Annotated in this window: 201 protein-coding genes, 2 tRNA genes and 8 pseudogenes (2 of these 211 cut by a window edge); 123 read left to right on the forward strand and 88 right to left on the reverse strand. The window is 66.7% G+C overall.

Going from position 1 to position 230,686, the window contains the following annotated elements; genetic code table 11:
- From HRU76_01015 to HRU76_01080, 14 genes are all read left to right on the forward strand, one after another.
- Positions 1-386, forward strand: partial view of a type I restriction endonuclease subunit R gene (locus tag HRU76_01015; protein QOJ16259.1) — the end only. The gene continues 2,734 nt to the left of window position 1, outside the view; 386 of the gene's 3,120 nt are visible here — the last part of the coding sequence; the start codon falls outside the window, past its left edge; the stop codon is at positions 384-386.
- 39 nt (positions 387-425) lie between these two features.
- On the forward strand, positions 426-818 hold the full coding sequence (locus tag HRU76_01020) for a helix-turn-helix transcriptional regulator (protein QOJ16260.1): 393 nt from the start codon (positions 426-428) through the stop codon (positions 816-818).
- A 6-nt stretch (positions 819-824) separates the two neighbouring features.
- On the forward strand, positions 825-1,583 hold the full coding sequence (locus HRU76_01025; protein QOJ16261.1) for an ImmA/IrrE family metallo-endopeptidase: 759 nt from the start codon (positions 825-827) through the stop codon (positions 1,581-1,583).
- An 80-nt stretch (positions 1,584-1,663) separates the two neighbouring features.
- The gene (locus tag HRU76_01030; protein ID QOJ16262.1) at positions 1,664-2,833 is read left to right on the forward strand and encodes a hypothetical protein; all 1,170 of its coding nucleotides are present in this window, start codon (positions 1,664-1,666) and stop codon (positions 2,831-2,833) included.
- 113 nt (positions 2,834-2,946) lie between these two features.
- Positions 2,947-3,795 (forward strand): hypothetical protein, encoded by an 849-nt coding sequence (locus HRU76_01035; protein ID QOJ16263.1) that lies wholly within the window; start codon positions 2,947-2,949, stop codon positions 3,793-3,795.
- Positions 3,796-4,013: 218 nt separating this feature from the next.
- Positions 4,014-4,607: a hypothetical protein gene (locus HRU76_01040; GenBank protein ID QOJ16264.1), complete on the forward strand. Its 594-nt coding sequence runs from the start codon at positions 4,014-4,016 to the stop codon at positions 4,605-4,607.
- 133 nt (positions 4,608-4,740) lie between these two features.
- Positions 4,741-5,037, forward strand: coding sequence for a hypothetical protein (locus HRU76_01045; protein QOJ16265.1), 297 nt, complete (start codon positions 4,741-4,743; stop codon positions 5,035-5,037).
- An 86-nt stretch (positions 5,038-5,123) separates the two neighbouring features.
- On the forward strand, positions 5,124-5,930 hold the full coding sequence (locus tag HRU76_01050) for an ATP-binding protein (GenBank protein ID QOJ16266.1): 807 nt from the start codon (positions 5,124-5,126) through the stop codon (positions 5,928-5,930).
- A gap of 88 nt (positions 5,931-6,018) precedes the next feature.
- Positions 6,019-6,486, forward strand: a complete 468-nt coding sequence (locus HRU76_01055) for a DUF669 domain-containing protein (GenBank protein QOJ16267.1) — start codon at positions 6,019-6,021, stop codon at positions 6,484-6,486.
- 130 nt (positions 6,487-6,616) lie between these two features.
- On the forward strand, positions 6,617-7,234 hold the full coding sequence (locus tag HRU76_01060; protein QOJ16268.1) for a hypothetical protein: 618 nt from the start codon (positions 6,617-6,619) through the stop codon (positions 7,232-7,234).
- A 99-nt stretch (positions 7,235-7,333) separates the two neighbouring features.
- On the forward strand, positions 7,334-7,696 hold the full coding sequence (locus tag HRU76_01065) for a RusA family crossover junction endodeoxyribonuclease (GenBank protein QOJ16269.1): 363 nt from the start codon (positions 7,334-7,336) through the stop codon (positions 7,694-7,696).
- A gap of 167 nt (positions 7,697-7,863) precedes the next feature.
- Positions 7,864-9,555 carry a DEAD/DEAH box helicase gene (locus HRU76_01070; GenBank protein QOJ16270.1) on the forward strand — a complete coding sequence of 564 codons (1,692 nt, stop codon included), beginning with the start codon at positions 7,864-7,866 and terminating at the stop codon, positions 9,553-9,555.
- Positions 9,555-11,729 (forward strand): DUF3987 domain-containing protein, encoded by a 2,175-nt coding sequence (locus tag HRU76_01075; protein QOJ16271.1) that lies wholly within the window; start codon positions 9,555-9,557, stop codon positions 11,727-11,729. Before HRU76_01070 ends, HRU76_01075 begins: the two co-directional genes overlap by 1 nt.
- 565 nt (positions 11,730-12,294) lie before the next feature.
- On the forward strand, positions 12,295-13,671 hold the full coding sequence (locus HRU76_01080) for a ParB N-terminal domain-containing protein (protein QOJ16272.1): 1,377 nt from the start codon (positions 12,295-12,297) through the stop codon (positions 13,669-13,671).
- An 8-nt stretch (positions 13,672-13,679) separates the two neighbouring features.
- Here HRU76_01080 and HRU76_01085 read toward each other — a convergent pair whose 3' ends face one another.
- The 5 genes from HRU76_01085 to HRU76_01105 form a co-directional block, all read right to left on the reverse strand.
- A complete protein-coding gene (locus HRU76_01085) occupies positions 13,680-13,934 on the reverse strand; it encodes a hypothetical protein (GenBank protein QOJ16273.1) in 255 nt (84 codons plus the stop codon).
- Between the two features lie 3 nt (positions 13,935-13,937).
- Complete coding sequence (locus HRU76_01090) at positions 13,938-14,444, reverse strand: hypothetical protein (GenBank protein QOJ16274.1); 507 nt, start codon at positions 14,442-14,444, stop codon at positions 13,938-13,940.
- Positions 14,445-14,504: 60 nt separating this feature from the next.
- Positions 14,505-14,762 (reverse strand): hypothetical protein, encoded by a 258-nt coding sequence (locus HRU76_01095; GenBank protein ID QOJ16275.1) that lies wholly within the window; start codon positions 14,760-14,762, stop codon positions 14,505-14,507.
- A gap of 27 nt (positions 14,763-14,789) precedes the next feature.
- Entirely contained in the window at positions 14,790-15,044 is a 255-nt protein-coding gene (locus tag HRU76_01100) for a hypothetical protein (protein QOJ16276.1), read from the reverse strand.
- Positions 15,045-15,110: 66 nt separating this feature from the next.
- Positions 15,111-15,416 (reverse strand): hypothetical protein, encoded by a 306-nt coding sequence (locus HRU76_01105; protein ID QOJ16277.1) that lies wholly within the window; start codon positions 15,414-15,416, stop codon positions 15,111-15,113.
- Between the two features lie 224 nt (positions 15,417-15,640).
- Between HRU76_01105 and HRU76_01110 the strand changes: the two genes are divergently transcribed.
- The 20 genes from HRU76_01110 to HRU76_01205 all read left to right on the forward strand — a co-directional run bounded on the left by HRU76_01110 (position 15,641) and on the right by HRU76_01205 (position 32,315).
- Complete coding sequence (locus tag HRU76_01110) at positions 15,641-15,847, forward strand: hypothetical protein (GenBank protein QOJ16278.1); 207 nt, start codon at positions 15,641-15,643, stop codon at positions 15,845-15,847.
- The gene (locus HRU76_01115) at positions 15,831-18,122 is read left to right on the forward strand and encodes a phage terminase large subunit family protein (GenBank protein ID QOJ16279.1); all 2,292 of its coding nucleotides are present in this window, start codon (positions 15,831-15,833) and stop codon (positions 18,120-18,122) included. The genes HRU76_01110 and HRU76_01115 overlap by 17 nt, the downstream gene beginning before the upstream one ends.
- A gap of 356 nt (positions 18,123-18,478) precedes the next feature.
- Complete coding sequence (locus tag HRU76_01120; protein QOJ16280.1) at positions 18,479-18,685, forward strand: hypothetical protein; 207 nt, start codon at positions 18,479-18,481, stop codon at positions 18,683-18,685.
- A 7-nt stretch (positions 18,686-18,692) separates the two neighbouring features.
- Complete coding sequence (locus HRU76_01125) at positions 18,693-20,246, forward strand: phage portal protein (GenBank protein QOJ16281.1); 1,554 nt, start codon at positions 18,693-18,695, stop codon at positions 20,244-20,246.
- Positions 20,236-22,275, forward strand: coding sequence for a hypothetical protein (locus HRU76_01130; protein QOJ16282.1), 2,040 nt, complete (start codon positions 20,236-20,238; stop codon positions 22,273-22,275). Before HRU76_01125 ends, HRU76_01130 begins: the two co-directional genes overlap by 11 nt.
- A 76-nt stretch (positions 22,276-22,351) precedes the next feature.
- Complete coding sequence (locus HRU76_01135) at positions 22,352-22,687, forward strand: DUF2190 family protein (protein ID QOJ19052.1); 336 nt, start codon at positions 22,352-22,354, stop codon at positions 22,685-22,687.
- A gap of 474 nt (positions 22,688-23,161) precedes the next feature.
- On the forward strand, positions 23,162-23,356 hold the full coding sequence (locus HRU76_01140) for a hypothetical protein (protein QOJ16283.1): 195 nt from the start codon (positions 23,162-23,164) through the stop codon (positions 23,354-23,356).
- Positions 23,353-23,784 carry a hypothetical protein gene (locus HRU76_01145; GenBank protein ID QOJ16284.1) on the forward strand — a complete coding sequence of 144 codons (432 nt, stop codon included), beginning with the start codon at positions 23,353-23,355 and terminating at the stop codon, positions 23,782-23,784. The genes HRU76_01140 and HRU76_01145 overlap by 4 nt, the downstream gene beginning before the upstream one ends.
- A gap of 3 nt (positions 23,785-23,787) precedes the next feature.
- A complete protein-coding gene (locus tag HRU76_01150) occupies positions 23,788-24,042 on the forward strand; it encodes a hypothetical protein (GenBank protein ID QOJ16285.1) in 255 nt (84 codons plus the stop codon).
- A 30-nt stretch (positions 24,043-24,072) separates the two neighbouring features.
- Positions 24,073-24,501: a hypothetical protein gene (locus HRU76_01155; protein ID QOJ16286.1), complete on the forward strand. Its 429-nt coding sequence runs from the start codon at positions 24,073-24,075 to the stop codon at positions 24,499-24,501.
- A 29-nt stretch (positions 24,502-24,530) separates the two neighbouring features.
- Complete coding sequence (locus tag HRU76_01160; GenBank protein QOJ16287.1) at positions 24,531-25,055, forward strand: hypothetical protein; 525 nt, start codon at positions 24,531-24,533, stop codon at positions 25,053-25,055.
- 14 nt (positions 25,056-25,069) lie between these two features.
- Entirely contained in the window at positions 25,070-25,303 is a 234-nt protein-coding gene (locus tag HRU76_01165) for a hypothetical protein (GenBank protein ID QOJ16288.1), read from the forward strand.
- The gene (locus HRU76_01170; GenBank protein ID QOJ16289.1) at positions 25,300-25,764 is read left to right on the forward strand and encodes a hypothetical protein; all 465 of its coding nucleotides are present in this window, start codon (positions 25,300-25,302) and stop codon (positions 25,762-25,764) included. Before HRU76_01165 ends, HRU76_01170 begins: the two co-directional genes overlap by 4 nt.
- 18 nt (positions 25,765-25,782) lie before the next feature.
- A complete protein-coding gene (locus tag HRU76_01175) occupies positions 25,783-26,043 on the forward strand; it encodes a hypothetical protein (GenBank protein ID QOJ16290.1) in 261 nt (86 codons plus the stop codon).
- 5 nt (positions 26,044-26,048) lie between these two features.
- The gene (locus HRU76_01180; GenBank protein QOJ16291.1) at positions 26,049-26,480 is read left to right on the forward strand and encodes a hypothetical protein; all 432 of its coding nucleotides are present in this window, start codon (positions 26,049-26,051) and stop codon (positions 26,478-26,480) included.
- Positions 26,481-26,483: 3 nt separating this feature from the next.
- Positions 26,484-28,478: a hypothetical protein gene (locus HRU76_01185; GenBank protein QOJ16292.1), complete on the forward strand. Its 1,995-nt coding sequence runs from the start codon at positions 26,484-26,486 to the stop codon at positions 28,476-28,478.
- A gap of 491 nt (positions 28,479-28,969) precedes the next feature.
- A complete protein-coding gene (locus HRU76_01190; protein ID QOJ16293.1) occupies positions 28,970-29,800 on the forward strand; it encodes a hypothetical protein in 831 nt (276 codons plus the stop codon).
- Positions 29,801-30,258: 458 nt separating this feature from the next.
- A complete protein-coding gene (locus HRU76_01195; protein ID QOJ16294.1) occupies positions 30,259-30,837 on the forward strand; it encodes a hypothetical protein in 579 nt (192 codons plus the stop codon).
- A 25-nt stretch (positions 30,838-30,862) separates the two neighbouring features.
- Positions 30,863-31,417, forward strand: coding sequence for a class I SAM-dependent methyltransferase (locus HRU76_01200; GenBank protein ID QOJ16295.1), 555 nt, complete (start codon positions 30,863-30,865; stop codon positions 31,415-31,417).
- The gene (locus HRU76_01205) at positions 31,410-32,315 is read left to right on the forward strand and encodes a hypothetical protein (protein ID QOJ16296.1); all 906 of its coding nucleotides are present in this window, start codon (positions 31,410-31,412) and stop codon (positions 32,313-32,315) included. Before HRU76_01200 ends, HRU76_01205 begins: the two co-directional genes overlap by 8 nt.
- A gap of 295 nt (positions 32,316-32,610) precedes the next feature.
- Here HRU76_01205 and HRU76_01210 read toward each other — a convergent pair.
- A pseudogene (locus HRU76_01210) lies at positions 32,611-32,703 on the reverse strand (DUF2497 domain-containing protein).
- A gap of 163 nt (positions 32,704-32,866) precedes the next feature.
- On the opposite strand from HRU76_01210, the gene HRU76_01215 reads away from it, so the two are divergent.
- On the forward strand, positions 32,867-33,379 hold the full coding sequence (locus HRU76_01215; protein QOJ16297.1) for a hypothetical protein: 513 nt from the start codon (positions 32,867-32,869) through the stop codon (positions 33,377-33,379).
- On the opposite strand, the gene HRU76_01220 is transcribed toward HRU76_01215, so the two are convergent.
- The 8 genes and pseudogenes from HRU76_01220 to HRU76_01255 form a co-directional block, all read right to left on the reverse strand.
- Positions 33,376-35,877 carry a copper-translocating P-type ATPase gene (locus HRU76_01220; GenBank protein QOJ16298.1) on the reverse strand — a complete coding sequence of 834 codons (2,502 nt, stop codon included), beginning with the start codon at positions 35,875-35,877 and terminating at the stop codon, positions 33,376-33,378. The genes HRU76_01215 and HRU76_01220 overlap by 4 nt on opposite strands.
- A 33-nt stretch (positions 35,878-35,910) precedes the next feature.
- Entirely contained in the window at positions 35,911-36,183 is a 273-nt protein-coding gene (locus tag HRU76_01225; protein QOJ16299.1) for a metal-sensitive transcriptional regulator, read from the reverse strand.
- A gap of 203 nt (positions 36,184-36,386) precedes the next feature.
- A complete protein-coding gene (locus HRU76_01230; protein ID QOJ16300.1) occupies positions 36,387-36,659 on the reverse strand; it encodes a cation transporter in 273 nt (90 codons plus the stop codon).
- Between the two features lie 141 nt (positions 36,660-36,800).
- A pseudogene (locus tag HRU76_01235) lies at positions 36,801-40,483 on the reverse strand (efflux RND transporter permease subunit).
- A gap of 15 nt (positions 40,484-40,498) precedes the next feature.
- Complete coding sequence (locus HRU76_01240) at positions 40,499-42,202, reverse strand: efflux RND transporter periplasmic adaptor subunit (protein ID QOJ16301.1); 1,704 nt, start codon at positions 42,200-42,202, stop codon at positions 40,499-40,501.
- Complete coding sequence (locus HRU76_01245; protein QOJ16302.1) at positions 42,199-43,554, reverse strand: TolC family protein; 1,356 nt, start codon at positions 43,552-43,554, stop codon at positions 42,199-42,201. Before HRU76_01245 ends, HRU76_01240 begins: the two co-directional genes overlap by 4 nt.
- A 41-nt stretch (positions 43,555-43,595) precedes the next feature.
- Complete coding sequence (locus HRU76_01250) at positions 43,596-44,294, reverse strand: hypothetical protein (GenBank protein ID QOJ16303.1); 699 nt, start codon at positions 44,292-44,294, stop codon at positions 43,596-43,598.
- 143 nt (positions 44,295-44,437) lie between these two features.
- The gene (locus tag HRU76_01255) at positions 44,438-44,917 is read right to left on the reverse strand and encodes a hypothetical protein (GenBank protein ID QOJ16304.1); all 480 of its coding nucleotides are present in this window, start codon (positions 44,915-44,917) and stop codon (positions 44,438-44,440) included.
- 963 nt (positions 44,918-45,880) lie between these two features.
- On the opposite strand from HRU76_01255, the gene HRU76_01260 reads away from it, so the two are divergent.
- The 4 genes and pseudogenes from HRU76_01260 to HRU76_01275 all read left to right on the forward strand — a co-directional run bounded on the left by HRU76_01260 (position 45,881) and on the right by HRU76_01275 (position 48,650).
- Complete coding sequence (locus HRU76_01260) at positions 45,881-46,039, forward strand: hypothetical protein (protein QOJ16305.1); 159 nt, start codon at positions 45,881-45,883, stop codon at positions 46,037-46,039.
- A gap of 172 nt (positions 46,040-46,211) precedes the next feature.
- Entirely contained in the window at positions 46,212-46,376 is a 165-nt protein-coding gene (locus HRU76_01265) for a DUF2924 domain-containing protein (GenBank protein ID QOJ16306.1), read from the forward strand.
- A 64-nt stretch (positions 46,377-46,440) separates the two neighbouring features.
- Positions 46,441-47,955 (forward strand): annotated as a pseudogene (locus HRU76_01270) (recombinase family protein).
- Entirely contained in the window at positions 47,952-48,650 is a 699-nt protein-coding gene (locus tag HRU76_01275) for a hypothetical protein (GenBank protein QOJ16307.1), read from the forward strand. Before HRU76_01270 ends, HRU76_01275 begins: the two are co-directional and overlap by 4 nt.
- On the opposite strand, the gene HRU76_01280 is transcribed toward HRU76_01275, so the two are convergent.
- From HRU76_01280 to HRU76_01305, 6 genes and pseudogenes are all read right to left on the reverse strand, one after another.
- Positions 48,623-48,763, reverse strand: a complete 141-nt coding sequence (locus tag HRU76_01280; GenBank protein ID QOJ16069.1) for a hypothetical protein — start codon at positions 48,761-48,763, stop codon at positions 48,623-48,625. The genes HRU76_01275 and HRU76_01280 overlap by 28 nt on opposite strands.
- Before the next feature lie 704 nt (positions 48,764-49,467).
- On the reverse strand, positions 49,468-49,812 hold the full coding sequence (locus tag HRU76_01285) for a hypothetical protein (GenBank protein ID QOJ16308.1): 345 nt from the start codon (positions 49,810-49,812) through the stop codon (positions 49,468-49,470).
- A 1,083-nt stretch (positions 49,813-50,895) separates the two neighbouring features.
- Entirely contained in the window at positions 50,896-51,936 is a 1,041-nt protein-coding gene (locus HRU76_01290) for a hypothetical protein (GenBank protein QOJ16309.1), read from the reverse strand.
- 108 nt (positions 51,937-52,044) lie between these two features.
- Positions 52,045-54,886: pseudogene (locus HRU76_01295) on the reverse strand (ATP-binding protein).
- A gap of 46 nt (positions 54,887-54,932) precedes the next feature.
- Positions 54,933-57,586, reverse strand: a pseudogene (locus tag HRU76_01300) (DUF1156 domain-containing protein).
- A 107-nt stretch (positions 57,587-57,693) separates the two neighbouring features.
- Positions 57,694-61,320: pseudogene (locus tag HRU76_01305) on the reverse strand (DUF3883 domain-containing protein).
- Between the two features lie 116 nt (positions 61,321-61,436).
- On the opposite strand from HRU76_01305, the pseudogene HRU76_01310 reads away from it, so the two are divergent.
- Positions 61,437-61,876: pseudogene (locus HRU76_01310) on the forward strand (helix-turn-helix transcriptional regulator).
- A 318-nt stretch (positions 61,877-62,194) separates the two neighbouring features.
- Positions 62,195-62,470: a hypothetical protein gene (locus HRU76_01315; GenBank protein QOJ16310.1), complete on the forward strand. Its 276-nt coding sequence runs from the start codon at positions 62,195-62,197 to the stop codon at positions 62,468-62,470.
- A 60-nt stretch (positions 62,471-62,530) separates the two neighbouring features.
- On the opposite strand, the gene HRU76_01320 is transcribed toward HRU76_01315, so the two are convergent.
- Both HRU76_01320 and HRU76_01325 read right to left on the reverse strand, forming a co-directional pair.
- Positions 62,531-62,701: a hypothetical protein gene (locus HRU76_01320; GenBank protein ID QOJ16311.1), complete on the reverse strand. Its 171-nt coding sequence runs from the start codon at positions 62,699-62,701 to the stop codon at positions 62,531-62,533.
- A 205-nt stretch (positions 62,702-62,906) separates the two neighbouring features.
- Positions 62,907-63,458: a hypothetical protein gene (locus tag HRU76_01325; protein QOJ16312.1), complete on the reverse strand. Its 552-nt coding sequence runs from the start codon at positions 63,456-63,458 to the stop codon at positions 62,907-62,909.
- Positions 63,459-63,471: 13 nt separating this feature from the next.
- Here HRU76_01325 and HRU76_01330 point away from each other — a divergent pair, with 13 nt between their 5' ends.
- Positions 63,472-63,753 carry a hypothetical protein gene (locus HRU76_01330; protein QOJ16313.1) on the forward strand — a complete coding sequence of 94 codons (282 nt, stop codon included), beginning with the start codon at positions 63,472-63,474 and terminating at the stop codon, positions 63,751-63,753.
- Positions 63,754-64,266: 513 nt separating this feature from the next.
- Here the strand turns inward: HRU76_01330 and HRU76_01335 are convergent.
- Positions 64,267-64,569 carry a hypothetical protein gene (locus HRU76_01335; GenBank protein ID QOJ16314.1) on the reverse strand — a complete coding sequence of 101 codons (303 nt, stop codon included), beginning with the start codon at positions 64,567-64,569 and terminating at the stop codon, positions 64,267-64,269.
- 331 nt (positions 64,570-64,900) lie between these two features.
- On the opposite strand from HRU76_01335, the gene HRU76_01340 reads away from it, so the two are divergent.
- From HRU76_01340 to HRU76_01385, 10 genes are all read left to right on the forward strand, one after another.
- On the forward strand, positions 64,901-65,362 hold the full coding sequence (locus HRU76_01340) for a hypothetical protein (GenBank protein ID QOJ16315.1): 462 nt from the start codon (positions 64,901-64,903) through the stop codon (positions 65,360-65,362).
- Positions 65,347-65,517: a hypothetical protein gene (locus HRU76_01345; protein ID QOJ16316.1), complete on the forward strand. Its 171-nt coding sequence runs from the start codon at positions 65,347-65,349 to the stop codon at positions 65,515-65,517. The genes HRU76_01340 and HRU76_01345 overlap by 16 nt, the downstream gene beginning before the upstream one ends.
- Before the next feature lie 551 nt (positions 65,518-66,068).
- Positions 66,069-66,521 (forward strand): AAA family ATPase, encoded by a 453-nt coding sequence (locus HRU76_01350; GenBank protein ID QOJ16317.1) that lies wholly within the window; start codon positions 66,069-66,071, stop codon positions 66,519-66,521.
- 4 nt (positions 66,522-66,525) lie between these two features.
- Complete coding sequence (locus tag HRU76_01355; GenBank protein ID QOJ16318.1) at positions 66,526-66,855, forward strand: AAA family ATPase; 330 nt, start codon at positions 66,526-66,528, stop codon at positions 66,853-66,855.
- Between the two features lie 59 nt (positions 66,856-66,914).
- Positions 66,915-67,385 (forward strand): DUF669 domain-containing protein, encoded by a 471-nt coding sequence (locus HRU76_01360; GenBank protein ID QOJ16319.1) that lies wholly within the window; start codon positions 66,915-66,917, stop codon positions 67,383-67,385.
- A gap of 71 nt (positions 67,386-67,456) precedes the next feature.
- Entirely contained in the window at positions 67,457-67,762 is a 306-nt protein-coding gene (locus tag HRU76_01365) for a RusA family crossover junction endodeoxyribonuclease (GenBank protein QOJ16320.1), read from the forward strand.
- On the forward strand, positions 67,759-69,450 hold the full coding sequence (locus HRU76_01370) for a DEAD/DEAH box helicase (protein QOJ16321.1): 1,692 nt from the start codon (positions 67,759-67,761) through the stop codon (positions 69,448-69,450). Before HRU76_01365 ends, HRU76_01370 begins: the two co-directional genes overlap by 4 nt.
- Positions 69,451-69,464: 14 nt before the next feature.
- Positions 69,465-69,857 carry a hypothetical protein gene (locus tag HRU76_01375; protein ID QOJ16322.1) on the forward strand — a complete coding sequence of 131 codons (393 nt, stop codon included), beginning with the start codon at positions 69,465-69,467 and terminating at the stop codon, positions 69,855-69,857.
- A 3-nt stretch (positions 69,858-69,860) separates the two neighbouring features.
- Positions 69,861-72,047, forward strand: coding sequence for a DUF3987 domain-containing protein (locus tag HRU76_01380; GenBank protein QOJ16323.1), 2,187 nt, complete (start codon positions 69,861-69,863; stop codon positions 72,045-72,047).
- A 612-nt stretch (positions 72,048-72,659) separates the two neighbouring features.
- A complete protein-coding gene (locus tag HRU76_01385; GenBank protein QOJ16324.1) occupies positions 72,660-74,030 on the forward strand; it encodes a ParB N-terminal domain-containing protein in 1,371 nt (456 codons plus the stop codon).
- An 8-nt stretch (positions 74,031-74,038) separates the two neighbouring features.
- Here the strand turns inward: HRU76_01385 and HRU76_01390 are convergent, their stop codons facing one another.
- The 6 genes from HRU76_01390 to HRU76_01415 all read right to left on the reverse strand — a co-directional run bounded on the left by HRU76_01390 (position 74,039) and on the right by HRU76_01415 (position 76,135).
- Entirely contained in the window at positions 74,039-74,290 is a 252-nt protein-coding gene (locus HRU76_01390) for a hypothetical protein (GenBank protein QOJ16325.1), read from the reverse strand.
- Positions 74,291-74,293: 3 nt separating this feature from the next.
- Positions 74,294-74,824, reverse strand: coding sequence for a hypothetical protein (locus HRU76_01395; protein QOJ16326.1), 531 nt, complete (start codon positions 74,822-74,824; stop codon positions 74,294-74,296).
- Between the two features lie 93 nt (positions 74,825-74,917).
- Complete coding sequence (locus HRU76_01400) at positions 74,918-75,154, reverse strand: hypothetical protein (GenBank protein QOJ16327.1); 237 nt, start codon at positions 75,152-75,154, stop codon at positions 74,918-74,920.
- 42 nt (positions 75,155-75,196) lie between these two features.
- Entirely contained in the window at positions 75,197-75,481 is a 285-nt protein-coding gene (locus tag HRU76_01405) for a hypothetical protein (GenBank protein QOJ16328.1), read from the reverse strand.
- A gap of 21 nt (positions 75,482-75,502) precedes the next feature.
- Positions 75,503-75,766: a hypothetical protein gene (locus HRU76_01410; protein ID QOJ16329.1), complete on the reverse strand. Its 264-nt coding sequence runs from the start codon at positions 75,764-75,766 to the stop codon at positions 75,503-75,505.
- A 60-nt stretch (positions 75,767-75,826) separates the two neighbouring features.
- Positions 75,827-76,135 (reverse strand): hypothetical protein, encoded by a 309-nt coding sequence (locus HRU76_01415; protein QOJ16070.1) that lies wholly within the window; start codon positions 76,133-76,135, stop codon positions 75,827-75,829.
- Positions 76,136-76,347: 212 nt separating this feature from the next.
- Here HRU76_01415 and HRU76_01420 point away from each other — a divergent pair, with 212 nt between their 5' ends.
- From HRU76_01420 to HRU76_01530, 23 genes are all read left to right on the forward strand, one after another.
- On the forward strand, positions 76,348-76,545 hold the full coding sequence (locus HRU76_01420; GenBank protein ID QOJ16330.1) for a hypothetical protein: 198 nt from the start codon (positions 76,348-76,350) through the stop codon (positions 76,543-76,545).
- Positions 76,535-78,820: a phage terminase large subunit family protein gene (locus HRU76_01425; GenBank protein QOJ16331.1), complete on the forward strand. Its 2,286-nt coding sequence runs from the start codon at positions 76,535-76,537 to the stop codon at positions 78,818-78,820. The genes HRU76_01420 and HRU76_01425 overlap by 11 nt, the downstream gene beginning before the upstream one ends.
- A gap of 312 nt (positions 78,821-79,132) precedes the next feature.
- Positions 79,133-79,345: a hypothetical protein gene (locus tag HRU76_01430; protein ID QOJ19053.1), complete on the forward strand. Its 213-nt coding sequence runs from the start codon at positions 79,133-79,135 to the stop codon at positions 79,343-79,345.
- Between the two features lie 7 nt (positions 79,346-79,352).
- On the forward strand, positions 79,353-80,909 hold the full coding sequence (locus HRU76_01435) for a phage portal protein (protein ID QOJ16332.1): 1,557 nt from the start codon (positions 79,353-79,355) through the stop codon (positions 80,907-80,909).
- Positions 80,893-82,836: a hypothetical protein gene (locus tag HRU76_01440; GenBank protein ID QOJ16333.1), complete on the forward strand. Its 1,944-nt coding sequence runs from the start codon at positions 80,893-80,895 to the stop codon at positions 82,834-82,836. Before HRU76_01435 ends, HRU76_01440 begins: the two co-directional genes overlap by 17 nt.
- A gap of 129 nt (positions 82,837-82,965) precedes the next feature.
- Positions 82,966-83,313 (forward strand): DUF2190 family protein, encoded by a 348-nt coding sequence (locus HRU76_01445; GenBank protein QOJ19054.1) that lies wholly within the window; start codon positions 82,966-82,968, stop codon positions 83,311-83,313.
- 18 nt (positions 83,314-83,331) lie between these two features.
- The gene (locus tag HRU76_01450; protein QOJ16334.1) at positions 83,332-83,712 is read left to right on the forward strand and encodes a hypothetical protein; all 381 of its coding nucleotides are present in this window, start codon (positions 83,332-83,334) and stop codon (positions 83,710-83,712) included.
- Positions 83,712-84,017 (forward strand): hypothetical protein, encoded by a 306-nt coding sequence (locus HRU76_01455; GenBank protein QOJ16335.1) that lies wholly within the window; start codon positions 83,712-83,714, stop codon positions 84,015-84,017. Before HRU76_01450 ends, HRU76_01455 begins: the two co-directional genes overlap by 1 nt.
- Positions 84,014-84,445: a hypothetical protein gene (locus HRU76_01460; protein ID QOJ16336.1), complete on the forward strand. Its 432-nt coding sequence runs from the start codon at positions 84,014-84,016 to the stop codon at positions 84,443-84,445. The genes HRU76_01455 and HRU76_01460 overlap by 4 nt, the downstream gene beginning before the upstream one ends.
- 2 nt (positions 84,446-84,447) lie before the next feature.
- A complete protein-coding gene (locus HRU76_01465) occupies positions 84,448-84,705 on the forward strand; it encodes a hypothetical protein (GenBank protein ID QOJ16337.1) in 258 nt (85 codons plus the stop codon).
- Between the two features lie 12 nt (positions 84,706-84,717).
- Positions 84,718-85,146: a hypothetical protein gene (locus HRU76_01470; GenBank protein QOJ16338.1), complete on the forward strand. Its 429-nt coding sequence runs from the start codon at positions 84,718-84,720 to the stop codon at positions 85,144-85,146.
- Between the two features lie 14 nt (positions 85,147-85,160).
- Positions 85,161-85,682, forward strand: coding sequence for a hypothetical protein (locus HRU76_01475; protein QOJ16339.1), 522 nt, complete (start codon positions 85,161-85,163; stop codon positions 85,680-85,682).
- Between the two features lie 20 nt (positions 85,683-85,702).
- Positions 85,703-85,933, forward strand: a complete 231-nt coding sequence (locus HRU76_01480) for a hypothetical protein (protein ID QOJ16340.1) — start codon at positions 85,703-85,705, stop codon at positions 85,931-85,933.
- The gene (locus HRU76_01485; GenBank protein ID QOJ16341.1) at positions 85,930-86,424 is read left to right on the forward strand and encodes a hypothetical protein; all 495 of its coding nucleotides are present in this window, start codon (positions 85,930-85,932) and stop codon (positions 86,422-86,424) included. Before HRU76_01480 ends, HRU76_01485 begins: the two co-directional genes overlap by 4 nt.
- Positions 86,421-86,864 carry a hypothetical protein gene (locus HRU76_01490; GenBank protein ID QOJ16342.1) on the forward strand — a complete coding sequence of 148 codons (444 nt, stop codon included), beginning with the start codon at positions 86,421-86,423 and terminating at the stop codon, positions 86,862-86,864. Before HRU76_01485 ends, HRU76_01490 begins: the two co-directional genes overlap by 4 nt.
- Before the next feature lie 6 nt (positions 86,865-86,870).
- Positions 86,871-88,865: a hypothetical protein gene (locus HRU76_01495; GenBank protein ID QOJ16343.1), complete on the forward strand. Its 1,995-nt coding sequence runs from the start codon at positions 86,871-86,873 to the stop codon at positions 88,863-88,865.
- 18 nt (positions 88,866-88,883) lie between these two features.
- Positions 88,884-89,711, forward strand: coding sequence for a hypothetical protein (locus HRU76_01500; protein QOJ16344.1), 828 nt, complete (start codon positions 88,884-88,886; stop codon positions 89,709-89,711).
- Positions 89,712-89,723: 12 nt separating this feature from the next.
- Positions 89,724-90,764, forward strand: a complete 1,041-nt coding sequence (locus HRU76_01505; GenBank protein ID QOJ16345.1) for a hypothetical protein — start codon at positions 89,724-89,726, stop codon at positions 90,762-90,764.
- Positions 90,761-91,351, forward strand: a complete 591-nt coding sequence (locus tag HRU76_01510; protein ID QOJ16346.1) for a methyltransferase domain-containing protein — start codon at positions 90,761-90,763, stop codon at positions 91,349-91,351. The genes HRU76_01505 and HRU76_01510 overlap by 4 nt, the downstream gene beginning before the upstream one ends.
- Positions 91,344-92,258 (forward strand): hypothetical protein, encoded by a 915-nt coding sequence (locus HRU76_01515; protein ID QOJ16347.1) that lies wholly within the window; start codon positions 91,344-91,346, stop codon positions 92,256-92,258. The genes HRU76_01510 and HRU76_01515 overlap by 8 nt, the downstream gene beginning before the upstream one ends.
- Complete coding sequence (locus tag HRU76_01520; protein ID QOJ16348.1) at positions 92,255-93,733, forward strand: hypothetical protein; 1,479 nt, start codon at positions 92,255-92,257, stop codon at positions 93,731-93,733. The genes HRU76_01515 and HRU76_01520 overlap by 4 nt, the downstream gene beginning before the upstream one ends.
- Complete coding sequence (locus HRU76_01525) at positions 93,730-94,353, forward strand: hypothetical protein (protein ID QOJ16349.1); 624 nt, start codon at positions 93,730-93,732, stop codon at positions 94,351-94,353. Before HRU76_01520 ends, HRU76_01525 begins: the two co-directional genes overlap by 4 nt.
- A gap of 14 nt (positions 94,354-94,367) precedes the next feature.
- Positions 94,368-95,027 carry a hypothetical protein gene (locus HRU76_01530; GenBank protein QOJ16350.1) on the forward strand — a complete coding sequence of 220 codons (660 nt, stop codon included), beginning with the start codon at positions 94,368-94,370 and terminating at the stop codon, positions 95,025-95,027.
- Here the strand turns inward: HRU76_01530 and HRU76_01535 are convergent.
- The 3 genes and pseudogenes from HRU76_01535 to HRU76_01545 form a co-directional block, all read right to left on the reverse strand.
- Positions 95,016-97,163: a copper-translocating P-type ATPase gene (locus HRU76_01535; GenBank protein ID QOJ19055.1), complete on the reverse strand. Its 2,148-nt coding sequence runs from the start codon at positions 97,161-97,163 to the stop codon at positions 95,016-95,018. The genes HRU76_01530 and HRU76_01535 overlap by 12 nt on opposite strands.
- A gap of 72 nt (positions 97,164-97,235) precedes the next feature.
- Positions 97,236-97,436: pseudogene (locus HRU76_01540) on the reverse strand (heavy-metal-associated domain-containing protein).
- Between the two features lie 123 nt (positions 97,437-97,559).
- Positions 97,560-98,006, reverse strand: a complete 447-nt coding sequence (locus HRU76_01545; GenBank protein ID QOJ16351.1) for a metal-sensitive transcriptional regulator — start codon at positions 98,004-98,006, stop codon at positions 97,560-97,562.
- A gap of 233 nt (positions 98,007-98,239) precedes the next feature.
- Here HRU76_01545 and HRU76_01550 point away from each other — a divergent pair, with 233 nt between their 5' ends.
- A complete protein-coding gene (locus HRU76_01550; protein QOJ16352.1) occupies positions 98,240-99,376 on the forward strand; it encodes an IS5 family transposase in 1,137 nt (378 codons plus the stop codon).
- Here the strand turns inward: HRU76_01550 and HRU76_01555 are convergent.
- The 7 genes from HRU76_01555 to HRU76_01585 all read right to left on the reverse strand — a co-directional run bounded on the left by HRU76_01555 (position 99,306) and on the right by HRU76_01585 (position 109,343).
- The gene (locus HRU76_01555) at positions 99,306-99,698 is read right to left on the reverse strand and encodes a heavy-metal-associated domain-containing protein (protein ID QOJ16353.1); all 393 of its coding nucleotides are present in this window, start codon (positions 99,696-99,698) and stop codon (positions 99,306-99,308) included. The genes HRU76_01550 and HRU76_01555 overlap by 71 nt on opposite strands.
- 145 nt (positions 99,699-99,843) lie before the next feature.
- A complete protein-coding gene (locus HRU76_01560) occupies positions 99,844-101,217 on the reverse strand; it encodes a TolC family protein (protein QOJ16354.1) in 1,374 nt (457 codons plus the stop codon).
- 63 nt (positions 101,218-101,280) lie between these two features.
- The gene (locus HRU76_01565; protein ID QOJ16355.1) at positions 101,281-102,084 is read right to left on the reverse strand and encodes a hypothetical protein; all 804 of its coding nucleotides are present in this window, start codon (positions 102,082-102,084) and stop codon (positions 101,281-101,283) included.
- Positions 102,085-102,198: 114 nt separating this feature from the next.
- Positions 102,199-104,097, reverse strand: a complete 1,899-nt coding sequence (locus HRU76_01570) for a hypothetical protein (protein QOJ16356.1) — start codon at positions 104,095-104,097, stop codon at positions 102,199-102,201.
- Entirely contained in the window at positions 104,094-107,450 is a 3,357-nt protein-coding gene (locus HRU76_01575; protein QOJ16357.1) for an efflux RND transporter permease subunit, read from the reverse strand. Before HRU76_01575 ends, HRU76_01570 begins: the two co-directional genes overlap by 4 nt.
- A gap of 48 nt (positions 107,451-107,498) precedes the next feature.
- Positions 107,499-108,872 (reverse strand): efflux RND transporter periplasmic adaptor subunit, encoded by a 1,374-nt coding sequence (locus HRU76_01580; GenBank protein ID QOJ16358.1) that lies wholly within the window; start codon positions 108,870-108,872, stop codon positions 107,499-107,501.
- Between the two features lie 144 nt (positions 108,873-109,016).
- A complete protein-coding gene (locus tag HRU76_01585) occupies positions 109,017-109,343 on the reverse strand; it encodes a hypothetical protein (GenBank protein QOJ16359.1) in 327 nt (108 codons plus the stop codon).
- 1,480 nt (positions 109,344-110,823) lie between these two features.
- Between HRU76_01585 and HRU76_01590 the strand changes: the two genes are divergently transcribed.
- Entirely contained in the window at positions 110,824-111,339 is a 516-nt protein-coding gene (locus HRU76_01590) for a DUF2924 domain-containing protein (GenBank protein QOJ16360.1), read from the forward strand.
- Between the two features lie 144 nt (positions 111,340-111,483).
- Here HRU76_01590 and HRU76_01595 read toward each other — a convergent pair whose 3' ends face one another.
- From HRU76_01595 to HRU76_01605, 3 genes are read right to left on the reverse strand one after another with little or no spacing between them, the layout of a single operon-like run.
- Positions 111,484-112,869 carry an AAA family ATPase gene (locus HRU76_01595; GenBank protein ID QOJ16361.1) on the reverse strand — a complete coding sequence of 462 codons (1,386 nt, stop codon included), beginning with the start codon at positions 112,867-112,869 and terminating at the stop codon, positions 111,484-111,486.
- Complete coding sequence (locus HRU76_01600; GenBank protein ID QOJ16362.1) at positions 112,862-113,482, reverse strand: DUF4194 domain-containing protein; 621 nt, start codon at positions 113,480-113,482, stop codon at positions 112,862-112,864. Before HRU76_01600 ends, HRU76_01595 begins: the two co-directional genes overlap by 8 nt.
- On the reverse strand, positions 113,475-114,944 hold the full coding sequence (locus HRU76_01605) for a DUF3375 domain-containing protein (protein ID QOJ16363.1): 1,470 nt from the start codon (positions 114,942-114,944) through the stop codon (positions 113,475-113,477). Before HRU76_01605 ends, HRU76_01600 begins: the two co-directional genes overlap by 8 nt.
- Before the next feature lie 308 nt (positions 114,945-115,252).
- Here HRU76_01605 and HRU76_01610 point away from each other — a divergent pair, with 308 nt between their 5' ends.
- The 5 genes from HRU76_01610 to murB all read left to right on the forward strand — a co-directional run bounded on the left by HRU76_01610 (position 115,253) and on the right by murB (position 121,825).
- Positions 115,253-116,779, forward strand: a complete 1,527-nt coding sequence (locus HRU76_01610; GenBank protein QOJ16364.1) for a Fic family protein — start codon at positions 115,253-115,255, stop codon at positions 116,777-116,779.
- A 183-nt stretch (positions 116,780-116,962) separates the two neighbouring features.
- Positions 116,963-118,117, forward strand: coding sequence for a glycosyltransferase family 2 protein (locus HRU76_01615; protein QOJ16365.1), 1,155 nt, complete (start codon positions 116,963-116,965; stop codon positions 118,115-118,117).
- A gap of 343 nt (positions 118,118-118,460) precedes the next feature.
- Positions 118,461-118,910, forward strand: coding sequence for a hypothetical protein (locus tag HRU76_01620; protein ID QOJ16366.1), 450 nt, complete (start codon positions 118,461-118,463; stop codon positions 118,908-118,910).
- Positions 118,911-119,152: 242 nt separating this feature from the next.
- Positions 119,153-120,829: a gamma-glutamyltransferase family protein gene (locus HRU76_01625; GenBank protein ID QOJ16367.1), complete on the forward strand. Its 1,677-nt coding sequence runs from the start codon at positions 119,153-119,155 to the stop codon at positions 120,827-120,829.
- Positions 120,830-120,880: 51 nt separating this feature from the next.
- Complete coding sequence (murB, locus tag HRU76_01630; protein QOJ16368.1) at positions 120,881-121,825, forward strand: UDP-N-acetylmuramate dehydrogenase; 945 nt, start codon at positions 120,881-120,883, stop codon at positions 121,823-121,825.
- 62 nt (positions 121,826-121,887) lie between these two features.
- On the opposite strand, the gene HRU76_01635 is transcribed toward murB, so the two are convergent.
- Positions 121,888-122,595 (reverse strand): hypothetical protein, encoded by a 708-nt coding sequence (locus HRU76_01635; GenBank protein ID QOJ16369.1) that lies wholly within the window; start codon positions 122,593-122,595, stop codon positions 121,888-121,890.
- 199 nt (positions 122,596-122,794) lie between these two features.
- Here HRU76_01635 and HRU76_01640 point away from each other — a divergent pair, with 199 nt between their 5' ends.
- The 6 genes from HRU76_01640 (at position 122,795) to HRU76_01665 (ending at position 130,763) form a co-directional block, all read left to right on the forward strand.
- Positions 122,795-123,067 carry a WXG100 family type VII secretion target gene (locus HRU76_01640; protein ID QOJ16370.1) on the forward strand — a complete coding sequence of 91 codons (273 nt, stop codon included), beginning with the start codon at positions 122,795-122,797 and terminating at the stop codon, positions 123,065-123,067.
- A gap of 145 nt (positions 123,068-123,212) precedes the next feature.
- A complete protein-coding gene (locus HRU76_01645) occupies positions 123,213-124,280 on the forward strand; it encodes a hypothetical protein (GenBank protein QOJ16371.1) in 1,068 nt (355 codons plus the stop codon).
- Positions 124,277-124,489 carry a hypothetical protein gene (locus HRU76_01650; GenBank protein ID QOJ16372.1) on the forward strand — a complete coding sequence of 71 codons (213 nt, stop codon included), beginning with the start codon at positions 124,277-124,279 and terminating at the stop codon, positions 124,487-124,489. Before HRU76_01645 ends, HRU76_01650 begins: the two co-directional genes overlap by 4 nt.
- Positions 124,490-124,530: 41 nt before the next feature.
- Positions 124,531-128,442, forward strand: coding sequence for a cell division protein FtsK (locus HRU76_01655; protein QOJ16373.1), 3,912 nt, complete (start codon positions 124,531-124,533; stop codon positions 128,440-128,442).
- 109 nt (positions 128,443-128,551) lie between these two features.
- The gene (locus HRU76_01660; protein QOJ16374.1) at positions 128,552-129,838 is read left to right on the forward strand and encodes a hypothetical protein; all 1,287 of its coding nucleotides are present in this window, start codon (positions 128,552-128,554) and stop codon (positions 129,836-129,838) included.
- A gap of 310 nt (positions 129,839-130,148) precedes the next feature.
- On the forward strand, positions 130,149-130,763 hold the full coding sequence (locus tag HRU76_01665; GenBank protein QOJ16375.1) for a hypothetical protein: 615 nt from the start codon (positions 130,149-130,151) through the stop codon (positions 130,761-130,763).
- A 101-nt stretch (positions 130,764-130,864) separates the two neighbouring features.
- Here the strand turns inward: HRU76_01665 and HRU76_01670 are convergent, their stop codons facing one another.
- The gene (locus HRU76_01670; protein QOJ16376.1) at positions 130,865-132,370 is read right to left on the reverse strand and encodes a glycosyltransferase; all 1,506 of its coding nucleotides are present in this window, start codon (positions 132,368-132,370) and stop codon (positions 130,865-130,867) included.
- A gap of 172 nt (positions 132,371-132,542) precedes the next feature.
- Between HRU76_01670 and prmC the strand changes: the two genes are divergently transcribed.
- Positions 132,543-133,508 carry a peptide chain release factor N(5)-glutamine methyltransferase gene (gene prmC, locus HRU76_01675; protein QOJ16377.1) on the forward strand — a complete coding sequence of 322 codons (966 nt, stop codon included), beginning with the start codon at positions 132,543-132,545 and terminating at the stop codon, positions 133,506-133,508.
- 60 nt (positions 133,509-133,568) lie between these two features.
- Here the strand turns inward: prmC and HRU76_01680 are convergent, their stop codons facing one another.
- Positions 133,569-134,408 carry a sulfite exporter TauE/SafE family protein gene (locus HRU76_01680; protein ID QOJ16378.1) on the reverse strand — a complete coding sequence of 280 codons (840 nt, stop codon included), beginning with the start codon at positions 134,406-134,408 and terminating at the stop codon, positions 133,569-133,571.
- A gap of 110 nt (positions 134,409-134,518) precedes the next feature.
- On the opposite strand from HRU76_01680, the gene recJ reads away from it, so the two are divergent.
- Positions 134,519-136,309 carry a single-stranded-DNA-specific exonuclease RecJ gene (gene recJ / locus HRU76_01685; protein ID QOJ16379.1) on the forward strand — a complete coding sequence of 597 codons (1,791 nt, stop codon included), beginning with the start codon at positions 134,519-134,521 and terminating at the stop codon, positions 136,307-136,309.
- A gap of 124 nt (positions 136,310-136,433) precedes the next feature.
- A complete protein-coding gene (locus tag HRU76_01690; protein QOJ16380.1) occupies positions 136,434-138,755 on the forward strand; it encodes a penicillin acylase family protein in 2,322 nt (773 codons plus the stop codon).
- Here the strand turns inward: HRU76_01690 and HRU76_01695 are convergent.
- From HRU76_01695 to acpS, 5 genes are all read right to left on the reverse strand, one after another.
- A complete protein-coding gene (locus HRU76_01695; protein ID QOJ16381.1) occupies positions 138,730-139,239 on the reverse strand; it encodes a GAF domain-containing protein in 510 nt (169 codons plus the stop codon). The genes HRU76_01690 and HRU76_01695 overlap by 26 nt on opposite strands.
- Before the next feature lie 34 nt (positions 139,240-139,273).
- Positions 139,274-140,437 (reverse strand): aminotransferase class I/II-fold pyridoxal phosphate-dependent enzyme, encoded by a 1,164-nt coding sequence (locus HRU76_01700; protein ID QOJ19056.1) that lies wholly within the window; start codon positions 140,435-140,437, stop codon positions 139,274-139,276.
- A gap of 193 nt (positions 140,438-140,630) precedes the next feature.
- Positions 140,631-140,978: a small basic protein gene (locus tag HRU76_01705; protein ID QOJ16382.1), complete on the reverse strand. Its 348-nt coding sequence runs from the start codon at positions 140,976-140,978 to the stop codon at positions 140,631-140,633.
- Between the two features lie 25 nt (positions 140,979-141,003).
- Entirely contained in the window at positions 141,004-141,792 is a 789-nt protein-coding gene (locus HRU76_01710; GenBank protein ID QOJ16383.1) for a hypothetical protein, read from the reverse strand.
- 68 nt (positions 141,793-141,860) lie between these two features.
- Positions 141,861-142,250 (reverse strand): holo-ACP synthase, encoded by a 390-nt coding sequence (gene acpS / locus HRU76_01715; protein QOJ16384.1) that lies wholly within the window; start codon positions 142,248-142,250, stop codon positions 141,861-141,863.
- A 67-nt stretch (positions 142,251-142,317) separates the two neighbouring features.
- Here acpS and HRU76_01720 point away from each other — a divergent pair, with 67 nt between their 5' ends.
- Positions 142,318-142,833, forward strand: coding sequence for a molybdenum cofactor biosynthesis protein MoaB (locus tag HRU76_01720; protein QOJ19057.1), 516 nt, complete (start codon positions 142,318-142,320; stop codon positions 142,831-142,833).
- Positions 142,834-142,874: 41 nt separating this feature from the next.
- Here the strand turns inward: HRU76_01720 and HRU76_01725 are convergent, their stop codons facing one another.
- Positions 142,875-143,417: a hypothetical protein gene (locus HRU76_01725; GenBank protein QOJ16385.1), complete on the reverse strand. Its 543-nt coding sequence runs from the start codon at positions 143,415-143,417 to the stop codon at positions 142,875-142,877.
- 57 nt (positions 143,418-143,474) lie between these two features.
- Positions 143,475-144,800, reverse strand: coding sequence for a hypothetical protein (locus HRU76_01730; protein QOJ16386.1), 1,326 nt, complete (start codon positions 144,798-144,800; stop codon positions 143,475-143,477).
- 116 nt (positions 144,801-144,916) lie between these two features.
- Here HRU76_01730 and HRU76_01735 point away from each other — a divergent pair, with 116 nt between their 5' ends.
- The 3 genes from HRU76_01735 to HRU76_01745 are packed head-to-tail and all read left to right on the forward strand — an operon-like array spanning position 144,917 to position 148,525.
- Positions 144,917-145,747: a hypothetical protein gene (locus HRU76_01735; protein ID QOJ16387.1), complete on the forward strand. Its 831-nt coding sequence runs from the start codon at positions 144,917-144,919 to the stop codon at positions 145,745-145,747.
- The gene (locus HRU76_01740; GenBank protein QOJ16388.1) at positions 145,744-146,583 is read left to right on the forward strand and encodes a GNAT family N-acetyltransferase; all 840 of its coding nucleotides are present in this window, start codon (positions 145,744-145,746) and stop codon (positions 146,581-146,583) included. The genes HRU76_01735 and HRU76_01740 overlap by 4 nt, the downstream gene beginning before the upstream one ends.
- A gap of 43 nt (positions 146,584-146,626) precedes the next feature.
- Positions 146,627-148,525 carry a hypothetical protein gene (locus HRU76_01745; GenBank protein ID QOJ16389.1) on the forward strand — a complete coding sequence of 633 codons (1,899 nt, stop codon included), beginning with the start codon at positions 146,627-146,629 and terminating at the stop codon, positions 148,523-148,525.
- A 71-nt stretch (positions 148,526-148,596) separates the two neighbouring features.
- Here the strand turns inward: HRU76_01745 and HRU76_01750 are convergent, their stop codons facing one another.
- Complete coding sequence (locus HRU76_01750) at positions 148,597-149,784, reverse strand: cysteine desulfurase (protein ID QOJ16390.1); 1,188 nt, start codon at positions 149,782-149,784, stop codon at positions 148,597-148,599.
- Positions 149,785-149,897: 113 nt separating this feature from the next.
- Entirely contained in the window at positions 149,898-151,775 is a 1,878-nt protein-coding gene (gene typA / locus HRU76_01755) for a translational GTPase TypA (protein ID QOJ16391.1), read from the reverse strand.
- A 105-nt stretch (positions 151,776-151,880) separates the two neighbouring features.
- Between typA and HRU76_01760 the strand changes: the two genes are divergently transcribed.
- The 4 genes from HRU76_01760 to ccsA all read left to right on the forward strand — a co-directional run bounded on the left by HRU76_01760 (position 151,881) and on the right by ccsA (position 157,533).
- Positions 151,881-152,660, forward strand: a complete 780-nt coding sequence (locus HRU76_01760) for a nucleotidyltransferase domain-containing protein (GenBank protein ID QOJ16392.1) — start codon at positions 151,881-151,883, stop codon at positions 152,658-152,660.
- 52 nt (positions 152,661-152,712) lie between these two features.
- Positions 152,713-152,786, forward strand: a tRNA-Met gene (locus tag HRU76_01765).
- Between the two features lie 185 nt (positions 152,787-152,971).
- Positions 152,972-155,461 carry a hypothetical protein gene (locus tag HRU76_01770; protein QOJ16393.1) on the forward strand — a complete coding sequence of 830 codons (2,490 nt, stop codon included), beginning with the start codon at positions 152,972-152,974 and terminating at the stop codon, positions 155,459-155,461.
- Positions 155,458-157,533 (forward strand): cytochrome c biogenesis protein CcsA, encoded by a 2,076-nt coding sequence (gene ccsA, locus HRU76_01775; GenBank protein QOJ16394.1) that lies wholly within the window; start codon positions 155,458-155,460, stop codon positions 157,531-157,533. Before HRU76_01770 ends, ccsA begins: the two co-directional genes overlap by 4 nt.
- Positions 157,534-157,674: 141 nt before the next feature.
- Here ccsA and trxA read toward each other — a convergent pair whose 3' ends face one another.
- The 3 genes from trxA to HRU76_01790 all read right to left on the reverse strand — a co-directional run bounded on the left by trxA (position 157,675) and on the right by HRU76_01790 (position 160,684).
- A complete protein-coding gene (trxA, locus tag HRU76_01780; GenBank protein ID QOJ16395.1) occupies positions 157,675-158,004 on the reverse strand; it encodes a thioredoxin in 330 nt (109 codons plus the stop codon).
- An 81-nt stretch (positions 158,005-158,085) separates the two neighbouring features.
- On the reverse strand, positions 158,086-158,904 hold the full coding sequence (folP, locus tag HRU76_01785; protein ID QOJ19058.1) for a dihydropteroate synthase: 819 nt from the start codon (positions 158,902-158,904) through the stop codon (positions 158,086-158,088).
- 127 nt (positions 158,905-159,031) lie between these two features.
- On the reverse strand, positions 159,032-160,684 hold the full coding sequence (locus HRU76_01790) for a hypothetical protein (GenBank protein ID QOJ16396.1): 1,653 nt from the start codon (positions 160,682-160,684) through the stop codon (positions 159,032-159,034).
- A gap of 100 nt (positions 160,685-160,784) precedes the next feature.
- On the opposite strand from HRU76_01790, the gene HRU76_01795 reads away from it, so the two are divergent.
- Together HRU76_01795 and HRU76_01800 are read left to right on the forward strand one after the other, a co-directional pair.
- Entirely contained in the window at positions 160,785-162,035 is a 1,251-nt protein-coding gene (locus HRU76_01795) for a hypothetical protein (protein QOJ16397.1), read from the forward strand.
- A 26-nt stretch (positions 162,036-162,061) separates the two neighbouring features.
- On the forward strand, positions 162,062-162,487 hold the full coding sequence (locus tag HRU76_01800; GenBank protein QOJ16398.1) for a hypothetical protein: 426 nt from the start codon (positions 162,062-162,064) through the stop codon (positions 162,485-162,487).
- On the opposite strand, the gene glmS is transcribed toward HRU76_01800, so the two are convergent.
- Entirely contained in the window at positions 162,488-164,341 is a 1,854-nt protein-coding gene (glmS, locus tag HRU76_01805; protein QOJ16399.1) for a glutamine--fructose-6-phosphate transaminase (isomerizing), read from the reverse strand.
- Between the two features lie 242 nt (positions 164,342-164,583).
- Here glmS and HRU76_01810 point away from each other — a divergent pair, with 242 nt between their 5' ends.
- From HRU76_01810 to dnaK, 4 genes are all read left to right on the forward strand, one after another.
- Positions 164,584-166,056, forward strand: coding sequence for a replication-associated recombination protein A (locus tag HRU76_01810; GenBank protein ID QOJ16400.1), 1,473 nt, complete (start codon positions 164,584-164,586; stop codon positions 166,054-166,056).
- Positions 166,053-166,655, forward strand: coding sequence for a 5-formyltetrahydrofolate cyclo-ligase (locus tag HRU76_01815; protein ID QOJ16401.1), 603 nt, complete (start codon positions 166,053-166,055; stop codon positions 166,653-166,655). Before HRU76_01810 ends, HRU76_01815 begins: the two co-directional genes overlap by 4 nt.
- Positions 166,656-167,621: 966 nt before the next feature.
- Positions 167,622-168,110, forward strand: coding sequence for a L,D-transpeptidase (locus tag HRU76_01820; protein ID QOJ19059.1), 489 nt, complete (start codon positions 167,622-167,624; stop codon positions 168,108-168,110).
- Positions 168,111-168,368: 258 nt separating this feature from the next.
- Complete coding sequence (dnaK, locus tag HRU76_01825; protein QOJ16402.1) at positions 168,369-170,306, forward strand: molecular chaperone DnaK; 1,938 nt, start codon at positions 168,369-168,371, stop codon at positions 170,304-170,306.
- A 140-nt stretch (positions 170,307-170,446) separates the two neighbouring features.
- Here the strand turns inward: dnaK and HRU76_01830 are convergent, their stop codons facing one another.
- From HRU76_01830 to HRU76_01860, 7 genes are all read right to left on the reverse strand, one after another.
- Positions 170,447-171,787, reverse strand: a complete 1,341-nt coding sequence (locus HRU76_01830; GenBank protein ID QOJ16403.1) for a copper oxidase — start codon at positions 171,785-171,787, stop codon at positions 170,447-170,449.
- A gap of 1 nt (position 171,788) precedes the next feature.
- On the reverse strand, positions 171,789-173,210 hold the full coding sequence (locus HRU76_01835) for a TolC family protein (GenBank protein QOJ16404.1): 1,422 nt from the start codon (positions 173,208-173,210) through the stop codon (positions 171,789-171,791).
- Positions 173,207-173,557 (reverse strand): hypothetical protein, encoded by a 351-nt coding sequence (locus HRU76_01840; GenBank protein QOJ16405.1) that lies wholly within the window; start codon positions 173,555-173,557, stop codon positions 173,207-173,209. Before HRU76_01840 ends, HRU76_01835 begins: the two co-directional genes overlap by 4 nt.
- Positions 173,558-173,698: 141 nt before the next feature.
- Positions 173,699-174,409 carry a hypothetical protein gene (locus HRU76_01845; GenBank protein ID QOJ16406.1) on the reverse strand — a complete coding sequence of 237 codons (711 nt, stop codon included), beginning with the start codon at positions 174,407-174,409 and terminating at the stop codon, positions 173,699-173,701.
- 38 nt (positions 174,410-174,447) lie between these two features.
- Complete coding sequence (locus tag HRU76_01850; GenBank protein ID QOJ16407.1) at positions 174,448-175,293, reverse strand: transporter; 846 nt, start codon at positions 175,291-175,293, stop codon at positions 174,448-174,450.
- 247 nt (positions 175,294-175,540) lie between these two features.
- A complete protein-coding gene (locus tag HRU76_01855) occupies positions 175,541-175,897 on the reverse strand; it encodes a heavy-metal-associated domain-containing protein (GenBank protein QOJ16408.1) in 357 nt (118 codons plus the stop codon).
- 116 nt (positions 175,898-176,013) lie between these two features.
- On the reverse strand, positions 176,014-176,394 hold the full coding sequence (locus tag HRU76_01860; protein ID QOJ16409.1) for a hypothetical protein: 381 nt from the start codon (positions 176,392-176,394) through the stop codon (positions 176,014-176,016).
- A gap of 84 nt (positions 176,395-176,478) precedes the next feature.
- Here HRU76_01860 and HRU76_01865 point away from each other — a divergent pair, with 84 nt between their 5' ends.
- Entirely contained in the window at positions 176,479-177,585 is a 1,107-nt protein-coding gene (locus HRU76_01865) for an endonuclease/exonuclease/phosphatase family protein (GenBank protein ID QOJ16410.1), read from the forward strand.
- Positions 177,586-177,699: 114 nt separating this feature from the next.
- Here HRU76_01865 and HRU76_01870 read toward each other — a convergent pair whose 3' ends face one another.
- Both HRU76_01870 and HRU76_01875 read right to left on the reverse strand, forming a co-directional pair.
- The gene (locus HRU76_01870) at positions 177,700-178,590 is read right to left on the reverse strand and encodes a hypothetical protein (GenBank protein QOJ16411.1); all 891 of its coding nucleotides are present in this window, start codon (positions 178,588-178,590) and stop codon (positions 177,700-177,702) included.
- A gap of 425 nt (positions 178,591-179,015) precedes the next feature.
- Positions 179,016-179,399 carry a PadR family transcriptional regulator gene (locus tag HRU76_01875; protein ID QOJ16412.1) on the reverse strand — a complete coding sequence of 128 codons (384 nt, stop codon included), beginning with the start codon at positions 179,397-179,399 and terminating at the stop codon, positions 179,016-179,018.
- Between the two features lie 229 nt (positions 179,400-179,628).
- Between HRU76_01875 and HRU76_01880 the strand changes: the two genes are divergently transcribed.
- From HRU76_01880 to HRU76_01895, 4 genes are all read left to right on the forward strand, one after another.
- The gene (locus HRU76_01880; protein QOJ16413.1) at positions 179,629-180,600 is read left to right on the forward strand and encodes a fasciclin domain-containing protein; all 972 of its coding nucleotides are present in this window, start codon (positions 179,629-179,631) and stop codon (positions 180,598-180,600) included.
- 81 nt (positions 180,601-180,681) lie between these two features.
- Entirely contained in the window at positions 180,682-181,236 is a 555-nt protein-coding gene (locus HRU76_01885) for a sigma-70 family RNA polymerase sigma factor (protein ID QOJ16414.1), read from the forward strand.
- Between the two features lie 4 nt (positions 181,237-181,240).
- The gene (locus HRU76_01890) at positions 181,241-182,089 is read left to right on the forward strand and encodes an anti-sigma factor (GenBank protein ID QOJ16415.1); all 849 of its coding nucleotides are present in this window, start codon (positions 181,241-181,243) and stop codon (positions 182,087-182,089) included.
- A 66-nt stretch (positions 182,090-182,155) separates the two neighbouring features.
- Entirely contained in the window at positions 182,156-182,599 is a 444-nt protein-coding gene (locus tag HRU76_01895) for a hypothetical protein (protein QOJ16416.1), read from the forward strand.
- A 12-nt stretch (positions 182,600-182,611) separates the two neighbouring features.
- Here the strand turns inward: HRU76_01895 and HRU76_01900 are convergent, their stop codons facing one another.
- Positions 182,612-183,499 (reverse strand): trypsin-like peptidase domain-containing protein, encoded by an 888-nt coding sequence (locus tag HRU76_01900; GenBank protein QOJ16417.1) that lies wholly within the window; start codon positions 183,497-183,499, stop codon positions 182,612-182,614.
- Positions 183,500-183,585: 86 nt separating this feature from the next.
- On the opposite strand from HRU76_01900, the gene deoC reads away from it, so the two are divergent.
- On the forward strand, positions 183,586-184,560 hold the full coding sequence (deoC, locus tag HRU76_01905) for a deoxyribose-phosphate aldolase (protein ID QOJ16418.1): 975 nt from the start codon (positions 183,586-183,588) through the stop codon (positions 184,558-184,560).
- Between the two features lie 38 nt (positions 184,561-184,598).
- Here deoC and HRU76_01910 read toward each other — a convergent pair whose 3' ends face one another.
- The 4 genes from HRU76_01910 to HRU76_01925 all read right to left on the reverse strand — a co-directional run bounded on the left by HRU76_01910 (position 184,599) and on the right by HRU76_01925 (position 189,259).
- Positions 184,599-185,717, reverse strand: a complete 1,119-nt coding sequence (locus tag HRU76_01910; GenBank protein ID QOJ16419.1) for a hypothetical protein — start codon at positions 185,715-185,717, stop codon at positions 184,599-184,601.
- Positions 185,718-185,772: 55 nt separating this feature from the next.
- Positions 185,773-186,279, reverse strand: coding sequence for a zinc ribbon domain-containing protein (locus tag HRU76_01915; protein QOJ16420.1), 507 nt, complete (start codon positions 186,277-186,279; stop codon positions 185,773-185,775).
- 168 nt (positions 186,280-186,447) lie between these two features.
- Positions 186,448-188,157, reverse strand: a complete 1,710-nt coding sequence (locus tag HRU76_01920) for a hypothetical protein (GenBank protein ID QOJ16421.1) — start codon at positions 188,155-188,157, stop codon at positions 186,448-186,450.
- Positions 188,158-188,257: 100 nt separating this feature from the next.
- Positions 188,258-189,259 carry a trypsin-like peptidase domain-containing protein gene (locus HRU76_01925; GenBank protein QOJ16422.1) on the reverse strand — a complete coding sequence of 334 codons (1,002 nt, stop codon included), beginning with the start codon at positions 189,257-189,259 and terminating at the stop codon, positions 188,258-188,260.
- A 226-nt stretch (positions 189,260-189,485) separates the two neighbouring features.
- On the opposite strand from HRU76_01925, the gene HRU76_01930 reads away from it, so the two are divergent.
- The 4 genes from HRU76_01930 (at position 189,486) to clpB (ending at position 198,650) form a co-directional block, all read left to right on the forward strand.
- Positions 189,486-191,816, forward strand: a complete 2,331-nt coding sequence (locus tag HRU76_01930) for a VCBS repeat-containing protein (protein QOJ16423.1) — start codon at positions 189,486-189,488, stop codon at positions 191,814-191,816.
- Positions 191,817-191,847: 31 nt separating this feature from the next.
- Positions 191,848-193,878 carry an ABC transporter ATP-binding protein gene (locus HRU76_01935; GenBank protein QOJ16424.1) on the forward strand — a complete coding sequence of 677 codons (2,031 nt, stop codon included), beginning with the start codon at positions 191,848-191,850 and terminating at the stop codon, positions 193,876-193,878.
- A gap of 71 nt (positions 193,879-193,949) precedes the next feature.
- Positions 193,950-195,746, forward strand: a complete 1,797-nt coding sequence (locus HRU76_01940) for an ABC transporter ATP-binding protein (GenBank protein ID QOJ19060.1) — start codon at positions 193,950-193,952, stop codon at positions 195,744-195,746.
- Positions 195,747-196,016: 270 nt separating this feature from the next.
- Positions 196,017-198,650 (forward strand): ATP-dependent chaperone ClpB, encoded by a 2,634-nt coding sequence (clpB, locus tag HRU76_01945; GenBank protein ID QOJ16425.1) that lies wholly within the window; start codon positions 196,017-196,019, stop codon positions 198,648-198,650.
- Positions 198,651-198,659: 9 nt separating this feature from the next.
- On the opposite strand, the gene HRU76_01950 is transcribed toward clpB, so the two are convergent.
- The 3 genes from HRU76_01950 to nadC all read right to left on the reverse strand — a co-directional run bounded on the left by HRU76_01950 (position 198,660) and on the right by nadC (position 201,197).
- Positions 198,660-199,301 (reverse strand): hypothetical protein, encoded by a 642-nt coding sequence (locus tag HRU76_01950; GenBank protein QOJ16426.1) that lies wholly within the window; start codon positions 199,299-199,301, stop codon positions 198,660-198,662.
- A 136-nt stretch (positions 199,302-199,437) separates the two neighbouring features.
- Complete coding sequence (locus HRU76_01955) at positions 199,438-200,247, reverse strand: biotin--[acetyl-CoA-carboxylase] ligase (GenBank protein ID QOJ16427.1); 810 nt, start codon at positions 200,245-200,247, stop codon at positions 199,438-199,440.
- Positions 200,244-201,197, reverse strand: coding sequence for a carboxylating nicotinate-nucleotide diphosphorylase (gene nadC, locus HRU76_01960; protein ID QOJ16428.1), 954 nt, complete (start codon positions 201,195-201,197; stop codon positions 200,244-200,246). Before nadC ends, HRU76_01955 begins: the two co-directional genes overlap by 4 nt.
- Before the next feature lie 21 nt (positions 201,198-201,218).
- Between nadC and HRU76_01965 the strand changes: the two genes are divergently transcribed.
- The 3 genes from HRU76_01965 to HRU76_01975 all read left to right on the forward strand — a co-directional run bounded on the left by HRU76_01965 (position 201,219) and on the right by HRU76_01975 (position 206,124).
- A complete protein-coding gene (locus HRU76_01965; protein ID QOJ16429.1) occupies positions 201,219-202,055 on the forward strand; it encodes a queuosine precursor transporter in 837 nt (278 codons plus the stop codon).
- 128 nt (positions 202,056-202,183) lie between these two features.
- Positions 202,184-202,609, forward strand: coding sequence for an HIT family protein (locus HRU76_01970; GenBank protein ID QOJ16430.1), 426 nt, complete (start codon positions 202,184-202,186; stop codon positions 202,607-202,609).
- The gene (locus HRU76_01975) at positions 202,606-206,124 is read left to right on the forward strand and encodes a mechanosensitive ion channel (GenBank protein ID QOJ16431.1); all 3,519 of its coding nucleotides are present in this window, start codon (positions 202,606-202,608) and stop codon (positions 206,122-206,124) included. Before HRU76_01970 ends, HRU76_01975 begins: the two co-directional genes overlap by 4 nt.
- An 8-nt stretch (positions 206,125-206,132) precedes the next feature.
- On the opposite strand, the gene HRU76_01980 is transcribed toward HRU76_01975, so the two are convergent.
- Together HRU76_01980 and HRU76_01985 are read right to left on the reverse strand one after the other, a co-directional pair.
- A complete protein-coding gene (locus HRU76_01980; protein ID QOJ16432.1) occupies positions 206,133-206,375 on the reverse strand; it encodes a hypothetical protein in 243 nt (80 codons plus the stop codon).
- A gap of 133 nt (positions 206,376-206,508) precedes the next feature.
- Entirely contained in the window at positions 206,509-207,111 is a 603-nt protein-coding gene (locus tag HRU76_01985) for a hypothetical protein (protein QOJ16433.1), read from the reverse strand.
- Positions 207,112-208,113: 1,002 nt separating this feature from the next.
- On the opposite strand from HRU76_01985, the gene HRU76_01990 reads away from it, so the two are divergent.
- A complete protein-coding gene (locus HRU76_01990; protein QOJ16434.1) occupies positions 208,114-208,818 on the forward strand; it encodes a hypothetical protein in 705 nt (234 codons plus the stop codon).
- Between the two features lie 48 nt (positions 208,819-208,866).
- On the opposite strand, the gene rny is transcribed toward HRU76_01990, so the two are convergent.
- Positions 208,867-210,453: a ribonuclease Y gene (rny, locus tag HRU76_01995; GenBank protein ID QOJ16435.1), complete on the reverse strand. Its 1,587-nt coding sequence runs from the start codon at positions 210,451-210,453 to the stop codon at positions 208,867-208,869.
- 741 nt (positions 210,454-211,194) lie between these two features.
- Between rny and HRU76_02000 the strand changes: the two genes are divergently transcribed.
- The gene (locus HRU76_02000; GenBank protein QOJ16436.1) at positions 211,195-213,045 is read left to right on the forward strand and encodes an ABC transporter permease subunit; all 1,851 of its coding nucleotides are present in this window, start codon (positions 211,195-211,197) and stop codon (positions 213,043-213,045) included.
- Positions 213,046-213,096: 51 nt separating this feature from the next.
- Positions 213,097-214,254 carry a DUF4932 domain-containing protein gene (locus HRU76_02005; protein QOJ16437.1) on the forward strand — a complete coding sequence of 386 codons (1,158 nt, stop codon included), beginning with the start codon at positions 213,097-213,099 and terminating at the stop codon, positions 214,252-214,254.
- An 8-nt stretch (positions 214,255-214,262) separates the two neighbouring features.
- On the opposite strand, the gene HRU76_02010 is transcribed toward HRU76_02005, so the two are convergent.
- The 5 genes from HRU76_02010 to HRU76_02030 form a co-directional block, all read right to left on the reverse strand.
- A complete protein-coding gene (locus HRU76_02010) occupies positions 214,263-216,056 on the reverse strand; it encodes a M20/M25/M40 family metallo-hydrolase (GenBank protein ID QOJ16438.1) in 1,794 nt (597 codons plus the stop codon).
- A gap of 203 nt (positions 216,057-216,259) precedes the next feature.
- Entirely contained in the window at positions 216,260-217,963 is a 1,704-nt protein-coding gene (locus HRU76_02015; GenBank protein ID QOJ16439.1) for a S8 family serine peptidase, read from the reverse strand.
- 2 nt (positions 217,964-217,965) lie between these two features.
- On the reverse strand, positions 217,966-220,854 hold the full coding sequence (locus HRU76_02020) for a CHAT domain-containing protein (protein QOJ16440.1): 2,889 nt from the start codon (positions 220,852-220,854) through the stop codon (positions 217,966-217,968).
- Positions 220,855-220,940: 86 nt separating this feature from the next.
- Positions 220,941-221,567, reverse strand: a complete 627-nt coding sequence (locus HRU76_02025; protein QOJ16441.1) for a hypothetical protein — start codon at positions 221,565-221,567, stop codon at positions 220,941-220,943.
- A 136-nt stretch (positions 221,568-221,703) separates the two neighbouring features.
- Positions 221,704-222,288, reverse strand: a complete 585-nt coding sequence (locus HRU76_02030; GenBank protein ID QOJ16442.1) for a sigma-70 family RNA polymerase sigma factor — start codon at positions 222,286-222,288, stop codon at positions 221,704-221,706.
- A 235-nt stretch (positions 222,289-222,523) separates the two neighbouring features.
- Between HRU76_02030 and HRU76_02035 the strand changes: the two genes are divergently transcribed.
- Positions 222,524-222,976: a hypothetical protein gene (locus HRU76_02035; GenBank protein ID QOJ16443.1), complete on the forward strand. Its 453-nt coding sequence runs from the start codon at positions 222,524-222,526 to the stop codon at positions 222,974-222,976.
- A 152-nt stretch (positions 222,977-223,128) separates the two neighbouring features.
- On the opposite strand, the gene HRU76_02040 is transcribed toward HRU76_02035, so the two are convergent.
- The 5 genes from HRU76_02040 to HRU76_02060 all read right to left on the reverse strand — a co-directional run bounded on the left by HRU76_02040 (position 223,129) and on the right by HRU76_02060 (position 228,905).
- A tRNA-Leu gene (locus tag HRU76_02040) sits at positions 223,129-223,213 on the reverse strand.
- A 110-nt stretch (positions 223,214-223,323) separates the two neighbouring features.
- Positions 223,324-225,090, reverse strand: coding sequence for a glutamine--tRNA ligase/YqeY domain fusion protein (locus HRU76_02045; protein QOJ16444.1), 1,767 nt, complete (start codon positions 225,088-225,090; stop codon positions 223,324-223,326).
- Positions 225,091-225,111: 21 nt separating this feature from the next.
- The gene (locus HRU76_02050) at positions 225,112-226,824 is read right to left on the reverse strand and encodes a glutamate--tRNA ligase (GenBank protein QOJ16445.1); all 1,713 of its coding nucleotides are present in this window, start codon (positions 226,822-226,824) and stop codon (positions 225,112-225,114) included.
- A 60-nt stretch (positions 226,825-226,884) separates the two neighbouring features.
- Positions 226,885-227,742: a CDP-alcohol phosphatidyltransferase family protein gene (locus HRU76_02055; GenBank protein QOJ16446.1), complete on the reverse strand. Its 858-nt coding sequence runs from the start codon at positions 227,740-227,742 to the stop codon at positions 226,885-226,887.
- A 131-nt stretch (positions 227,743-227,873) separates the two neighbouring features.
- Entirely contained in the window at positions 227,874-228,905 is a 1,032-nt protein-coding gene (locus HRU76_02060; protein QOJ16447.1) for a hypothetical protein, read from the reverse strand.
- Between the two features lie 401 nt (positions 228,906-229,306).
- On the opposite strand from HRU76_02060, the gene thrS reads away from it, so the two are divergent.
- Positions 229,307-230,686, forward strand: partial view of a threonine--tRNA ligase gene (gene thrS, locus HRU76_02065; GenBank protein ID QOJ16448.1) — the 5' portion only. The gene runs 732 nt beyond the window's last position; 1,380 of the gene's 2,112 nt are visible here — the first part of the coding sequence; its start codon is at positions 229,307-229,309; the stop codon falls past the right edge of the window.

Raw genomic sequence — 230,686 nt, forward strand, 5'->3', positions numbered from 1 at the left:
AGTTGAAGGGGCCGACCGCGGTCGGCACGGGCATGGTCGGGGACGAGGAGGTCGAGCTCTCGCAGTTGATCGAAATCCTGAATGAGCGATTCGGCACCGACTTCAAGCCCGCCGACCAGCTCTTTCTGGATTCGGTGCGGGAGGACGCCGTTGCCAACGAAGCCCTCAGGCAGGCGGCGTCCGCGAACTCGATCGAGAACTTCAAGTATGTGTTCGGAAAGGCCCTCGAGGGTCTGTTCATCGATCGCATGGAGCAGAACGAGGAGATCTTCGCGCGGTTCATGAACGAGCCGAACTTCCAGCGGCTCGTTGAGGAGCACCTTCGGAAGCAGGTCTACGAGCAGATCCGGGCCGAGCAAGCCGGGGGTGGAGAACCTGTCGGTTGAGATGTGGTGTGTAGTAAACACTGGACAGTCGCATTGGGCGTGGGTACGCTCGCGGAGTTGGAAATCATGTCTTCCAAGAAAAAGACCTTCGGTGAGCTGGTCCGCGAGAAGCGGACGGAGAAGAAGCTCACCTTGCGCAAGTTCGCAGATCGGGTGGGATTGAGCCCCACCTACGTCTCGCAGATCGAGCAGGGGAACTTCGCACCGCCGCCCCCTGATCGCATCCGGAAGATGGCGGAGGTGCTGGAAGCGGATGCCGACGAGCTCATCGCGGCGGCGGGCCGGATGGCGGAGGACGTTGCCGGCCTCATCGAGAAGCGCCCGATCGAGATGGCCTCGTTTTTGCGCCACGCCAAGGGCCTGACCCCGCAGCAGATCGAACAACTCACTAAAATGGCCGAGGACATGAGCAAGCGACCCAAGAAGGACTGATCCCGCATGAGGTCAATGACCGCGAGCAAACACCCCCACGAGCCCAAGTTCCTGCCGGACAAGCACATCGAAGAGCACGCCAATGTGCTTCTGGCCCAATACGCCCAGCAGAGCGGGGAACCGCTCGCGCCCGGGATTCCCGTCGACGACATCGCGGAGGTGTTTCTCGGCTTGACCGTCGAAATGATGGACCTCGCAGAGGTTTTCGGTGACCCGGAGATCAACGGCGCGATCTGGATTCCGCAGAAGAAGATCGGGATCGACCACACGCTCGATCCTCACGCCAACAAGCGCAAGGAGGGGCGATACCACTTCACGCTCGCCCACGAGATCGCCCATTGGTGGCTGCACCGCCACCTCTACACCCCCGACACCGCCCAAGGAACATTGACCGCCGACGCGTCGGTGCCGCAGCCGACCTACGTGTGCCGGGACGGTTCCAAGGCCCCGGTTGAGATTCAGGCCAACAAGTTCGCCGGCTTCCTATTGATGCCCGCGAAGCTCGTTCGCGAGTGCTGGCGCGAGGTCCACGGGATGGACGCCGTCACCCTGGATTCGCTGCGTCCCCGGCAGCAGCAGATCCTCGCCGCCGAGGTGCTCCGCCGGGGCGGCCTCTCGATGGACGCGAAGACCATCGACAACGCCTTGCTCCAGCACGTCGCCCGTCCCCTCGCCGAAAAGTTCAAGGTGTCCGCCGAGGCGATGATGTATCGCTTGGAGGCACTGGATCTGCTGCAGCGCAAGTCGGAGCCGCGTCTGTTCTGACGGGCTCTCTTTTTCGCCGAGTCGTTTAGTGTGTAATACACACTGCAAGTCAGCCAATCAACCCGTCGGAGACGATCCCCATGAGCAAGCCGTTCGATCCTCGGAAAATCCTCAAGCACATCCGCAACGACCTGTTGCGCCCCTTCTTCGACCTGCACGGCGGGTTGGAGGGTGTAGCGTGGCAGGGCCTCGGCGAGACCGACATGGCCACGGTGTTTGCCGCGTGGCAGCAGATGCCCGACGACAAGCGGGAGATCGTGCAGGTCGTGCTCCAGGACATCAACGAGCTGGCCGACGACCGCGGGGTTAGGGTCCTCATCGAGGAGATCCAGCGAACGGCTCCGGAGCGCCTGGCAGAATGCCACGCGTTCGCCGGCAAGGCCGATCGGGCGATGTGGACCTACCTCAACGTACGAACGGCTTTCAACTGGGCGGCGCACTTCGCGCGGGCCGACGCGCTGTCGTCAGGGCGCTACTGGATCAAGCGCAACACCCTCCCCAAGCAGGCGCTCAGCGTGACCGCCGCGCACCGCTCCGCGCTCCAGGAGGCGCTGACGGGCTTCTACTGGAGCGCCCAGATGCGGGGTCGGTTCTGCGTGGTCGAGCATTACCAGCGTACGAACGGAAGCGACTACTTCTTCGCTTACCTGGAGGACTACCCGGATGCTCCGGCGGTCTTCGAGAGCGATGGCCAGGTTGTGCGCCGCGAGGAGCGCCGCGCTTTCGACAACGTCTTCGTGTTCAACCCGTCTGACGGGTCGCTGGAGATGTACGCGCCCGGCGGCAAGGCGGTGTACGAGCCGCTGCAGAAGGCATTCTGCAAGGCGGTGATGGGGTTGGACGTGGGTCCTGCCGATCCGATGCGCCCGGCGTACACGCTCGACCATCTCCTCCGTCCGAACCGAGCCCTCCCCACTGACCCGGCGGATCGCATCGCCGAAGTCAAGATTACGCGAGCCCGGCTGCAGGTCGTGGACCGCCCAGCCGAGTACATCGAACTGGGTCTCGATCGCCGTGGCGGCGGCGGTCTTGACCGGGCCATCCAGGAGTACCTCAACGAAGCCCGACTTCCGCTGGACCGACTCCGTGTGAAGCAGATGTCGTTCCAGCTCGTGTTCGCCGGCAATGCCCGGGCTCGCAGCGTCAGTTTCAGCGTGAGCTGTCCGAGCTCGTGCGACCTCAAGAGCCGCCCCGACGCGCAGCGGGCGATCGGCGAGCGTTGTCTCCGGCTTTGGGGGGTGACTCAGTGAACCAGTGCCTAGCAATCTTGTGGGCGTGCTTCGACACGTCCGAGCCACAGTTCACGTCGCGCGAGATCGGGTCATGGCCCGAGAAAGACAGGAAGTGGTTGCTCGAAGCCGGCGTGCTTAAGGAGACCAGCGCGGCCACGTCGATGGTTTGTCCTTCCTGTGCGGACGGTCACGTCGAGGAGGTCCTCGAACTTCCGGACGCCGTAACCCGCCGCTTCTTCATCCCGTGCCCGGAGGTGGTGCGGGTCGAGGTTGATCTCAATGACCTTCGGCAGTGGACTATTGATCTTGACGCCGTCGCTGCACTGATTGCTGCGGTGCTCGCCCTCAACGGTGAAGTCAGGTCCGTGTCATCCGGTCGGCTATGGCGGCTGGGTACGACGAAGTTGGGCGCGTGCTCGCGCGAGGTCATGCTGCTTCGCAAACCGGATTTCGAAGACGGCCCCGCCGTTGCCGCCCACATCGGCCTGACGGGCAGGCCGATCGTGCTGTTCGCGGGGGGCGAGCCGGACCCCGCGATCTGGCCCGGCCGCACGCCGGCGTGTGTCGCTCTGTCTCGTGTGCTGTTTCACGACGGCACATCGCTTCAGGTCAACGCCCTGCTGCTGCACGAGCTAGTGAGCAAGTCAGACGATCTGCAGTCGCAGCTGCACGCGATTCCGGTAGATCTGAAGGGCAAGAAGCTGATGGTGCGCCGCCAGCTCAAGGCGGAGTTGGCATCACACTTGGACGACAGCAATCTGGTGGCGGCCTACCGGCAGCACGGCTCTGTGCGGGAGGCCGCGAAGGCGCTGACTGCCGAGCGCGGCACGCCCATCACAAAGGACGTGGTGCAACGAGCTATTGCGCGCGCGGGCGGAGCAAAGGCCGTGATGAACATGGAGGACAGCGAATCGGTGGGTCGCTCTGTCGCGTCGCACCGCCGAGACAGGGCGAAGAAAACTCAGCAATATCGCAACTGACGGCCAGTCAAGGGGTTGCGGGCCGAATGGGGCCCGTGACGGATGGCAGAGCACCAGTGTGATCCGCGACACCTGGCCCTGCGTCCGAGGCCGGTCGGCTCATAACCGGCCAGTCACGGGCGCACCTGTGTTTCCCTCGCGGCATGTCGTCGCGGCACAGTCCATCGAGTGCGGTTCTGTGACTGGTTGGCGAGCAGACCTCCGGCCTCGGAGGTCCAATGACCAATCGAACCGACATCGTCAGCCACCCATTCGCCGCCAACCTGATCCGCCGCAAGGCCCAGCAGCTCTGCCGTCGCCCCGGCTTTAGCCGCTCCGACGAGGACGACCTGACGCAGGGCATGCTCCTGTACCTGTGGACCGCCTCCAGGCTCTACAACCCCGCACGGGGCAACGTCGAGGCGTTCATCGTCACCGCCGTCCGCAGCTGGATGGACATGGAGGTTCGCCGGCGTCGCGCGGAGATGCGCTTCACCGGCGTGCCCGACACGTCGCTAGACAGCACGCTCGTCGACTGCGGCGACGGCGACTTCTCTGCGCTGGTGAACCTCATCGGCACAACGGACGCGGACAGGCGTCTGGGGCGTGAGGCTCGGGATCTGCTGGCAGATCTCGATCTCCGAGAGGCCGTCGCCCGCGTGACCTCGCGCCTTTCGCAGCGCGAGATGCAGTTCATGCGCGATGTGATCGACCGTGGTGTCGCGGGGACCGCCCGGAAGCGCCGCGTGTCGCGTCGCCAGGTCCTCGCCAAACTCGCCGCGATCCGCGAGCGCTTCACGCCCAAGCGGGCAGACGGCGAATCCGCCGCATAGGGAACGACCAGATGCCCCACCGGGGCAAGTCGCGGAACCACCCGCGCGGAGCGCCCGGTCTCTCCCCCCAGAGCCGGGCGCTCCGCCAACCGGGTCTCCGACCGAACGCCATCTTCTCCCGGAGAGCGCTGCCATGCGAGACACCGAGTACCGCTTCCAGTTCACGCCCGATGTCAACCTCGCCGAGGCCGACGGCACGCTGCGGCTTTCCCTGCTCGCGGCCGAGGGACTGCACGGCGAAGCCAGGGTGCGCACGGAAGTCACCTTCGCCGTCGATCCGGTCCGCGCGGAGATCTGCGTCGGCGGTGGCGGCATCGTCACCGAAAACGTCGTGCAGATTTACACGTCGCTCCTGACGCACGAGTTCGGGCGCGAGGCATTCACCGTTCGGCGTGACTCGCGCCGGCCCGCCGCGGCGGCCGTCGCGTGACCGACCACCTGCCCCTCGTTCGCCTCGGCCAAGGCGACTTCGTCCGCGACATCTTCCCCCACGACCCTGAACCCAATGGAGAACCCATGACCGCGACCACCCTGATGAACCAGATCACCAAGGGCCGCAAGCCCAAGCCTCGCCGCGTGATGCTGTACGGCACGCACGGCATCGGCAAGTCCACGTTCGGCGCGATGGCAGAAAAGCCCATCTTCATCCCTACCGAGGACGGGCTGGGCGACATCGAGTGCGAGTCGTTCCCGCTGGCCCGGTCGCTCGGCGACGTGATGGCAGCGATGGAGACCCTCTACTCCGGTGACCACAACTACAAGAGCGTGGTCATCGACTCGCTGGACTGGCTCGAGCGGCTCATCTGGGCCGAGGTGTGCGCCGACGAGAACGTCGAGAACATCGAGAAGATCGGATACGCCAAGGGCTTCTCGTTCGCAATCGACAAGTGGCGAGCAGTTCTCGGTGCGCTCGACGCGCTCCGAAGCGATCGCGGGATGACGGTGGTCCTCATCGCCCACGCCAAGATCGAGAAGTTCGAGAACCCCGAGACTGTGCCGTACGACCGCTACTCGCCGCGACTGCACAAGCTCGCGTCCGCGCTTGTGCAGGAGTGGGCCGACGAGGTGCTCTTCGCCACGTACAAGGTCCACACCGTCAAGGTGGACGAGGGGTTCAACAAGGCCAAGCACAACGGCGTCTCCACCGGCGAGCGGATCATCCGCACCGTCGAGCGGCCGGCGCACGTTGCCAAGAACCGCCTGGGGTTGCCCGAGGAGATCCCGCTCGACTACCGCGTCTACGGCGCGTTTGCCCGGGGCGAGAACCCGTTCGCCGAGTCGTCTGCACCTGCCACCACCTCCGACACCGCCGGCACCAACTGATTCATGGCGCGGCACCGCCTGCCAAGTCGCGCCTTGGCGAGCTGCGGCACGGCATGGCCTTTTCTCATCACACACTGGAGACTCATCAATGGCAAACCTGAACTTTGACGCACACCAAGTCGACCCATCCGTCGCTCTCGATCCGATCCCCGCGGGCAAGTACCTCGCCGTCGTCTCCGAGTCGGAGCTCAAGCCGACCAAGACCGGGGGCGGCAAGTACCTGCAGCTGACCTTCCAGATCATCGACGGCGAGTTCAAGGGCCGCCTGGTGTGGGCTCGCCTCAACCTCGAGAACAAGTCTGAAATGACGGTCAAGATCGCTCGCGGCGAGCTGTCGGCCATCTGCCGCGCCATCGGCGTCATGCAGCCGAAGGACTCGGTCGAGCTCCACAACGTGCCGCTGGAGATCAACGTCGGGCTGAAGAAACGCGACGACAACGGCGAGTTCACCAACGTCATCAAGGGCTACGCCAAGAAGGGTGGCGGCGGTTCGCCGGTGAGCGCCCGCGCCCCCGTCGGCGCCGGCCCGGGTAGCACGCCGCCCTGGAAGAGATAGCAGCGTGCCAAGGCGCGGTCGGTCACGGCATGGCTGGGACGGGTCAGGCGCGGTGGAGTAAGGCATGCAGCCGCCGCCGGGCGAGAGCGCGGCGGCGGGATTCACCGAAGCAAACGAAAGGAGCACACGAATGAGCACGGCAACAGCGATCGGTCCGGACATCAGCAACGGCGGCAAGCGGATCATCGACGCGACCATCCCGTACCGCGTGGAAGTCGAGATCCAGGGCGAGGCGGATCTCTTGTTCCACCGCTGGAACTGCGAGGCCGTCGAGGCCAAGGCTCGCTCGGCCAAGGGATCGGCGGCGAAGAAGACCGACGACATCGAGTCGTACGTCTACCGCAACGACGACGGAGAGCTCTGCCTGCCGGGCGAGTACCTCCGTCAAGCGGTGATCGGAGCAGCGAAGTTCCGGCAGGATCCTCGTTCGCCGCGCAAGAGCGCGCAGGACCTCGTGAAGGCGGCGGTCGTGAGCCTGACGCCGCTGGCGGGCCTCGGCACCACCCGGTGGGACTACGAGCACAAGTGCCGCGTGCAGGTGCAGCGCAACGGCATCACGCGAGTGCGTCCGGCGCTCAAGACCGGTTGGTCCGCCACGTTCGTGTTCATGGTCAACCTGCCGGAGTACGTGTCGCCCGAGATGTTGCACGGGCTGCTCACCGACGCGGGTCGTCTGGTGGGCCTGGCGGACTTCCGCCCGACGTACGGGCGATTCCGCGTGACGCGATACGAGTTGCTGACGGACTGAGTTCGCCCGCACATGGAATGGAAGGGCGTGCAGCTGCGCGGATAGGCACGGCGGGGCCAGGCATGGATTGGCTGTTCGGTACGAGCACGCAGAAGACCAATGGAACTCTCTCTCCCACTCCCACCTTCGGCCAATCACTACTACCGGCGCGTCGGCCGCGCGACGCTGATCAGCCGTGCCGGAAGAAAGTACCGCGCGGCGGTGAAGGCGGCACTGCTAGTCATCGGGTCGCCGTCGGTCGCGGGACCGCTCACGGTGCTGGTGACGGTGTATCCACCGGACCGGAGGCGTCGCGACCTTGACAACCTTCTCAAATGCCTGCTGGACTCGCTACAGCACGGAGGGCTCTACCGCGATGACAGCTTGATCGATCGAATCGACATCCGCCGCGGGCCATGCACGCGGGGCGGCGGAGTGCATGTGGAAGTCCGCGAGCTGAAGGAAACGACGACCACTTCCTGAGCACGGCGCGGCATGGACACGCTTGTTGAGGCCGGGCGGGTCGAGGCGAGGCGTGCTTGGGCATGAGCCGGCTCGGCGTGGTGCGGCGCGGATCGGCTGGGCAAGGCGCGGCGGGACTCGGACTGGCGTGAGCGCCGGCGCGGCGAAAGCCGCGTCGGCGGATTGAAATGCAACTGCGACCCTATCAACTCCAAGCGGTGGAGGCGATCTACCACCACCTGCGCACCCGGGACGACAACCCGTGCGTGGTGCTCCCGACCGGATCCGGCAAGACGCCGGTGATCGCGACGATCTGCCGCGACGCCGTCGGTCACTGGGGCGGACGCGTCGTGCTGCTGGCACACGTGAAGGAACTCCTCGAACAGGCAGCCGACAAGCTCCGCGTCATCGCGCCCGACGTGCCGATGGGCATCTACTCGGCGGGCCTGAAGCGCAAGGACCTGGGCTATGCGGTCACGGTCGCGGGTATCCAGAGCATCTGGAAGAAGGCGTGCGACCTCGGGCCGGTGGATCTGATCATCGTCGATGAGGCCCACATGGTCCCTGCCGAGGACGACGGGATGTACCGCCAGTTCATCGCCGACGCCAAGGTGGTGAACCCCAATGTCCGCATCATCGGGCTGACCGCCACGCCGTACCGCCTCAAGTCGGGCGCGATCTGCGCCCCCGAGAACATCCTCAACCACGTCTGCTACGAGGTCGGTGTCCGCGAGCTCATCGTGCAGGGCTTCCTGTCGCCGCTCAAGACCAAGGCGGGCCTGCAGAAGATCAGCACCGACGACCTGCACGTCCGCGCCGGCGAGTTCGTCGCCAGCGAGGTCGAGGACCTGATGGACAAAGAGTGTTTGGTCGAGGGGGCGTGCGCCGAGATCGCCCAGCACACCAAGGACCGCAGCGCCACGCTGATCTTCTCCTCGGGCATCCGTCACGGGCAGCACATCGTCGATGTGCTCAAGACCAAGCACGGCATCGAGTGCGGCTTCGTGACCGGCGACACCCCCGACGGCGTGCGTGCGGCGATCCTCGGCCGCTTCCGCTTAGGCGAGCTCAAGTACCTGTGCAACGTGAACGTGCTGACGACCGGCTTCGATGCTCCGCACATCGACTGCGTGGCGCTCGTGCGGCCCACCATGTCACCGGGCCTGTACTACCAGATGGTGGGCCGGGGCTTCCGGCTCCACCCGGGCAAGGCGGACTGCCTCGTGCTGGACTTCGGCGGCAACGTGCTCCGCCACGGCCCAGTTGACGCGATCCGCATCGCCACCGACGATCGCGGCGACGGCGAGGCGCCCGCGAAAGAGTGTCCGAACTGCCAGGCCCTGATTGCGGCGGGCTACCAAACCTGCCCGCAGTGTGGCCACCAGTTCCCCGAGCCCAACCGCCAACAGCACGAGGCGAAGGCGAGCACTGAGGGCATCCTCAGCGGCCAGACCACCCGGGAAGAGCACCGCGTCAGCGAGACGACGTATCACGTCCATATGAAGCGGAGCGATCCCTCCGCGCCCCTGACCATGCGGGTCGAATACCGCGTCGGCTTCAACCGCTACTTCCGCGAGTGGGTCTGCTTCGACCACTCCGGATACGCGCGAACGAAGGCGGAAGCCTGGTGGCGGGCACGATCGGTCGAGCCGGTGCCCGGCGGGACGGAGGAAGCGGTCGAGATGGCCAAGGCCGGGGCGGTCGCCCCGACGCTCTCGATCACCGTTGAGAAGAAGGCCGGCGACCAGTTCGAGCGTGTCACCCAGCACGTGCTCGGCGACAAGCCGCCGCGTTTGGACAGCGAGGAAGGCCTGCCGGACCGGCCGCCGGAGCCCGCGGGCATGACGTACGGCATCCCCGAAGACGAGATTCCCTTCTGATGAGCGATGGATCCTCCATCCTGCTCGAGTCGGCGCGCACGTACCTCGCACGCGGGTACGCGGTCATCCCTGTGCCGGCGCGGAAGAAGATACCCGTGCTCAAGGGGTGGACGGACCTGCGCCTTTCCGAGAGCGACCTACCAGCGCACTTCAACGGCACCGGCAACATCGGCGTGCTCCTGGGCGAGCCGAGCGGGTGGCTGGTGGATGTGGACCTGGACTGCGAGGAGGCGGTGGCGCTTGCGCCCAAGTTCCTACCGCCGACCGGCGCGACGTCCGGGCGGCCCGGCAAACCCGCGTCGCACTGGTGGTACATCTGCGAGGGGATCAAGACCCGCAAACACCAGGATCCGGTGTCGAAGAAGATGATCGTCGAGCTGCGGAGCACCGGGGCCCAGACCGTCGTCGGCCCGAGCATCCATCCCAGCGGGGAGCCGTACGACCCGCTGAAAGGCGAGCCCGCCGTCGTGGACGCCGGGGAACTCGCCGAGGCTGTTGCGGCGCTGGCCGAGGCCGTGACCGAGGCGCGGCACGGGCGCACGGGACGTCCACGTTCACAGCCAGAGGCGCTCGGAACGCCGACGATCCCAGCGGGCGACGCCGTGCTGCGGCGTGCCGCGGCGTATCTCGACCGCATTCCTCCGGCGATCTCCGGCTCGGGCGGGCACAGCCAGACGTACGCGGCGGCGACGGCGATGGTGCACGGCTTCGGCCTCGATCCCGAGGCGGCGTTCTCGCTGCTGCGGGATCGGTACAACCCGCGGTGCGAGCCGCCGTGGAGCGAGAAGGAGTTGAGGCACAAGGTCAGCGATGCGGCCAGCAAGCCTCACGATCGGCCGCACGGCTGGTTGCGCGATGCAGGCCCCTCCGAAGCCAGTGACGTTGATCTGTCGGGATTCAACCCTGAGCCGCGGCGCGCCGTAGTCGAGCGGCCCCGCTCGGAGCGTCCGCCAGACCCGGGTTCGTTCCCAGCCCACCTGCTCCGCGTGCCCGGCTTCATCGAGCAGGTCGTGGCGTACAACCTGGCGACGGCGACGCGACCGCAGCCCGTGCTCGCCCTCGCGGCAGCTATCTGCCTCCAGGCCGTGCTCGCGGCCCGCAAGGTCCGCGATGAGCGCGGCAACCGCACGAACGTCTACTGCGTCGGCGTCGCACCTTCCGGCGCTGGCAAGGACAACGCCCGCAAGGTCAACAAGAACATTCTCTTCGCCGCCGACCTGGTCGAGCACGAGGGCAACGAGGACCTGGCGTCGGACGCCGGGCTGGTGACCGCTGTGGAGGCCGAGCCGGCCGTCTTGTTCCAGATCGACGAGTTCGGGCGCTTCCTGCGCACCATCGGCGACCCGAAGAAGGCCCCGCATCTGTTCAACGTGCTGACGGCGCTGATGAAGCTCTACAGCAGCGCCGACACGGTCTTCCGGGGCAAGGCCTACGCCGACAAGAAGCGGAACAAGGTCGTCGATCAGCCCTGCGTCAGCGTCTACGGCACGACTGTACCCGAGCACTTCTTCGAGTCCCTCACCGCCGACAGCCTCAGCGACGGCTTCATCGCTCGCTTGCTCGTGTTCGAGTCGGCCGAGACGCCGGCGCGGCAGCGGGCCAAGGCGTTGAGTGTTCCCGAACCGCTGAAGCAGGCGGCGGAATGGTGGGGAGCGCAGCAGCCCGGGGGCAATCTCTTCAAGGAGCACCCCAAGCCGATCGTGGTCGAGACCACGCCGCAGGCGGGCGAGGTGTTCGATGCGCTTGCCTCGACCGTGGACGCAGAACTCGCCAAGCCCGACGAGACGGGTCGCTCGCTATGGGCTCGCGCGGAGGAGAAGGCGTGCCGCCTGGCGCTGATCTACGCCTGCTCCGCGAACGCCGAGAAGCCGGTGATTGATGCGGACGCCGCACGCTGGGCGTGCGACCTGTCGTCGTACCTCACCCGCCGCATGCTCTACATCGCGCACGAGTGGGTCGCCGACGGCGTCTTCGACGCTCGGCAGAAGCGCGTCGTGCGGGTGGTCCGCAAGGCGGGTGGAAAGATCTCCCGCAGTGAACTCTGCCGCAAGACCCAGTGGCTGACCCAGCGGGAGCGGCAGGAAGTCATCGACAATCTGCTGGAGACACAGCAGTTGCGGCAGGAAGAGGAATTCTCCTCGACGCGGCCGAAGGTGGTGTATGCCCTTGCCTGACCCGGATCTTTCAATCTTTCAACTACTCACCGCGCGCGTACGCGATACGCGCACGCGTGGGCACACGCAAGGGCGGAAGGGAGGTATTGAAAGATTGAAAGATCTCTCTCTTCCATCATGTACTCCTCCCCTCCCGCCCCGCCGCGCCCATGCAGATCGCGTACCAGCCCGCGCCTATCGCCAGCCCAACAGCCCGAAGCCGAACGGCCGGGAGGCGGATGGCGTTAGGTACTTCCCGGGCGGGGATGCGAGGCTTGGCCCGCGGGAACAGCCGCGCTTGTCGAATGAGTTTGTTTGTCCCGTCCGGGCGCGGGGCGGGCGTCTGGCGGGGTTGGTCGAGCCGCCCGCCAGGAACGCGACGTGGGCCAACGTGGGCGAACCCGTGGCCAACGGGCACGGCCCGTAGCGGGGCGAAACGGGCGGACGTGCCGCCCCGGACGGGCCTGTAGCCCGAGCGATCCAGCCAGCAATCCAGCGATCCCCGGACCCGGCGCATGTGCGGCGGGCCACCACCACGCCTCACGCGCGGCGCGATGTCACGCCGCCGCCAACGACGGAGATCGCTGTGAACATCGAAACGCTTCCCATCGACGCGGTCAAGGAATACGACCGTAACCCCCGCACCATCAACGACGCTGCCATCGACGCGGTGGCCAAGAGCATCGAGGCGTTCGGGTTCAAGATCCCGATCCTGATAGATGCCGAAGGCGTCATCATCGCCGGTCACACCCGTCTCCGCGCTGCGCGGAAGCTCGGGCTGTCGGAGGTGCCGACGATCCGCGCCGATGATCTGACGCCGGAACAGGTCAAAGCGCTGCGCATCGCCGACAACAAGGTCGCGTCGCTGACCACCTGGGACATGGAACTCCTGCCGCTGGAGCTGGCCGACCTCAAGGGCGTGGACTTCGATCTCGCGCTGCTCGGCTTCAGCGCCGAGGACCTCAACGCGATCATGGCTCCCGCGGGCAGCGAGGGCTTGACTGATCCCGATGACGTGCCGGGCGCGCCGGACGCGGCGACGACGGTGCCCGGCGACATCTGGGTGCTCGGCAACCACCGCCTGATGTGCGGCGACTCGTCCAAGCCCGAGGATCTGGACCGGCTGCTCGATGGCCAGCCGATCCACCTCGTGAACACGGACCCGCCGTACAACGTGAAGGTCGAGCCCCGCTCGAACAACGCGATCGTCGCCGGCCTGAGTTCGTTCGCACTGCCCGGCAAAGCAGACCAGCACGACCAGCAGAGCGCCGACCTCAACCGCTACCCGGAGAAGAGCCGCGCCACGCACAAGAAGCTCCGGGCCAAAGACCGGCCGCTCGCCAACGACTTCGTGACGGACGACGAGTTCGACCGGCTGCTCGCGGCGTGGTTTGGGAACATCACCCGCGTGCTCATCCCCGGCGGCACGTTCTACATCTGGGGCGGGTACGCCAACTGCGGCAACTACCCGCCGGTGCTCAAACGCTGCGAGCTCTACTTCGCGCAGGCCATCATCTGGATCAAGGAGCACCCCGTCCTCACGCGGAAGGACTTCATGGGCAACCACGAGTGGTGCTTTTACGGCTGGAAGGAAGGTGCGGCCCACCGCTTCTTCGGCCCGGCGAACGTGCCCGACACCTGGTCGATCAAGAAGGTCAACCCGCAGAGCATGGTCCACCTCACCGAGAAGCCCGTCGAGCTCGCGCGGCGGGCGATCGAGTTCTCGTCGCGTCCGGGCGAGAACGTGCTCGACCTCTTCGGTGGCAGCGGCAGCACGCTCATCGGCGCAGAGATGACCGGGCGGCGGGCGTTCCTGATGGAACTCGACGCGCTGTACTGCGATGTCATTGTGCAGCGCTGGGAGAAGTTCACGGGGCGCAAGGCGGAACGTCTTCCCGCAAAGGGTGTGGCCGAAGAGAAAGCCGCGACCCGGAAGAAGGTCGCGGCTGGAGGCAAGGCGTGATGCTCGCCTCACTCTTCGTCGAGCGTGGGAAGCGGGCCGTCGGTCGCCTCGTGCCAGTCAAGGGCGTACCGCTCGGCGATGTCATCGAGGTCGCGGTCGGTCAGGTACTCCGCCGTCTTGCGGCCTTGGCAGGCAGCGACCGCTCGGGCGAGATCGGTCCACTCCTCGATGGTGAGCATCTGGTCCTGCCGCGCGCCGAGCAGGTACAGAGCGGCTTGAAGGACGGCGTCGAGCTGCGCTTCGCTGGGGTGCGTGGCGGACATGGGTCAGGCCCCCTTCCCGCGTGGGGGGGCGACGAAGACGCCGCGCTCGTGCTTCTTGAAGCGGGCGGCCGTCCCCTTCGCGGCGATTTCCCGGATAATGGCGGCGTAAAGCGTGGCTTCGGGGGTCTTGCCGCCGGGGCTCTTCCACAGGCCCTTCGCTTCCATCGCGGCGATCATCTCCGTCGCCCGCATCGGCACCTCGGACGCGGCGAGCACCTGCGCGGCGGCGTCGAGGGCGCTGACGCGCTTCGGCTTGGCTTCCTTCGCGGGCTTCGGGGTCTTCGCAGCCTTGGGCGGCTTCGCGGCCTTCTCGCCCTTGCCCTTCACCGGGGCGGCGGGCTTGCCGTCGATGCGGTCCTTAATCTCGGCGAGGGCCGCCTTGCGGAGGCGGTCCGTCTTGGCCGCCCCTTCGGCGCGGGCGGCGCTCTTGGACATCTTGGGGGTGCGGGGCTTCGCGGCCTTCTTGGTCTTCGTACTCATGGTCATCTCCAGAATGGTGGTGCGGAACACCGCCGCACGTTGCGGCGGGGAAGCGTGGCTGGCGCGGTTCCCCGCGTCGCCGCGCAGCGGCTAGCAACCGGCGACACGCTCGATCTCGTAGAGCACGTCGTGGATCATCGAGTTGGTGGCGGCGGCGCGGCCGCGCCGGTCGGTCCCGTAGACCGCCTTGGCGACCTCGGCGGCTTTGGCGTAGCGGGCGTCGCGGTCATCGTCCCGCTTGAACGCGGCGATGCAGACCTCGCCCTCCATGACGTACGCGCCGTCGTCGTTGCGGGTGATCTCGATGTCCCCGCGCTGGCCTGCGATCACGATCGTCTTGATGTTCATGGGTGTGCTCCTTCGCGTGGTGCGTGCTCATTCCCCCTTGAGAAACTCCTCGACGTGCTCGGGGTCCATGTTGGCCATGAACCCGACCAGGTTGACAAGGTCTTCGCGGACCTTGCTGAGGTTGCCGACGAGTCCCCAGTTGGTCGGGGCGGCCGCGTGCTCCTTGTCGTTGATGTTGAGGTGCATGCTCAGCACGTCGAGCAGGCGGGCGATGTCGTTCCGCCGCGCGGCGTACACCTCGGCGGCGGCGGGTTCTGGCTTCGTGTTCTTGTGGTTCGTCATGGTCGTGCTCCTGTGTGGGGGGTGCGTGGTGCTCTGGTAAACAACGAAGCCCGCAACACGCGGGCTTCAGGGGGTCGGGTGGATCGAGTGGGGGTTGCCGTCACCGGTCGGCGGCGCTTTGGGTTCACCGACCGCCGCGAGGTAATCGATCAGGTCGGAGGCGGTCCAGGTATCGCCCTCGACCGCGTCGTGCTCGTTTGGCCCGTCGCGGCCGTCGGGGTCGATCTCGAAGAGGCGGAAGCCGCCTGTGTTCGTGGTATCGATCGCCCATGTGCGGCCGTCGGGGGTGTGGACCTCGACGCTGGCGACGGTGAAGCCCCGGCGGCCCAGGGCGCTGGCGATCCCGACGGCGTTCTTCGTGCTGGTCTTCATCGCGTTGGTCTCCGTCGCGGGGTTCTGCCCCGCGTTGTGACACATGAAGCCGTGACATCGCGGGAACTGCAAGGCCATTCCGCGAGGATTCGCCGAGAATCTGCCCGTTGTGGGCAACTACGCGAAACATGTGGGCAAGTGGCGGAATGTGCAGGTCCGGGAGGTGCGGCATGACTCCCGAACACGCGCCTAGTTCGGGCCCTGACGGCGGACCGGCACAGGGGATGTCCCGGTTGAACCCCGCAGCGCTCCCCGTGGCGGACGCCGCACGTGTGCTGACGCGGCTGGGCGGCAAGCCAGTCACCGAGGCGATGCTCCGCGCGGACATCGACGCTGGCGCGCCGACGAACGCGGGCGGGACGCTCAACCTCGTGCACTACGCCGCGTGGCTTGTGAAGGAGATGTCCGTGGGGGGTGCAGGTGGCGATTGACCCGCGCCAACTCAGGCCCGGCGAGCTCGCTCGGCTGCTCAACAGCACGCCGCTGGGCGAGGTCGTCAGCGAGCGGCAGCTCCACCGGCATCGCACGCGCGCGGGGTTCCGTGTCGCGGCGGATGGCGACGCGGGGAAGGTGGATCTGTTCCGGTACGTCGCGTGGCTGGTGACGACGCGGCACGAGGCAATCGCGGAAGCGGCCCGCGAGCCGGACGGGCTCACCGGATACGAGGCGATGAAGGAGCGGGCGCGGCAGCGCAACGCCATGCTCTCGCTCTCGGGGCGTGACATCGGTGATCTGCCGCCGGTTGCTGATGCGGCTCGGAAGGAGAAGGCGGCCCGGGACTTCCGGTACTTCTGCGATGCCTACTTCGCGCTGACATTCCATCTCCCCTGGTCCCCCGATCACCTGCGGGTGGTAGCCAAGATCGAGCAGGCTGTGCTTGAGGGCGGGCTCTTTGCGATGGCGATGCCGCGCGGCAGCGGCAAGACCTCGCTCTGCGAGGTGGCGTGCCTGTGGGCGATGCTCTACGGCCACCGCGACTTCGTGGCGCTCATCGGGTCCGATGAAGAGCACGCCGCCGGGATGCTGGAATCGATCAAGGCGGAACTGGAGAACAGCGAACTGCTCGCGGGCGACTTCCCCGAGGTCTGCCACCCGATCCGCTCGCTGGAGGGCATCCACCAACGGGCCTCGGGGCAGCTCTACCAGGGGAAGCAGACGCACATCGGGTGGACAGCCCGAGAGATCGTGCTGCCGACGATCCCGGGCTCACCGGGAGCGGGCGCCATCATCCGCGTGGCGGGCATCACCGGTCGCATCCGCGGCATGAAGCACAAGCGGGCAGATGGCACATCGGCGCGGCCTTCGCTCGTGCTGATCGACGATCCGCAAACGGACGAGAGCGCCCGGTCCCCGTCGCAGTGCGCCAACCGGGAGCGCATCCTGGCAGGCGCGATTCTCGGTCTCGCGGGGCCGGGGAAGAAGATCGCCGGGCTGATGACGCTGACGGTCGTCCGCCCCGACGACCTGGCCGACCGCATCCTTGACCGGGACAAGCACCCGCAGTGGCAGGGCGAGCGGACGAAGATGGTGTACGCCTTCCCCGCGCGGGAGGCGTTGTGGCAGCGGTACGCGGAGGTGCGGGCCGAGGGCTTGCGGAACGACCGAGGGATGAAGGCGGCCACGGAGTTCTACAAGCAGCACCGCACAGCGATGGACGAGGGCGCGGTGATCGCGTGGCCCGAGCGCTTCAACCACGACGAGCTCTCGGCGCTCCAGCACGCGATGAACCTCAAGCTCCAGAACGAAGCGGCGTTCTTCGCGGAGTACCAGAACGAGCCGCTGCCCGAGGTCCAGGCGGCGGACGACCTGCTCAGCGCCGACCAGATCGCGGCCAAGGGCAACGGGCATGCCCGCGCCGAGGTCCCCATCGGCTGCACGCGGCTGACGATGTTCGTGGATGTGCAGGGCAAGGCGCTGTTCTACTTGGTCGCGGCGTGGGAGGACGACTTCACCGGGTACGTCATCGACTATGGCACCGAGCCAGACCAGAAGTCAGCGTACTTCACGCTGCGGGACATGCGGCGGACGCTGGCGAACGCTGCGCCCCGCGCCGGCGTCGAAGGGGCGATCTATGCGGGGCTGGAGCGGCTCGCCGAAGCCTACCTCGCCCGCGAGTGGCGGCGTGACGACGGCGCGATGGTGCGCATCGACCGCTGTCTGATCGATGCGAACTGGGGTTCGTCCACGGACGTGGTCTACCAGTTCTGCCGCCAGAGCCCGCACGCGGGCGTGCTGATGCCGAGCCACGGGCGGTACGTCGGGGCGTCGAGCATCCCGTTCTCGGATTACAAGCGCAAGCGTGGCGAGCGCGTCGGGCTCAACTGGCGCGTGCCGGTGGTAAACGGGAAACGCAGCGTGCGACACATCGTGTTCGACACGAACTACTGGAAGTCGTTCGTGCATGCGCGACTCGCCGTGCCGATGGGCGATCCGGGGTGCCTCTCGCTATACGGCAGCAAGCCCGAGCCACACCGATTGCTGGCCGAGCATCTGACCAGCGAGTACCGGGTCAAGACCGAAGGACGTGGCCGCACCGTGGACGAGTGGAAACTCCGCGTGGAGGGGCTCGACAACCACTGGCTGGACGGCCTAGTGGGTTCAGCGGTCGCGGCGTCGATGGAGGGAGCGGTGCTCTTCGGCACGGACACGAAGGTCGCCGCTCGGCCGCGGCTGAAGCTGTCGGCGTTGAAGGAGCGGACGCGATGACACCCAAATCGCCGCCGAAGCAGGATGCAAAGCCAAGGGGACTCGTCTGCCCGACTTGTGGTTGCCAGCACTTCGAGGTGATCTACACCCGCGCGACCCCGGTTGGCACGATCCGTCGCCGGCGGCAGTGTCGCCATTGCGGCCGGCGCGTGACGACGAGCGAGCACATCGGCGCATGAGCGCCGCACCGATGTGCGTGGTGCTGGCTCGCGAGTCACGCTGAGATCGATCACTGCCCTGGGGTCTACCGGTGGAACAAACGCCGCGTTGATCGCCGAGGTGCGCCACACCACGATCGGCTTTTGCATAAAGGCAGCCGTGGCGAGCGTCCTCTCTTCGCCGCCCGGAGTACTTGCATGCCCGACCCCGCCCCCAACCTCGACCAAGCCATCCGCGACAACGCGTCGCAGCCCGCGAAGGCGTCGGTGGACGGTCAGTCCGTCGAGCAGCACCCGCTGAAGGACCAGATCGAGGCCGACCGCTACCTCGCGTCCAAGGACGCCGCGAGGAAGCCCGGCCTCGGCATCAAGTTCGGCAAGATCGTCCCGCCCGGCTCCGTCTGAACCACTCATGCTGAAAGCCATCGCCAACATCATGAGCCGGGTCGGACGTGAGACGCGAGGAGCATCTCCCTCCCCGGTGACGTCGCTTCCCCCCGACCCGCACGGACGCGGGTCGCGTCGGGGGGGCGGCGGCCGTCGCCCGGTCGTTGCCAAGTTCGACTCGGCGCAGACCACCGCCGACAACCGCAGGCACTGGGCGAACGCCGATGGGTTGTCACCCAACGCCGCGATCAACCCCGAGGTGCGACGCGTCCTCCGCAACCGGGCGCGCTACGAAGTCGCCAACAACTCCTACGCCAAGGGCATCGTCCTCACGCTTGCCAACGACACGGTCGGCACCGGCCCCCGGCTGCAGATGCTCACCGACGACGCGGCCGCGAACCGGCGCGTCGAGGTGCTCTTCGAGGCGTGGGCGGCGGCGATCGACCTGCCCGGCAAGCTCCGCACCATGCGGATGGCCCGCGCCGAGAGCGGCGAGGCCTTCGGGCTCCTGGTCAGCAGCCCCGGCATCGACTCGACCGTCAAGCTCGACCTACGGCTGATCGAGCCCGAGCAGGTGGCATCACCACACCTGCCGTGGAGCCGGGCGGCCCGTGCGCTCCCGGGCGATGCCGACGGCATCGTGCTCGACGCCTACGGACTCCCCGCCGCGTACCGCGTGCTACGCCAGCACCCGGGGGATGTGAGCAACTGGGCCGGTCCGGGCGCAGGTGCCGACCCCGCGTTCGACACGCTCCCGGCCAGCAGCGTGCTGCACTACTTCCGGCCCGATCGGCCCGGTCAACTGCGTGGCGTTCCGGACATCACTCCCGCGCTGCCGCTGTTCGCGCAGCTGCGGCGGTACACCCTCGCCGTCATCGCGGCCGCCGAGACCGCCGCCGACTTCGCAGCGGTGCTCTACACCGACGCCCCCGCCAACGGCGAGGCCGACCCGCTGGAGCCGATGGACGAGATCGAGCTCGAGAAGCGCATGGCGACCGTGCTGCCCGGCGGCTGGAAGCTGGGCCAGGTCCACGCCGAGCAGCCGACCACGAGCTACGCCGAGTTCAAGCGCGAGATCCTCAACGAGATCGCACGCTGCCTGAACATGCCCTTCAACGTCGCGGCGGGCAACTCCTCCGGTTACAACTACGCGAGCGGACGCCTCGACCACCAGACGTACTTCAAGAGTCTGCGCGTCGACCAGCATCACCTGCGGCTGGCGGTCCTCGACCGCCTGCTCCGGGCCTGGCTTGACGAAGCAACCCTCGTCGAAGGGCTGCTCCCGCAGTCGATGCGGGTGCGCGGAGCGGCGACGCCTCACACCTGGTTCTGGGATGGCGTCGAGCACGTCGACCCGGCCAAGGAAGCCACGGCCCAGGCCACGCGCCTGGCCAACCACACCACCACGCTCGCCCACGAGTTCGCCCGCCAGGGGCGCGACTGGGAGGACGAGCTCCGTCAGCGGGCCAAGGAACTCGCGCTCATGGCCGAGCTCGGGCTCCCGCTCACCACGACCGCACAGCAGGAGTCCGCCCCGAGGCGTGACGAGGAACAGGAGACCGAAGCCCATGCCATCTGACACCATCGTCTTCAACGACCACCCGCTGGTCATCCGCGCCCAGAAAGCCGCAGACGCCGACGCGGCGGCTGCCCCGCACACGAGCCTCTCCCTGACCGCGCAGGCGGAGTTTGAGATCGTCGCGGGCGAGGACGCAGGACCGAACGCGGCGCTGCCGAAGTTCCGGATGGTCGCCTACACCGGCGGCCCCATGAAGGTCGCCGGTTGGCGGCACCCGGTCGTCATCGACCTGGCGGGCCTTGCGATCCCCTCGCAGTACCGCCCGATCCGCTTCGGTCACGATGCGTCCGCCGGCGTTGGGCACACCAGTGCCGTCGCCGTTGAGGAAGGCAAGCTCGTCGCCTCCGGCGTGATCTCCCGCGACACCCACGCGGCCAAGGAGGTTGTGGCGTCGGCGCGCAACGGGTTCCCGTGGCAGGCGTCCGTGGGCGCAAGCGTCGAGGCCTTCGAGTTCCTCCGCGAGAACCAGTCCGCGACGGTCAACGGCCGCGATGTGCAGGGACCCCTGAACATCGTCCGCCGCGCCACGCTCGGCGAGATCAGTTTCGTAGACCTTGGTGCCGACGGCGGGACGACCGCAAGCATCGCGGCTTCAGGTGAGGCTGTGGGGGCGGGTGGTAGCGACAATGGCGGTACCGCCGGTGGTGAGACGGTGCCGGGCAGCAGCAGCGCGGGAACCCCCGATCCCGTGCGCGACCTGCGTGCCCAGATGGCCGCCGAGACGGACCGGATCGCGGCCATCCGGCGTCTGTGCGCCGCGGGGGGCGGGACGCACCCGGGCATCGAATCGCAGGCCATCCGCGAGGGATGGGACGCCACGCGCACGGAGTTGGAGGTGCTGCGCGCCAGCCGTCCCAAGCCGCCCGCCGGTCCGGCGATCCACGCGCAGGGCCACGCGGGCGTTACGCAGAATGTGCTCGAGGCCGCGTGCATCCTCTCGGGCCGCCTGGAGAATCCGGAGAAGCACTGCAACGAGCGTGACCTCGAAGCCGCGAGCCGGGCATTCGGCCGCACGATGGGACTGCAGGAACTGCTCCTGCACGCCGCGTGGGCCAACGGCTACTCGGGGCGCACCTTCCGAGACTGGCATGGCGTGATGGACGCTGCCTTCGGCCGCCACATCGAGGCCTCGGTCGGCAACAGCACGATCAGCATCTCGGGCATCCTCTCCAACGTCGCCAACAAGTTCCTGCTGGAGGGCTTCTTCAGCGTCGAGCGCGTCTGGCGGAACATCTGCGCTGTCCGTAGCGTCACCGACTTCAAGACTGTGACCAGCTACCGCCTCACCGGCAATGACGGGTACGAGAAGGTCGCCCCGGGCGGCGAGATCAAGCACGGCACGCTCGGCGAGGAGTCCTACTCCAACAAGGCCGAGACGTACGCGCTGATGCTCTCGATCGACCGCACCGACATCATCAACGACGACCTGGGCGCGATCACGACGGTGCCGCGGAAGCTCGGCTCGGGCTCGGGCAAGACCATCAACGAGGTCTTCTGGGCCGCGTTCATGGCTAACAGCGGGTTCTTCACGGTCGGCAACAAGAACTACATCACGGGGGCGGACACGGCGCTGGGGATCGACGGGCTGACAAAGGCCGAGGTCGCCTTCATGGATCAGGTGGACTCCGACGGCAAGCCCATCGGCGTGCTGCCCTCGATCCTACTGGTGCCAACGGCACTCTCGGCGATGGGGAGCCAGCTCTTCAAGAGCCTGGAGCTGCGCGACAACACGGCCGCGGCCAAGTACCCCATCACCAACCCGCACCAGGGCAAGTTCCGTGTCGAGGTCAGCCGCTATCTCGGCAACCCCAAGTTCACCGGCAACTCCACCAAGGCGTGGTACCTGCTGGCGGACGCAAGTGATCTGCCGATCGTCGAGATGGCATTCCTGAACGGGCAGGAAGCCCCGACCATCGAGACGGCTGAACAGGCCTTCAACCGTCTGGGCATCCAGATGCGCGGGTACCACGACTTCGGCGTGGCGCTGCAGGACCCGCGCGGAGGCGTCAAGAGCAAGGGTGAGGCGTAACCCCATGGGCGACGTCATCGAGGGCGGCGGAGTTACACCAGGCGAGCCGGGCGAGCCCGGCTCCGGAGGATCACAGATGTCCACGACGAAGTTCGTACAGGAAGGCGCAGCGATCGACTACACCCCCGGGGCCGACATCCCCGCGGGCACGGTCGTCGTACAAGGCGACCTGGTCGGCACCACGCGCGTCGATCTCAAGTCGGGCCAGCTCGGCTCGCTGGCGGTGCAGGGGGTGTTCGACTTCCCCAAGGCCACTGGCGCGGGCACGGCGTTCACCGTCGGCACGCTGGCCTACTGGGACGCGACCAACAAGGTCGCCACCAAGACCGCCTCGGGCAACAAGGTGATCGGCAAGGCCGTGCGTGCCGCGGCCGACGCCGACACGAGTGTTCGCATCCGGATGTCGCAGTAACCCCCACCCCCCCACCGGAGGCGCTCATGGGTGACCTGCTCGAACAAGGCGCGGCGTTCCTCGACGACCAGCGGCATCGGCACATGAGCCGAACCGTGGTCTACAAGCGAGGGAGCGACGCCAAAGAGGTGCAGGCCACCATCGGCCGCACCGAGTTCGAGCAGGCCGATGAGGCGGGCCTGATCCACCGCGTCGAATCGCGGGATTACCTCATCCGCGCGGCGGATCTGGACCTGGGCGCAGGCCCGATCCAGCCCAAGGCCGGCGATCAGGTGCGGGAGCAGGTTGGGTCGCAGGTGTTCGTGTACGAGGTCAACGCGCCTGGGGGGCGGGCGGGCAGCCGCCGTTCCGCTACAGCGACCCGTACCGCAGGACTTTTCGGATTCACACCAAGCACATCGGCACGGAGACGTGATGGCAGAGTCGAACGCACAGAACGGGACCAGGCTCAATGGTGGAGCGAGGTGGGCGGGCGTGCTCGTCACCATCATCCTCGCCGCCGGCGCGATGACGATCCAGTGGGGCGTGGTCACCACCAAGCTCCAGCAGGTCGAGAAGCGGCTGGACGAGTTCCTCGGCGAGGCAAGGACGCTGCGGACCGAGTACCAGTCGATCGAGCGGCGAGTGTCGTACCTGGAAGGTCGGCTCAACGGAAGGGGTGGCCAGTGAGCACCATCGCGGCTATCGCCGACGCCGTCGCCGCGCACATCAACGCCGGGACGTACACGCGCCCCGTGACCGCCGCGCGGGTCTATCAGCCCGCCTTCACGCTGGAGGACCTCAAGGACCAGCGCGTGTCGGTCGTGCCGCGGACGGTCGGCATCTCCGCCTCCAGCCGCGACAGCAGCATCTTCGAGTGCGTCATCGACGTGGGCGTGCAACAGAAGCTGCCAGCCGAGAACGAGCAAGCCGAGATCGACGCCCTGCTCGACCTCGCCGAGGAGATCGCCGACCGCCTGCGGCTGACGAGGCTTCCCGGTGCGCCCGAAGCAGCATGGGTGGGCATCGCCCACGAGCCCGTGGTGTCGAGCGAATCGCTGGAGCAGCATCGGGTCTTCACGAGCGTCCTGAGCGTCACGTACCGGGTGCGGAGGTAAGCAATGCGGAACTTCATCGCGCTCAAGATCGACCTGGACAGCACCTACGCATCGCTCTCGGCGACGCCGCTGGTGGCGACGTGCACGCTGACGTTCGCGCACACCAACACGCAGGACGCCACGCTCAAGGGGACCGACGGCAAGGAACTGTTGATCCCGCCCGGGGCGCAGTACCGGCTGGAGCGCGTGGACCTTTCGCGGATTGAGATCAAGAGCAAGAGCGGCGAGTGCGTGTACGTGGTCGGACACAGCGGCTAGACACCCCCACGAGAGGCAAGGAGAACGGCGATGGCGATCAAACTGGGCATGGAGGCCGCCCTCAAGTACAAGGCCGGCGGACAGGCGGGCGGCGGCTCCTGGACGGCGCTGGGCAACACCCGCGACGTGACGCTCAATCTCGAAGCGGGCGAGGCCGACGTGACTACGCGCGCCAACGCTGGGTGGCGGGCGACCGTCGCCACGCTCAAGGAGGCGAGCGTCGAGTTCGAGATGGTGTGGGACACCGCCGACGCGGGCTTCACCGCCATCAAGAACGCCTTCTTCAACAACACCGTCATTGGCCTGCAGGTCCTCGACGGGACCAGCGGCCAGGGTCTTCAGGCGGACTTCTCGATCACCAACTTCTCGCGTAGCGAGGCACTCGAAGAGGCCATCACCGTCTCGGTCACGGCGAAGGTGACGTACTCGACGACGGCGCCTTCATGGATCGGCGGCTAACTCACACGGCAATCAGTCAGGAGGCACGGATGCGGGCATTTACCGACAACGCGGGCAGGCAGTGGCAGGTCGAGATCAACGTCGCGGCGCTCAAACGGGTGCGCGGCCTGGTACGCGTGGACCTCATGCAGCCGATCGAGGGATCAGGCGGGCTCATCGAGCGGCTCGTCCGAGACCCGGTCCTGCTGTGCGACGTGGTCTACGCGCTGTGCAAGCCGGAGGCGGACGCGAAGTCCATCTCCGACGAGGACTTCGGCCGGGCGATGGCGGGCGACGCCATTGAGCACGCTACCGCGGCGGTGCTGGAGGAGCTCGTGTCTTTCTGCCCGAGCCCGAGGGACCGGGCCAACCTCGGGCGGGTGCTCCAGGCCACGCGAGAGGTGATGGACAAGGCGCGGGACCTGGCGACCCGACGGATCGATCACCTGATCCAGAGCGGGGAGCTGGACCGGATCGCGGAGAGCGCCCTCGCGGAAGCGAACCCACCGCCGCCGACGCCTGGCGACTCGTCTGGCACTGTGCCGGAGCCGTCGGCGTCGATCCCGGCCCCCTGACGCTCCGCGAGCTGATGGACATGCACGAAGGGCGGCAGCGGCACGACTGGTCCATCGCTTCGTCGTGCCTCTCGGTCATCGCCAACCTGCACCGCGACCCCAAGCGCTCGCGATCGTTCAAGCCCAGCGACTTCGACCCATTCGCACACCAAGCACGTCAACGCCCAATCACGGTTCCCGTCTCGGTCCTCAGAGACGTGTTCATCGACGGCAAGTTCCCCGACCTGCCCAAGGAGGCTCACGGATGAAGTTCCTCGGTTCACTCTCCACCCGCCACGTCGTCTATCTCGTCGGCCTGATCCTGCTGGCGCTCGTGCTCGCCTCGTGCGCCGGGATCGACCTGGGCGACCTCGTCAAGGTCAAGACGCCCAACGCGATCCAGCAGACCACGGGCCTGCGCTCGACGCTCAGCCTCAACGAGGCGGAGGTCGAGTACCAGCAATGGTTCAACCAGGTGCAGGCCACCGGCGCGCAGTGGAAGGGCAACATCCAGCGCGCTGGTGAAGTCCGCGGGCTGCTCGGGCAGCTCACGCTCTCCGCCCTCGACACCGTCGGCCCGACGGTTGCGGGCCTGCCCGTGCTCGGCCCGGCGCTGCCGGCGCTCACCGGCATCGTCGGGTTGTTCATCGGTTCGGGCCGACTCCGAAAGGAGAAGGAGGCGTCGTTCAACAAGGGCCTGGAGACCGGCCGCGATATGTCGGAAGCCTGATTCAAGGAGGAACCACCGATGCAGATCGTCCCCGGACGCTTTGTCCGAGTCCCCAACAAGCCACCGTACCAGCACCCTGCCGCCAGCCCGGACTACTTCGCCACGCGCGGCGAGGTGGTCTGTGATGGGCGGCACGCGACACTCGACATGCTCTTTACGCCCACGGAACTGCGCCGGGCCGCGCACCGCGCGCAGAAGAACCTCGAGGACATCCCGCCGGCGAAGCGGCAGTCGCTCCTGGCCCTCATCCGGCGCGTGCTGGGTGGTGGTGAGCGGTGATCACCATGCGGATCAAGGACATGTTCTTCGACCGGCACGTCGTCATGCGGGCGATGGACTCGGCCAAGCGCAAGGTGCTCAGCCAGGCTGGGGCGTTCATCCGCACGGCGGCGAAGACCAGCATCCGCAAGCGCAAGGGGACCGCCCCGCCGGGCAAGCCGCCATACTCGCACGAAGGCAGCCTGCGGAAGTTGATCCTCTTCGGGTACGACCGCGCGAGCGATTCGGTCGTGGTGGGGCCGGTTGGGTTTGCCAAGTACACCGCGCCGCGGGCACTGGAACACGGCGGTGAGACGGTCGTGCATACCAGGCGCAAGGGAAGGTTGACATCACGGAAGGTCAAGATCGCCGCGCGGCCGTTCATGGCCCCGGCGCTGGAGAAGGAGCGGCCCAAGTTGCCGCTGCTGTGGCGGAACTCGATCAGGAAGGGAGCGTAATCGGTGGCCGACACGCGGGGCATCCGGGCGGGACGGGCGTTCGTCGAGCTCGGCGTGAGCGACAAACTCAGCGCCGGGCTTCGCCGCGCCCAGAAGCGACTGGAGGCCTTCGGCCAGGGGCTGCGAAGCGCCGGCACGAGGCTGGCGGGCATCGGCGCGGCGGCGGTCACGGCGCTGCTCGGGAGCGTGAAGGTCTTCGCCGGCATGGGCGACGCCCTGGACAAGATGAGCCTGCGCGCCGGCGTCAGCGCCGAGGCCCTGAGCGAGCTGGGCTTCGCCGCCGAGCAGTCCGGGGCGGACTTGGAGACGCTTGAGAACGGCCTGAAGTTCATGCAGCGGTCGCTGGTGGACGCGGCGAAGGGCTCGGCGACCGCACAACAGGCGCTCTCGCTACTCGGCTTGTCCGTGGCCGACCTCGCGGGCCTCTCGCCGGACCAGCAGTTCAAGCGTCTCGCCGACCGCCTCGCGCAAGTCACCGACCCGGCGTTGCGCACCGCGCTGGCGATGGAGATCTTCGGGCGCGCCGGAACGAAACTCCTGCCCCTGCTCTCGTCAGGCGCGGCGGGGATCGAGGAACTTCAGCAGCAGGCCCGCAGCCTGGGTCTGACCGTCAGCACGCAGACGGCCAAGGACGCCGCGGAACTCAACGACACGCTCAACATCCTCTGGCGCGTGGTCAAGCAGGGTGTATTCGCCATTGGCGGGGCACTCGCGCCCACGATCAAGGAACTCTCGCAGCGCATTACGCGCGTCATCGTCACCGCCACAGACTGGATCAAGCGCAACAAGGACCTGGTCGTGTGGGCGCTGAAGATCGCGGCGGGCGTCGTGGTCGTCGGTGCCGCGCTCATCGGCCTGGGCGTGGTCATCTCCGGCGTCGGCGCGGCGCTGGGAGTGCTGGCCAGCATCGTTTCCGGCATCGGCGCTGTGTTCGGGCTGGTCGGGGCCGCCGTCGCGGCGTTGCTCAGCCCAATCGGGCTGGTCGTCGCCGCCGTCGTCGGTCTTGGCGCAGCGCTCCTGGTCACCAGCGGCACGGGCGGGGCCGCACTCGAATGGCTTGGCGAGCAGTTTACCCGCCTGCGCGACTGGGCCACCAAGGTCATCGGTGGCATCTCCGATGCACTGGCTGCCGGGGACATCGCTCTCGCGGCCGAGGTCCTATGGCTGTCGCTCAAGGTCATCTGGCAGCAGGGCGTCGCGGCGCTGAACAAGGCGTGGCTCGGGGCGAAGCAGTTCTTCGTGAGCACGGCCCAGTCGATGTGGCACGGGGCTCTCGCCGCCGCGGAGATCGGCTTCCACGCCATCGAGGTCGCGTGGATCGAGACCACGGCGTTCCTCAGCAAGACCTGGACGAACTTCACGACCGGGTTCCAGCAGGTCTGGGAGTCCGCGTCGTCGTGGGTCGCCAAGCGCATGCTGGAGATCCAGGGGTTGTTCGATTCCGGGCTGGATGTGGACGCCGCCAAGAAGGCGGTGGACCAGCAACTCGAATCGCGGCTGATCGAACTGGAGGACGCCGCGCAGCGCGATGTGGCCGCGCGGGAGCGACGCCGCGCCGCCGAGCGCGAGCAGGCGGCCGCCATCCACGAGGCCACGCTCGCGGCCATCGGGCAAGACTTCGAGAACGCCCAAGAAGCCCTGCGAAAGGACACCGAGGCGGGGATCGCGCAGTCGCAGGCGGCACTGGACGCCGCGAAGGAGCGCCTCGCCGCCGCGATCGAGGAAGCCCGGCGCAAACGCGAGGCGGCGGACGCCGAGCGCGGGCCCTCCAGATCGCCGCGCGACCTCATGGCAGAGTTCGAGGACCGCATCTCTGGCCTCGGCGACCTGCTCGCCAAGGGGATCAGCGTGCGCGGCACGTTCAACGCGGCGGGCGCTCAGGGCCTGGCCGCGGGGAACGACGCCGCCGAGCGCACGGCCCGGGCCACGGAGCAGACGGCCCGGCACACTAAGCGTCTGGCCGACGCGGCGGGGACGGGAGGACTTGCTTTCACATGACCAGAACACTGCCAACCAGTAGGTCAGGCAGAGTGTGTGCCGCACTCTGGGCAGATCGCATGCGTCAATCCGCGCAGGTCGTAGCCGCAGGACGAACATCGCAGGTGGACGCGACGGATCGAAGCTCGCCACAGATACCACCAAGCAGTCGCGGCCGCAAGTCCCGCTGCCAAACCGAAAGGCCATATCGGAAGCCATCGGACATCGTCCATCCACAGGTAGCCGAGGTTCATCTTGAACTCGATGTGAGTCAACTCCCATCCTGCGACTGGCGGGTGGGACGGATGGAGGAAGCCAACGCACCCACGAGAAACGACCACGCGCCATCCCGTGCCGCCATACCAACTCAGCCAATACCAACCACTGACAAGCCAGATGGCGAGCGTTGCGGTGGCCAGACCGGAGAGCGACCAGGCAGTCCACAGGTGTAGTCGGGCTCTTGCGGACATCGGCCCATTCTACGGGTTGGAACGCACAGGTAGGAATCAGAGATGCCCATCGAGGTGCGAGAAAAGTTCGAGTCACGCCGACTCGTCAAGAGCGTCACGGGGAGCAACTCCTCGGCGGAGCTCGCGTACATCGTGCTGGGCACGGACAACGACATCGCCGCGCGCGATGCGCTGGAGGCCGAGGCCCCCGCCAACTACGCCAACCTGCCGCGCCAAAGCGTGCAGGTCGAGCCCCTCGGGCCGGGCCTGTGGGACGGCGTCGTCCGCTACGCGCTCTCGGGCGGCGGGGGCGGCCCACCCACCGGCGAGTCCACCTTCCAGTTCGACACCGGCGGAGGCACGCAGCACATCACCCAGTCGCTGGCCACCGTGCAGCGCGTCCCCGCGCCGGGCATGGGAGGGGGGGTTGCGCCGGACTTCCAGGGGGCGATCGGCGTGAGCGCCGACGGTGTCGAGGGGATCGACATCACCGTCCCCGTCTACCACTTCGCCGAGACACATTACAAGCCCGACGCGCAGATCACCGGCGCGTACAAGGGCGTGCTCTTCAACCTGACCGGCAAGGTCAACGGCGACGGCTTCCGGGGCTTCGCGCCCGGCGAGGTGCTCTTCCTGGGCGCGAGCGGTGCGAAGCGCGGCAGCGGCGATGAGGCAGACTGGGAGATCACGTACCGCTTCGCCGCCAGCCCCAACGTGACGGGCCTGTCGGTCGGCCCGATCAACGGCATCAACAAGAAGGGGTGGGAGTACCTGTGGGTGCGCTACAGCGACCAGGAGGACACCGCCGCCAAGGCGCTGGTGAAGCGCCCCATCGCGGCCTACGTCGAGCGCGTGTACGAGAGCGGGAGTTTCGCGGCGCTGCAGTTGGGATGACGAATGGGTGACGACCTCCGCAAAGTCCGGCCCGGCGATCCGCTCCGCATTCCTGCGCGGGCGTACAACGCCTTTGTCGATGCGGCGCTGGAGACCAAGCGCCGCCAGCAGGACCGCCGCGCCCGGGGAACTGTGGGACGGCGGGCGTCTTCATCGGCGGCGGCGTCGTCGCCGTCCGCAATGACAGCGGCGCGGACCTGGATCGCTACCACGCCCTGGCCATCGACGGCCCGCTCTTTGCCCCCGATGACGACGGCCCCGAGAAGTCCTTCCAGAACCGCCTGGCCTTCAAGGGCATCACGCCGACCGACACGACGCGCGCGGGCTCCTTCGCCATCGCGCGCGAGCCGATCCCGCAGGGCGAGGTCGGCCTGTGCGTCGTCCACGGCGTCACGCCCGCACGCATCCTCATCGAGGACGAGGAGCACGCGTTCGCCGAGGTCGCGCGCGATGAGACGGTGCTCACGTCCGTGGGCTCCGGGAGCGCCGCCATCCTCTGGAAGGAGGAAGGTGTCGGCGAGAAGTGGGCGCTGGTCGAGGTGGGCCGCCCGCGCGGGTGTCGCATCGTCGCCATCCTCGGCGAGGCCCGCGAGATCGAGGGCGAGCGATTCCGCTGGCGTTACCCGTGGACCGAGGCCGCGATCGACGGCGACCCCGGCAGCGATACATTCGGGCGGTACATCGCGCTGGAGGAAGGTCTGTCGTCCAAGGGCGCGGGCGGCGAGGAAGACCCGTCGCGCTGGGCCATCAACAGGTTCGAGAGCCATCACAGCGACGTGCCGGAGGAAGAGCCCGAAGGCACCGACGGCTTCGGCGGCCTGCGGTCGCTCTTCGTGCCGGGGCAACTCGAACCCCTCGACCCCGCGGGCTACTGCCCGCGCAAGGCCGCGGTGCCGATGCTCCGCCCCATCCTCAAAGGCGTCGCGATCGAGATGGTGGCCGAGCGCGACACGCGCGGCGGGACGGTCTGGGCGTTCCAGGCCCTCAACGGAATGGAACTGGTCGAGTTCGATGTCCCGGTGTGGCTCTATGTCTGACCCCAACCCCCACGAGAACCTCCCCGTGGACCTCGAAGCCCGGCGCGAGCACGAGCGAAAGAAGTACCTTGCGCTGGCCGCGCACGCCGGGGGCACCTACGGCTCGACCAACCACGGGCGTTTCGCGTACCGGCTGGTGCAGGGATGGAAGCCTCGCTTCGTCGTGGACTTCGGCTGCGGCCGGAACTTCTTCATCCAGCACCTGCGGCGGCTCGGGATCGACGGGCTCGGCATCGACTTCGCCTTCCCCGAAGCGGACATCGTCGCGCCCATGCACCGCGTGCCGGTCTCCGCGGGCATCGCCGACGTGGTGACCGCCTTCGACGCCCTGGAACACCTGCTCCCCGAGGAGGTGGACGAGGTGCTCGACGAGATGCGGCGGATTGCGGTGCCGGGCGGTGGCTTTGTGTTCTCGATCTGCACGCGGGAGAGCAGGACGAAGGTCAACGGCGAGGGCCTGCACCCGACGGTGCGGCCGCTGAAGTGGTGGCTCGACCGGATCGGCCGCGTCGGCACGGTGCGCCAGGGACTCGGCGATCCTCGTGGGGGGTACATCGCGGGGGTGTTCAACCATGCGTGAGAATGGTGGCGACATCACGGCATTGCAGGCGGGACTCAAACAGCGCAAGCCCGCGCGGAGCGGCGTGCGCCTCTACACCGCCGACTTCGACTCCGTCTCGCTGTGCGACTTCTACAGGGGCCGCTCGGCGTTCCTGATCCTCTCGGGGCCTTCGCTCTCGGCGCTCGACCTGGCCCAACTCAACCGGCGCGGCATCGTCACGATGGCCGTGAACAACGCGTGGTCGCTGCACCGCCCGACGCTGTGGATGTGCGTGGATGACCCCGGTCGGTTCATCGACACGGGCTGGAAGGACCCCGGCATCCTGAAGATCGTGCCCGTGTCGCACTTCGACAAGCGCCTGCGCGTCCAGAACCCTGACGGGTCGTTCCGCGCCAGCGCGTTCAAGGTGCGACAGATGCCGGGCGTGCTCTTCTACCGCCGCAGCGACCATTTCGACCACAGCCGGTTCCTCAAGAGCGACACCATCAACTGGGGTCAGGACGGGGAACACACCGATTCGCTGGGGATCAAGGGCAAACGCAGCGTCATGCTGGCGGCCCTGCACCTGCTGCACTACCTGGGCTTCCGCACGGTCTACCTGCTCGGCGCAGACTTCAGGATGGACCGCGAGCGGCGCTACGCCTTCGACGAGCACCGAAGCAAGGACGCGATCCGCCACAACACCATCCTGTACGAGAGCCTCCAGAAGCGATTCGAGGCCCTCAAGCCGCACTTCGAGCAGCACCGCTTCCGCGTGCTCAACTGTGCGCCCGACCCCGAGTCGTGCGCCCTGAAGGCGTTCGAGTTCGTGCGGTTCGAACAGGCCGTGGCCGACGCCGCGGCGGAGTGCAGCAAGCCCGTCAGCACCGCCGGGTGGTATCAGCCCGCGAATCCGAGTCAGGAGAACAAGGGATGAGCGACGAACCCCGCCGGTACTTCCTCTACATCCCGGTGTGGGCCACCACCGGCGGCCCCGGCGGCTCGGGCTCCGGCTCGTCGGGGAGTTCGGCGAGTTCCTCGTCGGGCTCGTCGTCATCGAGCGGGAGCAGTTCGTCGGGATCATCGGGGGGCTCGTCGAGCGGGTCGTCGAGCAGCGGCTCGGGCGGATCGGGCGGGTCGGGTTCCGGCGGCAGCGGTGGCTCCGGCTCTGGCGGGTCCGGAGGCTCAGGCAGCGGCGGGTCTGGTGGGAGCGGATCGGGCAGCGGCGGCTCTGGAGGCGGCGGTTCGGGTGGTGGAGGATCGGGGGGCGGTGGTGGCGGAGGAGGAGGTGGTGGAGGCGGGGGCGGAGGTGGCGGGGGTGGGGGTTCGAACTGCCTGCTCTTTGGCACGCTCGTCCGGCGGGCCGACGGCCGCGTCACCACGATCGAGAACCTCAAGCCCGGCGATAGCGTCGCCACCATCAAGGTCCCCGGCCTCGAGGTCGATGTCCCCTACCGCGCCCAGTACCAGTGGCTCTCTCACCACGGCATGCGCGGCACGATCCCGACCGTCGGCCGCGTCGCCAGCGTGAAACTCGGCGAGCACACGGGGTTCATGGTCATCAACCGCCGGATCAAGGCCACGCCCGAGCACCCGTTCCTCATGCGCCGCGGCGACGAGTGGGGCTTCTCGTCGGCGGAGTTCCTCAAGAAGGGCGACTACCTGATCGGCGAGCGACTTGCTGAGGAACTCGTCGAGACCGTCGAGCGTATCGACGCTCCGACCCGCACCGTGGCCATCCACATTCCCGGCACGAACACGTTCTCCGCCGAGGGCGTCTGGGTCCACAACGACATGCCCGCGACCGCGCACTCCTCCGGTTCGGGGTCGAGCTCAAGCGGTTCGGGTTCCGGCAGCGGTTCCTCGAGCAGCAGCGGGTCCTCCTCGGCCAGCAAGTCCAGCGGCTCGTCCATGTCGTCGAGTTCCTCCTCCGGCTCCGGCAGCGGCAGCGGCTCCAGCAGCCAGTCCAGCGGCGGACCCGGAGGGACGTACTCCATCTAGGCCGCCCGCCGGAGTCGGAGACTATTCAGCACCACACTCACGCTGCTGAACGCCATCGCCGCGCTCGCGATGATCGGCGAGAGCAACCACCCGGTGATCGGGAACAGCACTCCCGCCGCGATCGGAATGCCCACGACGTTGTAGATGAACGCCCAGAAGAGGTTCTGCTTGATCGTCCGCATCGTGGCGTGCGAGAGGGCGATGGCCTGGGGCACGGCCCGGAGGTCGCCTCGCATGAGCGTGATGTCGGCTGACTCCATCGCCACATCGGTGCCGGTTCCAACCGCGAGGCCCACATCGGCCTGGGCGAGCGCTGGGGCGTCATTGATGCCGTCGCCGACCATGCCCACGACGTGACCCTCGCCCTGGAGGGCCTTGACCTTGTCCGCCTTGTCTTTGGGCAGCACGTCGGCGAAGACCACATCGACGCCGACCTGCGAGGCGACTGCCTCTGCGGTCCGCTGGTTGTCGCCGGTCATCATGACCACGCGCAGCCCGAGGCCGTGCATCGTGGCGATGGCATCCCTTGATTCGGGTCGCACCGTGTCGGCGACGGCCACGATCCCTGCCTCGCGGCCGTCCACCGCGACATACATCGGCGTGCGCCCCATCGCCGCCAGTGCCGCGGCCTTCTCCACTAGTGCGGACTGGATACCGCGCTGAGCCAGCAACGCCGCCTTGCCGACCAGCACCGCGTGCCCGTCCACCGTGGCCTCGACGCCATGCCCGACCACGGCCCGGAAGCCGATGGGCTCGGCGAGCGATAGTTCGCGTGCCGTCGCCTCACGCACGATCGCCGCCGCGAGCGGGTGCTCGCTGTGCTGCTCCGCTGATGCAGCGAGCCGCAGCAACTCGCGCTCGTCAAGCGTCCCCCCCGCACCCGCTGGGGCCGGGATGATGTCCGTCACCGCGGGCTTGCCGTGCGTGATGGTGCCCGTCTTGTCGAGCACGATGGCCGTGAGCTTGTGCGCAGTTTCCAGCGCCTCGCCGCCCTTGATCAGGATGCCCCTTTCCGCGCCGCGCCCCGTGCCCACCATGATCGCCGTCGGCGTTGCCAGGCCCAGCGCGCACGGGCACGCGATGATCAGCACGGACACGGACGTCACCAGCGCCATGCTGAGCCGAGTCTCCGGGGGCGAGACGAACCACCAGATGACAAAGGCTGCGATGGCAATGACGATGACGATCGGGACGAAGACCCCGCTGATCCTGTCGGCCAGGCGGGCGATCGGGGCCTTGCTGCCCTGGGCCTCCTGCACAAGCCGCACGATCTGCTGAAGGGCCGAGTCGGCCCCGACTTTGGTCGCGACCAGCCGCAGCGCGCCGGTCGTGTTCATCGTCGCACCAAAGACGCTGTCGCCGGCCGCCTTCTCGACCGGCACGCTCTCGCCGGTGAGCATCGACTCGTCCACCGCGGACTGGCCGCTCTCTACCGTGCCGTCCACGGGGATCTTCTCGCCCGGGCGCACCAGCACACGGTCGCCCACGACCACGGATTCGATCGGCACATCCTGCTCGGTGCCGTCACCCCCACCTCGAATGACCCGTGCGGTCCTGGCCTGCATCCCGATGAGCCGCTTGATGGCCGCGCTGGTCCGGCCGGTGGCCCGGGCCTCGAAGTACTTGCCCAGCAGGATCAGCACGATGATGACCGCGGCCGCCTCGTAGTACACGGGCACCATGATCATGCCGCCCATCGTGCCCTCGGCGTGTGCGGCGTGGGCCCCCGCCCCGCTCACGGCCGCGAAGAACCCAGGCCAGATCGTCGCCGCGAACGAGTAGAGGTACGCTGCGCCCGTGCCCATCGCCACAAGCGTGTCCATGTTGGCGCTGAAGTGCCGCAGACCCTTCCACGCGGCGCGAAAGAACTGCCAGCCGCACCAGAGCATCACCGGCGTCGTGAGCGCGAACTGGAGCCAGTTGATCCAGGGCACGTTGAACGCCTCGATCTTCCCGTGCGACATGGCGATGACGAGCACGGGCAGCGACAGCGCCGCGCCGACGATCGTTTTGGTGAGCAGCCGCCGCGTCTCGGCCTCGCCCACGTTCATGTGCGCCGAGTGGTCCTCGCCCCCCCCGCCGCCGCGCATCGCGTGCCCGGCGTGTGCTCCGGCACCCTGTGCAGCCAGCATCGCCGCGTGGTCGTGGCCCGCGTGACCATGAGCGGGATTGAACGCCCCGTGCTCCGCCGCAGCCGCCGTGGAAGGGGCTGCGGGCACGATCGCCTTGTATCCGATGTCGTCCACCGCCTTGGCGAGCGTCTCCGGCCCGGTCGCCGCCGGGTCGTACTTGACCGTCGCCACCTTGGTGGCGAAGTTCACGCTCGCCGATGAGACGCCGGGCTGCTTGGCGAGCCGCTTCTCAATCCGGTTCGCGCACGAGGCACAGGTCATGCCCTCGATCGGCAAGTCGCAGCGCTCCTCGGACGTTGTCAGCGTGCGAGCGGCCCCTGACCCGTGCGCATGCGCCGGGGTCGAGTCGTGACGATCAGTGCTCATGTGCGGTGTCCTTTGTGATCGCCCCCGGGTAGCTCAGCGAGCGATCCTCCCAACCAGTTCGACAAGTTCCTCCACCATCGCCTCCTGCTGAGCCTTGCCCCCGTGGAGCGCGTGGTTGGCGCAATGGGTGAGGTGATTGCGGAGCAGGTTCTTGGCGACCGACCGCAGCGACTCCTGCACCGCCGCGCACTGCTGGATGATGTCGGCGCAGTACCGGTCCTCGTCGATCATCGCGGCGATACCCCGAACCTGCCCCTCGATCCGCCGGAGGTGCTTGAGGTTCGCCGACTTGAGAGCCGCATCCACGCCCGATGCGTGCGCGCCCGGGCCGACACCATCGCGCGCCGCCTCAAGACCCGCCGCAAGCCGCACCCGCAGCACGCCGCGGCACCCCTGTCAGGTGTCGCCGCCGCGCCCTTGCCGCCTCTCCCGTTCTTTGCCGCGTCCCGCTTCTTCATGACTGCTCATTCCTTGTGAGTATGTATTGACGCTCGCCATGGACTTCATCGTTACCCGCAGCACCCAGCGCGGGAAGCGCTCTCACGGGTCTCGCTTACCCGGGCCGAGTACCCGGCCTCGTCGAGCACGGCAACGGCTCGGGCAACAGTGAGCCCATCGGGCGCAGTGATCTCCGCGCTGCCCACCACGACCAACCGGACGCCCACCCCCTGCACCCCGACCAGCGCCTTCGTCACGGCCTGCACACAGTGTCCGCATGTCATGCCGTCGATGGTGAGCGTGAACGTCGAGTGATTGGCAGTCGCATAGCCGGTCGAACTCATGCTGATTCTCCTGTGTGAAGTATACTCCCCCCCAGTATCGATGTCAACTCGATTCATCGTGCTCGTGCGAGCACCGGCGAGTTCGCCAGGGGAGGGTGGCCCCCGCACAGAACGGCCGGGATGGGCGTGCCACGGCGTTGTTCACCGAGCCTTGGTGCGCTGATGGCGCTTCCACTTCCACTCCTCCACCGCGCAGAACGCGCAGGGCACGATGAAGAGCGTGATCAGCGACACGGTCATGCCGCCAACCGATGGGATGGCCATCGGCTGCATGATGTCCGCGCCGCGCCCGGTCGCCCAGAAGATCGGCATGAGGGCGAAGACGGACGTGGCACTCGTCATGAGGCAAGGACGGATCCGCTTGAGACCAGCCTCGATCACCGCCTCGCGGATCTCGTGGACCGAAGCAAACCGTCGGTCCTTGAAGATCCCTTCGAGATAGGTCGACATGACCACGCCGTCGTCGTCCACGATCCCGAAGAGCACGAGGAAGCCGACCCACACCGCGACCGAGAGGTTGACGCCCCAGAGCGCGAGCATGATGAACCCGCCCGATGCCGAGACGATCACGCCGAAGAAGATGACCGGTGCGATCCACCAGCGCGAGAATCCGAGATAGAGCATCACGAACATGATGGTGAGCGTGATAGGAACAAGGATCTGCATCCGCTTGGTGGCGCGGACCTGGTTCTCGAACTGCCCGGACCACTCCCAGTAGTACCCGGGCGGGAGCGTCAGTCTCCCGTCCGTGAGCGCCTGGCGCAGCACGCGCTCGGCGTCCTGAACCACCGAGACCTCGTCGCGGTCACGCGTGTTCATGGTCACATAGCCGACCAGCAGTCCTCGCTCGCCCTTGATCTCCTGCGGGCCGAGCACGGTGGAGATTGTCGCGAGCTGCGCCAGCGGCACCTGCGCACCGGTGGACGAGGGCACATTGATCCTCTGGATCGCGTCCATGTCCTCACGGAAGTCGCGGGCGAGCCGGACCCGGATCGGGTACCGCTCCCGTCCCTCGACAGACTCCATAAGGTTCATCCCACCCAGCGCCATCTCGATGACGTTCTGCACGTCGCGGATGTTGACGCCGTAGCGGGCAATCCGCTCACGGTCGATCTCGATCTGGATGTACGGCTTGCCGACGATGCGGTCCGCAACGATGTCCGTTGCACCGGGCACTTCTCTGAGCAACTGCTCGATCTGGAGCCCGATCTTCTCGATCTCGCGAAGATCACTCCCGAAGATCTTCACACCCATCATGGCGCGGAAGCCGGTCTGGAGCATGACCAGCCGTGTCTGGATCGGCTGGAGCCACGTGGGAAGCACCCCGGGGATGGCGGTCTTCTCCTGGAGTTCGGCGAGGATCTCCTGCTTGGTGATCCGCCGCTCCTCAGGCCAGATCCACGAGAGCGGCGTTCGGATGACTCCCGGCCAATCGGAGAAGAACCGTTCAACCCTGTAGGTGCGCCACTGGCTCTCGGGCTTCAAGATGACGATGGACTCCATCATCCCGATGGGCGCGGGGTCCAGTGCGGATTCGGCACGCCCGATCTTGCCGACCACGCTCTCGACCTCGGGCACGCTCGCGATCGCCAGGTCCTGCTTGCTGTTGACCTCGACCGCCTGGGACAGGGACGCCTGGGGCAGCAACGACGGCATGTACAGGAGCGAACCCTCGTCCAAGGGCGGCATGAACTCCCGGCCCAGGCCGGGGAGGATGCGGCCCTCCTTGAGGACCGCAAGACCAGCGCTCGACTCGGCGTCTCGCTCTGCAGGGTCCTGGCGACGCCAGAGAAGGCGGGTCCTCTCGGCGCCTCCCGCATCGCGGACACGTTGCCAGCGCAGCTGGTCGAGCTCCAGGAGTGGCCGTGTGATGTCAGCGTCCCCCGGCTCGTACATGGCGTGCTTGAGTTGTGGCGAGGCCCGTTCCGACGCAAACGCGTTCACCACCCACCCGACGGGGGCGAGCGTGCGGTGGATGCCGAGCCACACGGAGAGCCCGGCAAAGAGGATCAGCACCGGCGCCACCATGAAGAGCCTCTTGTGGTCGAGGACCCAGCGGAGCGTCGGCACGTACCCCCGGGCGATGACCCGCGACACCGGGTTCCGCTCCAGCGGCTGGAACTTCTCGCGCGTCATCCGGATCACGCACAGCCCGACCCCGATCCCCACACCCGCCGCCACGAGCCACCCACGGTCGTGCGCGCCCCCAAGTCCCCACATGAAGGCCAGGTGCGCCGCGAGCGTGGCCAGAATCCCGACGCCGGCCGCGACCGCGAGTGTTGTCCGGTGCTTCCACGCCACAGGCCGGTAGAGCAAGTAGCACAGGAAGGGCACCACCGTGATCGCGAGGATCACCGACGAGCCGATCGCGAAGGTCTTGGTGAACGCGAGCGGCTTGAAGAGTTTGCCTTCCTGGTCGGTCAGGAAGAACACCGGGATGAACGAGACAATCGTGTTCGTGACGGCCGTGAGGATCGCGCCGCCGACCTCCGTCGCACCCTCGTACACCAGGCCGAAGTGCCCCTTCTCCCGCCGCTCCTCCGCCGATGCGGTCGCGATCCGTCGGTAGATGTTCTCCGTCATGATGATCCCCATGTCCGTGATGCTGCCGATGGCGATTGCCAGCCCGGCCAGCGACATGATGTTGCTGTCCACGCCGACCACGTACATCAGGATGAACGACCCCGCCAGGGCCAGCGGGAGCGTCGGCAGGACGGTCGCGGTCGAACGCAGGTGCATCAGGAAGAACAGCACGATGACCCCGGCGATCAGCGCCTCCTCGAACAGCGCCGACTTCAGCGTGTCGATCGTCTCCTGCACGATGGTGGTGCGGTCGTAGAACGGCACGAGTGTGACGCCCGACACACGCCCGCCCGGGAGCGTCTTGCGGGGAAGGCCCGCCTCGAGCTGGGCGATCTTCTCCTTGACCCGCGCGATCACCTCGCGCGGGTTCTCGCCGTACCGCATGAGCACCACGCCGCCCACCGCCTCGACGCCCCCCTTGTCCAACGCGCCGCGCCGAAAGTCAGGGCCCAGCTGGACCGTCGCGACGCTGCGCAGGTAGAGCGGCGTGCCCCCCTCCTGGCGGATCATGACCCGCTCAAGATCCTCTACAGACTTGATGAACCCCAGCCCGCGGATGAAGTACTCGACGCCGTTCTGCTCGATGACCTTCGCGCCGACGTCGATGTTGCTCTTGCCGACGGCCTCGACGATCTCCATCAACGTCACGCGGTGCGCCCGCATCTTGTCCGGGTTGATGTCGATCTGGTACTGCTTGACGAAACCGCCGACGCTCGCGACCTCGCTCACGCCCGGCACCGTCTGAAGCTGGTAACGGATGTACCAGTCCTGGATCGATCGCAGTTCGGCGAGGTCGAACCCTTCCCCTCAACCGTGTACCAGTAGATCTGACCGAGCGCGGTGGCGTCAGGGCCGAGCACAGGGGTCACGCCCGCGGGCAGTCGCTGCTGGGCGACGTTCATCCGCTCGAGCACGCGCGCCCGCGCCCAGTAGTAATCCACGCTGTCCTCGAAGATCACGAAGACCATCGAGAACCCGAAGCCCGACATGGAGCGGATCGCCTTCACCCCGGGCGTGCCGGTCAGGCTTGTCGTGAGCGGATAGGTGACCTGATCGTCAACGTCCTGCGGGCTCCGCCCCTCCCAGTCGGCGTACACGATCACCTGCTTCTCGCCGATGTCCGGAATCGCGTCCACCGGCAGCCGGAGGATGGCCCAGTACCCGGCGGCACAGATGCCGAGGATGAAGAGAGTCATCAGGAACGTGTTCTTCATGCACCAGCGAATGACGGCGTTGACCATGGGTTGCTCCTCCGCTCAGTGCTTGTGGCCGCCGGTCGGTGCGGGCGTTGTTGGTGGCACCGCGCCAGCACCGGGCTGCGCCGGAGCGTCAGCGGGCGTTGCGGCCCCGCCGTGGTCATGGCCCATCGTCGCGTGCAGCCCGCCGGGGTAGAAGAGGCTCGGGTGCCCGGTGACCTGGAACTGGCTGTCGATCAGGAAGTTGCCGCGGGTCACCACCCGCTCCCCCGCCGAAAGGCCGGACAGCACGGGGAAGTACGCGCCCGCCCTCGGCCCGAGCGTGAGTTCTCGCGGCTCGAACAGGCCGCGAGCCTTCTCCACGTACACGATCTGGCGGGTTCCCGAGTCGAGTACGGCCGCCACCGGCACCGCCAGCACACCGCTAGCAGTGCTTGCCGCCGCCGCCGGAGCCGCTTCGACCTCCTTGAGTTTCATCTTGCACACCGGGCAGCGTCCAGGCTCGTCGTATGTCTTCTCGCCCTCGCACTTCATCGGACAGAAGTACTTGGCCGCGAGCGACGGAGCTGCCGCCGCCGCTCCGCCGTGCTCGTCACTGTGCGTGGCGTGATCCGCGGGATGTGCCGGGCTGCTCGTCGGTTCGCCCGGAATCTGTTCCAGGGGCATCTCGCAGATCGGGCAGTCCCCGTCCGCCTCCGTGAGCACCTGAGGGTGCATCGGACAGGTGAACTTGCCCTCGACGCCCGTCGGCGCGGCCCGTCCCTCGGTGGACAGCGTGGCCGAGATCGACGCCGTCACGAACATCCCCGGCTTGAGCGCGAGGTCCTGGTTGTCGATGTGGACCGGGATGCGCACCGTCCGCGACTGCTCGTTCACGATCGGTTGAACGAACGTGACCAACCCCTCGAACGTGCGACCGGGGATGGCCTCCGCAGAAAGCCGCACCTTCTGGCCGTACCGGATCCACGGCAGATCGAACTCGTACACCTCCAGGTACACCCAGACCGAGTCAAGGTTGGCGATCCGGTAGAGCATGTCTCCGGCCCTGAAGGACGCATTCTGGACGATCGCCTTCTCAATGACCGTGCCGCTGATCGGCGAATAGAGCGTGACGCGGTCGGTCGTCTGCTTCTGGTCGACCAGTGCGGCGATCTGCGCGTCCGTAAGCCCGAGCAGACGCAGGCGTGTCTTTGCGACGTTCACCAGCGCCTCCCCCGCGCCGCCGGCCTGCAGGGCGATGAGGAGTTCCTGCTGCGCCACCAGCAGTTCGGGGCTGTAGACCTCGGCCAGGTGGTCCCCCTTGCGAATCTCCACGCCGGTGAAGTTCACGAACAGCCGCTCGGCGTACCCGTCCACCCGCGGCGTGATCGTGGCGAGCGACGACTCGTTGTACTCGATGCGTCCGACGGCCCGGAGTTCACGCGACAGCGGGCGATGCTCGATAGCCACCGTCTCCACGCTCGCCATCGCACGCGCGTGCTCGGAGAGTTGAAGCGTGGGAGCCTCGCCGGCCGCGGTCGCCGTCGCCGAGGCCGCCGGGATGAGCGGCATCTCGCAGATCGGGCAATCGCCCGGTCGATCCAGCCGGACCTGCGGGTGCATCGAGCAGGTGTAGACCTGCTTCGCGGGTGCGGGCGAGGCCGCGACCGCTGGCCCCACGCTGGGTGCAGGCCCCGCACCGTCGCCACGCCCGAGCCAGTACCCGCCGGCGGCGGCAAGCACGATCACAGCAACGATCGACACGATGGTGGTGCTTCGCTTCATGGACGGGCCTCCTTGGGCTCCGGAGACTTCGGTGGGGTCACGGGCAGCACCGGCGCACCGTCCGGTGTCGCGACGGCAATCACAAGGGAGATCGACGCGATGGCCAGCTCGCGCTGGGCGTTCGCTTCGATGGTGGCGAGCTCGAACTCGAGCAGACGACGCTGCGCATCGATCACATCGAGGAACGTGGATCGCCCGCTCGCGTAGCCCGAGCGCGCGGCATCAAGCGACTGCTGCGCTTTGGGAAGGAGCGTCGATCCGAACAGCGTCGCGTTCCGTCCGCTCTCCCGATACATGTAGAGCATCGAGGCCAGCTCGGCCGCGATCGCGATCTGCTCCGCCGAGAGCCGGGCCTCGGCGGACCGCTTCTCCGCCTGTGCCGCGGCGATCTCGGCCTCGATCTTGTCACGCCAGATCGGTAGCGTCATGCTCGCGGTGGGTCGCCACATGATCGGGCTGGCCTTCACGTCCGCCTCGATGCCGATCGTGAAGTCGGGCACCCGGCTCGTGCGCGCCAGGTCGAGCATCGCCGTACCCCGACGCACGTCGGCCTCCATCTGCCGAAGCACCGGATTGCGTTCCGCGGCGATCGCCAGCACCGCGTCAGCAGAAGGGGGTGGCGTGCCGACCTCGAACGTGCCGGGGATGGGTACGGACACGTCGCCCGGGGAGTGACCGAGAGCGGCCCGAAACTCCGCCTCCAGTACGCTCCGCGAATCTTCCAGGTTGGCGATCTGATTGGCGAGTTGATCCCGCTCGATCTGAGCACGCAGCACATCCTGAATCGTGCCCCGACCGGCACCGACCTGCTGCTGCGCCTGCAACTCAACATCTCCGAGAAGCGCGAGCGCGTCGCGTTGAACTCGGATCGTGTCGCTCAGGAAGTGCAGCCGGATGTACGCGGACTTGGTGGCATACGCGGCCGCGAGCACCTGGCGCTCGAATCCGAAGTACCCCACCCGCGCCTCCGCCGCGGCCACGTCTCCGGCTGCGCGCAACTTGCCCGGCCCGGGCAGGTCGAGCATGAGCCCGGGCATCACCGCCTCCAGCATGTCGGTGATGTCGGCCTCGAAGGTCAGCCGCGGATCAGGGAGCGACCGGGCCGGGGTGATGCGCTCAACCGAGCCCGCCCACGCGTAGTACGACGCCTCGACACGCGGATTGTTGAGGATGGCGTACCGCAGGTACTCCGCCAGCGGCGACTCGGTCGTGAGCAGGGGCAGGTGTGGCTTCGCGTCGCCGGGCCGGTAGACCGATCGGACACTCTCCAGGTCGGCCCTCGCTTGCCGCTCGCTTGCGATGGGCCTGCCGGCGCAGCCCGCCAACAGAGCCGCGGAAAGAACGATGACCACGGCAGCAATCCTCCGAGGAACAGTCCGTCTCATGGCGTGCCTCACTTCCTGTCAGACGTGGTGTCGCGCGAGGACCAGTGCATATGGGCGATCTTCGGCGTGCCGCCATCATCAACGATCACCAGCGTGACCGCAACGGACAGCACCTTCTTCTTGGCCCCTTCGCCCGCCGTGAACGTCACCGTCTGGCTGACGAGCGTCGCGGTGCCAAACGGGGTCTCGGCCTCGGTCACCGTCCGCCACGTGCTCGCACCGAGAACCTTAAGTTCAGGCTTGAGATACTCTTCGCGGTAACGCTCCCAGGTCCCCGCGTCACTGCCGTTCTGGAGCACCGTGGCCCTGCCGCCGCTCAGAAAGAGGCGATCAAGCGCGGACGTATCTCCCGCGGCCCGCGCCGCGTGGAACCGCCGGGCCAAGTCGACCGCCGCCGACGCCGGACCGACCTTCACGAACTTGCCCAGGAACGCGTCCTTCTCGGCGTCGGTCTTTGCGTCCCACTTTGTTTCGCAGCCAGGGCAGCAGAAGCCGATGGATTGCCCCCTCCACACGCGCATCGCGGTGTCAGGGTCGACCTCCCCACCTTGGATCGGGCAGCGGTCGTTGATGGCCCGTGCCGGTTGCTGGTCGGGTTGCGTCCCCTTGGGGGGATGATGACCCTGATGCTCGGGCTGGGCAGCGCTGGCCAGCAGTGTACCAAGCGAAACGGACGCGACGAGAGCGATGGCTGTGCGAACGAACATGATGGACCTCCGTCAATCGGGAATGAACAGTGAACGCGAGCACGCGAACAGCGGATTGAGATGTGGGCACATTGGCAGTCAGGCGCCCGTGCTCGACGAGGGGGTGTCCCATGACACCCCGGAGCACCGGCCGGGCCGAACCGCTACACAATGAGCGCGCAGTGCATGCGCAAAAGCGACGTCAGAGGTCGCGGTACCGCCTCATCGACGCGCCCACGGCCGCCGGGCACGTCGTGCGGCCGGGGTTCAGGCCGTTGGGTCCAGTCAGGGACCGCCACGACGACCTGTACCGGTGCTTCCACGTTCGACTTCTCGACCGCGAGCAACCTGCCACCGTCGTTGCCGCACGAGCAGTCCTGCGGGTCGTCGGTTGGGGTGTTCTCAGAGTTCGAATCCGAGTTCGCACCTTCGCTCGCGGACCTGCCGTGACAGCATGCCCCCGTCGCAGGGGCGTGATCCGCCGTGCCGATCAGGCGAGCCACGCCGGGATTGTCCTGCAGCAGCGTGCCGGCCTGGCACGACAGGCCGCCGATCAGCATGCGGAGGTTGCAGCAGCAGAACGGCACCACGCACGCCAAGAGCAAGGCGACGAAGGCGCGGACTTGGCTGCGACGTGCGAGCATACTACGGGGGAGTGTACGGGTGGACGATGGCCGCGTCAACCCCCCGACAGCGTGTGGGGTGTTCCGGTGTCCGAACGCCAACTTCGAAGCATCGAGGAGTGGGCGCCCCGGCGGCGATCCAGAGCCCGCCCGACGCGTCGCTTGGGTGGGAGTCCGGGCCGTGAGATTCTCCGAGCGGCCTCCCGATCTCAGTTCGACCAGAGATATTGGGTTGAACTCGTCGGGTGGCCGCATCCGCGCGTTCTGTCTCTGGGGCTCTGAAAGTCAAATCGTCACACCACCCCCCGTCCTCTATTGCCGGGCCGGTTGCGAAAGCAGCCGGCCCTTTGGTTTTCAGGGAACGCCGCCGAGAGACCTCGGCGGCGTTTTCGCGTTTTGGCCCACGTTCCGCGAGGGTTGGCGGCTGGGCCCGCTTTGGGCGACGTCGTCTGGCCTTCCGCCCGCCATAACCAGCGTCCGGCCAACCGGCGGCCCTTTGGGGCAGATTGCGGCCAAAGTCTCTCGATGTCTCTTCCGGACGGGCGGGGTTAACGGGCGACGCCGCTCGAAGCGCGCGCAAACCCCACTGTCACGACCGCGACGTTTGTGCGACCGCGTTCCGATCGCCATCCACCTGTTCATCGCCGCGCGCGACCGCCTCGGCGTTTGCGTCGCCCGAGACGATTCCGCGATGGGCGCGGCGATCGGACCCGGAGCCGTTGCGTGACATCATCGAAGAACCCGGACAGCATGACGCCCGCAGAGCGCGAAGCAGAGATCGCGAGCATCCTTGCGCGTGGCGTGGTGCGTGCCGTTCGTGCCGCACGGGCGCGGACAGGCGGGACCAAGCGGGCGATTGACGAGCATGCCAGATCTCTCGGCGATGGACTTGAACTCTCGCCGGAAGCCGCCCTCAGTGTCGCAACGCGGCCCGCGGGTTAACGCTCTCGGCCCATGCGATAGGGAGATTCAATGTCTGATTTGATGCAGCGCCAACTCGACGACCTTGGCAAGATGACCACAAGCGACCTCGTGCAGCGGCGGTATGAGGATCCGCACGGCCACAAGTGCCGCACTCGCCACCGCGCGTATCTGATCCGCAAGATCGCCTGGCGGATCAAGCCAACGCGGAGGGAGGTCTGAGCGAGCGGGCGCGGGAAGCGGGCAGCAGAGCTGGCCGACCTCGCGGAGGTCCGCGTGATGGCCCCGAAGGCCACGATCTGCCCTCCGCAGCCGGGGCCGGCTGCACCATGACCCGTTCCGTGAAGGAATGGTGACCGGGGATGCCCGGATCCCGCCCGCTGGCTTCGCTGTGGTGAAGGAGTACAAGGGCCGGTCCATTCGGGTCGTGGTCCCACCCGACGGCCAGGGCTTTGACTACGAGGGCGAGCGCTACCGCTCGTTGTCGGCCATCGCCAAGAAGGTGACGGGGACCCACGTCAACGGGTTCAGGTTCTTCGGCTTGCAGGGGAGATCATGAGACAACGAGCCCCAACCAACCCAACCGGTAGCACGAACGGTTCCGCGGCGGCGAAAGCCGCCGCATCAGGTGCGCGATCTATACCAGAAAGAGCAGCGAGGAGGGCCTCGACCAGGAGTTCAACTCCCTGATGCCCAACGAGACGCGGGTGAGGCGTTCGTCGCCAGCCAGAAAAACGAGGGCTGGGTTTGCCTCCCGATCGCTACGACGACGGCGGCTTCTCCGGCGGCAGCATGGAACGGCCGTCCCTCGACAACTTCTCCGGGATATTGAGGCTGGAAGATCGACTGCGTGGTCGTCTACAAAGTGGATCGCCTGAGCCGGTCGCTCCTCGATTTGCCCGCATCATGGAAGCGTTCGACCGCAAGGGCGTGTCCTTCGTCTCAGTCACCCAGCAGTTCAACACCACGAGCTCGATGGGCAGGCGACGCTCAACATCCTTCTCTCGTTCGCCCAGTTCGAGCGAGGAGATCATCGGCGAGCCGCATCCGCGACAAGGTCGCCGCCCCAAGCGTCGCGGCAAGTGGGCTGGCGGAGTGCCAGTCCTTGGCTACGACGTCGACCGGTCCGGCGGGGTCCGCGGCTGGTGATCAACCCCAAAGAGGCCGCCCGCGTCCGTGAGATCTTCCAGATGTATCTGGATAAGGGCTCATTGCAGCCGGTGGTGACAGAGCTCACTCGGCGCGGATGGCCAAACAAGCGACGCATCACGAGAAAGGGCGCGGCAAAGGGCGGACGCCCGTTTGACCGTGCGACGCTCTACGCCTTCTCACCAATCCGATCCTCATCGGAAAGATCGTTCACAAGGACCAGGTCTTCGACGGTGAGCACGAGGCGATTGTGGACCCAGCCGTCTTCGAACGCGTCCAGAGCCAAATGCGAGAGAACGGCCGCACCGGTGGCAAGGAGGTACGGAACAAGTACGGCGCGCTCCTTCGGGGCCTCCTGCGCAAAGTGTGCGACTCCGCGATGACGCACTCCTTCTATGGCAAGGACGGCCGGTTCTACAGGTACTACCGCTGCGTAAAGGCCATCAAGAGCGGCAGCGACACTTGTCCCGCCAGAACTCTTCCGGGAGCCGAATTGGCGAGTCGTTGTGAATGAGATCCGTTCCTTGGCGAGGACCGCGATCTGCTCGATCGTGTCCTGGCCGAAACAAGGACCAGCCTGGCGCGAAGAGTCTGCGTCGCTTCAGCGTGAACGAGATGAGCTCAAAGCGTCGCTGAAGCGGCTCGAACAGGATCTCCAATCGCTCGTCGCTGACGCCAGCCCGACGACCGACGTGACCGGCAAACTGGCGCACGCACACGGCCGGATCACGAACTCCCGCCAGCGACTGGGGAGGTTGAAGCCCGGCTTGCCGAGATGGACGCCACCGCGATCTCAAGGGATGAGGCCCGAAAGGCCCTCAAAGAGTTTGATGGCGTCTGGGCGAATCTCGCCACGCGAACAAGCCCGCGTATTGAAGTTGATCTTCACCAGCGTCGAATACGACGCCGACGCCGCCACGGTGGCGGTGACGTTCCGCCCCACGGGCATCGCGGCGCTTTGCCGCGGCAAGCTGCAGGAGGTTGCATGACGACCGTCGTACGCCCCATTCATTTTGTTCGACGCGGTCGGCGCACCAAGGCCGTTTCTGTGCCGGACGCTGCCCCTGGAGGCCCTGCCCAATCGCGTGCCCGCGTGGCACGCCTGATGGCCCTGGCGATTCACTTCGACGGAATGCTCCGCAAGGGCGTCGTTGCCGACCAGTCTGCGTTGGCCCAGATATGCGAAGTCACGCAGCCGCGGATAACCCAGATCATGAACCTGCTGCACCGCGCCCGACATCCAGGAGGAGATTCTGAACCTTCAGCCAGTCTCCACGGGCCGCGACCCCGTTACCGAGCGGGACTTGCGGCCTCTCGCCGCGCTTCTCTCGTGGGCACAGCAGCGTTCAGTGTGGAAACGTCGATGCGACTTGAGAGCTGGGCTTGTGGTGCGAAGCCCCAGCAGCGCGCCAGGCCACATGATCTGCGTTTGGCGCATCGCTACTGGGCACGAACTACCTCTTCTTCACGCCTATTCGTCGTTTTCATCCGCTTCTTCGCGGGCGTGAGCCGCGATGATTTCTTCGGCCTCACGTTCATACGTCGCTGCCACCTCCCGAAGTGTTACGGCAAGCCGATGGAAGCCCGCGTTCTCAACATCCTCAGCTCGCTTCATGTACTCAGCAGCGAGCTTCTTCTCTGGCTCTCCCGTTGGATCTACCGAATGAACACCACGGAGTTGTAGATCCCCGCGCAGCAGCCACGACGCAGTTCAGCCATGTCATCACGATTGAGCGCCCCGGCGATGGCGCGGTGGATCCACAGCCCGTTGGGATCGGCAGGGCTGTGGATCAGCACCGCTCCCGCCTGATGAAGCCCAACCTCCGTGTGGCCCGGAGTCATCCAGTGACGTTTTGACCGCGTTTATCCAGTCCGTGAATGCACTGGCGAAGGCAGTCACAGATACACCTGTTCCAGGAACTGTTCGCCAGTCGTGCAGGTAGGTGGTACGCGTGCTTTGCCAGAGCTTCCTGATCTGGAGTCGGCTTGTCGACATCGGCTTGCGCCTTCTTTGACCTGTACACCTTTCGTACAAGCTCACCAGAAGAAGATTGGGGATCTGATGCAATCGTGGTCTCTAATAGCTTGGGCGTAGCGCGTGATGCTCGTTCAGCAGCGGTAGATATGCCCATTCGACTTGCAGAAGAGCCTCGCTGGGTGTGGCCGGGTTCTCCTGGAGCCTGAATCACCGTGACAAGGTGATGCATGGAGAGAGTGAATCGGCTCTGAGGACGAGACGCCAGCCAATGGGACGTCGATCGCTCGCTTCAGATCGACGGTCTTCTTGTCGCGAAGACCGTGAGCTACGCATTCCAGTGCTGCTCGGGGCCGACCATGTGCCAAGAGGACATCCGCAGCAGCGTCGAGCTGGTCGCCGCACTGATACGGGTTGACCAAAACACGACGCCAGTACAGATCCCTTGTGTTCTCCCAAAGAACTCTCCACTCGCGACCAGCACTCCGGACAAAATGGCAGCCACAGGAAGAGCTGCGCGATCTCGTCATGCGTCCACGAGTTCATCTTCAACGCGTCGACCCGACGACCACTGAAGACGATAAAAGCAGCCACGTACAAATCCCTCAGCAAACTTCCGCTGAGCTTGTGATTCGGCACGAAGCAGTCTGGGCAGTATCTGATCGTCGGACACCGTGATGTTTGAAACCGCCGGTGCGAAGCCCACTTTTCCAGGTGAGTCAACGCGCTCTGCAAACGCAATCACGCCAACCACACCTTGCGCTTGCGTGCACTTCTGCAACGGCCTCGCGTCGGCGCAGCGCCAATGCTTTTCTTGATCCTCCCAGTTGTCATTTTCTTCGTACAAGTTCCAGTCGTCGTCAGTAAACAAGACCCGGTGCACCACATCAGCCCGCTTCGGGCGATCTTGGCGATCGCGGATTCGATGGTCTCAATCTGCTGTTCCGGAAGCGACCACTCGGCGTCCGCGAATCTACGATGCTTCCTCGCCAGTGCTGCGAGGAGGCCCTGACAGATCAAATCGCGTCTCCTCAGGGAGCGATGTAATGGCCTCGGAGGTGACCATTTCCAGTGGTTTGGGAAACACTGTGGGCGGCAATCGATCCAAACACGCCGCGAGGCTTTTTGAGATGCTGCACGTCATTCGCGGCCATCTGCAAGGCAAGTTCTGCGTAACTGACTACCTGTTCCCAGTACTCCTTCGTCGACGGTCTCGGTGCCCCGTCTGCAGGGGCTCGCCCGCCAGCGAGGCGCTGCGCGTGCCCATGGATGTGCTTGTCTGATCTGGCATCAGACTCAACAACAGTCGCCAGCCGCTACGGACGGATGCTCAGTGCACAACGTACGTATCGCAACCTGGCGCTTATGGGACGAAGCAGTCGTTTGGGGAAGCCAAGGCAAGAAGATTGCAGTGAGGGAGTTGGCTGGCCTGTTGCCCCAAGATCCACCAGGGTCGCGGGCGGCCAGACTGCCGAGCAATACGGCCGCACGAACGATGTGCTGTTCATCCCAGGCGACGGTTTCCAACGCCCACAGCAGGCCCGTCATGTAGTTAGTACCGCCGATGCCGTTGCCCTCCTGGGCAAACAGTTCAACAAACGGACTCGGGTCTGTGGATAGGGCGCGCTCCACCGCATCCATGAACTCGTCGGGTGCCGCCTCCGCGAGAGTTGGCAACAAGTCGTTCAGAGCTTGCCCAGAGCTTCCAGTCATTGTCCGCCAAAGCTTGTCGCACCGCCACGATCGCCGTTGTTGTCGCTGCCCCTGGTGAGATGTTCCTCAGTGGCTGTGCCTGGTTTCAAGCAATGCCAGCGTCTCGGCAATCCCTCGCCGCAACGCCATCGAGTGCTCCGGGACCTTCCATAGATCGCCGCGGCGAATCTGTCGTTCGGGTCAAGCTCAGATTGTGGATGGCGCTCCGCCAGTGCCTTCGCAGCCGCGGACTGGAGCATCTTCAGCGTTTGTCGAACACACGAGCCGCAACCGACTGCCATACTTGTTGTCGGTTCCTGACTGTCCATACTCCGCTTTGCTGTGTCAGCGGCGCATTGGGCTGCTGAAGCACCTCGCGCATCGTCTTCAGCCACGCAACTGGATCCCCTCGGTCAGGTCTGCGACTATCGCCATGTCCGCAGCTGAGTTCTCGTTCCAGCCACCCAGGAGATTGGCTACCACCAGCGCACGATCCGAACTCGGGGCTATCCCACGCACGTGCCACACTCGGAGGCACCGCGCTCGCAATCGACGCGGAATGCTCTCGCTGGTCGACGGAGCGAACGCAGCTTGCAGGTCTACTGAGAAGGAACTCCGGTGAGTGTTCCTGCATTCTGATTCGCGTAGGCCGTTTCTTGAACGACCTGAGCCCAAACGCTGGCGGCACTCGCGGGGCGTGTCGGGCAATCACCGAATGGAGCATCGCATGCATGACTCCCGACCGCACGTCAAGGTCGTAGCCCAGCAAGTGAAAGTGCCGGAGGAACTGGAATAGCTCCTCGTGCGACACGGTCCGCTTGGCGGCAGCGTCAACGTGCACGCGAAACGCTTTGAGTTTCTGCCGCTTCGCGTCGCTGCTAAACTTGGCGGTTTCAACCTTCGTGAAGAATTCGTCCGCAGTCGTCGAATGGCGTGCCCATTCGAGGATGGTGCGACTGTCCTCGATGTCGGTGGCACTAAGCGGCCCAGTTACCAGTGCGAACGCATCGCGATCTCGAGAGAAGAGTCTGGTCTCCTGAAAATCCAACCACGCCGCCTCGACGACCTCCCCAAATGTCTGATTTCCCTCTGTTAGCGAGATGCTGTGCTTAATCTGCACAAGCAACTTCCTCAGCTCTGAGCCGTCTGGAAGTGAGGTGAAGACGATAAGGTCGTCGGTGCTGTGTTTGAACCTTTCCTGCAGGATCAACTTCTGAATAGGCGGCACGGGAGGGCATGGGGCAAACCCACCGGCGAGCATCAAGGCGCAGAACGATGCCTGGACCTGTGTTTCGAAGGTCACGCCCCGCCGCCCGTTGAAAACGGGTTGCTGATCTGTTTGCCACCAGTGGTGCTCAAAGCAACCTCCATCATTACGGGTGCGACCTCGCTCGTGTGTCGGACTCGAGTATCACTCCCAATCCTTAGCATTGAAGCCGAGGTTGTTGGCGTTCTCGCTCACGCCCCTGCGAATCGAGTCGCTGGCCCCGTCTGGGAAGCTCGCGTCGATCTCCAGCGTGATGCGGACCGCCGCGTTCGGGTCGGACGCCAAGAGAGCGATGACCTCCTCTGCGATCGTGTTTAACCGGGACTTGGCGAGGGTCGCGGGTATCTCGGCGGCTCCGCGGAAGTTCTTTGGGCGAGCGGGCTGTTTGGAGTCGCCCGACGAGGTCATGGGGCTGGCCTTTCCGCTGCCGAAGGTCGCGGTGCCAGTTGCTGCGCTGAAGCCGGAGCCGCACCAGATGAGGTCGCCGTTGCGGGTGGCGGCAGCGTGCTCTCGTATTGCGCCCGCAGCCTCAGGGGCGATCAGGGCACGGAGTCGCTGGGCGAGGCCCCACCCTTCCCGAACTGGAAGCCCTCATACTTCCCGTCGGCGTGGCCGTAGGCGGTTGCAAAGAAGTCCCGGCTGCCTGCACCCGCACGGATCGCCGATGCCAGCACCTCGTGCGAGCGAAGGCGCGGCAGGTAGAGTACTTCAACGAGTCCTCCCAGAACACCTTCGCATCGACGTGCGCCCGGTCGGGCTTCCAGTAGAACTCTTTCAGCTTGGCGCGCAAGTGGATCGGTGACCACGCATCGATCACCAGCTCGTTCTCCTTGCACGCGTTCCAGTTCCCCGCCGGCGGTTCCACTGCTGGTGTTGAAGGGAAGGCTCCACGGCGGCCTTGGTCGCGGTGGGGTCATCCTGTGCAGGGCACAACAGCCACTTGAAGCACTCGCGGGCCGCGCGGGCCACGACCTCCGCGGCGGCTGCGGCCTCTTTCTTGGCCTGGGTGTGCTGCGGCTTTGTCGATATTGAGCCGGTTGGAGTCAACATCGTCGACAATGCTCGCCCACGCCAGCGCCCGTCCTCGTGACATCCCGCAAGCGGCCAAGCACGGCCTGGTCCGCGGCGACGAATACGAGGCGGTTGGCGCGGTGGCGCGGTTGGCCGCCGTGCGAGCGCAGGAAGGTCTGCACCAGCTCCTCTGCGAGGCGGGTGTTGTCCTTTGCGTAGCTCGCCTCAATGGCAGGACGACCAGCCGCAGCGCGCTGTCGTCAGGCACATCGGCGTGCGCGGTGAAGACATGCACGCCCTCGAACATCGAGACGTTCGAAAACAGCTTCTTGGCGACTTCCTCGATCCGTTTGCGCACGTCGGTGTTGTCGTCAAGCGTCGCTTTCGATCCTCCATTTCGCGGCGGAGATTCGCACGCGTATCAGACCAGAACCTGGTGCTGTCGGCGGCCTTGTCGCCAGAACTGTTCAAATAGTGGAGTCGGTCCGCCAGGCGGCTCAGGGCGTCAAGATAGACAGCAGAGGTCTGCCCAGGCTGCAAGCAGCCGAGAAGAACACGGCCGCGATCAGAGCCCGCGAATGCCGGGCTTCGTCGCCGCGGCTCGATGGCGCAGTGCCGAGGAAGAGCGTCCGCCCCACGCGCGTGCCGCGTTCACCTGTCAAGGCGGGGCTCCCGCCCCTCGAGTTCGGTGGTCTCAGCACGGTCACCATCGATGTCGCGGCTCGATGACCGGGTCCCAGCCGGGCGGCAGCAACAGGTACGTCAGTTCGTTGCGGACATCGCCGTCGGCCAGCGGGAGCTGCCCGGCATGATCATCGGATCCTGGTTGTTGTCCTTCCAGGTCGGCTGATCACCTTCGCCATGAGCTTGAGCACGCCGCGGGTGCGGCTGGAACCCATCGATGGTGGTCCAGTCTTCATACAACCGGTCGAACACCCGGGATGGATGGGATAGGCCTTGCACATCCGCTCGAAGTACCTCGCTTCGTGCGTTTCGCTTGGAAGCTTGGGCCTTCGGCTTCATACCCATCCACGAACGCACGGCAGATCGCGTCGCGGGCCTTCTCGTCCTTCAGCGGCTCAGAACAGGCGGCGGCGGACGATCTCGAACGCTTCTTCAGTCGCGACGGGCTTCCACAGGGCCTGCACGCGGCCAAGACGCTCTCCAGCGCCATCAGCGCGCGCGAGCCCGCGAGCGCCGCCGACCTGGACGTTCGTGTTGGACTGCTGGGACACACTCTCGGGCAACGAGGCGAGGAATGACCGCCGTCGGCACGAGCTTGGCCGCCTCGGTGAGCGCTGGACGAAGGAGATGTTGCTCTCGAACGTGCCGCCGCTGAGGGCGGTGCCTTCAGGGAACTGGCGAATGTACGCCACAAGCTCATCCATCAGCACAACACACGGGGCGCACCGTTCCAACAGCTGGCGCAGCACCTCTTTACCGGGCGATGTACCACTGGCGTCTGCGTCGGCCACCAGCGCGTAGCCGTCGGCCTTCCTGAGCTGCCACGCGAGTTCGCCCCACAGCGTGCGGATCGTGGTCTTTCCTTGCTTCCACGGTTGGCCGGGGGCGTGGGCGGTGCCGTCGAGCACGGCAAACATTCGCCTTCGGCACATCCATCAAGCCCGCCCTCTCGACCAGCGAGGGGATGCCGGGGAGCTCGAAAAGCGAGCAGTTGCGGGTCGCCAGGTGAAGAACAGCCAGCATGGTGTGCGTCTTGCCGCCGCCGAATGCCGTCTGCAGCTGGATGACGGGCTCGCCACCCTTGCCTGCCAGCCGCTGCGCCACCTGGGTTAGGGAGCAGGCGCATCCCCTCGGTGATGTACGTGCGGCTCAAAGAACGCCGGGGCGTCCTGGTACTCCCTGGTGGCCTTGCCTGTGTGCACTGCCGTGATGTCCGCCGCGAACTCGGACTGCAGAAAGGTGCCCTTGAGAACATCGGTATGGGGATGGCGATCTCGCGCCAGAGCTTCATGGCGTCTCCTTCGTGGAATCAAACAGAATGCCCTGGCTCGGCCGGGAATCTTCGCCGCGGCGGTCTCGATCGAGCTCCAACCGGTGACGACCTCGTTGTACGCCCGCGCATCCTCAGCCCATCCCTTGCGGCTCGCAGAGCGTGTAGAGCCGGTAGGCGAGCTGACGTGACGTCTCGGCCTTGCTAGCGACCGCGGCCAGAACTTTGGACGCGCCCGTGTCGCCCTCGGTCTGGTAGGCCCGGATGAGTTGATGCAGCGCCTCCCATACCGGAAGGCGGCTGTCGGATCGAGCGTCCCAGTCGGTGGGATAGTCTCTCCAGCGGAGTAGGCGCACCGCCCCGCCCGCCTCTACAACACCCGACTGCTTCACGCCATCGACGCTCGTGCCCTTCGCGCGTGCGAGCGTGTCGGCTTCACCGAACTTGCCAGTCTCCCATCCATGCTGCTCGAACCAGTGCAAACAGAACTGGGTGTCGGCGTCGAAGTCGTCCTCGGCGAGGAATCGATTGATGAGTTGGAGAGCCGTCTTGACAGTCATGGGTGTGCCATCAGCTTCGAGCACGGCCTCGTGGCGGCTGAAGATAGACATGCCCGGTCCAATTATGGCCTGGGAGATCGACAGGCGCGACCGGTGACGGAGTCCCTCGCTCTCTCGTCATGGCATCCAGAGACAGAGGCAGGTGCTCATTCAGAAGTCGGACAAACTGCCTCCGAGACAGTACACCAGTCCCTTGCGGGCGGGCTCTACAGATAAGCACTACCGATGACGCCAGAGAGTTGGATGCTTGACTTCGCTGTCGATTATCTGCTTCCGTTCGAACTGGCCATGTGCCTGTCACAGATAAGCCAGAACTCACTACGGCCTCAAGAAACGTCTCCCAGCCAGTGCTATTGGTGAGGTCGCCCGCTTTGTTCGGACTGCTTGAAAGCGTAAAAATCACCATTGGCGCGGCAGGGTGTGAGGTCGCTGCCAACGCCGCGAATGCGTGGCGCATGCCAGTCAGGAAGAACTGCTCAGCTTTGGCGCAGCTGCCGTGCCGATGCGGGGCCGCCACAAGTTCCTCTGCCTTCGGGACGCTCATGGTGGAGAAGAGGTCTGGGGAACTGCTTCCGGAGACATGGCCGCAGCCATGCATAGAAGAAATCGAGAGATCGGCGTAGCCGATGTTGTCGTAGTACGGTGGATCAGTGCAAATGTGGTATCGCTGGCGGTCACTACCGGCCGTTGCGGCACGGCTGCTCGCCACGGCCGCCCTGTTCTTGCGGAAGGAACTCAATGCACTTTGCAATCACTTTCTCGCATTGCTCCCACCCTGCGCTGCTCTGCTCAGATGGGTTCGCCTCCGCATAGTCCCAAAGCATGGTCAATACCTGCTTGCCAAAGGCACTTCGGATTGCAGAGTCCTTCGGTATCCACGAGCTGTTTGTCGTCGAGAAGTGCAGCGAACGTGTCATGACGCACGACAAGTACACGCAAATGGCATCGGCATATGCCTGTGCACCAGTTCCACCCTGGCCGAATGGGACGGAATCATGCGACATGCCTCGCTGTGCCGCGTCAGCCATCACGCGCGAATGAACTTCACCCAGAAGGTCTACAAATGTCGTGAACGCACGCAGGTGTCGAGTTGTGAAGAGGTCCGCATAGGTGCGAATGTCGTAGTTCTGTACGCTGAACCCAAGCGCCTTTTCAGGAATGGCCAGATCAGGCTTCAACTGGTGGAGCCGCACTCGGCGGAAGCAGCGTGCTCTGGACTTGGCGACAAGTAGACACGCTGTCCTTTGTGAATCGCGACCATCGCCATGAGAAGGCTCGACCCATGCGGCCAGCACGCCTCCTCTCTCGAGGTACTTGAAGGTGATCGGTGCTCCCGACGGTGCGCGGCGAAACCCTTCTTCTTGCCAAGCGAGGTACCGATCGCTGCCTCGCGAGGATAACTTCCCTGGCGAACGTGGAAGGTGAAGCTATCACCACTCACCGCCAGATCAACGTATGCCTGGCGGCCCCTTCTTGCTGCACAAAACAAATGTACTCGCAAGCGGCGTAAAGGCATGAGAAAACACCGGACTGGGACTGCGCTGGTCCTGGCCCACAGCCACGCAATCACCGGCAGCCGCTTCCCGCGAAGGTGCTCCAAGTCCGGACGTCCGGCCACAAGTTCGTCGGTTAGCAGTACTGGAGGAAACAGACTGCCGATGGAGGCTTCGCCTTTTCGCGCAGCCACTGCCCGTAATATCGCACGTCTGCCGCCAACGCTTCTCGGCCGCGAAGAGAGCCAGCGTGTCTCCGCGGTCGTCGGGGCTGACTCTAGTCGTTAAGGCAAAGCGGGGCAATCTCCAGCATTGCCTTGTTGATCAGTACGGCGACAGGGTTTAGATCGGTCCCCAACGAGATCAAGTCCCAATCGAAGCGACTCAACGGGGATTGTTCCGCCGCCAGCGAATGGATCATGGATACCTGGCATGCGTTGGGGATCAAAGAGCTCCTTGGCTTGCGGATGTCCCGTGTTGAGATCGCACACCGCCCGCCATGAGCGATAAATCTCTTCCTTCGCCGAAGCGAAGACATGCGGCTTCTGAGTGTTGTCCCAAGACACCAGGTCTTCAATTATCTTGAAAAGTCGCGCTCTTTCTCTTGTCCACGCAGCTTCGGTTCTGCGATTTGGGTTCAAGCCCGGGATTCTGATGCCTCCACAAATCTTCGGGATCGTTCACAAGTTGGGCGAACACGACTGCGCGGGCGGCTGCCACGGTCGCTGGGCCCACCATTTATGGAATGCCGTGGGGTATCCACCGGAGCCTTCGCTTACGCCGTGCGCGCTTCTTCGTTGATGACATCGAGGAGGAGAGCGACCTCGATGAGCTTTTCGGCGAGATGACGGGATGCTGACTCACGGTCATGCGAGACTCCAGTGCGTGCAAGAAGGTCGCTGATCGTGTAATTCACGCTCGCCGCGCCCCAATCAGGGCTCACGCTGGAATGGGTTGGCGATGTAGTGCGGGCCATCGACCGAGTCGTCGTCGTTCACGAACACGATGGCGAGCCGAAACTTCTCTGACTGATTGACGGCGTAAATGATCTCGTTGCGCGTGACGGTGATGGTGTCGGCACCCGCGACGCGGCCCTTCACCTCAATATGGATGGGTTCCGGTTGCTTTCCCTCTGCAACGGGCGGGTAACTGGAAACGTCCACCCGCACTTGTCGGCAGAAACGTCGACGACGGTGTGGCCCTTGGCCCGCTCCGCGTCCATGACGGCGTTCATGGCAAGTCGCTCGATCTTCTGACGTGCGGCGGCATCGGCGGCGGTCAGGGCGGGACCTTCGCCGCGGAGTTGCCGGATCAAGCCCGCGGGCACGACCAGCGCTCCGCCGAGCACCACGGGGTGCCGTTCTGGACGTGGCGCATCGTCTGGGTTCCTTCTTCCGGCTTTCCAGGCGATACCAGGTCCTTCAAGGTGCGGGTCGCATTCTCGAGGTTCAGCCGAACATCTCGGCCTGGCGGCGCGATCGTCGCGGAGCTTGATCTCGCGATCCGTCCAGAAGTCGATCTCTTTGGTAAGCCGCTCATGCACGGCAGCGAGGGTGCGATCGACGTGCTCAACGCGGCGGGTGGCCACCTCGCGGAAGTGGTCAGGAACCAGCGATGTCGCGGCGAGTGCGACGGCACGCTGCTCCATGTCCGAGCGAAGCCACGGGGCGCTCAGGATGGACGCGATACGTGGACGTTCGGCTGCGGCGAGCGGCTCCAGATCCGCGTGAGGTGCCCACCCGGCGAAGGACGCGTTGCCCTCGGGCGTGACGCGGATGAACTGCATTCGCTTACTGAGCACCGTGCCATCGCCGGATTTGACCTCGTGCGTGAGCAAGAACAGCAGCCAGGGCGTATCGCCGTCATCAGTCAGGTCAACCAGCACCGAGCCCTGGCGGAGCAGGTTGGCGTTCTGCTCGAGCACGGATCGGTGACGGAGAGCATGAGCGGATGGCCCGGTGCATCAGCACCGCACGCGGCAACCCTGGCTTGTCGTTCGGCTGGATTGCCGAGCGTTCGAAGCAGACGCGGTCGTACCTCTTCAGGACCGGCTCGCTCTCGCGGCGGTTGCGCCCCGTGATGCGGCGGTCCCGCTCGCGGATCTCGAGGGAACGTGGGTGATCTCGTACCGCTCGGGCTCGCGGCGATGGATCGTGCCGCCGAGCGCCAGAACGCCTTCATGAAGAATGAGCGCTGAAGAACGGCTGGAGCCGCCGCGCCTCGGCTTTCTCCATCTCCTCCTTGACCTTGAACAGGCGGTCTGGCGACATCGTCTGCTCCGCGAGCGCGTTGCGGTTGAGCAGGCTGCGGAGGTGGTCGTGGTTGAAAGCGTGGTCGATCCGCTGCGTGAGGCGGGCACGCACAGCGGGCTGATCGCCGTACCGGATCGCCTCGATCATCAGGTCCTTGAGGCTCTTCTCCTCGAAGACGTCGCCGAGGATGTTGAAGACCTTTCCCTTGAGGGCCTCGCACTCGGTCGCGAGCTTGTCGAGCAGTCGGTGCCAGACCGCGCCCTCGCGGGTCTCCTTGGCCACGAGGCTCAGAGGTGGCAGACCTCGGTTTGACCGATGCGATGGATGCGGCCGAACCGCTGCTCCAAACGATTCGGGTTCCACGGAAGGTCGTAGTTGACCATCAGGCTGCAGCGCACTGCAGGTTGACGCCTTCGCCGCGGCCGCATCGGTGGCGATCAGCACGCGCACGTCCTTGTCGGAGCGGAAGAGCGCTGCGCCTTCTTGCGCTCATCGCGGTGTGTTCCGCCGTGGATAGTGACGATGGAGTCGGGTTGCCGAGGACTCCGGCGATCTTCGCGTGCAGGTAGTTCAGCGTGTCGCGATGCTCGCTAAAGATGATGATCTTGCGCTGGCGACCGTCAGCGTCGTGCATCTCCGGCGTGTTCTGGAGCAACTTGGACAACTCGTCCCACTTGCGGTCCTGGCCTGACGCAACGACTGCTTTCGCTTGGGCTTCCAGGACGTCAGGATCAGGATTTCGGCCTCAAGCTCCGCCACGGTTCGGGCGGCGGAGAGCTGGTCGACAAGCTTCTCTTCGAGTGTTTCCTGTTCGTCGGCGTTCAGATCATCATCGTCCTCGGGGACCGACGGCACGGTCTCCGCGATGACCTGGCGGCCGCGGATCCCCAGCCGCTCCTCGCGGATCCGATCGGAGAGCGCGCTCGCGACGACGACGGAGCGACTGATAGATCGCTTCGGGGCTCGAAGCGAGCCGCCGCTAACGCCGTGAGCGCGAACCCGACCGACCCCTTTCGGTTGCCCTCGGTTGGTCGGCCTTCCCCATTTCGGTCTGGACGTACTGCGTCACGGCCTCGTAGAACGCCGCTTCTGGATCGGAGAGGTGTAGTTGACGGTGTACGCCTTGCGCCCCGGAAGAGCGGCGTGCCGTCGAACTTCACGAGTTCCTCCTTGACCATGCGCGCATCAAGTCCGACGTGTCCACCTTGTGCACGCCGTCACGGAACTTCCGTAGAACCGATCCGAATCGAGCAGCGACAGGAAGAGCTGAAAATCTTCCTCCTTGCCGTTGTGGGGCGTCGCCGTCATCAGCAGTAGATGGCGGGTTTCCTTGCCGACACGCTCCGCAAGGCGGAAGCGAGCGGTCTTCTCGAGCTTGGGCCGTAGAAGTGGGCGGCGAGCTTGTGGGCCTCGTCGAAAACAACCAGATCCCAGCCAGCGGTGAGGAGTTTCGACTGGAGCGGGCCGGGTTTACGATCGTCTGAGCTCTCCGTGTCTTCATCACGTGAAAGCTGATCGAGGCGGACGATGAGCTGGTTGTGGTCTTCGAACGGATTGCCACTCGGCGAGCCTTCGTCAAGAGCTCCGGAATAGACCTTGAACTCCAGGCCGATTTTCGAACAGTTCGTCTCGCCACTGATCGACCAGAAACCAGGCGCGATGATGAGCACGCGACGGGCATCTGCGCATGACCAGTTCGCGGATGTAGAGGCCGCCATGATCGTCTTGCCCGCCCCCGGATCATCTGCCAACACGTAGCGAAGAAGGCGGCGAGGCAGAAGCGATTCGTACACGGCCGTGATCTGGTGCGGGAGCGGATCCACGTTGGACGTGTGGACCGCCATCATGGGGTCGAAGAAACGCGAGGTCGATGCGTTTGGCTTCACACGCCAGTTGGAATGCTGCGCGTCGTCGCCGTCGAGCGCCCAAGGCCGCTCGACGACTGCCGGGCTGACTGCACTTTCGTCAGCGGGCCCAAGTAGCCGCTCTTTCAGCGTCCCGTCAGGGAGCCTGTAGTAGACCTGCATCGCGTCGGCGGAGAGCGGCGTGGTGGCGACGACCGTGCAGACCACGCCAGGCTCGAGGCCCACCAACGGAACGCCAGGCTGATGTCGGTCAGATTCATGTTTCGTTCGCTCGGTCACCGACATGCCCCGCGGTCAAGCCTCAGTCAATGCCAGGAACGCCTGGATCGAGCCGAGACCGGGTTGACCCGCCGGTTATGTCCATGTACAGTAAACAGGGAACGAGCGAGCGTCAACCCGTCATGACCGCCCACAAACCAAAGTTCGGCAACTTCGTCCGCGAGCGCCGCACGGCCAAAGGGTACAGCCTGCGCCGCTTCGCCGAGCTTGTCGGTATCAGCCCGACCTACCTGTCGCACGTCGAGCAGGACAAGGTGGACTCGCCCCGACAGCGGACCGCATCCAGAAGATGGCGGAGCTGCTGGGCGAAAGCCGACGAACTGATCGCGATGGCGGGCCGCGTCCCCGAAGACCTCCGAAGATCATCCAGAGCCAGCCCGAGGCAATGCGGCGGCTCCTGCGTGCGGTCAAGGGCCTGACGCCCGAGCAGCTCAAAGCTGCAGGATCAAGCGTCAAGATGCAGAGGGAGGGCGATCCGTCGTGGTGGTCGTGGGGCCATCACGGAGGTGCCATTTGTGCCGGAAGTCCGCATCGAGCGGGACGCCGATGTCCTTGTTGCTGAAAATGCACTGCGTTGCGGCGTGCCCGTCGTCGCGCCGGTGCCCGTTGAGGACATCCTCGAACTGCATCTCGGCCTGACGTTTGCCATCGAGGATCTCGCGGCGCTGTTCGGAACCGATGGCGTGCTCGGCGCGATCTGGTTCAACGAGAGCTGGTTCGGATCGACACCGGCTCGATCCCTCGGAGAACCCGTCGCGGCTTGGACGCTACCGGTTCACGCTGGCGCTGAGATCGGGCACTGGCGTCTGCACCGCTCCTTCTACCGCGAGGACCCGACGCAGGCTGCGCGCTCTTCGACGGCCGCGGGCAACCTGCGGTCGTGTGCCGCGCCGGCGAGAAGAAGATCCCTGTCGAATGGCAGGCCGACACGTTCGCCAGCTACCTGCTCATGCCCAAGACGCTCGTCGTCGCGGCGTGGCAAAAGTGGCGCGGCAACCTGGACCCGGTGATCCTGGCGGATCTTCCGCCTGTGACGGTCTCGGATGGCCGCGATCCGGCCGATGCCACGCTTGATCGTTTCTCGAAGCCGCTGGCCGAGGGTTTGAAGTGTCCGCCGAGGCGATGCGCATCCGCCTCGAGAAACTCGGCCTGCTGATGCGCGAACGACCCAACACACTGTTCTGACCCTGCACGATCCGATACCGGCACGGCACTGTCACGTCCCGAGTGTCAACCATTTAGCAAACGACAGACAAGGAAACTCAGCAATGGCAAAACCGTTCGATCCCGCAAAGTCCTGAAGCAGATCGCCAACACGCTGCTCCGCGAGTTCTTCACGCGACGCGGCGAGCTCGCCGACGTCCCGTGGGACCAGCTCAGCGAGCACCGTATCGATCCGGTGTTTGATGCGTGGCAGTCACTGCCGGAGCATCAGAAGCTCGCGGTGCAGGTGATCCTGCGCGACATCAGCGAACTCTCCGACCACCGCGGCATGGCGGTGCTGGCCGAGGAGATCCTGTGGCGCAAGCCGGAAATCGCTGACCAGTTCAAGGCGCGGGCGAGCAAGCAAGACAAGGCGATGTGGGTGTACCTCAACCTCCCGAGGCATTCAACGAGGCAACCCTGTTCGCCCGGGCCGACGCGCTCGCGCGGCGGGCCGCCACTGGAAGCGTCGCAACAGCCTGCCCAAAGAGGCAATCGTCGTCACGGACGCCATGCTCCAGGCCCTCGGCGATGCGGCGACGTCGTACTACGGACCGGCGCAGATGCGCGGCCGGTGCTGCAAGGTCGTGCACTACCGCCGCCAGGGCGGCGCGGAGTACTTCTTCGCGTACCTCGACGACTATCCCGACAAGCACATCGTCTTCGACGGCGAGAGCGACCAGCCGATCATCCGATCGGACCGGTACGCCTTCGAGAACGTCTTCGTCTACAACCCGGACGACGGCTCGCTCGAGGTGTTCGCGCAGGGTGGCAAGAAGGTCTGGGAGCCACTGCAGTGCGCTTCTGCAAGGCGGTGCTCGGGCGGCTCCGTCGCACCGACGGACCCGCTGCGGCCGACGTTCATGCTCGATCACCTGCTGACTCCGAACTCTCCGCTGCCGCTGGAGGCGACCGACGGCGTCGAGGGAGGCGAAGATCACGCGGATGCGGATCGTGCCCCGCGGCTCCAGTGGCTACATCGAGATCAAGGCCGATCCCAAGGGCTCGCGCGACGACATCTATCGCAAGCTCGAGCGGTGGATCCGGTCGGAGAACGTCACCGCCGATGGAGTCCGCGTCGCGTCCGCGTCGTTCGCGCTCAAGTTCGCGAACGAGGGCCCAGGCCGGGCACCGACGCTGGCGTTCGATGTCTCCGTGCCCAACTCGAGCAACCTCAAGAGCAAACCCGATGAGCACCGTGTCATCGGAGAGCGCTGCCTCAAGCGGCAGGGGTGACCAATGACCAGTGACGCGTTCCTAAGAACACTTCTCTGCGCCCTTGACGACGTCGATCGCGTGTTCGATCACCGCGACGTGGCCAGTGGCCGCCCGGCTCGTTCGCTACGGCCGAGCGACTCGGCGTTGTGCGCCCAACCTCCGGCGGCTTGACGGCGGCGTGCCCGCACTGCGAGGAGGCACGTTTGAGGTCGTCGCCAAACGCGCAGGCCCAGACGGGGTTGATCGGTTGTGGATCTACTGCCCCGAGGACCTGCGGGTCGAGGTGACGCCGGAAATGTGTCGCGGATGGCAAGTCCATCCTCACGGATTCGCCGCTGCCGTCGCCGGTGCCTTGCAGCGCTCACCCCGCGCCGGTGGCGATCGTCTCCGACCGACTCTGGCGGCTCGGTCGGATTCCATGGCGGGGAAGACTCGTAGAGGTGCTGCTGGCCCGCAGGCACGGGATCCTGACGCTGCGTCCGTGGCGGCGCATGTCGGGGCGGGCGGCCGGGCGGTGCTGCTGGTCCCTCATCATGCTCCGGATGATCGGATCTGGAAGGGACGTGCTGCGGCGGCGATCTCCTTGTCGCGCATCGCGAGCTTTGTCGAGGGCAGTTTGTGTTGGATGGTGCGGCTCTTGTGTCGCTGGTTGCGGAAGCGGACGAGGTTGCTGAGCAACGGAGCCTGCTGCCCACCGACCCCGAGGTGAAGAAGCGGGTTGTCCGCCAGCAGGTCAAGGCCGAAATCAAGGGCCACCTGCAGGACGACGTTCTCGTCGCGGCGAGAAAGACCTTTGGCTCGACCCGAAAGGCTGCGGCGGAGCTCACGAAGCAACTCGGCAGGCCGGTATCCAGGGACCAGGTTCAGCGTGCCATCGACCGATCAGGGGCCTGGGCGGCTCATCGACCAGGATGATTCTGGATCGGTCGATCGCCGTGTCGCGTCGCAGTCCCGCGACAGGGCAAAGAAAATCTCGCAACGGCGATAAACGCTGTATTTCAGGCACTGGCGGGCTTCCGGCGGGCGAGCAGCCCGCCTTTTTCATGCCGCCCGCGACACCCCGCCTGCGTCCGAGGCCGGTCGGCTCATAACCGGCCAGTCACGGACGCTCCTGTGTTTCCCCGCGGCACGTCGCCGCGGCGCGCGCGCGCTCCGCGGCTGGTTGGTGAGCCAGACCTCCGGCCTCGGAGGTCCCGCGACCAGCCGCAGCGACGTCGTTTCAAACCCGTTCACCGCCGACCTGATCCGCCGCAAGGCCGCGTTCCTCAGCCAGACGCCCGGCTTCACGCGGTCGGAGGAAGAGGACCTGCGCCAGGAGATGGCGTTGTTCCTCATGACCAAGCAGCAGCTCTTCGATGCTGGCCGTGGGTCCGTCGAGGCGTTCGTCACCTCGGTGGTGACGAGCTGGATCGGCATGGAGGTTCGCCGCCGCAAGAGCCGCAAGCGCGCGGCGGCATCCGGGCCTTCTCGCTGGACTCGGCCTTCCCCGGCGCGCACGGCGAGTCCGATTCTCTGTCCGGGCTTATCGGCGACGAGGACGGTCGCCGCCGGACCGGCGGATCGGCGGTCCCGCACGAAGAAGGCGTCGACATCCGCGACGAGTGGAACGCCGTGGAGGCTTTGCTGACGGCCCGGGCGCGCGCGCTGCTCCAGGATGTGGTCAACCACGGCCTCAGCGGCACCGCCAGAAGCGGCGGATCCGCGCGGCGCATCGCCGCGATGCTGGCCGCCATCCGCGAGCGTGTCATCAAATCGCGCGCGGGCCGCTCGCCGTTCGCATAAGGGCTCCAGCAGCGGGCGACCGCTCGCTGCGGACCGGCAACGCGGGCGTCCGGCTCACTCCCCTTGAGGCGGCGTCCGCCGCTTGCCGGAGATCGCACTGCACCGCCCCGGACCTGATCGGAGGACAAGCCCATGCGTACTTCGGGTTCCGCTTCCAGTTCACCGCCGATGTCGATCTCGCCGAGGGCCAGAACACGCTTCGCCTCTCGCTTCTGGCGGCCGAGGGCCTCCACGGCGAGGCGAAGGTCCGCACCGAGGTCACCTACGCGGTGGACCCGATCCGCGCGGATCCGCGTGAGCGGCGGCACCGCTCCCGCCGAGGCGACGGCCCAGATCTACGTCGCTGCTGTCGCACGAGTTTGGTCGCGAGGCCTTCACCGTCCGGCGCGAAACCGAACCCGCCATCGCGGCGGCCGCTGCGTGACCACACCTCTTCCGCTCGTCCGCCTCGGCCAAGGCGCATTCACCTGCGACATCTGGCCTGAAGACATCGATCCCACGTTCTGCAAACACGGAGATTCCATGCCCACGACCGCAACCCCACACCCCTCATGAACCAGATCAGCAAGGGCCGCAAGGCCGCCCCACCGCGCGTGATGCTGTACGGCACGCACGGCATCGGCAAGAGCACCTTCGGCGCGATGGCCGAGAAGCCCATCTTCGTCCCCACCGAAGATGGCCTGGCCGACATCGACTGCGAGTCGTTCCCGCTGGCCCGCAGCCTCGGCGAAGTCATGGCGGCGCTCGAGTCGTTGTACTCGGGCGACCACGACTACCGCACCGTCGTCATCGACAGCCTCGACTGGCCGAGCGCTGATCTGGGCCGAGGTGTGCGCCGACGAGAACGTCGAGAACATCGAGAAGATCGGCTATGCCAAGGCTTCTCGTTCGCCATCGACAAGTGGCGAGCCGTTCTCAGGGCGGCTCGATGCGCTCGCAGTGATCGAGGCATGACCGTCGTGCTCATCGCCCACGCGAAGATCGAGAAGTTCGAGAACCCCTGAGACCGTGCCGTACGACCGCTACTCGCCGCGACTGCACAAGCTCGCATCTGCGCTTGTGCAGGAGTGGGCCGACGAGGTGCTCTTCGCCACGTACAAGGTCCACACGGTCAAGGTGGACGAGGGATTCAACAAGGCCAAGCACAACGGCGTTTCCACCGGCGAGCGGATCATCCGCACCGTCGAGCGGCCGGCGCACGTTGCCAAGAACCGCCTGGGGTTGCCCGAGGAGATCCCGCTCGACTACCGCGTCTACGGCGCGTTCGCCCGCGGCGAAAACCCGTTCGCCGAGGCGATTGCACCTGCCACCACCTCCGACACCGCCGGCGCAGCCTGAGCGCCGTCGTCGTCGTCCGTCGCTCATCCGTCCATCACCAATCGCAAAGGAACTGACTCATGGCCACGCTGAACAACTTTGATGCCAACCAGATTGACCCGTCCGTCGCGCTCGATCCGCTCCCCGCGGGCAAGTACCTCGCCGTCATCTCCGAGTCGGAGCTCAAGCCGACCAAGACCGGGGGCGGCAAGTACCTGCAGTTGACATTCCAGATCATCGACGGCGAGTTCAAGGGCCGCCTGGTCTGGGCCCGCCTCAACCTCGAGAACAAGAGCGAGATGACGGTCAAGATCGCCCGCGGCGAGCTCTCGGCCATCTGCCGCGCCATCGGCGTGATGCAGCCGAAAGACTCGGTCGAGCTCCACAACGTCCCGCTGGAGATCAACGTCGGGCTGAAGAAGCGCGACGACAACGGCGAGTTCACCAACGTCATCAAGGGCTACGCCAAGAAGGGCGGTGGCGGCGCGCCAATGAGCGCCCGCGCTCCCGTCGGCGTCGGCCCGGGGAGCACGCCGCCCTGGAAGCGCTGACCCCCCCAAGTTCATCTGGTCGCGTCCTCGAGCTCCCGTACCCGCCCAGTGTCAATCACATCTGGCGGCGGATGGGCTCCAGAACCGTGCTGAGCCGCGAGGGTCGGCGCTACCGCGCGAGCGTGTGCGCCGCCCTCGCGGCGAGGCGGGTCGTTCGGGTGAACGGTCGGCTGGAGGTGCGTGTCACCGTCTGCCCGCCCGACAACCGCCGGCGCGACCTGGACAACGTGCAGAAGGCGCTGCTCGACGCGCTGGCGAAGGGCGGGGCGTACCGCGACGACTCGCAGATCGATCGGCTGGTTGTTGAACGCGGCTCGGTGACGCCGGGCGGCAAGGTGCTGGTGGAGATCACACAACTCAACCCCCGCAACCCATGAACCTCCGTCCCTACCAATCCGAAGCCGTCGCCGCGGTGTACGAGCACCTGCGGACCCGCGACGACAACCCCTGCGTGGTCATCCCGACCGGCGGGGGCAAGACGCCCGTCATCGCCACGATCTGCCGCGATGCGGTTGGCCAATGGGGCGGCCGCGCCGTGCTGCTGGCGCACGTGAAGGAACTCCTCGAACAGGCAGCCGACAAGCTCCGCGTCATCGCGCCCGATGTGCCGATGGGCATCTACTCGGCGGGCCTCAAGCGCAAGGACCTCGGCTACGCCGTCACGGTCGCGGGCATCCAGAGCATCTGGAAGAAGGCGTGCGACCTGGGCCCTGTCGACCTGATCATCGTCGACGAGGCCCACATGGTCCCCGCCGAGGACGATGGGATGTACCGGCAGTTCATCGCCGACGCCAAGGTGGTAAACCCCAACGTCCGCATCATCGGGCTGACCGCGACGCCGTACCGCCTCAAGTCGGGCGCGATCTGCGCCCCCGAGAACATCCTCAACCACGTCTGCTACGAGGTCGGCGTCCGCGAGCTGATCGTGCAGGGCTTCCTGTCGCCGCTCAAGACCAAGGCGGGCCTGCAGAAGATCAGCACCGACGATCTGCACGTCCGCGCCGGCGAGTTCGTCGCCAGCGAGGTCGAGGACCTGATGGACAAGGAAGGGTTGGTCGAGGGCGCGTGCGCGGAGATCGCGCAACACACCAAGGACCGCAGCGCCACGCTGATCTTCTCCTCGGGCATCCGCCACGGGCAGCACATCGTCGATGTGCTCAAGGCCAAGCACGGCATCGAGTGCGGCTTCGTGACGGGCGACACGCCCGACGGCGTGCGTGCGGCGATCCTCGGCCGCTTCCGTTCGGGCGAGCTCAAGTACCTGTGCAACGTGAACGTGCTGACGACCGGCTTCGATGCACCGCACATCGACTGCGTGGCGCTCGTGCGGCCGACCATGTCGCCGGGCCTCTACTACCAGATGGTGGGCCGGGGCTTCCGCCTCCACCCCGGCAAGACCGACTGCCTCGTCCTGGACTTCGGCGGCAACGTGCTCCGCCACGGCCCGGTTGACGCGATCCGCATCGCCACCGACGAGCGCGGCGACGGTGAAGCGCCGGCGAAAGAGTGCCCCAACTGCCAGGCCTTGATTGCGGCGGGCTACCAGACCTGCCCACAGTGCGGCCACCAGTTCCCCGATCCCAAGAGGCAACAGCACGAGGCGAAGGCCAGCACCGAGGGCATCCTCAGCGGCCAGACCACGCGCGAGGAGCACCGCGTCAGCGAGACCACGTACCACGTGCACTACAAGCGCAGCGACCCCTCCGCGCCGCTGACCATGCGGGTCGAGTATCGCGTCGGCTTCAACCGCTACTTCCGCGAGTGGGTCTGCTTTGACCACACCGGATACGCGCGGACCAAGGCCGAGGCCTGGTGGCGGGCACGCTCGGTCGAGCCGGTCCCCGGCGGCACGGAGGAAGCGGTCGAGATGGCCAAGGCCGGGGCGCTTGCGCCGGCGCTCTCGATCACCGTCGAGAAGAAGGCCGGCGACCAGTTCGAACGCGTCACGCAGCATGTGCTCGGCGACAAGCCGCCGCGTCTGGACAGCGAGGAAGGCCTGCCGGACCGGCCGCCGGAGCCCGCGGGCATGACATACGGCATCCCCGAAGACGAAATCCCCTTCTGAATAAGGAGTTCCGCATGATCACGATCACGATCGAAGAGACCGACAAGGACGGGCAGTTGCTCGGACGCCACGTGGCCTCCGCGCCCATCGACAAGAACGACACCAAGGGCATCGGCTCGCTGCTGGCGCGGAGCGTCGGCGGCCTGATGTACCACACCGAAGCCCGCGCGGAGATCCCGCTGCTGATCGCGGCCGCTGGCACGCACCGGGCGAGTTCGTGCACGCGGGCGATCGGCCACGCGGCGGGCCTGGCCATTGGGACGTACGGCTTCGACCTGGCGATCAAGCCCGTGATCGAGATCGACCGCCTGCTGGACTACCGCGCCAGCAAACGCGACCGCGAGGCCGCGGCGCAGACGCTCAAGATCATGGGCGCCATCATCCGCCGCCGCGAGGACAACGAATAAGCGATGAGCGATGGCCCCTCCATCCTGCTCGAGTCGGCGCGCACGTACCTCGCCCGCGGGTACGCGGTGATCCCCGTGCCCGCGCGGAAGAAGATCCCCGTGCTCAAGGGGTGGACGGACCTGCGGCTCTCCGAGACCGACCTGCCGGCGCACTTCAACGGCACCGGCAACATCGGCGTGCTGCTGGGAGAACCGAGCGGGTGGCTGGTGGATGTCGACCTCGACTGCGAGGAGGCGGTGGCGCTTGCGCCCAAGTTCCTACCGCCGACCGGCGCGACGTCCGGGCGGCCCGGCAAACCCTCGTCGCACTGGTGGTACATCTGCGAGGGGATCAAGACCCGCAAGCACCAGGACCCGGTGTCCAAGAAGATGATCGTCGAGCTGCGGAGCACCGGGGCGCAGACGGTCGTCGGCCCGAGCATCCACCCCAGCGGGGAGCCGTACGACCCGCTCGACGGCGAGCCCGCTGTGGTCGACGCCGGGGAACTGGCCGCCGCCGTCGCGGCGCTGGCCGAGGCCGTGACCGACGCGCGGCACGGGTTGAAGGAAACGATCGCTTCCCAGTCCCGATCACTAGGAAGCGATCGCTTACCAGCGGGCGACGCTGTGCTCCGCCGCGCCGCGGCGTACCTGGACCGCATCCCACCAGCGATCTCCGGCTCGGGCGGGCACAGCCAGACCTACACCGCCGCGACGGCGATGGTGCACGGATTCGGCCTCGATCCCGAGGCGGCATTCTCGCTTCTGTGGGATCGGTACAACCCGCGGTGCGAGCCGCCGTGGTCTGAGAAAGAGCTGCGGCACAAGGTGACCGACGCCGCCAACAAGCCGCACGATCGTCCGCTCGGCTGGCTCCGCGATGCTCAGAAAGCCGAGGATCTGGGCGGCGTGGACCTGTCGGGATTCATGGCAGCGCCGGCGAAGGCGAGCGAGGACACTGCCGCTCCGGACGAGGACACGCCGATCGATCCCGGCCCGCTCCCCGAGCGCTACCTCGCCGTGCCGGGGTTCATCTCCGAAGTCATGGCGTTCAACAAGGAGACGGCGCACCGCTGGCAGCCGATGCTCGCGCTCGCCGGCGCGATGTGCCTCCAGGCCGTCCTCGCCGGGCGCAAGGTCCGCGACGAGCGCGGCAACCGCACCAACCTGTACGTCGTGTGCCTCGCGGGGTCCGGTTCGGGCAAAGACAACGCGAGGCTCATCAACAAAGCGGTGCTCTTCAAGGCCGGTCTCAACGGGCTCGAGGGCAACGAGGACCTCGCCAGCGACGCCGGGCTGGTCACTGCCGTCGAAGCCGAGCCTGCGATCCTCTTCCAAATCGACGAGTTCGGGCGTTGGCTCCGCACCATTGGCGACCCGAAGAAGGCCCCGCACCTGTTCAACGTCATCTCCACGCTGATGAAGATGTACTCGTCGGCGCGGAGCGTCTTCAAGGGAAAGGCATACGCCGACGCCAAGCGGAACAAGGTGATCGACCAGCCATGCGTGTCGCTGCTGGCGACGACCGCGCCCGAGCACTTCAAGCACGCGCTCACGCCCGACGCCATGAGCGACGGGTTTATGGCCCGGCTCATTGTGTTCGAGACTGGGGAGATGCCGCCGCGCGTCTGGCAACCGGAGAAGGACCCGCCGCAGGCGATCGTGGATGCGGCCACCTGGTGGGGCGCGTTCAACCCCGGCGGCAACCTCAGCCGCGAGCACCCCAAGCCGATGGTGGTTCCGACCACCGACGACGCCCGCGCCGTGTTCAACCGCCTCGCGGCGCTCGCCGACACCGAGATGGAGCGCCCGCGCGAGGACCTGCGGTCGATCTGGGCACGCGTCGAGGAGAAGGCGTGCCGCCTGGCGCTGATCTACGCCTGCTCCAAGAACCGCGAGAGGCCGGTCATCGACGCCGACGCAGCGGAATGGGCCTGCGGCCTGTCCGAGCACCTGACCCGTCGCGTGCTCTACCTCGCCCACGAGTATGTGTCGCAAGGCGAGTTCGACGCCAAGCAGAAAGCCGTGCTTCGCGCGATGCGGACGGCGGGCGGGCGCATGACCCGGTCGCAGATGTGCCGCGTGACCCAGCACCTGACCCAGCGGGAGCGGGACGAGGTGCTTGAGAACCTCAAGGAGACCGGCCGCTTGAAAGAAGGGGTCGAGCCGACCGCCGGGCGGTCAAGGAGGGTGTATGAACTCCTGCCGTAGCAGGTCAGAAACGCGGCTTGGCTGTGGTCGGACCCTTCTTTCACATTCTTCACGCGCGATCTCTCGGGGCGGGGGGGCGGGCGGGAAGGGAGCAGAGAAGGAGGGGTTGAAGAAAGTGAAAGAAGGTATCTCTCTCCTTTCTATACCTTCCCCCACCCCTCCCCCGGCCCCCCGCCTCCCCACCGCAGCGCCCATGCAGGTCGTGTGCCAGGCCGCGCCTAGCGGGAGCCTTACAGCCGGAAGCCTTACGGGAGGGGAGGCGGATGGCGTTAGGTACTTCCCGGGCCAGATCGCGTGGCTTGGCCCGCGGGAACAGCCGCGCTTGGCGACAGAGTTTGTTTCGTCCGTCCGAGCGCGGGGCGGCCCCGTGGCGGGGTTGGTGCGCTTCGCCGCCAACGACGCGACGTGGGCCAACGTGGGCGGACCCGTGGCCAACGGGCGGGCCCCGTAGCGGGCGGGACTCGGGGCGCTGAACGCCCCAACGGACGGGCCCGTCGCCCGAGCGATCCAGCCATCCAGCGACCCACCGATCCTCGGACCCACCGCATGTGCGGCGGGCCACCACGACGCTTTGCGCTGGCGTTCCCCGCCGCGCTTCCGACGGAGATCGCTATGAACATCGAGACGCTGCCCATCGACGCGGTCAAGGAATACGACCGCAATCCCCGCACCATCAACGACGCCGCCATCGACGCGGTGGCCAAGAGCATCGAGGCGTTCGGCTTCAAGGTGCCGATCTTGATCGACGCCGACGGCGTGATCATCGCCGGGCACACGCGGCTCCGCGCGGCGCGGAAACTCGGGCTCAAGGAGGTGCCGACCATCCGCGCCGATGATCTGACGCCGGAACAGGTCAAAGCGCTGCGCATCGCCGACAACAAGGTCGCCACGCTGACGTCGTGGGACATGGAGCTCCTGCCGCTAGAGCTGGCCGACCTGAAGGGCGTGGACTTCGACCTCGCGCTGCTCGGCTTCAGCGCCGAGGATCTCAGCGCCATCATGGCTCCTGCGGGCAGCGAGGGTTTGACCGATCCCGATGACGTGCCGGGCGCACCTGACGCAGCGACGACAGTGCCCGGCGACATCTGGGTGCTCGGCAACCACCGCCTGATGTGCGGCGACTCGTCCAAGCCCGAGGACCTGGACCGTCTGCTTGATGGCCAGCCGATCCATCTCGTGAACACGGACCCGCCGTACAACGTGAAGGTCGAGCCCCGCTCAAACAACGCCATCGTCGCGGGCCTCAGTTCGTTCGCACTGCCCGGCAAAGCAGACCAGCACGATCAGCAGAGCGCCGACCTCAACCGCTACCCCGAGAAGAGCCGCGCCACGCACAAGAAGCTCCGGGCCAAGGACCGGCCGCTCGCCAACGACTTCGTGTCCGATGACGAGTTCGATCGGCTGCTCGCGGCGTGGTTCGGGAACATTACCCGCGTGCTCATCCCCGGCGGCACCTTCTACATCTGGGGCGGCTACGCCAACTGCGGCAACTACCCGCCGGTGCTGAAGCGGTGCGAGCTCTACTTCGCGCAGGCGATCATCTGGATCAAGGAGCACCCGGTCCTCACGCGGAAGGACTTCATGGGCAACCACGAGTGGTGCTTCTATGGCTGGAAGGAAGGCGCGGCGCACCGCTTCTTCGGCCCGGCCAACGTGCCCGACACCTGGTCGATCAAGAAGGTCAACCCGCAGAGCATGGTCCACCTCACCGAGAAGCCCGTGGAGCTCGCGCGGCGGGCCATCGAGTTCTCGTCGCGTCCGGGCGAGAACGTGCTCGATCTCTTCGGCGGCAGCGGCTCCACGCTCATCGGCGCGGAGATGACCGGGCGGCACGCATTCCTCATGGAGCTCGACGCCCTCTACTGCGATGTCATCGTGCAGCGCTGGGAGAAGTTCACGGGCCGCAAGGCGGAGCGGCTGCCTGCGAAGGGTGTGGCCGAAGAGAAAGCCGCGACGGGCATCGCGGCTGGGAGCAAGGCGTGATGGGCGCTTCACTCGTCGTCGAGCGTTGGCAGAGCCCCGTCGGTCGCTTCGTCCCAATCAAGCGCGTAGCGCTCGGCGATGTCCTCGAGGTCGTGCTCGGTGAGGTAGTCGGCCGTCTTGCGCTCCTGGCAGGCGGCAACAGCCCGCGCCAGGTCCGTCCATTCCTCGATGGTGAGCATCCGGTCCTGTCGCGCGCCGAGGAGGTAGAGGGCGGCCTGCAGCACGGCCTCGAGTTGGGTTTGGGTGGGCGTGGCAGGCATGGCTCAGGCCCCCTTTCCCGCGACGAAGACGCCGCGTTCGTGTTTCTTGAACCGGGCGGCGGTGCCCTTGGCGGCGATCTCGCGGATGATGGCGGCGTAGAGCGTGGCCTCGGGCGTCTTCCCTCCGGGGCTCGTCCACAGGCCCTTGGCCTCCATCGCGGCGATCATCTCCTTGGCCCGCATCGGCACCTCGCTCGCGGCGAGCACCTGCGCCGCCGCGTTGAGCGCGCTGACGCGCTTGGGCTTCTTCTCCTTGACAGCCTTCGTCTTGGGGGCCCTTTCACCCTTGGCCTTCGTGCCCTTGGTAGCCGCCCCAAGGCTCGCGTTGTTGGCGACATCTTTCTCGCTGGGGACCTCGTGGTCCTGCTTCCCGCCCGCCAACCGGTCGTTGATCTCGGCGAGCGCCGCTTTGCGGAGGCGCTCCGTACTCGACGCGGTGGCGTCGGCCTTGCGCTTGGGGATGCGCTTGCCGCCTGGGCCGACGGCTCGCTTCATCGCGGGGGTGCTGCTGGACTTCTTCGTCTTCGTGCTCATGGTCATCTCCGAACTGGGGGTTGGGTCTCCCGTCGCACGCTGCGGCGGGGAAGCGTGGCCATCGCGGTTCCCCGCGACGCCGCGTGGGGCGGGTCAGCGGCTCTGCACGATGCTGATCTGGAACTCGGAGCCGTCCTCCATCCGCAGGACCAGCCCCTTGTTGCTCGTGAGCAACTGCACGCCGTCGAAGGTGTCAGCGTGGGCCAGGCCTTCGGCCTCGCTCACCATGTCGCGGGCGATGTCGGCCAGCGCGATGTCGTCGTCTTCGCCTTCGATCTCTTCGCGGGCGTCGAGGAGGTTTTGGATCAGGGACAGCAGCGTGTTCTGCATTTCGATCTCGTTCATGGCGGGTCTCCTGGGTGGCGCGGGCGTTCAGGATCCCGCGATGCGTTCGATCTCGTTGAGGACGTCGTGGACCATCGAGTTGGTGGCGGCTGCCTGTCCCCAGGCGTCCCGCCCATAGACGTGCTTGGCCACCTCGGCGGCCTTCGCGTAGCGGGCCTCGCGGCTCTCGTCGCGGCGGAACTCGGCGATGACCTTGTCGAAGCGGCCTTGCGCTCGGCTCATGCGGACCACGCTCGCGGTCGCGCCGTCGTTCGTGGCTCGCACCGTGATGTCTTCCTCGCTGCCCTCGATGACGATGTGCTTGATCTTCATGGCGTGTCTCCGTGGTGGCGGTCATTCGGCGTCGTTCAGAAATGCCTCGACGTGCTCGGGATCCATGTTGCTGAGGAAGCCGACCAGGTCGATCAGGTCGCTGCGGACCTTCCCGAGGCTTCCCGCAAAGCCCCAGTTGCGCGGGTCGGCCTTCGCCCCCTCGGCGTGCTTGTCGAGTTCCATCTGCAGCACGTCCATCAGGCGGGCGATGTCGTTCTGCCTCGCGGCGTAGGTCTGGGCGGCGGTCGGTTCGGGCTTCTTGGCGTCGGTCGTGCGCTTGTTCATGCTTCTGCTCCTATGCGAATGGGTGATCGGGTAAACAGCGAAGCCCGCATTTCGCGGGCTTCAGGTCGTCGGCAGTTCAGGATTTCGCGGGCTTGTCGGGGCCTCTTCGCGGGCCGCCTCGCGGCAGGCGTCGGTTCGCCCTTGGCGGTAACCCGTGTGCAGGCCCTCGTGGTACCCGGCCTCAAAGGCGTGGCGGACCAGGTCGCGGATCGACCAGACCGGGATCTCGTGAAAGTCGAGACCGTCGTTCTTGCGGGTCTCCAGGGTTTCGAGCAAGAGCTCGACCTTGGCCCATTCCATCTCGGCGTCAAGCGCCTTCTGCTTGCTGATCCCGTCGAGGCTGGCCTTGGTGGTCTTCTTGGCGTTCATCTTCGTGGTCTCCGTCGCGTGCAGCCATCCCGCTCGCGTGTGACACACATTCGTCGGCATCCGGCCAACTGGCAAGGCGTTGGGGCTGCATTTCTCGATGATTCTGCGACATGTGGGCAACTCTTCCGCCCATGTGGGCAAGTCCACGCGGGAGGTCCGCGATGACTCCCGAACACGCGCCTAGTTCCCAGCCCGGCGGGGGCGGACAGGGAATGTCCCGGCTCAACCCGGCGGCGATGCCCGTGGCGGACGCCGCCCGCGTGCTCACTCGGCTTGGCGGCAAGCCCGTGACCGAAGCGATGCTCCGCGCCGACATCGATGCGGGCGCGCCGACAAACGCCGACGGCAGCGTCAACCTCGTGCATTACGCCGCCTGGCTCGTGAAGGAGATGTCCGCCGGTGGCGATTGACCCGCGCAAACTCAAGCCAGGCGAACTCGCGCGGCTGCTCAACAGCACGACGCTGGGCGAGGTGATCAGCGAGCGGCAGCTCCACCGACATCGCACGCGCGCGGGGTTCCGCGTCGCGGCCGACGGCGATGCGGGCAAGGTTGATCTGTTCCGATACGTGGCGTGGCTGGCGACCACGCGGCACGAGGCGATCGCCGATGCTGCCAATGCGCCGGAAGGTCTGACGGGTTACGACGCGATGAAGGAGCGTGCTCGGCTCCGCAACGCGATGCTGTCGCTGTCGGGACGGGACATTGGTGATCTGCCGTCGGTTGCGGACCCCGCCAGGCGAGATCGAGCCGCGCGGGACTTCCGGTACTTCTGCGAGGCGTACTTCCCGCAGACGTTTCACCTGAAGTGGTCGGATGACCATCTCAAGGTCATCGCCAAGATCGAACAGGCGGTGCTCGAGGGCGGGCTGTTTGCGATGGCGATGCCGCGCGGCTCAGGCAAGACCTCGCTCTGCGAGATCGCGTGTCTGTGGGCGTTGGTGTACGGGCACCGGGAGTTCGTGGCGCTCGTGGGGTCGGACGAAGAGCACGCGGCGGGGATGCTGGACTCGATCAAGGCGGAGCTGGAGAACAGCGAGATCCTCGGCGGGGACTTCCCAGAGGTCTGCCACCCGATCCGCTCGCTCGAGGGCATTCACCAGCGGGCGTCAGGGCAGCTCTACCAGGGCAAGCAGACCCACATCGGCTGGACCGCCCGGGAGATCGTGCTGCCCACGATTCCGGGCTCCGCGGCATCGGGCGCGATCATTCGTGTCGCGGGGATCACGGGCCGCATCCGTGGCATGAAGCACAAGCGTGTCGACGGGGTGAGCGTCCGCCCTTCGCTCGTACTGATCGACGACCCGCAGACCGACGAGAGCGCTCGCTCGCCGTCGCAGTGCGCCAATCGCGAGCGCATCCTCGCCGGTGCAATCCTCGGCATGGCCGGACCCGGACGGAAGATCGCTGGCCTGATGACGCTGACGGTGGTCCGCCCTGACGATCTGGCGGACCGCATTCTCGACCGCGACAAGCACCCGCAATGGCAGGGCGAGCGGACCAAGATGGTCTATTCGTTCCCCAAGAACGAGAAGCTCTGGGCCGAGTACGCCCGCGTGCGGGCCGAGGGGCTTCGCGCCGATCGCGGGATAAGCGATGCCACGGCGTTCTACGGCAAGCACCGGACGGCGATGGATGAGGGAGCGGTCATCGCCTGGCCGGAGCGGTACAACCACGACGAGTTGTCGGCGGTGCAGCACGCCATGAACCTGCGGCTGCAGAACGAGTCCGCATTCTTTGCCGAGTATCAGAATGAGCCGCTGCCAGAGGTCGAGGTCGCCGACGACCTTCTGAGCGCCGACCAGATCGCAGCGAAGGTGAACGGGCACGCCCGCGGGCTTGTCCCACTCGGGTGCTCGCACCTGACGATGTTCGTGGACGTGCAGGGCAAGGCACTGTTCTACCTCGTGGCCGCCTGGGAGGACGACTTCACGGGGCACATCATCGACTATGGCACCGAGCCGGACCAAAAGCAGGCGTACTTCACGCTTCGGGATGTGCGCCGGACGCTCGGGGCCGCTTCGCCACGCGCTGGCGTTGAAGGCGCGATCTACGGCGGTCTGGAGCGGCTCATCGAGGCGACTGTGGCTCGCGAATGGCGGCGCGACGACGGCGCGATGGTGCGGATCGACCGGTGCTTGATCGACGCCAACTGGGGTTCGTCAACGGACGTGGTCTATCAGTTCTGTCGCCAGAGCCCGCACGCGAGCGTGCTGACACCCAGCCACGGCAGGTATGTCGGCGCGAGCAGCCTCCCCTTTAGTGACTACAAGCGCAAGCGCGGCGAGCGGGTCGGACTGAACTGGCGCGTACCGATCGTGACCGGGAAGCGGGCGGTGCGGCACGTCCTGTTCGACACCAACTACTGGAAGTCATTCGTGCACGCGCGTCTCGCGGTGCCCATGGGCGATCCCGGCGGGCTCTCTCTGTTCGGCCAGAAGCCCGAGATACACCGTCTGCTGTCGGAGCACCTCACCAGCGAGTACCGCGTGCGTACGGAGGGTCGGGGCCGCACTGTGGACGAGTGGAGGCTCCGTGTCGAAGGACTCGACAACCACTGGCTCGACGGGTTAGTCGGCGCTGCGGTCGCCGCTTCCATGCAAGGCGCTGTGCTCTTTGGCACGGACCACAAGGTCATTGTCCGACCTCGGATCAGGCTCTCGCAGCTTCGAGGAGGCCGTCGATGAGCACTGCCCGCGAGGCCCCGCGACCTCTGAAGCAAGAAGCCCGCGGGCTGATATGTCCAAAGTGCGGGTGTCGCCACTTCGAGGTGCTCTACACCCGTGCCGCACCTGGCGGTGCCCTGCGACGCCGCCGCGCGTGCCGTCATTGCGGTCGCCGCGTGACGACCCATGAACGAATCGGCGGCTGACTCTGCATCGTGGTTCTACCGGTGGCATTGGTTGCTTCAAAACGGGCTGCGACGCGCGCAGGGCGAGCCGCTTTTGCATAGGTAGCACGTGACGACGAGCTTTCGCTCGCTCGTCTCGCTACACCCGATGCCTGACCCATCTCCCAACCCGGATCTCGAGCAGGCCATACGCGACAACGCGTTGCAGCCCGCCAAGGCCTCCGTCGACGGCCAGTCCGTCGAGCAGCACCCGCTGAAGGACCAGATCGAGGCCGACCGCTACCTCGCGTCCAAGGCTGCCGCGAGGAAGCCCGGCCTCGGCATCAAGTTCGCCAAGATCGTCCCCCCCGGTTCTGTCTGACCCGCCCATGCTGAAAGCGATTGTCAACATCATGAGCCGGGTCGGTCGCGGGACGCAGGCCGCCTCTCCCTCCCCGGCGGCGTCGCGTGCTCCGCACGGAGGCGGATCGCGTGGCGGCCGTCGTTTGGTCGTCGCCAAGTTCGACTCGGCCAAGACCACGCCGGAGAACCGCAAGCACTGGGCGAATGCGGACGGCCTCTCGCCCAACGCCGCCATCAACCCCGAGGTCCGTCGCGTCCTCCGCAACCGCGCTCGCTACGAAGTCGCCAACAACTCGTATGCCAAGGGCATCGTACTCACGCTCGCCAACGACACCATCGGCACCGGTCCCCGGCTGCAGATGCTCACTGACGACGCCGACGCGAATGCTCGCATCGAGGATGCGTTTGAGCAGTGGTCGCGGGCCGTCGACCTTCCCGGCAAGCTCCGCACCATGCGGTTGGCCCGGGCAGAGAGTGGCGAGGCGTTCGCGCTTCTGATCAACAACCCCGGCATCGCGTCAGCGGGCTCGCCCGTGTCGCTTGATCTCAAGCTCATCGAAGCGGACCAGGTCTGCACGCCCTTGCTTCGCCGCGGGCGCAACGACGAGATCGACGGCATCGCTCTGGATGAGTGGGGCAACCCCTCCGCGTACCGTGTGCTCAAGCGTCACCCCGGGGACAGCGGCGTGTTCCGCACGCCCATCGACGACCTCACGGCCTACGACACGTTCCCGGCCTCTTCGGTCGTGCACTACTTCCGTCCGGACCGGCCTGGCCAACTCCGCGGCATCCCTGACATCACGCCGGCGCTCCCGCTGTTCGCGCAGCTCCGCCGGTACACATTGGCGACCATCGCGGCCGCCGAGACCGCCGCCAACTTCGCCGCCGTGATCTACACCGACGCGCCGGCTAACGGCGAGGCCGATCCGCTGGAGCCGATGGACGAGGTCGAACTCGAGCAGCGTCTGGCGACCGTCCTTCCGGGCGGCTGGAAGCTCGGCCAGGTTCATGCCGAGCAGCCGACGACGACGTTCGGCGAGTTCAAGCGCGAGATCCTCAATGAGATCGCCCGATGCCTGAACATGCCGTTCAACGTCGCAGCCGGCAACTCCTCCGGGTACAACTACGCCAGCGGTCGCCTTGACCACCAGGTGTACTACAAGAGCATCCGCGTCGAGCAGCACCACCTGCAGCTTGCCGTGCTCGATCGCATCCTGAAGGCGTGGCTCAACGAGGCGGTGCTTGTCGAGGGACTGCTCCCGCAGTCCCTGCGGACCATCGCCGCAACGCTCCCGGAGCACGCGTGGTTCTGGGATGGCGTCGAGCACGTTGATCCAGCCAAAGAGGCGAACGCCCAGGCCACCCGACTGGCCAACCACACGACCACGCTCGCCGCGGAGTTCGCCCGGCAAGGCCGCGACTGGGAGCAGGAGCTCCGCCAGCGTGCCAAAGAGCTCACGCTCATGAACGAGCTCGGCCTCGCGCTCGCAAGCGCACCGGCCGCCGCTCCGGCCGCGAACGCGCCCGCCGAAGACCCCGCAGACAACGTTGATGAGGAGACCGCCAGTGCCAGTCACCGCTGACAAGACCAAGACGATCCCAGCCCTCACGCTCACGGCAACCGCCGACATCACCGTCGCCGCGGCCGCTGACGGGCAAAGCGCTCCGCTCCCACGCTTCAAGATGGTCGCGTACACCGGTGGCGCGATGCGCGTCGCGGGTTGGCGGCACCCGGTCGTGATCGATCTCGCGGGCTTGGCGGTGCCATCGCAGGCACGCCCCATCCGCTTCGGGCATGACCCGCTGTCGGGCGTCGGCCACACCGATTCGATCCGCGTCGAGGCCGGGCAGCTCGTGGCGACGGGCGTGATCTCGCGTGACACGAGCGCCGCCAAAGAGGTCGTCGCGTCCTCGCGGAACGGCTTCCCCTGGCAGGCCTCCGTCGGCGCGAGCGTCGAGGAGTTTGAGTTCATCAAGGACAACCAGAAGGCGACGGTCAACGGCCAGGAACTCACCGGCCCGGTCAACGTCGTCCGCAAGGCCACGCTCGGCGAGATCAGCTTTGTGGATCTCGGCGCAGACGGCCGCACCAGCGCGAGCATCGCCGCGCGTCAGAACAAGGAGCCCAGCGTCATGGCCGACGATCCCACGACTTCCAATCCCACCCCGTCCCCAATCATCGCCACCGAGCAGACGCCTGAGCAGGTCCGCGCTGCGGCGCTCGCTGAGACCGCCCGCATCGCCGCCGTCCGCAAGGTTTGCGGCGGCAAGCACAGTGAAATCGAGGCCCAGGCTATCCGCGACAACTGGGATGCCACGCGTACCGAGCTCGAGGTCCTGCGTGCCAGCCGACCCAAGGCCCCGGCCATCCACGCCCCCGACACCAGCGTGACCAGCGAGGTGCTCGAAGCCGCGTGCTTCCAGAGCGCCAAGCTCGAAGGCATCGAGAAGGTCTGCTCCACGCAGGCAATCGAGATCGCCGCCAAGCGGTTTCAGGGCGGGCTGGGCCTGCAGGAACTCCTGTTCGAGGCCGCCATCGCCAACGGCTACACCGGCCGCACCTTCCGCGACAGCCGCCGCGTGCTCGAGGCCGCGTTCGGTCGCGGGATCGAGGCGGGCATGACCACCATCGATGTGGGTGGCATCCTCTCCAACGTCGCCAACAAGTTCCTGCTCGAAGGCTTCTTTAGCGTCGAGCGCGTGTGGCGGAGCATCTGCGCCGTCCGCAACGTCAGCGACTTCAAGACCGTCACCAGCTACCGCCTGGTCGGCAAGGACCAGTACGAGCAGGTCGCCCCCGGCGGCGAGCTCAAGCAGGGCACGCTCGGCGAGGAGACCTACACCAACAAGGCCGACACCTACGGCCTGATGCTCTCGATCGACCGCCGCGACATCATCAACGACGACCTCGGGGCGATCACCACTGTCCCCCGCAAGCTGGGCCGCGGCTCGGGCCTGAAGATCAACGACGTGTTCTGGACGGCGTTCATGAACAACGCCGCGTTCTTCAGCGCCGGCAACAAGAACTTCATCTCGGGCGCGGACACCGCCCTCGGCATCGATGGCCTTACTAAGGGCGAGGTCGCCTTCATGGACCTCGTGGACTCCGACGGCAAGCCCACGGGCGTGATGCCCGCGATCCTGCTGGTGCCGACGGCGCTCTCGGCGATGGGCACGCAGCTCTACAAGAGCGTCGAGCTCCGGGACACGACCGCGAACACGAAGTTCCCCGTCGCCAACCCGCACCAGGGCAAGTTCCGCATCGAGGTCAGCCGCTACCTCTCCAACGCCCTCTACACGGGCAACTCGGCCAAGGCGTGGTACCTCCTCGCGGACCCCAGCGACCTGCCGGTCATCGAGGTGGCGTTCCTCAACGGCCAGGAGGCCCCGACCGTCGAGACCTCGGACGCGGACTTCAACATGCTCGGCGTCCGGATGCGTGGGTACCACGACTTTGGCGTCAACCTGCAGGATCCGCGCGGCGGCGTCAAGAGCAAGGGCGAGGTGTAAGCCATGCCCGGGCAGGTCAGCACAGGCGCTGGGGGGCTCGGCGAAGAGCTCCCCGGCGACCTTCAAAGCGGCATCGATCAGCAATCGGGCATCGACACCGATGGCCCACCAACAGATGGAGGTTCAGGCATGGCTTCGGGACCAGCAAAGTTCGTTCAGGAAGGCGGCTCGATCGACTACACCCCGGGCGCGGATGTGCTCGTCGGCGCGGTGATCGTGCAGGCCGATCTCATCGGCGTGGCGCAGGCACCGATCAAGGCGGGCCAGTTGGGTTCGCTCGCCGTCACCGGCGTCTTCGACTTCAACAAGGCGGTCGGCGCTGGCAGCGCCATCCCCGCGGGCACGCTCACGTACTGGGATGCGGCCGCCCAGAACGCCACCAAGAACGCGGCCGCCGGCGCGAACAAGCTGATCGGCAAGGCGGTGAAGGCCACCGTCGACGCCGACACCGTCGTCCGCGTGCGGCTGCAGCAGTAACCCCCCAAGGAGCCACCCGTGGGCGACCTGCTCGATCGCGGCGCGGCATTTCTCGATGCCCAGCGTCACCAGCACCTCTCCCGCCCGGTCGTGTACCGGCGTGGCACGGACGAGAACGAAGTCCAGGCCACCGTCGGCAAGACCGAGTTCGAGCAGGCCGACGACGCGGGTCTCATCCACCGCGTGGAGTCGCGGGACTTCCTCGTGCGGACCGCGGAACTGGATCTGGGCGCGGGCCCGATTCTCCCGCGGGCGGGCGATCAGGTGCGTGAGACGGTTGGTACGAGCGTGTTCGTGTACGAGGTCAATGCCCCCGGTGGACAACCGCCCTGGCGCTACAGCGACCCGTACCGCAGGGTTCTTCGGATTCACACCAAGCACATCGGCACGGAGACGTGATGGCGGACTCAAGCAACAACTCCAACGGACAGAACGGCAGCGCCCGTTGGGCCGGCGTGGTCGTCACGGTTGTGCTCGCGGCGGGCGCGATGACCGTCCAGTGGGGCGTGGTCACCACGAAGCTCCAGCAGGTGGAGAAACGCCTCGACGAGTTCATCGGCGAGGCCCACGCGATCCGGGCGCAGTACGCCGAGATGGAACGCAAGATCTGGTTCCTCGAAGGCAAGCTGTCCGGACTGACGTCCAACTCTCCGCGCCAGAGCGTGCCAACCACGGGCTCCCCGGTGATCGGAGGTGGGCCGTGAGCACGATCGCCGCCCTCGCCGACGCCGTCGCGGCGCACGTGAGCGCCGGGTCCTACGGACAGCCCGTCACGGCCGTCCGGATGTACCAGCCCGCATTCACTCTGGAGGATCTCAAGGACCTCCGCGTGTCGGTGGTGCCGCGCACGGTGCAGATGACGCCGGTGACGCGGGACAGCCTGGCCATCGAGTACGTCATCGACGTCGGCGTGCAGAAGAAGCTGCCCGCCGATGGGGCGGACGCGGCGATCGATGAGTTGCTCGTGCTGGTCGAGGCGATCGCGGAACATCTGCGGTTCACACGGCTGGAGGGCTTTCCCGATGCAGCGTGGGTCGGGATCAACAACGAGCCGGTGGTGTCGAGCGAGGCGCTCGAGCAGCACCGGGTGTTCACCAGCGTCCTGAGCGTCACCTACCGGGAGCGGAGGTAGCCATGCGCAACACGATCATCTTCGGCGTGGCAATGACAGACGAGCTCAAGCCGCTGGCGACCCAGAAGACCATCGCCACCTTCACGCTCACCGCGTCGCACAAGAACACGCAGGACCTGCTGCTCTCGGACGGGAAGACCGACCCCATTGAGGTCGCCCCGGGCACGCAGTACTTCTTCGAGCGGGTGAACCTGGCGGACATTCTGGTCAAGAGCAAGGGCGGCGAGATGGTCTTTGTGGTCGGCCACAGCGCCGAGTGAAAGGAGTCAGCGATGGCAATCAAGCTCGGCATGGAAGCCGCCCTCAAGTACAAGGTCGGCGGTCAGGGCGGCGCGGGTGCGTGGACGGCGCTGGGCAACACCCGCGACGTGACACTCAACCTCGAAGCGGGCGAGGCGGACGTGACCACGCGGGCCAACAACGGCTGGCGGGCGACGGTCGCCACGCTCAAGGAGGCGAGCGTCGAGTTCGAGATGGTCTGGGACACCGGCGATGCCGGGTTCACCGCCATCAAGAACGCCTTCTTCAACAACGACCCCATCGGCCTGCAGATCCTCGACGCGGCCGCGGGCCAGGGCCTGCAGGCGGACTTCTCGATCACCAACTTCAGCCGCAGCGAGGCCCTCGAGGAGGCCATCACGGTGTCGGTGACGGCGAAGGTGACGTATTCGACCACGGCGCCCTCATGGATCGGCAGCTAAGCACGGAGGCACGGATGCGGCAGTTCAAGGACAACGCGGGTCGGACCTGGACGGTGGACATCAACGTCGCCACGCTCAAGCGCGTGCGCGGGCTCACGGGCGTCGACCTCATGCAGGTCATCGAGGGGACGCTCATCGAGAAGCTCATCCGCGACCCGGTGCTGCTGTGCGATGTGGTCTACGCCGTCTGCAAGCCCGAGGCGGATGCGGCAACCCCCCGGGTCTCGGACGAGGAGTTCGGCAAGGCGATGGCGGGCGACGCCATCGAAGCCGCCACGCAGGCGGTGCTGGACGAACTCATCAGTTTCTGCCCGAGCCCGAGGGACCGGGCCAACCTCGGGCGGGTGCTCCAGGCCACGAACCGCGTGCTGGACAAGGCCCGCGACCTGACGGAGAAGCGGATCCAGACGCTGACCAGCGAGAGCGAGCTGGACAAGCTCGTGAACCGGATGGTCCCATCGCTCCAAGAGCCGCAGACGTCTGGAAGTTCATCTACCAGTGTGCCGGAGCCCTTGGCATCGACCCCGGGCCCCTGACGCTGCGGGAACTGGTCGCCATGCTCGACGGTCGCCAGCGCCACGACTGGTCGATCGCCGCCGCCGTCATGTCCGTGGTGGCCAACACCGCCCGCGATCCCAAGCGATCCCGCCTGCTCAAACCCGCCGACTTCGACCCCTTCAACAAGCCCCCCCACCCCCAGCGACCCGTCAAGGTTGACGTGTCGGTCCTCAAAGACGTGTTCATCGACCGCCGCATGCCGGAGGTCGCCAAGGAGACTCGCGCATGAAGAGCCTTTCGACCCGCCACTACGTCTACATCGGTGCTCTGATCCTGCTGGCGCTCGTGCTCGCGTCGTGCGCCGGCCTCGACCTTGGCGACATCGTCAAGGTCAAGACGCCCAACACGATCCAGCAGACCACCGGCCTGCCGTCGACGCTGAGCCTCAACGAGGCCGAGGTTGAGTACCAGAACTGGTTCAACCTCACGCAGACGACCGGGGCGCAATGGAAAGGCAACATCGAGAAGGCCGGTGAGATCCGCGGGCTGCTCGGGCAGCTCACGCTCTCGGCCCTCGACACGGTCGGTCCGACCGTCGCTGGGCTTCCCGTGCTCGGGCCCGCGCTTCCGGCACTCACCGGCATCGTCGGTCTGTTCATCGGGTCCGGCCGTCTCCGCAAGGAGAAGGAAGCGTCCTTCAACAAGGGCCTGGAGAAGGGCAGCACGATCGCCGGCACCGGCGGTGGTCAGGCTGGGGGCGCTGGGAGCAGCGGCGCGTGATCAATATGCGGATCAAGGACATGTTCTTCGACCGCCACGTCGTCATCGCGGCGGTCGACAACGCCAAGCGGAAGGTGCTCAGCAAGGCCGGCGCGTTCATCCGCACGGCGGCGAAGACGAGCATCCGCAAGCGCAAGGGGTCGGCTCCTCCCGGGGCCCCACCCCATTCGCACGAGGGCAGCCTGCGTCGGCTGATCCTCTTCGGGTACGACAAGCCCAACGACTCGGTGGTCGTCGGGCCCGTGGGATTCAAGAAGAGTGACGCGCCCAGTGTCCTCGAGTATGGCGGTGACACCGTCGTGCTGCGGCGTGTGGGGGGCGGGGGGAAGCTCACATCACAGAAGGTCAAGATCGCGCCGCGGCCGTACATGGCTCCGGCGCTGGAGAAAGAGCGGCCGAAGCTGCCGCTGTTGTGGCGGAACTCCGTCAGGAAGGGCTGAACCACCGTGGCCGACACCCGTGGCATCCGAGCAGGCCGGGCCTTCGTTGAGCTGGGCGTCAGCGACAAGCTGTCGGCCGGGCTGAAGGCGGCCCAGAAGAAGCTCGAAGCCTTCGGCGAGGGGCTTCGGTCTATCGGCACCAAGATGGCGGGCATCGGCGTCGCGGCGATCACCGCGCTGCTCGGCACCGCGAAGGCCTTCTCCGACTCCGGCGATGCGCTCGACAAGATGAGCGCCCGCACGGGCGTGAGTGTCGAGGCCTTGAGCGAGCTCGGGTATGCAGCCGACCTCTCCGGCACGGACATGGAGACGCTGGAGAACGGCCTCCGCGTCATGCAGAAGACGCTTACGGAGGCGTCGCAAGGCTCCAAGGGAGCGAACGAGGCCCTCGCGCGGCTCGGGCTGACGGTGCAGGACCTGGCCAAGCTCTCTCCCGACGAGCAGTTTAAGCTCCTGGCCGATCGCATCTCCCGCATCCAGGACCCCGCAGCCCGCGCCGCGATGGCGATGGAACTCTTCGGCAAGGCGGGGACGAAGCTCCTGCCGCTCATGGCCGACGGGGCCGCGGGCATCAACGAGATGCAGGAGCAGGCCCGAAAGCTCGGGCTCACCGTCAGCACTGAGACCGCCCGCGATGCCGCCGAACTCAACGATGCCCTCGGCACGCTCTGGAAGGTCCTCAAGCAGGGTGTCTTCACGATTGGCGGGGCGCTCGCCCCGACGATCAAGGACCTGACCGAGCGGATCACGCGGATCGTCGTGAGCGCCACGGCGTGGGTGAAGGCGAATAAGGAGACGGTCGTCTGGGCGCTCAAGGTCGCGGCGGCGGTCGCCGTCGCGGGGATCGCCATCGTCGGCCTGGGTTACATCATCTCGGGCATCGGCGCGGCGCTTGGAATCGTGGCCGCCGTCATCGGCGGGATCGGAACAGCATTCAGCCTCATCGGGGCTGCCATCGGCGCGATCCTGACGCCGGTCGGCCTGACCATCGCCGCGATCGTGGCGCTCGGCGGCACACTGCTGGTCGTCACCGGCGCAGGCGGCGAGGCCCTGTCGTGGCTGGCTGAGAAGTTCACCGAGTTGCGAGACTGGGTCGGCAAGGTGGTCGGCGGTATCTCCGATGCCCTCGCCGCCGGCGACATCGCACTCGCAGCCGAGATCCTGTGGCTGTCGCTGAAGGTCATCTGGCAGCAGGGCGTCGCGGCGCTCAACAAGGCGTGGCTCGGCGCGAAGGAGTTCTTCGTCTCCACGGCGTACTCCATGTGGTATGGGGCGCTTGCCGCCGCCGAGATCGTCTTCCACGCCCTCGAGGTCGCGTGGATCGAGACCACCGCCTTCCTGTCAAAGACATGGACCAACTTCGCCACCGGCTTCCAGATGATCTGGGAGGAGGCGTCGTCGTGGGTCGCCAAGCGGATGCTGGAGATCCAGGGGCTGTTTGACGACGGGCTCGATGTTGAAGCCGCCAAGAAGGCGGTGGATCAGCAGCTCGAGTCCCGCCTCGTCGAACTGGAGAACGCTGCCCAGCAGTCGGTGACCGCCCGCGAGAATCAGCGGGAGCAGCAGCGCCGCGATGCGGCGGCGATGCACGAAGCGACGCTGGCCGCGATCGGCCAGGACTTCGAGAACGCGCAGGAGGCACTGCGCAAGGACACCGAGGCCGGGCTCGCCGAATCGCAGGCCGCGCTCGACGCCGCGAAGCAGAAGCTCGCCGCCGCGATCGAGGAGGCCCGAAAGAAGCGCGAGGCCGCCGACGCCGAGAAGGGACCTGGTCGTCCCCAGCGGGACATCCTCGCGGACTTCGAGGAGCGTCTGTCCGGCCTCGGGGCGGCCATCGGCAAAGGCATCAGCGTCACAGGGACGTTCAGCGCCGCTGCTGTCTCCGGCTTGGGCACGGGTGGCGACGCCGCCGAGCGCACCGCCAGCGCCACCGAGCAGACCGCCCGCAACACCAAGCGTCTGCTGGATGCCAGCGTCGACAACGGACTGCGGTTCTCCTGATCTACCCACGAGAGGAGGTTGTCGTTCGTGCCGGTCGAGGTGTTTGAGAAGTTCGAGAGCCGCCGCTCCACCAAGGCGAACCAAGCATCGCAGTCGTCTGCGGAGCTCGGCTACATCGTGCGCGGCACCGCCGACGACCTCGCGGCCCGCACCGCAGCGCAAGCGGCCTCTCCCGCGACCTACGACACACTCCCGCGCCAGACCATCCAGATCGAGCCCATCGGCCCACAGCTGTGGGATGTCACCGTCCGCTACAGCCAGAACGCCTCCACCGGCACGATCACCCCGAGCGAGTCCTCGTTCACGTTCGAGACCGGCGGCGGCACGCAGCACATCACCCAGAGCCTGCAGACCATGCAGCGCCGCCCCGCGCCAGGCACCACCGCGCCGGACTTCGGCGGCGCGATCGGCGTCACCTCCGACGGCGTCGAGGGCGTCGACATCACCGTCCCGGTCTACCAATTCTCCGAGACGCACTACTTCACCGATGCGCAGGTCACCGCGTCGTACAAGGGCGCGATCTTCTCCTGCACGGGCAAGACCAACGCGGGCTCGTTCCGCGGCTTCGCGGCCGGCGAGGTGCTCTTTCTTGGTGCGACGGGGTCCAAGCGAGGCGATGGTCCCGACGACGACTGGGAGATCACGTTCCGCTTCGCCGCGAGCCCCAACCAGACCAACCTGACCGTCGGCCCGGTGACCGGGATCAACAAGAAGGGGTGGGAGTACCTGTGGGTCCGCTACGCCGACGCGGAGGACTCGGGCTCGGGCGCGATCATCAAGAAACCCATCGCCGCGTACGTCGAGCGCGTGTACGACCAGGCCAACTTTGGAGCACTGGGAATCTGACCCCCACACATCATGCCCGACGACCTCCGCAAAGTCCGCTCCGGCCAGCCGCTCCGCATCCCCGCGGGCGCGTACAACGCGTTCGTCGATGCGGCGGTCGATCTGCGTGCGCGTCAGGGGCGCGGCCAAGCCGTCGCGGGGCCGCTCGTCGAATCCGCGCAGCGTGGCATCGGCGTGGTGCTGGTCCGCAACGACTCGGACGAACTGATCGAGCCGCACCACGCGCTGGCCATCACCGGAGTGCTTGTCGAGCCCGGTGAGGACGACCAGGAGCGGACCTTCCACAGCCGCACGCCTCTGACGGGTGACGTCGCCACTGAAGAGTCCGACACGCTCGCCTTCGCGGTGGCGCTCCAGCCGATCAAGCCCAACGCCCTCGGTCCCTGCGTGCTCACCGGCGTGACGACCGCGCGGGTCTACATCACCAACGAAACCGACACCACCTGCGAACTCGCGGCCGACGAGACGGTCCTGGCGAGCACGCCCATGAGCGGCATCCCGATCCTGTGGAAGGAGGATGGCACCGGCGAGAAGTGGGCGGTGATCGAACTCGGCCGCCCCTCGCCCGGACGCATCACCGCGATCCTCGGCGCGGCCCAGCCGATCCCCACCGAGCGCAACCGCTGGCGCTACCCGTGGGTCGAGGCTCAGATTGACGGTAACCCGGGAAGTCCGGACTACCTGCGCTACGTGCCGGTCGAGAACGGCCTGACCTCGCAGGCCCCCAGCGGCGGCGAGGACCCTACGCGCCTGGCGATCAACCGCTTCGAGGCCCACCACATGAACGACTCCGAGCCCGGCTCCGGGTTCGGCGGCCTGCTCGGGCTGGGCCCGGTGTGCGAGCTCCCGGGCGTGCTGCCCAAGTGCCCGCCCGCGCGGTCGCTTAAGCCCAAGCTCGTGCCGATCCCCGAAGGCGTGTGCGTGCAGATGACCTGTGAGCGCAACAGCCGGGGCAAGCCCGTGTGGGTCTTCGAGGCCATGAGCCTGATCGAGATCGCCGACCCCGCCGACGAGGACCGCAAGTTCAACCTCTACATCGGAGGTGCCGAATGACAACCACTCCGACCACCCCAACGCCGCTCGATGCCAAGCGTGCCAAGGAGCGGACCAAGTACCTGGCACTGGCGAACAAGCCCGGCTCCACGTACGGCTCGTCCAACCACGGCCGGGCGGCGATCCCGCTCATCCAGGAGTGCAAGCCGAGGTTCGTGGTGGACTTCGGCTGCGGCCGCAACGACCTTGTGCGCGAGCTGCGGCGTCTTGGCATCGACGGACTGGGCGTCGACTTCGCGTTCCACGAGGCGGACCTCGTGCGCCCCATGCACGCGACCGCCCTGCAGGCGGGCATCGCCGACGTGGTGACGAGCTTCGACGCCCTCGAGCACCTCCTGCCCGAGGACGTGGATCTCACGCTCGCGGAGATGCGCCGCGTCGCGGTGCCGCGCGGGCGGTTCATCTTCTCGATCTGCACGCGGCCGAGCACGACCACCGTCGCCGGCGAAGGTCTGCACCCGACGGTGCGGCCGCTGGACTGGTGGCTAGAGCGCATCGCCCGCGTCGGCGTCGCTGGCAGGCCCCAGGCGGGGTCCCGCTACATCGTCGGGCGGTTCAAGAGTGATGGGGGGTGCTGCGGTGCGTGAGAACCAGTCCGACATCGCGGCATTGCAGGCTGGGCTCAAGGCGCGCAAGCCCGCCCGGGATGGCCTGCGCCTCTACACCGCCCCGCCGACGTTCGAGTCGGTGTCCCTGAGCGGGTTCTACCGGGGCCGGACCGCGTTCCTCATGCTCTCCGGGCCGTCGCTCAAGCAGATCGACCTGTCGCTGCTGGATGCCCGCGGCATCGTCACGATGGCCGTCAACAACGCCTGGTCGGTGCGGCGGCCCACGCTCTGGACCTGCGTTGATGACCCCGGGCGCTTCATCGATGTGGGCTGGAAGGACCCGGGCATCCTGAAGTTCGTGCCGACCTGCATGTGGGACAAGCGGCTGAAGGTGATGAACCCAGACGGCACGCTCCGCAACAGCGCCTTCAAGGTCCACCAGATGCCCGGCGTGCTGTTCTTCCGCCGCAGCGACCACTTCGACCACGAGCGATTCCTCACAGGGGACACGGTCTCATGGGGCAACGACGCGAAGAACCCCGACTCGCTGGGCATCACCGGCAAGCGCTCGGTCATGCTCGTCGCCCTGCGGCTGCTCCACTACCTCGGCTTCTCGACGGTGTATCTGCTCGGCTGCGACTTCAAGATGGATGCCGAGCGCAAGTACGCCTTCGACGAGCACCGCGCGGCCAACGCGATCCGGCACAACAACGTGCTGTATGACTCGCTGGCCAGACGGTTCGAGGCGCTGAAGCCCCACTTCGAGAAGAACCGCTTCCGCGTGGTCAATTGCTCGCCCGGAAGCGCCCTCGAGGTTTTCGAGAAGATGGCCTTTGAGGACGCGGTGAAGGCAGCCGCTTCCGAGTGCGGCAAGCCCATCCGCACCGACGGGTGGTACGAGCCAAATCCCAAGGCGAGCGCCCCGCAGCAGGAGGCCGCACGATGAGCGACGGCCCCACGCGGTACTACCTCTACATCCCCGTCTGGGCGACGGGCCGCGCTCCCCAGGGCGGCGGGTCGAGCAACTACTCGACGCCGTCAGGCTCGACCCCGGAGAGCACGTACTCGACCCCGACCAGCACGCCGAGCATGCCGTCGAGCTACTCGACGACCGGCGACGTAATCTACACGACCGGGCCGGGCGGCACGCCCACGCTCACGTTCTACACCACCGGCGCGTTCACGAGCAACACGCCGGGGACGACGCACACGCCGTCGAGCAGCGGGGCGATGTCATCCAGCGGGATGACGACCGACTCGTCGCAGACGCCGACGAGTTCGCAGACCCCGTCGAGCACGGGCTCATCGGGCATGAGCAGTTCCGGCGGCGGGAGTTCCTCGGGCGCGTCGAGTGGCATGTCCTCGGGTGCGAGTTCGGGGGCGTCGTCGGGCATGTCGTCGGGCGGGTCGTCCGGTGGTTCATCGGGCGGCGGTTCGTCCGGTGGCGGGTCGTCGGGTGGCGGTGGATCGAGTGGCGGCGGCAGCGGCCCCGGTGGGTCGGGTCCAGGCGGGTCCGGGCCTGGCGGCTCGGGGCCGGGTGGTTCTGGCCCGGGTGGGAGCGGACCCGGTGGCTCCGGCCCCGGTTCCAACTGCGTGCTCGCGGGCACGCCCGTTGTGCTGGCGGACGGTTCGATCAAGCCGGTCGAGGCGCTCCAGCCGGGCGACCGCGTCGCGGCACTCGATGTGGCGGGCCTGGACCGCGACGTGCCGTGGCGAGCCCAGTACCAGTGGCTCCGTCCGTGGGCGGAGGCGGCGCTCACGCCCGTCACCGGCACCGTCGGCAGCGTGAAGCTCGGCGCGCACGACGGGTTCGTCACCATCAACGGCCGCCTGCGCCTCACGCCCGAGCACCCTGTGCTGCTGAAGCGCAACGAGGAGATCGGCTTCGCGTCGGCGGAGTTCGTGCAGGTCGGCGATGCGCTCGTGCGGCAAGACCTGAGCGAGGAGCTGGTTGAGACGGTGGAACGCTTGGGCGAGCGTGTGACAACCGTGGCCGTGCATGTGCCCGGACTCAACGTGTTCCTGGCGGGCGGCGTGTGGATTCACAACGACATGCCCGCCACGCAGCAGAGCGGGTCCGGATCGTCGTCGGGTTCGGGGTCGAGTTCAGGCTCCGGGTCCGGGTCGTCGAGCGGGAGCGGCTCCGGCAGCGGAAAGTCCAGCGGCTCGTCCATGTCGAGCTCGGGGTCCAGTTCCGGATCGAGTTCCGGCAGTTCGTCGGGCTCATCGAGCGGCAGCGACAGCGGCTCGGGGCCGCCCGGTTCCGGCTCGGGGTCCGGGAGCGCCCAGCAGTCAGTGGCGCTGGGCGAGGGCGCATCGTCGTTCATCGAGGGCGGCATGGAGGGCGTGCCGCTGGCGAAGTGGCAGCAGAGCGGCGTAGGAGGTCTCAGCAGCGGCATTGAAGAGGAGGCAAAGGCGTGATTCCGAAGGTCATCTATACGGCGGACCTCAGTGAGACTCCCGACAAACAGCGGCTCACCGCCTGGCGGCACGCGTGGCAGACCATGCACCCCGAGTGGGACGTGGTGACGCTCACGCTGGATACCAAGCCGCCGATCCTCAACTACGACCAGTGGCAGCAGACCTTCGGGCTCAGCGAGCCCGCAGCCTCGGCCGCACGGCTGAACCTGCTCCGCTACGAAGTGCTGGCCCGCGAGGGCGGCGTCTTCGTCGATCCGGACCGACTGCCGCTGCGCCCGCTCGATGAACTCGTCGCCGGGGTCGGCGCGCTCTGCTCGACCATCGCCAGCCATGGCGCGAGCAGGCCGCACATGCTCTCGCCGTCGGTGCTCGGCTCGACGCGGAACCATCCGATGCTCTGGCACGCCATCCGCGATCTGCCGCACTCGGTGCTGGTCTATCGCGGCGTGTGGGACCAGAGCGGGCCGGGGTTCCTCACCCGCGTGGTCCGCGACCACGGGCACTTCCGCGACGTGGTGCCCTTCCATTGGGCACTCTTCGAGCAGGGCGAGGAGGCCGCCAGGGCCCATGGCGGCGCGTTCGGGTTCGTGATCGGCAAGACGGCGGAGATTGCAACTTGAGCACTGCCTCGACCATGATCCCGCGGGTCCTCCACCAGATCTGGCTGGGCAAGGGCGAGATGCCCCTGCACCAGCGGCGTTGGCGGCGGCGCTTCGCCGAGATGAACCCGCACTGGGAGATGCGGCTGTGGACGGACGACAACCTGCCGCCGATCCTCAACCGCAACGCCTGGGCGGCGTGCGGCAACGTCGGAGGCACGCCCGGTTGCGTGATGCGCTCGGACATCCTGCGCCTGGAACTCCTGGCCCGCTTCGGCGGCGTCTACCTCGACACCGACGTGAAGCCCATCCGTCCGCTCGATGAGATGTGCCCGCCCGAGATCCGGGCGTGGGCCGCATGCGAGCAACTCGACATCGTCTCCAACGCGGCGATGGGATTCCCCGCCAAGCACCCGGCCATGTGGCACGCGGTGGCGATGATCGAAGAGTCGTTCTTCGAGCGCCGGTACGTCGGCGATCAGGCCGGCCCGGGGCTCCTAGCTCGGGTGATCACCCAGTACGACGACGTGGCACTCTACCCGCCGGCGTACTTCCACCCGACCGTCGGAGAGTCGAAGTTGAATCCCGACGCGCCGAGGTTCCTCCTGGGCGCACATCTGTTCGCGGGCACATGGGTGGAAGACAACCGCCGACTCTACCTGGGGATGTGGCACGCAAACGAATCACGTCGCTGAGCGAGACCTCAACCTGAGGCTGTTGAGGACCACGCTGACGCTGCTAAACGCCATCGCGGCGCTCGCGATAATCGGAGAGAGCAACCAGCCCGTGAACGGGAAGAGCACGCCTGCGGCGACGGGGATACCCACGACGTTGTAGATGAACGCCCAGAAGAGGTTCTGCCGAATGGTCCGCATCGTCGCATGGGAGAGGGCAATCGCCTGAGGTACGGCCCGCAAGTCGCCCCGCATGAGCGTGATGTCCGCAGACTCCATCGCGACATCGGTGCCGGTTCCGACCGCGAGGCCGACATCGGCCTGTGCGAGCGCCGGGGCGTCGTTGATGCCGTCGCCGACCATGCCCACGACGTGACCTTCGGCCTGGAGGGCCTTGACCTTGTCCGCCTTGTCCTTGGGCAGGACCTCCGCGAATACAAGATCCACACCGACCTGCGAAGCGACCGCTTCGGCCGTCCGCTGATTGTCGCCGGTCATCATGACCACGCGGAGGCCCAGCGCGTGCATCGTGGCGATGGCCTCCTTCGACTCGGGCCGTACCGTGTCGGCAACGGCCACGATCCCGGCTTCGCGGCCGTCCACGGCGATGAACATGGGCGTGCGCCCCATCGCAGCCAGGCTCGCGGCCTTCTCGGCAAGCGCGGGCTGGATACCGCGCTGCTCGAGCAGCGCGGCCTTGCCAACGAGCACGGCGCGGCCGTTCACAGTGGCCTCGACGCCGTGCCCGACCAGGGCCTGGAAGCCGATCGGCTCGGTGAGGGCCAGCCCGCGTGCCATTGCCTCGCGCACAATCGCCGCGGCGAGCGGGTGCTCGCTGTGCTGCTCGGCCGATGCGGCCAGTCGCAGCAACTCGTGTTCATCGAGCGTTCCACCGGGTGCCGGGATGACGTCGGTCACGGTGGGCTTGCCGTGGGTGATGGTGCCGGTCTTGTCGAGCACGATCGCGGTCAGTTTATGCGCGGTCTCCAGCGCTTCACCGCCCTTGATGAGAATGCCCTTCTCGGCCCCGCGACCGGTCCCGACCATGATCGCCGTCGGTGTGGCCAAACCAAGGGCGCACGGGCAGGCGATGATGAGCACCGAGACCGCGGTGACCAGGGCCATGCTCAGGCGTGAGTCCGGTGGTGACACGATCCACCACACGATGAAGGTCGTAAGTGCGATGGCGATCACGATCGGCACGAAGACGCCGCTGATCCTGTCGGCCAGGCGGGCGATCGGGGCCTTGCTGCCTTGCGCCTCCTGGACAAGCCGCACGATCTGCTGGAGTGCGGTATCGGCCCCCACCTTGGTCGCGACGAGCCGCAACGCGCCAGTCGTGTTCAGCGTGGCACCAAAGACGCTGTCGCCTGCATCCTTCTCGACGGGCACGCTCTCGCCGGTCAGCATCGATTCATCCACCGCCGACCGGCCGTTCTCGACCGTGCCGTCGACGGGGATCTTTTCGCCGGGCCGTACCAATACGCGGTCGCCGATCACCACGGCCTCGATGGGCACGTCGCCCTCGACGCCGTCCCGCAGCACTCGGGCGGTCTTGGGTTGCAGGCCGATCAGGCGTTTGATCGCCGCTGTGGTCCTCCCCGTCGCTCGGGCCTCAGAGTACTTGCCCAGAAGGATGAGCACGATGATGACCGCCGCAGCCTCAAAGTAGACCGGCACCGCGTGCGCACCGCCCGCTGCCGCGGCAGCGTCGTGCAAACCGTGCGCCGCCCCGCCCGCCCCCGCCGCGCCGCCCGTGACCCCCGCGAAGAATGAAGGCCAGATCGTTGCCGCCAGTGAGTAGACGTAGGCTGCGCCCGTGCCCATCGCGACCAGCGTGTCCATGTTCGCGCTGAAGTGGCGGAGGCCCTTCCAGGCGGAGCGGAAGAACTGCCACCCGCACCAGAAGAGCACCGGAGTGGTCAGCGCAAGCTGGAGCCAGTTGATCCAGGCGACGTTGAACGCCTCGATCTTGCCGTGCGACATTGCGATGACCAGAACCGGCAGCGAGAGCGCCGCGCCCACGATCATCTTGGTGAGCAGGCGCTTTGCCTCAGTCTCGCCCACATTCATGTGGGCCGAGTGGTCGTCGCCAAGGCTCGACGCGTTCTGACTTGGGGTGTGCGACCGAAACCCATGCGACGCATGCTCATGCATCGTCGTCGCGAGGTCGTGGCCGTGATGTCCGTGCGGTGTTTGAGGTCTGGACGATGTGGCCGCGGGAATGATCGCCTTGTACCCAATGTCGTCCACCGCCTTCGCCAGGGCCTCCGGGTGGGTCGCCGCTGGGTCGAACTTGACCGTTGCCACCTTGGTAGCGAAGTTGACGCTCGCGGTGGCAACGCCGGGTTGCTTGGCCAGACGCTTCTCGATGCGCATGGCGCAGGAGGCGCACGTCATGCCCTCGATGGGCAGATCGCAGCGTTCCATGGCGGTCTGAGTAGGGTGCGATTGCGAGATATCACTGCCGTGCAAGGAGGCACGGTTATCGCCGACGTTCGTGGCGTTCATGGCTTGGGCCTCTGTGTGTTATAGCGTGGCGCGGAGTGGCACTTAGCGTGCAATCCTTCCGACCAGCTCGATCAGTTCTTCGACCATCGCAGTCTGCTGTTCCTTATCTCCGTGCATGGCGCGGCTGGCGCAATGCCCGAGGTGGTTCCGCAGCAAGTTTTTCGCGACAGCTCGCAGCGATTCCTGCACGGCCGCACACTGCTGGATGATGTCGGCGCAGTAGCGATCCTCCTCGATCATCGCGGCAATCCCGCGCACTTGCCCCTCGATCCGCTTGAGGTGTTTCAGGTTCGCCGCCTTGAGCCCCGCGTCCACACCGGCCGCGTGCGCGCCCGGACCGACGCCATCACTCGCGGCTTCCACCCCTCCCGCAGCACCGCACCCGCAGCACGCTGCACCGGCCGCGCCATCCGCTGATGTGTGGCCTGCGCTGTTTACGCTCCCGACGGTGCCCGCTTGTCCATTGCTCGTTAAACGCTGCTTCTTCATGGGTGATGACCTCTTCGTTGCCAACATCGCTCGCCGCTACACACGCAGATCTCAGCCGCAGCATCCGCCCCGGACGGCATTCTGCTTCGCTCCGCCGCAGCATGAGGCCCCGGGGGCCGCTTGAGCAGAGCCGCCCGTAGACGCCGCGCTCGCCTTAGCAGGCTGTTGAAGAACCCCCCAAACACGCGCCGAATCGCGCAACCGGTGAGGGTGGATGTGCGAAGATGGTGTGCATGAGAGGCACACCCGAGCGTCAGGTTCCGATCTTCCACACCTTCAACGTCGAGGATCTGATCGAGCCGGATCATCCGTTGCGGGCGATCAAGCGGATGGTCGATCGGGCGCTCTCGGACATGAGCCGGACGTTCAACGCGGCGTACAGCGACACGGGCCGGCCGGGTGTGCCCCCGGAGACGCTGCTCAAGGCCCTGCTCCTGCAGTGCCTGTACACGGTCCGGTCCGAGCGGGAGCTGTGCCGGCGGCTCAAGACCGACCTGCTCTTCCGGTGGTTCCTGGACCTGCGGCCCTCCGACGAGGTCTTCGACCACGCGGTGTTCAGCCACAACCGGGAACGCCTGGCCGAGCACGGGATCACGCCGAAGTTCTTCGACACGGTGGTGAAGCAGGCCCTGGCGCTGGGATTGACCAGCGATGAGCACTTCACGGTGGATGGGACGCTGATCCAGAGCCACGCCTCGCTCAAGAGCCTCAAGAGGATCGAGCGGGAGGAACGCCGCAAGGATGACGATCCACCCTCCGGGGGTCGCAACGCATCCGTGGACTTCAAGGGGGAGAAGCGGGCCAACGCCACGCACCGGAGCACGACCGATCCCGAAGCGCGGCTGTACAAGAAGGGGGACGGCGTGGGGGCGTTCCTGTGCCACTCGGCCCACGCCCTCTCCGAGAACCGGCACGGGCTGATCGTGGCGGTGCGTGTGGAGGAGGCCAACGGAACGGCGGAACGGGCCAGCGCGCTGCGGATGCTCGATCACGCCGAACGCGGGCACGGCGTGCGGCCGTGGACGCTGGGGGCGGACAAGGGGTACGACGCGGGGCCGTTCCTGGTGGAGCTGGAGAAGCGCTGGATCGAGCCGCACATCGCGATCAAGTCGGGACGGATCGATCCGATGAGCGAGCGTTCCGATCAGGGCACGTGGGCCCGGTGGTTCGTGCGGCAGGAGCAAAGGAGAGCCGGGTTCAGGACCAGCCAGCGACGACGAAAGCTCGTCGAGGAGTTCTTCGGGTGGGTCAAGACGGTGGCGGGGCTGAGGCGGGCCAGGCACGTGGGGCGAGAGAAGATCACGCAGTGCTTCGAACTGGCCGCCGCGGCGTACAACCTCGTGCGGATGAGAACCCTGACGGCCGCGTGAAGGGCCGAATGATCGCACAGCCCAGAGACAACGCGAGTTCCGAGGTAGACTCAGTGTGCCGTGATGGACGGTTGTTCAACAGCCTGTTAGCCGCGTAGCCGGCCTCGCCCAACGCGTTGACGGCCTGGGCCACGGTCAGCCCATCGGGTGCGGTGATCTCGGCGCGACCCACTGCGACCGACCGGACGCCCACGCCCGGCACGGCAGCCAGTGCCTTGGTGACGGCCCGAACGCAGTGCCCGCAGGTCATTCCGTCGATAGTGAGCGTGAACGAGCCCGGGTCGGCGGTGGTGGAAGGAGGATTCGTTGTGGTCTTCGTCATGGCTGACTTCCTTTCAAAGTATACTCCCCCCCAGTATGTACGTCTAGTTTGATGCGTGGGTTCACACTCGGTTTCAGAAAGGCGCAACCCTTCAGCGGCACCATCGCCCTCCAGAGATATCCTTCCATAGACCGAACACATTTCTTCATCGCACGCTGCCGCCCGCCGCCCGCTCCAGTTCGATCGCGGCGAGCAGCGCGTCGCGTTCCAGGTCCAGCAGCGTCCGGCGTGCCTCAATCAGTTCGCGCTGCGCATCGAGGAGCACAGTCACGTCGGCCTGGCCTGCCTTGAGCGCGGCCTCGGCAAGGGCCAGGTTCCGTTCCGAGATTGTCAGCACAGTCGAGCGGTATTCCTCAACCAGTCTCGAGGCGCTGTCGAGATCAACCCACGCAACACGGGCCTCGCGTATGGCCCGCTGCGAAGCGGCTTCATAGGAAGCAAGGGCAACGCGGGCGAGCGACCCGGCTTTGGCGATCTGGGCGGCGTTGGTGTCGAAGATCGGGATGCCGACGTCAAGGACAGGCCCGAGGGACTTGCTGCCGTCGGCCTCGCGCTCGAAGTCGGCCCCAAGCCCGAAGTCCCGCAGGCGGCTCTTCTCTTCGGTGGAGAGGTCGGCTTGTTGCGCCGTCACGACCGACCGGGCCGCCGCGACGTCCAGCCGCTGCGAGAGCGCGAGGGCGACAGCGCCCGACTCGTCGATGGGGGTGGCGAGCGGCATCGAACCCGCTGCATCAACGGACCACTCCGCGCTCTCGGCCGCGAAGCCGATGAACTCGAGCATGATGCGGCGTTCCTTCGCCAGGTCGCGGGCGACGAGCGCACGTTCCGCCTCGGCTTTGGCAAGTTGCTGCCGGGCGCGGTTGACATCCAGCGTCGTCCCCTCACCGCCGCGTACGCGGGTGTCAAGGGATTCGATGCTCCTGCGGATGGTCGTGAGATTCTCATCGGAGAGGGCGAGTGCTCTCTCGCCGAAGGCGATGCGTGCGTGCGTGGCCTTCACGTCCGCGACCAGTCGCAGCGCCTTATCGGAGACATCAAGCACGGTCTGGTTGAGCCGGGCATCGGCGGCCTTGACCTTACCGTCTCGGAGCCACAACGCCGTGAACGACTGCACCACCGAGGCACCAAAAAACGTACCCCCGCTCACGGGATCGACCGGGAACCGCAGCGTCAGTCCGAGCACCGGATTCGGAAGCAGACCCGCCTGAACCAAGTCCGCCCGCGACGCGGCGATCTGCTCGACCTGCGAGCGGATCTCGCGGTTGTTACGGAGAGCCATCACGAGCGCCGCTTCCCGCGTCAGTGGCGAGCGCCCATCCCACGTCGTCAAGGCCGCTTCCCACGGCTGCGACCACACCGGCGTCACGCCGGAGCGATCGCCGATGGTCGAAGCGGCACGGCCGATATCCGGCGTGGGGTCCAGCGAGGCGCACCCGCCCGCGATCAGTGCAAGCGCGAGGGCAAACGTCGCGGGCGTGCAGGAGAAGAGGGAACGCTGACGAGTCGGCTGGCGCATCATGCGGAAGGTCTCCAAGCGGGAATCGGCCCGCGCCGCGTCCGCGGGGCGGGACGGTGGGTGCGATTACTTGTGCTCGTGGCCGCCGCTCGCGCCGTGCCCGATCTCGGGCTTCGTGTTGGCGTCGGCGGCGGGTTTCTTTTCCGCCCGGCTCGACCAGTGAAGGTGCGCGATCCGGGGCGTGCCGCTGTCGTCCACCACGACGTAGGTCGCGGCAGCGAGGAAGTTCCGCGGCGCATCGGGGTGGTTGGGGTCGGGCGCCGTGAACGAGCCGATCTGCCGGACGATCGAGGTCGAGCCAAAGGTCTGCACGTCTTCTTTGGTCACGGTCATCACGAAGCCGGGCATCTCCTTGAGCTCGGGCAGGAGGTGGTGATCCCGGTAGGTCTCCCACGTCCCCTCGTCGCCCGCGTTCTCACTCACGGTCGCGCGGCCTTTGTCAAGGAAGAGGGCGTTGAGAGCCGTCGCATCCGCCGTGCCGCACGCGGCGAGGTAATCACGGGCGATCTTCAGTGCCGGGTTGCTCGCCGCGTTGATTGCCGAAACGGCTTCAGGAGATACCTTGGTCAGGAGCGCCATCTTCGCCTCGTCGGACTTGCGGTCCCACTTGCGGTCGCAGCCTGGGCAGCAGAAGCCGATGGTGACGCCCTTGAACTGGCGCGTCGGCGAGTCGGCATCCACCTCGTTCTCCATGATCGGGCAGAGTTTGTTGACGGGTTTGGGCGCGGGCTGGGCCGGTGCTGATGCGGCGGGTTGCGTGGGCGCGGCTGGCGGCTGGGGCTGCGCCGCCCAGGCGGCAGCGCTGATGATTCCACCGCCGAGCACGAGCGCGGCGAGTGAACGGGTGAACACGATGGGGGCCTTCTTCATGGGTTTGACTCCGGGAAACTTGGATTAGGACTGTTGAACGACCGATGAGCGGCCCAGCGGTCTGGGCAGACGGGATGCCACCGCGCTGGCTCTCGCCCAGCGCGGCGGCGACGATCACTTCTTGATGTACTCGCTGGGATCAAGGACCTCTTTGGGCGAGGTCTTGGCGAGCAGCACGTACTCGTCGATGCACGGCGGGCAGCAGAACTCGTAGGTCTTGCCACCGATGATCCATGTGAACTTGGGGTTCGCCTTGGTCATCGTGATCGGGCAGATCTTGTCGCCGGCCTTGGGCTTCATGTCGTGCTTGGCCATCTTGCCCTTGTACTTCTCGCCCGCAGTCACCGAGCCGTTGGCCTTGATGTCGGCCTCGGTGTAGATGCCACCCGGCGTGAGGTAGAGCGCTCGCTCTTCGTCGGCGTCTACGCCCGCGGGCATGGCGTCCCCCCCTCCGTCGCCACCATGTCCACCCTTGGCCGAAGAGGCCGCGATCGCCGCGACGAACTTGCCCATCCTGTCGGTGTCGCTCATCGCGTCCCACTTCGCGGCGGAGGCCGCATCGTGGAATGCGACGGCCTGGCCCTTGAAGTCGCGGGTGATCATGGCGTCGGCCGCGTCGGCGGTAATAGGGCAGACGGTGTTGGCCGGGGCGGCGCTCACCGGCCCCTTCTCCACCGCGAACGTGAAGGGCACCGTCAAGACCTGCTCCTTCTCAGCAGTGCCCACGTTGAACTGGCCCCATGCTTTGTAGATTCCAGGCTCCTTGAAGTGGGCTTCGAAGTCCACCTTGGGCCCGCCGGTCTGGGGTGCCGTCTTGGAGGCAACGCCGCCGTGGCCCGCGTGCTCGTTCTTCGTCGTCTCTGCGCCATGTCCCCCGTGGTCATCGTGCCCGCCCGCCCCGTGCTCGTCACCCTCGTGCGGATGCGCGTGGACGAACTGCGTGCCGTCCTGGCTGATGATGACCAGATGCCCCATCGCACCCAGGTACGGTCGGAGCGTTGTGACGGGCTTGCCGCCCTTGGTGATGGTAAACGACATGTGCGCCTTGCCACCGGCCTTGATGGTCCCCTCCGTGTCGAGCGCGACGGTGAAGCCGTCGATGGTCTTGGGCTTGTCCGCATCGACCATCAGCGCAACGGCGGCCATGGGCGTTCCGCTCGCGGTCACCTTCACCGGCACCACCTGCTGCGGCGAACCTTTGGGCGTGAAGTCGAAGTAGAGCGTGTACTCGCCACCCGCCGGGAAGGTGATGGGGATGGTGAACGAGCCATCGGCGTGCCGCGCGGGATGCTCGTGCGCGAACCACGAGAGATCCTTGCTCACCACCAGCAGGTGCAGCACCTTCTCGTGAACGGTGTCGAGGTCTTTGACGGGTGTCCCCTTCGCGTCCTTGAGGGTAAAGACCATCGGCGCGGCCTTGCCCGCCTCGATCGCTTTGTCATCTTCGGCCGCAACCGTGACCGTGTGCGTGACCGGGGCCGCCTCGGCGCCGTGGCCGTGGTCGTGCCCGTCCGCCATCGCGGGCGCGAGCGCAGCGACCTTGGCCGCCGCCGCCTTCACGGGCGCGAACGCCGCCTTGCTCTTGGCGACATCGCCCGCGTCGGCGATGTTGTGGAGGTTGTCCGCCGCCTCGGCGAGTTCCTTGCTGGCGAGGTTGATGTCTTTCACCCTCTCGCGCGGTACGCCGCTCTCCTTGGCGAGCGCGAGTGCCCCGAGCGTCTTGGCGAGCGTGGCGACGGCGTTGGCCTTGTCCGAGACGCCCGCGATGGACCCACCCGCGAGCGCCGCGTCCATCGCCTTCACATCCGCGGCGATGCGTTGCGCCGCATCGGCGAACGACCCAGCCTTGGCGACTTCGCCGTGCGCGTGGCCGTCGTCCTTGTGGCCGGGCTGCCCCCCTGCGCCCGGCTTGTCGTCGCCGTGGCTGTGCTGGGCGAGAGCACTCGGCGCGGTGGCGAGTGCGAGGCCGGATGCGAGGATCAACGACAGGACTGGAAGACGTGAACGATTCATGCCTGGGCTCCTTGATCTGAGGCCGCCGAGCGGCCGGGTTCGAATGATGCAGAGGCGGACGCGTTGCCACGATCGCTCGCCCCTGCTGGTGTGGCGACGGTGGGTGTCGAATGGCTTTCGGTCGTGGTCGGCACGGGTTGGCTCGGCGGGCTCTGGCCGTGCTTCGCGGCGTGTTCCCGTGCCAGCCGCTCGGCGGCGGCCTTGCCGAAGCGGTAGAAGACGGCTGGGGTGACGAAGAAGTCCAGCAGCGTGCTGGTGATGAGCCCGCCCAGGATGACGACCGCGACCGGGTACAGGATCTCCTTGCCCGGCTCGCCCTTGCTCAAGACCAGCGGGATGAGGCCCAGCCCCGCTGTCACGGCGGTCATCAGTACCGGGGCCACGCGTTCCTGGCTGCCCTGGATGATGAGTTCTTTGCTCCACGGGCGGCGCTCCTCGGTCATGAGGTGGATGTAGTGGCTGACCATCAGCACGCCGTTGCGGGTGGCAATGCCGGTGAGGCTGATGAAGCCCACCAGTGAAGCCACGCTGAAGGGCTCGCCGGTGATGGCGAGCGCTGCGACGCTCCCCAGGAACGCGAACGGCACGTTGAGCATGATCTGGATGGCGACCATGCCCGAGCGGTAGTGCGTGAAAAGAATGACGAAGATCGCGATAAGCGAGCCCGCGCCAAGTGCCAGCAGCAGGCGGGTCGATTCCTGCTGGGCCTCGTACAGGCCGCCGTACTGGATCGTGTAGCCCTGAGGAAGTTGGACATCCATCGCCACCGACTTCTTGATCTCCTCGACCGTCGAGCCCAGGTCGCGACCCCGGACGTTGGCGGACACGACGATGCGGCGGCGCAGGCTCTCGCGCTGCACCTCGTTGGGGCCGAGCTTTTCGACGATCTCGGCGACGTCTTGCACGAGCACGATCGCCCCCGTCGGGGACACCAGCCGCACGAGGCCGAGCGCGGTCGGATCTGTGCGATGGTGATCGTCCAGCGTTAACGTGATATCGAACACCTTCAAGCCGTCGAGCACCTGGCCGACAACCTTCCCCTTGGTGGCCGTCTCCATTGCGTCGGTGAGCGTCGCGGGCGTGAAGCCGACGCGGGCCGCCGCCTCGCGGTTGACGCTGATGTGAAGCTGCGGGATCAGCACCTGCTGCTCGACCTGCAAGTCTGCGACGCCAGGGATGCCATCCATCGCGGCTTTGGTCTGCTCCGCGAGCGTGCGGAGCGTGCCCAGGTCGTCGCCGAAGATCTTGATGGCGACCTGGGCGCGGACGCCCGAGAGCAAGTGCTCGATGCGGTGGCTGATGGGCTGACCGATGCCAGTGGCGACACCGGGGAAGGCCTCCAGCTTCTCCTCGATCATCGAGAAGACCCGTTCGCGCGGCAGGATGTCCTCGACCGGGGGTGGTTTCCTGCCCGCGGGTGTGGTGTGCTTGTCTGGGTCCTTCGCCTCCTCCCTTGTCCAGAAATCGACCTCAATCTCGCTGGCGTTGACGCCCAGCGCGTGCTCATCCTGCTCTGCGCGGCCTGTGCGACGTGCCGTGCTCTTGACCTGCGGGATCGAAAGGATCATCTCCTCGGCCTTGGTGCCGAGTTTGTTGGACTCGTCCAGCGAAACGCCCGGCTGGCCAAAGAACGAGACGACGGCCGTGCCCTCGTTGAAGGGCGGCAGGAACTCCGAGCCCAGGCGCGTGACGACGAACAATGCCACCGCGACTAAAGCTCCGAGCGTCCCCAGCACCGCGACCGGGCGTGGCATCGAGATGGAGTAGGACTTGAGCGCCAGCCACTTGCAGGCCCGCAGCAATGCCCCATCCTTGCCGTGCTCCATGCGCTTGATGCCCGGGAGCAGGTAGTACGCCAGCACGGGCGTGACCGTGAGCGCCACCAGCAGCGACGCGAAGATGCTCACGATGTACGCGGTGGCCAGCGGGGCGAAGAGACGCCCTTCGATGCCCGGCAGAAAGAACGTGGGCAGGAACACGAGGTTGACGATGACCGTTCCCAGGATGATCGGGTTGCGGATCTCGCTGGAGGCCTCAAAGACCACCTGCGCGATCGGCCGGGGTGCTGCTGAACGACGGTTCTCACCCAGGCGGCGGTAGACGTTTTCCACGTCGACCACCGCATCGTCCACGAGCTCGCCGATGGCGACCGCCAGGCCGCCCAACGTCATGGTGTTCACGCTCAGGTCCAGCCAGTGGAAGACCAGGAAGGTCGTGATGATCGAGAGCGGCAGCGCCGTGAGCGTGACGATCGTCGTCCGCACGTTCATGAGGAAGAGGATCAGGACGATGACGACCAGAATCGCGCCGTCTCGAAGTGCTTCAAAGACGTTGCCGATCGATGACTTGATGAAGTGCTCCTGACGGAACACATCAGCGTTGATCTCGATGCCCTTGGGGAGCGTGGGTCGGATCTGTTCGAGCGTTTGGTCGAGTGCCTGCGTGAGCGTGATCGTGTCCGCCCCCGGCTGCTTCTGAATAGCCATGATGACCGCGGGGGTGCCGTTGTCCGACCCGTCGCCGCGCTTGATCGTGGGCCCGGCCTCGATAACCGTCGCCACGTCGCGCACCAGCACCGCCCTCGGCGGGCTGACATGGTCGCCGGGCTTGGTGGCGACGAGGGACAGTGCAATGTCGTCGGCGGTCTGCACCCGCCCGATGTTGCGGACGACAAGTTCCTGAGAACCGCTGACCACGAAGCCGCCGCCGGTGTTCTGGTTGGCTGCGGCAAGGGCCTTCTCAACATCCTCGATGGTTAGGTCAAACAGACGGAGCTTGTCGGGATCCACCTGGACTCGGAACTGCTTGAGATCGCCACCCATCGCCGTTACCTGGGCGATGCCGGGGATCGAGAGGATTGCCGGACGCAGCGTGAACTCCGCGACCGTTCGAACATCCATGGGCGTCAGTGTTTTGCTGGAAACACTGATCAGGGCGATCTCGCCCATGATGCTGGTGGCGGGCGTCATCACCGGCACGATGCCGGGGGGCAGCTTCTCCGTGATGGTGCCCATCCGCTCGGTGACGACCTGGCGGTTGTACTTGAGATCCGTGCCCCACTGGAACTCGACGAAGACAATCGAGAGCCCAAGCGATGAAACGCTCCGCACCCTCTCGACGCCCGGCGAGCCGTTGACGGCGGTTTCAATGTTGTACGTGACCTGGGCCTCGACCTCCTCCGGAGCAAGCCCGGCGGCCTCGGTCATGATGGTCACGACCGGACGATTGAGGTCGGGAAGAACGTCCGTGGGTGTCCGCAGCGTCACGTACATCCCATAAACGGAGACGAGAAGCGCGGCGATCAGCACCAGCACGCGGTTGTTCAAGGATGATCGGATGATCCAGTTGAGCACGGAAAGGTTCCTCGATTGGCTTCCGGGGGTTGAGCGTGGATGGTGTGATCAGTGCGAGTGGCCGTGGCCGTCGCCAGACTTGGCAGGCTCACCGACGGGCTCGGGAGCGCCGGGCACGAATCCGCGGAGTTGTGACAGGCTGAACGCGCCTCCGACCGCCACGACATCGCCAGGCACGAGACCCTTGACAATCTCGATAACTCGATCATCACGCACGCCGACGGCAACGTCGCGTTTCTTGAAGACCTCGTTTTCGCCCTTACCCTCGCGCACGAACACGTACTGCATCGGGCCTTCCTTCACGACCGCCGACGCGGGCACTACGACTGCGCCGTCATTGGTCGAAAGCACCACGCTCAGATCTACAATCTGCCCTTGTCGCAGCAGACCCTGCGGGTTATCGACGTCGATGATGACGTGCGCGGTGCGCTTGGATGCATCGATCACGGGACTGAGGAACCGAACAACTCCTTCGGCAACAACCTCGCTCGCGGCGGCCACACCTCTGCGGACCCGCACCTTTGCGTTCGACGCTGCCTCCACCCGCGAAAGCAGGCCTTCGGGCAGTTCTCCTTCGATCTGCACCCGCGAAAAGTCACCGATGCTCACAATGGGACTTCCAGCTCCAACACCCTCACCGATCACTGCCGCTCGGCTGACGACCACGCCGTCCAGTGGCGCGAGGAGGCGGATGACACCCGCCGCATCGGTGCCAGCTCCAGCCGGGAGCGTGGCTCGGAGGGCTTCGACGGACGCCAGCGTGGCCTCTCTTTGACGACGCAACGAATCGGCGTCGGTCCTTGCCTGTTCCAGGGAGACCTTGCGGAGCGATGCGTCGGTGCGGAGACGGATCGCCTCGCCTCGACGCTGCGCCAGCAGGTTCGCCGAAACGCTCTCGCCGGCGGACACCAACCGATCGACCTCAGCTTCGGCGAGCGCTGCGCTCTGTTCGGACGCAGGAGCCTCGATCTCGAGTGATGCGACCTGCGACGTCGCCCGCCTTTGCTCAGCGTTAAGCCGCTCGGCCTCCGACTCCAGCCGCCTGACCTCGAACAAGGCCCGGGCTAGTTCTGGAGACTCAACTTCCGCGATGAGATCACCCTTGCGCACTCGATCACCAGGTTGCACCGCGATCGAGCGGACGACACCCGCGTAGGTGGCTGAGACACCCGCAAGCGCCCCGGGCTGGGCGCGGACCATGCCCGTGAGACGGACGACATCCTCGACGTTGCCAAAGTCCACCTCGGCGGTCTTGAGCCCGATGGCGAACGCGGTCGCTTCGGTGACCTTCTTAGGAGCATTGGGGTCAAACGTCGCGCCCGTCGGCTTGCCGTGACCTTCGTGTGCGTACACAGGAATCAGGATGGCCGCGGTCGCGAGCGCCAGTGCGCCCGCTGCCAGGGCCGCGCGTGAGCGGACCATGAGCAATCTCCAAACTTGAGGACGGGGAACCGAAAGTTGGTGGGGTTTCGCCTGCGGCGCCATGACGCGAACAGGACTGTGAGCGCAACGCGACCATGTGTTCGCCGAGTGGTGCTCGACAACAGCTGGTCTCAAGTCGATTTGCTACACAATGAGCGCGCAATGCATGCGCAGCAGGCTGGTCGGAGGTCGGGCACAGGCCCAAACCTCTCCGCTCACGAAGGCGGGGGAAGGTTCCGGAGCAGCCCCTGCAACCGTGGCCCAGTTGAGAATCGCAACGAGCACCGTGGTCGGCAACTCGATGGTCGGCTTCTCGCCCGCCATCATCTTCGCCTGGTTCTGGCCACAGGTACAGTCGTGCTGGTCGGAGTCATCCTCGGGCGAGACCGGTTTCTTCTGGTGATCGCCACCGGAATCACGGCCCTTTGAGCCCGAGTGGTGGCATCCCTTGTGGTCGTGCTCGTTCGCCACGGGCTGACCGTGATGATCAACCGCAGAAGCTGGCACACAGGAAGCACATCCACTCACCCACGAGTGGAAGTTGCAGCAGCAGAACGGCACCACCACTGCCAGAAGCAGGGCGACGAGGGTCCGGAAATGGCTGCTGCGAGTGAGCATACTACGGGGGAGTATATCGGCTATCCAAGTGGTACGTCAACACCCGGGGTCTAGTTCGGTGGTGCAGGTTCGGACCCTGACGCTTTCGTGCGTAAACGACCTTATCCGTCCAAATCGCCACCTCGAATCGAGACAAGCTGTTCGGGTAGTGTCTGGATGCGGACATTCATTTCACCACATACGATCGCACAACCGCACCGGGTGAGACGCGCCCATCACTTCGATCTTGGCGGCGACGTGCGCGAGCTAGTGAGCCCGGTTCGAGACGGGCTATCCACCCTCTCGGCCCAGAGAGCCTCATCGCCCGGACCAGAGGTATCTGGTCGGTGGAAGCTCGGGGGTCGCTCCAGCCTCTCTATGCAATCGCCGGGCAGGCTGTGCCCGCGTTCGTCTGGAAGTCAGGCAGCAAGACGGTCCGCACGCCTCACGGTCCGGAGGGAAATCCGGCGCGACGGAGCGGTGTTGTACATCGGTTCGTGTCGCGACCTCCCGGTTACGCGCTCCATAATCGCTCGACGGGACATCCCGGCCAGAGACCCCCTCTGAGACGCTTAAAACCGGTCTCGGCGGCCTCCCGATCGCCGGTCATCCGATGGATCGAACTCCCAGACCTTGTCGCGCCGCCGCTATGTCTATGTTGGTCTCTCTATCGCGTCGGGTTACCGCTACGCGCCCACTATTCCGAGGTCGGTTGCAAACGCGACCGGCCCGCCAGTTCAGACGAAACGCCGCCGAGACGATCGGCGGCGTTTTCGCGTTCTGGCGAGGGTTTCGCGGGGCCGGCAGTCCGGTGGCGAGTCTCTGATCGCGGCGTGGTCATCACCAGCCGGGCGACGTCGGAGCGCCCCGAACGCCCGTTTACGCGCGAAGTCTCTCTGTCTCTCCCCGAGACCCGTGCACGGGTTATGACGGGGTTGGTCTCCCTGTAGGTCGAACAACCGGGGAGGTTGGGAGCGGACAGCGCGGGCAACGGTGTTCGAACGCGCGCCGGTGGTGATCGCGCCGCGCATCGCGCATGCGCACGGCATAGGGCAACCGTAGTGGCGAAGCGATTCCCGCGTCGCCCATGGAGCCACCCCGATGCCCGCGGACTCCACGCGCAATCCCGAGAGCATGACAGCCGACGAGCGCCGCGACGAGGTCGTCAGCATCCTCGCGCGCGGCCTCGTTCGCAGCATCGTCGCCAACCGCGCTCGCACATCGCGGATCAGCGGCGATCTCGCAGATTGCGGCCGGACATGCCTTGAACTTCCGGGCGACTTGCCCCTCAGTGTGGCTCCGCGGCCCGGCGGTTAGGGCCGCCTGCAACGGAGACCCATCAACGGAGCCACACATGCCAGAGACCATCGAACGGCAGATCAACGCGCTAGAGCGCATGACCACAACGGAGCTCGTTGAGCGCTTCGCCGAGGTCCACGGCTACCCGTGCCGCACGCGGCACCGGCAGTACCTCATCCGGAAGATCGCGTGGCGCATCCAGGCCAACGCCGAGGGCGACCTGAGCGAGCGGGCGCGACGCCGCGCCGCGGAGCTCGCGAACGACGCCGAGGTGCGGGTCATGGCCCCGAAGTCCATGATCGCTCCACCCCAGCCGGGGCCGAGCACAACGGTCCATCGCCGGACGCGCGGCCAAGACCATGACGACCCCCGCGTCCCACCCGCGGGGTCGGCGATCGTCCGCGAGTACAAGGGCCGCACGATCCGGGTGGTCGTCCTCCCTCGCGGCGAAGGCTTCGAGTTCGAGGGCGAACGCTTCCGCACCCTGACCGCGGTGGCCAAGCGAATCACCGGCAGCCACATGAACGGATTCCGGTTCTTCCGGCTGCCGTCCGCTGAGGCCACGCGATGAGCGGCCGTCGTCGGAACCAGCCTGCCGGGACCGCGGAGCCGAAGGCCAGCATCCGGTGTGCCATCTACACCCGCAAGTCGAGCGACGAAGGCCTCGATCAGGAGTTCAACTCCCTCGACGCACAGCGTGAGAGCGCAGAGGCATTCATCGCCAGCCAGAAGGCCGAAGGATGGACCTGCGTTCCCGACCGCTACGACGATGGCGGGTGCCGAGCGCCTCGAGCTCTCGCCTACTCTCGTTGAGTTCGCGGTGCGCATCGCCGCGATCAAGCACGACATCCTGATGTTCACGTCGGAGCGCGTCTTCGCGAGTGCTCAAACCCTTGATGAACTCCGGCAGTCGTTGGTGGAGCAACCGCAAAGAGGCATCATCGGTCACATCGGCGGCAAGCCCCGTCGTGGCCAGCGCGGACATGAACCGGGTGCTACGCTCGCGCCGGCTTGCACTCTCGGTCTCGTGCTGCTTGATGAGCAGCGGAATCTGGCGAAGCCTCTCGCCGCCGGCATTCTCGATCTCATTTTTCAATTGCCGCTCTTCGTCGGCCGCGTCCCGCAACTCCGTATCGAGACGGTCCCGGGTGGCGAGCAGCGCCGAGAGTTCCTTCGTCAAGGACTCTGCCGCAGGCGTGAGTAGCTCGATCGTCATCGCCCGGAAATATGGACCTGCGGCACTGCACATAGCCTGTGCCAGGCGCAAGGCTTCCGACTGCGCGGTGAAGGTGGCGCCCTTTGCCGCGATTGGCGTGAGCAGCTCGAACTGCCGTCGTACCCGCACCAGGCTCTGATAGGCTTCGGTAAGTTGGGTGAAGTGCGCCTGCAGGGTCTCGATCTTCTCCATCCACGGCTTGGGCTCGAGCATGTGCTCGCGGATGAACTTGTTCAGACTCTGGATGTCCTTGACCGCGACGGTTTGGTTGAACACATCCATCGCCTTTGGCTGCATGCCCGTAACCTTGGCGACCCAGCCGTGATACTCGTTGTACTTGTCGGTCGCGCGGAAACCGCGCTTCTCCATCTGCTGGCGCACCCGTTCGGTGGTGGCAAGGTTGGCGCAGTGCTCGGCGATCGACCTCTCACCCTGCGCGAAGGCGTAGACCTTCTCGGCACCCCCGTCACCGCCAAGGTACAGAACCTGCGCGACGGTGAAGGCCTCGCCGCGATCGTTCTTGAAGGTCGCCAGCAGGGTCGAGTAGTGCCGTCCATCGGGTCGGAGAAACTGCACCTCCGCTCGGTTGTCTTCGTCGCGGCTCCGTCGGTCAAACGCCCCTTTGATGTAGGTTCGCTCATCGCGTTCGGTCTTCTGAGCACCGGCGGCGACGTTGTAGTTGCGGACAACCGGGCGCACGAACAGCGTCAACAGGGCGTCCACAAGAGTGGACTTGCCCGAACCATTCTGGCCGATGAGGAGTGTGGTAGCACCGCACGGCCTGACCACATGCACCGTACCACGGCTGCTATCGAACGTTCCCCAGTTGGAGACCTCGAGCTTTTGGAGCCGATAGCCGGGTGTCAGTCGCGGGGCGTCATGCATCAGAATCCCCCTGCGTGCGAGCCGCCGCAGCCGCAGCAAGCTGCTGTTTCAGGGCTTCGAGTTCGGAAGCGGGGAGTTTCGCCTTCAGAATGCGGCGGACCTCCCACGCTTCGGGATTGTCGGCGAACTTTCGCACGAACCCCAGGTCATCGAGCTTGTGCAGGGCGGCGCTGAAATCCTTGCGATGACGCACCTCGTCGTATTGGGCGGGAAAGAAGGCCTTCCACTGGTCGAAGATGGCCTCGATCTCGACAACGCATCGTTCGTTGTGGAGATCGTCCTCCTCGAACCGCCGGAGTTCGTCCCGAAACAGCACGGCGAGCATCGTGGGCGCATACCCGAGCTGGCTGCGACGGACAAGCTTCGGGAGCTGCTCGTATCCGCTCGGACACTCGTCCTCTCCCCATTGGCGAACATATGCGTATCCCTCTGCTTCATCGACGACGAGCGTGAGCCCCAGGCGGGCCACAAAGGTCTCAATCTGTGACCGGCTGGAGAGCAGAATGTTCCACACCCGGTCTTCGTCCGCGTAGATGACCCCCTGCAGCAGTCGAACGGCCGCGATGCTCCATTCGCGGAACTCGGGGATTGGAGATGGAGACGGGTTAGGCATTCGCGGTCTCCTGGGGAGGGAGAAACACAATCAGCGGGACGGTCACGCGGCGAGAGACGGTGCCGGCGACCTGGATGTCCTCGGACCGTTCCCGACTGATGATGTGCCCGTCATCCTTGGCGATCTGGATGTAGCCCAAGAGCTCAACAATGCCTGCTTCGGGTGGAAACTCTCGCACCACCTCGGAAAGTGTCATGGCTCTGCCCGTGCGCGAAGTAAGGGCACGAATGCGTTGTCGCATCGCCGCCCAGTCAAGGCGGTGGAGTTGGGCAAGCATCCGGAACAACTCCACGCGACGAGCATCATCAACATGTCCCTCCGAGAGGTCCATCTTTGCAAACTCGGTGGGAGGGCTCCAGAACGTCCGTGAGAACGGAAAGGCCATCTGCACGCCAACATCCACTGTGGCGCTGATGTCCGCGGGCGGAGCATCGGCGAGCGCGGCACCGAGGCCCCGGATGTCCGCGAGCAGTTGGGTCACTCGACGCCGATCCGACGCGGTCCTGACATCCAGCAGTCGCCGCAGCGTGGCAGAGAGACGCTGATTGGTCCGCATCACCTTTTCGGCGTCAGCGATCAGCGACGGCACCATTCGGCGCACCGTGGCGAGCCCGTCGGATTGCTGCGAAAGCTCGTCGATCCTCCCCAGTTCGGCGATGATCGTCCGGAGTTTTTCCTGTTGGGTTGGCGAGAGAATGAAGCGCACGAACTCGTAGAAGCTCACGCCCTGGTCGTCCTGCTTCAGGACATCCTCCGCGTCGAGCGCGAACTGAAGGATCTCGCCTCGGGAGTCCTTTCCATCGAGCTGTCGCCGCTGTACCTGGCGGGTGATCTCCTTGAAGCGGTCTTCAACGGCGCGGAAATCAGAGAGGAGTTCTTTGAGCAGCCCGACGGCGGTGGCAAACCGCTCTCGCACCGCTGCGGGTTCATATCGCGCCTCGACCCCGCCATCTTTCAGGATCTGTCCGATCTCATTGTCGATCCGTGTGCGTTCCTCCCGGAGATGCGCCAACCGGACCTCGGGATCGTGCGAGGCGCCGGCGACGAGATCGGCCAGGGTGCTGATGACGACGCGCAGGCGAGATTCAGTGCCGACGAACCCCAGGTCTTTTTGGAGCGCGCGGTCGAGGAACAGAAACACGTCTTCTGTGTGCGGCGTCAACTGAAACACCGGCTCGTTCCGGCCCCCTTCGACAGAACGATGCAGCCAGCGCGTTTCCCCACTGCACCAGGAGGACAGGTAGTGCTCCGGCTTGTCTCGCAGCGCGTCCGGGTGGGCTGCCTGCACGGACTCTTGGTACTCGCCCAGTGCGCTGACCAAATCAGACGAAGGGAGGGAGATGCGACCTGGTAGCTTGAACTGCCGGTGGAGGAAATCAATCACGAACGGGGCATGTTGTGCCCGCAGCAACCTCAGCGCTGGCGACGTGCCAAAATATGCGAGCAGCTGGTCAAGGCGCATGGCGGCTGTCCGATCGCTCCGGTATCCACGGAATTAGAGTAGTTGCCGCGGCATTCATGAGCGGCGCAACCGATCGAGATCGCATCGCAGCTTCTTTCGTGCCCGTGGCGATCACCTCCCTGTCAGCTCGCACCCGTAGGCCGCGTTGGTGGCGACGGGCGCGTCGTGCAGTGTACCAGTTTTCTGGCCGATATACCTTTCAGACGCCAAAACTGCGGCCTATCGGGCCGGTCCGTATCCGTTTTGGTGCTAGAATAGCCCGCCATAACGATTTTGGCGTCGTCGTATCCGTTTTTGAGGAGTCCGCAATGGACCAGCCAAGGGCGACAACCCGGCCCGCAGGCTACGCAGCCCTGCTGGAGAGATACACGATCCGCGCGATGCCCAACTGGCATCGGTCTGTCGTTTCTGAGGGTAGTACGCGACGAACCGATGCATCAGCGGGCGAAGTCGTCGAAACGTACCCGGCCGCGTACTGGCCGGGTGAGAGTCCCGGAGACCACCTTGAGTTCGCCCTGAAGTACGACGGAATGAACCTGGGCCTCCTGGCGGTCCTTCTGCCGGCGATCGGGGCGGACGAGATCACCCGATACATCAACTCCAAGCCAAACGGGAAGTACGCCCGCCGCATCTGGTACTTCTACGAGATGCTGACCGGCGATCGGCTCCCCCTTGCCGACCTGACGCAGGGCAACTACGTGGACCTCCTGGAGAGCGAGGAGCACTTCACGTCCGATCGCGCGGAGCCGATCCGTCGCCAGCGTGTGAACAACAACCTGCTCGGCGATGCGAGCTTCTGCGCAACGGTTCGGCGGACTGCGACGATCTCAGGGTTCATCAGCAAGGACCTCGCCGCTCGGTGCAAACAGTTGATCTCGGCTTACTCGCCGGAACTGCTCCGGCGAGCACTGAGCTACCTGTACACGAAGGAGACGAAGTCGTCCTTCGAGATCGAGAACATCAAGCCGGACGCAAACAGAACCGAGCGGTTCATCGCCCTCCTGCGCGTCGCCCTGAAAGAGGATCTGTGCACAAAGCCCCGGCTGATCGATCTACAGAACCAGATCGTGGACCCTCGGTTCAAGGACGACGACTACCGCGACAGCCAGAACTACGTGGGCGAGACGGTGTCCATTGGGAAGGAGCGCGTGCACTACGTCTGCCCGAAGCCCGAGCACGTCACGGCGCTGATGGAGGGGCTTATCTCGGCGCACGGGCGGATGGAGCGCGGCACCGTCCATCCGGTTGTTCAGGCTGCGATCGTCGGGTACGGCTTCGTGTTCGTCCACCCCTTCGAGGATGGCAATGGCCGCATCCACCGTCTCCTCATCCACAACATCCTCAGTCGGAGAGGTTTCGTGCCGGACGGCGTGATCTTCCCGGTTTCCGCGGCGATGCTCAAGCATTCCGCCGCGTATGACGGGTCGCTCGAAGCTTTTTCGCGGCCGCTGTTGGGGTTGGTGGAGTACACGCTCGACGACCAGGGACGCATGACCGTCCACAACGATCCCGGCGTGTGGTACCGATACCCGGACATGACCGTGCAGGTCGAGAGCCTGTTCACCTTCGTCGAGCAGACCATCGAAACGGAGCTCGTCGAGGAGCTCGCATTCCTGGCGAATTACGACGAAACAAAGCGCGCCATCCAGGCGATCGTCGACATGCCTGATCGCGACATCGACCTGTTCATCCGTTTCTGCCTGCAGAACAACGGCAAGCTGTCCCAGCGGAAGCGGGAGTCGCACTTTCAGATGTTGACCGAGGACGAGATCCAGCGGATCGAGCGAGCAGTCGCAGAGGGGTACAGGCAACGTGAAGACGGCCCCGGGCGATAGGCACTTCCGACCTGCGCCATAGGGGGCCGCGGCGCGCAAAATGGTGCGACTTTGCGACCGTCTCGACGGATCTCTGGATCGCCGGCGCGCGCGAAGTCAGCTCGATACACCTGCCGTCACGCCGCACGCCCCCCTGCGCTTCGCGCCCGCATCAAAACGAACGCTCGGATAAACTCCGGCCTCATGGCGAGCGCACTGGTCATTCCGTGCCATCTCCGCACCAGGTGGGACCTGAAGTGCCTGCTTCGATTGCTCGACAGCGTGCGCGATCAGTCCACGGCCTTCTCTCGCGTGTACGTTGTGGATGACGCGAGCCCGCTCAAGTACTCCCTGGCGGATCGTGACGTCGATCACGTCGTGTTGGACACCAACGGCGGACCCGCCCGGGCGCGAAATGTGGCGGTCGCCAAGGCACTGGCCGCCGGCGACGAGTTGATCTTCTTCACGGATCACGACTGCATACTCGACCGTGACTGGCACGGTCACATGGCCCGCTTCCTCTCGGACACCAACTTCGCCGCCGTGGGCGGCATGACCTACGCCTGGGGCTCAACGCTCCTGGACCGCTACCACGAGATCAACGGCACGTTGGCCGGGAAGTGGCTGCTCCCGGATCGGCGAGAACTCTGGTACATGCCGTCCCTGAACTTCGGCATGAAAGCGAGGGCCGCGCAGGAGTTTCCGTTCGATGAGCGGTTCCCGCACGCGGCCGGCGAGGACGTGGATCTATGCCTGCGACTGCGAAGCAAGTACCGCATCGGGTTCTGCGCTGAGGCAAAGCTGTGGCATGACTTCGGGTACTCAAGCACCGTCACGGGGTTCTGGCGCTTCATCAAACTGTTCATGAAGTACAAGAGCTCCAGCGCGACGCTGTACGAGGGGCACACGGTCCTGATGTGGGATGCGTCCGAGTCCATCTTTGAGGGCAACAAGTATGAGCCTGATCTACGACTTGAGGATGAAGGGACCGGGCATCGGACGGGCGGTGCCGGGTTTGCTCCCGTCATCCTGATCGACACCTTCAGTGGTGACAAGATAGACGAGTTTCTGGCCGCGTTTCGATCCGAGCGCCCACGGAGCCGAGTATGTGTGACCGTGCTGCACGCTTCAGATGATGTGCTGCGTGAGAGGGTGCTCAACCGCGACGGGGATGGATTCCGAGACATCGACATCGCGTTGAAAATCAATCACGAGTCGGTCCGCGACGCCCGGCTCTTTGAACTGCTGCTCGACACAACCAACCTCTCGCCAGGGGATGTGGCAGGTGCCATCCATCGACTCGCGGGTGATCCAACCGCCGGCGCCTCTCGACCCGGAAGTCGCGAGCGCCAGGGGTGAGACCGGTGGAACTGCTATGTTCCCTATGCGGCCGATCGGCCCGGTGCCCGGAGAATCGCGCGAATTTCGAGGTCTCGGATCGGCCTCTCGTCGCTCCGATTAACCCGAGACCCCCGCATAAGTCCGCCGGGGGGCCCGTTCCCCATGAGGAGTCTCTGGGGCTCTGAAAAGCAGGCTGTCAGGCCACCCCACGCCCATTACTTCTTTTCTGACAGGGACTTGCGCACATCGCAGGTCCCTTTCTTGTTGGTCAAAACGGGCAAGATGTACCCGAAAACGTACCCCGTGACCTGAGAGACATGGACCTGCCAGTGAAGCACCGGATACACCCCGGAGGTCGCTCGTGGCAAGTCTCAGGAAGCGTGGCAGGGCGTTCCAGATTCAGTACTTCGTCGGCGGCAAGCAGAAGCGAGTCTCGCTCGGCCGCATCCCCTACCAGATGGCCAAGGCCAAGCTCGCCCAGTTCGAGCTGGCCCAACTCCAGGGGCTCGACAACCCGCTGCCGTCGAAGACCCGCATCGCCGAGGTTCTCACCGCGTACGTCGCCCACATCCGAGCGTTCAAGACGCCCAAGGCCGCGCAAACGGACATCTACTACCTGCGCGAGGTCTTCGGCCCCGTGTGCGAGGCGGTGACCATCACCCGCCGCCGCAGCAGCGCCGCCGCCCGGAAGCGCCCCTCCAGCCAACTCGACGGGCGCAAACGCCTGCCCGTCATCGAGGCCATGATGGGGACGGTGAACAGTGATTCCGTGGGACACCGAAAGCCGGGGCAGTTCCAAGGATCCGGCTGATCGCGGCGTGCTCCGTCAGTGGGAACCCCCGAACAACCACGCCTTGGATCGATTACGCCCTTCATGAGTGGTGATTCTGATCCAAGAAGCCCCTCGCCCCAGCCCTCTCCCGGAGAGCGAAGGGGTTGTTCAAAGATCCCAGTGAACAGTGTGCTCACCATCCAGAAGCGGCCGATCATGCACTGGGCCGATGCGCAGGTTCTTCACGATGATGTGATTGCCGTTCGCCGTAGAATCATCGCATGAACGACTTCGATTGGTCGTTGCCCTACCCCTCGCAGCGGGAAGGCGTCTTCGCCCGCAACGTGGTCGCCACTTCGCAGCCGCTTGCGGCTCAGGCGGGGCTGCGGGTGCTCGGTCAGGGCGGCAACGCCATCGACGCCGCCATCGCAACGGCCATTGCGCTCACCGTCGTCGAGCCCACGAGCAATGGCATCGGATCGGACGCCTTCGCCCTCATCTGGGCCGGTGGCGGGCTGCACGGGCTCAACGCCTGCGGACGCTCCCCCGCCGCCATGACCTCTGACCGCTACGCGGGCTTGACCGCCATCCCCACGCAGGGCTGGGGCGGCGTGACCGTTCCGGGGGCCGTCTCCGCGTGGGTGGAGATGTCCGAGCGCTTCGGACGCCTGCCCTTTGAGCAGCTCTTCGAACCTGCCATCGAGTACGCCCGCCACGGCTTTCATGTCTCGCGCCAGACCGCCTACTACTGGGATCGCGGGTTCCGAGCCAACCGGAACATGGGGCCGTGGATGGCTACCTTCTGTCCCGCGGGCCGACCGCCGCACACAGGTGAGATGTTCGTCAGCGAAGCGCACGCGCGTACGCTGGAACAGATCGCGCTCTCGAAGGGCGAATCGTTCTACCACGGCGAGCTTGCCGTCGCCATCGCACGCCACGCCCGCGAAACCGGCGGCTTGATCACCGCCGACGACCTCGCCTCGCACAAGGCCGACTGGGTGCGGCCGATCTCCCTTGACTGGCACGGGTTCCGCATCCATCAGATTCCGCCCAACGGGCAGGGCATCATCGGACTGATGGCCCTGGGTCTGCTCGCCCGCCACCGGCTCGATGAGGTCGAAGTGGATTCCGCCGATTCCCTCCACATGCAGATTGAGGCGATGAAACTCGCCTTCGTCGATGGACGGCGGTTCGTGGCCGATCCTGACGCGATGGACGTCGAACCCGCCGCGCTTCTCGACCCGGAGTATCTCGACGCTCGCGCGCGCCTGATCGACAGGGACCGCGCCGCCGACCCCGGTCACGGAGAACCGAAGCGGGGCGGCACGGTGTACCTGTGCGCGGCCGACAGCGACGGCAACATGGTTTCCTATATCCAGTCCAACTACACTGGCTTCGGATCGGGCATCGTCATTCCGGACACCGGCATCGCGATGCAGAATCGAGGGTGCTGTTTCACACTGGAGACGGGGCACCCCAACCAGGTTGGACCCGGCAAGCGTCCCTACCACACGATCATCCCCGGGTTCGTCACGCAAGTCGATGGCGGCGGAACAAGCGTCTCCCTTGGGGGGAGAGCGGGAGCGGCAGGCGCGACGCCAGCCCCATTGAACAACACTGTCACCGAGCGCCCCATCCTCGCCTTCGGCGTCATGGGCGGCTACATGCAGCCCCAAGGGCATGCGCAGGTGCTGCTGCGAATGCTCCTCCACCGCCAGAACCCACAGGCCGCCCTCGACGCTCCACGCTGGCGCATCGAGCAAGGCCTTCAGGTCGTCATCGAACCGGGATTCGCCCACCCCACGTACGAAGCCCTCCTTCAGCGAGGACACCAACTCACCGTCGCCCCCGCACGCACCGTGGAGCACGGCGGGGGGCAGGCCATCTGGCGAATGACCGACGGAGCGTACTTCGCCGCCAGCGATCAGCGCCGTGATGGACAGGCGGTGGGGTGGTGAGCACGGTAGGATTCGTCAATCGCCGCTCCTCCGACTCCCTGGAATCACCCCATGCTCGGCGTTTCCGGAATCTTCAGCGATCTTGACGTGGCCGTCACACTGGACGCCCCGCTTGGACCGCTGACGTGGTACGGCGTGGGCGGCCGCGCCGACGTGCTGCTGCGCCCGCGCACCGTCGAGGCCCTCGCCACCCTTGTCAAGCGATGCCGCCGCTCGCGCACGCCCCTGCGCGTGCTGGGCAGCGGCGCCAACCTGCTGGTGGCGGATGAGGGCGTGGACGGCGTCGTGGTGCGGCTGGACACGCCCGCCTTCACCTCGCAGGAGTTCATGGATGTGGGCGGGCAGCCCGTCCTGCGCGTGGGCGCTGGCGCGGACATGGCCAAGGTGCTCATGGAATGCACGCGGCGGGGCCTGGGCGGGCTGAGCCAGATGGCCGGCATCCCCGCCTCCGTGGGCGGCGCGGTGCGCATGAATGCGGGCGGCGCGTTCGGCGCGGTGGGCGACGCCGTGCGCGCCGTCACCACCATGACGCGGAGCGGCGACGTTCACGTCATTCCCGCCTCGGATATCACCTTCGGCTACCGCACCACCAGCATCGCCGACCCGATCATCCTGTCGGTCGAGTTCAACCTGACGCCCGAAGATCCGATCGCTTTGCGCGACAGGGTGAAGGAGATCTTCGCGTACAAGAAGAGCACGCAGCCGCTGGCCGCGCACTCCGCCGGGTGCGCCTTCAAAAACCCGGTGGACCCGGAGACGGAGAAGGTGGTGAGCGCGGGCAAGTTGATCGATGAGGCGGGGTTGAAGGGGCTGAGCGTGGGCGGAGCGACCGTGAGCACGCACCACGCCAACTTCATCACCGTGGCCCCCGGCGCCAAGGCCGAGGAGGTGCTGCGGCTGATGGACCTGATTCGCGCTCGCGTGTACGAGCGGCACGGCATCGAACTGCAGACGGAGGTGGTGGTATGGCGGCGCGGGGAGCGCGAGCGGGAGTAGCCCACACCTGACCCGTGGCATCTTCCGACCGACGCCTCCGCTCGGCACTCAGCACCCAGCACTCAATACCCTCCCGAGCGCATGCGGTCGATGCTCTCGGGAAACGGATATGACGCAAAAACACCTGTGGGAGCCAGTTCCCACATGGCCACGGCGGGGTAGACATCGCCATGGAAGCCCGCCTGGAACATGGTTCGCAGGACGGTCTCGAAACTGGGCTCCTCGCCGCGCTGATCCATCAGGCGATTGGACTTGGCGCCGAGGAAGCTCACCGAGCAGGCGGGCAGGCGGTCGTGGCGGCCTTCGAGCATCTGGGCCGCGATGCGAAATCCGGCCGCCAGATTGTCGATGGTGAAGCATTCCTGCCCGCGCGGGCGCAGCAGGGCGAAGACCTCCACCGCATCCAGGTCGTACTTGAGCACGTACACCTCGTGCGGCCTGGCGTTGCTGGCGATCAGCCGGGCGTGCTGCGTGATCGACTGCGTGTTCCACTGGCTGGTGGGCAGCAGCGCGGCCAGCTGGCTGACGATGCCGTGGGCGTTGTCATCCGGGTTGACGCCGCAGATCAGCGTACGGTACCGCCGGGCCAGCAGGTCGGTGAGCAGATGCTGACCCCAGAGAATGCGGATGCGCGGCTGACGGACAGCGCTGCGCGGGTCACCGGCGGGCAGGAGCACCACCCGGTCGGACCGCTTGTCCGCCTGCATGAGCAGGTCGGCCTCGTCGTCGTAGATTCGCAGGGGCTTCTCGGCGGCTGCGGCTGGGCTCATGGCGACCTCCTGCCGAAGGGGCACAATGAAGGCACTGTACCGCGTCGGCTGGGGGCGAACAAGGATCGGCTGGGACAACGCGGCGGGCTTTGATCGCCGCAGCTCTCATGCCCATCCGCTCCCCCGTTCCGGCCGTCTGATACCATGCAACACGCCCGTGGGCCGGTTCGTAGGATCCTCGGGCGACTGGGAGGTCCGCATGGCCAAGGCGATTGTCGATCCGGGCGAACTCCGGCGGTTCGCGCACACGCTCAAGCAGTTCAACAATGACCTGCAGGCCCGCATGGCCGCGCTGCACGGTCAGATGATCGGGCTGAGCGCCAGTTGGCGCGATCAGGAGCAGCGCAAATTCGCCGAGGAGTTCGAGCAGACGATGAAGGTCGTCGCCCGCTTCATCGACGTGTCCAATGAGCACGTGCCATTCCTGCTGCGCAAGGCCGAGCGCGTGGAGGAGTATCTTCAGCAGCGGTAGCGGGCCGAGGCGCGAAACGCTGGGTATTGGCTGCTGGATGCCGTCTCCTTCCGTCCGGCTTCTGATGACTTCCGACCTCTGATTGGCGACTCCTGTCTTCTTCCCTCATATGTCCAGTCGGGCTCACGTCAGTTCGATCGACGCCTTGCGGACGTTCCGAGCCGCGGTGCTCAAGTTCATCGACGCGGCGGACAAGGCGGTCAGCGAGGCGGAATCGGAGCTGCAGCGCGTGCAGGACTGGCTGACGAATGATCGACCGGTGTTCTGGAAGGGCGAACTGCGCCGCCGCGAGCAGGACGTGGCGCGGGCACGTGACGAGCTGCGCCGCGTGCAGTGGACGATCGGCGATCACAAACCGGCCGCGGTGGAGCAGAAGAAGGCGCTCAAGAAGGCGGAGGGGCGGCTGGAAGAGGCGCGGCAGAAGATCGCGGCCGTTCAGCGCTGGCGCGTGCTCTTCGACCGGGCGGTCAACGAGTACAAGGGGCAGATTCAGCCATGCCGCACCGCGTACGAAGTGGAGCTGCCCGAGGCGGCGGCGCTGCTGTCATCCCTGGCAGGGACGCTCGATGAATACCTGGCGTTGGCGCCGGCGGAGCTTGAAGGCGAGCTGCGCGAGAACCTGGAGCAGGCGCCGCCCTCGTCAGCCGCTCTGCCCTTCCTCGACCGCCCCAAGCCCGCCCAGCGCGCGGCGGAGGCGGCCACGGTGGCCCGCGCCATCGCCATGAAGGCCGTGGTGCTCGACCAGAAGGCGCGGCAGCACCTGGAGATTCTGCGCGAGGTGTCGGATTTCGTCGTCGCCGCCGGGCACCCAAAGGGTGAGGTCATCCCGGTCTTTGACCGGCTGAAGGCGGAGCGCGAGGCGCCCAGGCCCGGCGACCTGGTGGTGTACGAGGATGGCGCGCTGCTGGCCGAGGCGATCTTTCTGCACCGACTGCCGGAAAAGGTGGCGGGAGACTCCGGCTGGTACGTCGGTTCTCTCGTCAGGGAGGACGATGCCCAGGCGCCCCGCGTGGCCCTGGGCGTGACGGCGTCGCGCCTGCTGGCCGCGAGGCCTGAACTGCGCGAGATCATGGCGTTGCCTCGCGGCTGGCTGGCCACCGTGGAACTGGGGCAGAGAGACGGGGATGGCCAGGGGCCCCGGATCGGACTGGTGCTCGATGAGCATGAACGAAACCTGTGGGGGCGAGGACGTGAATCAGGGGCTTCGTCATGAGCGTCTCCGTCGGCCGCACCAAGCTCAAGAATGCCCTGCAGGATCTGCTCGTGAAATGGGAGGAGACGCGGGGCGTTTGGAATGATGTGCGCAGCCAGCAGTTCGCCCGTCAATACCTGGAGCCGCTCGATCCGGCGGTCCGCGCGGCGGTGGCGGCGATGGATCGCCTGGCGTCCCAGATCGCCCAGGCCGAACGCGATTGCGGGTAGTCGCTACCATGCCTGATTCCGCGACCGTCGATGGAAGCCCCATGCCTGACCTCCTGCTCTCCGACATCGAACGAACGGTGATCCGCAACCTGCTGCGGCTGTCCAGCGAACGCGATGCAGGCGAGATGGACATCACCCGTCGAGGCAAGGCGGAGCGGGCGGCCCTCGACAGGCAGTACGAAGAGCGGCGGCAGCGCCTGCAGCAGCGATTCGAGGCCGACGCCCGCAGCAACGAATCGGAGCATCAGGCCGCGCGCGAGGAGATCGAAGCACGCTTCGCCGAGGATGCCGCGAAGGACGAGAAGAAATACCGTTCACAGCGGTTCAAGATCAACGAACAGGCCGATCACGACGAGCTCCAGACGAAAAAGGCGTGGGAGGAGGCCAGGTGGACCGCGGAAACGGTGTACGAGGCCAAGGAGCCGCAGCCCAAGGAGGAGTTCGAGAAGACCGCCAAGGCGCTGCGCAGCCGGGCGGCGACGTTCCAGGCGATCGAGTCGGAGGCGCTGGAGATTCTCAGGGCCTGCCGCATTCGTCCCAGGCCGCACACGCCCCCCACGATCTCGATGGCGAGCGCCGAGGCGGGCGAGGCCGCCCGAGTGCTGGAGGACGAGGGCGCCAAGGCGTCGCAGCGACTCCAGGCGCTGCGCGACGCCTTCCTGCCTCACCTGTTCGAAGGCGCCAGGCCGTTCATGGCGGGATTGCTGCCGTTCGCGGCGGCGGCGGGCCTGGTCGGGTGGCTGACCGAGTGGAAGTTCAACAACTGGCTGCCGCACGCGGGAATCGCGGCGTTGGCGGCGGCGGTCGTCATGCTGCTGCTGCTGCACGCCCAGGCGCGGAAGAAGGCCCGGCGCCTGCACGCCGAGCTGCTCGACGCCCTCGCCTCCGCCCGCGCGGCCCGTGAGCGATGCCTCGTGCTGGCCTCGGAAAAGCGCGCCCGCGAGGAAGCGGAACTGCTCCGCCAGCGCGACGACGATCTGGCCCGCGCGCGGGAAACGCATGAACCGCGCCTGGAGAAAATCCGCACCGTCCGCCGGCAACTGCTGAAGGAGCTCGACGAGTGGTTCGCGCGACGGAAAGCGGAGTTGAAGGCCGCCCACGACGCCGATCTGGCCGAGTGCGACGCACGCCACGCCACGCGCCGGGCGGAGATCCTGTCCACCTACGAGTCGGATCGGGCCGCTCTCGAAGCCGAATCCACGGCACGCCGCGCCGCCATCGATGAGCGTGAGAGCCGGGAGTGGACGACGCTCGAGTCGCAGTGGCGTTCCGGCATGGCCGAGGTGCATCAACTGGTCGCCCGCCTGCGCGAGTTTGACGAGCGGCATGACCGGGCGTGGAATGCGGCGGCCTTCGCCGACTGGTCGCCTCCGGGCACCTTCGCGCCCGCGGTGCGCTTCGGAGCGCTGGACGTCAACCTGGCCGCCATTCCCGGCGGCATCCCTCGCGATGAGCGATTGCTCGACGTTGGTCCGCTCCGCTTCGAGATGCCGGCGATTCTGGACTTCCCGCGCCGCTCCTCGATGCTCATCGAGGCCCACGACGGTACGCGCGACCAGGCCGTTGCCACGCTGCAGAACGTGATGGCGCGGCTGCTCACGACCTTTCCGCCCGGCAAGGTGCGCTTCACCATCATCGATCCCGTGGGGCTGGGGCAGAACTTCGCCGGCTTCATGCATCTGGCCGATTACGAGGAGGCCTTCGTCGCCGACCGCATCTGGACGGAACCGCGCCACATCGAGCAGCGGCTCACCGACCTGACCGAGCACATGGAGAACGTGATCCAGAAGTACCTGCGCAACGATTTCGAGACGATCACGGACTACAACGAGCACGCGGGCGAGATCGCCGAGCCCTTTCGATTCCTCGTCATCGCCAACTTTCCCGTCAACTTCACCGAGACGGCGGCGCGACGGCTGGTGAGCATCATCGAAAGCGGTCCGCGCTGCGGCGTGTACACGCTGATCGCGGTGGACTCACGCCAGCCGCTGCCGCAGGGCGTGTCAATGGACGACCTGCGCAAGGGCGGCGTGGTGCTGGAGTCGCGCGATGGGCGTCTGACGATGCGGGACGACGATCTGGCCCGCCTGCCGCTGACGCTGGACCCGGCGCCGACACCCGACTTCCTCACCGACATGCTGCACACGGTGGGAACGCACGCCAAGCACGCCTCGCGCGTGGAGGTGCCCTTCGAGCACGTGGTTCCCGCGCGTGAGGACTACTGGAGCGGTTCGAGCGATCGCGAAGTCGCGGTCCCGCTGGGGCGGGCCGGCGCCACCAAGCTTCAGCCCATGGTGCTGGGACGGGGCATCGCGCAGCACGCCCTCATCGCGGGCAAGACGGGGTCAGGCAAGTCCACGTTGCTGCACGTCATCATCACCAATCTCGCGCTCCACTACCGGCCCGACGAGGTGGAGTTCTACCTGGTGGACTTCAAGAAGGGCGTGGAGTTCAAGACCTACGCCACCCACGGGCTGCCCCACGCACGGGCGGTCGCGATCGAGTCCGACCGCGAGTTCGGGTTGAGCGTTCTTCAGCGTGTGGATGCGGAACTCAAGCGCCGAGGGGAAATCTTCCGCAAGCTCGGCGTGCAGGATCTCGCGGGATATCGGCGCACGGGCCATTCGGCTCGCATTCCCCGCACGCTGCTCATCATCGACGAGTTCCAGGAGTTCTTCGTCGAGGACGACAAGCTGGCCCAGGACGCCGGGCTGCTGCTCGACCGGCTGGTCCGCCAGGGCCGCGCCTTCGGCATTCACGTGATCCTCGGCTCGCAGACGCTGGCGGGGGCGTACTCGCTGGCCCGCAGCACGATGGGTCAGATGGCGGTGCGGGTGGCGCTGCAGTGCAGCGAGGCGGACGCCATGCTGATCCTGGGTGACGACAACACCGCGGCACGCCTGCTTTCCCGTCCCGGCGAGGCCATTTACAACGACCAGGGCGGCCTGCTCGAGGGCAACAGCCCCTTCCAGATCGTCTGGCTGCCGGAGGAAGTGCGCGATCGGTATCTGCACGAGGTGTCCGAACTGGCGACGCGCGAGGGGTACGAGCCGCCCGAGCCGATGATCGTGTTTGAAGGCAACATCCCCGCCGACATCCGTCGCAACGCGGTGCTCCATCGCGTTCTGGCGTCCGGTCCGCCCGCGCAGCCGCCCGCCGCAGGCGTGGCGTGGATGGGCGATGCGATCGCCATCAAGGATCCCACCGCCGCGGTGTTCCGCCGCCAGAGCGGATGCAACCTGCTCATCGTCGGCCAGCGTGAGGAGTTCGCGGTGGCCATTCAGGAGGCGGGGATCGTCGGGCTCGCCGCACAGACGCCCGCCGACCGGGGCGTGTTCTACGTGCTCGACGGTCTGTCGTCGGATTCGCCCCACGCCGGTTCGTTCGAACGGCTGGCCCGCCATCTGCCGCACGACCTGCGCGTGGTGGGATGGCATGACGTAGAAGGCGCCATGGCCGAGATCGGCGAGGAGCTGGACCGCCGCCGCGCCGCGGGACGACCCGACCCGGCCCCCATCTACCTGTTCATCTGCGGACTGCACCGCTTCCGCATGCTCCGGCAGGCGGAAGAGTTCGGCTTCATGTCCTCGTCCTCGGGTGACGAAGGGAAATCGCGAGGCCCGGACAAGATCTTCGGCGAACTGCTGCGCGACGGCCCGCCGCTGGGCATGCACGTCATCGCCTGGTGCGACACCCCCAACAACCTGTCGCGCGTGCTCGACCGCGGCGCCATGCGTGAGTTCGATCTGCGTGTGCTCTTCCAGATGAGCACGACGGATTCCAGCAACCTGATCGACACGCCCATCGCGGGCGCCCTGGGCAACACCCGCGCCATCCTGCACAGTGAGGATCTGGGGCTGCTGGAGAAGTTCCGCCCCTACGCCACGCTTGACGAACACTGGGTCGCCGAAATCGGCAAGCAACTGCGCGGTCAGCCGGCCAACGTGCAATAGCGCATCCAACGCATCGCCGCGGCTTGCACTGGGAAGACACCTGTGGTTCACTATCGGCGCCCTGATGGCGCCCGACGCGGGTTGCCGGTCCTTCCTGTGGAGAAACAACATGGCCAAGCCCGAACTGACGAGCGCCTGGTGGTCGAAGCACGGCCCCAAAACCCTCAAGACCGGACTGGGCGAGGCGCTTCGCGCCTACGAGGTGGAGTTCAAGTCATTCCAGTCGTATGCCGCCCAGCCGGGACACGACCACGAAGCCGTTTTCAAGAAGTTGGAGGACGCGCTGGATCACGTGAGTGACACGGTCAAGAAGGCCGAGGGCATGTGCAACAAACTGCTGCACAAGGACACGCTGGCCGCGCTGGCCGAGTTCAGGAAGACGCTCATTCCGCGTGAGGCCCAGCAGTGCATGAAACTCGCCCAGCAGGCCAAGGCGGGGTTCGAAGGCCAACTCAAGCAGATCGGCGTGGAGATCAAGTCGCTTGAGACGGAGATCCGCGTCAAGGAGAGAACCATCGACGGCTGGGTCGAGGAGATGACCTCGCTGGAGGCCGAAAGCCGCGTCAAGGCCAAGGACATCATCGCGCACGCCACAGCGCAGAACCAGTCGATGGTGTCGCGTACGTTCGACGACGCCGCCCGGATCGGTGATGACATGATGAAGGTCTTTCAGACCGCCAAGGCGCAGGTGCCCAAGATGGCCGCCGACATCCGCAAGCAGTGGCCGGTGAAGCGTGGCGACAACGTGGTGCCCAAGGGCCACAACTTCGAGAAGCAACTGCAGACGCTCGACATGCTGGTGATGAACTGGGACGTGAAGTTCGGCACGATCGAAAAACTCAACGAGGCGTTCACGTCCACGTGGAAGACGATCGAATCGGCCCGCACCGGCTCGCTGAACTCGCGCGATGAGTACGTCCGCATCGTCGAGGCCGACGCCGAGCGCCTGGCGGACGGGCTGACGCGCGTCAACGCCACCGAGGCGCAGCTGGGGGTCACGCTCTCCGGCATGGGCGAGATGCTGACGAGGACGGAGAAGGCGGTCGGTGAGGAGCGGGCCGCGGAACTGCGCAAGGCCGCTGCCGCGCTTGTCAGCGCGCAGGGACTGCACAAGCAGTTCACCAAGGAGCTGCTGGCGTTCGAGAAGACCTACGAGAGCACCATCGGCGGCTATCCCCCGTTCGTCAACGACAAGGACAAGGACTTCGCCCGCCCGCTCAAGAACATCAAGGCGATGGGCAAGTTCATCGATGACAACAAGCAGGGCGCGCTGGACTCCTCGAAGAAGATCAAGGAGCGGGAGGCCCGGCTCAAGGAACTGGTGGCCGGCGCGGTGCAGGACAAGAAATCAGGGGGCGATTCCCCGAAGACCCGGCCGCGATCGACGTCGCGGTGACACGGGCTTTCACCACGTCGCCGCGCCGGGTTCTGGACCGTCACGAGACGAATCGGCCCAGCATCGCCAGGGGGAAACCGGGTCAGCCGACCCGGCCCATCCGCAGGCGCGACATGGAAGTCGAGCCGCCCGGCGGAGCGGGCACAAGGAATATCGGAGATTTCCGCGTGAGATCAGCATCCGATGGGGTATACTGCCCTTGATGGGCCTCGTGCCCGGCCCGGCAGGCGCAGGGCGTGGCCCACAGGTCGCTGATCCCCTTGGCGGGGTGATCCGAGTAGAGCATCCTGGAGTTTTCAAAGGAGAGAGCATGAAAGCAACGCACATCGCTTCGCTGGTCGCCGCGGGCCTGCTGGCCGTGACCGGCGCGGCCCACGCTGACACCTATGGCAACACCAACCCGTTCGAGACGCAGTCGAGCCACTCACCCAACTTCGTTCTGGGCGTCAGGGTGAACATCCCGGTCAATGGCTTTACCGTGACGAGTTTCGGGATGATGTACGGGCACGAGAACTTCACCCCCAACACCTCGAACGCCATCTTCGGTCTCTACACCTCTGATGGCAATGGTCTGCCCCAGACGCTGGTGGCGGTGACCAACCCGATCAACCTCAACGCGCAGCAGACGTACGACAACATTGCGTTCACGTCGACGCCGACCATCAACTCTGGCACCTACTGGATGATGGCGTTGTACGAATCACTGGCCAGCCCGCGCATGGGCCTGCAGGATCCCAACTCGCTGGTGGCGTACTGGTCCAACCCCTACGCCAACGGCATGCCAGCCACCGCTCCGGCCATCACCACCTACACCGGCCAGAACTTCAACTACTGGATCAACGGCAGCGTCGTGCCGGCCCCGGGGGCTCTGGCGGCCTTCGGCGTGATGGGACTGCTCGGCGTTCGCCGGCGGCGGTCCAACTGATCCCGCTTCCTCGCCCGTGAGACTGCAAGGCGCGGCCCAACAGCCGCGCCTTGTTTTTTGGCATTGGCGACGCCGCCCGGCGTCGCGAAAGGTGAATGCGATCAGCCGACCCGACCCATCCGCTTCGTCGCCGACCGGTAGATCTGCTCGCAGCGATTGGCCGCCCCATCCCAAGTGAGTTTGCGCACCTCGAAGGCGCCATGTTCACGCAGCGTTCGCTGCAGCGGCGGATACTTCAGCACCGCGATGATCTTGTTGGCGATGTCATCCACGTCCCAGAAATCAACCTTGAGCGCGTGCGTGAGCACCTCGCTGACGCCCGAGGACTTGGAGATGATGACCGGTACGTCGTGACCCATGGCTTCCAGCGGAGCGATGCCGAAGGGTTCCGACACGCTGGGCATGACATACAGGTCCGCCAAGGCGAAGACGCGCTGAATGTCCGCCCCGCGCAGGAACCCCGTGAAGAGCACCTTGTGGCCGATACCCAGCTCGGCGGCCATCTCGATCATGCGGGCGGCCTGGTCGCCGTTGCCCGCCACCACGAACTTCACGTCGTCCATGTACTCCAGCACGCGCTTGGCGGCGCGGATGAAGTACTCCGGCCCCTTCTGCATGGTGATGCGGCCGAAATACAGCACGATCCTGTCGCGGCTCTCAATGCCGATGTTGGTCGGCTGCGTGGGGGAGAGTTCGACCCCGTTGTAGACTACTTCCACCTTGTCAGCATGAATGCCGTAGCGGGCCACAATGGTGTTCTTGGTGAGTTGGCTGACGGCGATGATCAGCATGGCCGCGTGCATGCCGCGACGCTCGATGTCGTAGACCGCCTGGTTGACGTGCAGCCCGGAACGGTCGAACTCCGTCGAGTGGACGTGGACGACCAGCGGCTTGCCGCTCATGCGGGCAATCCACATCCCCGCCGGATACGTCAGCCAGTCGTGGGCATGGATGACGTCGAACTGTTCCCGCCGGGCCGCGGCAAGGGCGAAGTGAGCGTAGCGATGGACCTGACCCATCAGGTCGCCGCCGTAGTCGGCGCCGGTTGGGACAGGGGGCGGGGGCGTCGCCATCCACCCCGGTGCGCCGGCGGGGTCGTGCGGCGTGGGCGCGGTCCACGCCCCCCCGGCGGTCGCTCCCCCTCCTCGATCCGGGCCGGCGCCATGAATGGTGCGCTCCCGCTGCGCCCAGTAGTGGCCCGCCTCCATTTCGACGCCGGGAATGGCTCCCGCCGCGGGTGCATAACTGCTCGAAACCTGCATCGGCAGCTCGACGAAGCGCGCCTGGCGAGTCTCAACCCGCTCGCCCTCGCGGATGACGGTGGTCGAGGCGCCGGCTGCTCCCGCAGGTGCGACCGTGTGCGGCTGTCCGCCACCCGACGGGATACCCAAGGCGGGGACGTCTCCCACGGATGACATCGCGGACAGCACCCGATCCGGGCTGAGCAGACGCACATGCGAGGCGGCATCGCCCTCCACCGACTTGGGCAGCACGAACGTGACCTCCACCCCTCGACGGACGAGGGCCTTCGTCAGCCCGTGGCAGGCCGTGCCAAGGCCGCCGGTGATGAACGGTGGAAACTCCCACCCCAGCATGAGGACGCGCATGGTTCCGCCCGAGAAGACCTGGTGCCTGTGATGAAGATGCCGCCCCGCGTCCTGCGGTCACGCCCGACGGGCGCGGCCGCCTTCTTCAGCGGCGCCGCGGCAGTTGGGAATGATGGTAGGCGAGCGTGTGGAATCGACCAGCGATCGGACTTCGAATGGTTAGAATCGCACCATGCGGAAGGAGCCGCCCGCCACCCCGACCACCTCTGGCGCGCCGCACGCTTCGACAAGCGTGCGACCCGAGTCGGAGCCGCCGTGGACGACTCGCCGGCTGCTCGACTGGATGCGCGGGTACTTTGTCGATCGGAAAATCGACTCCCCCCGACTCGTCGCCGAATGGCTGCTCGCCCACGTGCTGGGTTGCCAGCGGCTGCGGCTGTACATGGAAGCCGATCGCCCGGCCTCGCCGGATGAACTCGCCCGGCTGCGCGGGCTGGTGAAGCGCATCGCCGCCCACGAACCGGTGCAGTACGTGCTGGGCGAGTGGGACTTCTACGGTCGGCCGTTCTTCGTGTCCCCCTGTACGCTGATTCCGCGGCCCTGCACGGAGTCGCTGGTGGAGCAGGTGATCCGCTGGGGACGTGGGCGTGGGGTGGCGAAGGACGGCAACGAAGCACGGCCCATCGGGGGAATCGCCGACCTCGGCACGGGGACCGGCTGCATCGGGCTGACGCTCGCCCTGGAGTGGCCTGCCGCCCGGCTGGTGGCGACGGATATCGCCCCGGAGGTGCTGGAACTCGCCCGCCGCAACGCGGAGCGCCACGGGGTTTCGGAGCGAGTGGAGTTCCGGCTTGGTTCGCTCCTCGAGCCGCTGGCGGGTGAACGATTCGACATCATCGCATCCAACCCGCCGTACATTCCAGATGATGAGTGGACCGCCGTGGCGCCGAACGTGAGGGACTACGAGCCGCACCGGGCCCTGCGCGGCGGGGCGGATGGGCTGGCCTTCATTCGGCCGCTCCTCGCCGGCGCGGCCGAGGTGCTCACCCCGCGGGGCCTGCTGGCGGTGGAGATTCCTCACGCGAAGCGGGACGCGGTGCTGGCCCTTGCCGCCGACGCGCCGGGGCTGATGAACGCCCGCGTGGAGAAGGACAGTGAGGGATTGTGGCGTGTGCTGCTGGCGGAACGGACGGGGTGATGGCGTTCTGCGCCGCTTGGCGATCGAGCACCCAGCATCCTGGCGTCTGATGCCCGCCCCTTACCCGAACATCATGTCCACCGCCGTCACCATCAGCACGATCACAAATACCAGCCGCACCACGTTGACCGGCAGTTTGTGGGTGAGATGCGCGCCGATGAAACTGCCTACGATGGCCAGCGGGATGATGACCGCCGCGATAGTGACGCTCTGAGCCACCGCCGCAGGCAGTCCGGTGAAGCCCGCCACCCAGTCCACCACGCCGTTGCCCTTGACCGCTGATTCCTCCACCAGCGTTGGCAGCGTCATGTTCTTGCGCACCGCGCCGAAGACCGAGGTGATGGTCATCAGAGCCGAGCTGGTGGCGATGGCGTTGCGCAGCGGAATCTTGCAGATCTTCTGGAACAGCGGCACGACCACGATGCCCCCGCCGATGCCCAGCACGCCCGCCATGAAGCCCACCACCGATCCGACGAAGGGGATCCGCCATCGACCCCGGCGCGGCCCGTCCGCATGGTCCGGCTCCTTGGGCTTGAGCAGCTTGCGCACGTTGAGGTAGATGACGTAGAGCAGAAACGTGGCGAAGATGCGCTTGAGCAGGTGGGCGTTGAACAGGTTGCCCGTCTGCACGCCGAGGATGATGAACACGATGGCGAAGGGCAGCATGATCCACACCACGCGCCAGCGCACGGCGTGATTGCGGTGATGCTGAATCGTCGAGGGCACCGCCACGAAGGTGATGACCAGCATCGACGCCGCCTGCGCGAGGTGCATGTCGTGGCTGAAGACCAGCGTCAGGGCGGGAATCAGGATAATCGACCCGCCGATCCCCAGCAGCCCGCCGAGGATGCCGGCGAGCAACCCGAAACCGGAGAGGGCCAGAATCTCATACCACGGCATGGGCCGGAGTGTAGGGGAGATCCGTCGAGGGTGCGACGGACCATATCGAAGGATGACGTGAATCGACTGAGGATTGGTGACACCGGGGCGTTCTCCGGTATCCTGTGCCCATGCGAGGCCTGACGCACCGCTGGCGCTGGCGAAGGGAGCCGCCCCCGTCCAGGGAAGGGGCGCTAGTGGAGCGCGTGCTCGCCGCGCGGGGCCTCTCGAACCCGGATGAAGTCCGGGCCTTCCGCGAGCCGACGCTTCGAGCGCTGCACGCCCCCGGCCTGATGCCCAACATCGACGCCGCCGCCGAGCGCATTCTCGACGCCGCGCAGCGCGGTCGAACCATCATCCTGTACGGCGACTACGACGTGGACGGCGTCACGGGCGTCGCCATTCTCTACCACACCATCAAGGCCATCGAGCCAGGCGCCCGAATCGGCACCTTCGTCCCCCACCGACTGGAGGACGGCTACGGGCTGAATCCCGACGCCCTGCGCGAGCTGCACGCAGGCGGGGCGGAACTGGTCGTCAGCGTCGATTGCGGCATCACCGGGGCGGAGGAAGCCCGCATCGCCCGCTCGATCGGGCTGGAACTCATCATCACGGACCACCACAATGTGCCAACGGGTGATGGGGCACTTCCTGAAGCGATCTGCGTTCATCCGCGTCTGCCTGGAAGCGAATACCCCTTCGGCGACCTGTGCGGCGCGGGCGTGGCCTTCAAACTGGCATGGCGGCTGGCCACCCGCTGGGCGGGATCGGACAAGGTGGGCAAGCAACTGCAGAAGGTGCTGCTCGATCTGCTGCCGCTGGCGGCGCTCGGCACCATTGCGGACGTGATGCCGCTCGTGGGCGAGAACCGCGTGATCGCCTCGCTGGGGCTTCGGACGATCCGAGCCACGCCCTTCGCGGGGCTCAAGGCGCTCATCGACGCCGCCGGGCTTGCGGACGCGAAGATCGACTGCGAGAAGGTGGGCTTCGTGCTCGGCCCGACGCTCAACGCCGTGGGCCGCCTCGGCCATGCCCGCGACGCCATGCGCCTGATGACGGACGCACCACCCGAGGAGGCGATCGGACTGGCCAGGCGGCTGGCGGAACTGAACCGTCAGCGCCAGCAGACGGAGCGGACGATTGTCGCTCAGGCCGCCGACATGGCGGCCCACGCCGGCATGACCGGCACGGATCGGCGCGCCATCGTGCTGGCGCACGACGCATGGCATCCGGGCGTGGTCGGCATCGTCTGCTCGCGACTGGTGGACAAGCATCGGCGACCCGTGGTGCTGATGAACCGCCAGGGCGGCGTGTGCAAGGGCTCGGCCCGCAGCATCGACGGCTACTCCATCGCCGCGGGCTTCGCCGCCTGCGCCGACCTGCTCACCAAGCACGGCGGACACGACATGGCGGCAGGCCTGACGATGCCCGACGTCAACCTCGACGCCTTCACCGAGCGGCTGACGGCCCACGCCAATGAACACATTCCCATCGAGTGGCTGACGCCCTCGCTGGAAGTCGATTGCGAGGCGACGCTGGCGGACCTGTCGGCCCAAGCCGTCATGGATCTTCGTTCGCTTTCCCCCTTCGGTCGCGGCAACCCGCGTCCTGTGGTGTTTGTGCGCGGCGCGGTGCTCACGACTCCGCCGCGCACCATCGGCAAGGACGGCGGACACCTCGACCTGCGGCTGGTGCAGGACGTGGACGGGCGACGATGCTTCATCCGCGCCGTCTGGTGGCGGGCGGGGTCACTCGCGGCCCAGCTCCAGCAGAATCAGCGCGTGGACGTGGCGATTGAACCGAAGATCAATGAGTTCAACGGTCGAACCAGCGTTGAGGCGGAGATTCGAGACATCCGGATCGCCGCTCCGACGCGTGCGACGGATCGGGTCCGGTCGATCGAGGCCTACAACCACGGGTGAACCCGGATGATTCAACGAGCATGATGTCCGCCAAGTCATCATTCACGCTCATCCGTGTTCATCCCTGGCTTCAGTTTTCATGGAGTGCGTGATGCTTGTCCTTGCGTCGACACTGATGGTGCTGATGTCCGGCGATCCCCTGCGCGACTCCCTGCCGGTGTACACGGGAGAGACGACCATCTCGGGGCTGACGGCTCCGGTGACGATCCGCCGTGACGTCCAAGCCGTGCCGATCATCGAAGGCGCTGCCGCACTCGACGTGATGACCGCACAGGGCTTCGTCCACTCGCAGGAGCGGTTCTTCCAGATGGATCTCGCCCGGCGTTACGCCGCGGGGGAACTGGCCGAAGTCGTCGGTCCGCCCATGCTGGCGACTGATCGCACGATGCGCCATCACCGCTTCCGTTCGGTCGCCGCGGCGGTGGTGGCGGCGCTCACGCCCGAGGACCGGGCGATCCTGGACGCCTACGTCCGAGGCGTCAACGCGTACCTGGCTCAAGCCGCCGCGCCGCCGCCGGAATACGCCCTGCTGAACGCCAAACCCGCGCCGTGGACGGCGGAGGATTCGATCCTCGTCATCCTGTCGATGTACGACGCGCTGCACCGCGAGGCGTCCGTTGAAGCGCGAATGGGCGTCATGCAGGAAGCGATGCCCGCGGAGCTTGTGGCGTTCCTGACGCCGGACACCACGCGCGATGACTCACCGCTCATCCTTGAACCCGATGGGACCAATGGGCACCGCCCCGCGCTGATCCCCGCCCCGGAGATCATTGACCTGCGCACCAGAACCACCGCGGACGCCGCGGCAGCATGGCTGATGGATGATCTCATCGAACCCAGGCCGCTGCTGGCCGGGTCAAACAACTGGGCGGTGGCGGGGACGCGCACCACGGACGGACGCGCCATCGTGGCCAACGATCCGCACCTGATGCTCGCCGCCCCTGTGCTGTGGTATCGCTGCGAGCTGGCATGGCCCGGGCACCGGGCCGTAGGCGTCTCGCTGCCCGGCGTGCCGTGGATCGTGATCGGCAGCACCGATCACCTTGCGTGGGGCGTGACCAACGCCACGGCGGATTTTCAGGACTGGATCATCGTCGAAGTCGATCCCGATGATCCGTCACGGTATCGCACGCCGCAGGGATGGGAGCCGTTCGGCGAGATCGTCGAAACCATCCGCGTGCGCGGCGGCGCGGATGAGCCGCTCACCCTGCGCACCACCCGCTGGGGAGTGGTGCAGGCGATGGATCATCGCGGTCGCCCCATGGTGCTCAGATGGACGGCGCATGATCCCGCCATGACCAATCTCGGCCTGATGCGCATGATCAACGCGCGCACACTGGAAGAAGGGCTGGCCGTGGCCCGCGCGTGGCGCGGACCATCGCAGAACGTGGTCATGGCCGACGCGACCGGGCGCATCGGCTGGGTGATCTCCGGCGGCTATCCGAACCGGGCGGGGTTCTCCGGCAAGTTCCCCGAGTCGTGGGCGGACGGCTCGAAGGGCTGGAACGGTGAACTGCCTGAGCATCTGCGGCCGCAGGTGATCGATCCGCCCTCGGGCGTGGTATTCACGGCGAACAATCGCACCTCGTCGCTGGCCCAGTCCAGACGGCTCTCCAGCATGTGGGCTGGGCCTGATCGTGCGAAGCGCATCGCCATGATGCTCTCGTCGGCACGGAAGCCCTTCTCTGAAAGCGATCTGCTGGACATGCAGCTCGACACGCGCGTGACGCCGCTGGAGGCGTACCAGGCGCTCGCGCTGCGCCTGCTTGACGGTGTGGAGGACGCTGAACTCGCGCAGGCGCGGCAGGCGATCGCCGCGTGGTCCGGAGAGGCCGAAGTCGATCAGCCCGGCCTGCCTCTGCTCAACGCCTGGCAGCGGCGCGTGCGGACGCGCGTGCTCACGCCGATCATGCGCGAATGCACCGCCATCGACCCGTCGTTCCGCTACGGCTGGTACCTTGCGGATGAAGTCGTGGCGCGGCTTCTCGAGGAGCGACCCGACCACCTGCTGGCGCCGGGGTTCGAGACATGGGACTCGCTGCTGCTGACATGCCTGCGCGAGGCCATCGCGGACCTGAAGCGCGCCCAGCCGCCCCTGCCCATCGACGCCACGTGGGGACAGGTGAACCGGGCGGCGATCCGCCATCCGGTGGCCGAGGCGGCCCCGCCCTTCCTGCGCGGAATGCTCGGCATGCCCGAAGACCCGCTGCCCGGACACCCGGACGCGGTGCGCGTGGCCGCGCCGACCTTCGGCGCCAGCATGCGTCTCGTGGTGAGTCCCGGCCGTGCCGCCGATGGGTTCCTGCAACTGCCCACCGGTCAGAGCGGACACCCGCTGTCGCCTCACTTCCGCGATCAGCATCGGGCGTGGCTCGAGGGTCGTCCGACGCCGCTGCGCCCCGGTGAAATCGTTCATACATTCACGCTCGCACCGCCGGCGGAGTGACATTCGCGGGCAGAAGCCCGGCGGCCACGAGCACGAGGATCAGTTCCGCCGCGTCGTGCTCGTCGAACGCGCCCATGTCGAATGAATCCAGGTCCAGCACGCCCCACCACGTGCCGGAGTCGTCGCACAAGGGAATCACCAGTTCCGACTGATCGCGCGGATCACACGCGATGTACCCGGGACCAAGTCCGCGCACATCGCGGACAATGAGCGTGGAGCGCGACAGGAGCGCACGTCCGCATGCCCCATGCAGCCCGATGGGCGAGCAGGCCGGCTTGTCGCGGCGGGGACCGAGGATGAGCCGCCGGTCGTCCGCTTCCCCGGGACGGTCGAGGTAGAAGCCCACCCACGAAACGCCCCGCGAGGCGTGTTCGCGCCAGAGGGCATCACACAACGCCGACATCCGCGCCTCGCGCATCGCATGGGCAGGCAGGGCTCTCGCGACGCGCATCACCTCGTCGTAGTTCCGTCTGAAGGTGGGCATGGCGTGGCTTCCCGGCGAGACGAGCAAACGCCGACTAACGCATCAGGTCCGCGAGGATTGACAACCCGCCCCGCAGCATCTCGTCCGGCACGGCGTAACTGAGCCGGAAATGCGTGTCGCGCCGGCTGAAGACCTTGCCGGGAATGATGAGCACGTTGCGCTCGATGGCCTTCTCGCAGAAGGCGCTGGCGGTCTGTCCGAGGCGCGAGGGCACCTCCACAAAGGCGTAGAACGCTCCGCCCATGGCGGGCATGGTCGTGATCGGCGCGAGTGCTTCGACCACCATGTCGCGCTTGCGCTGATACGCGCGGACCTGGGGTGACATGTCCACGTCGAACGCCGCCGCCACGCCCGCCTGCGCGATCGAGGGGGCGCAGACGAAGGTGTACTGCTGAATCTTCGTCATCTGCTCGATGAGCCGCTTGGGCCCGGCCGCATAGCCCAGTCGCCAGCCGGTGCAGCCGTAGGTCTTGCCGAACCCTCGCACCAGCAGCACGCGGTCGCTGATTCGCGCGGGGCTGGGGCACGCGCCATTCTCTCGCGCGTCGTCATAGGTGAAGGCGTCGTAGATCTCGTCGGAGATCAGCAGCACGCCGCGCCGGTCGCAGAGCTCGATGATGTCGCGCAGTTCGTCCGTGCTGTTGACGGCGCCGCAGGGATTGCCGGGCGAGTTGAGAATCACTGCCTTGGTGCGCTCGGTCAGCAGCGGCTCGATCCGCGCGGCCGTGAGTTTTCCGTCCGGATACGTGTCGCACGGGACCGGCTTCCCGCCGCACATGGTGGTCATGCTGGGGTAGATCACGAACCACGGATCGGGCACGATGACTTCGTCGCCCGCGTCCAGAATCGACAGCAGCGCGAGGTAAATCGCCCCGCTGGTGCCGCTGGTGACGGTCAGTCCGAGTTCATCGGACGGCACGTTCCAACCGACATCCTGCTTGAGGTGCTCCGAGATGCGGCGCAGCAGGTCCGGCGAACCCTGGGTGACGGTGTAGCCGTTGCGGTTCTCGCGGATGGCGCGGATCGCGGCCTCCTTGATCGGCTCCGGCACGGGAAAATCCGGCTGGCCGATCGAGAAGTTGTATGGATTCTTCAGTTTCGCACCGAGTTCAAAGACGCGGCGGATACCCGAGGGGTCGATCGAGCGCGAGCGCGAGGAAAGCAGTCGATCGACGTTGAGCGGCGAGGGTGAAGTCATCATGCTGGACAATACGAGGCCAATGACGCCAAGGCACGCGCGTCAGCAGGGGGACATCGCGGTGAACGCCTGACGTGATTCGCCTGACTGGACCTGCGATGTGACGCGACCGCGCCTGGTCACCGCAGGCAGACAACCATGCGAGCCGCTGAGACGGCCGGCATCAACCGCACGGCACGCCTCGCCGGACAGATTACTTCTTTCCACCCTTGGCGGCAGGAGCGGCGGCGGCCTTGGCGGCGGGAGCGGCCGCAGCACCCTTCGCGGGAGCGGCGGCGCCCTTGGCGGCCGGAGCGGCGGCAGCACCGGCGGCCGGCGTCGCGCCCGGAGCGGCGGCGGCGTCACCCTCGGCCGCCTCCTTCTTCTTCTTCGCCGTCACGACCTTGATGCTGCGCACCTTGGGCAGATGGATCGGATCGCTTCGGCCCGCCTCGAACCGACCGCCTTCGGTCAGTTTGGCGATGCGCTCGGGTCGCGTCAGCACGTTGCGATGCGCCTCGAGCGCGCCGGACTTGGACTTCAGACTGGGGTGCAGACTCATGGTCGCCTCTCGTGTTCGGTGCGGGTCAGCCGCGGTAGCGTTCGAGACTGATGCCGATCTCATCCCGCCCGAAGCGGGCCTTCCACTTGATCTTGATCTCGTTGATCTTCGACTCGAGCGATTTGACGGTCGCGCTCTGCCTTGCCTCGGGCGCATGGCCCGGAGCCACAAACACGTCGAAGTCGCGTCCATTATTCGCAGGCACCACGTACGCTTCAAGCCCGTCGGCCCGACAGAACTCCGCCACCATGGTCGCACCGGCTTTAGTGGTCTTCTGGACCAGGTAGAAGTAGTTGAGCCCCGATTGTCGTGGGTCGGACTCGATCGGACCCCAACCGGCTGGGGTGGAGGGGGTCAACGGACGTGAGCCGGAGTCCGACACAGAGCCCGATCGTGCGTCGATGGATCCACCCCCTCCGGATTGACGGTTGGCGGCGCCGGATGTCCCCCCGCTGCCTCCCGCGTCTCGTGCGCCTCCACCCCGGATGCCCTGCTGTGCCGCCAAGGCAGCCAGCTCGGTCTCACCAGCGACGAGTTCGGCCCGGCGGGCGGACTCATCATTCGCGCCCCGCGTGTACCCGAACATGTACGCCCCGGCCGCCACGGCGATTACCCCTGCAATCACCAGGAACACGTATCCCACCGGCACACGGATCGAACGCCCCGGCGCGAACCAACGCACGGGATCGTGAGGCGAAACCACCGCCTCGCTCAGCCGATGATGGGGCGTGTGACCGTTGACCTCCGGCGCGGCGGCACGCGGGGCGTCGTGTCCTGAGAGCAACTCGTAGAGAACGGGCCGGCCGGTCTTCATGGCAACCTCCATGTCGCGTATGGTGCGCCTTCCGGGGCCGCGGCGGCGGTCATGTCATGACAGGCATTCTACCCGTTTCCCACCGCCAGTGCGCTGGCGATGGCGTGGGAATCGCTGTGGCTGAGCGACAGGAGCCACCCGGTGATCCCGCGCTCGCGGGCGATCTGCGCCGATCGCCCGCTCAGCCGGACGCCCGGCTGGCCCGCGGGATCGCGCGTCACGTCCACGTCCGTCCAGGCGATGCCGTCCCGCCAGCCGGTGCCGAGCGCCTTGAGCACCGCCTCCTTGGCCGCGAACCGCGCGGCGTACCGTTCGGCTCGCAGCCGATGACTCTGTTCGGCGTAGGCCTGTTCACCCGCGGTGAAGCACCGGGCGAGGAAGCGCTCACCGTGCGTTTCCAGCATGTGGGCGATGCGGGTGATCTCCACCAGGTCGATGCCGTGTCCCATGATGCGCATGGCAGATGGTATCGGCGCGAGGCCCTCCGCCGACTACCATGCGGTCATGTCGCAATCCCACCAGGAGATGGCCGCCGCCAGCGCCAGGCATGAGCCCGTGCGATGCGCCGTGTTGACGGTATCCGACACCCGCAACGAACACACGGATACGGGCGGGCGCCGCGTGCGCGAGATTCTCGGCGAGTTCGGACATGAAAGCGTCGCCCGAGCCATCGTCAGGGATGAGCCCGGCGCGATCCGGACGACGCTGGCTGACTGGCTGCGCCGCCGCGATCTGCACGCCATCATCACCACGGGAGGCACGGGAATCGCCCGCCGTGATACCACCATCGAGGTGGTCCGTTCATTCCTGACCCACGAACTGGAGGGCTTCGGCGAACTGTTCCGCATGCTCTCGTGGCACGAAGTCGGATCGAGCGCCATGCTCAGCCGCGCCGTGGGGGGACTGGCGACGGACGCCGATCCGGCCTGGCTCGGCGTGTTCCTGTTCGCCATTCCAGGATCAGTCAACGCGGTTGAAACGGCGATGCGTCGGCTCATCGGTCCGGAACTGGCGCACCTGGTCTGGGAGCGAACGCGCTAGCCGGGGCGAACACGTCCGCATCCCCAGGATCGCTCGCGGCCTCACCTCGGCTGGCGCAACTCCACCCGCACGGGCATGCGCGACAACCGCTCAAACAACCGTCGGGCGTTGCGAATGGGCCACCAGTCGTAGAGGAAGATCTCGATCGGCCGCCACATCGCCACCCATCCGGCGATGAGCAGCGATTCGCCGATCACCTGCACCGCGGCGGATTCGCCGAACAGTCGCTCCAGTTCGATGTGCGCAGTGATGCAGAGCGCCAGCGCGACCAGCCCGATGAAGAGACTGGCGCGGCCGCGGCGCATCAGGTCACGGAACTCACGTCCTTTCACCTGCGACTGGTACTCGAAGTAGTTGCGCACGGCCTCTCCCACCGATGCGGAGGGATCGGCGTCCAGCGGGGGTTCATCCAACGTGATGACCAGGGACACGTGGGCGTCGCGTGGGAACTCACGCGCCCAGCCCACGATGAACTCTTCGGCATCGTGATCCAGATCCTTCTCGTGAAAGGGCGAAGGATCCATCGAGTTGAACAACTGGCGAATGTCGCGCAGCCGAACCTTGATCTCATGGGCGGTGGGCACGCAGGATCATTGCCCGCACCAACGTTCATTTCCTCCACCCTCGGACCGCTTCACGACTCAGAAGAGCAGCTGCAGCTGACTGCGCACCACGATCTGCCCGTCCTCACCGACGCCATCCACTCGCCAGCCCGCGCCGGACGACGGGAACGAACCATTGACCCCGTTGAACCCGTATCCCGCGTCCGTGGTCCACTTGAGCGTGTGCTTGTGGAAGTAGCGGTTGAAGCCGATGGTCGCCACGCTCAGCTCATCGGCGTCGGTGTCATCATCCGCCCATTCGTAGCGTGCGAAGAACTCCAGATCCTCGGTCACGAAGACGCCGCCCTGAACGAGGAAGCCGTATTCATCGAGGTTTCCGGAGTCCCGATCGGTGTGACGCCCCACTGCCGCGGCATACAGGTTCCACCCCCCGCCTTCCACGGATAGGTCCGCGGTCCAACTGAAGAACCGCCTCTCGTCATCGTTTCCCAGTCCTGTACCGGGGTTGAACGTGGTGCCGGATTCATCCCGCTCGGCATGGACCGCGACGCCGAGCATCACGCCCGCTTCGTCTCCCCGGAAACTCGTGAAATCGTTGAATGATCCCCACGCCCCGGCCAGCAGAAACTCCCCGCGAGCAGTAAGCGCGAACTCAGTGTCCTCCGCCAGGGCGGGCGCAAGCGTGGTGTTCTCGCCGTTGGAGACCGCCGCGCTCATCCGCCACCGTTCATGCTCGTACTCCACCATGACGGCGCCGGCCCGTCCGAGCGTCCAGGCCTGATGGATGAGCGACCGGTCCACCGCCAGCAGCCGCTTGCTCGACATGAGTGCCTCGCGCATGAACGGCAGCTTGAAGCGACCAAAGGTGAGCGACCAGCCCTCGCCGAGTTCCTTGGTGATCGTGGCGTCGTTGACCCCCATGACGCCGGTCGAACTCATCGCCGTAATGATCCGATAGCGCCACGAAGGGTCCACCACGTGCCCCTGGAACTCCAGGAACATGCGACGAATGTCGAACCCGGCGCGGTCGCCGTCCGTCGCCTCGTCCGGTTGGTGGTTCCAGACGTAGCGCACCTGCAGGCGCCCGAGAACTTCGAGACGGAACGCACCGCTCGGATCAGCCAGGTAGAAACGGTTCTTCCATCCGGCGGAGACGGGTTCATCCCGCAGCATGGAGCGGCTGTCCGCATCCGACAGCACGTCGGCGACCAGGTCGCGAACGGCCTGGCTTCGATCGGCGGACCAGCCCGCCCCGCCCGGTTCACCCTGCAACAGGCGAATCTCCCGTTCGATCCGATCGAGCCGCGCCGCAAGATCATCATCCGCGATCGCAGGCGACGCGATCGCGGTAGCCACGCCGAACAGCACAAGCCGGGCGACCAGTGTCAAGGTCAGGTTGCTCATGTCGGCATCCTACTGACCGACCGCAACGTGTTGCAAATTCACGTACGGATGGCACGTTTCGGAACAAGCGGCTACATTGGCATTGTCCGCCTGATGCTGACGCAGGGGTTCCGCGCATGACGCCGCCCGTCGCCAAACACCGGACTGGCCCGCTGGTCATCGTGTCCATCTGCGTGGGCGGAGCCATTGCATTCAGCGCGCCTTTCGGGCTGATGTTCATGCTGCGCGGCCTGGCGACGCAGCGGCAGTCAGACCAGGCCGAACTCGAATCCCTGCGGGCCGAGAGCCAGGCGATGCGGGACGACGTCCTGCGCCAGATCGAGTCGGAAGGATTCGTGCGCACCGACACGACGGGGCTGGACCGTATGCTCGCCGCGATGCGGCGCAGCGCGGAGCGGATGAACTCCAGCGACGGGCGTTCCGCTCTGAACGCCGCCGCGGCCGCCCTCGACACCCTGCGCCCTTCGCTGGAGGCGTACGCCGCCGCGCTCAACCGGCTGGAGCAGGCCGGCGGACTCACCGTCGAATCCCTGCCCTCCCCGCGCCGCATCGACGAGCGGCTTGAGCTGATCGATGCCCTCGATCTGGCCAACACCACCCTGTCGGACGCCTACGCCGCCATGCCAGCCCGATTCGAAACGCTGATGCTGGAGGCGGGCATCGGCGCCCGTGAGGCGAGCGAGGCGGCGGCGCGGTTCCGTGATTCCTCGCAGCTCCCCGTCACGCTCGCCATTCGGCGCACCGACGCCGATCTGTGCGAGGCCATGCGCGGGCTGCTGCGGCTGCTCCGCGCACGATGGGGCCGCTGGGAGCTTGATCGCGCCTCCGGCATGGTGATGTTTCAGGACGATGCCGACGTAGCCGCCTTCAATCAGTGGATGGCCCGACTTCAGCAGATCACCGACGAGCAGACCCGCCTGCAGCGTCAGGTTCTGGGTGGGTCATGACGCATGACGCCGGACTCATCGATCTGACCGCGCGCGTGGAGCACGCCGAAGCGGTCATTCGCCGCACCATGGACGCCCTGGCCGCGGCGCCGGGCGATGCGCACGCCGTGTTCGGGGGCGTCACCGCGTTCATCAGCCGGGGCATTCCGAACACGTTCTTCAATCGCGCCATCGGGCTGAGCGAGCAGGACATCGGGCACATTCCAGCGATTGCGAAGTGGTTCACCAATCATGGCATCCCGCCCCGCTTCGACCTGGCGCCGCCCCGTGCCGGGACCGACGTGCGGACGGCGCTTCGAGAAGCCGGCTGCGCGGAGGAGACGATGCCGGGGCTGACCCGGCGGCTTCTGGCCGGATCGGTCGGGGGTCAGCCATCCAAGCCCACCAGCATCCGAATCGAGAACGCGGTCGGCCCACTGCTCGAATCGTTCCTCGACATCCAGATGCAAACCTGGCCCGAGGATGGCGGAACCCGTGTGGAGCGCCTGGATCGACTGCGACGCACCGCCAGCGCCCCTGGCCTGACGCGGCTGGTCGCTATCGTGGAAGGCGAGGTCGCCGGCACCGCTGCGCTGCACGTCGTCGCAGGCGTGGGGTGGCTCAATAGTGGGGCAACCGTGCAGCGGCACCGGGGACGAGGTGTTCAAACAGCACTGATCCGCCACCGGATCGACCTGGCACGGCAACTGGGCGCTGACCTGGTGTGCTCGCTTGTCGCGGCGGGGTCGGCCAGCGAACGAAACCTGCGCCGCGGCGGCCTGGAGCCGCTCTGCGACCGTGAGCTCTGGCTGCCGCCCGATTGGACCGATCATCCGTTCTATCGCGACGCCGGGTGAGCATGGGCTTGTGGCGCACGGGCCGCGCTGGGATACTGGCGACATGATCACACGGAATACGACGTTCATTTCACGGGCACGCCGACTCACGCTCCTTTCGTGGCTGATTCCGCTCATGGCCTTGAGCGGCGCAGTCGTGGCGCAGGAGCGTGCGGCATCACCCGACGAGGCGGAACGCTCCGCCATCCTGACCCTGCTGCAGCGTTTCCACGATGCGGCATCGGGCGGGCGCGCCGCCGAAGCCGCCGACTGTCTGGACGTCAGCGCCCTGCTCGATCACGCGGTCGCCACGGGGCTGGTGCCATCCAACCTGCTGGAGCATCGCGAACCGTTCCTGACGGGGCTTCGGGAGGGCGTCGAACGCGGCCTGTCGCGCAATCAATGGTCGTTCCCGGATGGAAAGGTCACGCTGCGCAAGGTTGAAGCGTCCGCGCCGGACCGGATCGTCGCCATCACCTACACGCGCGGAACCGCGGGTTACGGATCCACCATGCGATGGTGGCTGCATCGGAGCGGCGGAACGTGGCGCATCGGCGATTTTGAGGATCTCGACGCCGGCATGCGCACCTCGATGATCATGGGCGTTACCGCCTCGCAGATGGGCGAGGGCGTGCCGCCGGCCTGGGTCTCTCGTTTTCAGCAGTTGATGATGGCCGCCCAGCGGCTGCAGGGCGAGGCCCTTGAAGCCGCCGAGATCCTGCTCGATGACCTGGAGGATGCGGACTTTCCGCCCATGATCGAGGCGCTGCGGCGCATGCTGCTCGCGGGATGCTACGTGGGCGCCCACCGCACCGAGGACGCTCTGCGCATGACCGACGCCGCGGAGTCGCTCCACGCGGACATGCCGATTCTCCACTATCTGCGCGCCGTGGCGTGGAACATGGAGGGACATCATGAGGAAGCCCTGGCGGCGGCCCGCCAGTATCTCGATCGCGTGGGCGATGACCCCGAGGGGCTGCTTCAACTGGCCGCTGCACACGACGGACTCGGCCAGCCGACGGAGGCACGGGCCGCCTACGAGCGTGGGCTGCGTGAGGCGCCTGACTCCATGGACCTGCTTCACGCCTACTTCTGGTCGGTGCCCGCGGACGATGACCTCGATTCGCTGATCAAGCACATACAGGCCGCGCCGGACCCGGCGCAGGCATTCCGGGTTCTTGCCGACGACGCCGCAGACACAGGCGACCCCATTCGATTGGAATCTCTGGTTCACGCCATGAGCCAGCACCTGGCGAACGAGCCGCTCATTACCTACTACCTTGCCCACGTGGAGAATCTGCGGGATCGACCGGGCCTTGCCGCCCTGCTGGCGCGCGGCGCCCTCAGCGGTCTGACGGAGGCGGAGGACCGCACGGCAGCCCGGCGGCTGTTCTGGGATTGCCAGGTGCAGCTGGGCCGCGCTGTCGAGGCGTATCTCGAAGCCGATCAGCGTGATGCCGCCTTCGACTACATGCTCGAGGAATGTGATCATCCGATCACCGCGTCAGAGCGGCTGCGCCTGCTGGAGGCACGCTGCAAGGACGCGCCCGATGACCCGTTCGTGGCGCTGCGGCTGGCGCAGACCCTTTCCGAACTCGGCGAGCACGCACGGTGCTACGAGGTGCTGGTCGCCCACCGCGAGGCGATCACCACCGAGGAGGATTATCTTGTCGCCTTCGAGGACGGCTTCATCCGCACCTGTCTGTTCCTCGGCAAGGCCGACGAGGCATTGACGGTCGCGCAGGAGTCCACCGACCGCGACGATGACCCCTTCTTCGAGGTGATCGTGTACGCCTGGAAGGGCGATGTGCGGGGCGTGATGGCCGCGATGGAAGTCTGCGTCGAGGACTTCGGCTACGACCCCGCCGTGTTCTATCACGATGCCGACGTGGGCGCGAAACTGCGCGGCCCGGCATTCAAGCCGGTGCGGGAGAAGTTTCCGCCGGAGTCGTCGGACTGGTGAGTGAGTGAGTGAGCGAGCGCCGCACATCACCGGGCGGCACGTTGATCCACATCCCACGCCGCTTCGTCGGCTCACACCGCCGCCAGGTTCGACCGCAGCCGCGCGATCGACGCCGCGATCACCTCCACCGCCTCATCCAGTTCCTCCGCCGTCGTCTCGCGCGAGATCGAGAAGCGGATCGACCCGTGAGCCAGTTCAGGCGGCATGCCCATCGCCAGCAGCACGGGCGAGGGGTCCAGCGACCCGGATGAGCACGCCGCCCCCGCGCTGGCGTACACGCCGCGCTCCGAGAGCAGCAGCAGAATCGCCTCCGCCTCCAGCCGGGGGAAGGCGATGTTGCTGGTGTTCCACAGACGTTCCGCTCCGGCGGCGTTCACCACCGCGTCGGGCACGCGCTGAAGCACCATGCGCTCGAAGCGATCGCGCAGGCCGCGCAGGGCGTCGACGCCGTCGCGCCCGCTTTCCGCCCCCTCCGCCAGCCAGATGCGCGCCGCCTCCGCCGCCGCGCCGAAGCCGAGGATGCCGGGCACGTTCTCCGTGCCGCCGCGCATCTCGCGCTCCTGCGGCCCGCCGATGATCTCGCGGCTGATTCGCACCCCCCGCCGCATATACAGCGCGCCCACGCCCTTCGGCCCGTGGAACTTGTGGGCCGAGAACGTCATCAGGTCGATGGGCGTGTCCGCGACGCTGGTCGGCATCTTTCCCACCCACTGCGTGGCATCGCAGTGGAAGCGCACGCCGTGCCGCCGGCACGCTTCCCCGATCTCCCGCACGGGCTGGACCGCACCCGTCTCGTTGTTGGCCCACTGCACGGAGACCACGGCGACCTCGCCGGCGCGCTGCGTCAGCAGTTGCTCCAACGCGAGCGCATCCACGCGGCCGCGATCATCGAGCGGCAGCCAGATGATTTCCACGCCGCGCTCCGCCAGCGATGAGGCCAGATCGCGCGTGGCGCTGTGCTCCAGTCGATCGGTCACCACCACGCGCCTTGCGGGGGCTGGCTGCGCGTGCAGCGAACCGACGATCGCCAGGTTGGTGCTCTCGGTGCCGCCGGAGGTGAAGATGATCTCGCGCGGCGACGCCTCGATCAGCTGCGCCACCGATTCGCGGGCCAGCTCCATCCGCTGCCGCACGCGCTGCCCGGCCCGGTGGATGCTCGACGGGTTGGCCCAGAGGTCGGTCAGGGCCTCGTGAACCGCCTCAACCACCGACGGCAGGGGCCGCGTGGTGGCGTTGTTGTCGAGGTAAATCGTCCGCACGGGGGATCGTAGGAGGGTGCTTCAGGCGCGGGGATCGATGGAATCAATCATGCGGATGCATTGATGCGCCAGCGCGTTGCGCGGCGATGAACAGATCACGCGTCATCACGCCCTCACGTACCCACCAGCCGGCTGCGCTCGGCGCGGTCGGCCCGCTTTCGATCACTCTCGTTGAGCATCTTCTTGCGGAGACGCACCGACTGGGGCGTGATCTCCACGTACTCGTCATCCTCGATGTATTCGAGGGCCGCCTCGAGCGTGATGGTGCGCGAGGCCTTCAGCACAACAGTGGCTTCCTTGTTGCTCTCGCGCACGTTGGAAAGCTGCTTGGCCTTGACGACGTTGACGCCCAGGTCGTTGTCACGGCTGTTTTCACCCACGATCTGGCCCACGTAGACGGGATCGCCGGGCTTGACGAACATCATGCCCCGCTCGGACAGGTTGAGCAGCGCGTAGGTGGTGGCCGTACCCGCCTCCACCGCCACCATGACGCCGTTGGTGCGCTTGCGAGGCGTGCTGCGGACGGGGGCGAACTCCTTGAAGGCGTGGTACATGACCACCTCGCCTCCCGTGGCGGTGAGCATGCGCGAGCGCAGCCCGATCAGCCCGCGGGCGGGGATTTCTGCATCCACGTGCATGCGGTCCCCGCGCGTCTCCATGTGAGTGACTTCGCCGCCGCGGATGCCCAGCAGCTCGAGCGCAGGGCCCATCGCCTCGGATTTCACGTCCAGCGTGAGCCGCTCGATCGGCTCACAGACCACGCCGTCGATGACCTTTTCGATGACCTCGGGGCGTCCCACCGAGAGTTCATACCCCTCGCGCCGCATCGTTTCCAGCAGCACGCCCAGATGCAGCAACCCTCTTCCCGAGACGAGGAACTCATCCGCCGACTCGCCCGGCTCAACGCGCAAGGCCACGTTGGATCGCAGCTCGCGCTCCAGCCGCTCGGCGATCTGGCGGGAGGTGACGAACCGACCTTCCTTGCCGGCGAAGGGGGAATCATTGATGCGGAAGATCATGTGCAACGTGGGTTCGTCCACGGCCACGCGGGGCAGCGGACGGGGATCATCCGGGTCGGCGATGGTGTCGCCGATCTCGAAGTCGCCAAGCCCTTCGACCGCGCAGATGTCGCCCGCTTCCACCGTGTCCACCGCCAGACGCCCCAGTCCCTCGAAGCGGTTGAGCCGCATCACGCGGGCGCTTTCGATCGAACCATCCTTGCGGCAGATGGCCACCCGGTCGCCGCTGTGGATGGCGCCGGAATGAACCCGTCCGATGGCGATGCGCCCGACGTAGCTTGAATAATCGATGGTGGTGATGAGCAGCCGCAGCGGAGCATCGGGATCGCCGGAGGGCGGCGGCACGCGATCGAGAATGGTGTCCAGCAGCGGCGCCACGGTGCCGTCGTGCGCGTCGTGCGACGTGGACGCCCATCCCTCGCGCCCCGCGGCGAAGATGACGGGAAAGTCGAGAATCTCATCGCTGGCCCCCATCGCCACCAGCAGATCGAAGACCTCGTTGACGACGGCGTCGGGACGCGCGTCGGGGCGGTCGCACTTGTTCACGACCACGACGATCTTCAGCCCCAGTGCGAGCGCCTTGGACAGCACGAATCGCGTCTGAGGCATGGGGCCTTCAAATGCATCCACCAGCAGCAGCGCGCCATCCGCCATGCTGAGGACGCGCTCCACCTCGCCCCCGAAGTCGGCGTGGCCGGGCGTGTCGATGAGGTTGATGCGATAGGCCTGTCCCGCCCGTGCGCCAGCGCCCCCGCCTCGCGGGCGATACACGATCGAGCAGTTCTTGGCCAGAATGGTGATGCCCCGCTCCCGCTCAAGCGGATTCGAGTCGAGCACGCAGTCAGGCGTGTCGGCGGTCTTCTCCAGCGTGCCGGCGTACGTCAGCATCGAGTCCACCAGGGTGGTCTTCCCGTGGTCGACGTGGGCGATGATGGCGACATTGCGCAAGGATGGGTCAGCGGTGCGGCTCATGCAAGCCGTGATGATAGCCCGCGGAAATGCGGCGTCTGCGCATCGGCGTCAGCCCGAAACGTGCCGCGAATGCAGCCGGATCGACCCGTTCGGTGTAGGAGGATCATGATCTCACGCGAGCATCTCATCGATGCACTCTCCAGGTCGTTGCCTCAGTCCCTCGAGGTGAAGGCCGCATGGCTGGCGGGCAGCCAGGCCACCGGGCGGCTGGACGAATGGTCCGACATCGACCTGATGCTGCTTGTGGAGGATGACGCCGTCGATGTCGCCATCAAACTCGTGGAGGCGACGCTCACAACCCTTTCAACCATCGCGCTTCGATACCGCGTCCCCGAACCAGCATGGCACGGCCATTCGCAGGTCTTCTACCAACTGACGGATGCGCCCCAATGGCTGATGGTGGATGTGCTGCTCATGAAACGGACCACCAGCAACTGGTTCCTCGAACCGGAGCGGCACGGCACGCCCACCGTGTTGTTCGACCGCGAGGGACTGGTGAAGCCGGCAACGCTCGACCGGGCGGTCCATCAGCGGCAGATTGACGCCAAACTCGCTGACCTGCGGGTGAAGTTCGTCATGTTCCAGCATCTGATCCGCAAGAGCATCCGGCGCAGGAACCCCGCCGAAGCCGTGGCGTTCTATCACGCCCTCACGCTGCGCCCGCTGGTGGAACTGCTGCGCATCCGGCATTGCCCCGAACGGTTCGACTATGGTCTGCGATATCTCCACGACGACCTGCCGCCCGGCATGGCGGAGCGTGTGAATGACCTGTCGCTGATCGTCGATCTGGAAGATCTGGAGCGCAAGCACGCGGCGTGCCTCGCCTGGTTCGATGAGACCCTGGATGCCCTGGAAACCGGCTCGCCAGCGACGCCGATCGGTTGACCGGCGACCCTCCTCGCCTAGCATCCGGGACGCGGTTTCGCCGCGTTTTGACGCCGATATAGCTCAGCTGGTTAGAGCGGAGGATTCATAAACCTCAGGTCGGTGGTTCGAGTCCACCTATCGGCACTGCCCCGCGCCCGGCGCGGGGCTTTCATTTGGAAGGCGACCTGCCCACGACCCCGATTCTCAGGCAATCGCTTCCTCGCTCAGCGGGCCGCGTCGCGCGGGCAGAGGCGCGCCGACTTTGTGACTAGAATCACAAAGTCGCCGAGCCACGCTGCCTCGGCCGCACGACCACCCGGGACCATTCGATGCCCGATTCCGCTTCCACGCCGTCCACGCCGCCTCCGAGTGCGGCCGCACCGATGCTCTCCGCCGGGCGTGGGCGACTTCCTGCTCCGATCCAAGCGATCTACGACCTGTTCAGCAGCGTGCGATTCGGCATCACGCTGCTTTCGATCCTGTTCGTGTACTCGTCGGTCGGTTCGGCGGGCATTCTGTATCCCATTTCGCTGAACGTCTTCGACCTCGACAATTGGGATCAGATCGTTCCGCGGCAGCAGCGATGGGCGGAAATGACCGAGTTCGAGTGGTTTCACTGGTGGCCCTTCAATCTGCTCATTGCGCTCATCTGTCTCAACATCACCGTGACGACGCTGCGGCGCATCCGCTTTCGACCCGTGAACTACGGCGTGTGGATGATCCACACCGGCATCATCATCCTCGCCCTCGGATCAGTCTGGTACTTCACGCTGAAAGTGGAGGGCGACGCCCCAATCGCGCGGCGGATGGTGGTGATTCGCTCGCCGCACCATGAACCGCTTCACATGATCGCCCAGCCGGGCATGCGCGTGACCGCGGGCGAAGGCGACCGCCGCGCCGAGTACCGCGTGGTGGACATCGACCCCGACTGGGAGCTGCTCACCGGCGACGCGGCGGGACGACGCGCGTACAGCGTCACCGTGCAGGTGACGCGGGCCGATCGCACGTTCATGCGGCAACTGCTCGCGGGTCACCCGGACCTGACCGAGGACGTGCTGCCGGGTCAGGGCCGCGCCGTACGCGTGACTGGCGAGAAACTGGTCGACCCCGACCTTTCGATGTCGCTCGAGTACGCGCCGCAGCGATATTTCTATCTCGCTCATTCCGAGGCGCTCTACCTGCGCGAGGTCGGACGGACCGAGTGGGTGGAGCGGCCCATCCACGGCCTGCCCCGCTACAACGACTCAGTGGACGACTACGCGGAGATCTGGCCCGTGGCCCCGGGCTCCATTCCCGCACTCAATCCCCTGGGCATCATCGTGCCGCCCGTCGCGGTCGATGATCCGCTGCCCGGCATGAATCTGCGCATTGACAGCTACCTGCGATACGCCGACCTGGCGCCGGGCCTGGTGAGCGGAGGCGACCGCTTCGACCCTTCCATCACGCTGCGCCTGATCTCCGCCGACAATCAGACGCTGCGCGTGGAGATGAAGGCGCTTGACCCCACAACCAGCAACGACCTGCTCGGCTTCGAGTGGGTGGATGATGAGCGTGAGATTGACGCGCACCGCGCGACCACGCCCGGACGACTGGTCGTCGAAGTGCCGGGCGGCGATGGACGTGAACCCGTCATGCGCGAGTGGTCCGTGCCTGAATTGAAGCTCGACCGGGCCGAACGCCCGTTCATCCCCATCGAGGGCACAGAATACGCCATTCGCGTGCAGAACTTGATCGACTCGATCCCAATGGAATCCGGGCCGTCCCAGTCCGCCGCCATCGTGGAAGTAAAGCGTGGCGACGCATCCTACGTGCGGTTCGTCTCCAGCGACGCCGATCGTTCGCTTGACCAGTCGGTGGACGCGGCGACGGGGGCGCGCACGGAGATTCCGACCGACCCCGGCATCCGGATGCGCTATATCGGCTCACAGCGCCCGCGCCTGATGACGATCGTCGCCGGCCCGACGGAGAATCGGCTCCGCATCGTGATCGCGGATGCCGAGTCGGATCGCACCGAACTGCGCGACCTCCCGCTCAACACGCGGGTGCAGCTTTTCCCCAACCTGTCGATGGTGGTGGATCAGTACGTGGCCCGACCGCGGCAGGTGACCAGGCCGGTCGTCGTGCCTCGTGAGCAGCGGAACCGCGATCTGGACATGCGACTGCGCATGGTGAAGGTCGAGTTCGAGGGCCGCGACCCGGCGAGGCCGGTTTCGTACTGGCTGCCCTTCCATGACTACCCCTTCGAGAATGCGCCAACCGCCCTGCGACGTTTCGCCTACCGCCCCACCGTGGTGCGGCTCTCCGATGGACGCTCCATCGAAGTGATCTTCTCGCGCCGCCGCATGGAACTGCCCGCCCCGGTGGTGCTGGAGGACTTCGTGCTCGAGGAGCACGTGGGCGGCTTCACGGGATCGAACGTCAGCGTGCGCGACTGGCGGAGCGTGATTCGGTTCGCGGCGGCAGACGGCCTGACTGAACCGATCAACGTGTCGGTGAACAAGCCGGGCGAGTTCCGTCGGTACTGGTTCTTCCAGTCCATGTGGGATCCGCCTGACGCGCCGCGGGCCGCCGGCGAGGTCGCCTCGCGCGGTCGCAACTACACCGTGCTCGGCGTGGGCAACCGCGAGGGCGTGTACACGCAACTGTTCGGCTGCGTCGTGGCGGTCATCGGCATGCTCTACGCCTTCTATGTGAAGCCGATGTTCAAGAGGCGAAAGCAACTGCAGGCGCAGGCGACGGCCTCGACTGTACGCTCCATGTCAACCCGCGCGACGTCACCCGCGCGCGAACCGGCGCTGACGGGAAAGGAGGCGTCATGACATCCATCACCATTGATCGCACCGGACGACTCCGTCGCCTCGCCGTGCTGCTGCTGATTCCCGTCGTCCTCGTCGTCTCACCGGATCTTCTCGCTCAGCAGCCCACGGGAACCGTCGAACGCGCCCCGAGCGGCGCGGCGGCGGGCGGCTCGTTCGAGAGTCGCGTCAATCTCACCGCTCTCGGCCACCTCGCGGTCCACTCCAACGGACGGCTCAAGTCGCTCGACTCCTTCACCACCGCGGTGATGCAGGTCATCACCGGCCCGCACCGCATCGGAGGCCAGCACCGCACCTTCACCTACCTTGACATGATGTTCCGCCCGGAGAACTACTTCGAGCGGGACGTGATCTACGTGCCCAAGAAGATCGTGCGCGAGCGCCTGGTGCAGGCCATGCGCCGCGACCCGGCGCTCACCGCCGACCTTTCGTCGCGGCTGGATCGCTTCATGAAGACCGGCCTGATCGCCGAGTCGATTCTCCGCCGCCGGGACGTGAACGCCGAGATGAGCGCGCTGCGGGGCGACCTCATCAAGACCGCCCGCTTTGTCGAGGACGTGGACTTCGCGCGCCAGATGATGCATCCGGCCAACCTCGAAGGCGGGTTGCGCCTCATTCCGCAGCCGGGGGGCGGCGAACTGGACCCCTGGCTCACCCCCGCCGAGTTCATTGGCGCCGACTGGACCGGGACTCCCGGCTTCGACGCCGCCATGCAAGCCGACGTGCGCGGCGCCTGGGAGACCCTTCGCGACGGCTGGCGGCGCCAGGACGCTGACGCCGTCAACCGCGCCATCGATCGTCTCGCCGCCGCCGCGCGTCACATCAACCCCGCGCTGTACCCAAGCGGGGCGCGCACCGGCTGGCCGTGGTCATTTTCGGGCGATGGCGCCGCCGCCGCGTGGGTCGCCGCCATCCTCACCATTGCCGCCTTCCTCGGCATGGGGGCGTTCGGCTTCGCCACGGCGCGGCCTCGCCTGGGGCTGCTCGGGGCCATGATCGCCGGGGCTCTCTGCCTCATGCAGGCCGGGGCGCTGGTCATCGGGCGCTTCGACGCCCTGGCGCTCGAGAGCATGTACTTCAACAATCACCACTGGTTCACGCTCAACTGGGTGGTGTATCTGCTGGCGATGGTGCCGCTGCTCATGGGCGTGGTCTACCGCTGGCGCGGGGCGCACGCCGCGGGCATGGCCATGTTCCTGCTGGCCTTCGCCTTTCAGACCGCGGCCCTGCTGCTGCGCTGGTACGTGGCCGACCGCTGGCCCAATTCCAACATGTTCGAGGCGGTCACCACCGCCGCGTGGTTCGGCGGGTGCGGCGCGATCATCATGGAGATGATCGTCTGGCGCACGGGGATGCGCAACCTGTTCGCCCTGGGCAGCGCAGCGGGGTCGATGACCGCCCTCATGGCCGCTCACTTCCTGCCTCAGGCCCTCAACGCCAACATTTCCAACCGCATGCCCGTGCTGGATGACGTGTGGCTCTACATCCACACCAACGTCATCATCTTCAGTTACGCCCTGATCTTCATGGCCGCCATCGTGGCCGGGCTGTACATGATCTACCGCTTCATTGCGCGGCTGAACGGCTTCGGCGGCACGCACCACTACGCCCGCGTGGGCGGGGCGGGAACGCTGATCGCACTGGGCGGAGGCGAGGCCGTCGGCTCTCAGCCGTCACCCGTCAACACCGACACCCAACAACCGACTGCCGAGAGCCCCCCAGCACTCGGCACACGGCACTCAGCACGGTCCTCCCCCTCCCGCCTCACCGTCGGGCAGGTCTTCGACGGGGCCACAATGATCCTGATGGAACTCTCGTTCATCCTGCTCTGGGCGGGCATCGTGATGGGCGCCATGTGGGCTGACCATTCCTGGGGCCGCCCGTGGGGCTGGGATCCGAAGGAAGTCTTCGCCCTCAACACCTTCATCGTCTTCGCGGTGCTGGTTCACGTGCGGCTGAAGGTGAAGGACAAGGGCTTCTGGACCGCCCTGCTCGTCCTCTTCGGCTGCGTGGTGATGCTCTTCAACTGGATCTTCATCAATTTCAAGATCGCCGGGCTGCACAGTTACGCGTGAGCAAGGGCGACTTCGGCGGGTGGATGCAGCCAACGACGCCGCGATGCGGGGCGGCGTGCGCGACCGTGCATGGGATTACGCCCGATCATGCGCCTGCGACGCGTCAACAGGGCCAGTGCCTGCCAGACAACCTCGCCTCCGTCACAGCACCGCGTTGATGGCCGCCTTCAGGTCTTCCTTGTTCGTCAGACCGACGAACTTCTTGGTCACCTTGCCGTCCTTGAACACCATGACGGTGGGAATTGACTGGATGCCGAACTTCACCGACACGTCGCGGTTGGAGTCCGTATCCACCTTGCCCACCTTGGCCTTGCCCTGGAACTCGGCGGCCAGCTGATCGATGGTCGGCCCCAGCATGCGGCATGGCATGCACCATTCCGCCCAGAAGTCCACCACCACGGGGACGGGCGAGTTGATCACTTCGCGGTCGAAGTTGCTGTCGGTGAACTCGAGTGTCGCGGGACCGGCCATGCTGATGCTCCTTGCTGCGTTGCGTGTCCTGACAACCGTGGTCAGGAATGATCCTATCCGGCGCTGAAGATCGTTCCACGATCACGACCCTGTGGCGGCGCCGGCGGCGTGAATCGCCTCCGCCACCGCCAGAGCGCGGCGGTGCGCTCCAACATCATGCACCCGGAACAACCGCACGCCCATCAGGCAATGAGCCACGCTCATCGCCAACGTACCCTCCAGACGCGCCGCCGGCGTGTCCACGCCGCTTACGCGACCGAGAAACGACTTGCGGCTGGCGGCGCTGAGCACCGGACGTCCCAGCGACGCCATGTCCATGATCCGGGCGGCCAGCCGGTAGTTCTGCGCCACCGACTTGCCGAACCCCAGTCCAGGATCAAGCACGATTCTTCGATGCCCCACGCCCGCCGCGGTTACGTCGGCCATCCGCCGCCGCAGGTGCTCGCGGACGCTCGCCACCACGTCGTCGTAGGCGGGCTCCTGCGCATAGCGGTCGCTGTAGGAATCCTGCTCCGGCGCGACGCGACGGTGCATCAGCACCACACCGCACGACCGCGTGGCCATGAGCGGCAGCATGGCCGGATCGTCCGTCGCCGCCGACACGTCGTTGATGATGTCCGCGCCTGAATCAAGCGCCGCCCGCGCCACGTCCGCGCTGGTGGTGTCCACCGAGATCAGCACGCTGCTCCGCGCCCGGATGCGCCGGATGACGGGCGTGACGCGGCGGATCTGCTCCGAGGGCGACACGCGGCGGGCCCCGGGACGCGAGGATTCCCCCCCCACGTCGATCACGTCGGCCCCTTCGTCGATCATCGACAGGGCGCGGTCCAGCGCGGTCTCGGCGTCAAAGAACATGCCCCCATCGCTGAAACTGTCGGGCGTGACGTTGAGCACCCCCATCAGGCGCGGGCGGTCGAGCGACAGTTCGCGGTCAGGGCCGATCTGCCAGCCATCCGGCGCGGGCACGTTGGGGGGTCTGGTCACGGTCGATTGTTCGCACGTGACGCGACGGAAGCGCGATCCGCGTTCAGTTCCCCAGACCCTTGCCGGTCGCTCCGATGGATTTCATCCGTTCGACCACCTGATCCAGCAGGATCGTCAGCACATCGGACGGAACGACCATGCCCGCCTCCACCATCGCGTCGCCCGCGGCCAGCCCGAAGCCGACGGGCTTCACCTTCGGATCGATGGTTGGGATGGGGATATCCCCGACGGGAATCATGTCCTTGAACTGATTGATGATCCTGGCGAACTGCCCGATGCCCAGGAACGCCTCCGCGTCCGCCTCGGGGGGAAGCCAGGCGCGCATCTGGCGCAGGACGGGATCTGACGCGAGGGAGTCCGATCCGCCCGCGGCCTTCACCGCGCTGGCGAAGACATCCGGCCGCTGTGAGAAGGTGATGATGAGCGAGCCGGGCGCCTCGCCCACGAAGCCGCGGAAGCCGCCCCGTCCGAACATCACGGTGGCGGCGGTGGCCATCATGGCATCGCCTTCGCCGGTCGGCGTAGGCACGACGTAGCCATCCACGGCGACGCCCTCGACCTCGCGCTTCGCCGGTTCCCACTGGGCGCCGTTCACGACAAGTTGATCGCGCATGAAGTCACGCGCCGTCCGCGGCTCGTCGGTCAGCAACACCAGCGTGGCCTCGTTGAGCAGCCCACCCTGCACCCCCAGCGCGCTGGGGCTGGCGGCGAACTGCACCCCCTTCGCTGAGCCCACCCACGCGGGCAGATCGATCAGCCCCCCGCTCTGCGTTCGCAGTGCTTCAAGCAGACCCGAGCCGTCAAGCGACGCCGATGCGGCGAAGTAGAACGGCTTGCGCGGCAGGCGCGACAGGGCGGGCACAGATCGCGCGGCCGCCCCGCGATCTCCAGCGCCGGCCTTTCTGAGCGAGCCGAACGGCGACTCCTCGTTGAATGCGACCATCATCGTGACGCCCAGCGCCAGCGGATCGAGGTTCACCACCGCCAGCGCCATGTCCACGCCCCGGGTCAGCCCTTCCAGTGGGAGCGCCGGCATCGCCGGAAACCCGCGCGGGGCCGCCTCATCCGCCATCGTCGGCACGACTCCGGAAAGCTGGCTCACAAAATACTCGCTGAGATACACGATCGCCTCCCCACCCAGCATGACCTTCTCGACCCGCTCGCCGAATCGCTCGTGCAGCCGCTGAGCGAGCCACGGCTGACCGTCGAAACTGCCGAGATCGTCCTTGTTCCGAGCCAGGATCACATGACGCTCGAGCGGTCTGGCGTACACGGCTTCTCCGCTGGCCATGACCAGGCGCTCGCCGTTTCCTTCATCCCTGGTGAAGTTGGATTTCAGAAACTCGTCGGCGTTGGTCACGGGCACGGCGAAGGCGTATGAAACGTCGAACTTGCCGACGAACATCACCATCACCCCGCCGCGCAGCTCATCCACCCCCGCGTGCAGACCGGACATGGCCCGGAAGTGATCCAGCGGCCGACTGCCGACCAGCAGGTTGGCCCGATCCATGCCCTCAAGCATCTGCACAATGTCATCGTTGACCCGCTTGAGCGAGGGAACGACGATCGCAAAGACGGCGTCCCGCGGCACCAGGTCCAGCGCGGTCTGCAGCAGGTCGGTGGGCCGTCGCGTCTCCTGGGCCAAGGCGGGGAGTGACAGCACACAAGCCAGGCACAAGGTGGGAGCGAATCGCATGGTTCCTCCGGTCGTGAGCGTCCTGCAGGTTGTTCGGTCCCGTGGGGCGCGTGTGACGCGGGAGTGTAGGAATCCCGTGCGATCGTGCTGGAGCGCTCACATGCAATCCCCCCGCGCCCTATGGTTCGCACTCACTTCGCTGGAGCCGCGCGTGGCCCTGACGCTGTTCTTCCTTGTTCTCGTCACCTTTGCGGTTACGCTGAGCATGCTGCTGCGGCGACTTGGCGCGCCGGGCGGGGCCATCCTTGGAGGGCTGATCGCGGGCATCATTCTCGGCCCGACGCTCGCCGGGCGCTTCGCGCCCGCGTGGTACGAGCGAACCGTCATCGGCGGTTTCGCCGAGCGCGAGGAGCTCGACCGACTCACGGCGACCCACGGCATGAACCGGGCGGCCCGACAGCACTTCGGCATGCCAGCGGAGCAGGCCGCGCCGCTGGACGTGAATGAGCGGGATCTTGAGATGGCTCAGCGCGAGCGCGTGGCCGCGGCCCGATGGGAGCATCAGACCGCCGCTCGCTGGTTCGTCGCGATGGTGGTCGGTCTGCTGCTGCTCGCCGCCTTCGCTCGCGAGCGCCCGGCGGGCGAGCGGCCCGACTGGTACCAGCCGGTGGTCACCGGCCTGTGGGCCGCCGCGCTGCCGGGGGCGATCGGGTTGCTCTTCCTGCGCTGGTGGGGGCTGGAGGGGGTGATGTGCCTGGCCGCGGGGTCGTGCCTCGGGGCAGGCGCGCTGCTCATCCCACGATCGGATCTCGAAATCGCCGACGACGCCGAGCCGGGCGGACGACGGCTCATGCAGAGCGCGGCGGGCGTGGCCTTTGCAGCCGCCGCGATCGTGCTGGGCTGGGCGATGGTCGAGCATCGCGGGTGGTCGGGGCTGGCTGGACTGTGGCCGGTTGGGCTGAGCGTTGCGGCATGGGTGATCGGTTCAGGTCGGCCGCTGCCGACGACATGGGCGGATCGAGGAAGATGGGCCGCGGAACGCCTGCTCACGCCCGCGCTGGCCGCCATGATCGCCTACCGCATCGAGCTTTTCCAGCACGCGTCCATCTGGATCATCGTGGTGCTGGTGCTTCTCTCGGGCGACGGAAGATGGTGTGGTGCGTTCATCGGCGCCATGCTGGCCCGCGCCCGCCGCGCCCTGCCCACGATGCGGCTGGTGCTGGCGAGCATGGCCGCGGGACCGACGCAAGTGGCGCTGACCGCGCTGGCGCTGCACCTGGGGTTGGTGCGTGAGCCGGTGGCGCTGGGCCTGCTGATCGGCGCGATGGTCATGGAGTTGACCACCCCGCTGCGCGCCGCCATGGCAAGCCGGGCGCGCGAGGTGGAGGAGGACCAAGACGAGTCGGCGTGACGAGGCCCGGCGTACGATCACCTCCGATGACCAATCCGGAGCAGCTGACCTGCCTGTCGATCCTGATCTGCGATGACATCTTCCGCGATGACCGCACGCGCAAGCTGGTGATCGTCGGCACGTTCAACTACATCAACGCGGCCCGGTTCCCCTGCCGACACCCGCGGATGCGGATTCTCATCACGCTCACGAACGGACGGGGCCGTTACGAACTCAAACTCTCGATCCGCCATGCCGCTACCGATCAGCCGCTGCTGGAGATGAGAGGGGACGCCAGTTTCAAGGATCCCACGCAGATCGTGGACATCGACATGGAGATCCGCGACCTGCAGTTTCCCGAGCCGGGCAAGTACTGGGTGGTGCTGGAGGCGGACGATCAGATCATCCAGCAGCGTCCGTTCGTGGTGACGCAGGCGCGGGAGACGGGTCCGCCGCAGGCGAAGTCTGACTGATCACTCCACCGTCACGCTCTTCGCCAGGTTGCGCGGCTTGTCCACATCCTTGCCGCGCAGCACCGCGGCGTGGTAGGCCATGAGCTGCAGCGGCACCACGGTGAGCATGGGCTGCAGCGGTTCGCTCACGTCGGGCACGTAGAACACGTCCTCGCACAGCGAGCGGATCTGCTCATCGCCCTCCGTAGCCACGGCGATGATGTGCCCGCCGCGGGCGCGGACCTCCTGGATGTTGGACAGCACCTTTTCGTACTGGCTGTTGCGCGTGGCCACGAAGACCACCGGCATTCCGTCGTCGATGAGCGCGATGGGCCCATGCTTCATTTCCGCCGCCGGCATGCCCTCGGCGTGGATGTAGGAGATTTCCTTGAGTTTCAGCGCGCCTTCCAGGGCCACGGGGTAGTTGTGGCCGCGACCCAGGAAGAGCCAGTTCTCGCGCTCGATGTACTTGGCCGTCACGTCGCGGATCGACTTGCTCTGGGCCAGCACCGTCTCGACGTGATCCGGGATCGACTCCAGCTCGCGCAGGAGCGTCGAAACGTAATCCGCCGAGAGGAATCGCCTTCGCCCGATGAAGGTGGCGATGAGCGTGGCCACCATCACCTGGCCAAGGAACGCCTTGGTGCTGGCCACGCCGATCTCAGGGCCGACGCGCAGGTACACGCCCGCGTCCGTTTCGCGGGCGATGGACGATCCCACCACGTTCACGATGCCCAGGGCCAGGGCGCCGCGCTGCTTCGCCTCCTGCAGCGCGGCCAGGGTGTCCGCCGTCTCGCCCGACTGGGAGATCGCGATGACGACGGTGCCGTCCTCGACGATCGGGTTCCGGTAGCGGAACTCGCTGGCGAACTCCACCTCCGTGGGGATCTTCGCCAGATCCTCCATGATGTACTCGGCCACCAGCCCGGCATTGAGCGCGGTGCCCTGGCCAACAAAGATGATCCGCCGCGCCTTGACGAGGTCGCGTGCGAACGGCGCGATGCCGCCCAGCACCACCTGACCGGCCCGTGTGTCGACGCGCCCCTTCAGGCAGCGGCGCAGTGCGGTGGGCTGCTCGCAGATCTCCTTGAGCATGTAGTGCTCAAACGCGCCCAGGTCGATCTGGTCCAGGTCGAACTCGAGCTCGCGGATCTGCGGCGTGATGGGAACGTTGTCCACCGTGGTGGTGTTGAACGAATCCCGCGTCAGTTTGGCGACGGTGTAGTCGTCCAGCGTGAACGCCTGCGTGGTGTGAGCCACGATGGCGCTGGAGTCGGACGCCACGATGTACTCGCCGTTGCCAACGCCGACCATGAGAGGCGAGCCCTTGCGGGCCACCACCAGCACGTCCGGCTCCTCGCGGCAGATGACCGCGATGGCGTACGCGCCCGTCACCTCGCGCAGAGCGGCCTGCACCGCGTGCTCCAGCCCCCCACCGTTGACGTTGGCGTACAACTCGCCGATCAGGTGAGCCAGCACCTCGGTATCCGTCTCGCTGCGAAAGACGTGGCCCTTCTCCTCCAGGTACTTCTTGATAACGTCGTAGTTCTCGATGATGCCATTGTGGATGACGGCGATGCCGTGACCCTGCTTCTCATCATCGAAGTGCGGGTGAGCGTTGGGCTGCGTGACGCCGCCGTGCGTCGCCCAGCGGGTGTGGGCGATGCCGATCGTGCCGTCGAAGGTCGGGTCATGCTGGATCATCTCCTCCACGACGCGCACGCGCCCCACCGCCTTGGCGACGCGCACTTGACCCTTGCGGTCAATCACACCCACGCCAGCAGAGTCGTACCCGCGGTACTCCAGCCGCTTCAGGCCTTCGAGCAGGATGGGCTTGGCTGACCGGCGACCGATGTAGGCGACAATTCCACACATGTTCTCTCCTCCATCGGTTCAAGACGAATACACGGTAAACGGGGTAAGTCCAACTTGATCCTTTCTCCCAGATTGCCGATTTTATCAGACCTGAAAGAAGGCAATTGGACGACGACAGACCTGCATCACCTGGCCATGATCCACGGACACTCCGTTCTTCCCACCGGACGGGGCCAAGGACGCGACGAGCCGGTCGTGGTCTCAACGGAGTCCATACGCACGACATCTACAATGGTTTGCACATGTCCGACCTCTGGGCTCCTCAGCGCGATGCCAGACGACGGGCCGTCGAGCCGTTGGCGGTGCGTCTGCGGCCGCGCACGCTCGATGAGGTCGCGGGTCAGCGGCACATTCTCGGTCCCGGCAAGCTGCTGCGCCGGATGATCGACGCCGACCGGTTCACGTCGGTGATCTTCTGCGGTCCGCCCGGGACCGGCAAGACCACGCTCGCCGAGGTCATCGCCCGACACACGCAGGCCCACTTCGAGCGGGCCAACGCGGCATCGGTGGGCGTGAAGGAGATTCGTGAGGTTCTCGAAGGAGCCGTCAAGAGGTTGGAGACGGACCAGAAACGCACCATTCTCTTTCTCGACGAGATTCACCGCTTCGCGCGCAATCAGCAGGACGTTCTGCTTGAGCATGTGGAGCGCGGCCTGATCACCCTGATCGGCGCCACCACCGAGAACCCCTACTTCTCGGTCAACAGTGCGCTGGTCAGCCGCTCCACCGTGTTCCGACTGGAGCCGCTGAGCGAGGCGGAGATTGCCGGACTGGTCCGTCGGGCCTGCACCGATGAACGAGCGTTCCTGGGGCTGACGATCCAGATTGACAACGCGGCCATCGCACTCTGGGCTCGCAAGAGCGACGGAGACGCCCGTCGGGCGCTGACCGCGCTGGAGGTGGCGGTGCTCAGTCAGGTGCGGGACAAGGCGGGCCAGAAACCCTCACCCCCTGCCCCTCTCCCGAAGGGAGAGGGGAGTTCGGGCGGAGAATGGAGTCGGACGATCCGCATCGACTTGGCCACCGCCGAGGAGTCGATTCAGCAGAAGGCGCTGGTCTACGAAGGGACGGGCGACGCCCACTACGATCTGGCCAGCGCGTTCATCAAGTCGATGCGCGGCAGCGACCCGGATGCCTCGGTCTACTGGCTCGCCCGGATGCTCGAAGCGGGCGAAGACCCCCGCTTCATCGCCCGCCGCATCGCCATTCTCGCCAGCGAGGACATCGGCAACGCCGACCCCCACGCTCTGCAGGTCGCCAACGCCGCCTGGCAGATCACCGAGCGCGTGGGAATGCCCGAATGCCAGTTGACGCTCGCCCAGGCGGCGATCTACATGGCCTGCTCCCCCAAGTCGAACGCCTCGGCCAAGGCGATCTGGGCCGCCATGGCCGAAGTGCGTGAAGGACGAACCATCGAAGTTCCAATAACCATTCGCGATCAAAATTCAACCGTTTCGCGCGTCACCAGAAGCGGGGAAAGCGGCTCATCCGGCGAATCACTGCAACAAATCAGGGATTTCCCGCGAAAATACACCTATCCACACGACGCGGCCGATGGAGTGGTTCCTCAGGATTATCTCGGCGTCGATCGCGTGTTCTACGAACCCACGGATCGGGGGGTTGAAGCCAGAATCAGGGTCCGACTGGATGCCATCCGTCGGATGCTGAAGGAAGCGCGACTCGACGCGGACAAGGGGTCAACGCCGTCACCATGAGCGAGCCCATCGACCAGCAGAAGAGCACCATTCGCCAGTCCATCGCGGCACGCTTGCGGGCGATGACGCCCCAGGAGCGTCACGACAAGTCCATCAAGGTGTGCCAGCGCGTCATCGGGCTGGAGCCGTTCAGCCACGCCGGCGTGGTCATGCTCTACATGCCGTTGCCCACCGAGGTGGACGTCACGCCCATCGCCATCCGCTGCTTCCAGTCAGGCAGGACCGTCTGCGTCCCGCGGGTCGATTGGCAGCGCCGGGACATGACCCCGGTCGAAGTGACCCGTTTCGACGATTCGATCATGGACGTGGATGAGCATGGCATCCGCGTGCCGCGCGATGGACGTCCCATTCTCCCGGCCTTGATCGACCTGGTGGTCATTCCGGGCCTGGCGTTCGACACGCGGGGACGCCGCCTGGGTCGGGGCGGGGGTTTCTACGATCGCTTCCTGCGCCGCGTCAGCCGCGAGGCCACCCGAGTCGCCGTGTGCTTTGACGATCAGATTGTCGAGGAAGTGCCGGTGACCCCCTGCGATATGACGGTGGACATCGTGGCCACCGATCGTCGCTGCACGCATGTGGCCAACGCGCACGCGAGATAGCCCGACGGCGATCGAGCCAGTCATCTGACGCCGCATTCCGATCGGCGCCGCCGTCTCGCGCGAAACCTGACAATTGCGTGACCGGGATGCGCCATCAATCGCACAACGCGATACACTGTGGCTCGCGGCAGGGATGCCCCGCGCGCCTTCGCCGCGCACCGTTGGTCACGGAGGATCACCATGCCACTTCCCAGCCAGTCGGCCCGGCTCGACGCCCGTCGCGCGTACATGTATCGACGCAAGCGCTTCCCGCGCACGCCCCTGTTCGTGCTCGGCGCGGTCCTGGTGGGCGGCGTGAGCTGGGCACTGCTGGCCACGCTGGGCGGCCCTGACAGCGCCTCGGGCGATGGCGGCGGCAGCGGCGCGCCGGTCGCTGGCAATGGCGCCCTGACGCCCCCGACCGGCTCGGGGTCGCCCGCGCCGGGAGGCACGGGAACCGGCGCCGCTGGCGAGCGGAGCGGATCGCAGCCCCCGGCTCACCTTGCCGGAGCCAATCGAAACTCGTCGCCGACCTCCCCGCCCACGAACGAAGGAGCGGCCTCCCCTCCGCGCCGTGATTCAAGCGGCGATCGAGCCGCCGCCTCTCCCCCACCCGCCCCGGGCGGGACCACGGGTGGCTCAGCGGGAGGCGGCGCCCCCATCAACTCCGGCGCGGATCAGACCGGCGCCTCGGCCCCGCGTCAGCCCGGGCAGCCGCCGTCATCCATCGCCGCTGCGCTGGCCTTGGCCGACTCCCGGCCCGTCGAGGCCCGCCGCCAGCTCTCCGCCGCGGTTCATGGCGGCACGCTTTCCCCGGCGGACGAGGCCGCCGCGCTCGAAGCCCTCAACCGCATCAATCGCGAACTGGTCTTCAGTCCGGCGGTGCATCCGGACGACCCCTTCGCCCGCGCCTACACGGTCAAGTCCGGTGAAACACTCGAGCGCGTGGTGCGGAACCAGTCGCTGCTGGTGGACTGGCGCTTCATCATGCGCATCAACCGCATCCAGGATGAGCGCAAAGTGCAGGCAGGTCAGCGGATCAAACTGGTCACAGGCCCGTTCCATGCCGTCGTCTCAAAGTCGAAGTATCGGCTCGACCTCTACCTCGGCGACGACGCCGATCGCGTGCTGGTGGGCAGCTACAAGGTCGGACTGGGCGAGTACGACTCCACTCCGGTGGGCATGTTCAAGATCGGCTCCAAACTCATCAATCCGGAATGGCGCAACCCCCGCAATCTGCGCGAGCATTACCTGCCCGACGACCCCCAGAACCCGCTGGGTGAGCGCTGGATCGGTCTGATCGGCGTGGACGACAACACCCGGGAGTTCACCGGTTACGGCATCCACGGCACCATCGAGCCGCAGACCATCGGCACGCAGGCCTCGATGGGGTGCGTGCGCATGCTGCCCGATGACGTCGCCTTGATCTACGAAGTTCTGATGCCCGGGGGGAGCATGGTCGAGATCCGGCGGTAATGGTCGAACCCAGTGGCAGAGGTGTCTCGCCTGTGATCCGCAACCCCAGTGGCACAGGCGTCTCGCCTGTGATCCGCCCGCCACCCGGCAAGCCGCCAAAACGGCAGTCTGACGAGTGCCGCTTGCCCGATCGGCTGGTGAACAACCTCGGAATCACCGTCATCACCGGCGTTTTTCTGGCATTCGACTTGCGGAATCTCGATTGACCGACGTCTCCGTCGGCCTGATTGCTGATCCACGCTCCCGGAGGAGTTTCACATGTCCAAGATCATCGGCATCGACCTGGGCACCACCAACTCGGTGGTCGCCGTCATGGAAGGCACGCAGCCCAAGGTGCTCATCAACTCGACCGGCAACCGCACCACGCCGTCGGTTGTCGGCTTTACCGAGAAGGGCGAGCGTCTGGTCGGCCAGACTGCTAAGCACCAGCAGGTGACCAACCCCAAGAACACGATCTTCTCGATCAAGCGGTTCATGGGGCGGCGGCACAAGGAGGTCGAGTCCGAAGAGAAGAATGTTCCCTACGAGATCGTCGGCGGCCCCGATGAACTGGTGAAGGTGCGTATCCGCGGCAAGGACTACACGCCGCCGGAGATCAGCGCCATGATCCTGCAGGAGCTCAAGAAGACCGCCGAGGACTACCTGGGCGAGAAGGTGGATCGCGCGGTCATCACCGTGCCGGCATACTTCAACGACTCGCAGCGACAGGCCACCAAGGACGCGGGTGAGATCGCCGGGCTGAAGGTCGAGCGCATCATCAACGAGCCCACCGCCGCCGCGCTCGCCTACGGGCTGGAGAAGAAGAAGAACGCCAAGATCGCCGTGTTCGACCTGGGCGGCGGCACCTTCGATATCTCCATCCTCGACATCGGCGACGGCGTGTTCGAGGTCATCGCCACCAACGGCGACGGGCATCTGGGCGGCGACGACTGGGACCAGAAGATCATCGACTACGTGGCGGAGGAGTTTCGCAAGAAGGAAGGCATCGACATCCGCAAGGACGCCATGGCCCTGCAGCGCCTCAAGGAGGCCGCGGAAAAGGCCAAGATCGAGCTCTCCACCATGCAGGAGACCACGATCAACCTGCCGTTCATCACGGCGGATCAGTCCGGCCCCAAGCACCTGCAGCAGACGCTTACGCGGGCGAAGTTTGAATCGCTCTGCACCGACCTGTTCGACCGTCTGCGCGAACCCTGCCGCAAGGCCCTGGCCGACGCCAAGCTGTCGCCCAAGGACATCCAGGAAGTGGTGATGGTGGGCGGATCGATCCGCATGCCCAAGGCGCAGCAGATCGCCAAGGAGATCTTCCAGACCGATCAGCTCGACATGTCCATCAACCCGGACGAGGTGGTCGCCGTGGGCGCCGCCATCCAGGGCGGCGTGCTGGCGGGCGACGTGAAGGATGTGCTGCTGCTCGACGTGACCCCGCTCTCGCTGGGCGTGGAGACGCTGGGCGGCGTCATGACCCCGCTCATCCCGCGCAACACCACCATCCCTACCAGCAAGAAGGAGACCTTCTCCACCGCCTCGGACAACCAGACCAGCGTCACCATCCACGTGCTGCAGGGCGAGCGCGAGTTCGCCGCCGACAACCGCTCGCTGGGCCGCTTCGACCTGACGGGCATCGCCCCCGCGCCGCGCGGGATGCCGCAGATCGAGGTGGAGTTCGCCATCGACGCCAACGGCATCCTCAACGTGGCCGCCACCGACAAGGCCACCGGCAAGAGCCAGAAGATCGAGATCAAGGGCTCCTCGGGCCTGTCCAAGGACGAGGTGGAGCGCATGAAGCGCGAGGCCGAAGCCCACGCCGCCGAAGACAAGGCGCGGCGTGAACTGGTGGACCTGAAGAACCGCGCCGAGCAGATCGTCTACTCCACCCGCAAGTCGCTGGAGGAGCACGGCGCCAAGGTCTCCGCCGACACCCGCGGCGCGATCGAATCCGCTCTGTCGAACCTCGAGGACAAGATCAAGGGTGACGACAAGTCGGCCATCGAGAAGGCGCTGAAGAATCTCGAAACCGCCTCCATCGAACTTGGCAAGGCCGTGTACGAGGCAACGGCCGCGAACGCTGCCGGCGCACCCGGAACGGGAAGCGTCGGGGGTGCCGGGGGCGCCGGGGGTGCGGCCGGAACCGCCGCAGGCAAGAAGGACGACGACATCATCGACGCCGAGTACGAGGTGAAGGACGAGAAGTGATCCGTCCTTCGACTCTCAAGTGAGCCGCGACCGTGAGGGAGCGGATTCCCAAGTGAGCCGTGACGGTGAGGGAGCGGACGGGTTCCGCCATCGGGCTGAGCACCGCTCCCTGACAGTCGCGGCTCGCTCACCAACGCGCCCTACCCAAGATCGCGCGCCATCTCCTCGCTCGTGGCCGGTGACGCCTGCGTGCCGGGCGGGTTGGCGTACCAGCCGGGGTCGTCGTAGGACGTGATTCCCTCGCGCACCTTCAGAATCGTGAACATGCCGCCCATGGTGATGTAATCGTGCGGCCCGCGGGCCCCGATCATGGGGATGCTGTTGGGCGGGTTGCGCATGCCCATCTCGCCCATGTCGCCCATGCCGTGGTGGCCCATGGTCATATAGCCGGGCAGCACGGGGCGGTAGCGCTGGTCGAAGTCGCCGGGATCGACGCCGATCATGTTCGGGATGCCGTGGCCCATCTGGTTCATCACGTGGTGGGTCATGTGACAGTGCATGGCCCAGTCGCCGGGCTCATCGGCGATGAACTCCACCGAGCGCGTGCTGCCCACGGGCACGAGCACGGTGGTCTCGGGCCACTGCGCCGAAGGCGGAATGTCGCCTCCATCGGTGGCCGTGGTGATGAAGTGGTAGCCGTGCAGGTGAATGGGGTGATGATCCATGGCGCTCAGGTTGCCGAAGCGAAGCCGGACGCGATCCCCTCGTTTGGCCACCAGCGGCGAAGTGCCGGGGAAGCACTTCGCGTTGAGCGTGAGCACGTTGAAGTCAAGCATCACGTTCGGGTCGGGCCGGTAGGTGCCCGGCGTGATGGCCCACTCACTGAGCATGAACACGAAATCGCGATCGACGCGGTACCCCTCGCCCGCATCGCGCGGATGGACCACGATCATGCCCATCATACCCATGCCCATCTGGGTCATCTCGTCGTGATGCGAGTGGTACATGAACGTGCCATGCTGGCGGAAGGTCCACTCGTACTTGAACGTCTCGCCCGGCTGGATGGCCTTCTGGTTGAGTCCGCCCACGCCGTCCATGCCGCTGGGCAGATAAATGCCGTGCCAGTGCACGGTGGTTGGCGCGTGCAGCCGGTTGGTGACGTAGATGCGCACGCGGTCGCCTTCGACCGCCTCGATGGTCGGGCCGTGCACGCGCCCGTTGTAGCCCCAGCATCGCCCGCGAAGCCCGGGCGCGAACTCATGATCCACTTCCTCCGCGATCAGGTGATACACCTTGACGCCGTCCACCACCTTCCAGGGGAGCGCCGCGCCATCGGGCGTGATGACCGGCGTGTAATCGCGCCCCGGCTGACCGGGCGGCAGGAGCGGGCCATTCTTCGGGCCGCCGCTGTAGGAGCGCGACCACCGGTCATCCTGCGCGATCGGGCGACTCGCACGCGTGAAGGCCCGGGGCAGCAGCGCCCCGCCCGGCGCCGCGGCGGCCGCCGCGCCACTCAGCAGCATCTCTCGTCGTGTGAACATGTCAGTGACCTCCCGCGGCGGCGCCGGCTGGGGCGCCCGACTCCATCGACGATCCATTCGCACTGAGATCGCCCGGCGCGCTGCCGCCCGCGAGAATGGCGTCCATCTCGCCCCGCGCCAGCCAGTAGTCGCGCAGCGCCTCGATGAGGCGGCGACCGGCGTCGATCTCGGCCTGCCGCACCTGAATCAGTTGCACGGCCCCGATCTGCATGGCGTTGTAGTCCAGCAGCGTTTCGCGGTAGATGCGGCGCCGCAGCGGCACCAGCACGTCGCGATGGTGGAGCGCGATCTCGCGCGCCGCGCTCAGACGATCGCGCGCCGCCCGCGCCGCGGCGCGAACTTCCACCGCCGTCGCGTAGTGCTCGTGCATCGCCCGTCGAAGGTTGGATGATGCGATGGCCCGCCGCGCCTGCCCCTGGTCGAACAGCGGGATCGGCAGTTCGATCTCCGGCCCGATTTCCCATTCGCCCTCGTCGCGCGTCGCCTCCGCGCCGACCTCGAGGAACTCCAGCAGCGCGGTGCGGTCGGTGAGCCCCGCGCGGGCCGCCGCCGCATCCACACGCAAGCGCCCGGCGGCCAGCGCCAGACTGCGCTCCACGGCCACGCGCTCGACATCATCGGGCAGCGACTCCGTCTCCGGAATGTCGGGCAGACGCAGCGCCAGCCGCCACTCGGTCTGTCCGCCCCATGTGCCCATCAGGATGTTGAGCTGCTCGCGCGCCGCCCGACGTTCGGCCTCGGCGAACGCGGCGCGCAGCCGCGCTTCTTCCAATGCCGCCTGCTCCACCGCCACATCCAGATCGCGCACGTTGCCCGCCCGGTGCAGCCGCGTGACGAACTCCAGCGAGGCCTCCGACGCCAGCAGCACCTGCTTCCACAGTTCGACCGACTGTTCCGCGGCTTGCGCGCGGATGAACGCCGCGTGGGTTCGCGCGGCGTGATCGATCACGGCCGCCGCGACGTCGGCCTGCGCCGCCTCGTACGACGCCTCCGCCGCCCGCACCCGCAGCGGCATGGCGAACACGTCCAGGAAACTCCACGCCACGCCGAACGCCAGGTTCGTGCCATGACCCGCCTCGAGGAACTCCGCGCCCGCGCTGAACACGGGGTTGCGCAGCAGCCCCGCCTGCACCAGCATGGCCTGCGCCACGCCGAGGTCTTCGTACAGCGCCTGCAGCCGCCGGTTGTTGAGCAGGGCCACTTGCACGGCGTGCGGCGCCTCCAGTTCGGCCGCCAGCAACTCGGCGATTCGTGCGTCCGCCGCGTCATCCTCCGCCGCGCCGGTGCGCCAGTGAATGCCATGGTCGGTGCGATCGCCGATCGTCGATTGCACGTTCTCGAAGCCCGGCCGCGCATCCGGCGCCGCGCAGCTGGTCGTCAATGCGATGGCGACGATGGCGGGCACGATTCGTCGCGCCTTCATGGCTGATGATCCTTGTGGTCGTGCGGCTTGCCTGTCGGCACCAGCTTCATGCCGCACTCGGGACAGCGCGACGGCTCGTCGCTGACGACCTCCGGATGCATGGGACAGACGTAGGCGGCCTGCTTCGGCGTTTTACCGGTCGAAGGCGGCGGCGGCTCGCCGGCGCCCAGGTGACCCGGGTGATCGTGGTTCATCTCGCCGCCCGATTTGGCTGGCGCAGGCCCGATGGCCGATGTGAACACCGACCCGTTCGCTGCACGCCCCGCCGACGCCTCGGGATGCCCCGGGTGTTCGCGATCCGGCGTCCACTCGCCCTGATGTGACGCGCACCCGCCCAGCAGGGCCATGACCGCCGCCCATGTCAGTGTGTTCCGTGTCACCATCGAGTCACTCCCCGCGCGCAAGAACAGACGTCCCCGGAGAATGGGCCGGGCGATGACGCGCATCACCCGGCCCGATGTCGTGTGCGAGGGCGCGATCGCCGCCGATCAGCCGCCCTTGCCGTGATGCTCCGCGTGGCCGGTGCCTGTGCCCTGTCCGGCCTTCTCGTGCTGCTTCTTCCACGCGGCGTCGAGCGTAGCGACGTGCTTGGCCGCGTCTTTCATCAGCCCCTTCTTGCAGCCGCCGCAGCACAGCCGCACCAGGCGGTTGCCGATGACGACCTCAACCGGCTCGCCCATGCCGCCCAGTTCCTCGCCGGAGACGAGGCAGGTCTTCAGCGGGTAATGCTCGCGCTGCTTCTCGATGACCTTCTTGTCCAACTCGGCGAGAAACTTCTCCGGCTCGGCGTTGAACTTGCGGGCGCACATGCGGCAGCACACCTTCACCAGCCGGTTGCGGTGGACGATCTCGATGGTCTTGCCCTCTTCGAGGGCATCGCCGCGCACCACGCAGGTGTCGAGCGGGTAGTAGTGCTGCTGCTGCCTGGCGAGTTCGGCGTCGATCTTCTTGAAGTACGTCGCCTTGTCGGCCTCGAGCTTGGCGATGCAGGGCTCGCAGCAGAAGCGGACTTCGCGCCCGTCGATCTCCTTCACCACCGGGTCGCCCATCGACCCCAGTTCCTTGCCCGTGACGGGGCAGGTGGTCAGGGTGTACGGATCGCTCTTGCGATCCTCGACGGTGGCCGCGGCGGCCGCCAGCAGGCCCGCGCCGAACAGCGCGGCGGCGAAACAAGAAAGAACCTTGGTCATGCGCTTCATGGTGATGCTCCTTCGTGTGAACAGGTGGTGGAATCGTATCAGAAGAGAATGCGGAACCCCACGCCCAGTGTGTACGCCATTGGCGGGCGGTGATCGACGTCATCCAGCACGGGCAGCTGGATCGACGCCTCGAACACCCAGTTGCGGGCCTCGTACATGATGCCCGGCCCGATCATCCACTCGTGATCGCCGTTGGTCTCGTACGTGCCGTTCAGTTCCGCCATCAGGTACCACGCGCCTTTCGTGTCGGCGGTGTACTGCGGGGGGTCGATGCGGTAGAGATACGCGAAGTCGGCGTAGAGGATGTCATCCTTGCTGTCGCCGGCGCGGACGAACGACTCGCGCTCGCCGGTGTTGAACTTCCAGCGCAGGGCGGCGTTGACGCCGTGCCGTCCCTGAATGCTGGTGAATACCACGCCGATCATCGGATCCCACGATTCGTTGCCGAAGGGATGCTTGCCGGTGGGAATGTCCAGCCCCGCGAGAATGCTGAAGCGCATGGTGTCGATCGGCCCGGTGTCGTGCTTCCACACGCGCCACTTGGCCATCAGATGCAGGTCGCCGAAGTGAAAATCGGTGGATTCGGTGTCGCTCACGCGCTCCTCCGCCCGGCGGTGAATGAGCGGAATGTTGAGAATCAGCGACAGGTCGTGCGTCAGCCCGTGGGCGATGGTGGTGTCCACCTGGAAGTCGTTGACCACGCGATCGAGATCGGTGGGGTCATCCTCCAGCCGGATGAACTGGTACGTCTGCCGCACCATCGTCACGCCCGGCGAGGGCTGCGCGGCGGAGATGTTGTGGAAGGACTGCTGCGCCGATGCGGCGCCGCTGACGAGCAAGGCGCCCACAATGGACAGACAGGTGACAGTGCGTTGGATGGGCATGTGAACTCCTGATCCAATCAACAAACGACTCGTCCGTGCGCCGCGGCTCTGTGAGCCATGTTCGGGTGTGCCACGGCTCTGTGAGCCGTGCGTGCGTCCCTCGATGACCAACCATGCAGGGTGTGCCGTGTACGACTTCATCACTTCCGCTCCGCGCATCACTCGCGCGCCCGCACGGCCGACACGGCCGTGGCACACGACATGGCGCGCCCGCACGGCCGACACGACCGTGGCACACTTCGATCGATCACGGCGTCTCGACTTTCACCAGCGTGAAGCCGCTCTGATCCACGGCTCGCGCCAGGGCGGCATACGTGGGCGGATTGGCCTTGTCCACATGGACTTTCACCGCGCCGTCGGCGAGGTTGATGTTGACGTCCGTCACGCCGCGCACGCGCCGCAACAGCAGGTCGATGTTGTTGGCGCAGAGCGGGCACGACATGCCATGCACGATCATCGTCACAGGTGACTGACGGACCGGCTCATCAGTCACACCGGCGGACGCGCCGGTCATCGAATCGCCGGTGGTCCTGGTCGAACTGCAGCCCGGCAACACAAGGAGGGCGGCGGCCATCACGGCCATGAACGGAATTTGGAATCGCATGACGGGTTCATCTCCCCGGCCTCGCTCTTCCGAGGGGAGGCGGACCGGCAGGGTCAGTGGTTGATGGAGTGACGAGCACGCCGCAGGGCGCGCAAGGGCGGCGCGAATGAGCGCGCCTAGGTCAACCAGACCCCGATGAACGCGTGGAAGCGGGCGCCCGCCACGGGGCGATGGACCCCGGCGAACACGGGCATGAAGGGGCGATGACTCGACCCGTCGATGCTGAACACGATCCGTCCCACCACGGGGGGCGAAGGCAGTTCCCACCGCTCGTTCGCCTGCGGCCGGGGCGTGGGGGCCACGGGTCGCTGCTCCGGCTCGGCGGGCCTGGCGCAGGGGCAGGCATCCACCGGGCAACACGGGCAAACGCCGCCGCACGTGCCGGGCGTGCCCACGACCATCCCCGCATCACCCGCATTCAGCGCGGCCATACCCCACGCGATGGACATCGCCGGGGTCAGCAGCAGCAGGATGGCGAGCAGGAATCGAAGAGCCATGAAGGGAATCCTACCGTCAACCGCACGGGAAATGAACCGATAAGAGTGTACACCCGGGCCGATTCTGGAATCGGGCGATGCACCATGATCGAGCAGACGCCAACTCCCGCATCCTGTCAAACCCGCCGGGCGTGGCGGTTATTCCGCCGCGTCGTGGTGCTCGCGCTGGTCATCACGCTGGGCTGGTACGGCTTCGGGCGCATCGTCGCCCCGCTTCGGGCGGTGCGGATCGTGGGTCCGGGCCAGTCCGTGCAGCCCGACGCCGCGGCCGAAGTCGCCAGGTCACCGGATGCGGGCGACACAACCGCCGGGGCGGCCGTTCCGCCCGCCGCGCCACCGGCCCGTCCCCCCAGGGCCGCCGCGCAGAACACGCTGCGCCTCGTCACCTGGAACATCGCGCACGGCCGGGGCTTGCACGAATCGAACTTCACCGGCGAGGTTCGGGACACGCGACTGGCGCGGCTGGCCGCCATCGCCCGGACGCTCAAGGAACTCAACGCCGACATCGTGATCCTCAACGAGGCGGACTTCGACTGCTCGTGGTCGCACCGCGTGAATCAGGCGAAGGTGATCGCCTCCGAAGCGGGCTACCCCTGGCGGGCGGAGCAGCGGAACTTCGACGCGTCGATTCCCTTCTTCGCCATGCGCTTCGGCAACGCGGTGCTGAGCCGCTGGCCGATCCGCCACGTCGAGCGCATCGACCACCCCGCCGCGCGCTGGTGGCAGGCGGCCTTGGCCGGGTGGAAGCGCGGCCTGCTCGCCGTAATCGATGTGCCGGGTCTGGGGCGGCTGAACGTGGTCGCCGCCCACCTCGACCAGTCGGCGATGGAAGAGGAGACGCGCATCGCCTCCGCCGAGTCGATCCGCGAGCGGCTGAAGCGCGATGACCTGCCCGCCATCATTGCCGGCGACCTCAACACCGCGCCGCCGGGCTTCCCCCGCGTGGTCGCCAAGCGGCTGGAGCGCACCGCGCTGTCGGTGTTCACCGACGATGGCGCATTCCATACGCTGCCCGTGGCCGACCCCGCGCCCGAGGATGCGACCTACCCCGCCCCCGACCCCAAGCGGGTGATCGACTGGATTCTCGTGCCGAGCGGCTGGCGGATCAACTCCCGCCGCGTGGTGGTGACGGATCTGTCGGATCACGCGCTGGTGGTGATGGAGGTGGGGGTGGGGCGGGTCGTTCGGTAGGGTGGGGTGAGGCCTTGAGAACCCCACCGGGTTTCATCGCGTCTGCACCAAGCGGTGGAATGCCCAAAGCGTCATCCCACCCGACGATGTGCTGCGTCGAATGTGGCCAACGGTTCACCCGGGCGGAGTCGTGGACTCGTCCGTCGAGACCTTCGTGAACACCAGCCGCTCCGCGCCGGGTGGTGCGCCTGGAGCGGTGGAGAGATTGAGCGTGAGTGTCGATCCGTTCGTACTGAATAGATACCTTCCGTGTTGCAGGTAATCCGCCTGTTCGAAACTGTCAAGGATTTCGAGACTTGAACCAGGTGGCGTCAGCAGCGCGGACTTGAACCGCAGCCGGATTGGGTGGCCAACGCCGGGCACTTGCAACAAACCCTCCGGCATTCCTGCCAGGTTGGTGATGTCGTCCGCGCCCTTGATCGTCAGCGACCATCGTGTCGCCTCGGGCTGGTTCTGATCGGCAACGTGCTCCCAGGCGCCCACCAACCGCGCATCGGCTGGCACCCTGAAGGGTGGCCTCGCCGTCCCGTCGGCGCCGCCGGGTACGTCGGTCTCAGAGGGCCGGCGGATCGCACTCACCTCAATGTAGTCATTCGACTCAACGATCGGAGCCGTGCTTGGGTTGCCGCGAACTGTCGAGAGCCGATACGTCGTCGTGCGAGCCATCTGCCCTTCGCCGCGAGTGATCGAGATCTCATGGTCAATGATACTTCCGGCTGTGATGACACTCCCCGCGGACGTGAGCAATTGCATGAGCGTCATCCTCCCGGAGGGCGGAAGGGTGTACACGCCGGGGCGCGCGACCGAACCACCGACGTAGACCTGTCCCGGCAACTCCTGCGGGGCCGGCGCTGCCGTTGAGCCGACGCGCAGCGCCACGAGTTGCTCGCCAAGCGAACGAATCGCCTCCGTCTGCGCGGATTGCGCCCGCCACATCTGCACCGACACCGCCGCCAGCATGAGCAGCACCACGATCATGAGCACGAGGTTCATCTTCTGGAGCATGCGCTCCTCCTTTCTCGCAATCCGCACGCAGGCGCGGCGGATGGAATCGACATCGCCGAATCGCCGCCGCGCCAGGTCGTGCGCCGCGGCGGCGTCATGCCCGTCCGCCGCCAGTTCCTCCTCCAGCCGGGCCAGGTGAAACGTGAACTCATCCTCCAGGTCGCGCGACAGATCCTCATCCGATCGAGGGTCAGGCGTCGGCAGCCAGGGGCGGATGAGATGGCGCAGGGGGAGGGGCATGGGGCGTGAGGAAGCAGGCATTAGGCATTAGGCATTAGGCATTAGGCACTAGGCACTGGGCTCAGGGATTGGGTTGTCGGTTGTCGGAACGCAGCACTCAGCACTCCACACAACGCCGATGGTGGGCCTCGAAGACTCGACCGACCCTACACACAACTCGGAACTCGGAACTCGGAACCCGGAACTCACTCAGCACTCAGCACTCCCCTCTCCCTCGGCGTCCCCATCACGCGCCCGATGGCGGTGGAGAGGTCGCGCCAGAGGTCGGTCTCGGTGCGCAGTTTCTCGCGGCCTTCGCCGGTGAGCGAGTAGAACTTGGCCCGGCGGTTGTTCTCGCTGGGGCGCCAGTCGCTGCGCAGGAAGCCGCGCTTCTCCAAGCGATGCAGCGCGGGATACAACGAACCCTCCTCGACAATAAGCACTTCCTCCGACATCTGCCGAATGCGGCGGGCGATGCCGTAGCCGTGGTTCGACCCGCCTGTCTCAAGCACGCGCAGGATCATCATGTCCAGCGTGCCCTGGAGGAGTTCGGGGGACGTCGAGGATGGTCGGGCGGTGCGCGGTGGCATGGCGTTTCCCCTTGTCATACGAGGGGAGCGTACCGCGCATCCCTAGAATGTCAATGGGTCAGATTGAGAGAACGCTTCGCCGTCTTGAACGATTTGAACGATTTTTCTTCCCCGACCCGAATCCAACCCCAGCCCGACGCCGAAACCACGGGCGTCCACGGCACGTCCGCCGTGGCACGCGGGAACCACCCGCGAACCACATCCATCGCGATTCTGAAGGAGCAACGTCATGCCACGTTCACGCGCTGTTCTTGCGCTCACCTGCGGCGCCCTCATCACCGGCACTCTCGCCGCCGCCTCGAATGACCCCTGGAGCACCTCGTGCAGCAGCGCCAAGAGCGCGCCGGAGTCGGTGCAGTGGGCCATTCCCGCCGAAGCCGGCGACATCATCGACACCGCGGTCGGCGCGGGGAAGTTCAACACCCTGGCCGCGGCCCTCAAGGCGGCGGGTCTGATTGACGCCCTCAAGGGGCCAGGACCCTTCACGGTGTTCGCCCCGACTGATGAGGCGTTCGCCAAGCTGCCCAAGGGCACGGTGGAGAACCTGCTGAAGCCGGAGAACAAGGCGCTTCTCACCTCGATTCTGACGTACCACGTGGTGTCGGGTAAGGCGCCTGCATCAGCCGTCATCAGCAGGAACGGCTGGATCACGCTGAGCGGCCAGCGGATCGACATCGCCATCAGCAACGGCAAGGTGATGGTGGATAATGCCGCCGTCACACAGGCGGACATCATGGCCAGCAACGGCGTGATTCACGTCATCGACACGGTCATCCTGCCGGAGACGAAGAACATTGTTGAGATCGCCTCGGGCGCGAAGACCTTCGGCACGCTGCTCGCAGCGGTGAAAGCGGCTGGCCTTGCCGATGTGCTGATGGGCGAAGGGCCGTTCACAGTGCTGGCGCCGACGGATGAGGCGTTCTCGAAGCTGCCGCCCGGCACGGTGGAATCGCTGCTCAAGCCGGAGAACCGTGAGAAACTGGTGGCGATCCTGACGTACCACGTCATCCCCGGCCGCGCCTACGCCAAGGATGCGGTGGCGGCGGAGACGGCGGCGACGATCGAGGGCTCGAAGGTGCGCTTCCGCGTGGTCGATGGGCGACTGACCGCCAGCGGGGCCAACGTCGTGGCCACGGACATCGAGGCCAGCAACGGCGTGATCCACGTCATCGACGCGGTTATCATGCCCGGGCTGAATTGACCCATGACGGCGGCGGCGTTCATCGCGGAGCGTCGAGCCCCGGTGAGCGCCGCCGCCCGTTTCCGACGCCGATCATTTTTCGTGACCGAAATTCTCCTCCATCGTGTGGCGGCGGGCGATCAGGGGGCCATGCAGGCCCTCATCGATCGTTTTGGAGGGCTGGTCTGGTCGCTGGCCCGTCGCTCCTGTCCCACTGAGGCCGAAGCGGAGGAGGCGGTGCAGGAGATCTTTGTTGATGTGTGGCAGAGCGCGTCGCGGTACGATGCCGCCAGCGGGGCCGAGGCCACCTTCATCGCCACGATTGCCCGCCGACGGCTCATCGACCGACGCCGCAGGAGCGACCGCCAGAAGCGGCTGGTCGAGAGCGTGGGGCGTGAGCGCCCGGACACGGCCCCCGACCGCACCGATGAGGTCGCGCTGGGCGACGAGGCGGCCCGCGCGGCGGCCTTTCTGGCGTCCGTCTCGCCGGAGCAGCAGCGTGTGCTCCGGCTGAGCATCTACCAGGGGCTGTCGCACGAGGAGATCGCCCAGTCCACCGGGCTCCCGCTGGGCACGGTGAAGACGCACATTCGCCGCGGACTCATCAAGTTGCGCGACCTGCTCGCATCGGCCCGCCCCGCGGAGGCGATTGGATAGGAAGATGACCCCCGTCACGCCCCCCAACCCGAACCGGCTTGAGGAACTGCGCTGCGACGCCGCGGCGCAGGGCCTGAGCGACGCCGAGCGCGCCGAGATGGCCGCGCTCCTCGGCGCGGGTGAGGCGAGAGACGCGGATCAGCAGGCCCTTGATCGAGCCGCAGCGGCGCTGATGCTGGCCTTCGCGGCTCAGGAAGGAGATGAACACGCCTCCATGCCCGCATCACTGCGAGCGAAGGTGCATGACGCCGTGGCTCGTGCCCCGCGCGAGGGTGGCTCCGGGGCGGCGCCGAAGTTGCGGCTGGCGGGCACGCCGCAGGATCGCCCGGCGCCGCTGTCAACCCCCGCCACACGGATGAACTGGTTCCCCTGGCTCCTCGCGGCGGCATGTCTCGCTCTGGCGGTGGTGGCGTGGTGGCCGCAGCGAGGCGGGCGCGGAGAAAGTCCCACGCTCGCCGAAGCGCGCCAGCAATTGCTCGCCGCGCCCGGTTCGCGCACCGTGTCATGGGCGCAGAACGATCTGGGCGTCACCGGCGACATCGTGTGGAATAACGAGCGTCAGGAGGGGTACATGCGCTTCGCCGGGCTGCCGGCCAATGATCCGACGGATATCCAGTACCAACTCTGGATCTTCGACGGCAAGCGTCAGCTGCACAACGAGTTCCACGCGGTGGATGGCGGCGTCTTCGACGTTGAGAAACGCGAGGGAGAGGTCATCATCCGCATCACGCCCAAGTTGCGCATCTTCGAACCAGCGCTCTTCGCCATCACCAGCGAGCCGCCCGGCGGCGTGGTCAAGCACACCGACACCGAGAAGCACCGGATTCTGCTGGTTGCTCCGGTCGAGGGATGATCGCTGTGCTCGAATGCGGCGGCGGCATGACGGGCGCGGAGCTCGCCAATCCGGTACAATCGACCCATGGACGCCTCCGCCCCGCCCACGCCCCAGCGACCCGGGCTGCTCTCCCTGCCGGAGATGCTCTTCCAGAACGCCTACGTCTGGATGATCTTCTTCTCCGCGATGGACGTGGTGCTGACAGGGCTCATCCTGCGGTCAGGCGACGGCGTGGGGCTGGACCCCAACCGTGAGATCAACCCCGTGGCTCGCCTCGTCATTGCCCACTGGGGCATGCTGGGGGCGTCCTTCTTCAAGTTCGCCCTGGTGATGCTGGTCATCGTGATCGCCGAGACGATCGGCCGCATGAAGCCAATGGTCGGTCGCACGCTGGCGTGGACGGCTGTGGGCATCTCCGCGTTTCCGGTCGTGTGGTCGCTGACGCTGCTGACGGTCCACCGCATGCATCTCTTTGACCAGGCGGAGGAATCCGGCGGCTCAACGATCGTAATGTCGTTGATGTCGTGAACGACCGAACGGTCACCGTCCCGCGCAGGTGGCGAGGATGTCCTCGACGCTCACGCACAGCCGGATCACCATCTGCGGGTTCTCTTTCTTTTCCGTGTCGGCGTACAACGTTCGCGTGGACAGCGCCATGCCCACGACGTTGCCGCACGCATCCACCACCGGCGCGCCGCTCGACCCGGTGGCGAAGCCCGCGGTAATCTGCAGCCGCCTGCTGGCTTGTTCGCCCTCGCCCAGCAGGCGCGACACCACACCGTCGGTGAGCATGTAGAAGTGGCTCTGAGGGTGGCTGACCACGGCGACGGGCTCGCCAGGCGCCGGGTCGGCCTCGGCCAGCGGCAGCGCCCGCAGATTCGATGCGTCCACGCGCAGAATCGCCACGTCGCGGGCCTCGTCGATGGCCGCCACCGCCACGATGGGGTACACCGTTTCGTCGTGCAGCATGACGGCGCCGACGTGTTCACGGTGCTCCCCCGTGACCACGTGGGCGGCGGTGACGATCCAGCCGTCGGAATGAATCACGAATCCCGTCGCCACGCCGCCATGCCAGTTGGCGCACCGGTCGCACTTGTAGCCGGTATGCACCATGACCGTCGCGTCGCACACGACGCGGTATCGCTCGCTGCCGTTGAGCGACCGCTTCGAGGCCGCGGGCAGCGCGGGCAGTTGCGCCAGCGGCGTCCACGGCAGCGAACCGATGGGTTGCAGCAGGCCCTCGCGCTCCAGCCGCATCATGGCCGTGTTCAGGTCGTTCCGCCTGGCGCGGTCATCCACCTGGGATGGCGGCGGCGGCGACCCGGGGTGCTCCGGCGGTTCCTGCAAGGGGGTGGCAAGCCGCGCCAAACCCAGCGGCATCGCAAGCCAGAGGGCAAGCAGAGTCGTCGGCAGCGAAGGTGAAGGCATCGTCGAACTCCGGTCGTTACGGCGAAGGATGTGCCGTCACTGTACCACGAGCCGACCACCCCGCGGCGGACAACGTCGATGACCGCATGGATGCTGACGGGAACCGCTACACTCTCCGCGTGCGGATCGTGCCTGTTGAACCCGTGATGCTGGAGCAACGCGCCCGAACCTTCACCACGCGCTCCATCAAGCATCAGGCCAAGGCCGCCGGGCTCCGGGTGGCCCTGTCGATGGTGGACCTGACCACGCTCGAAGGCGCGGATACGCCGGAGAAGGTCCGCTCCCTCTGCCGCAAGGCCATCGACCCCCTCTCTGGCGTGTCCCCTCTTGGAGCAAGGCGCTCCGCCGTCACCCTCCCTTCCGTCGCCGCTGTCTGCATCTACCCCGCGCTGCTCCCGGTGGCGAAGCCGATTCTCGCCGGTTCGCCCGTGAAACTTGCTGCGGTGGCCACGGGTTTTCCCAGCGGACAGTTTCCGCTGGACATCCGGCTCGCGGACGTCGCCCGCGCCATCGCCGACGGCGCGGACGAGATCGACATGGTCATCAATCGCGGCGCATTTCTCGCGGGACGGCTCGGTGAGGTGCGCGAGGAGATCAGGCAGGTCTTTCTCGTCTGCCGCGCGGGTGGGGCGCATCTGAAAGTCATCCTGGAAACCGGCGAACTGGGCACGTACGACGCCATCCGCCGCGCCAGTGATCTGGCGATCGACGCCTGCGCCTCGGTCGGCGGCCTGGCTGACGGCGAGGTGTTCATCAAGACCTCCACGGGCAAGGTGAGCGTCAACGCCACGATGCCGGTCACGCTGGTCATGCTGGAGGCGATTCGTGACCACTTCCGCGCCACGGGCGTCCGCATCGGCATGAAGCCGGCTGGCGGCATCCGCGCCGCCAAGACCGCCCTGCACTATCTGGTGATGGTGAAGGAGACACTGGGCGAGGGGTGGCTCACGCCGCGGCTCTTTCGTTTCGGCGCTTCATCGCTGGTCAACGACCTGCTGCGGCAGATCGTGCGGCTGGAGGCCGGGCGGTATGTGTCGGTCGATGACTTCGCGGAGGCGTAAGAGCGTCCTGTCAGCGATCCACGCGCGTGAGCCGAGCGTTACCGATCCTTCCGCCTGGGCCGCCGGTTCGGTCCCCGCTTCCACGCGGGCAGGGGCGGCTTGGGCGCGCCCAGCGGTTTCCGACGCGGGCGGGGTGGCGGGCCTTCTTCGGATCGCGGGCTGATCGCGTTCGTGTCACGAGTACGTGAGTCATCGCGAGGAGGCGGCCCATCTGATTGGGTCGCCGAATCCGGATCGCCGATCTGGGGCCTCCGGCCCCCGCTCTCCTTCCCCATGATGAACAGGTAGTTGAACCCGCGAAGGAAGAAGTTGCCCTGCTCCGCCGCGGCGCGGTAGTTGCCCATTTCCAGCGTGCGGTTGTGGCGCGTCACGGCGATGATGTCCACCGGCGTGAAGCGCCGACGCAGCATGGCGAACAACTCGAAGCCGATGGGGAAGAACCCCCTGCCCTTGATGAACGAGTCGCTGACGTAGAGCGCCATCGCACGCTCGGGGCGCAGGATGCGGTCGATCTCGTCGATGACCTGCTCCATGGCCTCGTAGTACGAGCCGTCCGCCGCGCTGAGTTTGCCGATGCAGCGTGGGTCATCGGAGTAGTCGATGTGGGTGGAGTAGGGCGGGTCGATGAAGACAAAGTCGGCCTTCCCGTCCTCCAGGGGCAACGCGCGGGCATCGGCGCGGAAGATGTCTGGCCGGGTGGGCGACAGGTCGTAGCCGAGCGCCCGGCGGTCCAGATCGCGGGCCACATCCAGCGTCGTCCCGCTGCCGGCGCAGGGGTCCACCACCAGGTCGCCTGGCTCGGTGTATCGTTGCAGCAGGTTCCAGATGATGTAGCTGGGCGTGGCGCCCTTGTAGCGGGGGTTGCCCTGCACGCCGTCGCCGTAGTGCTGCGAGGGATAGTCCCACAGCGTGGTCGGCTGCAGCACGAGAGGCGGCTTGCCGCGCCGCCGCGGGCCGAGACCGGGATGGGTCGCTGGATGGCGGGCGCGGAAATCGCCGCCGTCTGCCTTGCGGAAATCCGGCTCGTGCGACCGGACCCCGCCGCGAGGCCCTCCGCCCGAGCGAGGGCCGAAGCGCGGTGGACCCTTGAACCCGCGAGGCGGTTGACCATCCGGCCCGCGGCGCGGACCCTTGTTCGATCGGGGGCGAGGTGGCATAAGGAATCGTAGGGGTGTGTTCCACCAAGCGCGTGAGAAACGGTTTGGCGGATCGCTACGTCTTCTTCCGAGCGGCTTTTTTCTTGGATTCCGCCTCGCGGGCACGTCGCTTCTCGCGCATCTGCTGTTTGTGCTTGAGCAGTTTCTTCGCCTCGCGGACGTCCGCCTTGCTGGAGTCCGGCGTAATGGTGAGACGGGTCGAGGAGTTCGAAGCATCCGTCTCCGGCGCGGCGGTGGATTCGGACTTGGCGGCGGTCGTGGCACTGTCCACCGGCTTGGCATCGGCGGAGTTGTCGGCGGTCTTCGGCGCGGCGTCCTTCTTCCCGTCGCCTCCTGTGGCGGACTTGCTCTCCTGCTCCGCGGCTTTCTTGTAGCTCTCGCTTCGGTAGTCGGTCTCGTAGAAGCCGCCGCCCTTGAAGATGACGCCTGCGCCCACGCCGATGAGCCGCTCCAGCTTCAGCTTGCCGCACTTGGGGCACTTGCGCTGCACCGGCGCGGTGATGGACTGAAAGAGCTCGAACTCGTGGCCGCAGGCGCGGCAGACGTAGTCGTAGGTTGGCATGGTCAACGTCTCGTCGATCGGCCAAGAGTCAGACAGGACCGATCCGACACTACGTGATCGGACGGCCCTGACGATCTGGCATGAGCCGACAACTGTTGCCCCGATGGGGCTCGTTGGCAACCCGGATCAGACTGCTCATCAAATCCCCGCCGCCATCAGCCGCGTTTGTCACCTGGTCGGCGGCAGCGTGCGGTTGGTCAGCAGCAGGCCGTCGGCTCGGGCTTCCAGCCGCCAGATGGAAGGGCCGATGTGCTCCTTGAGGAAGGCCATGTCTGGCAGGTCCGGCGCCATGCCCATGGGGGCTCCGAACTGTTCGCCCATGCCCGCCGCCATGCCTCCCACGAACGAGGAGAAGAGCGTGAAGAGCGAACTGGTGTCCGAGTAGCCCCAGCCGATGACAGGCCCTCGTCCCAGGTGGCTCGCCGCCGCCTTGAAGACCGGCGAGCCAGCCAGCGTGGCCTCGCCGGTCAGGCCGGCGGCCCGCAGGGCGTCCTCCACGGCGAGGGGGGGACCAACGAACAGGTGCCCGGCGCCGAGACCAATGGCGACCGGGGCGAAATCGCCGCTGTAGATGGTGTGCCCCTGGAAGTTGCGCGGCTCCATGCCCCCCTGCGGCGCATACTGAGCCACGACGCCCTCCACCTTGGCGGCGTCGGTGCAGCGCATCGCCACCACCATGCCGTCATCGCCCATCGTCACCAGGTGCATCTCGCGCCCCATGTTGCCGAAGAGCGTGCGCAGATCGGGCTCCAGTTCGGCCATGATGTCCTCGCCCTGCATGGCGAGTTCCGGCACGCTGGCCATCACGGCCTTCACCAGGTCGAGCAGACCGTTGAAATTGAAGTTCATGCGCACGTAGCTGGCGGCGTCGGCGCTCACGAAGGACGGAACCGCGGTCGAGGCCTCGCCGGGCTCCATCAGCCCCAGCAGCCCGGTGCGCTCGCCCGCCAGCAGCAGGCCGACGCGCTGCGTCATCATCGAGCCCTCGTCGGCCATGTCCATTGACATGGACATGGCCTTGATGTTGGCCAGCCCCAGCATGCGCATCGGCTGGGCCAGCGTGGGGCCCATGAACATCATCATCGGCTGCATGTTGGCGATCTTCAGCAGGCCGTCGATCATGACGACCACGCGCCCGTCCGCCCTGCCCGACTGCTCCACCGCCGCGTGCCAGGTGGTGTTGTCGCGCAGCGATCGCATCTTGCGGCCCTCCAGCGCGTGAAGGGCGTTCTCGAGCACCGTCACGTTGGTGGACGCCAGCAGCATGCCGTCGGCGTGCGTCACGAAGAGCGTGTCCACGCCGACCATCATGGGTTCGAGCATGGACATGGGGTCATCCATGTTCATGCCGCCGAAGTCGTCTTCGTCGTCGTCCACGTCGGCCTCGGGGTCACGCAGCGGCACGGCGAAGGCGCGGCGGCCCAGGATGTCGCGCTCCTTGATCTCGGCTCCCATCATGCCCATCTGGTCCTCGGCCATGGTGAAGATGGCTTCGAGCGCCTTGGCGTCGCCGAAATCCGCCATCACCATGAAGCCCGCGGTGTCGAAGCCGTAGGCGTCATTCATCGCGGTGAAGAGGGCCATGCCCACCGCCCCGCGGGGCGCGCCGAGCGACCCGGCGGGCAGGTTCATCTCCTCCTCCATCATGCTCAGCATCTCGCCGATCTGGTCGAAGCCGGCGCGCACGTCGGCCAGCTCCTTGGCGGCGAAGACCGGCGCCAGCGGGCCGTTGCGCACGCGATCAAGCGTGGCGCCCATGTTGTCCATGCCGATCACCACCACGCTGGACTCGGGCGCCAGATCCTGAATGGTGCGCTGGGCGAACACGGGGGCGGCGACGATGGCCAGCGCCCCGAGCAGGGCGAAACGTGTCTTCATCGGAGAATCCTCGTGTGTGGAGCGTGTTTCGAGTGTATTCGGTCAATCGGCCGCCGTGTTTCGGCCCCGCCCCTGGCGACAAATCCGCTACCCGCGACTCTCAGGGGTGCTGGAGCGAGGAAGATGACCCGCCGGACCCCTGGCTTGTTCCGTCCTTCAGCGCGGGTGGCGGGCCGAAGCGCTTTCTGGCCGGGGGCACGTGATAATTGTGCCCGCTGTTGGGGTTGGCGGCGTCGTAGGCGAAGGCCTCGCGGTTGCGGATGAAGTCCTTGACGTACCGGGCGGGGATGGCGAAGCCCAGCGACTCGCCTCCGGGAATGCCCATGTTGGTGATGCCGATCACCTCACCCCGCGTATTGAAGAGCGGCCCGCCGGAGTTGCCAGGGTTGATGGCGGCGTCGGTCTGGATGTAGGTCAGCCCCTCGAAGTTCCGCCGCGTGGTTGACACCACGCCCTGGCTGAGCGTGCGCTCCAGGCCCAGCGGGTTGCCGATGGCGAAGACGCTCTGACCGGCCTCCAGCTCCTCGGCGTCGTCCAGCGGCGCGAAGTGGAACTCGCCCCCCTCCGGGTGCTTCAGACGCAGGAGAGCGAGATCAACGTGGTTGTTCAGCGCGAGAAGTTCCACGTCTTCGATGATGACGCGGCGGAGCGTACCGTCCCGCTCGGGGAACCACACCGTGGCCTTGAGGGCCGTTTCACCCTGCACCACGTGGGCGTTGGTGATGGCGTAGCCCTCGGGATTGATGATCACGCCCGAACCCAGCCCGCTGGGGGTGGACACCTTGATGACCGCCGGACCGATGCGCTTGGCATGCTCCTTGGGGCTCAGTTCCGGCAGGTTCGTGGCGGTGCGGAAGAGGGATTCCGCCTTCACATCCACCGCCCCGCCCGCATCGGCGATCTCCACGGTGTCGATCGACTCCATCGTCAGCTCCAGCACCGTGGGACCGATGTCGAGCCACAGCCGCTGATCCGTGCGCTTGATGACCGTTCCCTCCAGCGTGCGCCCGTTGCGCAGCTTCACGGTGTCGGCGAGCCCGGCGAAGGCCAGCAGGAAGGCGGCGAGACCCGTACTCAACCCGATGGTGGTGTGTCGGTTCATTGGAAGTGCTGGGTACCGTGTAGCGTGTGGGCCGAGCCGCGAGACCTGTCCCTGGGGTGTGCGGAAGACCGAAGGCCGAACTTCCTGGCGCCAATTGCCTGACACCTGACGCCCAGCACCTAAAACCTCGATCTTTCGACCACCCAGTATAGGATCGACCTGTCTCATACCCGCCAGCTCATCGAAGTATGCGGCGAACCGCCCAACCAGCGTTCAGGAACCCGGCATGACCCCGCGCACCAGCCAAGCACGCCTTCCACGCACGCTCCTGACCGTTCTCTTGATCGGCGCGGCGTCGCTCGGAAGCGTCGTGCATGCACAGGATCTCGCCGAGTACTTCGGGTTCGCGGGACTGGAGATCGTGAAGATCGATCGAGGCGCAGGTCCGATCGCCGTGGCGGACATGGATGGCGACGGGCTCAATGATCTGATCGCGGTCAACAACTTCAAGAGCCGGGTGGAGATTCACTACCAGCGACGCAATGCCTCCCCGGATGGGGAGGCGCTCACGCCGCCGCGCACCAATGAAATCCCCGGCCATTGGCGTTTCCGGCGCGAGTTCGTCACGGTCAGTCACCGCGTGGGCGCGATCACGCCCCACGACTTCGACGGCGACGGCCGCCTCGACCTCGTCTACGTCGGCACGCCTTCGGAGATCGTTTTCCTGCGTCAGTCCAGCCCCGGCACGTTCGAGTCAGTCGCGCGGCATCGCGTGAAGGATCTGCTGGGCAACAAGGACGCCCTGCGCGTGGCCGACGTGGTTGGCGACGCCTCGCCTGAACTCATCACCATCGCCGAAGGGAAGATTCTGATCTGGGGCATGAAAGGCGCCTCGATCACCCGACTGGAGACGCTGGCGGGCGGCGCCCCGATCGTGGCGTGCTGGATCGACGACTTCGATGGCAACGGGCGGCTGGACGTGGCCGGAGCCATTCCCGACGACCCGTCCCCCGTCCGCCTCTGGCTGGCGGAGTCGGAGAATGGCCGGGGCGTGCTGGGCCCGCAGCTGCGCTTCGAGTCACCCCCCTTGGCGGAAGTGGCGCCCGTGCGTCTGCCGGGGGGCCCGGCGCCGCTCATCGCCACCATCGAGCGCGCCTCGCGCCGCATGGTGATCTCGCGGCTGGTGCGTGAGACCATCGGCCAGTCCGGCGACCGAGACGCCGCCCTCTCGGTGTTCGGCTTCACCGACCCGGCCAGCAAACTGCGCAGCGTGGTGGTGACCGATGCGGACGGCGACGGGCTGACCGACCTGCTCACCACCGACAACGAAGCCAACACCATCGTGCTGTACCGCCAGATCACCGGCAAGGGTCTGCAGCGTGTCCGCAGTTTCCCCTCGCTGGCCGAAGTCGGCGCCCTGGCGGCGGGCAACGTGGATGACGATCCGCAGGCGGAGCTCTTTGTCCTCTCGGAGAAGGAAAGCGTGGTGGGTCGCTGCGAGATCGACGTGGACGGTTCGATCACCTACCCCGCGCCCGTGCCGCTGCCGGAGGGTCAGACGCCCGTGGCCATGAATCTCGTGCGGCTCAACGGTCTGCCCCGGCTGGCGGTGGTGCTCAAGGAAGGCCGCACCTACTCCGTGGCGCTCATCGCCATGGACGGAACCACGGAACGAATCGGGCTGGGCTCGGCCAGCAAGTCGCCTGACTCCATCGTTGCGCTGGACGCCGATCAGGACGGCCGAACCGACGTACTGCTGCTCACCGGCGACAAGCCCATGATGATGCTTCATGCCGAGGAGACCGGATTCAAACTGCGCGAGTCGAAGGACATGGGTCAGTTCGGGCTGGTTCAGGCGGCGACCAGCGAGAACACCACGGTGCATGATGTGGATGGCGACGGCATCGACGAACTGCTTATCGCCGACCGCAACTTCGTGCGGGCGGCCCGCTTCGTGTCCAGCCCGCCCGCGGGAGTCAGCCCCGGCTGGCAGGTGGTGGCGCAGTTCGCGGCGGACAACCCCGCGTCGAAACTGGTAGCCATCACCGTGTCGCAGGGACGGATCATCGCCTCCGACACGCAGAACAACCGGCTGATCATCTTCGCGTCGGAAGAGGGAACCACGCCGCGAGAGTACCGCCAGCGCGAGAGCGTCTTCGCCCGCGGGTTCACCTTCAGCGACATCCACGCCGGGGCGTTCTCCGGCGACGGCGCGGAAAACGTGCTCGCTGTGGGCAGCGACGGCTTCGCGGTCATCCGGCTGGCGGGCGAGCGGCTGACCCTGAAGGAAGTGGCCGCCTGGCGCAGCGACAACGAACGCCGCGTTCATCATGAACTCACCGCCGGAGACGTGAACGGCGACGGCTTCACCGACCTCGTCTCGCTGGATGCTGGCGAACAGATGCTCGAAATCTTCACGTTCTCCGAAGCGGGGCGCATGCTCCACGCTGCAAGCTGGAAGGTGTTTGAGTCGCGCCTCTTCTCCGGCGGCGAGCCGCGCCAGTTCGAGCCCTCCGCCTGCGTGATCGCCGACGTAACGGGCGACGGAGCGGACGACCTGATCCTGCTGACCCACGACCGGGCGCTGATCTACCCGCAGATGACGGAGACGAGGTGATCCGCCCGGCTTCTGAATACCCTCACGCATCTTGAGCGCGGCCTCGACGACAACCCAGCCCGACCGCGACCGCGTGGATCTGGCCCGCGTGCGGCGCACGGTGCCTCGGCTGCTCATGCTGGGGCTGCGGCATCGGGGCGCCCTGGCTCTGGCGCTGCTGGTGACGCTGGTGCTGCAGGTGATGGCGGTGGGCGAACTGGTCAGCGCTGGGCTGGCCGTGGACGTGCTGCGCCATCACGCCGATGCCAGCGCTCCCGCCCCATCCTGGCCGCTGGGGTTGACGCCCCCCGATGACGCGCCCTTCATGCGGCTGCTGCTCTACACCGCCGGTGCCGCGCTGCTGTTCGGCATCGTCCGCGCCTTCGGCTACTACGCCGAGCGCGTCACCGATGAGCTGCTCGCCCAGGCCATCGTGGTGCGGTTGCGGGATGAGGTCTACGAACGACTGCAGCGCCTGCCCTTCTCCTTCTTCGACACGCATGACTCGGGCACCATCATCAACCGAGTCACAGGCGACGTGCAGTCCGTGCGACAGTTCATCCAGGGCGTGCTGATCCGCGCGCTGACGTCGGTGGTCACGCTCATGGTGTACCTGGCCGCCATGCTCATGATCCACGCCTGGCTGACGCTGGCGTGCCTGGCGTTCATCGTGGTGCAGGCGTGGGTGATGATGCGATTCGCCAGGCGGGCGGCGCCGGCGTTCCGTGTGCAGCGCGAGCTGCTCGACAACCTGACGACACGACTCTCCGAGGGCGTGCAAGGGATCCGCGTGGTGCGGGCCTTCGGGCGCGAGCACTACCAGATCGACCGCTTCGAGCGTCAGAGCGCCGACGCCCGGGACCAACGCATGTCGCTGTGGACCCTGATGAGCAACCACATGCCCTGGATCATGGGCACCTCGTGGATGAGCGTGGCCGTGCTGGTGGGCTACGGCGGGTTCCTGGTGCTCGTGGGGCCGGAGGGAGGCGGCATCGCGCTGGGATCCATGTGGGTCTTCTTCGGGCTGCTGCGCACGCTCTCGGGACAACTGGAAGGCATCGTGCAGGTGGCTGGCCAGCTGCCCGAGGCGATGATCGGCGCCGAGCGCGTGTTCGAGATTCTGGATGAGGAGCCATCGATCACCTCGCCTTCCCGTCCCACCCCGCCGCAGGCCAGCCAGCTCGGCGCGGTGGAGTTTCGCGGCGTGTCATTCGGCTACAGGCCGGATGAACCGGTGCTGCGCGATCTTTCCTTTTCGGTCGCGCCCGGAGAGACCATCGCCATCGTCGGCCCCACCGGGTCCGGCAAGACGACGCTGCTGCAACTGATCGCGCGTTTTCACGACCCGACGGTCGGGCAGGTGCTGGTGGACGGGGTGGACGTGCGCGAGCGCGACCTTGATGAGTTGCGCCGCTCGATCGGATTCGTGTTCCAGGAGCCGTACCTGTTCTCTAACACCGTCGCCGCCAACGTGGCGTTCGGAAGGCCGAATGCCGATCCCACGCGCATCGACGCCGCCATCGCCACCGCCGGGGCGGCGGAGCTCGTCCCGCGGCTCGAGCACGGCGCCGACACCATCATCGGTGAGCGAGGCGTAACGCTCTCCGGCGGCGAGCGGCAGCGACTGTCGCTCGCCAGGGCGCTGCTCATCGAACCGCGCATCCTGATTCTCGATGACGCCATGAGCGCGGTGGACGCGGAAACCGAGGCGCGCATCGAGAAGGCCATCGCCCGCACAAGCCGTGATCGCACCACGATCATCGTCTCGCACCGGCTCAGCACGCTGCGACGCGCGGACCGCGTGCTGGTGATCGAGGGCGGCCGCCTCGTCGCCGAGGGGACGCACAACGACCTGATGCTTCGTGACGGACACTACCGCGATGCGGCGCTGGCCCAGTTGCAGGAGGAAGCCGCTGAGCGAGCCGGGCGGGACACCGACGGCGATAAGGGCGTCACACCCCCTCTCCTGACGGGGGAGGAACTGGGTGAGAGCGCCGCTCCCCCCGCCCCTCCGGGAGAGGGCCGGGGTGAGGGCGCTTTCATTCTGCGCTCGCCGAACAGCCACGGAGGAGGCGCCGCATGAGCCCGACCTCCCCCACCGCCGCAGCGCTTCGCGATCGGAATCGGCTGGCGGTCGTCTCCGCTGCGGACTCGATGGGCGACCGCGCCAAGCCGCTGGACTGGGCGATTTCGCGCCGCATCCTGCGGCACATGCTGCGTTATCGCGGATTGTTCTGGTGGATCGCGGTGTTCGCCACGGGGCTGGCGCTGCTCAACGGCGCGTTGCCGCACGCGGCCGGGCTGGTGATCGCCGGGCCGGTGGTGTCGCCCGCGGCGTTCGAGGAGTCGTGGGGCATCCCCGCGGGCACGGGCGTGTGGCTGGGCGCGGGGCTGATTGCGCTCCTCGGCCTGCTGTGGGTCGTGGTGATGAAGGTGCGCTTCGTGCTCGTGGCGCTCATGGCCGAGCGCGTGGCTCATGATCTGCGGGCGGCGCTCTTCCGCCACCTGCACCGTCTGGGGATGAGCTACTTCGACCGCACCAAGGTCGGCTGGATCATCGCGCGGGGGGGCAGCGACATCGACCAGATTCGCAGCGCGGTGTCGCAGGTCATTCCGCGAACGCTCATCGCCGCCCTGCAGATGGCCTACGCGGCCTTCGCCATCGCGCTCTACGACCTGTGGATGCTCGGCGCGCTGGCGCTCATCGCGCCGGTGGTGTACGGCATCAACCACTACTTCCGCCAACGCCTCTCGGTGGCACACCGCGAGGTGCGGGCCAGTTTCAGCCGCCTGACCGCCAACCTGGCCGAGTCGGTAGCGGGCATCCGCGTGACGCAGGCGTTTGTACGCGAAGGACGCAACGCCGCCATGTTCCATGATCTGAACATGGAGCACCGGCGCAACAACCTGCGCGAGGCGCGGGCCCACGGGCGCTACGTGCCAACACTGGAGTTCGCCGGCCAGGCGTTCATCGTGATCGCGCTCCTGCTGGGCGGCTGGCGCGTGCAGGAAGGACTGATGACCGTGGGCGCCCTGATCGGCGTGATGCTCATGTCGCGCCCCTTCTTCCAGCCCATCACCGTGCTGGGCGAAATGTACAACATGACGCTGCAGGCCATGGCGGGGGGCGAGCGAGTCTTCACCCTGCTTGACACCCCTTCCACCGTCCGTGAACCGGAGAAACCCGTCCCCCTGCCCCGCACCGGGCAGGGCGCGCGCGTGGAGTTCCGCCACGCGGGCTTCGGGTACGCGCCGGACCGGCCCGTCATTCAGGACGTGTCCTTCACCGCCGAGCCGGGCCAGACCATCGCCATCGTGGGCCACACCGGGGCGGGGAAGACCACCATCGCGTCGCTTCTGGCGAAGTTCTATGAGCACAACGCGGGCGACATTCTGATTGACGGCGTTCCGATCCGCGACATCCACTCCGACGACCTGCACGCCCAGACCGCGATGGTGACGCAGCAGCACTTCCTGTTCTATGGCACGGTGACTGAGAACATCCGCTTCGGCCGCCCTGAGGCCACCGACGACGAAGTGCGAGCGGTGTGCGAGCGGCTGGGCTGCCTCGACGTGCTGGAGTCGCTGCCGCACGGGCTGGCCAGCGAGGTGGGCGAGCGCGGCGAGAATCTGTCCCTCGGCCAGCGGCAACTGGTGTGCTTCGCACGAGCCATGATCGCCCGTCCGCGCATTCTGCTGCTCGATGAAGCCACCAGCGCGGTGGACGCCGTGACGGAGTCACGCATCCAGGCCGCCATTGAACGTCTGCTGGAGGGGCGAACCAGTTTCGTCATCGCCCACCGGCTCTCCACCGTCCGCCGCGCCGACCTGGTGCTGGTCATGGAACGAGGCCGCATCATTGAGCGCGGCACGCACGATCAACTGGTGGCCCAGGGTGGGGTGTACGCCGGACTGTACGAGCAGTTCGTGCGGCTGAGTACGGGGGAGTAAGTGGTTCGTATGGTGGGGCAGGCGTCACCACGACCACCCCGATCGCAGCCGAGACGGCTGCGTTGATGAACAAGACTGCCGTTCTGGCAGCAATACACGTGATTTCGCCCCCGCCAGCCGCCTGGGGAGCGGGCATCCCGTTTGCACATCCTCGGGTGGATTGGTGGGAATCCACGGCGTGAGCGCGCGAGGGTGTCTTCTCTCTCCTCCCCTCCGCGCTCCGCCCTTTTCTCCCGCCCGACGCCCGAACGCTCCCGGCAGGAACAGATCATGCGAATGGACAAGTTCACGTCGCTGGCCCAGGAAGCCATCGCCGCCGCCTCGCAGGACACGCTGGCCAAGGGCCACGCCGAGTTGACGCCGTTGCACCTGCTGGTGGCGCTTCTGGAGGATGAGGGCGGCATCGCGCGCTCCATCATCGGCAAGGCCGGCGTGCAGCCAGACCAGGTCGCCCGCATCGCCTCGACCGAACTGAACCGCATGCCGACCATCTCAGGCACGGCGCGGCAGCCGCAGATGTCCGCCGCGTTCATGCAGGTGGTGCAGGCGGCGGAGAAGGAAACCAAGGATCTTGGTGACGCTTACACCTCGTCCGAGCACCTGCTCATCGCGCTGGCGGACGTGAAGTCCAACGCCAAGGAGATCCTCTCCGTGCTCGGGCTGGACCGCAAGCGGCTGCTTGGCGCGGTGAAGGCCCTGCGCCAGGCCTCGGGCGTGACCAACATCACCGACCAGGACCAGGAGACCACCTACGAGGCGCTCAAGAAGTACGGCATCGACCTGAACGAGCGCGCCCAGTCCGGCAAACTCGACCCGGTGATCGGGCGCGATGATGAAATCCGCCGCTGCATGCAGGTGCTCTCGCGGCGCACCAAGAACAACCCCGTGCTCATCGGCGAGCCGGGCGTGGGCAAGACGGCCATCGCCGAGGGGCTGGCCCTGCGCATCGTCAACGGCGACTGCCCGGCGTCAATGCGGCAGTCACGCATTGTCACGCTGGATGTGGGCCAGCTGCTCGCGGGCGCCAAGTTCCGGGGCGAGTTCGAGGAGCGGCTCAAGGCCGTGCTGCGCGAGGTGGCCGCCAGCGAGGGACGCATCATCCTCTTCATCGACGAGCTGCACACGATCGTGGGCGCGGGCGCGGCGGAAGGCGCGGTGAGCGCCGGCAACCTGCTCAAGCCCGCCCTGGCCCGCGGCGAGCTGCGCTGCATCGGCGCCACCACGCTGGATGAATACCGCCAGCACATCGAGAGGGACGCCGCCTTCGAGCGGCGCTTCCAGCCGATCTACGTGGGCGAGCCGAGCGTTGAGGACACCATCGCCATCCTGCGCGGGCTCAAGCCGCGCTACGAGGCGCACCACGGCGTGCGCATCCAGGACGGCGCGCTGGTCACCGCCGCCACGCTCAGCCACCGGTACATTGCCGACCGCTTCCTGCCCGACAAGGCCATTGACCTGCTCGATGAGGCCGCGAGCCGACTGCGCATCGAGAACGATTCGATGCCGGTGGAGATCGACGAACTTCGCCGCCGCATCATGCAACTGGAGATCGAGCGCGAAGCCCTCAAGATCGAGAACGACCCGGAGTCGAAGAAGCGGCTGGCCACCATCGAGCAGGAACTCGCCGAACTCAATGAGCGCAACCGCACGCTCACGGCGCAGTGGGAGGTCGAAAAGAAGGAGCTTGACGAGATCAAGCGCGTCAAGGAACTGATCGATCAGAAGCGCATCGAGCTGGAGCAGCGGCAGCGGCAGGGCGACCTGGAGGCCGCCGCTCGCATCCAGTACGGCGAACTGCGCGATCTCGACGCCCGGCTCAGGCAGGCGGAAGCCACGCTCGCGAAGCGACAGGCCCAAGGCCAGGCGCTGGTGAAGGAGGAGGTGGACGCTGAGCAGATCGCCGAGGTCGTCGCCAAGTGGACGGGCATTCCCGTGTCGCGGCTCGTCGAGAGCGAGCGTGAGAAACTGCTGCGCATGGAGGGCGAGCTGCGCCGCCGCGTGGTGGGGCAGGATGACGCAGTCAAGGCCGTCTCCGACGCCGTGCGCCGCAGCCGCGCCGGGCTGGGCGACGCCAAGCGGCCCATCGGGTCGTTCCTGTTCCTCGGCCCGACCGGCGTGGGCAAGACGGAGTTGTGCAAGGCGCTGGCGGAGTTCCTCTTCGACACCGACGAGGCGATGGTCCGCATCGACATGTCGGAGTTCATGGAGCAGCACGCGGTGGCCCGTCTGATCGGCGCGCCCCCCGGCTACGTGGGCTACGAGGAGGGCGGCCGCCTCACCGAGGCCGTGCGCCGCCGACCCTATTCCGTCATCCTGTTCGACGAGATGGAGAAGGCCCACCCCGACGTCAGCAACGTGCTCCTGCAGGTGCTTGACGAAGGCCGACTCACCGACGGGCACGGCCGCACCGTGGACTTCCGCAACACGATCATCGTGATGACCAGCAACCTCGGTTCGCAGATGATCCTCGACATGGCCGAGAAGGGCGCGGAGGACTACGAGATCGAGGCGCACATGCGCGACCTGCTCAAGAAGACCCTTCGCCCCGAACTGCTCAACCGCATCGACGAGACGGTGGTCTTCCACCAGCTCACGCGCGAGCAGCTGCGCGGCATCATCGAGATTCAGCTCAAGCACCTGCGCACGCGGCTGGCCGATCGGGGGCTCTCGCTGGAGCTCAGCGAGGCGGCCGTCAAGGCGCTGGCGGAGGAAGGGTGGGATCCGCAGTTCGGCGCCCGACCGCTCAAGCGGGTCATCCAGCAGCGCATCGAGAACGAGGTGGCGTCGCGCATCCTCGCGGGCGAGGCGAGACCGGGCGACACCATCCGCGTGGATTACGAGGGCAAGAGCTTCGTCTTCTCGTCGGCAGGCCGGCGCCTGCCGGAAACCGAAACCATCGCCTGACGCGCCGCGTTACTCAGCGCCTTCGCCCTTGCGGCGGCGCTCCGCGTCGGCGGCGGCCAGCAGCAGCTCACGCAGACGGACGCGACGGTACGGCCCGTCATCCACGATGCCGCCCCGCAGGGCTTCGGTGAGCGGCGCCGGTTGCGGCGTCGGCCTCGCGGCGTTCGACTCCCGCATCACACTCGGCGACTGCGCGGTGATCCGCGGGTCCGCCCGCTGGTGCAACAGCGGAATCGCCTTCAGCCGGGCATCCAGGCGATTGGAACGGGCGATCAGATCCGGATGCGGCGCCATCGGCTCCAGGGGAATCCCGCCGATGTGGAAGATCGTCCCCGGCGGAATCAACGGTCCGCGCTCGTCGTACACGCTCTCGCGGAAGAGAGCATAGATCGCGCCATCCACGCGCATCAGCCAGCCGGGCCGCCCCGGCACTCGATAGACCTGCTGAAAGCCGGACGGCACGCGCAGCCCGGGGTCGATCACGCGACCACTTCGCGCCAGACCGGCGCCGACGTCCTCGATGCCCTGATCGACGGGCGGACCGAAGTCCGCCCGATCATCGCGACGAAGATCATGACGCTCCTGCGCTCCGACCATCATCGGCGACAACACGCCGATGAGCACGCCCAGGATGACGACCGGATTGACCATCCGCAAACGCTCCACGGCGGGCCACGGCCGATTCGGCGGTGCAACGGAGCTGACTCCACCCGACACCGCACGGCTCGCGGAGCCGCGACATGCCGCCAGAACAGTCTATCGGCCAGATGCGCCTCGGGGGCGAGCGTCAGGCACGGGCGAATCCGTCCGTCTCAACCCGAACGATGGTCGTTGTGGCGGCTGGCAGCACCCGGGGGCCTTCGATGGTCTCGATCGTCAACCCCCTCGTTGGGTCGATCCCAATGATGGCGCCTTCATACTCCCGTCCGTCGTGGCGCAGCACGGCGTGAGCGCCGGTGAGCAGGTCGCGTCGGCGGAACGCCTCCTTCAGAGCGTCATCGGTCGCCACCCAGCATCGCGACAGCGCGCCGATGAGCGTTTCAATCACGACCAGCCGATCTACGCACGCGCCCGCCTGGGCCAGCGAAATGGCGATGGACCGCAGGTCGTCCGGCCAGTCGCACTGCGACACGTTGATGCCGACGCCCACGCGTGCGACGGCGCGATCCTGCTCCACCAGCACGCCCGCGATCTTGCGTCCGTCAACGATCACATCGTTCGGCCACTTGAGCCGCACGGGACGGTTCAGGTGTGATTCCACCGCCTCCGCCGCTGCGACCCCCGCCAGGAGAGAGAGGCGTTCGGAGACGCCAGCGGGCAGGGTGAACGTGACGGCGGCGCCTGCCGGTGCGCCGCTCGACCCGCGAGCCCGCTCCGCGCCGCCGGACCACCGCCGCCCCAGCCGTCCGCGACCGCGCGTCTGCTCCCACGCCACGATCACGTCGCCTGGCTTGGCGTTCAAGCGGATCGCGGCGTCCTGCGTCGAATCCACCTCGCGCAGCACCACGGCGCGGCGCAGCGGTGATCCCGACGCGGCAAGCCGGTCGATGGCCGCGTTCAGCCGATCAGGCCATTGCTCGAGAGGAATCTCGTTCACGACGGTTCGATGTCCAGTCCCACGTCGAGCGCAGGCGCGGAATGCGTGATCGCCCCCACGGAGACACGCTCGACGCCCGACTCCGCGATGGCGCGAATGGCGCCAAGCGACACGCCGCCCGACGCTTCCAGCAGCACGCGGCGACCCGACCGGTTGCGCTTCTCCACCGCCTCGCGCAGCATCTGGAGCGGCATGTTGTCGAGCAGAATGACATCCACCAGACCTTCTTCACAGGCCAGCACCGCCTCCAGCTGAGCGAGCGAATCGACTTCCACCTCAACGAATCGCGGAGACGCGGAAGCGCGCACCGCGCGGACGGCACGATTGATCGCCTGCGTCAGGCCGACGGTCGGAACGTGGGCGAGGTGGTTGTCCTTGTAGAGGGCAGCGTCATACAGCCCGACTCGGTGCAAGGTGCCGCCCCCGCAGCGCACCGCGTACTTCTCCACGCCGCGAAGTCCGGGCGTGGTCTTGCGCGTGTCGCAGACCACGGCTCCCGTGCCGCGCACCTGCTGCACGTGGGCGTCGGTGATGGTGGCGACGCCTGAAAGCCGACCGATCAGGTTGAGCAGCGTGCGCTCGATCGCCAGGATGCCCCGCAGCGGGCCTTCCAGCCGGGCCAGCACGTCGCCGGCCTGGCATCGGGAACCATCGGGCCGCCTGATCGCCACGTCAGCCGGGCATCCGAACACATCCAGCAGCAGCGGAACGGCGGCCAGCCCCGCCACCACGCCCGGCCTTCGGGCGCCAAGCGTGGCGCTGGCGATTGCGTCTTCGGGAATGATCGAGTCGGTCGTGATATCGCCCGCCGCCCCGAGATCCTCGTTCCTGGCGATCTCCAGCGTGCGGCGGAGCAGCCCGTCGGCGGTGAGGGCGTGGAAGAGATCCGGCAGCGGCAGGGCGTTGAGATCAAGCACGCTGGAGTGTAGACGCGGTTGGCCCCGCCCCATGCGCCCGGTATCCTCTCACGCATGGCCGTCACCAAGAGCAAGTCCGCGCCGCGACTGCACCCCATCGAGGCCTCGCACCTGCACGCGCGTCGGGAGCGGGTGTTTCTCGTCCTCGCCGGACTGTTTCTGGGCACGCTGGCGATGCTCAACATCCTCGGCGTGACGCGGTTCATCGCCCTGGCCAGCTACACCCCACCCGCGGATGGCGGCGACGCCGGGGCGGGAGCCGGATGGTCGTGGGGAACGTTCGGCACGTACTCCTTCGCGGTGGCGGTCGGCGTGCTGCCCTATCCGATCACGTTCCTCTGCACCGACTTCATCAGCGAGTTCTACGGCCGGGCGCGGGCCAACGCGGTGGTATGGGTTGGTTTTCTGCTCAACATCTGGGTGGTGTTCATCCTGTGGCTGGGGGGCGTGCTGCCGGGAAGCGAGTCGCCCGCCTTCTTTGAAGTGCGGCGGCTGGCCTTCGGCGCGGTCACCGCCTCGATGATGGCCTACCTGGCCGCCCAGTTCTGCGACGTGTACGTCTTCCACTTCTGGAAGCGGCTGACCAATGGCAGGCACCTGTGGCTGCGCAACAACGGCTCCACGATGGTGAGTCAGATGGTGGACACGGTGGCGGTGATCACCATCACCTACTGGGCGGGGGGCCTGGACGGCATCATCGCCGCGGATCGAGCGGCGACGCCTCAACTGCTGCTGCTCATGGCGACGGGGTACGCCTTCAAATTCGTCTGCGCCTTGCTGGACACCATTCCGTTCTACGTGGGCGTGCGCTGGCTGAGCGGGTATCTGCAGATCGACCCCACGCAGGAGCACCGTGCGGACGCGGAGGAACTGCTGCTGGATGAAATGTAGGAGCAGTGAGTTGTCGGTGATCGGTTCGGGTTTGGAGCCGTCGTCGGCCCCCGGCGTTTGGTGCCCCGGCCCGTCACACATTCTGTTCTCCCGCTCTCCTGTTCTCCCGTTCTCCTCTGGACACTCCCATGCCCGAGACCATCTTCTCCAAGATCATCCGCGGCGAGATTCCGTGCCACAAGGTGTACGAGGATGAACACGTAGTCGCCTTTCTCGACATCGGCCCGCTTTCGACCGGCCACACGCTGCTGATTCCCAGGGAGGCCAAGGCCCACCTGCACGAGTTGTCGGATGAGAGCGCCGCGGCTCTGGGTCGCGCGCTTCCCCGGCTGTGCCGCGCAGTGATGCGGGCCACGGGATGCACCGCCTACAACGTGCTGCAGAACAACGGCCGGGCGGCGCACCAGGTCGTGGATCATGTACATTTCCATGTCATTCCAAGATTCGAGGGCGCCGGGCTGGGGCTCATCTGGAACGCCGGCAAACTGGATGCGGGAACAGGCCGCGACCTGGCGGCCCGCATGGCGAACGCCATGATGGAGACGGGTCGATGATGCGGCGCGTCCGGACTCATGTGCGTCGGGGGCTGGCATGGGCCGCATGCCTCGTGGTGGGCGCGGGCGTCGCCATCGCCGCGCCGGCGCAGCAGACACCACCATCGCCCCCCCCGTCGGACCCCCCCGCCTCGCCCCCCACCGCCCAACCGGTGGACCTGTCGCAGATCGAGCCGCTCATCGCCCCGCTGGTCGAGAAGGAGGCCGCTGGAGCGCTCGACGAGGTGGAAAAGGCGCGGCTGGCGCTGCTCAAGCAGGCCCAGTCGCATCTGCAGACCCTGGCGACGCTGCAGGCGGAGTCGCAGCAACTGCTCGAACTGGCCCGCACCGCGCCGGACCGGGCCGCGGCGATTCAGACGGAGATCGCCGCCCCCATCGAGTCCGCGGTGCCGGCGGTCGATCCGGCGCTGACCGCGGAGGACATCACCGCGCGGCTGGAGACGGCCCGTCACGCGCTCGACGCCGCTCGCACGCAGCGGACCGCCGTCGAGGGCGACCTGGCCCGGCGCACGCAGCGCCTGGGCGCGCTGGCCACCGAGAGCGCCGAGGCCATCAACCGGCTGGCGGAACTGCGTTCGCGCCTCGGCGCCGGGGGCGACCCCAACGATCCTCCGCCGGTGGCGGAAGCCCGCCGGCTGGCGCTGCTCGCCGAGATCCGTCTGGTCGAGGGGCTGATCGCCAAGCTGGACGCCGAGGGTCGAAGCTACGAGGCGCGCAAGACCGTCATGCCCCTGCGCGTGCAGCAGGCGGACCGCAACGTGGTCATCGCGGAGCGCACGATCCGGGCCCTGGAGGAGGCGCTCAACCGCAAGCGCGCCGAGGCGGCGGAGGCGGCCCGACGCCAGGCCGAAGCGGAGCAGCGGGCCGCCGCCTTTCAGCACCCGCTGGTGCAGCACATCGTCGCCCGCAACACCGAACTCGCCACGCGCGTGGCGGAACTGACCACCACGATCACCGAGGCCACCGCCGAGCGCCAACAGCTCGAACGACTCCTCCAGACGTGGCGCGAGTCGTACCGGAAATCGCGGGAGCAGGCCGAGGTCGCCGGGCTGTCTGACACCATCGGTCTTCACCTGCGCAACCAGCGGTCGCGTCTGCCCGATGCGCGGGCCCATCAGCGCGCCACGGTGATCCGGCAGAAGTCGCTGCGCGAACTGCAGCTTGAGTCGAACCAGTACCACGACGCCCTCAACGACCTGGTGGAGCTGGACGCGGCGCTCGACGCCCGCATCGCCCAGGCCGATCCCCCCGTCGCGCCGGAACGCCTGGACCTGGTCCGCGTCGCGGCCCGCGAGGCGATGGTGCGCCAGCAGGAAACCCTCGCGCGACTGGTCGGCACGCTCGACGATTACGTTGACACGACCCTGCCCGAGCTTCAGCGCCTCGAGCGCGAGTTGATCGCGCTGGTCATCGAGTACCGCGCCTTCATCGACGAGCGCATCCTCTGGATTCAGAGCCGCGAAGTGGTGCAGATGAAGGATCTGCGGCTGTCGTGGGAGGCCATGAAGTGGTTCGCCCGCCCGGACGCCTGGCGCGAGACCGCGCAACTGCTGTGGACCGACGCCCGCCAGTATCCGCTGGTCTACCTGTCCACCATTCTGCTGCTGGCGGCCCTATTCGTGTCTCGGACTCGGCTGGCCCGACAGTTCGACGTGCTCGCGGAAAAGGTCCGCAAGCCGACGACCGACCGCTTCACCTGGACCTTCGCCGCCGCCGTGCTGACCCCCGTGCTGGCGGCGATCGGCCCGCTGGCCTTGGCGATCGTCGCGTGGCGACTCACCTCGGGCACGGTGCAGTCCGGCTTCGGGGCGGCGCTGGCGTCGGGCCTGCGGGGCGTCGCCATCCTGCTGTTCGGCACCGAGGTGCTTCGCATTCTCTGCCGCCCCGACGGCGTGGGCGACGCCCACCTGGGGTGGCGCGCCGATTCGCTGCGGCTGGTGCGCCACCACCTGCGCTGGCTGGTGCTGATCGCCATGCCGGCGGCGTTCGTCATCGGCGTGGCCGACGCCGCCGAGGAGCGCGCCCGCGAACCGCTGGAGGCGCTCTCCCGCCTGGCGTTCGCCCTGGCGCTGCTGGGCGGCGCGGTCTTCGCGCATCGTGTGTTCCACCCGGACCGGGGCGTGCTGCGCGACGTCATCGCCCGCTACCGGGGCGGGTGGATCGACCGGCTCCAGACCCTGTGGTTCTGGGGGCTGGTGCTGGCGCCCGCCGCCCTGGCCGCGGCGTCGCTGGTGGGCTGGCACTACACCGCGCTGCAGCTCGAGAGCCGGCTTCTCTCCTCCGCCATTCTGGTGCTCACGATCGTCACCGCCCACGCCATGTTCATGCGCTGGCTCACGCTCACGCAGCGGCGCATCGCCATCGAGCAGTGGCGCAGGAAGCGGGCCGCCATGGCCGAGCAGGCGGCGGCGCCATCCGCGGAAACCGGCGAAATCGCCTCCGCCGCCCCACAGGAGGAAGGCATCGACGTGGCGGCGGTCAGCGAGCAGTCCAAGCGGCTGCTGGGCGTGGCGGCGGTCTTCGCCCTGGTCATCGGACTGGCGTGGGTCTGGGCCGAGGTCATGCCCGCCTTCCGCATCCTCGACACGATCGTGATCTGGCACGATTCGCGCACCGTCACCGACGCCGACGGCATCTCATCCATCATCGCGGCGGACATCACGCTCACGCACCTGGCCATCGCGCTGATCATCTTCATCGTCACCTACGCGGTAAGCCGCAACATCCCCGGCCTGCTGGAGATCACCATCCTCCAGCGACTGCCGCTCACGCCCAGCGCGCGCTACGCGGTCACCACCCTGGTGCGCTACGTCATCGTCATCGTGGGCGTGGTGCTGGGGTTCAACGCCGTGGGCATCGGCTGGTCCAAGGTGCAGTGGCTGGCGGCGGCCATCACCTTCGGACTGGGCTTCGGACTTCAGGAGATCTTCGCCAACTTCGTCTCGGGCATCATCATCCTGTTCGAGCGCCCCATCCGCGTGGGCGACGTGGTCACCGTGGGCGACGTGTCGGGCGTGGTGTCCAAGATCCGCATGCGGGCCACCACCATCACCGACTGGGACCGCAAGGAGCTCATCATCCCCAACAAGGAGTTCGTCACGGGCCGGGTGATGAACTGGACGCTCTCCGACTCGACGCTGCGCGTGCGCATCACCGTCGGCATCGCCTACGGCTCGGACACCGAGAAGGCCAAGCAGGTGCTGCTGGACATGGCGGCGAGGAACCCGCTGGTGCTGCGCGACCCCCCGCCGCGGGCGCTCTTCATCGGCTTCGGCGCCAGTTCACTGGATTTCGAACTGCGCTGCTTCGTGGCCAGCGTGGACCACAACATGCAGGTGCGCGATGAACTGAACATGGCCATCGACCGCGCCTTCCGCGAGCAGGGCGTCGAAATCGCCTTCCCGCAGCAGGACATTCACATCCGGTCGGTGGATGCGCCGATTCCGCTGCAGCGCGTCGGGCGCGATCAGTCCGATCAGGAGCCGCCGTCGGTCGAACCACCCCGCGAAGCGTGACGCGGCGATCAGTACCCGCAGTGCGGCGCGCGACGCGGCAGGTGGACCGGCGGCCCGCCATGATGGCGGCCATGGCGCGTGGAATGCACGTGCCGCACGTGATGCACGACCACGGGGTCGCAATGGTCGTCGTAGTACGCCGGGCCGTACGAGGCGTATGACACGCGCGAGTACACGTGAGAGCCGCGATGGCAGCCGGCGAGGATGACGAGCAGCACGCCGAGCGAAGCGAGGATGAGGGTCTGGCGCATGGCGGACTCCCGTGCAGTGTGTTCACGGGAAGGACACACTGGCCTCCTGATGCATTCCCACTGACGCCCACACACCCGAGCCGCCCCGCGACCGCACGTGCGCCTTCTGACTCGCCTGAACAACACCCAACAATCAGGCCCTGTCCGGACGTGACCAGCCGATCGGATTCACTATGGCAATCCATGCAAACACGAGCACAAACACCGCGTTGCGCATGAGCGTCCCGCCGGCCCCGTCGCGCCTACCAGAACCGCCACCAGCGCGCCAGAAGTGCCACCAGCGCGCGTCGGCTTGCCCTCGGGCGAGGGGAGCACCACCGCCACGCGGGTTTCGCGGGGCGACTTCGCGCACGATCCTGACGCCGCGCTCGTTGCCCCGCAGCATCATGCCAAGATCGCGCCGGGGGTTGATGACGCGGCCTTCCTGCGGATCAAAAACGGTCAGGCCACCCTGGATGCACGCCCGCTGCAGCACCGCGGCGAGCCGGTCGAAGATGCGCTGGGCCTCCCGACCGGAGTCGTGGTACGGGATATTGATCGCGAGAAAACCGGTTTCGCGATTGGCCGCACCGAACGCATCGACCACCGCCTCGATCTCGGCGAACCAGCGATCCATCGCGGGATCCTCGTCAAGATCGAGCGGTGTCAGCGTCTCCTCCGCCTCGATGAGTTCCTCGATCACCTGCTCCGGATCGCGGCCGGGCGGCGTTCTGTAGACATACAGGTCGTAACTCATTTCAGGCGTCCCCGCTTGGTGATTCGGTCAATCGCTCTCGCGTGCATCCTACCGCGCGCGGCCTCGACCCGGGGCGTTGCCCCGGGCTCTGATTGGGTCTGCCCTTCGGGCTTGCCAGCGGCGGAGTCGCGGGGCCGCCCCCTCTCCCGGCGGGAGGGGGTGGGGAGAGTGCGATCGTGGGGAGCCGGGTGGAATGACGCCTTGAGAATCCCACCGTTGCGGCGAGGTAGCGGCGGGTGGGACGCGGTGGGGTTCTCGGAGTCATTCCACCGCACGATCCCGTTGGAGTCTGAAGCGTGTGTTGATCTCACAGGAGTCGCTTGGTATTCTGTGGATATGCCGCTTGGGATTGACATTATCGCGTGTCCGAACGAACCCGATACCGCCGGGAACTGCGCCACGTACCGCCATCCGCGCCGGTATCGACTCGATGACATCAATCCGTGCTCACCAGAGGTCGGGGTGTTTGTGCAGCGGGTCACGGTCTGTGCGACATGCACGACATGCCCGGGCGATCTGCCGGATGACGATTGTTTCGTGTACTACGAGGAAGTACCGGTGGCTCCGCAATCAACCCCGTGGGCGCCGATCACATCAGAATGCGATTTCTTCCACTGGGCGTCGCCGGGATGTGGCGATGGCACGAAAGGCGAGTTGCTTGTCACGGCAGACGTTCGGTACTTCTGTATGACAGACTTTTCGGATGGCGTGAACCCGTTCAACGGCGCACGGTCGGGCGTGATTCCCGTCAGTTCACTTCCCTGTCATTGCATCACCAGTTGGGATACGGGTGGTTTTCGATACCGACTCTACTCACAGCCGCCGGATTGGTGGGACAACCACCGAGCAAAGACGAGCCGCACCGCAATTGTCAAGTGGGATTGCTGCGAAGGGACTTCGCCGACTGATGTGGAGTACATCCCCTGATTGAGCGACGACGTGAAGTGAGATTCTGTACGGAGGTTGATCATGGTTCACACATCACCCTGGCGAAGTGCGCCCTTGTCGATCGTGTTGGTGGCGCTGTCGCTGACCCTGACGGGCGGCAGACTTCAGGAGAATCAGACGAACGCGCGCGACATGCCTCTGAAGTGGACCGAGTACTCCGACATCGCCACGCTTATCGAACGGCTTCCCGCGTGGGGCGATCGTGATTTCACCGCCGAGGAATGGCAGCGGTATCTCGTGCTCGCCGATGCCCTGCAAGCTCTCGACGACGAGTCCATGGAGCGGATTTTGCTGATCTATCTCGATCGCGCATGGCAGACGCACAAGAGAAGGTGCCAGACTGAGGCCTATACGCAGCCAATGATCCTCATGCGGTTGATGTTCAGCACTTCCGCGGAGTTGTTCGATGGACAGGGCCAGGACGGTGTGCGCGGCTCACTTCAGGGACGGGGGGTCAGCATCATGGGCTCGGGTATGTGGTACAAACCGTTTGATGCCGGTGTGGATCGCATGAAGGTCGCGGTGACCTACCCAGTCGTGTTGGATGAGCATGGACCCCGGCTGATCGGCGCAGTTCAGTCGGGGTTCCCAGGGAGCACGCCCTCCCGCCCGGAATACCAGATGCATCTGGAGCATCGTGCTTTCCGCGAGTTGTACCAGCATCGTGATCTCGCACCGTTTGTCAAGGATCGGCGGACATGGCGACAACTTGTCGCGATCGGTGCGGATGAGCCGGTGAACGGAGCGGGCCAGCACTAGGCCCGCGCTCGATCATTTCCGCGTCTTACATCGTGCTGCTCAAGTCGCTCACCGCGCCACCGCCTCCGCCCGCACCTCGCGCAGCACCGTCACCTTGATCTCGCCGGGGAAGGTCATCTGCTCCTCCACCGCCTTGGCGATGTTGCGTGAAATCGTGAAGGCGTCCTCATCGGTGGCGCGCTTGGCATCCACGATCACGCGCACCTCGCGCCCGGCCTGGATGGCGTGGGCCTCGGTCACGTGCGGCTGCTCGCGGGCGATGCCCTCCAGCTGCTCCAGACGCTTGATGTACATCTCCATGCTCTCGCGGCGGGCCCCCGGACGGGCGCCGGAGATGGCGTCGGCCGCCATGACGATGGGCGTGTAGGGCGTGGTGGACTCGATGTCGCCGTGGTGCCCGCCGATGGCGTTGAGCACGGCTTCGGACTTCTCGCCGTACTTGCGGGCGAACTCCATGCCGATGGCGGGGTGGCCGCCCTCCATCTCGTGGTCCATGGCCTTGCCGATGTCGTGCAGGAAGCCGCAGCGGCGGGCGATGCGCCCGTTGAGGCCCAGTTGATCGGCGATCATCTGGCTGATGAAGGCGACCTCGATGGAGTGGCGCAGCACGTTCTGGCCGTAACTGGTGCGGAAGTGCAGCTTGCCCATGGCCTCGACGATCTTGGGGTGCAGCCCGCGCACGTCGGCCTCGATGATGGCCTCGTTGCCGATCTTGTTGATGCGCTCGGTCATCTCGGCGCGGACCTTCTCGACCATCTCCTCGATGCGGGAGGGATGCACGCGCCCGTCGGCGACGAGTTTCTGAAGGGTTTCGGCGGCGATGGCCCGGCGGATCGGGTCGAAGCAGGAAACGGCGATGACGCCCGGCGTGTCGTCGACGAGAATGTCCACGCCGGTGGCCTTCTCCAGGGCGCGGATGTTGCGGCCCTCGCGCCCGATGATGCGGCCCTTCATCTCGTCCGTCGGCACCTTCACGGATCGCACGGTGGAGTCGGCCACGTGCTCCGCGGCGAAGCGCTGGATGGCCATGAGCGTGATCTCGCGGCTGCGGTCGCGGGCGTCGGCTTCGGCCTTTTCGAGAATCTCCTGCGTGAGCCGGTTGGCCTCGTGCTCGGCGTCGCGTCGGACTTCCTCCATGTACAGGTCGTGGGCCTGCTTTTCGGTAAGACCGGAGACCTGCTGCAGCCGGGCCTTGAGCGAGGTCCGCAGGTCGGCGACCTCGGCGCGGGTGCGCTCCAGCTCCGTCTCGTGCTCGCGCAGGGCGGTTTCGCGGTCGTCCAGGCGCTTCTCGCGCTCCGCCACGAGGGAGAGCTTGCTGTCGAGCGTGTCGAGCCGCTTGGCCAGCTTGGATTGCTCGTCCCTGATCTCGGCTCGGTCCCTGGCCAGGGCGGCTTCAAGTTCGCTTCGACGCTGCTGGGCTTTCTTCTCGGCCTCGAGTTCGATGCGCTGACGGGCGGCTTCGCCATCGGCCTCGGCGCGGCGGATGATCTCGCCCGATTCGCGCCGGGCGGCGGCCAGGGTGCGGCCCGTGATGAGGATCAGGCCCAGGACGCCCAACACCAGGCCGACGACCACGCCGAGGGCGGCCATGGGCCAGGGGTCGAGGAAGGCGAGAAGGATGGGTGACAGGTCCACGGCAGCAACTCCCGCAAGGGCCGGCCCGTGGCGATGCGAGGCGCTGCGGCGACGCCACAGCGGATCGGATCACCCGATCGCCTGCGCCACCCCGCCGACGTTGATGCCGAACTGATCAGATGCTGCCTGCCGACACTCCAAATCAACGGAGCTTCACCACCCCCCGCCACTCGCGCAGCCCCCGGAGCCAGCCCCGTCGTTTCCCCTTTCCGCCCCCCGACCCCACCCCCGGCTGATGGTCTGGCGCTTCGAACTCAACCTTGCTGTCGCCTGCAACACGAAAACCCGATCATTCGCATCAATCTATGTTCGCGGGTGAAAGGCGGTGTTCGCCTTGCCCACGAACCGGCTGGGCGCCGCGCACGCGCGGGCTGGCCGTGAGAACCGGCTGACGAGCGGCCGCGCCGCCCGGCAGGCCGGGGAATCGTTCACCCCCCATTTCAGACCTCGCAGGGGGTTCAGTCAAGATGGCGACGGGGGAATGTTGGGGTGATGTGACAGCGGACGGGCGGGGATGGGGGGGACGGCGCTCCAAGCGGTCTTCGTGCGCCACGGCTCTGTGAGCCGTGGCGGCGTTCGGGGACTCAACCCCGGCCGGGATTCGGATGTGTTCCTGCCGGCGTCTGGTGGCTCATCCCTCGCCCCTCGAACCCTCACCCCGGCCCTCTCCTCCAGAGGGAGAGGGGGACGGGCTGAGGATCGTTGCACGTCGCCCGTGATCGCCGATAGGATGCCCCGCTCATGCCTGCCTTCCTGAACTGGCTTCTGCGGCTGCTGCCCACCAATCCCATCTGCATGCGCCTGGTGCAGGGCGGCTCGCAGCGGATGCGGCACTTCTACATCCGCGTGGGGTACCTCACGGTGCTGATGGCCGCGCTCTTCCTGCTGATTCTGGGCGGCAGCTCCGACACCACCTTCACCGCGCTGGCGACCAAGGGGGCGCAGGCGTTCTACATCGTCTCCTACATGCAACTGGGGCTGATCTGCCTGCTGACGCCGGTGTTCATGGCGGGAGCGATCGCGCAGGAGGCCAACCCCCGCACGTGGGACATCCTGCTGACCACGCCGCTGAACAACCTGCAGATCGTGCTGGGCAACCTGTTCGGACGGCTGTTCTTCATTCTGGCGCTGCTGTTCTCGACGCTGCCGCTCTTCGTGGCGGTGCAGTTCTTCGGGGGCGTGCCGGGCGAGTCGATCTTCCTGAGCTACATGATCGCCGCGGCGGCCGCACTGTTCGTGGCGGCGGTGGCGGTGACGCTGAGCGTCACGCGCACGGCGGGGCGACGGGCGGTGTTCGTGTTCTACATCACCGTGGTGATGTACCTGTTCGTGACCTACGCCATCGACTACCAGTTGCGCCAGCCGCAGGCCACCGGCTCGGCGACGATGCTGACGACGTGGATCACGCCGCTCAACCCCTTCCTGGTGATCGAGGTGCTGCTGCGCTCGAACACGTACGCGCCGCACAACTTCACGGGCGTGGAGGCGTCGTGGCTGGCGAAGTTCTGGCTGGGCACGCCGATCGCGGCCTTTGCGTGGCTGTCAATCGGGTCGAGCGTGCTGCTGGTGGCGTTCTCGACGATCCGGCTGCGGGTGATCGGTGCGAAACTGGGCGCGGTGCCGTGGTACCGCCGGATGTTCGGTCTGGGGGCGCGGGACTCCACCGAGCGCCCGCCCCGGCACGTGGGCGCCAACCCCATCGTGTGGCGCGAGGCGGTGGCCCGCGGCGCCACGCTGACGGCGGTGCTGTCGCGCTGGGGCTTCGCCGGGCTGGGACTGACGGTGGCGCTCATCGCCATCGCCCTGCTGCACACGGGGTCGCTTTCGCCCGACCAGTTCCGCAGCGCGCTGGTGGTGATCGTGGCGGCCGAGATCGTCATCATCACGCTGACCGCGCTCAACATGAGCGCGACCGCCGTGAGCAAGGAGCGCGAGGACGGCTCGCTGGACATTCTGCTCACGACGCCCATCCAGCCGGGGCCGTACCTGTACGGCAAACTGCGCGGGCTGGTGCAGTTTCTGATTCCCATGCTGTGCGTGCCCGTGGGCACGCTGCTGCTGGCGGGCCTGTACGTGCTCTTCGGCGGGCTGGGCAACGGAGGTGCGGTGAGCGTGCCCACCAACTGGGGTACGGCGAACGCCACGCTGCCCGTGATGCTGCCGGAGGGGGCCATCGCCATGCCGCTGGCGCTGGTGCCGTTCATCGCCTTCTGCGTGATGGTGGGTCTGCAGTGGTCGATCCGCAGCAAGGGGACGATCGGCTCGGTCATCGCGGCGGTGGGCATCGTCATCGCCATCGGCGGTGTGGTGGGGCTGTGCGGCATGTTCGCGGGCAACACGCTGGGACCGCTGGGGCCGATCCTGTCGGCGTTCAACCCCATCAATCTGGTGATCGGCATCGTCACGCCGCACCTGGGCTTCTCCGATGCGCTGGGCAGCGGGCGAAGCAGCGACATTCTCTCGGCGCGCATCACGCTGGTGGTGGGCGCGGCGCTGGCGGCGGGCGTGTACGTGCTGGTGGTCTACGCCATGCACACCAATATGAAGCGGACGTTCCACATGACGGTGCGGCGGCTGGCGGGGCAGAAGTAGATCCCGTGCATCCACAGGCGGCGAACCGACTCGAATCGGAGCATTGCTGCGATGACGCATCGACCTGTCGTGACCGCCATCCTGATGCTGGTGACAAGCGTGGCGCCGGGGCGCGAATGGCGACCGCCGCCGTATCTCGATCCGCCCGATGCGATGAAGCCGCCCGCCGCCGACTCGCCGCGCACGGTCGATGTCCGCATCGACCCGCGCGTGGAGTTGATGAGCATCATCTTCCGGCTGGCGGGCAACCCGGAGTACAACCAGGGCCGGTTCACCATGTACCTGAAGGCCATCGACGAGCGGTTCGGCCCGCACAGGGAGCATCCGCTCTTTCCGTACGTCCGCAACCTGCGGGCGACGCGCGGCGTGTCATACGACGCGGTGATGAGCATGGCGGCTCACCTCAAAGACCCGGAGCAGCTGGAGGAACTGATCCCCTTCGACGCGCCCGGCATCGCACTGGATGCGCGGTGGAAGCCGGATGAGGCGCGGGAGTTCCTGCGGCTGGCGCGCGACTTTGCCGCAACGAGCGACTTCAAGGGCTTCATGGCCGAGCATTCGGGCATGCACGCGATGATCGAGGCCCGCATGAAGGCGATGCTCGCCGAGCACGCCGACTTCGCGTGGTTTGACGCCTTCTTCGGCGGCCGGCCCACGGCCACGTTCACGCTCATCCCCGCGCCGGTGAACGGCGGACAGAACTACGGCCCTCGCGTGGTGTATGAGAACGGCCAGGAGGAGTTCTTCGCCATGATCGGCGTCTGGCAGTTCGATGCCGACGGCCTGCCCGTCTTCGATGCCCGCGTGCTGCCCACGGTGATTCACGAGTTCGCCCACTCGTTCGTCAACGACTGCGTGGCGAAGCACGCCGAGGCGCTCAAGCCCGCAGGAACCGTGATCTTTCCGAAGGTTGAGCAGGGCATGCGGCGACAGGCCTACGGCAACTGGCGGACGATGATCAACGAGTCGCTGGTTCGGGCTTCGGTCATCCGCTACATCCTGGCCCACGACGGCAGGCCGGCGGCGGACCGGGCCATCGCCGGGGAGATGCAGCGGAGTTTCCTGTGGATGCCGGGACTGGTGGAACTGCTGGGAGAGTACGAGGCGGACCGCGCCGCGTATCCGACGCTGGACTCATTCATGCCGCGGGTGGCGACGTTCTTCGACGGCGTCGCCCAGCGACTCGGTCAGCCGACGGATGATCGCTGACGGTGGCGCTACTCCTTCGTGGCGGTGAACTCGGAGCTGAACACGCCTTCCAGCCCCATCGTGCCCTTCATGTTCCTGCCGTCCACCTTGCCGTTGAAGGTGACGGGCGATCCGTTGAAGGTGATGGTGAAGCGCAGGTCGCCCGTTTCGGGGTTGAAGAATCCGCGCTCGATGGGGTTGGTTCCGATCTCGGAGGTGACCGAGCCGCGCACGCGCCCGTCGGCGGCCATCTCGATGGCCATGGTCAGCGCGGTCGCCGCCCCGGCGGGGCTGGTGAACTGGGCCTTCCACGTACCGGAAACCGGGCCATCCACCGGCTCGAAGGGTCCGCGCCCCCCCGCTCCCCCGCGGGGACGCTCCTCGCCCGGCGCAGCGGCCACGTCCGCGGGCTGGCGCGGCAACAGCGTATCGGCGCAGGCCAGGTTGTAGGCGGTAATCGCCGTGGAAACGGACGACTGCACCAGGTACTCCGGCACGGCGTACCGGGGCGTGTCGTGCTGGGTGTGATGGATGAACTGGTAGTTCTTGCCCTCGCGCCCGCCGGAACCGATTTCATCCCAGAAGAAACCGGGGATGCCCACGGCGTTGAAGGAGGCGTGATCGCTTCCGCCGCCCCGCGGCATGCGCTCGACCACGCGAATTCTCACCGGCATGTCGGGAAAGGCGGCGTTGACCGGCGCCACCGCCTGGCGGAGCATCTCGGCCATCGGCTCGATGCATACCAGCCCACCCTGGTAGTTGGTGCCGCCGTCATCCACCAGGCAGGCGGAGATCCTGGCCTTCTCCTCGTCGCTCAGCGAGTTGACGTAGGCCCGCGAGCCGAGCAGCCCCTGCTCCTCACCCGTCCACAGAATGAAGCGGATCGTCCGCTTGGGCTGGGCGCCGGCGGCCATGAGAATCCGCGCCGCTTCCAGCGTCACCGATGAGCCGGTGCCGTTGTCCTGCGTGCCCATCGAGCCGGGACCGTCCCACGTGTCCAAGTGGGCGGAAACGATGATCACCTCGTCCGGCTTCTCCGTGCCGCGAATCTCGGCGATGGTGTTGTACAGCGGGAACGGCCCCTGCACGAACTTGTTGTCGGCGTTGATCTCGACCTCGACCTCTTCGCCATCCGCCAGGCGACTGTTGAACCGGTCATAGTCGGTCCGGGTGATCATGACGCTCACTTCCGTGGGCAGGTTGTCCCACTCCAGGTTGCGCCACGAGCCGGAGGTGATGACCAGGTCATTTCGGCTGACGGTGATGTACCCGGCGATACCCGCCTCCTTGAGCACAGCGGCGAGTTCGTCGCCCACGATCGGCTCCTCACCCACCGGCACGACTCCTCCACGGGTGCGCGGGGGCGTGAGGATCCATGCCCCGGCCAGCTTGTCGCGCACCGCCTCCAGTTGCTGCCTGGTCTGCGGCTGGCGGATCACCTGACCGCGCACGGGCCCGTTGGTGCCCGCCGTCCACGAACGGGTGGTGAAGGCGATCTCCTCCGCGAAGGGTCGCAGCACCTTGAAGTGGCTGGGACCGCGGTCGAAGCGGATGGGAATCTCGCCCCACTGCTGCAGATGGCAGTTGGTCAGCCCCCATTCCTCGAACTTGGACATGGTCCACTTGTTGGCGATTTCAAGCCGGGTGGAGCCGGTCAAGCGCGTGCCGATTTCGTGGGAGAGATATTCCAGGTGATTCCACACCTGGTTGTTCTCCTTGCCCTCCTTGACAATCTTGGCGATGACGGCGGGGTCGCCCTGACCCAGTGCCGGCAACGCGAGGACAATCGACAGAAGAGATGCGCTGCGGGCGTGCCTGAACATGCTGGCTCCTTCAGACCGTGATGCGATGCCGAACGGTCAATCGTGACCGGATGACGAACTCCGTACGTACGTGGACCAACCCCACGGAGTTACCCGTGATTATGGGCAGAATCCCTCGCGGTTGCAATCACCCGACGCGGGCCGGAGGCGAAGGTTCCGGGTTCGGAACCCCCGGACCAACGCCCCGCCACCCGCAGGCGCCCTCATTGACGCACCGTCACCTGGACCTGGTCGATGAAGGAATCAAAGTAGTTGGAGGCGGGCGGCACCGTGACGACGTGACGAATCATCACCCGGATCCGCCCGGCGCTGTCGATGAAGTTCCCCGCCGGAAGCCCGTTGACGCGCTGCGCCTGCATCGTTCTTCCCAGGGCGTACTCGTCCACCTTCACCCACTTGTTGGTGGTGAAGTCGCGGAGGAAGAGACGGGCCGTGCCGGCCGGCACACTCAGCCGTGACCGGACCTTCAGGTCGATCCCGGAGGGTTGAGCAATCGTTGTCGCGGCATCGACGATCAGGTCCATGCGATGATTGCCGGTCCCAGCAAGGACAGATCGGACCCGCATCTGCCCGCCCCCCACCTCGATCAGCCCCTGCCACGGCCCGTCACCCACCAGCGACCCCTTGCGGATGATGGCCCCCGTCAGCCAGGTGCCCGACACGTCGTGGGTCATGGCGGCGGCGGCATCCACCCGACCAACGCCCAACATGCGCTCGTACTCGGGCAGGTTCAGATGATCGATGGGAACGGATGATCCCTCGAGCGCGGTGCGGATGGCCAGCGACTTGGAGATCGTCCGGGGCATGTGGGCCACGCGCTGCGAGACCAGTGCCGCCGCGCCGGACACCAGCGCGGTGGAGGGGCTCGTCCCCAGCCACTCGGCGTACTGGTAGCCCTGCCCGTCGGTGGGAATCGTGCTGTAGATGCCCACGCCGGGCGCTGAAAGAGACGCCTTGCGGTTGTAGTTGCTGAACGGGGCCTTGACGTCGTTCTCATCCACCGCCACCACGCCGATGACCTCGGAGCGCATGGCGGGATACTCCCGGGGCTCCTCCCACGCCATGTTGCCTGCCGCACCGACGACAACGATCCCCTTGGACACCGCCTCGGCGATGGCCTCCTCCACCGCCTTGGCATTATACGTTGACCCGAGCGACATGTTGATCACGTCCGCTCCCTGATCGATGGCGTAGTACACGCCCGCGGCGAAGAGGAAGCCGTCGCCGTGCCCGTCGGAGTTGAGCACCTTGATGGGCAGAATCTTCGCATCCGGAGCGACCATCGCCACCAGACCGGCCATGAACGTGCCGTGCCCGTGCGACTCATCGATCAACGTATCGCCGTCGTTGTCCTGCCCGTCGGGCAGGTCGAGCGTGTTGGCGTTGTCATCGACGAAGTTGTAGCCGTTGGGGAGCAGGCGATCGATGAGTTCGGGGTGCGTGGCGTCCACGCCCGTGTCGAGCACGGCGACAATGACGCCCTGGCCGGTGGCGGTCTGATGCGCTTCCGCAAGCCGCAGCGTGGCGCGCGAGTACTGCGTTCCGTAGCGATTGCGCGCGTTGACGCCCGCCACATAGAAACTGCCGGTGCGGCCTTCGCCATCCTGCCCGTCGTAGTTGATCTCGCTCCACAGGTAGCCGGGAGGCGGGTTCTGCCGCAGCGCGTTGTTCCACGCCTCCTCGTTGGTGCCTTCGGGCAGCAGCAGCAGGTGCGTGTTGCGCGTGACGATGGAGCGAAGCGTCTGCGTGCCGTACTGCTGGTTGAAGGCGTCGATGGAGTAGCCCGGCGCCAGGCGGATCATCACCTGGAGTTCAATCGGCGGATCTTCCTGGGCCCGAACCGGCACGGCGACGACGGCCGCCGCCAGCGCGGCGGCGCAGACAAGCCATCGGAAGCGATTGTTCATGTTCATGGCAATCCCACCTGAACAAAGGAGGCCCAGCACGCGGGGTGCGGACGGCGTGCCATCATGGAACGCTGGGCGCAACGGAGCGCGGCGCTGCGCTCCATCGACCCGGATGCCGCCTGATGATAGAACGACCGCATCAGTTCCAGCGTGGCGTCATCGGAAACGATCCACAGCGACGACGTGACCGACGAGGCGCCGGCGGTGAGGAACGCCCGCTGCAGGCCGATCAGCTCCTCGCCGCTCTCGACCGAAGCCAGCCCGGTTTCGCAGCCGCTGAGGATGACCGCCGCGCCGTCGAGCGACAGCCGCGCCACGTCGCGCATGGTCACCCAGCGATCAGCCAGGCGAATGCCGGACGAGAGCGGGCTGCCGGGGTCGAAGCGACCGTGAGCGGCGACATGGATCAGCCCGGCGTTGCGGGACGCCTCGGTGAAACGATCGAACGCGGCGTCTGCGCCCAGCAGCAGCGTCGAGCCGGGCAGCATCGAGGCGACGGCCATCGCCTCCTCGGTGATTCGGGGCGCACGAGCGTCCGCCACGCCGACCACGAGCGTGCCGTGGTCCCCGTGTGCCGCGTCGAAGTGAGCCGCGATCGTGAGGGAGCGATCTGGTGACCAGGCGCGCTCGCGCAAGTGGGCCAGCAACGCCGCGCTGGGGAGTTGAATCACTTCGTTCGACTCAATCAGGTAACGCTCCTCGCCCCACAGCGCGCTGAAGGGCAGCGCGTGGAGCGGACCCCACGGCACGATGAACAGCCGATCGACGGTTTGCAGGTGCTCCGCCAGCGGACGGATAAGCGCGTCGTACAGCGCGGCGCAGGCGCCCCGAGCATCGGCGGCGAGGCGTGCCTCTCGATCCCCATCCAGCGCGCCGGGGCGCAGGGCGCGACCAATCTGGAAGTGGAAGCGGCGGACGAGATCCGTCGCCGCACCGGGCGTGCAGCCCAGCTCCCGAACCGTCAGCCCGTGCGGGGTGACGACGAAGGCCGCCAGCGCGTCACCGATGCGGGCATACTCGATGAGGGCCTCCCTGGTGGAGAGCGTCCGCTGAACCTCGGCAAGCGTGGCGCCGTGGCTGAAATACGCCGCGACTCCCTGCGTCGCGCTCAGGCGGACTTCGAGCTGCGCGACTTCATCCTCCAGGGTGCGTACGTCGGACCGCCACCCGGGGTCGGCGGGGCGCCCCTCGTCGAAACGTCGGTACAGATGGTTGAGCCGTCGCTGACAGTCGCCGAGCCGGGCGAGCAGATCCGCCTCCTCCGTCGTGCGGGCAACTCCCGCGCCGGCGGGGTCGATGACGCCGCGTACGAGATCGAGCAACGAGCGGCTGCGCTGCTGTTCGACGACGTGGAACGCCTCGGCCAGCGCCTCGGGCGAGCCGACCTCCAGCAGCGCGCGGGCGAGATGACCGTAGGGCTCCAGCCGGTTGCCCAGCAGCGCGGCCCGGAAGCGGTCGGCCTGCAGCGCGCCGCGCACGCGCTCGATGCGCTCGATGGCGGCGCGGTACTCGACGATGGCGCGGGCGCGATCGCCCCGTGCTTCGCTCGCCTGCCCGCGCAGGTGCAGCAGGTCGCCCGCCAGCGGCGCAAGGCCGTGCTCCTCCGCCACCGACAGAGCGGCCTCGATCTCCCGCTCGGCCTGAGCGGCGTCGCCCCGCAGCAGCGCGAGGCGGGCCAGGTGATACCTCGCCGTGGCGGCATCAACCGGACGCTCACGCCACGCCTCCAGGGCGGCGTGGACGAGTCGGGCGGCCTCCTCCATGTCGCCCGCCAGCACGGCGCGTTCGCTGGCGAGCAGTTCCACGCGGGCCAGTTCGGTGCGCCGGTTCAGGGCGCGAAGCCCGTTCGCCGCCTGATCGAGCAGCGTCATCGCCTCGGCGGCCCGATTCTGCCTCAGGCGCACGCGCGCCAGCCCCGCGGCGGCCCGGGCGGCGTCGAATGGCTGACCGGCGCGCTCCAGTTTCACCAGTGCGGCGTCGTAGTCGGCGGCCGCGTCATCGAGCAATCCGAGCGCGGCTTTGGCGTCGGCCTGCTCCACGAGCAGTCGCGCCAGATGCGTGGGCGACTGGTCCTTCTCCAGCAATCGACGCGCGGACTCGAAGTGGAAGAGCGCCCGATCCAGCCGTCCCTGCCGCGTGGCCAGATCGGCAAGATTGCCCTCCACGATCGCCGCGCCCCAGCTCTGCCCGGTCTTGTGAAACGCCGCAAGCGACGACTGAAATGCTTCCTCCGCCCCGTCAAGATCGTTCAGATCGAGGAGCGCTTCGCCCAGGTTGCTTTCCAATCGCGCCAGGATGCCCGGCTCGTTCGCCAGCGGCCCGCGGGCGCGCTGAAAGTGCATGACGGCGCGAGAGGGGTCGTCTCGCTTGCGGTGAATGACGCCCAGGTTCAGGTCCGCACGGGCCGCCAGCGCCGGCTCGCCCGCTTCGGTCAGCATGGTCCACGCCTGTTCGCCGGCCCTGACGGCGTCATCGAGCCGACCCGTCTCGCCCAGCGGGTGGATCGACGCCAGCCGCGCGCGAGCCGCGTGAACCACCTCGCCCGCCTGATCAGCGATGACCGCCGCCCCGCGGCAGACATCGAGGGCGGCGTGCAGTTCACCGGCATAGGCGAGGGCCTGCCCCAGCGCCCGCCTCGCCCGCGAACGCGCCGCGGGTCCGCCCACCTGGTCGGCCAGTGCGACAACAATTTCAGCGGCGGCCCTGGCACGGGCGACCTCCACGCCCAGGAGTCGCTCGGCCTCGTCGCCCAGCGCGAGGAGCAGGTCATTCACCGCCCCCGCATCGTGCCCTCGAAACTCACGCACCGCCGCGGCGCGCTCCGATGGCGCCAGCCCGGAAAGGGCCTCAAGCAGCGTCGCGTTGGATGCGGAGCGATCGGTCATGGGCATGGGTCGGATGCTTCCGGGCCTCCTTGCCCGCGGGACGGATGAATCACTGGTGCGCGCGGTCTTGTCCGAAACACGTCGCGGAATGCTCAGGTCAACTCAAGAGAAGGAACCGTCAGAATGCGCCCGGACACGTGGAGCAGCAGGTCGTACGCTCCCGGCTCCACGAGCAGTTCGAAGGTGCCGTCCGGCAGCACGGGGCCGTCCGCCGCGACCTCGCGCGTGCCGGGACGGCAGAACGCGACGTGATCCGCCTTCGGCCCGCTCGGACTCATCTGTCCGATGACGCGGGCCCGCGCGTCGCCGGCGCCGTCGGGCGGCAGCACTTCCAGGTCCACGTCGCCCAGTTCGCAGGTGAAGGAGAGACGCACAACTTCCGCCGTGCCGCGAAACCCGGCCATGGCCGGCTGGGTGCGGCTGTCGAAGACCAGCGTCGCCAGCACGCGGTCGAGCAGCTCCAGCCACGCCGCCCGAGGCGCGGCTGCTGAAGCCGGACGAGCGGCGTACATCTGCTTCACACGGGCGACGACCTGCTCAGACGGAGTCGTCGTGTCATCGGTGCGCCACGCAGCGGCCACGGACCGCCACGCCTCAACGGTGGCCCGGGCGTGCGGATCGACCTTGACGTGGGCGGCCACCGCGGCGGCCTCGTCGCCGGTCAGATCTCCGCTGGCGTAGGCGATCAGTTGTTCGTGCGTGATGCTGCGTGACGTCATGGTCGTATACCCGCCTTCCGACCTGTAGAGTGTTGCACACGAACCAGGAATACACCCCCTGGGGATTTTGCCTTATTTTGGCACACGCCTGAGATGCCCCGATCCCGTCTCTGCCGCAGGAGGCCGTCCTGCCCGGTCAGCCGCCATCGGCTCCCCCCGTTGCTCCGTCCGGCGTGTAGCCCATCTCATCAAGGATGGTCTGCATCTTCCTGAAGCACCTCGCCCGCGTGGGGCCGATGCTGCCGATCTTCATGTTGAGCGAACGGGCGATGGCCTCGTATCCCGGTTGCGAGGTGTTGAGGAACAGGGCTTCGAGGAGCGATTTGCACGGGTCGCCCAGTCGCTCCAGGGCGGTACGGACGATGTGCTGCCGCTCCCACCGGTCGATCAGGGCGTCAGGCGGGGCGTCGGCTCGGATGTCGCGCTCCTCCAGCGGTTCGTCCTTGGGCTTGCGCCGCCCCAGCCGCCAGCACTCCCGATGGGCCGTCGTGATGAGCCACGCACTGAGCTTGGTCTGATCCTGCAACTGATCGAGATGACGCAGCAGGATGGCGAAGACGTTCTGAAAGACGTCCTCTGCGTCGGCGTCGTCCATGCCGTAGCGGCGCGGGATGGAGTAGACCAGCCGCTTGTAACGATCGACCATGGTCTCCCACGCGCGCGACTCGCCCGCCAGGCATCGGCGGATCAACGCGGGATCGCTCTGTCGATCGGTGGACATTGGTGCGGCGCAACCGGAGCATCCATCCGGGGCGCCTCACGGGCCCCGATACGGTCAGGATCATACGGCGGAGCCGGGCGCCCTCTCATCGCGCGTCCGCCGTGGAATCGAATGAGGGGATGTATCACCCGCCGCGCGTGCCGCTCTGCTGTGAGGTCGCAGCCACCCGCGTGTGCGGAACCCGGACGCGACCCGCGTTTCCTCCCTCTCTCCAGTTTCCCGGAAGGACCATCCCATGAAGAAGATGCTTGCCATGACCATCGCCACGGGCGCCCTGCTGCTGCCCCTGGGCCACCTCGCCACGACTTCGATCGCCTCGGCGGCGCCGACGTCGGCCGCCGTCAGGGCCGACTGGTACAAGGCCGTCGCCCGCCTGCGCGGCCAGACCCTGGCCAGCGGCAAGGGCGTCTACCGCGACCGCGAACGCCGCGCCGGCGTCGAGCAGCGCCTGGCCATCGAGATCGAGGACGCCGAGCCGAACTGGGTCTACGAGGTTCATTTCAACGGCACGCTGCTCGGTGAGATCACCACCGATGAGTTCGGCACCGGCGAACTCAACCTGAAGACCGCCCGCTTCATCGACGACCCCGAGGAATGGCAGCCCCTGCCCGAGAACTTCCCCCGCGTGATCGAGGGCGACTCGCTCACCGTCGGCCCGGTGTCGGGGAATTTCCGCGTGCGGAGCTGACAAATCGCGGCGGTCAATCCCGCGCCGTCGGCAGGATCGACTGCCTCACCAAGCGCCCCCACGCCGGGGGCGCTTTCCATTGGATCGACTCACGAGGAAACGCCGCTCACCTGTGGGAGCCGAGCGCTTGGGACGAGATGAACGGAGTGGAATGCCGAAGGAGGGAGTCGAACCCTCACGCCTTTATGGGGCACCGGATTTTGAATCCGGCGCGTCTGCCAATTCCGCCACTTCGGCTGCATCGTGACGCGACCCATTATTGGCGCGATGCGTGGAGCCGCCACCACCCGCGCACGTCATCGCTGAGTCGCCACGGCCATTCCCTCTCGTACGCCTCATCCGGACCCTCAACGCGACTTGCCGAACGAATCCTTCAGCGTCACCGTGCGATTGAAGACGAGTTTCTTCGCCGTCGTGTCCGGATCGAGGCAGAAGTAGCCCAGTCGCTCGAACTGGTACGTGGGAAGGGAAGCCCCCTCACCCTGCCCTCTCCCAGGGGGAGAGGGTTCAGATTGGCTGACGGCGGACGGCTGACGGCTGACGGCCGCCGCCAGCGACGGCTCCACCCACGCCGGATCAATCACTTCCAGCGACTTCGGATTGATGTTGTCCTTCCACGTGCGGCCATCGGTGTCATCGTTCGGATCCTCGGTCGAGAACAGCGGCTCGTACAGCCGCACCTCGGCGGGAATCGCGTGCGCGGCGCTCACCCAGTGGAGCGTGGCCTTCACCTTGCGTCCGTCGGGCGGGCTCTCTCCGCCGCGCGTGGCGGGATCGAACGTGCAACGGACCTCGGTGATCTCGCCAGCGGGGTTCTTGATGACCTCGTGACACTTCACCCAGTAGGCGGAGCGCAGCCGCACCTCCGCGCCGGGCGACAGCCGGTGGAACTTGGGCGGCGGAACCTGCGCGAAGTCGTCCCGCTCAATAAAGAGTTCGCGCGAAAAGGGAACATCTCTCGTCCCTGCCGCCGGATCCTCCGGGTTGTTGATGCAGGGCAGGTATTCGACCTGGCCCTCCGGGTAGTTGGTGATGACCAGTTTCAGGGGACGCAGCACGGCCATGCGGCGGGAGGCCGTCCTGTTGAGACGCTCGCGGATGTGATGCTCAAGCCGGGCGAGTTCGATGACATGCTCGCGCTTGGCCACGCCGACGCCGTCGCACAGGTCGCGCAGGGCTTCGGGCGGGACGCCTCTTCGTCGCGCGGCGGCGAGCGTGGGCATGCGGGGGTCGTCCCAGCCGCGCACGATGCCCTCCTCCACCAGCGTGAGGAGTTTGCGCTTGCTCATCAGGGTGTGCGTGATATTGAGCCGTGCGAACTCGATCTGCTGCGGATGATGCGTGATGCCGATGTTGGTGATGAACCAGTCGTAGAGCGGTCGGTGATCCTCGAACTCCAGCGTGCAGATGGAGTGGGTGATGCCCTCGATGGCGTCGCTCTGGCCGTGCGCGTAGTCGTACATGGGGTAGATGCACCACGCATCGCCCGTGCGCGGATGCGGGTGATGGAGGATGCGGTACAGCACAGGGTCGCGCAGGTTGAAGTTGGGCGAGGCGAGGTCGATCTTCGCCCGCAGCGTGCGGGCGCCGTTGGGAAACTCACCCGCCCGCATGCGGCGGAAGAGGTCGAGGTTCTCCTCGACGGACCGGTCGCGATAGGGGCTGGGCGTAGCGGGAATCGTCGGCGTGCCCCGCGTGGCGGCCACCTGCTCGGCGGAGAGATCACAGACGTACGCCAGACCCTTGCGGATGAGAACTATGGCCCACTCGTAGAGCTGCTCGAAATAATCACTCGCGTAGTACTCGTGCGCTCCCCAGTCGAAGCCGAGCCAGCGGATGTCACGCTTGATGGAGTCGATGTACTCCTGCTCCTCCTTGGTGGGGTTGGTGTCATCGAAGCGCAGATGGCAGCGAGCCCCCCCGCTGGCGACGCCCGCGTAGTCGCGGGCCAGGCCGAAGTTGAGGCAGATGGACTTGGCGTGACCGATGTGCAGGTAGCCGTTGGGCTCGGGCGGAAAGCGCGTGACCACCTGCGTGCGCTTCCCGCTGGCGAGATCGGCATCGATGATCTCACGGATGAAGTTCGTCTTTGAGATGGGTTCGGCGGTGGTCATGGTGTGATCGGGTTGAACAGTTCACGTCGCGGCGAAGGATCCGCGCCTGGAAAGACATCGCTCGATGCGGCGTAGGGTTGCGTCTTTCCCCAGGATCGCCAGCGTCTCGAAGATGGCCGGGCTGACCGTGCCGCCGCTCACCGCGACACGGAGCGGCTGCGCGACCTTGCCGAGCTGCCCGTCCGCGTGGGCATCCGCGTACTGCTTGACGGCATGCTCGATGGACTGAATCGTCCACGGCTCCAGTGCGCGCAGAACGGGTTGCATCGCCTCGAGGTGATCGAAGCCCCCTCGGCTCCCATCGCCGCCTTCCCCACCGCTCCCGCCGCCCAGCGCCTTGCGCACCGGCTTGCTGTCCTCGATCTCGATGGCGTCATCGGGCAGCACGAAGAACCGGCCGTCGCGGAACGGGTCGTCCAGCGTCTTCGATCGCGCCTGGTTGGCGCGGGCGAACAACGCGAAGCGCTCCGGCCCCAGCGCGGCGATGAACCGCGGATGATACCGCTCGCCGTGACGCCGCAGCCGCGCCGCGAACTCGTCCGCCGGGAGCGCCGCGATGGCGTCCACGTTGAAGGCCAGCAACTTGGCGCGATCGAACTTCGCGGGCGACTTGATGACCCGGTCGAAGTCGAATTTCTCGATGAGAAACGCGGCGTCGAACTTCTCGACGTTCTCGCCGGGGTTCCAGCCGAGCAGAGCCAGGTAGTTGATCATCACCTCGGGCAGGTAGCCGCGCCTGCGGAAGTCATCCACGTTGATCTCGGGCAGGTCGATGGCCATCACCGCCGCAAGCCGTTCGGCCTCCTCAAGGTCCAGCTGATGATCGCCCGATTCCAGCCACCACGCCCAGCGCGACGGCGCGACGGCCCCTGCGGGCGGGGCGGACAGTTGACGCTGCTTCACCGCGGCTCGCAGGGCTTTGTCCTTGTCCCGCTTGCTCATCTTCGACCCGTCCGGGTTCGTGATGATCGAGATGTGCGCGTACACCGGCGTGCGGTATCCCAAGGCCTGTTGCAGCAGCATGTGCTTGGGTGTGTTGGAGAGGTGCTCCTGGGCGCGGATCACGTGCGTCACGCCCATCAGTTCATCATCCACCACCACCGCGAAGTTGTACATCGGGAAGCCGTCCTGCTTGCGGATGACGAAATCGTCCAGTTCGCGCAGGTCGGTGACCACGTCGCCCCGCACCTGGTCGCGCACGACGACTGAACCCTCATCCGGAACGCGGAAGCGCACCACGTGCGGGCGGCCTTCGTTCAGGTATTGCTCGATCGTCGCCCGGTCGAGTCGCAGCGAAGCGCGGTCGTAGCGATAGGGTCGCTTCTCCGCGGCGGCCCGGGCGCGGGCGGCGTCGAGCTCCTGAGGCGTCTCAAACGCGCGGTAGGCCCTGCCCTCGCGGATCAGGCGATCGATCTCGCGGTCATAAATGTCCAGCCGCTGGCTCTGGAAGTACGGCCCGTACTCGCCCCCGCCAGCGCGGCGTCCGTCGGGCGCCTCGTACACCGGCCCTTCGTCCCAGTCGATGCCAAGCCACATGAGATCCTCGAGGAACCCCACGCTGGCGGCGTCCGAGGAGCGCTTCTGGTCGGTGTCCTCGATGCGCAGCATGAAGCGCCCGCCGCGCGCCCGGGCGTAGGCCCAGCAGAAGAGCGCGGTGCGCGCCCCGCCCACGTGCAGGTGGCCCGAGGGGCTGGGCGCGAAGCGTGTGCGCACGATGGCGGACGAATCAGGCATCGAACGCAAGGGTATTCGGAGGATGACGGGTTGTCGAAGATCGCCGACGCCGCCGGAAACTCAGGCGGCCATCGCGGGGGGCGCGGGAGGCGAGGGGAGCGTGGGGGGACGCTTCTGACGCACTGATCGCCAGAGCAGCCGCACCGGGCCCGACGCGGCGTACGTGGCGAAGACCACCGCCAGCGTGACCTGCAGCCACCACACCGCCAGCGCCAGCACGATGACGATGCGGGCGATGTAGGCGAAACTCTGCGGCCCGCGCAGATACCGGTTGGTCACGTGGACATACGGAATCGAACTGACCATGCCGATGGCGCAGAGCAGCATCACGAATGGAACAATGAGGGCGGTTCCCTGCACAAAACCCAGCGGTACGTCCGGCGGGGGGAAGGTCGTCACCAGCAGGTGCTGATGGAGAATCACCAGACTGGCCACCGCCCCCGCCGCCCCGGGCGTGGGCAGTCCGCGGAACAGCGTGTGGTCGTTGACGCCGCTCAGGTCGGACTCGACGTTGAAGCGCGCCAGCCGCAGCGCCGCGCAGCACACGTACGCCGCCGCGATGCCCCAGAGGATCTTGCCGAAGACGGAATCGGCCTCAGGCCCGATCATCCACACCTGCCCCTCGAGCCGCTCGATGTGAACGATGATGAGTCGCAGGGCCATGAAGGCCGGAGCCACGCCGAACGTCACCATGTCGCAGAGCGAATCGAGCTGAGCGCCGAGTTTCGAGGTCGATCGCGTCAGCCGCGCCACCGTACCGTCCACGCCGTCGAAGAACATGCCCACGAAAATGAGCAGCCCGGCGAGCGTCAGACCCGTCCAGCCCCACGGCCCGCGGAACAGGGTGGGATCCTTGGCCGCGAAGTGAATCGCGGCGAATCCCGCCACCAGGTTGCCCAGCGTGCACAGGGTGGGCACCACCGACATGGGGGGCAGACGACGACGACGACGATGCGGCCTGAGGCGGCGCCGACCTTCCAGATCACGCGATCGACGGCGGTTGTCCGGCTCCACCGGAGACCCCGGAGCGGGTGATGGCGTCGGCGGCGTCACGGCGCGGCCCCCGTTTGAGGTGAAGACGGCTCGACGGCATCATCGCCCCCGTCGCCCGGCGTGTTCCACGGCGCCAGCTCGGGGGGGTAGAGCGTGGCGGGAATGTGGGGGATGAACACAATCACCAGGCGGTTGCTGACCGGCTCATTGCCGCGCAGCAGCGTCTCGCCGATCGTGGCCGGTCCGGCGCTGTCCGGCCCGAACACATCCATCGGACCCACGCTGCCTCGGACGCCGCCGCCGCTGGGGGGGGTGACGCGATCGGGGTTGTTGCGCTCACTGGTCAGCCGCGTCCAGTCCGCCCCTGGAGACTCGCCCGTGATCACGTAGGCGTAGCCCGGCTCCAGCCGCAGGCCCACGTGGAGCAATCCGAACGCCTCCACACCGGGCTTCTCATCCAGCAGACGACGAATCGGCGCCCCTTCGTTGCGGGTGAAGGCGGGCACGAGGTCAAACTGCAGTCGCGGCCCGTCTTCGGTCTTGGTGGTCCAGGCCCGGATGAGCAGCGTGAACTCTCCCCCGCCGAAGGGTCGCACCCGGCCGTCCACCGCCACACCCCGCGTCTCGCCGCCCATGCCTCGGCGGAAGACCTCTCGCCATTCGAACACCTGCCCGAACCACCACTTCTGGTCGATCGAAGCCCCACCCAGAAGCCGGCGCAACTCCGGCAGATTCGCCAGAGGCACGCGAGCCATGCGGAAGCCATTCTCACGCAGGCGTTCAAGCCGGGCGGGCGGCAGCGACAACGGCTCGCCCAGAGAGGTAAACGCCGGTCCGACCACCGCCGGGTCGTCGCCGACGATCCACATCTTGACCTCCAGCCCGTTGTCCGAGATCGAGACCGCCCCGACGGATGCTCCCGCCCCGCCCGCGGCGACGGCGTCGGCGAGCGTGCTCCCACCCGGACGCGAGCCGGAAGACCCGCCCCCGGCCGTCCCCCCTGAATCCTTGGAAGTCGAGGCGCAGGACAACGCCAGCGTCGTGCTGAGCAGGAGAAGCACCGGCGGCAGGAAGCGTCGAATCGTCATTCGTCGTCGCAACTGGGGGCGCGGCGTGCGAGCGGATCATAGCGCCTCCGACCCGGAAGGTCGGCCATTGACCGGGACACCTGTCGGGATATGCTCCACCGACCATGTTCTCTGCTCGCCCCGCCACCACGACGACCACCACCACCGCCTCCGCGCGGTGACGGCCGTTGCGTGCTGGACGCGATCACACGATCATGCACGGGCACGGCCGACGCCGGGCCCGTTGTTTGTTTTGGAGCGGTTGTCGGGAATCACGAGTCGGTTCTCAATCACGCCACGAGTCCGCGACGCCGCTGATCGAGGCGTTCGATGACCGATAAACCACATGCTCCAATCCCCTGTTCGCGCAACCTCCGATGACCGCTCCCTGACTTCTGACCTCTGACTTCTGGACGCCCCTCATGCCACGCATCACTCTCCCGGACGGAAGCGTTCGAGAATACCCCGGCCCGGTCACCGCGAAAAAGGTGGCCGAGGACATCGGACCCGGGCTGGCCAAGGCCGCCATCGGCGCCAAGATCGATGGCGTCCTGAGCGACCTGACCGCGCCCATCGACCGCGACTGCTCACTGGCGCTGATTACCGCCATCGACCGCAAGACCGGCCAGTCCAGCCCGGACGCGCTGTACTTGATCCGCCATTCCGCCGCCCACGTGATGGCGGAGGCGATTCAGCGCCTCATCCCCGGCGTGCAGCTGGTGTACGGCCCGCCCGTGGACAACGGTTTCTACTACGACATGGCCGTTCCGTCCGAGCGCCCCCTTTCCACCGCCGACTTCGAGCGCATCGAGGCGGAGATGGCGAAGATCATCGCCGAGGATCGACCATTCACCCGGTACGAACTGCCCGTTCACGAGGGTCTGCGCAAACTCAAGGCCGAGGGCAGCAAGTACAAGCTTGACAACGCGCAGCGCGCCATCGAGGGCGGATCGGACCGGCTCTCGTGGTACGTCACCGGCCCGGTTCCCGCCGATCCGACCGTGCCCGGCCCGCAGTCGTGCTGGGAAGATCTCTGTCGCGGCCCCCACGTGCCATCCACCGGGCGCATTCCCGTCGGCGCGTTCAAGGTGATGTCGCTGGCCTCGTCCTACTGGCATGGCGATGAAAAGTCCGACCGCCTCACCCGCGTGTACGGCACCGCGTTCGCCGACCCGAAGCAGCTGGAAGCCCACCTGAACCAGATGGAGGAGGCCCGCAAGCGCGATCACCGCGTCCTGGCCAGGAAACTCCATCTCTATCACATCGACGAGTCCGTCGGACAGGGGCTGATCCTCTGGACTCCCAACGGCGCGGTGGTGCGGCGCGAGTTGGAGGAGTTCATCCGAGGCGAACTCGTCAAGGCGGGCTACGTCTTCGTCTACACCCCCCACATCGGCAACCTGAATCTCTATCGCACCAGTGGACACTACCCGTACTACGCCGAGTCGCAGTTCCCGCCGCTCATCGAGCGCGACACCGTCAATCGGCTGGCGCTGGAGGGCTGTTCGTGCGCGGAACTGAGCAACCGGCTTGGTCGCGGCGAACTGGACGGCTTCCTGCTCAAGCCGATGAACTGCCCGCATCACATCAAGATCTTTGACTCGCAGCCCCACTCGTACCGCGACATGCCGCAGCGCCTCGCCGAGTTCGGCACTGTGTACCGCTTCGAGCAGTCGGGCGAGTTGAACGGCCTGACCCGCGTGCGCGGCTTCACCGTGGATGACGCCCACCTCTTCTGCACCGAGGACCAGGTGCCCGTCGAGGTGATGGGCTGCCTCAACCTCGTGAAACTCGTCCTCACC

It is taken from the genome of Phycisphaeraceae bacterium (assembly GCA_015709595.1).
In the GTDB taxonomy this organism is placed as follows: Bacteria; Planctomycetota; Phycisphaerae; order Phycisphaerales; family SM1A02; genus CAADGA01.

Excerpts from the sequence above, each read along its gene's own strand:
- HRU76_01025 (QOJ16261.1), top strand. The coding sequence starts at position 825 with ATGAGGTCAATGACCGCGAGCAAACACCCCCACGAGCCCAAGTTCCTG.
- HRU76_01030 (QOJ16262.1), top strand. The coding sequence starts at position 1,664 with ATGAGCAAGCCGTTCGATCCTCGGAAAATCCTCAAGCACATCCGCAAC.
- HRU76_01040 (QOJ16264.1), top strand. The coding sequence starts at position 4,014 with ATGACCAATCGAACCGACATCGTCAGCCACCCATTCGCCGCCAACCTG.
- HRU76_01045 (QOJ16265.1), top strand. The coding sequence starts at position 4,741 with ATGCGAGACACCGAGTACCGCTTCCAGTTCACGCCCGATGTCAACCTC.
- HRU76_01050 (QOJ16266.1), top strand. The coding sequence starts at position 5,124 with ATGACCGCGACCACCCTGATGAACCAGATCACCAAGGGCCGCAAGCCC.
- HRU76_01055 (QOJ16267.1), top strand. The coding sequence starts at position 6,019 with ATGGCAAACCTGAACTTTGACGCACACCAAGTCGACCCATCCGTCGCT.
- HRU76_01060 (QOJ16268.1), top strand. The coding sequence starts at position 6,617 with ATGAGCACGGCAACAGCGATCGGTCCGGACATCAGCAACGGCGGCAAG.
- HRU76_01065 (QOJ16269.1), top strand. The coding sequence starts at position 7,334 with ATGGAACTCTCTCTCCCACTCCCACCTTCGGCCAATCACTACTACCGG.
- HRU76_01070 (QOJ16270.1), top strand. The coding sequence starts at position 7,864 with ATGCAACTGCGACCCTATCAACTCCAAGCGGTGGAGGCGATCTACCAC.
- HRU76_01075 (QOJ16271.1), top strand. The coding sequence starts at position 9,555 with ATGAGCGATGGATCCTCCATCCTGCTCGAGTCGGCGCGCACGTACCTC.
- HRU76_01085 (QOJ16273.1), bottom strand. The coding sequence starts at position 13,934 with ATGTCCGCCACGCACCCCAGCGAAGCGCAGCTCGACGCCGTCCTTCAA.
- HRU76_01095 (QOJ16275.1), bottom strand. The coding sequence starts at position 14,762 with ATGAACATCAAGACGATCGTGATCGCAGGCCAGCGCGGGGACATCGAG.
- HRU76_01100 (QOJ16276.1), bottom strand. The coding sequence starts at position 15,044 with ATGACGAACCACAAGAACACGAAGCCAGAACCCGCCGCCGCCGAGGTG.
- HRU76_01105 (QOJ16277.1), bottom strand. The coding sequence starts at position 15,416 with ATGAAGACCAGCACGAAGAACGCCGTCGGGATCGCCAGCGCCCTGGGC.
- HRU76_01110 (QOJ16278.1), top strand. The coding sequence starts at position 15,641 with ATGTCCCGGTTGAACCCCGCAGCGCTCCCCGTGGCGGACGCCGCACGT.
- HRU76_01120 (QOJ16280.1), top strand. The coding sequence starts at position 18,479 with ATGCCCGACCCCGCCCCCAACCTCGACCAAGCCATCCGCGACAACGCG.
- HRU76_01125 (QOJ16281.1), top strand. The coding sequence starts at position 18,693 with ATGCTGAAAGCCATCGCCAACATCATGAGCCGGGTCGGACGTGAGACG.
- HRU76_01130 (QOJ16282.1), top strand. The coding sequence starts at position 20,236 with ATGCCATCTGACACCATCGTCTTCAACGACCACCCGCTGGTCATCCGC.
- HRU76_01135 (QOJ19052.1), top strand. The coding sequence starts at position 22,352 with ATGTCCACGACGAAGTTCGTACAGGAAGGCGCAGCGATCGACTACACC.
- HRU76_01150 (QOJ16285.1), top strand. The coding sequence starts at position 23,788 with ATGCGGAACTTCATCGCGCTCAAGATCGACCTGGACAGCACCTACGCA.
- HRU76_01155 (QOJ16286.1), top strand. The coding sequence starts at position 24,073 with ATGGCGATCAAACTGGGCATGGAGGCCGCCCTCAAGTACAAGGCCGGC.
- HRU76_01160 (QOJ16287.1), top strand. The coding sequence starts at position 24,531 with ATGCGGGCATTTACCGACAACGCGGGCAGGCAGTGGCAGGTCGAGATC.
- HRU76_01165 (QOJ16288.1), top strand. The coding sequence starts at position 25,070 with ATGGACATGCACGAAGGGCGGCAGCGGCACGACTGGTCCATCGCTTCG.
- HRU76_01170 (QOJ16289.1), top strand. The coding sequence starts at position 25,300 with ATGAAGTTCCTCGGTTCACTCTCCACCCGCCACGTCGTCTATCTCGTC.
- HRU76_01175 (QOJ16290.1), top strand. The coding sequence starts at position 25,783 with ATGCAGATCGTCCCCGGACGCTTTGTCCGAGTCCCCAACAAGCCACCG.
- HRU76_01180 (QOJ16291.1), top strand. The coding sequence starts at position 26,049 with ATGCGGATCAAGGACATGTTCTTCGACCGGCACGTCGTCATGCGGGCG.
- HRU76_01190 (QOJ16293.1), top strand. The coding sequence starts at position 28,970 with ATGCCCATCGAGGTGCGAGAAAAGTTCGAGTCACGCCGACTCGTCAAG.
- HRU76_01205 (QOJ16296.1), top strand. The coding sequence starts at position 31,410 with ATGCGTGAGAATGGTGGCGACATCACGGCATTGCAGGCGGGACTCAAA.
- HRU76_01215 (QOJ16297.1), top strand. The coding sequence starts at position 32,867 with ATGCGCGGCACGATCCCGACCGTCGGCCGCGTCGCCAGCGTGAAACTC.
- HRU76_01220 (QOJ16298.1), bottom strand. The coding sequence starts at position 35,877 with ATGAGCACTGATCGTCACGACTCGACCCCGGCGCATGCGCACGGGTCA.
- HRU76_01230 (QOJ16300.1), bottom strand. The coding sequence starts at position 36,659 with ATGAGTTCGACCGGCTATGCGACTGCCAATCACTCGACGTTCACGCTC.
- HRU76_01240 (QOJ16301.1), bottom strand. The coding sequence starts at position 42,202 with ATGAAGCGAAGCACCACCATCGTGTCGATCGTTGCTGTGATCGTGCTT.
- HRU76_01250 (QOJ16303.1), bottom strand. The coding sequence starts at position 44,294 with ATGTTCGTTCGCACAGCCATCGCTCTCGTCGCGTCCGTTTCGCTTGGT.
- HRU76_01255 (QOJ16304.1), bottom strand. The coding sequence starts at position 44,917 with ATGCTCGCACGTCGCAGCCAAGTCCGCGCCTTCGTCGCCTTGCTCTTG.
- HRU76_01260 (QOJ16305.1), top strand. The coding sequence starts at position 45,881 with ATGCAGCGCCAACTCGACGACCTTGGCAAGATGACCACAAGCGACCTC.
- HRU76_01275 (QOJ16307.1), top strand. The coding sequence starts at position 47,952 with ATGACGACCGTCGTACGCCCCATTCATTTTGTTCGACGCGGTCGGCGC.
- HRU76_01350 (QOJ16317.1), top strand. The coding sequence starts at position 66,069 with ATGAACCAGATCAGCAAGGGCCGCAAGGCCGCCCCACCGCGCGTGATG.
- HRU76_01360 (QOJ16319.1), top strand. The coding sequence starts at position 66,915 with ATGGCCACGCTGAACAACTTTGATGCCAACCAGATTGACCCGTCCGTC.
- HRU76_01365 (QOJ16320.1), top strand. The coding sequence starts at position 67,457 with ATGGGCTCCAGAACCGTGCTGAGCCGCGAGGGTCGGCGCTACCGCGCG.
- HRU76_01370 (QOJ16321.1), top strand. The coding sequence starts at position 67,759 with ATGAACCTCCGTCCCTACCAATCCGAAGCCGTCGCCGCGGTGTACGAG.
- HRU76_01375 (QOJ16322.1), top strand. The coding sequence starts at position 69,465 with ATGATCACGATCACGATCGAAGAGACCGACAAGGACGGGCAGTTGCTC.
- HRU76_01380 (QOJ16323.1), top strand. The coding sequence starts at position 69,861 with ATGAGCGATGGCCCCTCCATCCTGCTCGAGTCGGCGCGCACGTACCTC.
- HRU76_01385 (QOJ16324.1), top strand. The coding sequence starts at position 72,660 with ATGAACATCGAGACGCTGCCCATCGACGCGGTCAAGGAATACGACCGC.
- HRU76_01390 (QOJ16325.1), bottom strand. The coding sequence starts at position 74,290 with ATGCCTGCCACGCCCACCCAAACCCAACTCGAGGCCGTGCTGCAGGCC.
- HRU76_01395 (QOJ16326.1), bottom strand. The coding sequence starts at position 74,824 with ATGAGCACGAAGACGAAGAAGTCCAGCAGCACCCCCGCGATGAAGCGA.
- HRU76_01400 (QOJ16327.1), bottom strand. The coding sequence starts at position 75,154 with ATGCAGAACACGCTGCTGTCCCTGATCCAAAACCTCCTCGACGCCCGC.
- HRU76_01405 (QOJ16328.1), bottom strand. The coding sequence starts at position 75,481 with ATGAAGATCAAGCACATCGTCATCGAGGGCAGCGAGGAAGACATCACG.
- HRU76_01410 (QOJ16329.1), bottom strand. The coding sequence starts at position 75,766 with ATGAACAAGCGCACGACCGACGCCAAGAAGCCCGAACCGACCGCCGCC.
- HRU76_01415 (QOJ16070.1), bottom strand. The coding sequence starts at position 76,135 with ATGAACGCCAAGAAGACCACCAAGGCCAGCCTCGACGGGATCAGCAAG.
- HRU76_01420 (QOJ16330.1), top strand. The coding sequence starts at position 76,348 with ATGTCCCGGCTCAACCCGGCGGCGATGCCCGTGGCGGACGCCGCCCGC.
- HRU76_01430 (QOJ19053.1), top strand. The coding sequence starts at position 79,133 with ATGCCTGACCCATCTCCCAACCCGGATCTCGAGCAGGCCATACGCGAC.
- HRU76_01435 (QOJ16332.1), top strand. The coding sequence starts at position 79,353 with ATGCTGAAAGCGATTGTCAACATCATGAGCCGGGTCGGTCGCGGGACG.
- HRU76_01445 (QOJ19054.1), top strand. The coding sequence starts at position 82,966 with ATGGCTTCGGGACCAGCAAAGTTCGTTCAGGAAGGCGGCTCGATCGAC.
- HRU76_01455 (QOJ16335.1), top strand. The coding sequence starts at position 83,712 with ATGGCGGACTCAAGCAACAACTCCAACGGACAGAACGGCAGCGCCCGT.
- HRU76_01465 (QOJ16337.1), top strand. The coding sequence starts at position 84,448 with ATGCGCAACACGATCATCTTCGGCGTGGCAATGACAGACGAGCTCAAG.
- HRU76_01470 (QOJ16338.1), top strand. The coding sequence starts at position 84,718 with ATGGCAATCAAGCTCGGCATGGAAGCCGCCCTCAAGTACAAGGTCGGC.
- HRU76_01475 (QOJ16339.1), top strand. The coding sequence starts at position 85,161 with ATGCGGCAGTTCAAGGACAACGCGGGTCGGACCTGGACGGTGGACATC.
- HRU76_01480 (QOJ16340.1), top strand. The coding sequence starts at position 85,703 with ATGCTCGACGGTCGCCAGCGCCACGACTGGTCGATCGCCGCCGCCGTC.
- HRU76_01485 (QOJ16341.1), top strand. The coding sequence starts at position 85,930 with ATGAAGAGCCTTTCGACCCGCCACTACGTCTACATCGGTGCTCTGATC.
- HRU76_01505 (QOJ16345.1), top strand. The coding sequence starts at position 89,724 with ATGCCCGACGACCTCCGCAAAGTCCGCTCCGGCCAGCCGCTCCGCATC.
- HRU76_01510 (QOJ16346.1), top strand. The coding sequence starts at position 90,761 with ATGACAACCACTCCGACCACCCCAACGCCGCTCGATGCCAAGCGTGCC.
- HRU76_01520 (QOJ16348.1), top strand. The coding sequence starts at position 92,255 with ATGAGCGACGGCCCCACGCGGTACTACCTCTACATCCCCGTCTGGGCG.
- HRU76_01530 (QOJ16350.1), top strand. The coding sequence starts at position 94,368 with ATGATCCCGCGGGTCCTCCACCAGATCTGGCTGGGCAAGGGCGAGATG.
- HRU76_01535 (QOJ19055.1), bottom strand. The coding sequence starts at position 97,163 with ATGCATGAGCATGCGTCGCATGGGTTTCGGTCGCACACCCCAAGTCAG.
- HRU76_01545 (QOJ16351.1), bottom strand. The coding sequence starts at position 98,006 with ATGAAGAAGCAGCGTTTAACGAGCAATGGACAAGCGGGCACCGTCGGG.
- HRU76_01550 (QOJ16352.1), top strand. The coding sequence starts at position 98,240 with ATGAGAGGCACACCCGAGCGTCAGGTTCCGATCTTCCACACCTTCAAC.
- HRU76_01555 (QOJ16353.1), bottom strand. The coding sequence starts at position 99,698 with ATGACGAAGACCACAACGAATCCTCCTTCCACCACCGCCGACCCGGGC.
- HRU76_01560 (QOJ16354.1), bottom strand. The coding sequence starts at position 101,217 with ATGATGCGCCAGCCGACTCGTCAGCGTTCCCTCTTCTCCTGCACGCCC.
- HRU76_01565 (QOJ16355.1), bottom strand. The coding sequence starts at position 102,084 with ATGAAGAAGGCCCCCATCGTGTTCACCCGTTCACTCGCCGCGCTCGTG.
- HRU76_01570 (QOJ16356.1), bottom strand. The coding sequence starts at position 104,097 with ATGAATCGTTCACGTCTTCCAGTCCTGTCGTTGATCCTCGCATCCGGC.
- HRU76_01580 (QOJ16358.1), bottom strand. The coding sequence starts at position 108,872 with ATGGTCCGCTCACGCGCGGCCCTGGCAGCGGGCGCACTGGCGCTCGCG.
- HRU76_01590 (QOJ16360.1), top strand. The coding sequence starts at position 110,824 with ATGCCAGAGACCATCGAACGGCAGATCAACGCGCTAGAGCGCATGACC.
- HRU76_01595 (QOJ16361.1), bottom strand. The coding sequence starts at position 112,869 with ATGCATGACGCCCCGCGACTGACACCCGGCTATCGGCTCCAAAAGCTC.
- HRU76_01600 (QOJ16362.1), bottom strand. The coding sequence starts at position 113,482 with ATGCCTAACCCGTCTCCATCTCCAATCCCCGAGTTCCGCGAATGGAGC.
- HRU76_01605 (QOJ16363.1), bottom strand. The coding sequence starts at position 114,944 with ATGCGCCTTGACCAGCTGCTCGCATATTTTGGCACGTCGCCAGCGCTG.
- HRU76_01610 (QOJ16364.1), top strand. The coding sequence starts at position 115,253 with ATGGACCAGCCAAGGGCGACAACCCGGCCCGCAGGCTACGCAGCCCTG.
- HRU76_01615 (QOJ16365.1), top strand. The coding sequence starts at position 116,963 with ATGGCGAGCGCACTGGTCATTCCGTGCCATCTCCGCACCAGGTGGGAC.
- HRU76_01625 (QOJ16367.1), top strand. The coding sequence starts at position 119,153 with ATGAACGACTTCGATTGGTCGTTGCCCTACCCCTCGCAGCGGGAAGGC.
- murB (QOJ16368.1), top strand. The coding sequence starts at position 120,881 with ATGCTCGGCGTTTCCGGAATCTTCAGCGATCTTGACGTGGCCGTCACA.
- HRU76_01635 (QOJ16369.1), bottom strand. The coding sequence starts at position 122,595 with ATGAGCCCAGCCGCAGCCGCCGAGAAGCCCCTGCGAATCTACGACGAC.
- HRU76_01640 (QOJ16370.1), top strand. The coding sequence starts at position 122,795 with ATGGCCAAGGCGATTGTCGATCCGGGCGAACTCCGGCGGTTCGCGCAC.
- HRU76_01650 (QOJ16372.1), top strand. The coding sequence starts at position 124,277 with ATGAGCGTCTCCGTCGGCCGCACCAAGCTCAAGAATGCCCTGCAGGAT.
- HRU76_01655 (QOJ16373.1), top strand. The coding sequence starts at position 124,531 with ATGCCTGACCTCCTGCTCTCCGACATCGAACGAACGGTGATCCGCAAC.
- HRU76_01660 (QOJ16374.1), top strand. The coding sequence starts at position 128,552 with ATGGCCAAGCCCGAACTGACGAGCGCCTGGTGGTCGAAGCACGGCCCC.
- HRU76_01665 (QOJ16375.1), top strand. The coding sequence starts at position 130,149 with ATGAAAGCAACGCACATCGCTTCGCTGGTCGCCGCGGGCCTGCTGGCC.
- HRU76_01670 (QOJ16376.1), bottom strand. The coding sequence starts at position 132,370 with ATGCGCGTCCTCATGCTGGGGTGGGAGTTTCCACCGTTCATCACCGGC.
- prmC (QOJ16377.1), top strand. The coding sequence starts at position 132,543 with ATGCGGAAGGAGCCGCCCGCCACCCCGACCACCTCTGGCGCGCCGCAC.
- HRU76_01680 (QOJ16378.1), bottom strand. The coding sequence starts at position 134,408 with ATGCCGTGGTATGAGATTCTGGCCCTCTCCGGTTTCGGGTTGCTCGCC.
- recJ (QOJ16379.1), top strand. The coding sequence starts at position 134,519 with ATGCGAGGCCTGACGCACCGCTGGCGCTGGCGAAGGGAGCCGCCCCCG.
- HRU76_01690 (QOJ16380.1), top strand. The coding sequence starts at position 136,434 with ATGTCCGGCGATCCCCTGCGCGACTCCCTGCCGGTGTACACGGGAGAG.
- HRU76_01695 (QOJ16381.1), bottom strand. The coding sequence starts at position 139,239 with ATGCCCACCTTCAGACGGAACTACGACGAGGTGATGCGCGTCGCGAGA.
- HRU76_01700 (QOJ19056.1), bottom strand. The coding sequence starts at position 140,437 with ATGACTTCACCCTCGCCGCTCAACGTCGATCGACTGCTTTCCTCGCGC.
- HRU76_01705 (QOJ16382.1), bottom strand. The coding sequence starts at position 140,978 with ATGAGTCTGCACCCCAGTCTGAAGTCCAAGTCCGGCGCGCTCGAGGCG.
- HRU76_01710 (QOJ16383.1), bottom strand. The coding sequence starts at position 141,792 with ATGAAGACCGGCCGGCCCGTTCTCTACGAGTTGCTCTCAGGACACGAC.
- acpS (QOJ16384.1), bottom strand. The coding sequence starts at position 142,250 with ATGCGCATCATGGGACACGGCATCGACCTGGTGGAGATCACCCGCATC.
- HRU76_01720 (QOJ19057.1), top strand. The coding sequence starts at position 142,318 with ATGGCCGCCGCCAGCGCCAGGCATGAGCCCGTGCGATGCGCCGTGTTG.
- HRU76_01730 (QOJ16386.1), bottom strand. The coding sequence starts at position 144,800 with ATGAGCAACCTGACCTTGACACTGGTCGCCCGGCTTGTGCTGTTCGGC.
- HRU76_01735 (QOJ16387.1), top strand. The coding sequence starts at position 144,917 with ATGACGCCGCCCGTCGCCAAACACCGGACTGGCCCGCTGGTCATCGTG.
- HRU76_01740 (QOJ16388.1), top strand. The coding sequence starts at position 145,744 with ATGACGCATGACGCCGGACTCATCGATCTGACCGCGCGCGTGGAGCAC.
- HRU76_01745 (QOJ16389.1), top strand. The coding sequence starts at position 146,627 with ATGATCACACGGAATACGACGTTCATTTCACGGGCACGCCGACTCACG.
- typA (QOJ16391.1), bottom strand. The coding sequence starts at position 151,775 with ATGAGCCGCACCGCTGACCCATCCTTGCGCAATGTCGCCATCATCGCC.
- HRU76_01760 (QOJ16392.1), top strand. The coding sequence starts at position 151,881 with ATGATCTCACGCGAGCATCTCATCGATGCACTCTCCAGGTCGTTGCCT.
- HRU76_01770 (QOJ16393.1), top strand. The coding sequence starts at position 152,972 with ATGCCCGATTCCGCTTCCACGCCGTCCACGCCGCCTCCGAGTGCGGCC.
- ccsA (QOJ16394.1), top strand. The coding sequence starts at position 155,458 with ATGACATCCATCACCATTGATCGCACCGGACGACTCCGTCGCCTCGCC.
- trxA (QOJ16395.1), bottom strand. The coding sequence starts at position 158,004 with ATGGCCGGTCCCGCGACACTCGAGTTCACCGACAGCAACTTCGACCGC.
- folP (QOJ19058.1), bottom strand. The coding sequence starts at position 158,904 with ATGGGGGTGCTCAACGTCACGCCCGACAGTTTCAGCGATGGGGGCATG.
- HRU76_01790 (QOJ16396.1), bottom strand. The coding sequence starts at position 160,684 with ATGCGATTCGCTCCCACCTTGTGCCTGGCTTGTGTGCTGTCACTCCCC.
- HRU76_01795 (QOJ16397.1), top strand. The coding sequence starts at position 160,785 with ATGCAATCCCCCCGCGCCCTATGGTTCGCACTCACTTCGCTGGAGCCG.
- HRU76_01800 (QOJ16398.1), top strand. The coding sequence starts at position 162,062 with ATGACCAATCCGGAGCAGCTGACCTGCCTGTCGATCCTGATCTGCGAT.
- glmS (QOJ16399.1), bottom strand. The coding sequence starts at position 164,341 with ATGTGTGGAATTGTCGCCTACATCGGTCGCCGGTCAGCCAAGCCCATC.
- HRU76_01810 (QOJ16400.1), top strand. The coding sequence starts at position 164,584 with ATGTCCGACCTCTGGGCTCCTCAGCGCGATGCCAGACGACGGGCCGTC.
- HRU76_01815 (QOJ16401.1), top strand. The coding sequence starts at position 166,053 with ATGAGCGAGCCCATCGACCAGCAGAAGAGCACCATTCGCCAGTCCATC.
- HRU76_01820 (QOJ19059.1), top strand. The coding sequence starts at position 167,622 with ATGCGCATCAACCGCATCCAGGATGAGCGCAAAGTGCAGGCAGGTCAG.
- dnaK (QOJ16402.1), top strand. The coding sequence starts at position 168,369 with ATGTCCAAGATCATCGGCATCGACCTGGGCACCACCAACTCGGTGGTC.
- HRU76_01830 (QOJ16403.1), bottom strand. The coding sequence starts at position 171,787 with ATGTTCACACGACGAGAGATGCTGCTGAGTGGCGCGGCGGCCGCCGCG.
- HRU76_01835 (QOJ16404.1), bottom strand. The coding sequence starts at position 173,210 with ATGAAGGCGCGACGAATCGTGCCCGCCATCGTCGCCATCGCATTGACG.
- HRU76_01840 (QOJ16405.1), bottom strand. The coding sequence starts at position 173,557 with ATGGCCCTGCTGGGCGGGTGCGCGTCACATCAGGGCGAGTGGACGCCG.
- HRU76_01845 (QOJ16406.1), bottom strand. The coding sequence starts at position 174,409 with ATGAAGCGCATGACCAAGGTTCTTTCTTGTTTCGCCGCCGCGCTGTTC.
- HRU76_01850 (QOJ16407.1), bottom strand. The coding sequence starts at position 175,293 with ATGCCCATCCAACGCACTGTCACCTGTCTGTCCATTGTGGGCGCCTTG.
- HRU76_01855 (QOJ16408.1), bottom strand. The coding sequence starts at position 175,897 with ATGCGATTCCAAATTCCGTTCATGGCCGTGATGGCCGCCGCCCTCCTT.
- HRU76_01860 (QOJ16409.1), bottom strand. The coding sequence starts at position 176,394 with ATGGCTCTTCGATTCCTGCTCGCCATCCTGCTGCTGCTGACCCCGGCG.
- HRU76_01865 (QOJ16410.1), top strand. The coding sequence starts at position 176,479 with ATGATCGAGCAGACGCCAACTCCCGCATCCTGTCAAACCCGCCGGGCG.
- HRU76_01870 (QOJ16411.1), bottom strand. The coding sequence starts at position 178,590 with ATGCTCCAGAAGATGAACCTCGTGCTCATGATCGTGGTGCTGCTCATG.
- HRU76_01875 (QOJ16412.1), bottom strand. The coding sequence starts at position 179,399 with ATGCCACCGCGCACCGCCCGACCATCCTCGACGTCCCCCGAACTCCTC.
- HRU76_01880 (QOJ16413.1), top strand. The coding sequence starts at position 179,629 with ATGCCACGTTCACGCGCTGTTCTTGCGCTCACCTGCGGCGCCCTCATC.
- HRU76_01890 (QOJ16415.1), top strand. The coding sequence starts at position 181,241 with ATGACCCCCGTCACGCCCCCCAACCCGAACCGGCTTGAGGAACTGCGC.
- HRU76_01895 (QOJ16416.1), top strand. The coding sequence starts at position 182,156 with ATGGACGCCTCCGCCCCGCCCACGCCCCAGCGACCCGGGCTGCTCTCC.
- HRU76_01900 (QOJ16417.1), bottom strand. The coding sequence starts at position 183,499 with ATGCCTTCACCTTCGCTGCCGACGACTCTGCTTGCCCTCTGGCTTGCG.
- deoC (QOJ16418.1), top strand. The coding sequence starts at position 183,586 with ATGGATGCTGACGGGAACCGCTACACTCTCCGCGTGCGGATCGTGCCT.
- HRU76_01910 (QOJ16419.1), bottom strand. The coding sequence starts at position 185,717 with ATGCCACCTCGCCCCCGATCGAACAAGGGTCCGCGCCGCGGGCCGGAT.
- HRU76_01915 (QOJ16420.1), bottom strand. The coding sequence starts at position 186,279 with ATGCCAACCTACGACTACGTCTGCCGCGCCTGCGGCCACGAGTTCGAG.
- HRU76_01920 (QOJ16421.1), bottom strand. The coding sequence starts at position 188,157 with ATGAAGACACGTTTCGCCCTGCTCGGGGCGCTGGCCATCGTCGCCGCC.
- HRU76_01925 (QOJ16422.1), bottom strand. The coding sequence starts at position 189,259 with ATGAACCGACACACCACCATCGGGTTGAGTACGGGTCTCGCCGCCTTC.
- HRU76_01930 (QOJ16423.1), top strand. The coding sequence starts at position 189,486 with ATGACCCCGCGCACCAGCCAAGCACGCCTTCCACGCACGCTCCTGACC.
- HRU76_01940 (QOJ19060.1), top strand. The coding sequence starts at position 193,950 with ATGGGCGACCGCGCCAAGCCGCTGGACTGGGCGATTTCGCGCCGCATC.
- clpB (QOJ16425.1), top strand. The coding sequence starts at position 196,017 with ATGCGAATGGACAAGTTCACGTCGCTGGCCCAGGAAGCCATCGCCGCC.
- HRU76_01950 (QOJ16426.1), bottom strand. The coding sequence starts at position 199,301 with ATGGTCAATCCGGTCGTCATCCTGGGCGTGCTCATCGGCGTGTTGTCG.
- nadC (QOJ16428.1), bottom strand. The coding sequence starts at position 201,197 with ATGGGGCGGGGCCAACCGCGTCTACACTCCAGCGTGCTTGATCTCAAC.
- HRU76_01965 (QOJ16429.1), top strand. The coding sequence starts at position 201,219 with ATGGCCGTCACCAAGAGCAAGTCCGCGCCGCGACTGCACCCCATCGAG.
- HRU76_01970 (QOJ16430.1), top strand. The coding sequence starts at position 202,184 with ATGCCCGAGACCATCTTCTCCAAGATCATCCGCGGCGAGATTCCGTGC.
- HRU76_01975 (QOJ16431.1), top strand. The coding sequence starts at position 202,606 with ATGATGCGGCGCGTCCGGACTCATGTGCGTCGGGGGCTGGCATGGGCC.
- HRU76_01980 (QOJ16432.1), bottom strand. The coding sequence starts at position 206,375 with ATGCGCCAGACCCTCATCCTCGCTTCGCTCGGCGTGCTGCTCGTCATC.
- HRU76_01985 (QOJ16433.1), bottom strand. The coding sequence starts at position 207,111 with ATGAGTTACGACCTGTATGTCTACAGAACGCCGCCCGGCCGCGATCCG.
- HRU76_02000 (QOJ16436.1), top strand. The coding sequence starts at position 211,195 with ATGCCTGCCTTCCTGAACTGGCTTCTGCGGCTGCTGCCCACCAATCCC.
- HRU76_02005 (QOJ16437.1), top strand. The coding sequence starts at position 213,097 with ATGACGCATCGACCTGTCGTGACCGCCATCCTGATGCTGGTGACAAGC.
- HRU76_02010 (QOJ16438.1), bottom strand. The coding sequence starts at position 216,056 with ATGTTCAGGCACGCCCGCAGCGCATCTCTTCTGTCGATTGTCCTCGCG.
- HRU76_02015 (QOJ16439.1), bottom strand. The coding sequence starts at position 217,963 with ATGAACAATCGCTTCCGATGGCTTGTCTGCGCCGCCGCGCTGGCGGCG.
- HRU76_02020 (QOJ16440.1), bottom strand. The coding sequence starts at position 220,854 with ATGCCCATGACCGATCGCTCCGCATCCAACGCGACGCTGCTTGAGGCC.
- HRU76_02025 (QOJ16441.1), bottom strand. The coding sequence starts at position 221,567 with ATGACGTCACGCAGCATCACGCACGAACAACTGATCGCCTACGCCAGC.
- HRU76_02030 (QOJ16442.1), bottom strand. The coding sequence starts at position 222,288 with ATGTCCACCGATCGACAGAGCGATCCCGCGTTGATCCGCCGATGCCTG.
- HRU76_02035 (QOJ16443.1), top strand. The coding sequence starts at position 222,524 with ATGAAGAAGATGCTTGCCATGACCATCGCCACGGGCGCCCTGCTGCTG.
- HRU76_02045 (QOJ16444.1), bottom strand. The coding sequence starts at position 225,090 with ATGACCACCGCCGAACCCATCTCAAAGACGAACTTCATCCGTGAGATC.
- HRU76_02050 (QOJ16445.1), bottom strand. The coding sequence starts at position 226,824 with ATGCCTGATTCGTCCGCCATCGTGCGCACACGCTTCGCGCCCAGCCCC.
- HRU76_02060 (QOJ16447.1), bottom strand. The coding sequence starts at position 228,905 with ATGACGATTCGACGCTTCCTGCCGCCGGTGCTTCTCCTGCTCAGCACG.